Source organism: Thermococcus sp. LS1 (assembly GCF_012027395.1).
GTDB lineage: Archaea > Methanobacteriota_B > Thermococci > Thermococcales > Thermococcaceae > Thermococcus.
The window spans coordinates 109624-329776 of sequence record NZ_SNUJ01000002.1 but is presented as its reverse complement, the minus strand read 5'-3'; the positions used below and the strand labels follow the sequence as shown (position 1 = coordinate 329776).

Annotated in this window: 245 protein-coding genes, 4 tRNA genes and 1 pseudogene (2 of these 250 running past the window's edge); 128 read left to right on the top strand and 122 right to left on the bottom strand. The window is 51.6% G+C overall.

Translation table 11 applies throughout. The features are described from left to right. Together E3E26_RS06255 and E3E26_RS06250 are read right to left on the bottom strand one after the other, a co-directional pair. Positions 1-149 carry the 5' end (the start) of a M48 family metalloprotease gene (locus E3E26_RS06255; protein WP_167900440.1) on the bottom strand. 709 nt of this gene lie to the left of the window's left edge, so 149 of the gene's 858 nt are visible here — the first part of the coding sequence; the start codon lies at positions 147-149; the stop codon falls past the left edge of the window. A gap of 2 nt (positions 150-151) precedes the next feature. Beyond that, the gene (locus tag E3E26_RS06250) at positions 152-694 is read right to left on the bottom strand and encodes an adenylate kinase family protein (RefSeq protein WP_167900439.1); all 543 of its coding nucleotides are present in this window, start codon (positions 692-694) and stop codon (positions 152-154) included. 139 nt (positions 695-833) lie between these two features. Here E3E26_RS06250 and E3E26_RS06245 point away from each other — a divergent pair, with 139 nt between their 5' ends. After that, positions 834-1049, top strand: coding sequence for a hypothetical protein (locus E3E26_RS06245; RefSeq protein ID WP_167900438.1), 216 nt, complete (start codon positions 834-836; stop codon positions 1047-1049). 45 nt (positions 1050-1094) lie between these two features. Here E3E26_RS06245 and E3E26_RS06240 read toward each other — a convergent pair whose 3' ends face one another. Next, positions 1095-2312 (bottom strand): methionine adenosyltransferase, encoded by a 1218-nt coding sequence (locus E3E26_RS06240; RefSeq protein ID WP_167900437.1) that lies wholly within the window; start codon positions 2310-2312, stop codon positions 1095-1097. Between the two features lie 335 nt (positions 2313-2647). Here E3E26_RS06240 and E3E26_RS06235 point away from each other — a divergent pair, with 335 nt between their 5' ends. From E3E26_RS06235 to E3E26_RS06215, 5 genes are read left to right on the top strand one after another with little or no spacing between them, the layout of a single operon-like run. Further along, positions 2648-3265, top strand: a complete 618-nt coding sequence (locus E3E26_RS06235) for a haloacid dehalogenase (RefSeq protein WP_167900436.1) — start codon at positions 2648-2650, stop codon at positions 3263-3265. A 30-nt stretch (positions 3266-3295) separates the two neighbouring features. Next, on the top strand, positions 3296-3865 hold the full coding sequence (locus tag E3E26_RS06230) for an endonuclease V (RefSeq protein WP_167900435.1): 570 nt from the start codon (positions 3296-3298) through the stop codon (positions 3863-3865). After that, positions 3862-4497 (top strand): DUF120 domain-containing protein, encoded by a 636-nt coding sequence (locus E3E26_RS06225; protein ID WP_167900434.1) that lies wholly within the window; start codon positions 3862-3864, stop codon positions 4495-4497. Before E3E26_RS06230 ends, E3E26_RS06225 begins: the two co-directional genes overlap by 4 nt. Next, positions 4494-5018 carry a hypothetical protein gene (locus E3E26_RS06220; RefSeq protein WP_167900433.1) on the top strand — a complete coding sequence of 175 codons (525 nt, stop codon included), beginning with the start codon at positions 4494-4496 and terminating at the stop codon, positions 5016-5018. Before E3E26_RS06225 ends, E3E26_RS06220 begins: the two co-directional genes overlap by 4 nt. A gap of 41 nt (positions 5019-5059) precedes the next feature. Next, positions 5060-5269: a PRC-barrel domain-containing protein gene (locus E3E26_RS06215; RefSeq protein WP_167900752.1), complete on the top strand. Its 210-nt coding sequence runs from the start codon at positions 5060-5062 to the stop codon at positions 5267-5269. 2 nt (positions 5270-5271) lie between these two features. On the opposite strand, the gene E3E26_RS06210 is transcribed toward E3E26_RS06215, so the two are convergent. Next, positions 5272-6735 carry a DHH family phosphoesterase gene (locus tag E3E26_RS06210; protein WP_167900432.1) on the bottom strand — a complete coding sequence of 488 codons (1464 nt, stop codon included), beginning with the start codon at positions 6733-6735 and terminating at the stop codon, positions 5272-5274. Positions 6736-6848: 113 nt separating this feature from the next. On the opposite strand from E3E26_RS06210, the gene E3E26_RS06205 reads away from it, so the two are divergent. The 6 genes from E3E26_RS06205 to E3E26_RS06180 all read left to right on the top strand — a co-directional run bounded on the left by E3E26_RS06205 (position 6849) and on the right by E3E26_RS06180 (position 14001). Then, a complete protein-coding gene (locus E3E26_RS06205; protein ID WP_167900751.1) occupies positions 6849-8573 on the top strand; it encodes a hypothetical protein in 1725 nt (574 codons plus the stop codon). Positions 8574-8742: 169 nt separating this feature from the next. Continuing rightward, the gene (locus E3E26_RS06200; RefSeq protein WP_167900431.1) at positions 8743-9612 is read left to right on the top strand and encodes a DMT family transporter; all 870 of its coding nucleotides are present in this window, start codon (positions 8743-8745) and stop codon (positions 9610-9612) included. A 287-nt stretch (positions 9613-9899) separates the two neighbouring features. Continuing rightward, positions 9900-10472, top strand: coding sequence for a CBS domain-containing protein (locus E3E26_RS06195; protein WP_167900430.1), 573 nt, complete (start codon positions 9900-9902; stop codon positions 10470-10472). Positions 10473-10578: 106 nt separating this feature from the next. Then, positions 10579-11784 (top strand): hypothetical protein, encoded by a 1206-nt coding sequence (locus E3E26_RS06190; RefSeq protein ID WP_240911685.1) that lies wholly within the window; start codon positions 10579-10581, stop codon positions 11782-11784. Between the two features lie 97 nt (positions 11785-11881). Then, positions 11882-13762, top strand: a complete 1881-nt coding sequence (locus tag E3E26_RS06185) for an ABC transporter substrate-binding protein (protein WP_370520093.1) — start codon at positions 11882-11884, stop codon at positions 13760-13762. Positions 13763-13827: 65 nt separating this feature from the next. Further along, the gene (locus E3E26_RS06180; RefSeq protein ID WP_167900429.1) at positions 13828-14001 is read left to right on the top strand and encodes a hypothetical protein; all 174 of its coding nucleotides are present in this window, start codon (positions 13828-13830) and stop codon (positions 13999-14001) included. Positions 14002-14271: 270 nt separating this feature from the next. Here the strand turns inward: E3E26_RS06180 and E3E26_RS06175 are convergent, their stop codons facing one another. From E3E26_RS06175 to E3E26_RS06145, 7 genes are all read right to left on the bottom strand, one after another. Continuing rightward, entirely contained in the window at positions 14272-15492 is a 1221-nt protein-coding gene (locus E3E26_RS06175; protein WP_206204353.1) for an iron-containing alcohol dehydrogenase, read from the bottom strand. Between the two features lie 295 nt (positions 15493-15787). Further along, a complete protein-coding gene (locus tag E3E26_RS06170; protein ID WP_167730147.1) occupies positions 15788-16294 on the bottom strand; it encodes a 4Fe-4S dicluster domain-containing protein in 507 nt (168 codons plus the stop codon). 5 nt (positions 16295-16299) lie between these two features. After that, positions 16300-17358 (bottom strand): FAD-dependent oxidoreductase, encoded by a 1059-nt coding sequence (locus E3E26_RS06165; RefSeq protein ID WP_167900428.1) that lies wholly within the window; start codon positions 17356-17358, stop codon positions 16300-16302. Positions 17359-17363: 5 nt separating this feature from the next. Further along, on the bottom strand, positions 17364-17747 hold the full coding sequence (locus E3E26_RS06160) for a 4Fe-4S dicluster domain-containing protein (protein ID WP_206204352.1): 384 nt from the start codon (positions 17745-17747) through the stop codon (positions 17364-17366). After that, positions 17747-18238, bottom strand: coding sequence for a 4Fe-4S dicluster domain-containing protein (locus tag E3E26_RS06155; protein ID WP_012571499.1), 492 nt, complete (start codon positions 18236-18238; stop codon positions 17747-17749). The genes E3E26_RS06160 and E3E26_RS06155 overlap by 1 nt, the downstream gene beginning before the upstream one ends. 2 nt (positions 18239-18240) lie before the next feature. After that, positions 18241-20283, bottom strand: a complete 2043-nt coding sequence (fdhF, locus tag E3E26_RS06150; RefSeq protein ID WP_167900746.1) for a formate dehydrogenase subunit alpha — start codon at positions 20281-20283, stop codon at positions 18241-18243. Positions 20284-20350: 67 nt separating this feature from the next. Further along, a complete protein-coding gene (locus E3E26_RS06145) occupies positions 20351-21343 on the bottom strand; it encodes a formate/nitrite transporter family protein (RefSeq protein ID WP_240911664.1) in 993 nt (330 codons plus the stop codon). Positions 21344-21709: 366 nt separating this feature from the next. Here E3E26_RS06145 and hydB point away from each other — a divergent pair, with 366 nt between their 5' ends. From hydB to E3E26_RS06120, 5 genes are read left to right on the top strand one after another with little or no spacing between them, the layout of a single operon-like run. Continuing rightward, complete coding sequence (gene hydB, locus E3E26_RS06140) at positions 21710-22813, top strand: NADPH-dependent hydrogenase/sulfhydrogenase 1 subunit beta (RefSeq protein WP_167900427.1); 1104 nt, start codon at positions 21710-21712, stop codon at positions 22811-22813. After that, positions 22810-23685: an NADPH-dependent hydrogenase/sulfhydrogenase 1 subunit gamma gene (gene hydG, locus E3E26_RS06135; RefSeq protein WP_167900426.1), complete on the top strand. Its 876-nt coding sequence runs from the start codon at positions 22810-22812 to the stop codon at positions 23683-23685. Before hydB ends, hydG begins: the two co-directional genes overlap by 4 nt. Positions 23686-23695: 10 nt before the next feature. Continuing rightward, complete coding sequence (gene hydD, locus E3E26_RS06130) at positions 23696-24487, top strand: NADPH-dependent hydrogenase/sulfhydrogenase 1 subunit delta (protein WP_167900425.1); 792 nt, start codon at positions 23696-23698, stop codon at positions 24485-24487. Further along, complete coding sequence (gene hydA / locus E3E26_RS06125; RefSeq protein ID WP_167900424.1) at positions 24484-25773, top strand: NADPH-dependent hydrogenase/sulfhydrogenase 1 subunit alpha; 1290 nt, start codon at positions 24484-24486, stop codon at positions 25771-25773. Before hydD ends, hydA begins: the two co-directional genes overlap by 4 nt. Before the next feature lie 49 nt (positions 25774-25822). After that, positions 25823-26272 carry a hydrogenase maturation protease gene (locus tag E3E26_RS06120; protein WP_167900423.1) on the top strand — a complete coding sequence of 150 codons (450 nt, stop codon included), beginning with the start codon at positions 25823-25825 and terminating at the stop codon, positions 26270-26272. Between the two features lie 21 nt (positions 26273-26293). Here E3E26_RS06120 and E3E26_RS06115 read toward each other — a convergent pair whose 3' ends face one another. The 4 genes from E3E26_RS06115 to lonB all read right to left on the bottom strand — a co-directional run bounded on the left by E3E26_RS06115 (position 26294) and on the right by lonB (position 30792). Next, positions 26294-26587 carry a hypothetical protein gene (locus E3E26_RS06115; protein ID WP_167900422.1) on the bottom strand — a complete coding sequence of 98 codons (294 nt, stop codon included), beginning with the start codon at positions 26585-26587 and terminating at the stop codon, positions 26294-26296. A gap of 110 nt (positions 26588-26697) precedes the next feature. Further along, positions 26698-28035, bottom strand: coding sequence for a SufD family Fe-S cluster assembly protein (locus E3E26_RS06110; protein WP_167900421.1), 1338 nt, complete (start codon positions 28033-28035; stop codon positions 26698-26700). Further along, a complete protein-coding gene (gene sufC / locus E3E26_RS06105) occupies positions 28028-28774 on the bottom strand; it encodes a Fe-S cluster assembly ATPase SufC (RefSeq protein ID WP_167900420.1) in 747 nt (248 codons plus the stop codon). Before sufC ends, E3E26_RS06110 begins: the two co-directional genes overlap by 8 nt. A 110-nt stretch (positions 28775-28884) precedes the next feature. Beyond that, positions 28885-30792, bottom strand: a complete 1908-nt coding sequence (gene lonB, locus E3E26_RS06100) for an ATP-dependent protease LonB (RefSeq protein ID WP_167900419.1) — start codon at positions 30790-30792, stop codon at positions 28885-28887. A gap of 117 nt (positions 30793-30909) precedes the next feature. On the opposite strand from lonB, the gene E3E26_RS06095 reads away from it, so the two are divergent. From E3E26_RS06095 to E3E26_RS06065, 7 genes are all read left to right on the top strand, one after another. Next, a complete protein-coding gene (locus E3E26_RS06095; RefSeq protein WP_167900744.1) occupies positions 30910-31713 on the top strand; it encodes a DUF2666 family protein in 804 nt (267 codons plus the stop codon). 76 nt (positions 31714-31789) lie between these two features. Continuing rightward, positions 31790-32173 (top strand): RidA family protein, encoded by a 384-nt coding sequence (locus tag E3E26_RS06090; RefSeq protein ID WP_167900418.1) that lies wholly within the window; start codon positions 31790-31792, stop codon positions 32171-32173. 32 nt (positions 32174-32205) lie between these two features. Beyond that, positions 32206-32577 carry a Mov34/MPN/PAD-1 family protein gene (locus E3E26_RS06085; protein ID WP_167900417.1) on the top strand — a complete coding sequence of 124 codons (372 nt, stop codon included), beginning with the start codon at positions 32206-32208 and terminating at the stop codon, positions 32575-32577. 57 nt (positions 32578-32634) lie between these two features. Beyond that, on the top strand, positions 32635-33012 hold the full coding sequence (locus E3E26_RS06080) for a helix-turn-helix transcriptional regulator (protein WP_167900416.1): 378 nt from the start codon (positions 32635-32637) through the stop codon (positions 33010-33012). Between the two features lie 5 nt (positions 33013-33017). Then, positions 33018-33320, top strand: coding sequence for a MazG nucleotide pyrophosphohydrolase domain-containing protein (locus E3E26_RS06075; RefSeq protein ID WP_167900415.1), 303 nt, complete (start codon positions 33018-33020; stop codon positions 33318-33320). A 172-nt stretch (positions 33321-33492) separates the two neighbouring features. Beyond that, entirely contained in the window at positions 33493-33942 is a 450-nt protein-coding gene (locus tag E3E26_RS06070; protein ID WP_167900414.1) for an Lrp/AsnC family transcriptional regulator, read from the top strand. Positions 33943-34020: 78 nt separating this feature from the next. Next, a complete protein-coding gene (locus E3E26_RS06065) occupies positions 34021-34734 on the top strand; it encodes a TIGR00297 family protein (RefSeq protein ID WP_167900413.1) in 714 nt (237 codons plus the stop codon). A gap of 127 nt (positions 34735-34861) precedes the next feature. Here the strand turns inward: E3E26_RS06065 and E3E26_RS06060 are convergent, their stop codons facing one another. The 6 genes from E3E26_RS06060 to E3E26_RS06035 all read right to left on the bottom strand — a co-directional run bounded on the left by E3E26_RS06060 (position 34862) and on the right by E3E26_RS06035 (position 39423). Next, positions 34862-35917: an SPOUT family RNA methylase gene (locus E3E26_RS06060; RefSeq protein ID WP_167900412.1), complete on the bottom strand. Its 1056-nt coding sequence runs from the start codon at positions 35915-35917 to the stop codon at positions 34862-34864. A 90-nt stretch (positions 35918-36007) separates the two neighbouring features. Beyond that, positions 36008-36610, bottom strand: a complete 603-nt coding sequence (locus E3E26_RS06055) for a 30S ribosomal protein S3ae (protein ID WP_167900411.1) — start codon at positions 36608-36610, stop codon at positions 36008-36010. Between the two features lie 18 nt (positions 36611-36628). Then, positions 36629-36880: a KEOPS complex subunit Pcc1 gene (locus E3E26_RS06050; protein WP_167900410.1), complete on the bottom strand. Its 252-nt coding sequence runs from the start codon at positions 36878-36880 to the stop codon at positions 36629-36631. After that, entirely contained in the window at positions 36870-38300 is a 1431-nt protein-coding gene (locus tag E3E26_RS06045) for a DHHA1 domain-containing protein (RefSeq protein WP_167900409.1), read from the bottom strand. The genes E3E26_RS06050 and E3E26_RS06045 overlap by 11 nt, the downstream gene beginning before the upstream one ends. Positions 38301-38329: 29 nt before the next feature. Beyond that, the gene (locus E3E26_RS06040; protein ID WP_055428677.1) at positions 38330-38785 is read right to left on the bottom strand and encodes a 30S ribosomal protein S15; all 456 of its coding nucleotides are present in this window, start codon (positions 38783-38785) and stop codon (positions 38330-38332) included. An 83-nt stretch (positions 38786-38868) separates the two neighbouring features. Next, on the bottom strand, positions 38869-39423 hold the full coding sequence (locus tag E3E26_RS06035; RefSeq protein WP_167900408.1) for a lamin tail domain-containing protein: 555 nt from the start codon (positions 39421-39423) through the stop codon (positions 38869-38871). 332 nt (positions 39424-39755) lie between these two features. On the opposite strand from E3E26_RS06035, the gene E3E26_RS06030 reads away from it, so the two are divergent. Further along, complete coding sequence (locus E3E26_RS06030; protein ID WP_167900407.1) at positions 39756-40619, top strand: LAGLIDADG family homing endonuclease; 864 nt, start codon at positions 39756-39758, stop codon at positions 40617-40619. Here the strand turns inward: E3E26_RS06030 and E3E26_RS06025 are convergent. Continuing rightward, positions 40617-40691: transfer RNA gene (locus E3E26_RS06025), tRNA-Met, on the bottom strand. The two genes, E3E26_RS06030 and E3E26_RS06025, sit on opposite strands and share 3 nt — an antisense overlap. A 105-nt stretch (positions 40692-40796) precedes the next feature. Here E3E26_RS06025 and E3E26_RS06020 point away from each other — a divergent pair. Genes E3E26_RS06020 through E3E26_RS11080 form a run of 3 tightly spaced genes read left to right on the top strand, consistent with a single transcriptional unit; the run spans position 40797 to position 44035 of the window. Further along, positions 40797-41957, top strand: coding sequence for an aconitase X catalytic domain-containing protein (locus E3E26_RS06020; protein ID WP_167900406.1), 1161 nt, complete (start codon positions 40797-40799; stop codon positions 41955-41957). Between the two features lie 9 nt (positions 41958-41966). Beyond that, entirely contained in the window at positions 41967-42359 is a 393-nt protein-coding gene (locus E3E26_RS06015) for a DUF126 domain-containing protein (RefSeq protein WP_167900405.1), read from the top strand. A gap of 44 nt (positions 42360-42403) precedes the next feature. Further along, the gene (locus E3E26_RS11080) at positions 42404-44035 is read left to right on the top strand and encodes a dihydrodipicolinate synthase family protein (protein ID WP_167900404.1); all 1632 of its coding nucleotides are present in this window, start codon (positions 42404-42406) and stop codon (positions 44033-44035) included. A 391-nt stretch (positions 44036-44426) separates the two neighbouring features. On the opposite strand, the gene prf1 is transcribed toward E3E26_RS11080, so the two are convergent. The 3 genes from prf1 to E3E26_RS05995 form a co-directional block, all read right to left on the bottom strand. Then, entirely contained in the window at positions 44427-45674 is a 1248-nt protein-coding gene (prf1, locus tag E3E26_RS06005; RefSeq protein WP_167900743.1) for a peptide chain release factor aRF-1, read from the bottom strand. 97 nt (positions 45675-45771) lie between these two features. Continuing rightward, entirely contained in the window at positions 45772-46008 is a 237-nt protein-coding gene (locus E3E26_RS06000) for a pro-sigmaK processing inhibitor BofA family protein (protein WP_012571467.1), read from the bottom strand. A gap of 9 nt (positions 46009-46017) precedes the next feature. Then, on the bottom strand, positions 46018-46698 hold the full coding sequence (locus E3E26_RS05995; protein ID WP_240911663.1) for a hypothetical protein: 681 nt from the start codon (positions 46696-46698) through the stop codon (positions 46018-46020). Between the two features lie 86 nt (positions 46699-46784). Here E3E26_RS05995 and E3E26_RS05990 point away from each other — a divergent pair, with 86 nt between their 5' ends. Both E3E26_RS05990 and E3E26_RS05985 read left to right on the top strand, forming a co-directional pair. Next, positions 46785-48362, top strand: a complete 1578-nt coding sequence (locus E3E26_RS05990; RefSeq protein ID WP_167900403.1) for a DUF2079 domain-containing protein — start codon at positions 46785-46787, stop codon at positions 48360-48362. After that, positions 48355-50622 (top strand): glycosyltransferase family 39 protein, encoded by a 2268-nt coding sequence (locus E3E26_RS05985; protein ID WP_167900402.1) that lies wholly within the window; start codon positions 48355-48357, stop codon positions 50620-50622. Before E3E26_RS05990 ends, E3E26_RS05985 begins: the two co-directional genes overlap by 8 nt. A gap of 4 nt (positions 50623-50626) precedes the next feature. Here the strand turns inward: E3E26_RS05985 and E3E26_RS05980 are convergent, their stop codons facing one another. Both E3E26_RS05980 and E3E26_RS05975 read right to left on the bottom strand, forming a co-directional pair. Next, positions 50627-50803: a hypothetical protein gene (locus E3E26_RS05980; protein WP_167900401.1), complete on the bottom strand. Its 177-nt coding sequence runs from the start codon at positions 50801-50803 to the stop codon at positions 50627-50629. A gap of 55 nt (positions 50804-50858) precedes the next feature. After that, on the bottom strand, positions 50859-51035 hold the full coding sequence (locus tag E3E26_RS05975; RefSeq protein WP_167900400.1) for a class III signal peptide-containing protein: 177 nt from the start codon (positions 51033-51035) through the stop codon (positions 50859-50861). Between the two features lie 117 nt (positions 51036-51152). Here E3E26_RS05975 and E3E26_RS05970 point away from each other — a divergent pair, with 117 nt between their 5' ends. Next, a complete protein-coding gene (locus E3E26_RS05970) occupies positions 51153-51716 on the top strand; it encodes a hypothetical protein (protein WP_167900399.1) in 564 nt (187 codons plus the stop codon). Here the strand turns inward: E3E26_RS05970 and E3E26_RS05965 are convergent. From E3E26_RS05965 to E3E26_RS05960, 3 genes and pseudogenes are all read right to left on the bottom strand, one after another. Beyond that, entirely contained in the window at positions 51706-52059 is a 354-nt protein-coding gene (locus E3E26_RS05965; RefSeq protein ID WP_370520102.1) for a site-2 protease family protein, read from the bottom strand. The two genes, E3E26_RS05970 and E3E26_RS05965, sit on opposite strands and share 11 nt — an antisense overlap. Continuing rightward, positions 52051-52227, bottom strand: a pseudogene (locus E3E26_RS11375) (dihydrodipicolinate synthase family protein); the annotation flags it as partial. The pseudogene E3E26_RS11375 and the gene E3E26_RS05965, both read right to left, overlap by 9 nt. A 44-nt stretch (positions 52228-52271) precedes the next feature. Beyond that, positions 52272-54200: an arginine--tRNA ligase gene (locus E3E26_RS05960; RefSeq protein WP_167900741.1), complete on the bottom strand. Its 1929-nt coding sequence runs from the start codon at positions 54198-54200 to the stop codon at positions 52272-52274. A gap of 69 nt (positions 54201-54269) precedes the next feature. Here E3E26_RS05960 and E3E26_RS05955 point away from each other — a divergent pair, with 69 nt between their 5' ends. After that, positions 54270-54548, top strand: coding sequence for a lipoate protein ligase C-terminal domain-containing protein (locus E3E26_RS05955; protein WP_167900740.1), 279 nt, complete (start codon positions 54270-54272; stop codon positions 54546-54548). A gap of 11 nt (positions 54549-54559) precedes the next feature. Further along, a complete protein-coding gene (locus E3E26_RS05950; protein WP_167900397.1) occupies positions 54560-55132 on the top strand; it encodes a stage II sporulation protein M in 573 nt (190 codons plus the stop codon). On the opposite strand, the gene E3E26_RS05945 is transcribed toward E3E26_RS05950, so the two are convergent. Then, positions 55067-56194, bottom strand: coding sequence for a DUF354 domain-containing protein (locus E3E26_RS05945; protein ID WP_167900739.1), 1128 nt, complete (start codon positions 56192-56194; stop codon positions 55067-55069). The genes E3E26_RS05950 and E3E26_RS05945 overlap by 66 nt on opposite strands. Before the next feature lie 285 nt (positions 56195-56479). Between E3E26_RS05945 and E3E26_RS05940 the strand changes: the two genes are divergently transcribed. Together E3E26_RS05940 and wecB are read left to right on the top strand one after the other, a co-directional pair. After that, the gene (locus tag E3E26_RS05940) at positions 56480-57769 is read left to right on the top strand and encodes a UDP-N-acetyl-D-mannosamine dehydrogenase (RefSeq protein WP_167900738.1); all 1290 of its coding nucleotides are present in this window, start codon (positions 56480-56482) and stop codon (positions 57767-57769) included. Then, on the top strand, positions 57766-58899 hold the full coding sequence (gene wecB / locus E3E26_RS05935) for a non-hydrolyzing UDP-N-acetylglucosamine 2-epimerase (protein ID WP_167900396.1): 1134 nt from the start codon (positions 57766-57768) through the stop codon (positions 58897-58899). The genes E3E26_RS05940 and wecB overlap by 4 nt, the downstream gene beginning before the upstream one ends. Here the strand turns inward: wecB and E3E26_RS05930 are convergent. From E3E26_RS05930 to E3E26_RS05920, 3 genes are read right to left on the bottom strand one after another with little or no spacing between them, the layout of a single operon-like run. Further along, positions 58892-59278 carry a hypothetical protein gene (locus tag E3E26_RS05930; RefSeq protein WP_167900395.1) on the bottom strand — a complete coding sequence of 129 codons (387 nt, stop codon included), beginning with the start codon at positions 59276-59278 and terminating at the stop codon, positions 58892-58894. The two genes, wecB and E3E26_RS05930, sit on opposite strands and share 8 nt — an antisense overlap. Positions 59279-59305: 27 nt before the next feature. Then, positions 59306-59572, bottom strand: coding sequence for a hypothetical protein (locus tag E3E26_RS05925; protein WP_167900394.1), 267 nt, complete (start codon positions 59570-59572; stop codon positions 59306-59308). Positions 59573-59611: 39 nt separating this feature from the next. Then, positions 59612-60871 (bottom strand): radical SAM protein, encoded by a 1260-nt coding sequence (locus E3E26_RS05920; protein ID WP_167900393.1) that lies wholly within the window; start codon positions 60869-60871, stop codon positions 59612-59614. Between the two features lie 190 nt (positions 60872-61061). Here E3E26_RS05920 and E3E26_RS05915 point away from each other — a divergent pair, with 190 nt between their 5' ends. The 15 genes from E3E26_RS05915 (at position 61062) to E3E26_RS05845 (ending at position 72303) form a co-directional block, all read left to right on the top strand. Then, a complete protein-coding gene (locus tag E3E26_RS05915) occupies positions 61062-61562 on the top strand; it encodes a regulator (RefSeq protein ID WP_167900392.1) in 501 nt (166 codons plus the stop codon). A 274-nt stretch (positions 61563-61836) separates the two neighbouring features. Next, positions 61837-62343 (top strand): Na+/H+ antiporter subunit E, encoded by a 507-nt coding sequence (locus E3E26_RS05910; protein ID WP_167900391.1) that lies wholly within the window; start codon positions 61837-61839, stop codon positions 62341-62343. Beyond that, positions 62340-62594: a monovalent cation/H+ antiporter complex subunit F gene (locus E3E26_RS05905; RefSeq protein WP_167900390.1), complete on the top strand. Its 255-nt coding sequence runs from the start codon at positions 62340-62342 to the stop codon at positions 62592-62594. Before E3E26_RS05910 ends, E3E26_RS05905 begins: the two co-directional genes overlap by 4 nt. Then, positions 62591-63001: a monovalent cation/H(+) antiporter subunit G gene (mnhG, locus tag E3E26_RS05900; RefSeq protein ID WP_167900389.1), complete on the top strand. Its 411-nt coding sequence runs from the start codon at positions 62591-62593 to the stop codon at positions 62999-63001. The genes E3E26_RS05905 and mnhG overlap by 4 nt, the downstream gene beginning before the upstream one ends. Beyond that, entirely contained in the window at positions 62998-63282 is a 285-nt protein-coding gene (locus tag E3E26_RS05895) for a DUF4040 domain-containing protein (protein WP_167900388.1), read from the top strand. The genes mnhG and E3E26_RS05895 overlap by 4 nt, the downstream gene beginning before the upstream one ends. Positions 63283-63284: 2 nt before the next feature. After that, positions 63285-63992: a Na(+)/H(+) antiporter subunit B gene (locus E3E26_RS05890; RefSeq protein ID WP_167900737.1), complete on the top strand. Its 708-nt coding sequence runs from the start codon at positions 63285-63287 to the stop codon at positions 63990-63992. Continuing rightward, complete coding sequence (locus E3E26_RS05885) at positions 63989-64333, top strand: NADH-quinone oxidoreductase subunit K (protein WP_167900387.1); 345 nt, start codon at positions 63989-63991, stop codon at positions 64331-64333. The genes E3E26_RS05890 and E3E26_RS05885 overlap by 4 nt, the downstream gene beginning before the upstream one ends. Further along, positions 64330-65817: a proton-conducting transporter membrane subunit gene (locus tag E3E26_RS05880; protein WP_167900386.1), complete on the top strand. Its 1488-nt coding sequence runs from the start codon at positions 64330-64332 to the stop codon at positions 65815-65817. Before E3E26_RS05885 ends, E3E26_RS05880 begins: the two co-directional genes overlap by 4 nt. Further along, entirely contained in the window at positions 65814-67676 is a 1863-nt protein-coding gene (locus E3E26_RS05875) for a proton-conducting transporter membrane subunit (RefSeq protein WP_206204350.1), read from the top strand. The genes E3E26_RS05880 and E3E26_RS05875 overlap by 4 nt, the downstream gene beginning before the upstream one ends. 3 nt (positions 67677-67679) lie before the next feature. Then, positions 67680-68609, top strand: coding sequence for a respiratory chain complex I subunit 1 family protein (locus E3E26_RS05870; RefSeq protein WP_167900385.1), 930 nt, complete (start codon positions 67680-67682; stop codon positions 68607-68609). A gap of 10 nt (positions 68610-68619) precedes the next feature. Then, complete coding sequence (locus E3E26_RS05865) at positions 68620-69192, top strand: NADH-quinone oxidoreductase subunit B family protein (RefSeq protein ID WP_167900735.1); 573 nt, start codon at positions 68620-68622, stop codon at positions 69190-69192. Positions 69193-69197: 5 nt separating this feature from the next. Next, positions 69198-69731 (top strand): NADH-quinone oxidoreductase subunit C, encoded by a 534-nt coding sequence (locus E3E26_RS05860; RefSeq protein ID WP_167900734.1) that lies wholly within the window; start codon positions 69198-69200, stop codon positions 69729-69731. A 10-nt stretch (positions 69732-69741) separates the two neighbouring features. Continuing rightward, positions 69742-70917, top strand: coding sequence for an NADH-quinone oxidoreductase subunit D (locus E3E26_RS05855; RefSeq protein WP_167900384.1), 1176 nt, complete (start codon positions 69742-69744; stop codon positions 70915-70917). A gap of 5 nt (positions 70918-70922) precedes the next feature. Further along, positions 70923-71633 carry an NADH-quinone oxidoreductase subunit NuoI gene (gene nuoI / locus E3E26_RS05850; protein WP_167900733.1) on the top strand — a complete coding sequence of 237 codons (711 nt, stop codon included), beginning with the start codon at positions 70923-70925 and terminating at the stop codon, positions 71631-71633. An 85-nt stretch (positions 71634-71718) separates the two neighbouring features. Next, positions 71719-72303 carry a DUF996 domain-containing protein gene (locus E3E26_RS05845; protein ID WP_167900383.1) on the top strand — a complete coding sequence of 195 codons (585 nt, stop codon included), beginning with the start codon at positions 71719-71721 and terminating at the stop codon, positions 72301-72303. A gap of 29 nt (positions 72304-72332) precedes the next feature. Here the strand turns inward: E3E26_RS05845 and E3E26_RS05840 are convergent, their stop codons facing one another. Further along, complete coding sequence (locus tag E3E26_RS05840) at positions 72333-73634, bottom strand: uracil-xanthine permease family protein (RefSeq protein WP_167900732.1); 1302 nt, start codon at positions 73632-73634, stop codon at positions 72333-72335. 78 nt (positions 73635-73712) lie between these two features. Then, positions 73713-75044 (bottom strand): leucine/methionine racemase, encoded by a 1332-nt coding sequence (locus E3E26_RS05835; protein ID WP_167900382.1) that lies wholly within the window; start codon positions 75042-75044, stop codon positions 73713-73715. A 119-nt stretch (positions 75045-75163) separates the two neighbouring features. Between E3E26_RS05835 and E3E26_RS05830 the strand changes: the two genes are divergently transcribed. Next, positions 75164-75625 (top strand): Lrp/AsnC family transcriptional regulator, encoded by a 462-nt coding sequence (locus tag E3E26_RS05830; protein WP_167900381.1) that lies wholly within the window; start codon positions 75164-75166, stop codon positions 75623-75625. Here the strand turns inward: E3E26_RS05830 and E3E26_RS05825 are convergent. Genes E3E26_RS05825 through E3E26_RS05815 form a run of 3 tightly spaced genes read right to left on the bottom strand, consistent with a single transcriptional unit; the run spans position 75622 to position 78349 of the window. Beyond that, on the bottom strand, positions 75622-76698 hold the full coding sequence (locus E3E26_RS05825; RefSeq protein WP_167900380.1) for a Xaa-Pro peptidase family protein: 1077 nt from the start codon (positions 76696-76698) through the stop codon (positions 75622-75624). The two genes, E3E26_RS05830 and E3E26_RS05825, sit on opposite strands and share 4 nt — an antisense overlap. A 3-nt stretch (positions 76699-76701) precedes the next feature. Next, positions 76702-77013, bottom strand: coding sequence for a cupin domain-containing protein (locus E3E26_RS05820; protein WP_167900379.1), 312 nt, complete (start codon positions 77011-77013; stop codon positions 76702-76704). 1 nt (position 77014) lies between these two features. Further along, the gene (locus tag E3E26_RS05815) at positions 77015-78349 is read right to left on the bottom strand and encodes a DUF438 domain-containing protein (RefSeq protein WP_167900378.1); all 1335 of its coding nucleotides are present in this window, start codon (positions 78347-78349) and stop codon (positions 77015-77017) included. A gap of 135 nt (positions 78350-78484) precedes the next feature. Here E3E26_RS05815 and E3E26_RS05810 point away from each other — a divergent pair, with 135 nt between their 5' ends. Next, positions 78485-78964, top strand: coding sequence for a DUF1858 domain-containing protein (locus E3E26_RS05810; RefSeq protein WP_167900377.1), 480 nt, complete (start codon positions 78485-78487; stop codon positions 78962-78964). Here the strand turns inward: E3E26_RS05810 and hcp are convergent. After that, positions 78961-80325, bottom strand: a complete 1365-nt coding sequence (hcp, locus tag E3E26_RS05805) for a hydroxylamine reductase (protein WP_240911662.1) — start codon at positions 80323-80325, stop codon at positions 78961-78963. The genes E3E26_RS05810 and hcp overlap by 4 nt on opposite strands. A 340-nt stretch (positions 80326-80665) precedes the next feature. Between hcp and E3E26_RS05800 the strand changes: the two genes are divergently transcribed. The 4 genes from E3E26_RS05800 (at position 80666) to E3E26_RS05785 (ending at position 82934) form a co-directional block, all read left to right on the top strand. Further along, positions 80666-81052, top strand: a complete 387-nt coding sequence (locus E3E26_RS05800) for a transcriptional regulator (protein WP_167900376.1) — start codon at positions 80666-80668, stop codon at positions 81050-81052. Positions 81053-81123: 71 nt separating this feature from the next. Continuing rightward, the gene (locus E3E26_RS05795; RefSeq protein ID WP_167900730.1) at positions 81124-81939 is read left to right on the top strand and encodes a hypothetical protein; all 816 of its coding nucleotides are present in this window, start codon (positions 81124-81126) and stop codon (positions 81937-81939) included. Positions 81940-81950: 11 nt separating this feature from the next. Then, positions 81951-82523 (top strand): hypothetical protein, encoded by a 573-nt coding sequence (locus E3E26_RS05790; RefSeq protein WP_167900375.1) that lies wholly within the window; start codon positions 81951-81953, stop codon positions 82521-82523. Positions 82524-82583: 60 nt separating this feature from the next. After that, on the top strand, positions 82584-82934 hold the full coding sequence (locus tag E3E26_RS05785) for a thioredoxin family protein (protein ID WP_167900374.1): 351 nt from the start codon (positions 82584-82586) through the stop codon (positions 82932-82934). Here the strand turns inward: E3E26_RS05785 and E3E26_RS05780 are convergent. Together E3E26_RS05780 and E3E26_RS05775 are read right to left on the bottom strand one after the other, a co-directional pair. Then, the gene (locus tag E3E26_RS05780) at positions 82926-83654 is read right to left on the bottom strand and encodes a cytochrome c biogenesis CcdA family protein (protein WP_167900373.1); all 729 of its coding nucleotides are present in this window, start codon (positions 83652-83654) and stop codon (positions 82926-82928) included. The genes E3E26_RS05785 and E3E26_RS05780 overlap by 9 nt on opposite strands. Before the next feature lie 62 nt (positions 83655-83716). Continuing rightward, entirely contained in the window at positions 83717-84334 is a 618-nt protein-coding gene (locus E3E26_RS05775; protein WP_167900372.1) for a CGP-CTERM sorting domain-containing protein, read from the bottom strand. 92 nt (positions 84335-84426) lie between these two features. Between E3E26_RS05775 and E3E26_RS05770 the strand changes: the two genes are divergently transcribed. Further along, on the top strand, positions 84427-84891 hold the full coding sequence (locus tag E3E26_RS05770; RefSeq protein WP_167900371.1) for a hypothetical protein: 465 nt from the start codon (positions 84427-84429) through the stop codon (positions 84889-84891). A gap of 101 nt (positions 84892-84992) precedes the next feature. Then, positions 84993-85244: a PQ-loop domain-containing transporter gene (locus tag E3E26_RS05765; RefSeq protein ID WP_167710820.1), complete on the top strand. Its 252-nt coding sequence runs from the start codon at positions 84993-84995 to the stop codon at positions 85242-85244. A 3-nt stretch (positions 85245-85247) separates the two neighbouring features. Here the strand turns inward: E3E26_RS05765 and E3E26_RS05760 are convergent, their stop codons facing one another. Continuing rightward, positions 85248-85715 (bottom strand): YbhB/YbcL family Raf kinase inhibitor-like protein, encoded by a 468-nt coding sequence (locus tag E3E26_RS05760; protein WP_240911680.1) that lies wholly within the window; start codon positions 85713-85715, stop codon positions 85248-85250. A 212-nt stretch (positions 85716-85927) separates the two neighbouring features. Between E3E26_RS05760 and E3E26_RS05755 the strand changes: the two genes are divergently transcribed. Genes E3E26_RS05755 through E3E26_RS05740 form a run of 4 tightly spaced genes read left to right on the top strand, consistent with a single transcriptional unit; the run spans position 85928 to position 88330 of the window. Beyond that, complete coding sequence (locus tag E3E26_RS05755) at positions 85928-86389, top strand: DUF2284 domain-containing protein (protein ID WP_167900369.1); 462 nt, start codon at positions 85928-85930, stop codon at positions 86387-86389. A gap of 9 nt (positions 86390-86398) precedes the next feature. Then, positions 86399-86851, top strand: coding sequence for a hypothetical protein (locus E3E26_RS05750; RefSeq protein WP_240911661.1), 453 nt, complete (start codon positions 86399-86401; stop codon positions 86849-86851). After that, entirely contained in the window at positions 86848-87342 is a 495-nt protein-coding gene (locus tag E3E26_RS05745; protein WP_167900368.1) for a hypothetical protein, read from the top strand. The genes E3E26_RS05750 and E3E26_RS05745 overlap by 4 nt, the downstream gene beginning before the upstream one ends. Further along, a complete protein-coding gene (locus E3E26_RS05740) occupies positions 87326-88330 on the top strand; it encodes a PIN domain-containing protein (protein ID WP_167900728.1) in 1005 nt (334 codons plus the stop codon). Before E3E26_RS05745 ends, E3E26_RS05740 begins: the two co-directional genes overlap by 17 nt. Before the next feature lie 4 nt (positions 88331-88334). On the opposite strand, the gene E3E26_RS05735 is transcribed toward E3E26_RS05740, so the two are convergent. The 8 genes from E3E26_RS05735 to E3E26_RS05700 form a co-directional block, all read right to left on the bottom strand. Further along, positions 88335-89657 (bottom strand): RuvB-like helicase, encoded by a 1323-nt coding sequence (locus E3E26_RS05735; protein ID WP_167900367.1) that lies wholly within the window; start codon positions 89655-89657, stop codon positions 88335-88337. A 68-nt stretch (positions 89658-89725) separates the two neighbouring features. After that, the gene (locus tag E3E26_RS05730; protein ID WP_167900366.1) at positions 89726-90673 is read right to left on the bottom strand and encodes a hypothetical protein; all 948 of its coding nucleotides are present in this window, start codon (positions 90671-90673) and stop codon (positions 89726-89728) included. Next, a complete protein-coding gene (locus E3E26_RS05725) occupies positions 90670-91701 on the bottom strand; it encodes a hypothetical protein (RefSeq protein ID WP_167900365.1) in 1032 nt (343 codons plus the stop codon). Before E3E26_RS05725 ends, E3E26_RS05730 begins: the two co-directional genes overlap by 4 nt. Positions 91702-91813: 112 nt before the next feature. Further along, entirely contained in the window at positions 91814-93037 is a 1224-nt protein-coding gene (locus E3E26_RS05720) for a hypothetical protein (RefSeq protein WP_167900364.1), read from the bottom strand. A gap of 36 nt (positions 93038-93073) precedes the next feature. Continuing rightward, a complete protein-coding gene (locus E3E26_RS05715; RefSeq protein ID WP_167900363.1) occupies positions 93074-93835 on the bottom strand; it encodes a 7-carboxy-7-deazaguanine synthase QueE in 762 nt (253 codons plus the stop codon). A gap of 2 nt (positions 93836-93837) precedes the next feature. Further along, positions 93838-94095, bottom strand: a complete 258-nt coding sequence (locus E3E26_RS05710; protein ID WP_167900727.1) for a hypothetical protein — start codon at positions 94093-94095, stop codon at positions 93838-93840. A 53-nt stretch (positions 94096-94148) separates the two neighbouring features. Next, entirely contained in the window at positions 94149-94649 is a 501-nt protein-coding gene (locus E3E26_RS05705; protein WP_167900726.1) for a hypothetical protein, read from the bottom strand. 134 nt (positions 94650-94783) lie between these two features. Further along, positions 94784-95995 (bottom strand): hypothetical protein, encoded by a 1212-nt coding sequence (locus E3E26_RS05700; RefSeq protein ID WP_167900362.1) that lies wholly within the window; start codon positions 95993-95995, stop codon positions 94784-94786. A 615-nt stretch (positions 95996-96610) separates the two neighbouring features. Between E3E26_RS05700 and E3E26_RS05695 the strand changes: the two genes are divergently transcribed. The 11 genes from E3E26_RS05695 to E3E26_RS05645 all read left to right on the top strand — a co-directional run bounded on the left by E3E26_RS05695 (position 96611) and on the right by E3E26_RS05645 (position 102816). Continuing rightward, positions 96611-96871, top strand: coding sequence for a 50S ribosomal protein L37ae (locus E3E26_RS05695; RefSeq protein ID WP_167900725.1), 261 nt, complete (start codon positions 96611-96613; stop codon positions 96869-96871). Between the two features lie 34 nt (positions 96872-96905). Then, the gene (locus tag E3E26_RS05690) at positions 96906-97055 is read left to right on the top strand and encodes a DNA-directed RNA polymerase subunit P (RefSeq protein ID WP_012571411.1); all 150 of its coding nucleotides are present in this window, start codon (positions 96906-96908) and stop codon (positions 97053-97055) included. A 55-nt stretch (positions 97056-97110) separates the two neighbouring features. Beyond that, the gene (locus E3E26_RS05685) at positions 97111-97752 is read left to right on the top strand and encodes a ribosomal biogenesis protein (protein ID WP_167900724.1); all 642 of its coding nucleotides are present in this window, start codon (positions 97111-97113) and stop codon (positions 97750-97752) included. Then, positions 97695-97973: a KEOPS complex subunit Pcc1 gene (gene pcc1, locus E3E26_RS05680; protein ID WP_167900361.1), complete on the top strand. Its 279-nt coding sequence runs from the start codon at positions 97695-97697 to the stop codon at positions 97971-97973. Before E3E26_RS05685 ends, pcc1 begins: the two co-directional genes overlap by 58 nt. Before the next feature lie 63 nt (positions 97974-98036). Then, complete coding sequence (locus E3E26_RS05675; RefSeq protein WP_167900360.1) at positions 98037-98387, top strand: prefoldin subunit beta; 351 nt, start codon at positions 98037-98039, stop codon at positions 98385-98387. A 29-nt stretch (positions 98388-98416) separates the two neighbouring features. Continuing rightward, positions 98417-98749 (top strand): DUF3194 domain-containing protein, encoded by a 333-nt coding sequence (locus tag E3E26_RS05670; protein WP_167900359.1) that lies wholly within the window; start codon positions 98417-98419, stop codon positions 98747-98749. After that, positions 98727-99713: a bifunctional oligoribonuclease/PAP phosphatase NrnA gene (locus E3E26_RS05665; protein ID WP_167900358.1), complete on the top strand. Its 987-nt coding sequence runs from the start codon at positions 98727-98729 to the stop codon at positions 99711-99713. Before E3E26_RS05670 ends, E3E26_RS05665 begins: the two co-directional genes overlap by 23 nt. A gap of 2 nt (positions 99714-99715) precedes the next feature. Beyond that, on the top strand, positions 99716-100042 hold the full coding sequence (locus E3E26_RS05660) for a hypothetical protein (protein WP_167900723.1): 327 nt from the start codon (positions 99716-99718) through the stop codon (positions 100040-100042). Between the two features lie 41 nt (positions 100043-100083). Then, positions 100084-101211: a tetratricopeptide repeat protein gene (locus tag E3E26_RS05655; protein WP_206204348.1), complete on the top strand. Its 1128-nt coding sequence runs from the start codon at positions 100084-100086 to the stop codon at positions 101209-101211. Continuing rightward, positions 101138-101863, top strand: coding sequence for a tRNA-binding protein (locus tag E3E26_RS05650; protein WP_012571403.1), 726 nt, complete (start codon positions 101138-101140; stop codon positions 101861-101863). Before E3E26_RS05655 ends, E3E26_RS05650 begins: the two co-directional genes overlap by 74 nt. Before the next feature lie 566 nt (positions 101864-102429). Continuing rightward, complete coding sequence (locus tag E3E26_RS05645; protein ID WP_167900357.1) at positions 102430-102816, top strand: hypothetical protein; 387 nt, start codon at positions 102430-102432, stop codon at positions 102814-102816. Here E3E26_RS05645 and E3E26_RS05640 read toward each other — a convergent pair. The 3 genes from E3E26_RS05640 to E3E26_RS05630 form a co-directional block, all read right to left on the bottom strand. Continuing rightward, on the bottom strand, positions 102803-104668 hold the full coding sequence (locus E3E26_RS05640; protein WP_167900356.1) for an aldehyde ferredoxin oxidoreductase family protein: 1866 nt from the start codon (positions 104666-104668) through the stop codon (positions 102803-102805). The genes E3E26_RS05645 and E3E26_RS05640 overlap by 14 nt on opposite strands. After that, the gene (locus E3E26_RS05635) at positions 104668-105504 is read right to left on the bottom strand and encodes an aldo/keto reductase (protein WP_167900355.1); all 837 of its coding nucleotides are present in this window, start codon (positions 105502-105504) and stop codon (positions 104668-104670) included. Before E3E26_RS05635 ends, E3E26_RS05640 begins: the two co-directional genes overlap by 1 nt. 108 nt (positions 105505-105612) lie before the next feature. After that, positions 105613-106845: a 2,3-bisphosphoglycerate-independent phosphoglycerate mutase gene (locus tag E3E26_RS05630; RefSeq protein ID WP_167900721.1), complete on the bottom strand. Its 1233-nt coding sequence runs from the start codon at positions 106843-106845 to the stop codon at positions 105613-105615. Between the two features lie 131 nt (positions 106846-106976). Here E3E26_RS05630 and E3E26_RS05625 point away from each other — a divergent pair, with 131 nt between their 5' ends. Further along, positions 106977-107480 carry an HIT domain-containing protein gene (locus E3E26_RS05625; protein ID WP_167900354.1) on the top strand — a complete coding sequence of 168 codons (504 nt, stop codon included), beginning with the start codon at positions 106977-106979 and terminating at the stop codon, positions 107478-107480. Here the strand turns inward: E3E26_RS05625 and E3E26_RS05620 are convergent. The 5 genes from E3E26_RS05620 to E3E26_RS05600 form a co-directional block, all read right to left on the bottom strand. Beyond that, entirely contained in the window at positions 107477-108172 is a 696-nt protein-coding gene (locus E3E26_RS05620) for a hypothetical protein (RefSeq protein ID WP_370520092.1), read from the bottom strand. The two genes, E3E26_RS05625 and E3E26_RS05620, sit on opposite strands and share 4 nt — an antisense overlap. A gap of 105 nt (positions 108173-108277) precedes the next feature. Further along, positions 108278-109909: a Na+/H+ antiporter NhaC family protein gene (locus E3E26_RS05615; protein WP_167900720.1), complete on the bottom strand. Its 1632-nt coding sequence runs from the start codon at positions 109907-109909 to the stop codon at positions 108278-108280. Between the two features lie 157 nt (positions 109910-110066). Then, positions 110067-110723, bottom strand: coding sequence for an ACT domain-containing protein (locus E3E26_RS05610; RefSeq protein ID WP_167900352.1), 657 nt, complete (start codon positions 110721-110723; stop codon positions 110067-110069). Positions 110724-110773: 50 nt separating this feature from the next. Next, complete coding sequence (gene thyX / locus E3E26_RS05605) at positions 110774-111511, bottom strand: FAD-dependent thymidylate synthase (protein ID WP_167900719.1); 738 nt, start codon at positions 111509-111511, stop codon at positions 110774-110776. A gap of 84 nt (positions 111512-111595) precedes the next feature. Then, positions 111596-112099: a DUF996 domain-containing protein gene (locus E3E26_RS05600; protein WP_167900351.1), complete on the bottom strand. Its 504-nt coding sequence runs from the start codon at positions 112097-112099 to the stop codon at positions 111596-111598. Between the two features lie 234 nt (positions 112100-112333). Here E3E26_RS05600 and argF point away from each other — a divergent pair, with 234 nt between their 5' ends. The 4 genes from argF (at position 112334) to E3E26_RS05580 (ending at position 115641) form a co-directional block, all read left to right on the top strand. Further along, complete coding sequence (gene argF, locus E3E26_RS05595) at positions 112334-113281, top strand: ornithine carbamoyltransferase (RefSeq protein ID WP_167900718.1); 948 nt, start codon at positions 112334-112336, stop codon at positions 113279-113281. 72 nt (positions 113282-113353) lie between these two features. After that, the gene (locus E3E26_RS05590) at positions 113354-114283 is read left to right on the top strand and encodes an RsmB/NOP family class I SAM-dependent RNA methyltransferase (RefSeq protein ID WP_167900350.1); all 930 of its coding nucleotides are present in this window, start codon (positions 113354-113356) and stop codon (positions 114281-114283) included. 60 nt (positions 114284-114343) lie between these two features. After that, positions 114344-114973, top strand: coding sequence for a DUF257 family protein (locus E3E26_RS05585; protein WP_167900349.1), 630 nt, complete (start codon positions 114344-114346; stop codon positions 114971-114973). Then, positions 114970-115641 carry a DUF257 family protein gene (locus tag E3E26_RS05580; RefSeq protein WP_167900348.1) on the top strand — a complete coding sequence of 224 codons (672 nt, stop codon included), beginning with the start codon at positions 114970-114972 and terminating at the stop codon, positions 115639-115641. The genes E3E26_RS05585 and E3E26_RS05580 overlap by 4 nt, the downstream gene beginning before the upstream one ends. Here E3E26_RS05580 and E3E26_RS05575 read toward each other — a convergent pair. Beyond that, complete coding sequence (locus tag E3E26_RS05575; protein WP_167900347.1) at positions 115610-116572, bottom strand: hypothetical protein; 963 nt, start codon at positions 116570-116572, stop codon at positions 115610-115612. The genes E3E26_RS05580 and E3E26_RS05575 overlap by 32 nt on opposite strands. Continuing rightward, a complete protein-coding gene (locus tag E3E26_RS05570) occupies positions 116572-117150 on the bottom strand; it encodes a metallophosphoesterase (protein WP_167900346.1) in 579 nt (192 codons plus the stop codon). The genes E3E26_RS05575 and E3E26_RS05570 overlap by 1 nt, the downstream gene beginning before the upstream one ends. Positions 117151-117209: 59 nt before the next feature. On the opposite strand from E3E26_RS05570, the gene E3E26_RS05565 reads away from it, so the two are divergent. The 5 genes from E3E26_RS05565 to speB all read left to right on the top strand — a co-directional run bounded on the left by E3E26_RS05565 (position 117210) and on the right by speB (position 121848). Continuing rightward, positions 117210-118298 (top strand): saccharopine dehydrogenase family protein, encoded by a 1089-nt coding sequence (locus E3E26_RS05565; RefSeq protein WP_167900345.1) that lies wholly within the window; start codon positions 117210-117212, stop codon positions 118296-118298. Continuing rightward, complete coding sequence (locus tag E3E26_RS05560) at positions 118276-118935, top strand: 16S rRNA methyltransferase (RefSeq protein WP_167900344.1); 660 nt, start codon at positions 118276-118278, stop codon at positions 118933-118935. Before E3E26_RS05565 ends, E3E26_RS05560 begins: the two co-directional genes overlap by 23 nt. A 108-nt stretch (positions 118936-119043) precedes the next feature. Then, positions 119044-120423 carry a sodium-dependent transporter gene (locus tag E3E26_RS05555; RefSeq protein ID WP_167900343.1) on the top strand — a complete coding sequence of 460 codons (1380 nt, stop codon included), beginning with the start codon at positions 119044-119046 and terminating at the stop codon, positions 120421-120423. 75 nt (positions 120424-120498) lie between these two features. Continuing rightward, entirely contained in the window at positions 120499-120909 is a 411-nt protein-coding gene (locus tag E3E26_RS05550) for a translation initiation factor IF-5A (RefSeq protein WP_167900342.1), read from the top strand. A gap of 75 nt (positions 120910-120984) precedes the next feature. Next, positions 120985-121848, top strand: a complete 864-nt coding sequence (speB, locus tag E3E26_RS05545) for an agmatinase (RefSeq protein ID WP_167900341.1) — start codon at positions 120985-120987, stop codon at positions 121846-121848. 2 nt (positions 121849-121850) lie between these two features. Here speB and E3E26_RS05540 read toward each other — a convergent pair whose 3' ends face one another. Then, a complete protein-coding gene (locus tag E3E26_RS05540; protein WP_167900172.1) occupies positions 121851-122069 on the bottom strand; it encodes a hypothetical protein in 219 nt (72 codons plus the stop codon). A 64-nt stretch (positions 122070-122133) separates the two neighbouring features. Between E3E26_RS05540 and E3E26_RS05535 the strand changes: the two genes are divergently transcribed. Continuing rightward, the gene (locus tag E3E26_RS05535; RefSeq protein WP_167900717.1) at positions 122134-122628 is read left to right on the top strand and encodes an HPP family protein; all 495 of its coding nucleotides are present in this window, start codon (positions 122134-122136) and stop codon (positions 122626-122628) included. Beyond that, positions 122616-123935, top strand: coding sequence for a cation:proton antiporter (locus E3E26_RS05530; RefSeq protein WP_167900340.1), 1320 nt, complete (start codon positions 122616-122618; stop codon positions 123933-123935). The genes E3E26_RS05535 and E3E26_RS05530 overlap by 13 nt, the downstream gene beginning before the upstream one ends. 13 nt (positions 123936-123948) lie before the next feature. Here E3E26_RS05530 and E3E26_RS05525 read toward each other — a convergent pair whose 3' ends face one another. Then, positions 123949-124419 carry a hypothetical protein gene (locus tag E3E26_RS05525; protein WP_167900716.1) on the bottom strand — a complete coding sequence of 157 codons (471 nt, stop codon included), beginning with the start codon at positions 124417-124419 and terminating at the stop codon, positions 123949-123951. Between the two features lie 73 nt (positions 124420-124492). On the opposite strand from E3E26_RS05525, the gene E3E26_RS05520 reads away from it, so the two are divergent. Both E3E26_RS05520 and E3E26_RS05515 read left to right on the top strand, forming a co-directional pair. Continuing rightward, positions 124493-126214, top strand: a complete 1722-nt coding sequence (locus E3E26_RS05520; protein WP_167900339.1) for a chloride channel protein — start codon at positions 124493-124495, stop codon at positions 126212-126214. A 9-nt stretch (positions 126215-126223) separates the two neighbouring features. After that, positions 126224-127483, top strand: a complete 1260-nt coding sequence (locus E3E26_RS05515) for a TIGR00375 family protein (protein ID WP_167900338.1) — start codon at positions 126224-126226, stop codon at positions 127481-127483. A 7-nt stretch (positions 127484-127490) separates the two neighbouring features. On the opposite strand, the gene E3E26_RS05510 is transcribed toward E3E26_RS05515, so the two are convergent. After that, positions 127491-128099, bottom strand: a complete 609-nt coding sequence (locus E3E26_RS05510) for a hypothetical protein (RefSeq protein WP_167900337.1) — start codon at positions 128097-128099, stop codon at positions 127491-127493. 141 nt (positions 128100-128240) lie between these two features. Between E3E26_RS05510 and E3E26_RS05505 the strand changes: the two genes are divergently transcribed. The 8 genes from E3E26_RS05505 to E3E26_RS05470 all read left to right on the top strand — a co-directional run bounded on the left by E3E26_RS05505 (position 128241) and on the right by E3E26_RS05470 (position 136802). Continuing rightward, the gene (locus E3E26_RS05505) at positions 128241-129176 is read left to right on the top strand and encodes a thiamine-phosphate kinase (protein WP_167900715.1); all 936 of its coding nucleotides are present in this window, start codon (positions 128241-128243) and stop codon (positions 129174-129176) included. A gap of 90 nt (positions 129177-129266) precedes the next feature. Further along, positions 129267-130145, top strand: a complete 879-nt coding sequence (locus E3E26_RS05500) for a lysylphosphatidylglycerol synthase transmembrane domain-containing protein (protein ID WP_167900336.1) — start codon at positions 129267-129269, stop codon at positions 130143-130145. Continuing rightward, positions 130121-131344 (top strand): glycosyltransferase family 4 protein, encoded by a 1224-nt coding sequence (locus tag E3E26_RS05495; RefSeq protein WP_167900335.1) that lies wholly within the window; start codon positions 130121-130123, stop codon positions 131342-131344. The genes E3E26_RS05500 and E3E26_RS05495 overlap by 25 nt, the downstream gene beginning before the upstream one ends. Next, a complete protein-coding gene (locus tag E3E26_RS05490; protein WP_167900334.1) occupies positions 131344-132066 on the top strand; it encodes a polysaccharide deacetylase family protein in 723 nt (240 codons plus the stop codon). The genes E3E26_RS05495 and E3E26_RS05490 overlap by 1 nt, the downstream gene beginning before the upstream one ends. A gap of 26 nt (positions 132067-132092) precedes the next feature. Continuing rightward, complete coding sequence (gene amrS, locus E3E26_RS05485; protein ID WP_167900333.1) at positions 132093-133139, top strand: AmmeMemoRadiSam system radical SAM enzyme; 1047 nt, start codon at positions 132093-132095, stop codon at positions 133137-133139. A 2-nt stretch (positions 133140-133141) separates the two neighbouring features. Next, positions 133142-133966 (top strand): hypothetical protein, encoded by an 825-nt coding sequence (locus tag E3E26_RS05480; protein ID WP_167900714.1) that lies wholly within the window; start codon positions 133142-133144, stop codon positions 133964-133966. 199 nt (positions 133967-134165) lie between these two features. Beyond that, the gene (locus E3E26_RS05475) at positions 134166-135977 is read left to right on the top strand and encodes an S-layer protein (protein ID WP_167900332.1); all 1812 of its coding nucleotides are present in this window, start codon (positions 134166-134168) and stop codon (positions 135975-135977) included. Between the two features lie 45 nt (positions 135978-136022). Continuing rightward, a complete protein-coding gene (locus E3E26_RS05470; RefSeq protein WP_167900331.1) occupies positions 136023-136802 on the top strand; it encodes a hypothetical protein in 780 nt (259 codons plus the stop codon). Here E3E26_RS05470 and E3E26_RS05465 read toward each other — a convergent pair. Further along, on the bottom strand, positions 136792-138537 hold the full coding sequence (locus E3E26_RS05465; RefSeq protein WP_167900330.1) for a radical SAM protein: 1746 nt from the start codon (positions 138535-138537) through the stop codon (positions 136792-136794). The genes E3E26_RS05470 and E3E26_RS05465 overlap by 11 nt on opposite strands. A 93-nt stretch (positions 138538-138630) precedes the next feature. Between E3E26_RS05465 and E3E26_RS05460 the strand changes: the two genes are divergently transcribed. Continuing rightward, positions 138631-139185, top strand: a complete 555-nt coding sequence (locus E3E26_RS05460; protein WP_167900329.1) for a ferritin family protein — start codon at positions 138631-138633, stop codon at positions 139183-139185. 30 nt (positions 139186-139215) lie between these two features. Here E3E26_RS05460 and rsmA read toward each other — a convergent pair whose 3' ends face one another. From rsmA to E3E26_RS05435, 5 genes are all read right to left on the bottom strand, one after another. Further along, a complete protein-coding gene (gene rsmA, locus E3E26_RS05455; protein WP_167900328.1) occupies positions 139216-140037 on the bottom strand; it encodes a 16S rRNA (adenine(1518)-N(6)/adenine(1519)-N(6))-dimethyltransferase RsmA in 822 nt (273 codons plus the stop codon). Then, positions 140034-140654 (bottom strand): DUF655 domain-containing protein, encoded by a 621-nt coding sequence (locus E3E26_RS05450; RefSeq protein ID WP_167900327.1) that lies wholly within the window; start codon positions 140652-140654, stop codon positions 140034-140036. Before E3E26_RS05450 ends, rsmA begins: the two co-directional genes overlap by 4 nt. 69 nt (positions 140655-140723) lie before the next feature. Further along, the gene (locus E3E26_RS05445) at positions 140724-141086 is read right to left on the bottom strand and encodes an RNA polymerase Rpb4 family protein (protein WP_167900713.1); all 363 of its coding nucleotides are present in this window, start codon (positions 141084-141086) and stop codon (positions 140724-140726) included. A gap of 2 nt (positions 141087-141088) precedes the next feature. Continuing rightward, a complete protein-coding gene (locus tag E3E26_RS05440; RefSeq protein WP_167900326.1) occupies positions 141089-141385 on the bottom strand; it encodes a 50S ribosomal protein L21e in 297 nt (98 codons plus the stop codon). 147 nt (positions 141386-141532) lie between these two features. Then, positions 141533-142693, bottom strand: coding sequence for a tRNA pseudouridine(54/55) synthase Pus10 (locus tag E3E26_RS05435; RefSeq protein ID WP_167900325.1), 1161 nt, complete (start codon positions 142691-142693; stop codon positions 141533-141535). A 45-nt stretch (positions 142694-142738) separates the two neighbouring features. Here E3E26_RS05435 and E3E26_RS05430 point away from each other — a divergent pair, with 45 nt between their 5' ends. The 3 genes from E3E26_RS05430 (at position 142739) to gatE (ending at position 146350) form a co-directional block, all read left to right on the top strand. Then, positions 142739-143032, top strand: a complete 294-nt coding sequence (locus E3E26_RS05430) for a transcriptional regulator (RefSeq protein WP_167900324.1) — start codon at positions 142739-142741, stop codon at positions 143030-143032. Between the two features lie 106 nt (positions 143033-143138). Beyond that, a complete protein-coding gene (gene gatD / locus E3E26_RS05425; protein ID WP_167900323.1) occupies positions 143139-144458 on the top strand; it encodes a Glu-tRNA(Gln) amidotransferase subunit GatD in 1320 nt (439 codons plus the stop codon). After that, positions 144458-146350 carry a Glu-tRNA(Gln) amidotransferase subunit GatE gene (gatE, locus tag E3E26_RS05420; RefSeq protein WP_167900322.1) on the top strand — a complete coding sequence of 631 codons (1893 nt, stop codon included), beginning with the start codon at positions 144458-144460 and terminating at the stop codon, positions 146348-146350. The genes gatD and gatE overlap by 1 nt, the downstream gene beginning before the upstream one ends. Here the strand turns inward: gatE and E3E26_RS05415 are convergent. The 3 genes from E3E26_RS05415 to E3E26_RS05405 form a co-directional block, all read right to left on the bottom strand. Then, on the bottom strand, positions 146347-147030 hold the full coding sequence (locus E3E26_RS05415) for a hypothetical protein (RefSeq protein WP_167900321.1): 684 nt from the start codon (positions 147028-147030) through the stop codon (positions 146347-146349). The two genes, gatE and E3E26_RS05415, sit on opposite strands and share 4 nt — an antisense overlap. Before the next feature lie 167 nt (positions 147031-147197). Continuing rightward, positions 147198-148424, bottom strand: coding sequence for a hydroxymethylglutaryl-CoA reductase (NADPH) (gene hmgA, locus E3E26_RS05410; RefSeq protein ID WP_167900320.1), 1227 nt, complete (start codon positions 148422-148424; stop codon positions 147198-147200). Positions 148425-148441: 17 nt separating this feature from the next. Continuing rightward, positions 148442-149185: a MinD/ParA family protein gene (locus E3E26_RS05405; protein WP_167900712.1), complete on the bottom strand. Its 744-nt coding sequence runs from the start codon at positions 149183-149185 to the stop codon at positions 148442-148444. 159 nt (positions 149186-149344) lie between these two features. On the opposite strand from E3E26_RS05405, the gene tdh reads away from it, so the two are divergent. The 3 genes from tdh (at position 149345) to pheT (ending at position 153703) form a co-directional block, all read left to right on the top strand. After that, a complete protein-coding gene (gene tdh, locus E3E26_RS05400) occupies positions 149345-150397 on the top strand; it encodes an L-threonine 3-dehydrogenase (RefSeq protein ID WP_167900319.1) in 1053 nt (350 codons plus the stop codon). Between the two features lie 71 nt (positions 150398-150468). Further along, positions 150469-151971, top strand: coding sequence for a phenylalanine--tRNA ligase subunit alpha (locus E3E26_RS05395; protein ID WP_167900318.1), 1503 nt, complete (start codon positions 150469-150471; stop codon positions 151969-151971). 13 nt (positions 151972-151984) lie between these two features. Next, the gene (gene pheT / locus E3E26_RS05390; RefSeq protein WP_167900711.1) at positions 151985-153703 is read left to right on the top strand and encodes a phenylalanine--tRNA ligase subunit beta; all 1719 of its coding nucleotides are present in this window, start codon (positions 151985-151987) and stop codon (positions 153701-153703) included. Here pheT and E3E26_RS05385 read toward each other — a convergent pair. Beyond that, positions 153682-153876 (bottom strand): hypothetical protein, encoded by a 195-nt coding sequence (locus E3E26_RS05385; protein WP_167900317.1) that lies wholly within the window; start codon positions 153874-153876, stop codon positions 153682-153684. The two genes, pheT and E3E26_RS05385, sit on opposite strands and share 22 nt — an antisense overlap. Before the next feature lie 179 nt (positions 153877-154055). Here E3E26_RS05385 and truA point away from each other — a divergent pair, with 179 nt between their 5' ends. Beyond that, a complete protein-coding gene (gene truA, locus E3E26_RS05380; RefSeq protein ID WP_167900316.1) occupies positions 154056-154859 on the top strand; it encodes a tRNA pseudouridine(38-40) synthase TruA in 804 nt (267 codons plus the stop codon). Here the strand turns inward: truA and E3E26_RS05375 are convergent. Beyond that, a complete protein-coding gene (locus tag E3E26_RS05375) occupies positions 154830-156206 on the bottom strand; it encodes a DEAD/DEAH box helicase (protein ID WP_206204367.1) in 1377 nt (458 codons plus the stop codon). The two genes, truA and E3E26_RS05375, sit on opposite strands and share 30 nt — an antisense overlap. 67 nt (positions 156207-156273) lie before the next feature. Between E3E26_RS05375 and E3E26_RS05370 the strand changes: the two genes are divergently transcribed. Beyond that, on the top strand, positions 156274-157539 hold the full coding sequence (locus E3E26_RS05370) for a UbiD family decarboxylase (protein WP_167900315.1): 1266 nt from the start codon (positions 156274-156276) through the stop codon (positions 157537-157539). 55 nt (positions 157540-157594) lie between these two features. On the opposite strand, the gene E3E26_RS05365 is transcribed toward E3E26_RS05370, so the two are convergent. From E3E26_RS05365 to E3E26_RS05350, 4 genes are all read right to left on the bottom strand, one after another. Continuing rightward, a complete protein-coding gene (locus E3E26_RS05365) occupies positions 157595-158512 on the bottom strand; it encodes an ABC transporter ATP-binding protein (protein WP_167900709.1) in 918 nt (305 codons plus the stop codon). Between the two features lie 5 nt (positions 158513-158517). Next, positions 158518-159384: an ABC transporter permease subunit gene (locus tag E3E26_RS05360; protein WP_167900314.1), complete on the bottom strand. Its 867-nt coding sequence runs from the start codon at positions 159382-159384 to the stop codon at positions 158518-158520. A gap of 125 nt (positions 159385-159509) precedes the next feature. Next, positions 159510-160301, bottom strand: a complete 792-nt coding sequence (locus E3E26_RS05355; RefSeq protein WP_167900313.1) for an N-glycosylase/DNA lyase — start codon at positions 160299-160301, stop codon at positions 159510-159512. Next, positions 160298-161275: a beta-ribofuranosylaminobenzene 5'-phosphate synthase family protein gene (locus E3E26_RS05350; RefSeq protein WP_167900708.1), complete on the bottom strand. Its 978-nt coding sequence runs from the start codon at positions 161273-161275 to the stop codon at positions 160298-160300. Before E3E26_RS05350 ends, E3E26_RS05355 begins: the two co-directional genes overlap by 4 nt. Positions 161276-161334: 59 nt before the next feature. Here E3E26_RS05350 and E3E26_RS05345 point away from each other — a divergent pair, with 59 nt between their 5' ends. After that, positions 161335-161679 carry a hypothetical protein gene (locus E3E26_RS05345; RefSeq protein ID WP_167900312.1) on the top strand — a complete coding sequence of 115 codons (345 nt, stop codon included), beginning with the start codon at positions 161335-161337 and terminating at the stop codon, positions 161677-161679. Continuing rightward, complete coding sequence (gene folP / locus E3E26_RS05340; RefSeq protein WP_167900311.1) at positions 161676-162494, top strand: dihydropteroate synthase; 819 nt, start codon at positions 161676-161678, stop codon at positions 162492-162494. Before E3E26_RS05345 ends, folP begins: the two co-directional genes overlap by 4 nt. Here the strand turns inward: folP and E3E26_RS05335 are convergent. Genes E3E26_RS05335 through sppA form a run of 3 tightly spaced genes read right to left on the bottom strand, consistent with a single transcriptional unit; the run spans position 162472 to position 164965 of the window. Continuing rightward, entirely contained in the window at positions 162472-163473 is a 1002-nt protein-coding gene (locus E3E26_RS05335; protein ID WP_167900310.1) for an AI-2E family transporter, read from the bottom strand. The two genes, folP and E3E26_RS05335, sit on opposite strands and share 23 nt — an antisense overlap. Further along, on the bottom strand, positions 163463-163945 hold the full coding sequence (locus E3E26_RS05330; protein ID WP_167900309.1) for a PH1570 family protein: 483 nt from the start codon (positions 163943-163945) through the stop codon (positions 163463-163465). The genes E3E26_RS05335 and E3E26_RS05330 overlap by 11 nt, the downstream gene beginning before the upstream one ends. 12 nt (positions 163946-163957) lie before the next feature. Next, a complete protein-coding gene (gene sppA, locus E3E26_RS05325; RefSeq protein ID WP_167900308.1) occupies positions 163958-164965 on the bottom strand; it encodes a signal peptide peptidase SppA in 1008 nt (335 codons plus the stop codon). 94 nt (positions 164966-165059) lie between these two features. On the opposite strand from sppA, the gene E3E26_RS05320 reads away from it, so the two are divergent. Then, positions 165060-165866 carry a sugar phosphate isomerase/epimerase gene (locus E3E26_RS05320; protein ID WP_167900307.1) on the top strand — a complete coding sequence of 269 codons (807 nt, stop codon included), beginning with the start codon at positions 165060-165062 and terminating at the stop codon, positions 165864-165866. Here the strand turns inward: E3E26_RS05320 and E3E26_RS05315 are convergent. The 5 genes from E3E26_RS05315 to E3E26_RS05295 form a co-directional block, all read right to left on the bottom strand. Beyond that, on the bottom strand, positions 165861-166259 hold the full coding sequence (locus E3E26_RS05315) for a ribonuclease III family protein (RefSeq protein ID WP_370520091.1): 399 nt from the start codon (positions 166257-166259) through the stop codon (positions 165861-165863). The two genes, E3E26_RS05320 and E3E26_RS05315, sit on opposite strands and share 6 nt — an antisense overlap. Beyond that, the gene (locus E3E26_RS05310) at positions 166244-167563 is read right to left on the bottom strand and encodes a hypothetical protein (protein ID WP_167900306.1); all 1320 of its coding nucleotides are present in this window, start codon (positions 167561-167563) and stop codon (positions 166244-166246) included. Before E3E26_RS05310 ends, E3E26_RS05315 begins: the two co-directional genes overlap by 16 nt. 104 nt (positions 167564-167667) lie before the next feature. Beyond that, positions 167668-167955 carry a DNA-directed RNA polymerase subunit L gene (locus E3E26_RS05305; protein ID WP_167730389.1) on the bottom strand — a complete coding sequence of 96 codons (288 nt, stop codon included), beginning with the start codon at positions 167953-167955 and terminating at the stop codon, positions 167668-167670. Beyond that, complete coding sequence (locus E3E26_RS05300; RefSeq protein ID WP_167900305.1) at positions 167945-168577, bottom strand: DUF2067 family protein; 633 nt, start codon at positions 168575-168577, stop codon at positions 167945-167947. Before E3E26_RS05300 ends, E3E26_RS05305 begins: the two co-directional genes overlap by 11 nt. Positions 168578-168579: 2 nt before the next feature. Further along, the gene (locus tag E3E26_RS05295) at positions 168580-169167 is read right to left on the bottom strand and encodes an exosome complex RNA-binding protein Csl4 (protein ID WP_167900304.1); all 588 of its coding nucleotides are present in this window, start codon (positions 169165-169167) and stop codon (positions 168580-168582) included. Between the two features lie 120 nt (positions 169168-169287). On the opposite strand from E3E26_RS05295, the gene E3E26_RS05290 reads away from it, so the two are divergent. After that, positions 169288-171168 carry a threonine--tRNA ligase gene (locus E3E26_RS05290; RefSeq protein WP_167900303.1) on the top strand — a complete coding sequence of 627 codons (1881 nt, stop codon included), beginning with the start codon at positions 169288-169290 and terminating at the stop codon, positions 171166-171168. Here E3E26_RS05290 and E3E26_RS05285 read toward each other — a convergent pair. The 4 genes from E3E26_RS05285 to E3E26_RS05270 form a co-directional block, all read right to left on the bottom strand. Next, the gene (locus E3E26_RS05285; protein WP_240911660.1) at positions 171158-171901 is read right to left on the bottom strand and encodes a hypothetical protein; all 744 of its coding nucleotides are present in this window, start codon (positions 171899-171901) and stop codon (positions 171158-171160) included. The two genes, E3E26_RS05290 and E3E26_RS05285, sit on opposite strands and share 11 nt — an antisense overlap. Before the next feature lie 67 nt (positions 171902-171968). Beyond that, complete coding sequence (locus tag E3E26_RS05280; RefSeq protein ID WP_167900302.1) at positions 171969-172649, bottom strand: TBP-interacting protein; 681 nt, start codon at positions 172647-172649, stop codon at positions 171969-171971. A gap of 100 nt (positions 172650-172749) precedes the next feature. Further along, complete coding sequence (uppS, locus tag E3E26_RS05275) at positions 172750-173544, bottom strand: polyprenyl diphosphate synthase (protein WP_167900301.1); 795 nt, start codon at positions 173542-173544, stop codon at positions 172750-172752. A gap of 6 nt (positions 173545-173550) precedes the next feature. Next, complete coding sequence (locus E3E26_RS05270) at positions 173551-174075, bottom strand: gamma carbonic anhydrase family protein (RefSeq protein ID WP_167900705.1); 525 nt, start codon at positions 174073-174075, stop codon at positions 173551-173553. A 72-nt stretch (positions 174076-174147) separates the two neighbouring features. Between E3E26_RS05270 and hjc the strand changes: the two genes are divergently transcribed. From hjc to E3E26_RS05235, 7 genes are all read left to right on the top strand, one after another. Then, positions 174148-174549 (top strand): Holliday junction resolvase Hjc, encoded by a 402-nt coding sequence (hjc, locus tag E3E26_RS05265; RefSeq protein WP_167730400.1) that lies wholly within the window; start codon positions 174148-174150, stop codon positions 174547-174549. Further along, complete coding sequence (locus E3E26_RS05260; protein WP_167900300.1) at positions 174539-176065, top strand: hypothetical protein; 1527 nt, start codon at positions 174539-174541, stop codon at positions 176063-176065. Before hjc ends, E3E26_RS05260 begins: the two co-directional genes overlap by 11 nt. 76 nt (positions 176066-176141) lie before the next feature. After that, a complete protein-coding gene (locus E3E26_RS05255) occupies positions 176142-177179 on the top strand; it encodes a lysyl aminopeptidase (protein WP_167900299.1) in 1038 nt (345 codons plus the stop codon). 148 nt (positions 177180-177327) lie between these two features. Beyond that, positions 177328-177726 (top strand): DUF86 domain-containing protein, encoded by a 399-nt coding sequence (locus E3E26_RS05250; RefSeq protein ID WP_370520090.1) that lies wholly within the window; start codon positions 177328-177330, stop codon positions 177724-177726. Further along, positions 177723-178277, top strand: a complete 555-nt coding sequence (locus E3E26_RS05245) for an archaemetzincin family Zn-dependent metalloprotease (protein WP_167900298.1) — start codon at positions 177723-177725, stop codon at positions 178275-178277. Before E3E26_RS05250 ends, E3E26_RS05245 begins: the two co-directional genes overlap by 4 nt. After that, a complete protein-coding gene (gene cyaB, locus E3E26_RS05240; protein ID WP_167900297.1) occupies positions 178274-178828 on the top strand; it encodes a class IV adenylate cyclase in 555 nt (184 codons plus the stop codon). The genes E3E26_RS05245 and cyaB overlap by 4 nt, the downstream gene beginning before the upstream one ends. Continuing rightward, positions 178812-179642 (top strand): hypothetical protein, encoded by an 831-nt coding sequence (locus tag E3E26_RS05235; RefSeq protein WP_167900296.1) that lies wholly within the window; start codon positions 178812-178814, stop codon positions 179640-179642. Before cyaB ends, E3E26_RS05235 begins: the two co-directional genes overlap by 17 nt. Here E3E26_RS05235 and E3E26_RS05230 read toward each other — a convergent pair. Both E3E26_RS05230 and E3E26_RS05225 read right to left on the bottom strand, forming a co-directional pair. After that, positions 179602-180456 carry an energy-coupling factor ABC transporter ATP-binding protein gene (locus E3E26_RS05230; RefSeq protein ID WP_167900295.1) on the bottom strand — a complete coding sequence of 285 codons (855 nt, stop codon included), beginning with the start codon at positions 180454-180456 and terminating at the stop codon, positions 179602-179604. The genes E3E26_RS05235 and E3E26_RS05230 overlap by 41 nt on opposite strands. Further along, the gene (locus E3E26_RS05225; protein ID WP_167900294.1) at positions 180453-181934 is read right to left on the bottom strand and encodes a TrkH family potassium uptake protein; all 1482 of its coding nucleotides are present in this window, start codon (positions 181932-181934) and stop codon (positions 180453-180455) included. Before E3E26_RS05225 ends, E3E26_RS05230 begins: the two co-directional genes overlap by 4 nt. Positions 181935-182032: 98 nt before the next feature. On the opposite strand from E3E26_RS05225, the gene map reads away from it, so the two are divergent. Next, positions 182033-182920 (top strand): type II methionyl aminopeptidase, encoded by an 888-nt coding sequence (gene map / locus E3E26_RS05220; protein ID WP_167900293.1) that lies wholly within the window; start codon positions 182033-182035, stop codon positions 182918-182920. 90 nt (positions 182921-183010) lie between these two features. Here the strand turns inward: map and E3E26_RS05215 are convergent. Beyond that, positions 183011-183097 (bottom strand) — tRNA-Ser (locus E3E26_RS05215). Between the two features lie 142 nt (positions 183098-183239). On the opposite strand from E3E26_RS05215, the gene E3E26_RS05210 reads away from it, so the two are divergent. After that, positions 183240-184415 carry a CBS domain-containing protein gene (locus E3E26_RS05210; RefSeq protein ID WP_167900703.1) on the top strand — a complete coding sequence of 392 codons (1176 nt, stop codon included), beginning with the start codon at positions 183240-183242 and terminating at the stop codon, positions 184413-184415. 7 nt (positions 184416-184422) lie between these two features. On the opposite strand, the gene E3E26_RS05205 is transcribed toward E3E26_RS05210, so the two are convergent. Genes E3E26_RS05205 through E3E26_RS05195 form a run of 3 tightly spaced genes read right to left on the bottom strand, consistent with a single transcriptional unit; the run spans position 184423 to position 187603 of the window. Further along, a complete protein-coding gene (locus tag E3E26_RS05205; protein WP_370520089.1) occupies positions 184423-185472 on the bottom strand; it encodes a DUF835 domain-containing protein in 1050 nt (349 codons plus the stop codon). A 59-nt stretch (positions 185473-185531) separates the two neighbouring features. Next, complete coding sequence (gene glmU, locus E3E26_RS05200) at positions 185532-186791, bottom strand: bifunctional sugar-1-phosphate nucleotidylyltransferase/acetyltransferase (RefSeq protein WP_167900291.1); 1260 nt, start codon at positions 186789-186791, stop codon at positions 185532-185534. Then, complete coding sequence (locus E3E26_RS05195) at positions 186788-187603, bottom strand: undecaprenyl-diphosphate phosphatase (RefSeq protein ID WP_167900702.1); 816 nt, start codon at positions 187601-187603, stop codon at positions 186788-186790. The genes glmU and E3E26_RS05195 overlap by 4 nt, the downstream gene beginning before the upstream one ends. A 57-nt stretch (positions 187604-187660) precedes the next feature. On the opposite strand from E3E26_RS05195, the gene E3E26_RS05190 reads away from it, so the two are divergent. Continuing rightward, entirely contained in the window at positions 187661-188467 is an 807-nt protein-coding gene (locus E3E26_RS05190; RefSeq protein ID WP_167900290.1) for an MBL fold metallo-hydrolase, read from the top strand. 62 nt (positions 188468-188529) lie between these two features. Beyond that, on the top strand, positions 188530-189606 hold the full coding sequence (locus E3E26_RS05185; RefSeq protein WP_167900289.1) for an NOG1 family protein: 1077 nt from the start codon (positions 188530-188532) through the stop codon (positions 189604-189606). Here the strand turns inward: E3E26_RS05185 and E3E26_RS05180 are convergent. Next, a complete protein-coding gene (locus E3E26_RS05180; protein WP_167900288.1) occupies positions 189603-190529 on the bottom strand; it encodes a zinc ribbon domain-containing protein in 927 nt (308 codons plus the stop codon). The two genes, E3E26_RS05185 and E3E26_RS05180, sit on opposite strands and share 4 nt — an antisense overlap. A 132-nt stretch (positions 190530-190661) precedes the next feature. Continuing rightward, a complete protein-coding gene (locus E3E26_RS05175; protein ID WP_167900287.1) occupies positions 190662-191054 on the bottom strand; it encodes a 30S ribosomal protein S8e in 393 nt (130 codons plus the stop codon). Positions 191055-191169: 115 nt separating this feature from the next. Here E3E26_RS05175 and E3E26_RS05170 point away from each other — a divergent pair, with 115 nt between their 5' ends. After that, entirely contained in the window at positions 191170-192060 is an 891-nt protein-coding gene (locus tag E3E26_RS05170; RefSeq protein WP_167900286.1) for a hypothetical protein, read from the top strand. Here E3E26_RS05170 and pyrG read toward each other — a convergent pair. Next, on the bottom strand, positions 192057-193658 hold the full coding sequence (pyrG, locus tag E3E26_RS05165; protein WP_167900285.1) for a glutamine hydrolyzing CTP synthase: 1602 nt from the start codon (positions 193656-193658) through the stop codon (positions 192057-192059). The two genes, E3E26_RS05170 and pyrG, sit on opposite strands and share 4 nt — an antisense overlap. 126 nt (positions 193659-193784) lie before the next feature. Between pyrG and E3E26_RS05160 the strand changes: the two genes are divergently transcribed. Continuing rightward, positions 193785-194684, top strand: a complete 900-nt coding sequence (locus E3E26_RS05160; RefSeq protein ID WP_167900284.1) for a hypothetical protein — start codon at positions 193785-193787, stop codon at positions 194682-194684. A gap of 6 nt (positions 194685-194690) precedes the next feature. Here E3E26_RS05160 and E3E26_RS05155 read toward each other — a convergent pair whose 3' ends face one another. The 4 genes from E3E26_RS05155 to E3E26_RS05140 form a co-directional block, all read right to left on the bottom strand. Next, positions 194691-195071: a DUF555 domain-containing protein gene (locus tag E3E26_RS05155; RefSeq protein WP_012571307.1), complete on the bottom strand. Its 381-nt coding sequence runs from the start codon at positions 195069-195071 to the stop codon at positions 194691-194693. A gap of 12 nt (positions 195072-195083) precedes the next feature. Continuing rightward, positions 195084-195371: a DUF357 domain-containing protein gene (locus tag E3E26_RS05150; protein WP_012571306.1), complete on the bottom strand. Its 288-nt coding sequence runs from the start codon at positions 195369-195371 to the stop codon at positions 195084-195086. A 915-nt stretch (positions 195372-196286) separates the two neighbouring features. Continuing rightward, positions 196287-196364 (bottom strand) — tRNA-Val (locus E3E26_RS05145). A 10-nt stretch (positions 196365-196374) separates the two neighbouring features. Continuing rightward, positions 196375-196452, bottom strand: a tRNA-Ala gene (locus tag E3E26_RS05140). A gap of 115 nt (positions 196453-196567) precedes the next feature. Between E3E26_RS05140 and E3E26_RS05135 the strand changes: the two genes are divergently transcribed. After that, entirely contained in the window at positions 196568-197716 is a 1149-nt protein-coding gene (locus E3E26_RS05135) for a M20 family metallopeptidase (protein ID WP_167900283.1), read from the top strand. Positions 197717-197743: 27 nt separating this feature from the next. Here E3E26_RS05135 and E3E26_RS05130 read toward each other — a convergent pair whose 3' ends face one another. The 13 genes from E3E26_RS05130 to hxlAB all read right to left on the bottom strand — a co-directional run bounded on the left by E3E26_RS05130 (position 197744) and on the right by hxlAB (position 209422). Then, positions 197744-198658, bottom strand: coding sequence for a GNAT family N-acetyltransferase (locus tag E3E26_RS05130; protein ID WP_240911659.1), 915 nt, complete (start codon positions 198656-198658; stop codon positions 197744-197746). 7 nt (positions 198659-198665) lie between these two features. Then, positions 198666-199376 carry a phosphoglycolate phosphatase gene (locus E3E26_RS05125; RefSeq protein WP_167900282.1) on the bottom strand — a complete coding sequence of 237 codons (711 nt, stop codon included), beginning with the start codon at positions 199374-199376 and terminating at the stop codon, positions 198666-198668. 64 nt (positions 199377-199440) lie between these two features. Then, on the bottom strand, positions 199441-200691 hold the full coding sequence (gene truD, locus E3E26_RS05120) for a tRNA pseudouridine(13) synthase TruD (protein WP_167900281.1): 1251 nt from the start codon (positions 200689-200691) through the stop codon (positions 199441-199443). A 3-nt stretch (positions 200692-200694) separates the two neighbouring features. Continuing rightward, positions 200695-201051: a peptidyl-tRNA hydrolase Pth2 gene (gene pth2 / locus E3E26_RS05115; RefSeq protein ID WP_167730437.1), complete on the bottom strand. Its 357-nt coding sequence runs from the start codon at positions 201049-201051 to the stop codon at positions 200695-200697. A gap of 58 nt (positions 201052-201109) precedes the next feature. Continuing rightward, complete coding sequence (locus E3E26_RS05110; RefSeq protein ID WP_167900280.1) at positions 201110-203158, bottom strand: hypothetical protein; 2049 nt, start codon at positions 203156-203158, stop codon at positions 201110-201112. 60 nt (positions 203159-203218) lie between these two features. After that, positions 203219-204535 carry an aspartate--tRNA(Asn) ligase gene (aspS, locus tag E3E26_RS05105; protein ID WP_167900279.1) on the bottom strand — a complete coding sequence of 439 codons (1317 nt, stop codon included), beginning with the start codon at positions 204533-204535 and terminating at the stop codon, positions 203219-203221. Positions 204536-204563: 28 nt separating this feature from the next. Next, positions 204564-205076, bottom strand: coding sequence for a KH domain-containing protein (locus E3E26_RS05100; RefSeq protein ID WP_167900278.1), 513 nt, complete (start codon positions 205074-205076; stop codon positions 204564-204566). A 102-nt stretch (positions 205077-205178) separates the two neighbouring features. Then, the gene (locus E3E26_RS05095; protein WP_167900277.1) at positions 205179-205799 is read right to left on the bottom strand and encodes an HD domain-containing protein; all 621 of its coding nucleotides are present in this window, start codon (positions 205797-205799) and stop codon (positions 205179-205181) included. Positions 205800-205807: 8 nt separating this feature from the next. After that, the gene (locus E3E26_RS05090) at positions 205808-206614 is read right to left on the bottom strand and encodes a DUF4392 domain-containing protein (RefSeq protein ID WP_167900276.1); all 807 of its coding nucleotides are present in this window, start codon (positions 206612-206614) and stop codon (positions 205808-205810) included. 3 nt (positions 206615-206617) lie between these two features. Continuing rightward, positions 206618-206797 (bottom strand): hypothetical protein, encoded by a 180-nt coding sequence (locus tag E3E26_RS05085; RefSeq protein WP_167900275.1) that lies wholly within the window; start codon positions 206795-206797, stop codon positions 206618-206620. Next, positions 206794-207438, bottom strand: a complete 645-nt coding sequence (locus tag E3E26_RS05080; protein WP_167900274.1) for a TIGR02253 family HAD-type hydrolase — start codon at positions 207436-207438, stop codon at positions 206794-206796. The genes E3E26_RS05085 and E3E26_RS05080 overlap by 4 nt, the downstream gene beginning before the upstream one ends. A gap of 1 nt (position 207439) precedes the next feature. Beyond that, positions 207440-208192 (bottom strand): hypothetical protein, encoded by a 753-nt coding sequence (locus E3E26_RS05075; protein WP_167900273.1) that lies wholly within the window; start codon positions 208190-208192, stop codon positions 207440-207442. Between the two features lie 9 nt (positions 208193-208201). Then, a complete protein-coding gene (gene hxlAB / locus E3E26_RS05070) occupies positions 208202-209422 on the bottom strand; it encodes a bifunctional 3-hexulose-6-phosphate synthase/6-phospho-3-hexuloisomerase (protein WP_167900272.1) in 1221 nt (406 codons plus the stop codon). 138 nt (positions 209423-209560) lie between these two features. Between hxlAB and E3E26_RS05065 the strand changes: the two genes are divergently transcribed. The 3 genes from E3E26_RS05065 to E3E26_RS05055 are packed head-to-tail and all read left to right on the top strand — an operon-like array spanning position 209561 to position 210829. Then, complete coding sequence (locus E3E26_RS05065) at positions 209561-210286, top strand: arginase family protein (RefSeq protein ID WP_167900271.1); 726 nt, start codon at positions 209561-209563, stop codon at positions 210284-210286. 4 nt (positions 210287-210290) lie between these two features. Beyond that, complete coding sequence (locus E3E26_RS05060) at positions 210291-210620, top strand: Sjogren's syndrome/scleroderma autoantigen 1 family protein (protein WP_167900270.1); 330 nt, start codon at positions 210291-210293, stop codon at positions 210618-210620. Beyond that, the gene (locus tag E3E26_RS05055) at positions 210617-210829 is read left to right on the top strand and encodes an ArsR family transcriptional regulator (RefSeq protein WP_167900269.1); all 213 of its coding nucleotides are present in this window, start codon (positions 210617-210619) and stop codon (positions 210827-210829) included. Before E3E26_RS05060 ends, E3E26_RS05055 begins: the two co-directional genes overlap by 4 nt. Before the next feature lie 84 nt (positions 210830-210913). Here E3E26_RS05055 and trmBL2 read toward each other — a convergent pair whose 3' ends face one another. The 3 genes from trmBL2 to E3E26_RS05040 all read right to left on the bottom strand — a co-directional run bounded on the left by trmBL2 (position 210914) and on the right by E3E26_RS05040 (position 216363). Beyond that, positions 210914-211708: an HTH-type transcriptional regulator TrmBL2 gene (trmBL2, locus tag E3E26_RS05050; RefSeq protein WP_167900700.1), complete on the bottom strand. Its 795-nt coding sequence runs from the start codon at positions 211706-211708 to the stop codon at positions 210914-210916. Positions 211709-212115: 407 nt separating this feature from the next. Next, entirely contained in the window at positions 212116-215781 is a 3666-nt protein-coding gene (gene rgy, locus E3E26_RS05045) for a reverse gyrase (RefSeq protein WP_167900268.1), read from the bottom strand. A gap of 51 nt (positions 215782-215832) precedes the next feature. Then, the gene (locus E3E26_RS05040; protein WP_167900699.1) at positions 215833-216363 is read right to left on the bottom strand and encodes an SWIM zinc finger domain-containing protein; all 531 of its coding nucleotides are present in this window, start codon (positions 216361-216363) and stop codon (positions 215833-215835) included. Between the two features lie 96 nt (positions 216364-216459). On the opposite strand from E3E26_RS05040, the gene E3E26_RS05035 reads away from it, so the two are divergent. Beyond that, the gene (locus E3E26_RS05035) at positions 216460-216693 is read left to right on the top strand and encodes a hypothetical protein (protein WP_167900267.1); all 234 of its coding nucleotides are present in this window, start codon (positions 216460-216462) and stop codon (positions 216691-216693) included. Here E3E26_RS05035 and E3E26_RS05030 read toward each other — a convergent pair. After that, on the bottom strand, positions 216690-217991 hold the full coding sequence (locus tag E3E26_RS05030; RefSeq protein ID WP_167900266.1) for a DUF4139 domain-containing protein: 1302 nt from the start codon (positions 217989-217991) through the stop codon (positions 216690-216692). The genes E3E26_RS05035 and E3E26_RS05030 overlap by 4 nt on opposite strands. 145 nt (positions 217992-218136) lie before the next feature. Here E3E26_RS05030 and E3E26_RS05025 point away from each other — a divergent pair, with 145 nt between their 5' ends. Further along, positions 218137-218835 carry an acetate--CoA ligase family protein gene (locus E3E26_RS05025; protein ID WP_167900265.1) on the top strand — a complete coding sequence of 233 codons (699 nt, stop codon included), beginning with the start codon at positions 218137-218139 and terminating at the stop codon, positions 218833-218835. Positions 218836-219030: 195 nt separating this feature from the next. Here E3E26_RS05025 and E3E26_RS05020 read toward each other — a convergent pair whose 3' ends face one another. After that, a complete protein-coding gene (locus E3E26_RS05020; RefSeq protein ID WP_167900264.1) occupies positions 219031-219711 on the bottom strand; it encodes a thioredoxin family protein in 681 nt (226 codons plus the stop codon). Between the two features lie 135 nt (positions 219712-219846). Here E3E26_RS05020 and E3E26_RS05015 point away from each other — a divergent pair, with 135 nt between their 5' ends. After that, on the top strand, positions 219847-220153 hold the 5' end (the start) of the coding sequence (locus E3E26_RS05015) for a transcriptional regulator (protein WP_167900263.1). 410 nt of this gene lie beyond the right edge of the window; only the first 307 of its 717 coding nucleotides appear in the window; the start codon lies at positions 219847-219849; its stop codon lies beyond the right edge, outside the window.

Below are 220153 nucleotides of genomic sequence, written 5' to 3'. Positions count from 1 at the left end.
TACCAGTATACCACGAAGCTCAGAAGGATAGAAAAGATCAGTGCAACGATAATACCGATCAAATTGACAAGAAGATAACCCACCACGCTCAGTAGAGCGGTAATGAGTGCCATAACTGTCAGAGTCCTGACCCACATAAGGGTCCCCATATTTAATCACCCCCCAGCATCAGGTACTGAACCACCTCGTCGTACGCCTCACTCCAGTCCACGATTCCAACACGTTTCTTTGCCCCGCTTTTAAGCAGTGTTAGGATCTCCTCGACGACTTCTTCGGGGGTTTTACCTGTTGTATCCACTTCCAGGACCCTTTCGTTCTCTTCGAGGGCCTCCACAAGGATTACATCAACCAGCTCAGCCTCGACATTCTCGGCCAGCTTCTTTTTGTGGTATCCCCGGACTTTGAGCCTTTCGGCGATGAGTTTGGGATGAGCCCTCAGGACGATAACAACGTCGGCCGGCGCAAAGTGGCTGAGATGGCCGTCCAAGACAACGTTCCTACCCGAGAACTCCTCGCGCACAACACGAGCAAGCTCATCAACGTCTATCTCAATCTCGTCACTAACCCTCTCACCTATCCCCTTTGAGAGAGCCAGCTCCTTCACGCTCACGTATTCGTAACCCAATCTCTCGCTCAGGAGCTTTGATACCGTAGTTTTACCAACGCCGGGAGTGCCACTTACTGAGATTATCATCGATTTACCCCCGAGAACTTATCGTAGCTTCTGACCCGAAGTTTATATGCTTGTTCCTCGTTAATCGTCGAAGTTTAGTATGGCATTCAGCGAAAACCTTTTAAGGTCTGAGGGTGCTATAGACTTCAGGTGAGTCGGAATGGAGAGGCTCAAATTGCTCCGGAAAAAGTTGCATGTTGTGAAGAAGCAGAAGGAGCTCCTCATGCTTGAGGAGGCCAAGCTTATTAGACTTGCGCGCCAGAAGAAGGCCGCCGCAAAGCAACTTGCCAAGGTCAAAAAGGAAAAAGCCATTCTCATGGCCGAGGAGGCCAGACTCGTTAGGGTTCTCAAGCAGAACGGATATCCAGCTCTCTGACAACTCCTTCACTTTAAAAACTTTTGAAGAAAAGAGAGGGTGAGCTCAGAAGACGTTGAGCTTGTCCTCGAGGATCATCTTCTGTATCTTGGTTATGTCATCAAGCCAGGCGTTAGCTATCTCGTAGGCCGGCTTCTGGATGGTATCAATGGAGTACCCCTTCTTTGGTATGATCTGGACGCTGGTGACAAGCGGCTGGTCGATGGGCTTGCCTATCTGGCTGAGTATCCTGACGTAGACCTCTTCAACTCCCTCAACCTGCTCGGCAATGTCGTTGGCGATGAGCATTGAAAGGAGGTTGTATATCTTTCCGACGTGGCTGACAGGGTTCTTTCCAGCGGCAGCCTCCATGCTCATGTGTCTGTTCGGGGTGATGAGACCGTTTACGCGGTTGCCCCTTCCAACGCTTCCGTCGTCACCGGCTTCGGCGCTGGTTCCGGTGACGGTGATGTAGTAGATGCCCTTCTCCGGGTCGTCAGCGGTGTTGACGTAGATGTTGACCTTCCTCTCAGTGTGGGCCTCGGCAACGTCCTTGGCGGCTTCATAGATTGCCTCCTTGACGGCTAAGTAGTCGTCCAGATTCTGGACTTCGCTGTCGACTATGGCAGCGGCGATGGTGATGTCTATCTCGTCGCCCTTCCTGAGGCCCATAACCTTGATGTCCTCGCCGACAGCCGGCCATTTCTTCTTGAACTCGTCGCTGTTGAGACGCCTCTCTGTCTCAAGGACTATCCTCTCGGTCTCGCTGAGCGGGGCGTAGCCAACACCGAAGGAGGTGTCGTTGGCGAGCGGAATCGGGGTCTCCTTAGCCTTGTTGAAGACTCCGACGAGGTCAACGCTTCCCTGACCGATGCGGGAGTCGATGACGACGTGGTAGTCGAGATCAAGGTGTCTGACGGCATTCTTCAGGTACTCCCTAGCAGCCTTTATGGCAACCTCGTGGACAGGGAACATCTCCCTGTCGATTATCTCGACGGCCCTACCGGAGAGGAGGATGTATATTGGCTTGATGACCTCACCGCCGCCGAAGCGTGGGTAGGCCTTACCGCCGACGACCTCGACCTGGTCAGTGTTGTGGTGGAGGATGATACCATAGCGCTTTATGTACTCCCTGCTCAGGGCTCTGCTGACGGCCTCGGCTATGCCATCGGCTATGCTGTCCGGGTGGCCTATACCCTTCCTCTCGACGAGCTCGACCTTCTGCATCTCAACCGGCGTTCTAACGAGCTCCTCAACCACTATGTTCCTAACCTTCTCAGGCATGAGCGTCACCTCGAATCTTGTCGTCTTGGACGGGTCTGTTCATCAGCTTATATAATTTTCGGCATGAATTAGGCAGACTAATATTCCTACCAGTCATGAAATCCGAAACCCTTAAAATTTTTTCCGAAAATTCTCCACAACGGGAGCATCCGACACGCCCGGTGGCCCGACCGTGGGAGCGTCCCGATGGGGTGCCGTGAGCACGAGGGACGATGCCGGGCGGACAGGGCTTGGCCTCCGGACCGCCGGAGATTGCCGCGGGGCACTCCATGAGGGCGGGGGATCAGCCAAGCCCACATTTTTAAGGCCTTTCTCGAACTCTCCTCGGTGAGATTATGGAACTGAAGGAGATTATTGACAAGATTAGAGAAGTTCTTGACGAGAAGGACTCACTTCGGGAGGATGCCCTAAGGATAACAAGAGAAATCGTCCGCCTGAGCGGAGACACAATAAAAGCCCTTCACAGGGGAGACGCTAAGACTGCCGAAGAAAGGCTCAACATTGCGCGCGAAAAGGTTAATCATCTGAAGGAGAAGCTGAAAGACCATCCAGACCTATACTTCACGGGCTACGTTCAGAGCGCCCATCAGGAGTTCGTGGAGGCAACTCTGTTCTACAGCTACATAACCGGAAAAGACTTTCCCTCTCCGGAGGAGCTTGCCGTACCTCACGCTGATTACGCGCTCGGCATAGGCGACTTCATAGGCGAGTTGAGGAGGTACTTTCTGCTTCTGCTCCTCGACGGAAATATTGAAGATGCCGAAAAAGTTTATCGCTTCATGGAAGAAACTTACGAGGAGCTCATGACGCTCGAGTATCCAAAAGGCCTGGTGAATGTGAGGCAGAAGCAGGATCAGGCGCGACATATACTCGAAAGAACCCTCGAGGACCTGACGAGGGCGAAGCTCAACAGGAACCTTGAGGAGAAGCTCGGGAAGGTGTTAAATGATTAACGAATTACATAATTGGGTGATTCGGCAATTATGGAATTAGGGAAAAAGCTCAAAAAAATTGCGGAAGTCCAGCGAAAGCTTGCCCTGAGGGTAGTAGAGAGCCTGCTCGAGATCGAAAAAGTCCAAACTGTCGCGGCTGTGGACGTTTCATACAGAGAAAACACAGCCAGAGCTGCCTTTCTCCTCTGCTCCTTCCCAGACTGCAAGGTTCTAAAGACAAAGGTCGTGGAAACTGAGGTAAGCTTTCCATACGTATCCACCTTCTTTTTCCTGCGGGAGACAAGGCCAGTTCTGCTGGCTCTCCGTGGTGAGGATTTTGACCTCCTCCTCGTTGAGGGCCACGGGAAGGCTCACCCACGGGGCTACGGACTGGCTTCCCACGTCGGCCTGCTCATCGAAAGACCCACCATAGGAGTTGCCAAGAAGCCCCTCCGCGGCGTCCCTGAGAGGTCTTTCGTGAGGGTGGGAAAAGCTTATGTAAGCGTCGGACATTTAATCGATTTAGACTCTGCGGCGAGAATTGTTGAGGCCCTGCTGGAACGAGGCTATCCGAAACCGCTGAGGCTCGCAGACAGACTGTCAAAGAGGGGAAGCTTATGAAGAGGCTCAAACTGCTCATCCTGCTAGCAAAGAAAGGAGCGATAGGAGAAAAGGTCAAAATAACTCTAAGAGAGCTTGCAAACGAGCTCGGCGTATCACCCCAGTCGGTTCTAAGGCTGCTCGATGAAATGGAGGAGGAAGGACTTATATCGAAAGACGTCGAGGGAAGAAAGACGTACGTGGAAATAAGCCATGAGGGATTAGCTTTCCTTGAGAATCTCTGCGACGCCATCTCAGAGGTCCTCTACAACGGGATAATTATCGGGGAGGTCATATCGGGAATCGGTGAGGGAGCCTATTACGTCAGACAGTACTCCCACCTGATAAGGGAGTACCTCGGCTTTGACCCTTACCCTGGAACGCTGAACGTCAGGGTTCTGTTCCCGAGGACTGTCTTTGATGCACTCTGTGGGGTCAGACCGGTCGTGCTTCCGGGCTTTGCTAAAGATGGGAGGACTTTTGGTGATGTAAAGGCCTATCGCGTCAGAATCGGTGACGTGGAGGGGGCCATAGTGATACCCTCGAGGACTGTTCACCCACCAAGAATAGCCGAGATAATCGCCCCGGTCTACCTCAGGAAGGAGCTCAGCCTTGAAGATGGCTCTAGAATAACCATAAGGGTTGTGAAATGATGAGGGACTGGAAGTCGATCCTGACATGGTCTGGTTTGGGCTCGTTCATCGGGTTTGCCATAGCCGTCGCCCTATACTCCCCAACGGGAAGCGAGAATCTCATCTACCTAATCTATGCCGGCATGCTCCTGGGGGCTTTCCTTGGCTTCAGGTACCCTTTGGAAACAAGGGCCGCAGCGTATTCCTTTCCGCTCGGCTTTCTTGTTACCTCCATGCTCGCCGGGCTGTGGATGGTCAGGGATGTAAAGCCAGATGAGGTTTACATATTTCTTGCCGCGGTGATGGTAACGCTTGTTCTGATCGAATCCAGAAATTTAGTCGACATGTTTCTCGTTCCTCTGACCTACTTCGGAGGTTTTGCCGTTGCAATGCTGGTATTCAAGGGCTATCAGCCTCTCCAGCGCACGGAGGGGGCCGTTGCAAGCCTTTTCGTGGTGGGCGTCATGGGAGCAATTTTAGCTTTCTTCGCTGTCTTCGCGAGGTGGGCCTTCACGAAGGCCAAAAACATCCCGAGGAGGTAACGTTTAAATACGTTCACCAATAACCTACTCTGGTGGTTAAAATGGTGATGCGTCTCTCGAGGCTCTACGGGAAGCAGATCTACAACACCAAAGGCTATTACGTTGGCTACGTTGATGAGATACTCATAGAGATAGACAGGGGACGCGGAAAGGTTCTCGCGCTTGGACTGCCGGGAGAAAAGGTCGGTGTTCCCTACGACAGGGTCACTGCAATAGGCGACATAATACTGGTGAAGGCAAAAGAAGAGTGAGGCTAAGCCTCTTTAACTTTTAGCGCCTCTAGGAACTTTTCTGTTATTGCCTCTTCCGCCAGCCTCAGGAGAGAGCTCTTGTCCTTGGCTAGCTTGAAGATTCCTAGCGGAATTCTGGCACCGCCGGACTGAGCATGACCGCCACCGCTTCCTATGTCTCCGAAGGCCTCCCTGAGGACCGCACCTATGTTTACCCTAACGTCGCGCGTTCTGGCTGAAATCTCTATCCTGTCGTCAACGATGCCGAAGACGAGAACCGTCGTTATTCCCTCGAGCCTCAGGAGGAAGTCCGCCGATTCTGCTATGGCGTCGCGGTTGGTGATGAATCCGACGTTCGAGATGACCACGTTCTTGTAGATGCGCCTGTTCATTATGGCCTTGGCGAGTATCTCGGCTGTCTCTGTGCTTATATCGGGATGCTCTATCTTGTCGAGGAGCTCGTAGTCCACCTTTCCGGCCAGGAACTCGATGGCCTTCAAATCGACGTGGCTGAGCTTCGAGAACTTCTTGGTGTCGATGTAAATGCCATAGAAGAGTGCAGTCCCAAGGACGGGGTTGACCGAAATGTTGAGCATTCTGAGGTATTCCGCGAGTATAGCGGAGGACGAATGAACCTCCGGCCTTATGTCGAGGAACGCATCCTCCGGGAGAAGCTCCTGGAGGTGCTGGAGTATCTGGTGGTGGTCGATGAGAACCTTTATCTTCTCGTAGTCCCCCTGGTCGAGTATCGTCAGGTTTCCGTTGGGCTGGCAGTCAACGAGGGCTATGAAGGGATAGCGCTTCAGCTCGTAGGAGCCGCGGGATATCTTTCTCAGGTCTATCCCGAGGAGGTTGACGAAAGCCCTGTTCTCGTGGTGGGTTATCTCTCCACCATAGACTATCTGGGTCTTGAAGCCGAGAGTCTGGGCTATGACGCTCAAAGCGGTCGCGCTGGCTATGGCATCGGGATCAGGATTGTCGTGCATGACGATAAGGAGGGAGTCCCCCTTGCTCTTAAGTTCCTTGAGCTTCTTAACGAGTAAATTGGCGTTCTTCTTCTCTCCGAGCATTTCGACGGTTCTCACCATGGCATCCTTGAGGGCACTCCTCGGAGAGATAGCGTAGTCCACCTTGATTTCGGCCTCAAACTCTTCGTTTATCTGGGAGACAAGCTCTTCGAGGCTCACATCATCGGGGAGAATGGTAAGGATTGGAACTTCTTTGTTGTTGGTTCTGATAACATAGACGGTCTTCTTGATTGTATCCACGTTCATGGTCGTGATTATAACAAGCTCGGCCTTCTCAATTCCAGCTTTGAGAAGTGTGGCTGTATACGAGAAATCTCCCTGAATCACCTGAAAACCGCTCTCCTCTAGGGCTTTAGCACGGAGCTCGTCCTTCTCGATGATTATGATTTCAAACTCTCCTTTGAGGGACTCGGCTATCGAGCGGCCGATTGCGCCACCTCCGAGTATCAGCACCCGCATGTTTCTCACCTTTTTGCACAATAATGTTTAAATACAAGCGCCGATATACTAAGACGGTGAATTCCTTCGGGATTTCTTTGGTGGAAGGATATATATAGCTAATGGTGGTGAGTATGCAGCTGCCAAACAAGCAGCCCATCATGGAAAACATGGTAGTAACATCTGCGGGGGAGCTGGGGGACCTCATCAAGAAAGCCCTCTCAGAAGGCAACGGAGCGTTTCTTAAGATATTCGCCAAAGACGCGAGCGGAAAATACTACATGACGATTCTCTTCGACAGGTCAAAGATACTCGCCGCGGAGTGCCTGTTGGTGGACAAGAAACAGAGCTTGATTGGAGAAGAGGCAATCAGCGTGTTGAAGTCATTCCTCGGTAAACCTATGGTCGTTGACGTTTATACTCTCGATGAGCTGGAAATCAAGCTGTCGATAGCTGATAACGTTGATGTGTACGCTCAAACTCCAAAAATCCCACTGAACGAGCTGTTCGGGGAGGCCAAGGAGGGTCCGCCAGAAAAGGCAGGAGTGAAGAAGGAAACCGCAATTGTGGCCACCGCTGAGCCCGCACCGGCATCCAAGCCGGCTCCCACTGAGGAAGTGAAAGAAAAAGCCGAAGAAAAGCCCTCTGTGATCGTAAAAGAGGAGCCAAAGCCAGCCCCCGCTCCCGCCGGAAAGCCTGAGGTGATTATAAACTTTACCGGAGGAACCCTCCCCGAGAAGGCCTTCCAGATATATGCAGAAGACCTCTTAAAGGAGGCCAAGAGGATAAAGGGCCTTAGGATCAGCAGGATAGAGTTCGACGCAAACGTTGGTGAGGGCGTCGTTTACCTCAACGTCCACATCTACGGCTCCTCCGATGGGAGCGCTAGGGACATCGAGATAGCAGAGAAGAGGATGCTCCACGCGGTCAGCAAATACGCACCGGTTCTCCTCAGGGAGGCTGAGGTCAAGCCGATAATCAAGGACGTTAGCATAGTCATCGACGGTCAGGAGGTCAAACCGCAGGAAATCGTTGACAAAGATAAAAAGAAGACTGCCAACGTCACAAAGGACGGGAAGATCTCCCTGTCCGTCCTGGAGGACGTCTGGCCCTACTTCAGCGCATACGCCAGAACCGTCATAACCGAAATCGAGAGCGCCGGAATAAAGGTCACGAAGGCATACTTCGATGTCAAAGGCAGGAGAGAATTCGAGATAAACCTCTCGATGGTTGCTGAGACAGGAACCTCAAAGGATGAAGTCGAGAGAATAGTGAAGGACGTTCTCACGAGGCACGCGAGAGAGCTGAGCAGGAGCATAAACCGCTACATCACCGTCCACAACATCGACGTGGAGATTATCGCCCCAGCGATCACACCCAAGGCAGCCACTGGAGCTACCGCTGTCGCAACCTCGGGCAAGGCCGCGGAGGTCCTCGCCAAGAAGGAGCTTCTCGAGAAGGAGGTTGAGCAGCTTCTCAAGCAGGCCGGCATAGATGAGCTTGCTGTACTCACTGAGGAGAAGAAGAAGGAAGCCGAGGAGACCATGCTTAAGGGCCGCATAGAGCCTGCCGTAGAGACCCTGAAGAGCAGAATACACGCGGAGCTCAAGCTCGTTCCAAGGGTCACCTTCAAGTGGCTCAAGATGAACCACGAAGTCAAGGGTTCAACAGTCTACGTCGACATCGAGGCCAGCTTCCTGAGGGAGAACGTCGGAGGGCTCTTTGGATCGTTCTCTGGCGTTTCAGACGAGAAGATACGCCAGGACATCGCGGAGACTGTAAACAGAATCATAAAAGAGGTCTCAAGGGAGCACGGAATCGGAATGGCCCTCCGCAGGCTCAACGTTATCATCCGTTGATTTCTTTTCTTTTCAGCACTCAAGATCGTCATCATCCTGACGTCAGTTCTGCCGAGGTCATCATCTGGACTACTGGAGTCGTATATCCTTATAACTCTTAGCAACCCACTCACTTTTCGTCATCAATCGAAACGCTAAGTTTTTAAACTGAAAGATATTCGGTGTACACATGAACACGCTGATCCTCGGAGTTCTAGCTGCCATCACCTCCGCATTCTCATGGGCAGCATCGACGATACTAATAAAGATGGGTATGAGGAACAAAAGTCCCGTGGCGGTTAACATCTTCCGCCTCTATGCCGTTTCTATAATGTTCGCGGTTATCTTTCTCATCAACGGTACTTTTTCTCAAATAGCCGTGCTTCCGCCAGAGCTTCTTCTGGTGGCATTCGTCTCGGCACAGTTCGGCTTTGTCGTAGGAGACTACTTCTACTTCAACGCCCTCAAGCTCATGGGTGTTTCAAGGACAGTGCCCATAACCTCAACCTATCCCCTTTGGACGATACTCTGGGCCTTCCTCTTCCTCGGAAGAAAGATAAGCCCACAGGTCATCGTCGGCGCCATACTCGTTGTCATGGCCATAACCGTCGTCAGGAAGGCAGGGGAAGAGGAGCACATAAACCCCAGGGGGTTTGTCTTCGCCCTTCTCGCACCCGTTTCATGGAGCTTCGCGATACTGACCATGGACTGGCTCACCCGGAGCATAGACGTTCTCCCCCTGGCGGGAATGAGAATGATGTTTGCGGCAATAGGTGTTTCCCTCTTCCTGCCGAGATATGGGAAAGAGCTCAGAGAAATAACCCGGAGAGAGGCCATTGTCCTTATAGGCGCCGCCATCAGCGGGCTCATGCTCGGGCAGTACTTATTCGTCTATTCGGTCAACCTCGTGGGTTCTCAGATAGCGGCGCCAGTATCAGCGATAAATCCAATAATAGCCTCTGCTCTGGCAATTTTGCTCCTGAAGGAGCCGCCCAACAAGAAGATACTGGAGGGTCTCATTCTGGCGGTGCTCGGAGTCATACTTATATCCACCGCCTGAACCGCCAAGGTTTTAAGCCTCGAAGCATAGGGAATATCGCCGACAGCGAGGGTACAATCGTACCCTCGTGGGGCTCGGACGAACCCGCACCCCAGACGTGTCGGGCTGGGTGATGGGGTTGTGCTCACGCCGAGCCCACAGGGCCGGGAGCATCCACCCGCGCGAGGGAATGAACGCGGGCCTCTGTGCCCGGCCCACAGCATTTCAACGCCTTTCTGAACCGTCAAACACACTTCTGGACAAAGCTTATAACCCTCAAGACTGGGATTAATAACTGGTGGTTATTTATGGTGATAATACCCCGCCCCATTGATCCGAGGGAGATACGGCGAATTCGAAAGGAGCTCGGGATAACTCAAGAGGAGCTCGCCGAAAAGGCTGGCGTGACTCAGGCCTATATCGCCAAGCTCGAGACGGGAAAGGTTGATCCCCGACTGTCAACTTTCAATCGAATTCTTCAGGCCCTTCTCGAGTGCAAAAAGGCCCAGCTAAGGGCCAAGGACGTGATGTCTTCCCCAGTTATCTCTGTCAAGCCCTACGAGAGTGTTGAAAATGTTATCCGAATTATGAACGAGCGCAACATCTCGCAAATTCCGGTCATAGCCGGCAATAAGGTCGTTGGCTCGGTCACGGAGCGAACCCTCGTGAGGCAAAGCCTCGAGTACGAGGACATCTACGACAGAAAGGTCATGGAGGTCATGGAGGAGCCGTTTCCGATAGTGAACGAGGATGAAGACCTTGAGGTCGTAAAGTATCTCCTGGAGGAGCATCCGGCCGTCCTTGTTCAGGATAGAGAAGGCAGGATAAAAGGAATCATTACCAGAGTGGACATTTTCCGGATCGGCAAGGAACGGGAGTAGTCCGTTCCACATTTTCTCCTTAGGGAATTAGGGAAAACGTTTTATCATTCGGTGTCCAATTATCCGAAATGTCAATTACTTAACGGGGGAAGGGGCCGTGAAAAGGATGTTATTGTTTATGATTCTGATTCTCATTGGAGTATTTTCTGAGTACGCCGGGGCAATAATGATAGCCGTTGATGTATCCCACGACGAGGGAACTGTTGCACTAGTAACCCCGATAATTGACCCTATGACAGGTAATGTTGTTGCAGAGGGAATTATCCCCACTCTGTCATGGTACGACTGGGCGTACTTTGGCTATGATTCAGAACTGGAGAAAGCAAACGTTAGACGGCTAGGTTACACTATAACCTATGAAGCCCTGAAAGACGTCGACATACTGATAATCGGCCAGCTCAGAGAAGAACTTTCTCCGGAGGAAATAGACGCAATAGTAAAGTGGTTCTCCGAGGGAGGGAAAGTTCTCTGGGTGGCCGGCGACTCAGACATCAAAGATGGGGCCTACATCCAAGACAACGTCAACAAACTTCTCTCAGCCATCCCGAACGTCAGACTCAGGATAGATTATGCAACCGCTACCGACACGTTCAGCAACGCCGGGAAGAGCGTCTATGTGGCCGGCTACGTCAGAGTTGACCTTCAAACACCTGATGCATCAATACTCAATCAAGGTTATCAGTCGGAGGTCGGCAAGGTTCTCTTCCATGAGCCTGGTGTCCTAGCGTGGACAGACGAGAACGGCAAGTGGCACCCTCTTATGGCTGGAGAAATCCCGGAGGGAGTTTACAGAATCATCACAACGAGCGGCAACGGTATGATAGAGGACAACTACGCCCCCGAGCCAATGGCCTACAGAACCTGGGAGAAGGGACTGTTCACCCTCCTTGCGGTCGAGTTCGTGGAGCTTCCTAACGGAGCTGAAAGCCTGCTCATAGTCAGTGCCGAGAGCCCCTATGGAAGCCCGGTGCCGATATGGGTGAACCGCTATGGTTCCTACCTCTTCGACGGTCAGCAATTCGTCACCAACCTGCTCCGCTGGGCGACCCTGCAGGCGTCAAAACTGAGGCCAGTTGAGGAGACAACAACGACAGCTACCACGACGACCATGACCACCACTACCATCGACACGACCACGGAAAGCCCCACGACGACAACCCTCAGGGTCACCCCGACGACGATGCACGACGCTACGCCGCTCACAACCACTATGGAGCGCTCCGAGGGAATACCCCTGTGGGGCATTGGACTCGTAGGTGTTTTGCTTCTTGGAGCAGTTATTCTGGCGTTCCTCATGATGAAGGAGCGGTGAGAATTCCTTTTCTTTTCAGGCTTTTCATGGATGGTCAAAATATCCAACAAGCTTATATACCCCTAGCCCAACCACTAATGGACAAATAATCCAGGTGATGCCAATGAAAAAGACCGCCGTCTTGCTCATATTCCTAATGCTTGGAGCGGCCATAGCGGCTGGCTGTATAAGCTCAAACAAGACAACTACCACTCCGACCGTGACGAGCACTACCCCAAGCGAAACATCAAGCCCGAGCCCCGGCCCAACGACCACTTCGAGCGCAAGCCCAAGTGAAACGACAACAACGACAACCGAGAAGCAATATTATCCTATTACAATAACCGACTTCGCAGATAGGGAAGTAACAATCGAGAAAGAGCCAATGAGAGTCGTCACCCTAGCCCCAAGCATCACTGAGAACCTCTACTACCTTGGTCTTTTCGACAGGGTAGTCGGCGTTACGGACTACGACGACTTCCCACCAGAGGTTGCGGACGTAACCAGAATCGGCGGCTACGGTCAGTACGCGAACCTCGAAATCATAGCTTCACTCAAGCCGGATCTCATCCTCGTGGACAGCTTTTCCATGCAGATTCTGGAGGATTTAGAGAAGATAGCCCCCGTTGTGGTCGTTGATCCCCACAGTCTGAACGATATCCCGAAGGCCCTTGAACTCCTCGGGAAGATATTCAACAAGGAAGATGCCGCCGCTTCCGCAACAGCGGAATTCCAGGCAGAGATAGATGCCATCAGCTCGGCGGTTAAGGATGAGCCCAAGCTTAAGGTCTTCTACGTTGTCTGGAACAATCCGCTTATGACTGCCGGTGGCGACACATTCATCAGCGACATCATAAACCTTGCCGGAGGGGAAAACATCTTCGCGGACGCTGAAGGCTGGCCGACTGTCAGCATCGAGCAGGTCATCGAGAGGGACCCTGATGTGATAATACTTACCCCTCACTGCGGCATGACCGTCCAAGACATTTACAATAGCGAGCTCGCCAACACGAAGGCGGCCAAGGAAGGAAAGGTCTTCGTGATTGAGAACGAGAACGACCTTATTCACCCGAGTCCAAGGGTTGTTAGAGGTCTGGAAACCCTCGCCAAGCTCCTTCACCCGAAAGCATTCGAGACGGCATATCCACTCACGGTTACGGACTTTGCCGGCAGGCAGGTTACTATCGAGAGCGAGCCGGTGAGAATAGTCTCCCTCGCACCGAGCATTACAGAAAGCCTATTCTACATCGGAGCCGGTGATAAGGTGATTGGAGTTACAGACTACGATGACTTCCCGCCCGTGGTCAAGAACATCACGAGTGTAGGGGGCTACGGTCAGTATGCTAACCTTGAGATAATAGCGTCCCTAAACCCGGACCTCATCCTCGCGGACAGCTTCTCGATGTCGATACTGGACGACCTCGAAAAGATAGCCCCTGTCGTCATAGTAGACCCAAAGAACATCAGTGACATCTACAGGGCGATAGAGATGCTTGGAGAGATAACCAACCGTGAGGAGGGAGCAAGGGCAGTGGTTGCTGACATGCAGGCGAAGGTGAGCTATATCACCTCGATGGTCAACGGGCAGGAGAAGCCTAAGGTGCTCCTCATAACCTGGTGGAACCCGCTATACGTTCCGGGCAGCGGCACCTTCCAGGACGACCTAATCAGGCTCGCGGGCGGTGAGAACATATTCGCCGACGTGAGCGGCTGGGCTCAGGTAAGCATCGAACAGGTTCTCGAGAGAAACCCTGACGTGATAATACTATCCGCCCATGCAGGCATCACTGCGGAGGAGCTCTGCAGCACCGAGCTCGTGAATACAAACGCCCTCAAGAAGGGCATGGTCTTTACTATCAGCGACGACAACCTTGTCTCAAGGCCGGGACCGAGGATAGTCTACGGCCTCGAGGAAATAGCCGAGTTCCTGCACCCGGAGCTCTTCAACTATCAGCCACAGCCACTCGTTTGCAGCGCGACTTCTTCGGCATCTGGCTGAGCCGTTCCTTCTTTTTCCCTTGGCAAAGATTAAAAACCATCCCCCCAACGTTTTTTGGTGATATCATGGAGAGAAAGACGTTTTATCGCCTGCTGCTCGTCGTCGTTCTTGTCCTCACGTTCATATACACATTGGGACTTATAGGAGTGGTTCCCTTCGAGATGAGCTATTACATAACCCTGTTCATGCTCATGCTGTTTATCTACCTCCGCCTTGATGCAAAGGCGAGGGGAGACTGAGATGCCCTTCGCGTGATGACCCAAGCGCGTTGAGAGGTCCTATTAATCCCCAACCTCAAAACTAGGCCCTTAGCTCCGATAGGCTGGAGAGAAACCCGTGAGAGAGCATAACGATACCATACTCTGGCTCGCGCTTGTGATTTTCATACACAGTTCAGGATTAGAAACCTTTGTCAATAACTAAAACTGCATCATTGTTTTTGTGAGAACACTGAAGACCAAATGACCAGGAGAACTCAAAATTGAAAAGATGGAAGTGAAGCAGATACTTCACTTGCTGAGCGGGTAGAGTGAGTCGCGGTAGATGGCCGCGACGGTCTCCCTGGTAGCCTCAATCGGGGCAAGTGAGAGCAACAGGTCAAGGCTCGGGGTGGTCATGGCGAGTTCGGTGAGCTTGTCAACGTCCTCCTCAGTGAAGCCAACGTCGGTGAGCTTCTCAGTGATTCCAATGTTGAAGAGCCACTCCTCAACCTTCTTTGCGACGAGCTCCGCCTCTCCTGGGACTCCCTTGGCCTCCGGGACGAGCGGCCTGTAGACTTCGGCGAGTATCCTGGCGGTGGCCGGGTAGATGTGCTTGATAACCGCCGGCAGGAGAATGGCGAGACCAAGTCCGTGCGGGAGTTCCGGCTTCACGGCGCTGAGCGGGTGCTCGAGGGCGTGGGTGAAGTGGAGCAGGCCGTTGTCGAAGGATATGCCCGCTATCGCGGAGGCGTAGAGCAGGTAGTACCTAGCCTGCAGGTTGTCCGGGTGGGACAGGGCCTCCGGGAGGTAGTCGAATATCAGCCTGGCGGTCTCCTGGGCGAGGAGTATTGAGTACGGGCTGGCGACCTTGGTGGTGGCGGCCTCGGTGATGTGGTTGAGCGCATCAATGGTTACGTAGCGAGTCTGGTCGGCCGGAAGCTTGGTCATGAGGGCAGGGTCATCAATCGAGTAGAGCGGGTAGATACAGTCGTAGGCTATGGCCGGCTTGTACTCCTTCTCCGGAATCGAAGCCACCGCAAACCTGTCAACCTCAGTTCCGGTTCCGTGGGTAGTGTTCACGGCTATGATGGGCTTGGCCTTCGTTGGGGTGAACTTAAGCTCGTAAAGGTCCCTGGCAGTCTTGTCGGTGTACTCCAGCAGAATCGCAACGCTCTTGGCGCTGTCTATTGGACTTCCTCCACCAATGCCAATAACGGCCTGGGCTCCGAACTCTTTACCGAGCTGAGTGGCCTCATCGATCATATCAACGGTCGGGTTCGGGCCTACCTTGTCGTAGTGAACGTACTCAATGCCGTACTCCTCCAGGGCAGGCTTGACAACGTCCCAAGCACCGCACTTCTTGTATGAGCTCTTTCCGGTGACGAGAATGACCCTGGTTATGCCGCGATTTTCCTTAAGATCCTTGGCTATGTCGTAGAACTTGTTAATGGCACCAACACCGAAGTAAGTTATGGACCTGCAGCGAAGTTCAAACACCTGATTTATGGGGATCTGGGACTCCCACAACATTGTACATCCCTCCAAATGTGTTCATTTGTAGCTATTTTGGGTGGAATAAAAACCTTTTTACAACAAGAAATGTACAACCAATAGTTTTTAACAAGACGTTCTATGAAATTCCAGTCATCTTAACTAAAAGGGTAAACAAAAGTATAAAAATATTACGGAAATTATTACATACGGATTTGTTTTCTTTTTTGTATAAACTAAAATATTTTAATTTAACATGAAGAGACTTTCAGGACGTACTTAGGAGCATATAATCTGACAAAAAACAAATTAAAAAGAGTCAACCAGGAGACAACTAAAGTATCCTCCCGACACCCTCCATACTCACAGAGGAAATTCTCTCCCGGGCTATCTTCTCAGCCGTCCTGCGCCTTATCCTGTCCTCCACCTCTTCGGGCTTTCCAAAGAATATTGCCTCTGCCGGACACATCTCAGCACAGGCAGGCCCCATGCCAAGCCTTCTCCTGTCGGCACACATGTCACACTTAGTCATTGCCTTTACCTTGACGTCAAAGCTTGGCACGCCGAAGGGACAGACGGCGAGACACATGTAGCAGCCTATGCACTTGTCAGGGTTTATTATAACGGCTCCGTCGCTGTCGCGGTAAATCGCTCCCGCAGGACAGACGTCCATACAGGGTGCCCTCTCGCAGTGGCGGCAGTTTATCGGAATCGGAAGTCCGGTGACAGTGTAGTAAATCCTTATGTTGGGCTTGCCGCCATGGAGGAAGTCACAGACTGCCTCACACGTCTCACAGCCAATACATAGGCTGTAATCAACGTGAAGGATTCTTCTCGTCATTCCAATCACCTCCCCATCAGCCACATGTGCATGGCCTCAGCAGCATACAGGCCATCCTTAACAGCCCTACCAACCTTTGAGGGACCTAAAACAACGTCTCCTGCGGCGAAAACACCTTCCCTGCTTGTCATGTGCCTGTTATCAACTACGATCCTGCCCTTCCTATCGACGGCTATACCGATTTCTTCCGCGAAGGGTGGAGTGGGGCTCTGACCGACGGCGAAGATGACATAATCCACGTCTATCTGGAAGTTCGAACCTTCTATTGGAACGGGCCTCCTCCTACCGCTCTCGTCGGGCTCACTGAGCTTGGTCTTCACCAGCTCCACGGCTCTGACCTTTCCGTTCTCACCTATTATCCTAACCGGCATCGTCCTCTCCAGCCACTTCACACCCCTCTGCTGGAGGAGGTTAATCTCGTAGGCCCCGGCAGGAGCCTCCCTTATCGTCCTGCGGTAGCTGAGGTACACCTTATCCGCTCCAAGGAGAACGCTCTCCAAGGCGGCATCGACGGCTGTGTGGCCGGCACCAACGACCAACACTTTCTTGCCCTCCACTGGCGTGACCTTGCTCCAATCCATGTGGCCGAGCTTGGCGCTCTTTATCCTAAAGAGATACTCGAGGGCCGGGAAGACACCCTCAAACTCCGCTCCCTCTATATTTGGAATCCAGCACTTCCACGTTCCTGTTGCTATTAGTACTGCGTCGTACTTCTCCACGAGTTCATTGAAGTCTACCCTGTTCTCAACGAACTCGTCTCCTGATTCTCCTTCCGGATTCCCGAAGTACACTTTGGTTCTGGTGAAGAACTTGACATTGTAGACCCTTTCTAATTCTTCATAGCCTTCTCTAACGCGGTATATTGGAATCCTGAACTCTGGTATGCCAAATAGCATTAATCCTCCAGGCTCCGGCAACTTGTCGTAAACATGAACCTCATGACCCTGACAGACAAGGTAGCCAGTTGCCGCCAAGCCTGCCGGTCCGGCTCCGATAACGGCTATCTTCTTCCCAGTTGGTTCTGGTCTTTCCCTACACAGGAACGCAAACCTCATCCCGCTCATACTAATCACCCCAGGTAAGCCTCATATTTGTTGGCAACGCCAAACAGCCTTTTCCTCTTGCAGTCATCACAGAGAAAGGCAATCTCAGGGTTTTCACCCAGCTCAATCAGCTTTTTTGCAAGATATTCGGCTTCCTCCTTCACGACGTTGAGCCTTTTCTCGCAGATGGCACAGTAGGCAAACTCAAAGACCAGCTCCCTTTTGTCTGGCTTCCCTTCCAGCGCCCCCGTTGGGCAGGCTTCGTTGCACTCAAAGGAGCATTCTTCGCATTTCTTCGGGTCGAAGACTATCCTCCTCACACTATCTTCAAAAACTGAAATGGCCGAGTAGGGGCAGGCCTTTGCACAGACCCCGCACCCCACACAGAGCTCCACCTTCAGCACCGTCATCACCCGAAGTAGGCGAGCGTTTCGACCGCCTTCCTCTGGGCTTCGACGATGCGCTCGGCCTTGCGCCTCCTCTTCTCCTCCATCAGCTCGTTGAGGTCAGCGTAGATTATCGCATCGGTGGGACAGACCGCAGCGCAGAGCGGATCTCTGCCCTCCTTCCTTCTTTCGGCACATAGGTCACACTTCACAGCCAGCTCCTTTATCGGGTCAACTATCGGAATCGCGTAGGGGCAGACGGCCGAACACATGTAGCAGCCGATACACTTGGACTCGTCTATCACAACTGCGCCATCTTCGTCGCGGTAGATGGCCTTCGTTGGGCAGACTTCGATACACGGAGCCTTCTCACAGTGGCGGCAGTTAAGGGGAACCGCTATGTCCCTGAACTCGTAGACCGTGATGAATGAAATTCCGTGCTCCTTCTCACAGGCTACCTCGCAGGCGCGGCAGGCAATGCAGCGCCCGAGGTTTATAAACAGCTTTTTCTCCATTTTCAGCACCCCCCGATTTTCTCCACCCTACAGACGGCCACCTTCAGCTCGGGAATCTTCGCCTCTGGATCGAGGGCGTCGTTGGTGAGTATGTTAGCTCCCCAGTGCCACGGAACTGCGATCACTCCCTCCGGAACATCCTCAGTAACGGCCGCCCTGCAGGTGTAACTTCCACGTCTCGTAACTATCCTTATCATCTCACCATCTTGTATACCCATCTTCTTTGCATCTTCCGGACTTATCTGGGCGTACGGGCTAGACCAGCGCTTCTTCAGGCTTTCACTCCTGTTGCTCATCGTGAGTGTGTGGTACTGGCCGACGATGCGGAATGTTGTCAGTATGAACGGGTACTCCTCATCGGGTTCTTCTGCGGGTGGCTTGAACTCTACGGGAATTATGTTGGCCTTTCCGTCAGGGGTGGCGAAGCGCTCGACGTGCAGCCTCGGCGTTCCAGGGTGATCCTCGCTTGGGCACGGCCACTGCACACCCATAACCTCACGCTTGAGCCTTTCGGAGGTTATCCCACGGTACTGCGGAGCAACGAGGGTTATCTCTCTCGTAATATCTTCAACGTCTGAGTAGTCGAACTTTGGCAGGCCAAGAGCCTTTCCGAGCATCGTCAGTATCACCCAGTCTGGTTTGGCTTCCCCGGGTGGCTCAATCGCCTTGAAGTTCCACTGAACGCGCCTCTCGCTCGCGGTGAATGAGCCCTCCTTCTCGGCGTATGCAGCGGCTGGGAGCACGTAGTGAGCCAGCTCGGCCGTTTCGGTGAGGAATATATCTTGAACAACGAGGAGTTCGAGGTTCTTGAGAGCCTCGATAACGTGCTCTGTGTTCGGATCGCTCACAATTGGATTCTCGCCCATTATGTAGAGCGCCTTCAGCTCGCCTTTAGCAGCTGCATCAATCATCTCTGGAATGGTAAGGCCCGGCTTCGAGGGCAGATCTTCAACGCCCCAAATTTCCGCCACTCGCTTCCTCTTTTCGTCGTCAGTTACTTTCTGATAGCCAGGAAAGACGTTTGGCAAGGCCGCCATGTCACAGGCTCCCTGAACGTTGTTCTGACCGCGCATCGGAAAGAGGCCGGTTCCTTCTCTTCCGACGTAGCCACAGATTAGAGCCAGATCGGCGAGGGCCTTAACGTTGGCCGCCCCAGTGACGTGCTGCGTCAGTCCCATCGCCCACATCACGATGCCCCGTCCTGCAGTAGCAAAGGTTATAGCGGCTTCTCTGATGAGCTTGGCTGGAACACCGGTTATTTTCTCGGCATATTCTGGTGTATACTTCTGGACAACCGCTATGAGCTTCTCAAAACCCTTCGTCCGGTTCATGATGAACTCCCTGTCATAGAGCCTTTCCTCAATGATGACGTGCATCATGGCGTTGGCTAGGGCTATGTCTGTTCCAGGCTTAAGCTGGAGGTGCATATCGGCGAACCAGACAGTCCTTGTCTTCCTCGGATCTACGACGATTATCTTGGCCCCGTTGTCCCTTGCGCGGAGGATGTAGCGCATAAGAACTGGGTGGGTTTCGGACGGATTGTATCCCCATATCAGGAGTACCTTGGCCTTGGGTATGTCCGTGTAGGAGCCACTCTGAGCAGCGGCGCCAACTGTCTGAGCAAGACCGACGACCGTTGAGGCATGACAGAGCCTTGCGCAGTGATCAACGTTGTTGGTGCCCAGAAGGCGAGCTATTTTCTGCAGGAGGTAGTTCTCCTCGTTGGAACAGCGAGCACTTGAGAAGAAGCCCAGCGCATCCGGCCCGTACTTCTCGCGTATCTCCAGAAGCTTTTCAGCGATTTCCTTTATCGCCTGTTCCCAGCTTATCTCGACGAAGCCGTTTTCAGTTCTCTTGAGCGGCTTTTTCAGCCTATCCTCGTGTCTGAGGAAGTCAACGGCGGCGACACCCTTTGGACAGAGCTTTCCTTCATTAACACCACCGGGATACGGCTCTATTCCTATGGGCTGCCCGTTAAGAGTCTTTATGTAAAACCTGCACCCCATTCCACAGTACGGGCACAGGCCAATCTTGAACTCCTCCATTCTTACCACCACCTCGCTTACTCTTTCATAGTATAATAAGGTTTTGAAAGTCGATTGAAAGCCGATTTCATTTTCTTCTCACGAGATATGTGACCGCTATTCCATAGAGGGATATTGCAACTGGCACTGCCCATATGGCAATGCTTCCGAGACCGCTGAGGACATAGGCTATTCCCGCCGGGATAAGCACCATGATAACAACGAAGAGTACCAGCACCTCGACAAAGTCGATCAGCTCTTTAAGGGCGTTTCTGCCGTCAGCGAGGAACCAGTGGTAGAAGCCCACGAAGAGAAAGCCTCCAATAGCATTTCCTATCGTGACGGGGATTATGTTGTGGAAGAACTGGACCCAGCTTATCGCACCCTCCGAGGCAAATATGCTGGCGCTTATGGCCCACATGTTGGCTATGCTGTGCTCAAAACCTATGGCAACGAAGGCGAAGATCGGGAACCAGGTTACGATTACCTTTCCGGCAGTGTCTTTAGCGCGAATGTAGAGCCATATCGCCACGTTCACAAGCCAGTTACAGCCTATTCCCAGCCAGAAGGCCTTCCATGGAGTAAGCGCGACCTTGTAGTTGCCGATGCCTATCAGAACGTCCTTGAACAAACCGCCTGCCATGAGACCCGTTCCGTAAACCGCCAAGAATGCCAAGAAGACCGAGCCTATGAAATTGCCGGTGTAGCTGCCGATCCAGTTGTAGAGCACATCCTTCACGCTCGCCCTGCCCGTCATCTTTGAAAGTGTTACTATGTGGGCGTTGCCGGTCCAGAGGTCCGCACCGCCGAGAAGGACGGCTATGAGACCGACTGGGAAAACTGCACCCAGGAGTAGCTTGAAGAGCGAGAGGTTCGGAAACGTTCCCAGAGTCGGGTGGAAGCTCGCACTCGCAACTATGGCGAAAATGAATCCGAAGGCTATGTATGCGCCCGCCATGAAACCTGCAAAGAGCAACCTCGATGGAGTGGCCTTGGTCTTGGCGCAGCCAACGTTTGAGCACACATCCACAGCCTCATGAGCATTATACAGCACGGATGAATTATTATGTACCATACACATCACCTTATGTTATATGTTTTAATATGTTCATTCCGGTATTAAATGGGTTTGCTTAAAAACGTTTTTTTAACGGCCTTTTCCAAACTAAAGGTTCAACACTGCTCCATTAGTTGATTAGAAGCTTTATACGACTATAATGGCCTAAAACGGACTACAATGATTCATATTGTTCTGGAAACAGCTAAAAAGGACATTATTACATCCAACATTTTTGTTATCCCTAAACATTCTAACCAAACAAAAGAGTTTTAACCTTTGGTTTACAATTTCCGGGTTTAAAAACGCTTTTTTATCTATCTACCAAGCCGAGACTGAGGGAACAAACATGAGCACGCGTAAATTTATGTCCATTGAGGGGGTGGTAATATGAGATACGTCAAGCTTCCAAAAGAAAATACATATGAATTTTTAGAAAGACTAAAAAACCTCGGAAAGCTGTACGCCCCAGTGAAAATTTCTGATCAGTTCTATGATTTTAGAGAAATTGACGACGTTAGAAAGATTGAATTCAACTACACGAGAACCCTGATGCCGCCGAAGAAGTTCTTCTTCGCACCAAGGGAGAAGATGTTCGAGTTCAGCATCTCAAAGGCAGAGTATAAGGAAGTAATTCCCGAAGTCGAGCCCTTCGTCCTTTTCGGTCTCCACGCCTGTGACATATACGGCCTGAAGATACTCGACAGCGTATATCTGGATGAGTACCCAGACAAGTACTACAAAGTCAGGCGTGAAAAAGGCATAATCCTCGGTATAAGCTGCATGCCCGACGAGTACTGCTTCTGCAACCTGCTCAGGACGGACTTCGAGCATGATGGCTTTGATCTGTTCTTCCACGAGCTCCCTGACGGCTGGCTGATAAGGATAGGAACCCCTACAGGCCATAGGATAGTCGACAAGAACATCAAGCTCTTCACTGAAGTCACACAGGAGGACATCTGCAACTTCAGGGAGTTCGAGAGGAAGCGCGCCCAGGCTTTCAGGTATCATGAGGAGTGGGACAACATCCACTACCTCCTCGAGCTGGAGATGGAGCACCCGCTCTGGGAGAAGGAGGCCGAGAAGTGCTTCGCCTGCGGCAACTGCAGCACAGTATGCCCGACCTGCCGCTGCTATGAAGTCCAGGACATCGTCAACCTCGACGGGGACACAGGATACAGGGAGAGGCGCTGGGACTCATGTAAGTTCAGGAGCCACGGACTGGTCGCGGGCGGTCACAACTTCAGGCCGACGAAGAAGGACCGCTTCATAAACCGCTATCTCTGTAAGATGTCATTCCACTGGACGCTTGGAATCAACTTCTGTGTCGGCTGTGGAAGATGTACTGCTTTCTGTCCGGCGGGCATTGATTTCGTGAAGAACCTCAGAATTATAGCTGGATTGGAGGACCCATCCTGCCCGTCCGAGCTGAGCGAAGAAATTCCGAAGAAAGGTTTTGCATATGCCAACAACATTAGAGGTGAGGACATATGAGCGAGGCTCACGTCTGCATGTGCCACGACAATCCCTACGTCCTCGACAGGGTCAAGGTTCTCAGGGTGTATCAGCTAACGGAAAAGGAGAAGCTCTTTCTATTCAGGTTTGAAGATCCAGAGATAGCCGAGAACTGGACCTTCAAGCCAGGACAGTTCGTTCAGCTCACCATACCCGGTGTTGGTGAAGTCCCGATAAGCATCTGCTCGTCCCCCATGAAGAGAGGATTCTTCGAGCTCTGTATTAGGAAAGCGGGAAGAGTCACAACCGTCGTTCACAAGCTCAAGCCGGGTGACACTGTCCTTGTCCGCGGGCCGTACGGAAACGGTTTCCCTGTCGATGAGTGGGAAGGAATGGACTTGCTCCTCATCGCCGCGGGATTGGGAACGGCCCCACTCAGGAGCGTCTTCCTCTACGCCATGGACAACCGCTGGAAGTACGGAAACATAACCTTCATCAACACTGCCCGCTACGGAAAGGACCTCCTCTTCTACAAGGAACTTGAAGCGATGAAAGACCTCGCAGAGGCCGAGAACGTCAAGATAATCCAGAGCGTAACCAGAGACCCGGACTGGCCGGGCCGGCACGGAAGGCCGCAGAACTTCATCGTCGAGGCCAATACCAACCCGAAGAATACCGCAATAGCTGTCTGCGGTCCACCTAGGATGTACAAGGCTGTCTTCGAGGCGCTCATCAATTACGGTTACCGCCCCGAGAACATCTATGTAACGCTGGAAAGGAAAATGAAGTGTGGAATAGGCAAGTGCGGCCACTGCAACGTCGGAACGAGTACGAGCTGGAAGTACGTCTGCAGAGATGGACCGGTTTTCACGTACTTCGACATAGTATCAACGCCAGGACTGCTGGACTGAGGTGGTGGAGATGGAGAGGAAGGTTCGCATAGGGTTTTACGCTCTTACCTCATGCTACGGCTGCCAGCTCCAGTTCGCCATGATGGACGAGATACTTCAGCTGCTCCCGAACGCTGAAATCGTCTGCTGGTACATGCTTGACCGTGACAGCAGTGAAGATGAACCCGTCGATATAGCCTTCATCGAGGGAAGCGTTTCAACGGAGGAAGAGATTGAGCTCCTCAAGAAGATACGCGAGAATGCCAAGATAGTAGTTGCCGTCGGCTCCTGTGCAGTGCAGGGCGGAGTCCAGAGCTGGGAGAAGGACAAGAGCCTCGAAGAGCTCTGGAAGATCGTTTACGGCGATGGAAAGGTCAAGTTCGAGCCGAAGAAGGCCAAGCCCGTTGAGGAGTACATCAAGGTTGATTACAAGCTCTACGGCTGTCCGCCAGAGAAGAAGGATTTCATCTACGCCATAGGCACCTTCCTCGTTGGCTCTTGGCCGGAGGACGTCGATTACCCGGTCTGCCTCGAGTGCAGACTGAAGGGCAACCCATGCATCCTCATCGAGAAGGGCGAGCCGTGCCTTGGCCCGATAACGAGAGCGGGCTGCGACGCAAGGTGTCCGAGCTATGGAATAGCGTGCATTGGCTGCCGCGGAGCTATAGGTTACGATGTTGCATGGTTCGACTCACTGGCCAGGACATTCAAGGAGAAGGGCCTCACTAAGGAAGAAATCCTCGAAAGAATGAAGATTTTCAACGCACACAATCCAAAGCTAGAGGAGATGGTCGATAAGGTCTTCCAGGAGGTGAAAGAATGAAGAACCTCTATCTTCCAATCACCGTCGATCACATAGCTCGCGTAGAGGGCAAAGGCGGCGTTGAAATAATCGTCGGTGACGACGGTGTCAAGGAGGTCAAGCTCAACATCATTGAGGGCCCGAGGTTCTTTGAGGCGATAACCGTCGGCAAGAAGCTCGACGAGGCTTTGGCCGTTTATCCTAGGATATGCTCCTTCTGTTCAGCAGCCCACAAGCTCACTGCCGTTGAGGCGGCTGAAAAGGCAATTGGCTTTGAGGTACGCGAGGAAATACAGGCCCTCAGGGAGGTTCTCTACATTGGAGACATGATAGAGAGCCACGCACTCCACCTCTACCTCCTCGTCCTGCCAGATTACATGGGCTACTCCAACCCGCTCAAAATGCTTGACAAGTACAAGAAAGAGATCAACATTGCCCTTGACCTTAAGAACCTCGGAAGCTGGATGATGGACGAGCTCGGTGCAAGGGCCATCCACCAGGAAAACGTCGTCATGGGCGGTTTTGGCAAGCTCCCCGACAAGACTACGCTGGAGAAGATGAAGAAGAGGCTCCAGGAGGCCCTCCCACTTGCAGAATACACCTTCGAGCTGTTCTCCAAGCTTGAGCAGTACGAGGAAGTCGAGGGGCCGATAATCCATATGGCCGTCAGGCCGAGGGGAGACGTCTATGGCATATACGGCGACGCCATAAGCGTCAGCGACGGTTTCGAGTTCCCGAGCGAGGACTACAAGAAACACATGGTTGAGCGCGTTGTGGAGCACAGCTTCGCCAAGCACAGCTTCTACAACGGGGAGAAGCCCTTCATGACGGGAGCCATATCGCGCGTCGTCAACCATGCTGATAAGCTCTACGGAAGGGCAAAGGAGCTCTACGAGAGCCACAAGGACTTACTCAGGCCAACCAACCCCTTCGCCAACAACCTCGCCCAAGCGCTTGAGTTAGTGTACTTCATGGAGAGGGGCATCGACCTTATCGACGAGGCCCTCGCTAAATGGCCGATAAGGCCGAGGGACGAGGTAGCTGTAAAGGACGGCTTCGGTGTCAGCACCACCGAGGCACCGCGCGGAATCCTCGTCTACGCGCTCGAAGTGAAGGACGGAAGGATAGCCTACGCCGATATAATAACGCCGACAGCCTTCAATCTCGCCATGATGGAAGTACATGTCCGCATGATGGCAGAGAAGCACTACAACGACGACCCCGAGAGACTGAAGTATCTCACCGAGATGGTCGTCAGGGCCTACGACCCGTGCATTTCCTGTTCGGTGCACGTAGTGAGGCTTTAGCCATATCTTTTTATCCCCCTGTCCTATTTTCCTTTGGAGGTTTAAGGCAATGCGAACCCTTATCCTCGCCCTTGGCAACGAACTGATGAAAGACGACGGCGTCGGCCTGAAAGTCGGCAGGCTTCTGGCGGAAAAAGGTTACAACGTTCTCGAAGTTGGCACAGACATATTCATGCTCCAGAGCCATTACAATGGAGAGGAAAGGCTCATAATCATCGACGCCATACTTAGCGAAAAGTTCAAGCCGGGAGAAATAATCCACGTGAGCGGCGAGGAGGTTTTCGAGAAGCTGAAGGCTGAAATCAGGAGTGCACACTTCATGGGGGCAATAGACGGGCTCAAACTCCTCATGGCACTCGATGAGAGGCTCGCCAACGTTGAAATCCACTTCATTGGGATCGTTGCGAAGGAAATTGACCTTGGCATGGAGCTGAGCGAGGAAGTCGAGAAGGCCCTTCCGAAGGCTGCTGAGCTTGTTGAAGAATTGGCCAAAAAATAAATTCTACAGTTAAAAATGAAGTCAGCCAAAGAGGAGCTCGAGCTCCTTCTTCATTATGCTTCTGTTCATCGCGAGGTGGATTATAATCAGGAACATCATTATTATGCCGTACTGGGCCCTGAGCTTGAGAAAATCCAGCTGAGTCATTCCTAAGAAGCTTCCGGTTTTGCTGGCGATTATCGTCCCAATCGTTATGAATACCACACCTAGGAACATCACGAACAGAAGCAGCGAGAATGCAGCCTTTATCTTCAGCTTCTTCCTCATTTTCGGGTTTTTCTTTGCCTCTTCAAACGCTTTAGCCATTGGGTCCATGTTATCACCCACAAAAGAAATGAAGAACCAGTTAAAATCCTTAGTTCGGATTCACAGGGAAAAAACGACTAAAATTAGGGAGTATAAGAAACAAAGAGAAAAATCTTCAGTCACATTCCACCGCTCACTGCCAGCTCAATTATCTTCCTTATCTCCACGAGGAACTCCATCGGGATATCCTTGAGCATCGGTTCGAGGAAGCCCTTGACTATGAGCTGAGTAGCCTTTTCCTCGCTCAGGCCCCGGCTCATGAGGTAGAAGAGCTCCTCCTCACGGATTTTACCTATAGCCGCCTCGTGACTCAGCTCAGCGTCGTCAACCCTGCTGACCAGGCCCGGATATGTCTCCATCACCGCTCTGTCACTCATCAGCAGGGCGTCGCAGCTTATGTGTCCCTTGGTTCTTGGCGCCTCAGCCACTATCTTACCCCTCGTTATTACCGTGCTCTCGTCCATTATCACGGCCTTGCTGGCGTTTATACCCGCGGCTTCCCTTCCCTGGAGGTACATCTCGCCGCCAAGATCAACATACCAGTCCTTCTGACCGAGGATGATTCCGTTGAGCTCGACGTAGCCATTCTCCTCAACCCAGTACTTGGGGTTCGCTATGTTGCTCCTGCCAGTTCCGAGACCAACGGTGGTGTTAATGAAGCGGGCGTTCTTTCCTATTCTAGCTCTCGTCATTGGTCTCGTGTGAACGTACTCAGGCCAGTTCTGGAGGACCGTGAGCTGTACCTTTGCCCCATCATGTATGTAAGCCTCAGTCATGTCAAGGTGAAGAGAGTGCCTAACCAGAACCGGTGCAGTACAGCCCTCTATGAGGTGGAACTCGGTGTTCCTCTCGGCGATGATTATGATGTGCGGCGCCTGGGCGAGGGCGCTCTCCTGGATGAGGAAGAACAGGTGAAGCGGGAAGGGAACCTTCAGACCTTCCTTGACATATAGGAAGATGCCCCCGTTCCACACTGCTGTATGGTAGGCGGCCATCTTGCTCTCATTAACGCTGAACATCTGGAGGAAGTGCCTCTTTACGACGTCGGGATACTTCTTCACAGCCTCCTCCATAGGAAGAACTATGAGGCCCTTTTTAGCCCACTCCTGAAGGAACTGGTTGTAGATTATGCCCGTGTCCGTCTGAACAGCCAGTCCAGCGATGTACTTCTGCTCGACCTCGCTTATGCCGAGCCTGTCGAGGAGTGCCTTCATCTCTGGAGGGAGGTCATCGAGGCTCTCTATGTGCTCTGGGAGGCCCTCTATCTCGGGCTTGGCTATGAACCTCAGCAGTTCGTCCTTGCTAATGACCGGATCATTGTGAGGAGCCTTCTCGAAGGCTTCTAAGCCTTTGTACCTTATGCGCGTCATCCACTCCGGCTCTTTGTTTCGCCTCGCGAGGTTCTCTATCTCCTGCGCTATGATCTCCTTGGCCTCCTGAATGGTTATCTCACTCATCGCAACCACACTCCTCGAAAATCTTCTGGAAGCCCTTCTCCTCGATCTCCTTCACGAACTCGCCTCCGCGCTCAAGGACGATTCTGCCGTCCTTCATCACATGAACCCTAAACTTGCTTGGGTCGAGGTGCTGGAGTATCCTGCCATAGTGAGTTATCAGGAGAATCGCCGTTCCCTTCTCGTGAAGCTCATCTATCTTCCTCGAGATGACACTGAGTGAATCGACATCGACACCGCTGTCAGGCTCATCGAGGATGAGGAGCTTCGGCTCAAGAAGAAGTGCCTGGAGAATCTCAAATCTCTTCCTCTCACCGCCGGAGAAGCCGACGTTAACGTACCTCATGAGATCCTCCTCTTTGAACCAGAGCCCCTTTGCGGTCTCAACAATCATGTCGTACGCCTCGGCGAGATCAATCCCCTTAACCTCCGCAAGAACCTGCTGGAGGAATTCCATTATCCTGACGCCTTCAACCTCCTCCGGATGCTGAAAGGCCAGCATTATCCCCCTCTTGGCCCTCTCGTCCGGGGGGAGATTAGTTATGTCCTCACCGTTGAAGAGTATTCTCCCGTTCCTGACTTCATACCTCGGATGACCCACAATGGTCAGCGCCAGCGTTGACTTTCCGGATCCGTTTGGCCCCATGATTACATGAAACTCCCCATCTCCCACGGAAATGTTCACACCTTTGAGAATCTCCTTGCCTCCAACTGCGACCTTGAGGTTCTCTATGTTGAGCACTCTCTCACCTCCACGGTAACCTCGACTGGCCATTTTTTAAGCATTTCTGGCCAAAGATGTAGAAGGCTATGAAAAGAATGTCCCGTGTGAGAAAGGTTGGAAAAAGTGTCTCAAAGGGAAAGAGGCAGGGTCTCCCGGATCCTCCTGAGAAGCTCCCTCTTCTTCTCGCTCTCCTCGAGGGATATCTCAAGGACTTCGTCGATGGTCTCGACCGGGAATATCTGGACCTTTTCGGCCTTGTCCTTGCTCAAGAAGACGTCCTTCTCGTTGCTCTTGGGGATTATGACCGTCTTTATGCCAGCCTCTATTGCGGCCTCTATCTTTGGTGTTGCACCGCCTATCGGCAGCACCTCGCCACGGACACTGAGCGAACCTGTCATGGCCACGTCCTGCCTTATCGGAATCTCCTCAAGGGCTGAAATAACAGCGGTGGCAACGCTTATGCTGGCTGAATCGCCCTCAACGCCCTCGTAGGTCTGGAGGAACTGGACGTGAATATCGTAGCGGCTTATGTCCTCACCTTTGTACCTCTTGATTATCGCCGAGACGTTCTGAACGGCTTCCTTCGCTATCTCGCCGAGCTTTCCTGTAACTATAATCTTTCCTTCTTCTTTGCTCGCAGCCGGGGCGACAACTGCCTCAATCGGGAGCACGATACCGCTCTGCTCACCTATGACGGCAAGACCATTGACGCGGCCTATCTCGCTACCCTCGGTCTTGATGACTTGGTACTCCTTCTTGCGCTCGATGTACCAGTCAGCAAGCTGCTTCTCGAGGGGTTTGGCCATTTTGACTGCCTCAATGACGTCTTCCCTTTCCACGTACTTCTTGCCCTTCTTGACAGCTATGTCACCAGCAGCTCTGACGATACCGCCGAGGTCTCTGAGGCGGAGCGTGAGGTGACCTTTTCTTCCGGCCCTCTTCTGGGCCTCCCTGACTATCTCCTCCACAGCCTCCTTCGTGAAGTGGGGTATTTTTCCGTCGCGCTTGACCTCTTGAGCCACGAACTGAACGAGCTTGCGCCTGTTCTCTATCGTGTCCGGCATGGTGGTGCGCATGTAGACCTCGTAACCGTAACCCCTGATCCTCGAGCGGAGTGCAGGGTGCATCTTGTCCACTGTATCGAGGTTTCCAGCCGCGACGAGGATGAAGTCACACGGAACGGGTTCAGTCCTTACCATCGCACCGCTTGACATTTCACTCTGGCCGGTTATCGGGAACTTCTTCTCCTGCATGGCGGTAAGGAGGCTCTGCTGCATCTTAAGGCTGAGCGTGGCAATCTCGTCTATGAAGAGGACTCCCTTGTGAGCGCGGTGTATCATTCCTGGCTCAACGCGCTCGTGGGCAGGAGTGCCGAGCCCACCACTCTGGAAGGGGTCGTGTCTGACATCACCAAGGAGCGCTCCCGCGTGGGCGCCGGTCGCATCGATGAAAGGAGCTTTGGTTCTTCCGCAGTTGTCCACGAGAAGCTTGGGAACGAGGACCGTACTCTTAAGGCGCATATTAGAGAGGGCCATTATTGTAAGTATAACAACGAAGAGTCCCATCAGAAGCGTAGTCGCACTGAAGTCAATGAAAAGTGCGAGCATAACGGTAAACATGACAAAGAGGAGGATGTAGGATTTTACGCTCTCCTGGCTCTTGGCCTTCTCGCGGTATTTCTCTACAATACGCCTGCCTTGACAGGCAGGGACGGTCTTGATCTTGGGCATGTTCTCGTCTTCAGGGTTGGGGAAAACGAGGATATCCTCTAGAGTTTCGGTTGGCAACAGCTCGGCCATGGCCTGACCGAGCATAGACTTACCTGTTCCCGGCTCGCCTATCAGAAGCACGTGCCTTTTCTGGTTGGCAGCAGTTTTGATGACCTCAACCGCGTGTTCTTGGCCGATGACTTGGTCGATGAGCTTCTCGGGAACTTCGATTTCCTCAGTTGTCGTAAACTCAATACCAAGCTCTAAGCTCTCTCCGTACTCCCTGGGGGCCAGGGCTTCCCTCTTAATCTTCTCGTCGTCCCCCATTTTCCTTCCCTCTTTTACTCTCTCAAACTCGAATGCTCAATGCAATTTATAACTTTTTTGAGATGGTCAAGAAAAAGCTAAAATAGGCCTGACATCCATTAAGAATTGGTGAAAACGATGAAGGTTGAGGATCAGATTATCTTCACTGCCAGTCACGGAAGCTGGAAGGTGGGAGACAGGCTTCGCAACATGGAAGACGAGAAAGTGGCTCACTTCCTCGCGAGCGTCGCCAACACCGTGAACTTCAAGATACCAGAGTACCTAACGGAGGTCATGAACATCGCCGGGATAATGAGCCTCGCCGAAGAGATAGCCAAAAAAGACCTGAACGACGCGGTGGTTGCCCTTAAATCCCCCGGAACGGCAAGAAAGCTCGGTGCCCTCGTCTTCGAGGAGGACAAGAAGCTGAAGAAGCACCTCGTTGAGGTCGCGAAGGCAGTCCTCGTCAGGGAGGTCCTCGAGAAGAAGGTTACCGTCGATTACCCAGAAGAGCCCCTGAGGGAGGTAAAAATCGTTCTCCCCTATAACGAGGATCACGTCAACTTCACGGCATTCAATCTCAGTGCCGAGCACGGGAAATGGAGGGTGGTGAAGAGACTGATAATCGACGAAAAGACACCGATGGCCGACGTCGCGAGGCTTCTGGCGAGCATAAACGAGACGATAACTCTAAAGCTCCCCGTTTACGCGGGCATAGACGTGGAAGGTATTGATGCCTGGTTCGCGGAGTTCAAGAAAGTTAAAAAGGCGGACATTCCAGCCGTCGTTGAGAAGTACAAGCACTTCCAGGCGGAGAATTACGCAAGAGAGGGCTTTGAGGAGCATGCCAGGGTTTACGCCCTCAGGAAGGCCCTCGAGAAGATAGGCCTTCCGCTCGACGTTCCGGCCAAGAACCTCGAGAAATACCTGGAGAAGAAATGATGAGGCCGAGGACACCCGAGCGGAGGCGATGAGGAATCTTCGCTTCGCTGATTTCCCAATTTTCGGAGGTGGGAAAATGAAAAAGGTTGTTTTCACGGAAAACGCCCCAAAACCGATAGGGCCCTACAGTCAGGGAATAGTCGCTGAAGCGGGTAGGTTGCTCTTCGTTTCCGGCCAGATACCAATAAACCCTGAGACAGGAGAGCTCGTGGAGGGTCCAATAGAGGAACAGGCAAAGCAGGCAATTGAGAACCTGCTAGCAGTAGTGAAAGCCGCCGGCGGAAGCGCTGAGAACGTCGTTAAAGTTACAGTATATCTAAGAGACATAAACGACTACGCCAAGTTCAACGAGGTTTACGAGAAATATTTCTCAGAGTCCAAGCCGGCCAGGGCGGTAGTCGAAGTCTCCAATCTGCCGAAGGGCGTTAAGGTTGAGATAGAGGCAATTGCCGCTCTTTGATATCCTCTTTTGATTATTTTTCGGTGAGCAAGATGGAAACCGTCAAAATTAGAAGGGAGCTCTTGGAGTATCTCCTTGAATTAGCCCGCGAATTCTATCCCAACGAGTTCGCTGGCTTTTTGAGGGAGAGGAATGGCGTTTTTGAAGAGGTTCTTATAGCCCCAGACCCTCATTTTGGGAGGAGCTCGGCTTTCTTCAACACATGGATGCTGCCCTACGACGAGAGCATAAAGGGAACCGTTCACTCGCATCCTGGCCCAAATCCCTGGCCATCCCAGGCGGATCTGAACTTTTTCTCCAAGTTTGGAGGAGTCCATCTGATAATTGCCTACCCTTTTACAGAAGACAGCGTAAGGGCCTATAAAAGTGATGGAAGCCGTCTGAAGGTCGAAATCCTTGACTAATTTCATGTGAAAATTCTTAAAAAGACGTGGCCCCAATCTGCTAATTGGTGTTGTAGCATGAAGGTTAGGGAAGTTCTGAAAGAACTGGATGAGAAGCAGAGAAGGACTGTCCTTCAGTGTTCGGAGACCTGTGGCATCCCTGACCTGGACAAGGAGGTTGATCTTCAGGTAGAAGAGGACGTCATGAAGTTCCTCAAGGCACTCTCAAACCCGCTGAGGCTCAGGATACTCAAGATCCTGAAGGACAACTGGCTCTGCGTGTGTCTGATATCGAAGATACTTGACCAGGATCAGACTCTGATCAGCCATCACCTCCGCACACTAAAGGCTCTAGGCCTGATACTCGAAAGGAAGGAAGGCAAGATGCACTTCTACAGAACGAACACGGAGGTTCTCGAGGGATACCTCGCAAAGGTGAGAACTGAACTGGTGTGAGCTATATGAACGACCATCAGCGAAGAGTTGACGACCTTGTCAAAGAATTCGGCGGATACTGGAGTCCCTTCGAGATGCTCGCAGCTTTGATGGAAGAGATTGGAGAACTGGCCGATGAACTCTTGAAAATTGAAGGTGTTAAGGGAAAAGGCGACCCAGAAAAGCTGAAGGAGGAGCTCGGCGACGTCATGTTCGCCCTCTCATGTATAGCCAACTATTACGACGTGGACCTTCTGAGTGCCTTGGAGAAGAGTATAGAGAAGTACAGGAAACGTGACGAGGATCGATGGAGTAACACTGGTGGATAAAATCTCCCAGTATACTCACATTCTTTTGTAACATTATGGTTTAGGATATAACCCAGTTTTAAAGTTGCAGATGTCATTTAGGATAACCTAATGGTTAGAAATCCTCCAAATTGTCGAAACATTTTTATAATTAGGGGCATAATCTCAAACATAATTCCTGGAGGTGAAGGTGGTGGCGGATAAAATAAACGGAATCGACATAAGGATTTTGAAGCTCCTCGCCAAGAACGCCCGTTTGACCTACAAGGAGCTCGCCGAAATTCTGGGCACGACAAGGCAGAGAATCTCCAGGAGAATGGATCGCCTTGAGAGAAACGGTATAATCAAAAAGTATACTATAATCCCCAACTATGATGCTCTTGGATACATTCACGTTATTCTCGGAATAACTGTCAAACCTTCGATTGACCTCGATGAGGTAATTTCTTCCCTGAAGGAGGATGAAAACATCAAGATAATCCAGCGCGCCATCGGCTCACACAATTTGGTCATCCACATCGTTGGTCCAAAGGACATGAAGGAACTGGAGAGAATAATCGCCGATGTCTCCAAGAAGATACCAGGCATTGACAAGCTCGATATAACCTTCGTCACAGACACCGTGAAGTTTGAGGTTCTCTGATTTCTTTTACTTCCTTCGTCAATGGACGAAGGAAAGAATAATAAAGCCTCAGTGGGGCAGTTTTTCCAGGTGACAGGGATGCTCGAGAGACTGGCCGTGGACGTTGCAGTAGTGGCAGGGCTTGGCATAGGATCGTACAAACTGAAAGCCCTTGATTCTAAGGGTGCTTTGGCAGCTGTAGCCGTCGGTCTGATCGTTCTGGAGCTTGGTGGTTTTTATCCATTCTTGGCGATGGTAATCTTTGTGGTTCTTGGAGTCCTTGCAACTAAGTACCGGTTCAGGGAGAAGGCAAAACTCGGCCTTGCTCAGAGCAGAAACGGTGTGAGGGGCTGGGGCAACGTCCTGGGCAATGGCCTTGCCGCGGTAATCTTTCTGGCCTTTGAATACTTCTCCCATATGGACGTTTTCTGGGCAGCTGCCTTTGCTTCGATAGCTACAGTTAATGGAGACACCCTTGCGAGCGAACTTGGAAAGATTTTCGGAAAAAAGCCAAGGTTAATAACCACCTTCGAGCCAGCCAGACCCGGTGTCAACGGAGCTATTTCGTGGCCCGGAGAGCTGTTCGCACTTTTAGGTTCTTTCATTATGGCCCTATTCGCACTTCCACTCACAGAGCAAAAGGTCATAATGCTCTTGGCTGTTACCGTTGGCGGATTTATCGGAGTCAACTTAGACAGCCTTATTGGAGCTACCCTTGAAAACGAGGGGATAACAAATAATAACTCGACGAACTTTCTTGCTTCACTCTTTGGCGGTTTCATCGGTGCACTTCTCTTCTACGTCCTCGCGTGAAGTTTAAAAGAAAACCCGAGAAAGCCTGACTGGCGGATGATGACTACGGCGGATTCCTGAGCGGTGAGGAAGACCTTAGGGTCTGACGCCGCTGTACAATTATGGAATTAAAGAAAAACGTAAAAACTTACTCTTCTCCTTCCCTCGTTCTGGCGTATTCTTCGTAGATCTCCCACATGGACACAAGGGCCGCAGGGATGCCATGTTCAGTTGCGAAGGTCATGTACGGTGCTAAGTCAACAACATAATCCGCGAAGCGGAAGAGGCCGCGCGGTATGCCCTCACGGGAGCCGACGAAGATAACAACTTCCTTCGCGTAGTACATATCCCTGGCGAGCTTATCCTTCACCTCAGCCAGTGTCGGTCCCTTGGGGTCGGTGATTATGAGGAGCCTCTTGTTCCTCCGCTTATCGCGAACGACCTGGTAGAGATCCCATACGTTGACTGGAACTTTCTCGACTTTCCAGGGATAAGCCTCGCGCTGTATCTGATATCTGCTCTCCTGGCCGATCTTGACGCCCCTAATGAACTCCATTAGCTCAAAAGCGTCTATCTTCTCCTTGGGAGCTATGATGAGCTCCTTAACTTCAAAGGCCTGAGCGGCCCTCCCAATCTTCTCACCGAAAGACCTGCAGGTCTTGTAGTCGCCCCAGTAAGGCATCTGAACGAGGGTAACTTTGCGGAAGAGCTTCCTCGCGTCTATCTTGTCCGGCGTAAACTTCCTGTACTCTTCGCCTGGAAGAACAGAGATGTAAGCTCTATCTCTTATTATCTCTACTTGAACGATCTTATCCGGCCAACTGAGGTTAACGTCAGCGTTTGTCAGCTCTCTGACCTTTGCCCCAAGCTCCCTGTTCACGTCAATGCTCGAGAAGTCGTGCTTCCCTCTACGCTTGGTCTTGACTGCAAAGGTCTCATTTTCATCGATGAGTTTTGCAACATCCTCTGCCACGCTCAAGATGGCGTCAAGCCGAGCGGGAACCTCATGGAGAACTTTTATGGCCCTCTCGACTTCTGGAATTTCAAGAATCTTCTCCTCGGCTTTCTCATCTTCTGTCTCAACTATAACAAGACCCGAGTAGCCCATAGGAGACGCCCAAACTTCCGCATCTGGAAGAACCTCTCGAATGTAGTTAGCGGCAACGCTCTCCATTCCCCTCTGAGTCTTAACGAGAAACTTCACACTCTCACCTCCAGAGAGAGAATGATTGGGCCTTTAAAAGCCTGCCGAGAAGAGAATCTGGAAGGTATAGAGAAGGGGGTTGAGAGGCCTTCAGGCCTCCGGCTCTGCGAGGACCTTTATCTTCCTTATCTCGGCCCTCTTAATCGGGTAGATCTTCCTGGCTTCCTTGGCTATCTCGGTGGCCATCTTGCCGGTGACTGCCTCGAGGATGAAGTCCTTGTAGTTGAGCTCCTCGGCCTTCTTGTAGATGATGTCCCTCATTATCTCCCTGATAGCTCTCTCCTGGCTGGTCTGTATGCGCCTGTAGGCGATGACCATACCCATAACGCGGAGCTTGTAGCCGTCCTTGGTGGTGATGTTGAATATGCCATCAACCCTGGTGGTCCTTCTCCTGACGAGGCTCCTTATGTAGCTCCTAGCGAGGGTGTGGCCCTTAAACTTGGTGTAGGCGTTCTGACCCTTGACGTCGTAGACCTGGAAGTAGAGCTTGACCTGACCCTTGGTGAAGTCGCCGGTGAGGTCCTTGAGGGTAGTCTCAATGACGCGACCGATGACCTTCTCGGGGTCATCAGCGGGGGTGAGGCCTATCTCCTTGTTGCCGAAAAAGTCCGGAGCGTAAACCACGTACCACTCTTTCATCTTCCACTTATCCTTGGTAGCAGCAGCCCTCTTCCTTGGGTTACCCTTTGCCATCTTAACACCTCCAACCTTTCACGTGACATCTTCGGCGATTTTGATTGAAAACACCAAATCGTCCAGCGCTTTGATGAGTGTTTCAATCTCACCCGAGTATTTAACCTTTGTTATGACGTCCCCATCTTCCCATCGGGTTACCACATTTAAACTTTTCTTTAGGCCTTCAGGAAGGCTAGCGTTGTCCACTTCCAGAGCCTGGGCTATAGCCTTCGCCCTCTCCTCGCTCCCGTAGTGCCAGATGATTTTCGCCGTCGCTTCAATCCGCAACGTTCCTGCCCTCCCTGAGCTGTCTTCCAAGAACCTCGTTGAAATACCTGATGAACTCGTTTATCTTGTCCTTCGGGAAGCGTATGCCAGCAGCTATAGCGTGACCTCCACCTTCACCGCCGAGCTTCTCTGCCACTTCCTTCAGAGCTTCTCCAAGGTGGTAGCCCTTCGCTAGGGCCTTCTCGGTGGTTCTAGCGGAGCCCTTCACGAGGTTTGGATCCTCGTCACTGTCAGCCAGGACGACCACGGGCTTCTCTGGGTCAACCAGGCCCGCGTTTATCGCTATGTTAGCCGCTATGCCCACCAGAGTATCGCGGATGTTTTTGCCAGCGTAGAAGACGTAGGCGTGCTCTCCTTCGTCGGCCATACTCCAGTTTTGGATGAGGAACTTTCTAGCCTCGATCTGCTCTCTCTTGTAATCGTCGAGCATCTTTCTGGCCCTCTTATAGGCCTCTTCGTCGCCGAGGCAGATTGCAACACCGAGCGTTCCAGCGTTCAGCCTTCCGGTGGCATTGAGGAGTGTGGCGAACTCTCTCGCCTCGTGCCTGGGGTCGCCCTCAGGGTAGAGGGGACTTATGACAACGTCACCGATGAGCCTGTCTATGGCCTCCTTCGGGGCACCGTGCTTTATCAGGTGAATGACAAGGGCGTCGTGGAGCCGTCTTTTCTCCTCCTCACGGAGCTGCCAGTACTTCATGTCAGGATCGAAGCCCTTAGCCCTGAGGAACTCGATGGCCTTCCTCTCGTCACCAGTTATTTCGGGTATTTCTGGATTTGTTGCGTAGGCCAGCATTTGGGCGAGAGTTCTGCTTTCCCTACCGAAGAGGCGGAGCTCCTTCCTGACCTCCAGAATGCCGAGCCTCTTCCCGTCCTCAATGATGTCGAGATTCATGCCGTGGAAGGTGCCGTCTATCTCCTGCATATCGCCGACTGCCCCAACGATGGTAATGTAGGCCAAATCCCTGTTTTTCTCGTTCATCTCTCTAGCAACGAAGTAGGCAACGCCCGACCCGCTCAGGTCGCGAACGCTGTTGGCTCCAAATGGCACTGGATTGACAAGCAGGTGAGAATCTGTGGAAAACTCGTCCTTCTCCGGTGGGTGGTGGTCAGCAACGACAACGGTCGCTCCCTCGAGGTACTTCTCGATGAGTTCGATTGAGCCGCTCCCGAGATCGCTGAAGACGTATATCTTGTGCTTCTCCGCGGCAAGCTCCTGGATAAGCTCTTCGCTGAGCTGCTTGACAATGCTGAGCTGGAAGCTACCGCCCTCACGTAATATTGCCTTCGCCAGAATCGCCCCGGCAGTTATTCCGTCCGCATCGCGGTGGGAGATTATCCTTATAGTGTGCCCTAGCTCGATGTGCATCTTGATTAGCTCTGCTCCTTCACGGGCCTTCTCCAAGAAAGCGCCCTTGTCCATTTTACCACCTTATAAGAAGGAAAGGGGAATCAGCGAACCAGGAGCTTGGCCTGCTCTGGGTCGTAGCGCCACTTCGCTGGCAGCTTGCCGGTTCTCCTGTAGTACTTGACGAGCCTCCTGATTTTGCTCTCGGTGAGCTGGAGACCGCGCCTTGAGTGCTTGTCCTTCGGGTGCATCTCGAGGTGCTTCCTGAGCTTGACGGCCTTCCTGATAAGGGCCATGAGGTCCTCCGGAATCTCAGGAGCGAGGCCGTTCTCCTCGAGTATCTTGGTTATCTTCTTGCCGGTGATGAGCTTGACGCTCGGAATGCCGTACTGGTCCCTGAGGATGGTTCCTATCATGGCCGCGCTGTAGCCTTCCTTCCTGAGCTTAATAACGAGCCCCTCGACCTCCTCCGCCGTGTACTCGACCCAGGTCGGCGGAGCGGTCCTCGGTGGCCTCTTAGAACCAGACTTACCCCTCTTTCTCGCGTGTATCCTTGCCATATCATACACCTCCCGGTGACGGCCAGCTCCCGCCAGCCGCCCCTTCGCATCAGCCTAAAAGAAGGAGTTTAAAAAGTTTGCCATCAGTGACAACTGACGGCTCCGCCTTCTTTTCCAGTCCAGCTGCAACTGTCCACAAGGTTTCCGCTCGCATCGTAAAGGTACGCGGTGTCGCCGTCATTGTTCCAGACAGCACTCTTTTCGCCCCAGTAAAGGTCTGTGTCGGTGTCTGTACCTGAGCCAGTATGTACAGTTACCGTTTTTCCAGCTTTCAGAATAAATTCACTTGGGAAAATGTACGTGTGTCCTTTTTCATCCACCAATCTCCATCCACCTAGGTTTTCATCTAAACATCCAAGGTTTGCAATAACTACGTACTCGTCATTTAGGTTCGAATGATCCCATCCTTGAGCATCATAGTGAACATAGTATATCACTACCTCAGACGTCCCGTTGCATGACTGATTTGCCAGTTCCTGAGCTATTTCGTTTGAGATAGCTTCCATTACAGCCGTGTAATCAGAAGTCATCACTGCCAGCTGGTGAATGACAAACAGTACTATTACCAGTGCTACAGCAATAAGGAACAAATACTCGATACTAGAAACTCCTCGTTTCATATTTATCACCTTGTACATTTTTAATTATGGTACCTAAAGTAAATAAAAGTTTCTCCATCTGTACTAGCCCTTCTTTTGGGTTCCTAACTTCAAAAGAGATGTAACACTTCATGTTCTAACTATCAGTAATTGTGCTGGAAATAAGATAAAACTTAAGGAAGAAATCCTTGTAAATATCCGTGACGAAACCTACCACTACAACAGCGACCCGTACAGAATAGAAATTATCAAGCGGGAACAATTTCCCGCCAGCCACCCCTTTGCGTTGGAAATTAAGGGGAGGTTTAAAAGGTCTGCCCGCGATTGTTATTATTCAAAAGAGTTTTAAGCAAACGAGTAATTGTAGTTATATGCGGAAGCTGAAGGAGCTCACACCGTGGGAGATAGGAACAATACAGAACAGAGTTTTCCATTTGCGTGAATCTGGAATGAGCTACTCCAAGATTAGGGAGACGATAATGACGGAATTTAACGTTTCCGTCTCAAAGGCAACAGTTCTTAGGTGGTGCAAGGGAACTCACAACACGTTTAACAAAACCAAGCGCGTCAATCTAAAACCCTCCCCAGAGCTGGCCTACATCGTTGGGGTCTATCTTGGAGATGCCTCCGTTAGCGAGACTGGCAACTATCAGTACAGAATCCGCCTGAAGGTTGTGGACAGAGATTTCGCCCAGAATTTTGAAAGAGCTTTGAGGGCAATGGGAGCGAATCCAAGAACGGGCTTTGAGCGCAATCGGGGCAGAGCCGATAGATGGTGGGTGGAGGTTACCAACAAGGAGCTGTTCATGTTCCTAAAAGGGCCAAAAGAACGGCTCTCTAAGACTGCCGGGACGTATCCAAAGGAATTTTTGAGGGGATTCTTTGACAGCGAGGGAACGGTAGTGTTCAACAGAAAATCAAGAACGCTCTATGTGTCGGCTTCGAACTATGACTTGGACGTGCTAACACTTTGTGAGGAGTTGCTAAAAAGGCTGGATATAGATTCGAAGATCTATCTTCACCGTGGGAAAGGCACTCCAGTGAACATTAGGGGTAAAATGTATCAGTATAACTCTGACTTATACAGAATAACGATTCAGCGAAGAAGGAGCGTGTTTAATTTTTACAGAGCGGTTGGATTTTCAATACAAAGGAAGCAACTTAAGTTAAAAGAAGCTTTGGAGCTTTTGGGCATGTTCAAAAAAGAACATCAATGCGCAGATATGGCTAAATAGCGGGGGGAGGATTTGAACCTCCGACCTCCGGGTTATGAGCCCGGCGGGCACTCCTAGCTGCCCCACCCCGCTGCACGACCCGTTAGTTAGTCATATGTCGAGAGTTTATAAACTTTACTCCTTATCCCCCCGCAACAGTTTATAACCTTCAAGCGCTAACTTCCCCCAGGTGATAGGATGTACCTGACGAAGGAGGAAGAGCTCATCTTGGCCGGCGAATACGGCTACGCCCTTCAGAAGGCCATGGAGATACTCGTGGCTCTGGGCGAAATCTACGGTGCCGACAGGCTCATCCCAATCAAAAGTGCCCAGGTTGCTGGTGTTTCATACAAAAACATCGGTGACGCTGGAATTGAGTTTCTAAGAGATTTTGCCAACGCTGGGGCAAAGGTAAGCGTCTACACAACTCTCAACCCAGCGGGAATAGGCGACGACGAGTTCATGGAAAAGCAAATGGAGGTTCTGGAGCTTTACAGGAAGATGGGCATAGAAGTCACCTCCACATGCACTCCCTACTACGGGGCAAATCTTCCAAAATTCGGCGATCATTTGGCCTGGAGCGAAAGCTCAGCGGTAAGCTTTGCCAACTCGATTTTAGGTGCAAGGACCAACCGCGAAGGAGGGCCTTCAAGTTTAGCCGCCGCGATAGTGGGCAAAACTCCTAACTACGGCCTGCATCTGGACGAAAACAGGAAAGCAACCGTCATAATCAGTGTTGATGCAAACGTCAGGACTTTCGTGGACTACGCAGCCTTAGGTTATCACCTTGGAAAAATCCTCAGCAACGACGTGCCATACATCAAAGGCTTGAAGCCCGAGATGACTGAGTATCTCAAAGAGATGGGTGCCGCTATGGCCGCGAGCGGCTCTATAGCTCTATATCATGTGGAAGGTGAGACCCCTGAATATAGAGATGCTATAACTGACAAGCTCGAAACGATAACCGTTGAGGATTCCGATATCAGAGCCGTTAAGGAGCAGTTCGCCGATGACTGGAGCGAGATCGACATGATTTTGATTGGCTGCCCCCATACTTCCCTAGCGGAAGTTAAGGAAATCGCCGAGCTACTGAGCATGCGCGGGAGGCCGCTGAAGATACCGCTCTTCATCACGGCGAGCAGAGCGATCAAGGCATTGGCAGATTCTCTAGGCTACACTGAGATCATAGAGCGCTACAACGGCAGGATTATTCCCGACATATGCTTCGTAGTCTCACCGATAAAGGACTGGTACAGAGGAGTGGCCACCAACAGCGGAAAATCAGCCTTCTACTTCCGGTCCTTTGGCTTCAAGGTTAGGCTCGACGATGCGGAGAACATCATAAAGGAAGCACCGTGAGGTGAGAAAATGAAACTCAAGGGCAGAAAGATAGTCGGTGGCGAGGTTGAGGGAGAACTGATAGTCTCTCAGAAGCCCCTTTCCTTCCTCGGTGGCGTTGACCCCGAGACAGGAATAGTTACCGACGCCGAGAGCGATATAAGGGGCCAGAGCATAGCTGGAAAAATCCTGGCATTTCCACGTGGTAAGGGATCAACTGTTGGCTCTTACGTTATCTACGCCCTTAAGAAGAACGGAAAGGCGCCAAAGGCAATAATCGTCGGTGAGGCCGAGACAATAGTGGCAACAGGAGCTATAATAGCGGGTATTCCTATGGTTGATGGCATAGACGTCTCCAAGCTCAAGAGCGGACAGAGGGTCAGGGTCAAAGCCGACGAGGGACTGGTCGAAGTTGAGGAATAGTCTTTTTAAGGCTCATCTCAATTCTTTTTTAGGGAGTGTAAAAAATGCCAAGGGGCATCCACGAGTGCATCAACTGTGGCCACAGGGAGATTCTTGATTCATCCGAGCCACTGCTCGAGAAAGCCTGTCCTCGCTGCGGAGGAGACATGGTTCTGGTGGGATTCTATACGGAGTCCCAAGAGCCCACAGTGCAGGTTCAGCCAAGCAGGCCTTCCCTCCCGGAGAACCTCAAAGAAAAGCTGAAGGAGTTCTATGATCTTGAGCTAAAGCAGATAGATGGCAACGTCTTTGTCTTTGAGGTTCACGGGATAATGGAAAATAACTTTGAGAGATTCCTAAGAGAGCTTGAAGAACTCGGCTATTGGGCTGCTCTCAAGAAGCGTGAGGGTAAAGTGCTGCTCTTTGTCTTCCCTGCCCAGGAAATAAAGGAGGACAACAGGTGGTTGCCGTGGATCTTCCTCATCGCGACGATTTTCACCACATTCTTGGCCGGTTACTACCTCTCGCTGGCCTACATAGATACCCTTAATTACTACGGTCTTCCTGGAATACGAAACCCTTATCTCAACGCGATTGCGTTCTCGATAAGTGTCATGGCAATACTGGGAACTCACGAGCTTGGCCACAAGATAGCCGCGGCGTATCATGGCGTTAGAGCTACAATGCCCTACTTCATTCCCTTCCCCAGCATGCTGGGGACGCTTGGGGCAGTAATTAGGGTAAAATCACCACTGCCCACAAGGAATGCAGCAATAGACCTTGGTATCAGCGGACCAGTAGCTGGGTTTTTGATAGCCCTCCCGGTCAGCATAATCGGACTTAGACTTTCCATTCCAGTGCCAGCGGAACTGGTCCCACCCACAGAAGGCGGTATAGCTTTTGGGGAGAATCTGATATTCCTGCTCTTGGAGTTCACGAGCTTGAGCGTTGAGGAGAGAAAGTTCCTGGCCGAGAAGGGGCGTGAGCTTGTCAATGCTGCATTCTACCTCGTGGGAACGGCTTCCACAAACACATTTGAAGTCATAGAACTGACAAAGCACGCCCAGGACATTGGCACCGATTACGTTGTGATAGCTCCACCCTACTACTGCCCGCTGAACGAGACGGCTCTCTTTAGGCACTACTCAATGGTCGCCGAAAGAACCGATATCCCGATAATCCTCTACAATATTCCGAGCTGCGCAAACCCTCTGAGCGTTCAGCTTATTAAGCGGCTCGCCCTTGAGTACTCGAACATAGCTGGCGTCAAGGAGACGATAGACAGTGTGAACCACGTGAGGGACGTGATCATCGAAGTCAAAGGTGAGCGGGAGGATTTCATGGTGTTCACAGGCCTCGATCAGCACTTCCTTAATACCTTAATCCTTGGCGGTGATGGGGGGATAATGGCGTGCGCAAACTTTGCCCCAGAGGTTCACCTTGCACTCTATAAAGCCTTCCAGGAGAAGCGCTTTAAGGACGCGTTTATCTATGCCCAAAAGCTTGCAAGGCTCTCGAAGGTTTATAACTTGGCCTCATCCTTCGGTTCGGCGATAAAGCTTGCCATGGGCCTCAGAGGCTTCTCAATAAAGCCCGTTCTTAGACCCCCGTATGTCGTCGACGGAGATGATGTAAAAGAAGAAATAAGAAAGCTCCTCCGGGAGGTGCTTTACCACTCGAAAGCCTTGTCTTTTTGAGTGGAGGTGCAGTAAAACTTCCAAGAAGCAATCGGTGAACCGAAACTCTTAAATACTCTTCAGAGTAACAAGGTCTCGAAGAGGCCACTCCATAAAACCCGATGAGATGAGGGATTTCAGAATACCCTCCAGCATTCGTGAGGGTTGACGCTGGAAAGCGTCCTCAAAAACCGCCCTCTTGGATGGTTGAAAACTTTGGAGTGGTCTCTTGACGATAACCCTAACCCGCTCGGGCGGGAAGGGGTAATGGGCTCTAGACCGAGCCTTCGGGCTGAACCGAAAACCCGGTAACGGGGAAGTAGGAGATGAGCCTGTAAACCGATGAAAGCCCTGAAGGGTTGGGGATCATGACTCCCGAGAGGAATCCCCACCCCTCAAGGCAAAGAGGAGGTCAGTGAATCTTGTACCTCAGGAAGGCTCCAAGGCCACCAAAGGCCTTGTAGAACTGCTGGCCCTCATCGGTGTCGAGGGATATTATCTCAACCTCGGCACCGCTCTCTTCTGCCAGCTTTATGAGCTCCTCGGCGACGTCCCACTTCTCGAAGATTATGTTCTGACTGCCGCACTTCGGGCAGTGGGTGAGCTTCTTCTTGTAAACGTGGAACTCCTGCTCGCTCATTGTCTTGAGCTCCTCCCAGCCGCAGGCATTGCACTTCGCCTTAACCCTGACCTTGTCGTAGCCCTCGCTGATGAGGAGCGTGTCAACGGCACCGAGCTCTAGAGCCTTCCTGACTTCCCTCTCGCCGTAGGTTATCAGCCCAGTGTCCTTGACGAGGTGCCTGAAGAAGTCCTGGATGAGCTTCCTCTCCTTCACAGCTTCGTGCTCGCTGAGTATGTTGCTGGCCTTTTCAACGAGCTCTCTGAGGCCGTATTCGCCGTGGTAGCTGATGTCGACGACTCCAATTACCTTCTTTCTGAGCTCATGGTGGAGGTAGTCGCCGTCGACGAACTCCTCCTTAGTCGGTCCCGGACCGCCTATGATGATTCCCTTGAGCTCACCCTTCTCAAGGAGCGGCAGGAAGGCCTTGGTGGCGTGCTCGGCGATTCTCTTCATGAACTCGTGAGTCTCCTGCTCACGAATCCTCTCGTAACGCCTCGCCGACTGACCACCTGCCCTCGTCTTTCCCGGGACGTTTGAGGTGAGCTCGTCGATGACCTCAATCCTCTTGCCCCTCAGAAGGCCTATCGTGGCTTCGTTCTTCTCGACGGTTATTAGACCGTAGGCGTCCTTAACACGGAGCATTTCCTCAAGGGGCTCGGTTACAAAGGTCTGGTCGCAGCGGTAAAGGCGAACCTTAAGGGGTTCCGGCGGAACTATGGCCCAGAGCTTTATATCGCTCACTCCCTCCTGCTCACTCACGTTTCCAACGAAGAGGGCCAAACCATTCTCGGGGGTTTTTCGATAAAGCTTGAGGTGCTGCATGGCCCTCTCAAGGGCACCGAGGACGTTTTTTCGAGTGGACTTTGACTTGATGTTCTGGGCAGTTCCATACTCCTCCCTAAGCTGCTGCATAACCTTGTTTATGTCGTAGCCCGCTGGGATGTAGAGGCTTACAAGCTCGGTCGCTCGGCCTCGATAGCTCTTCAGCTCCTCCACTTTTTTCTTGAGCTCATACATTTCGGCTGATTTGTGAGACATGAGCATCACCCTCCAAGACCTCTCTCGCTCCAAGAAGGGCACGAAAAGGGAATTTATAAAGATTTAGATAGAGGCTAAAATCGAAATCTGGAGGGAGCTATAACCACGAGAGTATCACCAGCAAAATAACTCCCACGATGCCGCCTATGGCCACGATAAGGATGTTTAGGAAGGTGTACTCGACGTGTGCTATTCCGACGGTGTTGAGTATCCAGAGGAGTATCAGACCGATAATTGCGTTGGTAACTAGGTACTTCAGAATGGCCACTGTCAGCTTAATAACTAGGTAAAGAGCAACCACCAGCAGGACTAAAAACAGCAGCGTTTCAATCATGAGACCACCTCAGGAGAGTTTTTCGAGGGTTTCCCTGGCTATCTGGCCGAGTGGAACCCATTTCTTCCCTTCAAACGGGAGTATAACTTTGTCCTCAACATTTACGAGCTCCTCAACGTACTCCCTGGTCTCTTTAGCGTCGAGCTCACCGAGTAGTATCAGTGCAAAGCCCTTGGTGTTCTTGTCACCTTCTCTAATCTCCTCTATCAGGTCACTGATAATAGTGTCCTTAAGTTTCATTATTTTGGTCTGGAACCTACGGGCAAGTTCGTAGGACAGAACCATCGCATTTTCCTTTACGTAGGGATTTCTGTTCTTTGTGAGTTCCACAGCTTTTGGAAAGATCCTATCAATGCGGGATTCGAGAACTTCTCCCCTCTGCTCGGCAATCATCCCCAGAATCAGAAGGGCATCTCCGCGAATTCCCGGCACACTATCGTCCAAGAGTTCAATGAGGCCATCGAGTGCCTTTTTGTCCTTCATAACCATTGTAATGATGTCATCAAACCGCTCTTCTTCTATGAGCTTTTTTATTTTATCCTTTTTTGGGCCGAATGACAAGAAGCCCATGGTATCACCCTTACATTTATTTTTAGTTGAGCTTGTTAAAAATCTTTTTGGATAGGGGTATTCTTTGGGCACATTACAGAAATTAATTCTGAAGAAGTTTGTCTCCTTATCCGTGATCATTGTGGAATATTGTGTTATTCTACATTAGGATGTCCCCTCAACAATATTTTTAAGGATGTGCCGAGTTTGTTTTCTCTGGTGGTGTGGTGATAAAGACTGGAACAAAAAAATCATTATTTTATGTTCATCTGGCTGTCTTTGGTTACATAACTTTCTTTTCGGTATATTCAATTCTTAGACATTATGTGTACCTGACTTCAGGTTATGATTTGGGCATTTTCATACAGTCACTCTGGACAACTGCTCATAATCAAGGTTTATTGTTTAATACCGGAGAATGGCAGGATTTGGGAGTGTACTCCCACTTCGGTACACATAATCAGCCCATACTACTTCTTCTTGTTCCATTGTATAAGTTATTTCCATACGCTGAGACTCTCCTGATTATTCAGACCTCCGCCTTGGGTCTTGCAGCTTATCCGTTGTTTAAGTTTGCTTATCTCGTAACGAATGACGAGAAGAAAGCTACCTTTGTTGCCCTTCTATATCTTATGAATCCTGCAGTACACGGGATTAATAGGTTCGATTTTCACCCAGTTAGCCTTGCGGTTCCTTTTATCTTTCTGACAGCTTATTACCTTGAGAAACATAAGTATTTCAGAGCCCTATTATCTGCACTGGTAATTCTTACCGTGAAGGAAGATGCAGGTTTGGCATTAATAAGTTTGGGCTTGGTGTATATTTTTGGGGATTGTACTGTTAGGGACCTTCTAAACATCCGAAATTGGACTAAAATCCTCAAAACAAAGAAAATGTCAACAGTGCTTATATCTATAGGCATCCTGTGGATATTAATTAGCATGTTTGTAGTAGTGCCAATGTTTAATCCTATGGGATACCCCTACTTCTCAGATAATAAACTTGGTGAGGTGTACTACTCCCATATTAATATCAATGGAAAGCTAGTATTAGGATATATCTTGGTAATCCTCATGTCCCTTGGTTTTTTGCCCCTATTGAAACCAAGGTTATTCCTAGCTACGTTGCCACTATGGCTCGAAAATATATTGTCTAGCAACGATTATCAAGTGATGATTGGATATCAATACCCATACATGTTAATTCCATTGTTGTTTATACTGATCGTCTATGGATTGAAAGATTTGGAAGCAATAACCATCAAGGTTGCCTATAGAGATTTTACAAATACATACTCTGTAACTCTGAAAAAAATTCTAGTGATTCCATTCTTGACAATGTTGCTTTTTTCTCCGGCGTTTCATGTAGTTGACACCGACTATGTGTCTGGATATAGGATTAGCCAACTACTTTATATGTGGAGAGTTGGAAACTCATATTTCGGCGTAATTGACGAGATAGTTGAATATCTTCAACAAAGTCAATGCCCAATATCGACTCATAATGAGCTGTTTCCTCATTTAGCTAACAGGCTGGATACTTACTATATAGTAACTCCATTTAACTCAACATACATAGACAATAAAACGATTATCCTAATTGAGTCCACGAGGCCGAGTTATACCAAAGACATAACGTATCTCAAAAAGAGTGAATACGATAACCTAATAATAGTTAATGCATCTAAAATCATCCTTGAATGCTATTCGATGTATCCTTATCCATCTGAAGCTGGTAGAGAATGCATCCATGAAAAACTTCGGGAGAAAATCACCGAATGTGAGAGGAGGAGTGAAGATGGGTAAGCTGAATCATAAGGACTCAGTGTATAAATATACCTTGTTAAGTATGATATTCTTTGCTTACATACTCCTTCGCCTGCTTATGCTTGAATCCATGAGCGAATACTACGACTATGACGAGGGTACGTATCTTCTAATCGCCCGGCTGATTAACCATGGTTATCTCCCTTACAGGGATATTTTTGCAGTTCATCCTCCCCTCTATTACTACCTCCTTGCCATCTGGTTGAAGATATTTGGGGACAGTTATATAATCGGACGGATGCTATCAGTTTTCTTTGGTTTGCTATCATTAATCATAGCATACTACATCGGCAAGGAGATTAAAGACTGGAAATTGGGTCTTATTCTCTCTGGATTGCTGACTCTCGATCCTCTTTTAATTCAAGTAAACTCTCTTGTTTTTCATGAATCTTCAATTGAATTTTTCACTCTGCTGTCTGTTTACTATTTTGTCAGATACATAAAAACAGAAAATGAAAGATATGCATATATTGCGTTATTTTGGGTGGGTCTTGGAAGCACGTCTAAGTTCACCATTCTTCCGTATGCACTTGCGCTGTACATCCTAATATTATTCAATAGAAGTGGGCGCATTATTTCATACTTGCAGGGCGCAGTAAGGGTTATTTTTAACAGACGACAGGTCTTTATACTGGCAACCGTGTACCTCATTATGATTCTTTTAGTGATGGCTACTATTATTCTATGGCCAAGCTGGTATGTTAGGGCCGTTGTCGTGGTGCCGGGTATTCATAGAATCATTTACTGGGATCAGATAATCCCCATAATGATCTTTCTCGTCATTTGGGGTAGTTTGACTCTAAAAATATTCAACGCCTCGTATCTTCCACAAGTAAAAGACATGATTAGCTTTTCACTTCATAATCTAAAACGCGTCTTGCTTCTGACTTCTGCATTCTTTTTGCCCAAAATGATCGTGGAAGGATTGTTAGGAATAGCCATTAGCACTGATTATTTCTCCCAGACATATTTGATACAGGGGGGTAGAAGCTTCCCGATAATAAACTTCTTCATATTTGTCAGCGATCTCTTTGAGGACATTTACAAGAACACTTTGGAGTTCTGGATGTTTGTTCTTCCGGTTGTTCTGTTAGTCCTCTTGGTGGTGGCTATCTGGGCATTTTCTAAGAAAGTTCCAATGTCTTCTTTGGGCAGATTCCTCGTTGTCTTGTCAACTATAACAGCATTTATGTACTTTGCAGTGTCTCCATCTATTATCACAGGCAGATTTATCCTGCCCCTTTTATTGTTGATATATATTCTGCTTGCAGATGTTCTTTACAATCTTCCCTCCATCGTTCAAAAAGGACATGTGCACACTCTGGGCTTTTTCCTCGTCCTATTGCTGTTGGTGGCTGATTTTGGAATTGTTTATCAGTATCCCCACGGCAATCTAAAGTTTATCTACGCAGTTCACACAAAAACGATGAGGGATGATCTCAGAGACTACCTCTCATCCGCAGACATTGCCCTAGGGACGACTTATTCCTTAAATCCAATGAATACTTATTACCTAGGCGCCAATACTGTCCCATATTACATTGACGCATTTGGTTTAATTTTACTTGAAGATCTCAACGTTAGTACGATGCTTAAGATCTTGAAAGAGGAGGGAGTTGAATATTTCGTCATTAGCACCTGGGCATATTACAACTGGGTTAACAAAGAATTCAGAGATCAACTTCGGAGCTTTGCATCGACGGTGAGAATGAATTCAGCTTTATTGTATGGCGAGTCTTATGATAACAAAGATGTCCTAGAAATGTATTCACAGTCACTTACTCGTAATTCTACAGGACCGCTTTATATAAGTACTTACAATGGCAGGGTTATTGTTTGGATAAACTCAACAGAAATCGCGAATTTCTATGCAGTTACTCATAATGTGACCTTTGACTTCCGTACCCAGATGAAGCTCAATCATGACTATGGTGCCTACATTGTAACACAGTACTCTAGCATTCCATCTGAACAGGTAACGTTTGAGCTGTTTCTAAATGGGAGCGAGATTGTTTTATCCTCAGTGAGTTTGCCGCTCATATTTAATTTCACTAACGAGATAACAGTTTTTGCTGGAGCGACACACCTAAAACTCAACCAAGAAGCAAACGCTCCAGTGGATGTATACTGTGGGGATTTTCATTTGATTATTAGAGGGATAGACATTAGGATCAGAAAGATTTCAACAAACGAGCTTGAGATAACCGGAACCAAAATCGTATTTGGACTGACAGGATGAATGATCATCCTTCCTGCAACTCACTTAGAGCCTCCGAAACTAGATTATCTCCCGACTCGACAAGCTGTGCGGCTGTGTGGTGCGGACGATCCCTTAGTATCACGAGGATTATCAGCACCATGAGCAAACCGGCAGCGAACATAAATACATACTCCAGTGAACTCTGTCCATACCTTCTCATAACTTCCCCTCCGTAAGTCAAAAAGTGGGTAGAACAGACCCAAAAACTAAAAACTTCAACCGCTGGCACTCATCGAGCTAAGAACGTTGCTTATCTCTCCCTCAGCGCCCTCGATGGTCGTAGAGGCAGTATTGCCCCTGTTCTGGAGCTGCCTGACTACAATCAGGATTATTATCAGGGCAGCCGCGATCATAAACAGGTACTCAATAGCACCCTGAGCCTTCCTCTTCATTTTCTTCACCTCCAGAGGATTACTTCATACATTAATGCACTGAAAAAGCTTATATAGCTTTCTCCTCAAATTTAAGTTAACTATCCCCAATACTGTGGAAAGTACAGGGGTGATCTTGTGGAATTAGTGAGTGTTCAATGTGAATCTTCAAACATTGAAGATTGTATAAACAGTGTTTTGTCTAAGTCGCAGGAATTACTATCATCTAAATCAGGTTTTATATCTTCCTCAAAGATAACCCTAACTTTCGGTGCATTCATGAACCTTACAGTAACTCTCTTAATAGATCTCCGTGGTAATATGCTGAAAGGCATCCTCGCAGAGTATTCCACGGGCAGAAACAAAGAGGATGCGATAAACAGGACGCTGGAAAAACTCAACAGGTTTCTGCCCAGAGACGCACAGGTCGTTAACTTTGAAATAGGGACCTATACCACCCCCGTGACCAGAAGGACCTATGCGGTTGGTGTTGTTGTTTACAATGCCCCTCTGGAGAAAAAATCCTTCACTGAGTTCACGATAACGGAGCGCAGAGAATTGCTGGCTGGTGTTCTGGAGACCTTCAACTACAATCCAAGGGTTCTCAATATATCCGAGATCGCGAGGATGTTCGGTGTTTCGAGGGACTCAATATACTACGATATCGAACAAATCTTAAAGGAAAGAAAGATCAACCGGTGACCCAGAGCGGTCTCGGTGTTGCAGAAATTAGGAAGATTATCACGGCCAAGATAACCAAGACGAGCCTTTTCTTTGAGATCGGGGAGACCTCATCAAGTGCTCCAGGATTTCCAACCGAACCCATCAGAAGCACGAGCATGCCCCAGATGAGCCAGCCAACCCAGAGGAAGCTCATGCCTATGAGAACCAGACCAACGGCCATCGTAAGATAGCGGTGCATCTTATCACTGAGGAAGGCCCTTGCTATGTGACCGCCATCGAGCTGGGCGGCGGGAATGAGGTTTAAGAAAGTCACTAGAATGCCCACCCATCCAGCGATGGCAACGGGATGTAGGAAAATCACTGTATTGTCTGGGAAAGTCACAATGTACTTCTCGCCAGTGGTCGCGTTGATAAATATCCCATGAACGCCGGCCTTCTGGAGAAAGTCTATGTGTTCCTCAAGGGCAGGAACATCAATAGAGTAGTCTTCGTTAAAAGGTGTTACAAGGGGAACTATAACACCGCGCATAACATCACCGGAAAAGTTAGAAAAGGAAAGTATTTTAGCTTTTCTCACATCTTCTCCGGCGCTTCTATGCCGAGCAGAGCCAGAGCGTTCCTCAGCACCTGCTTCGTGGCCAGCACAAGGAGCAGGCGCTCCTCCCTCACTCCATCCTCCGCTTTGAGGACAGGGTGGTCCATGTAGAACTTGTTGAAGAGGCTCGCCACCTCGTTCGCGTACCATGGAATCAAATGCGGCTTGATGTCCTTTCCTGCTCCCTCGATTATCTCCGGGAACCTTGCAAGGAGCTTTATCAGCTCCTTCTCCCTGTTGGTGAGCTTTGAGAAGTCAGCCCTTTTGAGGAGCTCCTCCCACTCAACGCTAACGCCGCTCTCCTCGGCCTTCCTAAGGATTGAGGCACAACGTGCGTGAGCGTACTGCACGTAGGGGGCGCTCTCTCCCTCGAAGTTGAGTACGTCCTCCCAGCGGAAGGTGATTATCTTGTCCGGGCTGTACTTGACAAGGTTAAAGCGAACAGCACCGACGCCGACGGCTTCCGCTATTTTTTCTTTCTCCTCCTCGCTTAAGTTGGGGTTCTTCTCCTCGACGAGCTCCTTTGCCCTCTTAACCGCCTCGTTGAGAACCTCATCAACGGTGAAGCCAACCCAGGTCCCTTTCCTTCCGCTGAACTTGCCCTCTGGCCTCACAACGTGCTCGTAAGCGAGGTGGTGGAAGTTCTCAGCCGAGTCCTCAAAGCCAAGGAGCCGGAGGGCGTACTTTATGGCCATCTGCGGGTGCTTCTGCTCGGCGCCGATGACGTTGATGACTATATCAGCTTTACCAAACTTTCCGGGCATCTCCTCGCCGTCGGGAGCCGTCGTCCAGGTCTCGTGGTCTTCCAGCCTGTCCCACGGTTTGTAAAGCATGTCTGAGCTGACCTTGCCAAACTTCCAGAGGTGATAGGCTATGTCCTTGCCGGTGTAAGTTGCCGTCCCATCGCTTCTCTTAAGGACGAGGAAGGGGTTCTTCATGTCAGGGAAGAGCTTCCTGAGGTTCATCACGAAGGCTCCTTTGTATTTACCTTCCTCAGCCCAGAAGAAGTTGGGATTGCTCTCGATGAGGCCGTAGGCCTCCTCAAAAATGCCGCTCCTCATTATGTCGCTCTCCCAGCTGAGGAGGTCGTAGATGATGTTCATCCTGTAGGTCGTCATCATTTGGGCCTTAACGACCCTCTCGGCAAGCTTCCTTCCGATTTCGGCTATCTCGTTGTCGCCCTCCTCAAGCTTCTTCATAAGCTCGCGGACTTCTTTATCCACCTCAGGATTTCCCTCTATGCGCTTGTTAACCTCGACGTAGAGGAGGCCCATAACGTGGTCTATAACGTCTTCCTTGACTCCCTTCTCCCTAAGTTCGGCCTCGAGCCGTTCAAACTCTTCTTTCAGGTTGAGATATCCCCAGAGAACCTGGGCGAACTGAACGCCAAGGTCGTCGATGTAGTTCTGAACCTCAACGTTGTAGCCCATGGCGCGCATAATCCTTGCCATCGTATCTCCGAGAACAGCGTTCCTCGCGTGACCCATGTGAAGAGGCTTGGTCGGGTTGACGGAAGTGTGCTCTACAATGACCTTCCTGCCCTTCCCAAACTCGCTCTCACCGTAGTGCTCGCCCCTTTTGAGAATCTCACTGACGAGGTTCTTTCCAAAAGCCTCGTAATTTAGGTAGAAGTTTATGTAGCCGTTTACAGCCTTGACGTCGCTTACTTCCCCAGGAAGCTTGTCTTTAATGCGCTCAACTATCTCCTCCGCTATTAGTTTGGGCGCCTTCCTGAAGACCCTCGCAAGCTGGAAGGAAACCGTCGTGGCAAAGTCGCCGAGCTCGATGTTTGGAGTCTCATCAAAGGTTATCTCACCTTCCCACTCCCTGCCGCTCTCCTGGAGCATCTTCTTAAGTTCTTCCGTTAAGATGAGCCTGACCTTCTCTTTAACCTCAGTGTATCCCATTCCCACCACCGCAACCACTTATACCCAACCTTTAAAAAGTTCTCCGCGGGATTTACTTTGGGGATGGGTATGAAGCACCACGTCGGTGAGCACAAGGCCAAGAAGGGCCTGATAAGGATAGAGTTCGACGAAGAGAAGGGGATAGCCGAGAACGTCAAGATAACTGGGGACTTCTTCATGCACCCAGAGGAGGCTATCCACGACCTTGAAAGAGAGCTTGAGGGCCACAAGCTGGAGGAGCTCGAGCAGATCATCGACGAGTTCTTTGCCGTCAGGATGGACATAGAGATGCCCTACGTGAACGTCGAGGACTTCAAGATAGCCCTTAAGAACGCCCTTAAGAAGTGAGGGTGAGCGAGGTGCCCGGATCAAAAAAGGGCTCTCCCGCAAGAACTTTCCTTCTTCTACTCCTAGTGTTCATCGCGGCGTCCTTTTTGGGCTACGCCTTCGCCCTTGGCAATCCCGACGTAGCTATAGAGGCCGTTAAGAAAATAGCCGAAGAAATCGGGCCAATTTCAGATTCCAGCTTCAAGAACTTTGTCCTAATATTCACCAATAACTCCATGGTTGCTCTTTTCATGATGCTCTCGGGCCTGCTTTTCGGCCTCGGCCCCTGGTTCATAATGGCCTTCAACGGCTTCATCGTCGGCCTGGTTTTGAGAGCCGTCCAGCTTACAGGGGAGCTCTCGACGGAGCAGATAGTCCTCGGGATAATCCCTCATGGGGTCATCGAGATTCCAGCCCTAGCTGTGGCAGGGGTTGCGGGTATAATATGGTACAGGGAAATAGTCCATGGAGAAGGAGAAGCTGGAGAAAGGTTCAGAAGAGGGACGGTAAAGGCTCTGAAGCTCCTTGCTCTCTCAGTGCTACTCCTCCTTGTTGCGGCGTTCATTGAGGCCTACATAACCCCGAGCATCGCCGGCATTGGCTGATTCTTCCACTTTCATTGTCCTGAATGTTCCAAACTCCTCATAGGTCTCTATCTCTTTGAGAATGACGTCCATCGGATTCTCAAAGCCGCTGATGACGGTTCTTATGTATGTCCTGTAGCTTCCGTTCAGCTCTATCATGCGCTCGGCCATCATCGCGACCTTTACAGGGTCTGTGGAGTGAAACTTAACCCCTTTCTCGACCAGCCACTTTGTAACTGCAAGGAGCCTGCCGGGATACGTTGAGATGGTTGGCGTGCCAAGAGCTATGGCCTCCCTGTTCATCGTTCCACCGGCACCTATCATCAACCTGGCATAGTATAGCAGGCTGAGGCTGTCCACAGGCTTCTCCGGAATTATGACGTTGGAGAATCTCTCAAACCTTCTTTTCTGCTCCTCTATTCTCGGAAAGAGAACTATAGGAACGTCTGGCAGCACTGGAATGATGTCCTCAAGGACACTCTTCTCGGAGCCGTTGAAATAGTTAGCTTTTATGGGCTCGGTGCGCATCACTATGTAGCCGTTCTTTTTCACGCCAAGCTCTTTGAGAACTTTTCTGTCGGGGACGAATCCGTAAAGATGGGCAAGCTCTGAGAAGCCCTTAACCGGGCGCATGCCGTTTGGATCGGCCCCGCATTTGAGCAGCTCGTAGGCGTCTATTGCAATTGGGTAAAGCAATAGACTGGTGTAGGGAAGGATGAGCTTGTTCTGTGCAACTGCCGTTTCGTTATCGACGAAGCCGATGGAGGGAATCTTGAGCCCAAAAGCAACTCTCGGCGCCTCGGCGGAGTGCTTGTAGAGTGCCAGATCCGGCTTCTCTTCAATGATAAGCTTGGAGAGCTTGTACATCCTTTCAGTGCTTGCGAGGAGCTTGCCCTCCAGGGTTGCGCCGCCATGCTTGCCGACGACGTAGTAATCGAATCCTAACATGTCCAGAATGCCGGTTAACCCATCGAACTCACGGGTGGTAATGAGAATCTCGTGACCGGATTTCTCCAGCTCCCTGATTATACCCTTGAAGAAGTGAACGTGAGGAGCGTTCGTGATGTCTATCCATACCTTCATTCCACTCACCTAACTACTGGACAACCCTGTTCAATATAAGACTTTCCCAAAAACGGTTGTGAAGCCTTCTTTTCAAAGTTTTTCAGTAGGGGTTTAGGCCAAAAGAACGTTTAAAACGCTTTCTTTCGATGAAATTGACGTGATGAGAAAACAAAAAACAGGTGAGAGCCCACAGGAGAGCAAAAATTCCCCCAGAATCACTCGTATCGCAGAAATCAGTCCAGAAATCGTTTTTTGGAAAAGGCTTTTATTGAGAGACGTCTCCACTGGGGATAGGTGGGAGACATGCTGGAAAAGATGATAGAGGAAAGAACCGTAGAGATAGCGGTCATAGGCCTCGGATATATCGGCCTCCCAACGGCCATAATGTTTGCCAACGCGGGTTTTAGGGTTATAGGCTACGAGATACGGGAGAAGGTCGTTGAGAAGATAAACTCCGGAAAGGCACACATAATCGAGCCGGAGATAGATGAACTCCTTAGAAAAGCCATTGAAAGCGGCAACCTGAAAGCGACCTCAAATCCAGAAGAGATAAGGGAAAAGGACGTTTACATAATCTGCGTCCAGACTCCCCTGAAGGGAGATAAAACGCCCAATCTAAGCTATCTCGAGAGTGCAGTGGAGACCGTTGCAAAGGCCATGAAAAAAGGCTCGCTCATTATCATAGAGAGCACGGTCCCGCCGCTTACCACAGTGAAGATGGCGGAGTTGATTGAAGAGATCACCGGGCTCAAACCCGGAGAGGACTTCTACATGGTTCACGCCCCGGAGAGGGTCATGCCGGGAAGGATATTTAAAGAGCTCGTTTACAATTCGAGAATTTTTGGCGGAATCACTCCCGAGAGCGCCGAACTCGCCGAGAGACTTTACCGTTCCTTTGTCAAGGGGCAGACCTTCAAGACGAACTCCACCGTTAGCGAGGTAGTAAAGCTCATGGAGAACACCTTCCGCGACGTGAACATCGCTTTGGCCAACGAATTCGCTTTCTTGGCCCATCAGTACGGAATAAACGTTTTTGAGGCGATAGAGCTGGCCAACACCCACCCGCGGGTTAAAATCCACGTTCCAGGAATAGGCGTTGGCGGACACTGCCTGCCGAAGGATCCTCACCTTCTCGTCTGGCCTGCGAAGGAAGACTTCGGCTTGATAAAGCTGGCGAGAGAGATAAACGACAGCATGCCGCTCTTCACGAAGGATCTGCTCTTTGAGGCTCTCAGGACGATAAATCTGCCGCCCGAAGAGGCTATTGTAGTTATCCTCGGTCTGGCCTACAAGGGAAACAGCGACGACACCAGGAATTCACCTGCCTTTGCCTTTATGGACGCCATAAATGAGGAGGTTAGAGAGGTTAGAACTTACGATCCCTTCGTAAAAGGGACTCATGAGAGCATAGAAGATGCTGTTAAAGGCGCAGATGCAATAGTCATAGCAACCGACCACACGGCATTCAAATCTCTCGACTGGGAGGAGCTCGGAAAGCTGATGAGAAACAGAATTCTCATCGACGGCAGGCACATCGTAGAAGATCCGCCCAAGGGGTTCATCTTCAAAGGCCTTGGGAGGGGAGAGTATTGAAACCGGCCTTCGTATTCGGAACGAGGCCGGAGATAATAAAGCTTGCTCCTGTTATCAGAGCCTTCGAGGAGAGGGGCGTTGAGCCCCTTTTAATCCATACCGGCCAGCACTATGACTACGAGATGAGCAGTGTATTCCTCGAGGAGTTAGAGCTCAGGAGGATAGACTACCACCTTGAAGTTGGTTCTGGAACACAAGCCGAACAGACGGGAACGGCAATGATTAAGATTGAAAAGGTCCTGATGGAAGAAAAGCCCGACGTCACGCTCGTTCAGGGCGATACGAACACCGTCCTTGCCGGCGCACTGGCAAGCGTCAAGCTGAAAATCCCCGTTGCCCATGTTGAAGCTGGCTTAAGGAGCTTCGACAGAACGATGCCGGAGGAGATAAACAGGATTTTAGCGGATCACGCAAGTGAGGTTCTCTTTGCCCCGACGGAAGAGGCAAGAAAAAACCTCGAACGCGAGGGCATAACTGAGAACGTTTACGTCGTGGGCAACACCGTTGTTGACGCAGTCCTCCAGAACGCAGAGATAGCCGAGAGGAAAAGCGACGTCCTCGAAAGGTTCGGCCTCAAACCCAAGGAGTACATACTCCTCACCGCCCACAGAGCTGAGAACACAGACAGCAAGGAGAATCTCAGAAGGCTCTTGGAAATCCTTGAGGCGTTGCCGGTTAAGGCTGTCTATCCCATGCATCCCAGAACGAGGAAGAGGCTCGAGAGTTTTGGCCTCTGGGAACGTGTTGAGGCGATAGAGAACCTTATCGTCACGAAGCCACTTGGATATCTCGACTTCCTAAAGCTCCAGAAGAACGCGAAAATAGTCATGACGGACTCTGGCGGCATTCAGGAGGAGAGCATAATCCTCAACGTACCGTGCCTGACCCTCCGCTACAACACCGAGAGACCGGAAACTGTGAAAGCCGGCGGCAACGTCCTCGTTGGTCTCGAAAAGGAGAGAGCCCTGAGCTACGTCGAGAGACTTCTGAGCGATGAGGAGTTCTACAAGAAGATGGCGAGTGCTCCAAATCCCTTCGGCGACGGAAAAGCGGGCGAAAGAATTGCCGAGATACTGCTGAAACTGTACAAAATGGAAAAATTAAAAGTCAGGAGTTCAAGGTTCATTTAGCCTCGTTATCACTAAGCAAGAAGTTCTTGAGCTGAGAGGATATCTCGTTTGCCACCATCTCGTATGGATTTGCCTGGCTCAACTTCCCAACTTTTGCCTTAAGGTTCCACCAGTAGGCCACATTGCAGTCCCTGTTGACTATGTGTTCGTATACCATTCTCTTTGAACTCGCCTGGCAGAGTTCTCCAGCGAAGGTAGATATTGCGTCTTTGGACAGGTCAAAAGCCCTTGTTGCGTTGATTATTGACTTCGCATCTCCATCGTAGGAGTAGTAGAGTATTCCAGAAAGGGTAACCTCGCGAGAAAGCACCCCGTTGCTCCACTCCGTATAGGGGAAGAACGCCACGACGAGCCTTCCTTTCAGGTCGTACTTGGACACATCATTAACAACGACAGCTTTGAGTCCCTAAGACCTAACGACCTCAACGAGGGCCTTTGTAATGTAGTTCTTGTATGGCTCAGGTGCCCAAACTGCTATATACACAACTCCAGGGTTCTCCGGGGCGTACTTCCAGGTGATACTGTTGTCTACAATCGTTGTTCCGCCCTGCTGTGCCGCTCCTGAGTAGTCTGAGATGACATAGGACTCACTTGCGAAGGCCACACCAGCAATCGAAAGGACTATCAGCGCGGCAATGCCCACAACTAAGAGGGCGCGTTTCATTTCCACCACCTAGATTTATTTAGGCAGTTACTTTAAAAAGTTATTGTCCTAGACTTCGGTTCCAATGTAAATCCCATGCCTCGTTCTCACTATCTTGATTTTTATCCTGTCACCGACCTCGGCATCTGTATTGATGACCTCGATAAGCCTGTTCCTGGCTTTTGCCAGCATCTCACCCTGGATTCTGCCTGGCAGAACAACCTCAGCCTTTACAACCTCCCCCGGCCTGAAGGCAAGGGGGATGAATTCACGCTTCTCCATGCCGAAGTGGTGAGGCTTCAGGACGAGGGGCTTCATTCCCGTTTTCTTCTCCAGCTCGCGGAGCCACTCGTAAAACTTCTTGAACGGCACGAGCTTGGCTATAGTTGGATTCCTGCCGAACTTGTAGGGGATGTAGTTCTGGAAGCCGAGAGCAGGCCATCTCTTACCTGCTCCAATCCTCCTTGCGAACTCTATGAAGGCCTCGGCCTCGTTGTCGTTGATGCCGAAGATTATCACCGGAGCAATTAGCACGTCCACTCCGGCGTTTACCAGCGCCTCGGCCATGTCCAGAACATGCTGAAGGTCGTAATCCTTTCTCCCCATTAGCATCTTGGCCTTCTCCGGATCGAGGGAGTGAATGGAGAGGTTCACCCTATCCAAACCAGCCTCTGCAAGCTCTTCAACGAGCTTGTCGGTTAGAAGAGTTCCGTTGCTCTGCATCGAGATGACCCTAACGTTCGGATGCTCTCTCAAAGCCTGAACGAGCTCTACGCGGAAAGGATAGATGAGTGGCTCGCCTTGGCCGTCCAAGTGTGCCTCCAGGCCTTTACCCTTGATTCGAGCGACGTCGTCGAACCATTTCATCAGATAGTCTACATCAACCACGTAGTCGAGCTTTCTGGTTCTTGAATAAGGCCCCTCGTCAACGGAGCAGAATATGCAGCTCAGGTTGCAGCCGCTCACACCCCTGATTTGGATGAGGTTCGTTCCTCTGTCTATTAAGCCAAAGGCGTTGTACCCGAGGAGGGGCACGTTCATTCCCTCGTGGATGTAGAGAACCCTCCTCTTTGTGTACCTGTTTCTAAGGAGGGCGCCGAGGTTGTTCTGAATGTATATTGCGATGTACTTCTCGACGTCAGGATAATCGGTATCGATAACGAGCGCGCCGTCCCTCACGGTAACCTCGAGCTTCACGCGATACTTTCGCTTTATAACCCGAACCAGCTCACTCTTCTCAAATTCGGCGTAGAGAGTATCTCGCCAGATTAACCTTACGCTCTCACCGAGGTCTTCAAAGTGCGTGTGGGGAAGCCTGACTTCAATCATGGTCTCGAGTTTCCCAAACTCTTTTTAAAAATTCGCCGATGGATAAAAAATCCGTTCTATGATGGGCTCTCAAAAACCTCCTTGCCTAAAGATTTTTAAGGGAAGACCTTTTGCCATCATGCGGGCATGGAAACATTTTAATATTATTGAATTAAACAGTCTATCGATGGACTATCCTGGGTGAGCAGACATGTGGGGGAAGATTGAACATTACTTTGATGAATATCCCGTCAGGAAGCAGATTGCCAAAACGCTTCTTAAGTACGGCCTTCGCGTCTCTGACGACATGAAGATTAAAGCGGGCGACATAGAGGTCCCGTACACCAAGATAGCCAAGGCCCTTGACGTGGACAGAAGGGTCGTCAAGGAGACCGTCGGCATGATACTCAAGATACCCGAGCTGAAGGAGATATACACCAACCTCGAGCCAACCGTTCACATGAAGTACGTCGGAAGGCACGTTGGCTACGGCGTCATTGAGATCGAGCCCGAGCCGAGGGCGATAGGAATACTCGCCAAGATCGCTCAGAAGATCGCCGAGAGAGAGATCAACATTATTCAGGTAGTTGCCGAGGACCCGGAGCTATATCCTGAAGCAACACTCACCATCATCACAGAGAAACCAATTCCCGGCGACCTGATAAACGAACTCTCCAAGCTTGAGGGCGTCAAGAGGATTTCAATTTATTGAACCATCTCTTCTCTTATAATTTGTTGGTTGAAGTTTTTCTCAACTTTCCCAACTTTTGGTAAACAAATTTGAGAAGTTCGTGGCCCCTATAAAGTTATGCGCCCTGAAGGACTCTTCTTGGCATCATAGAACAAATCTGCTGTCCCCATTTTAACCAAAAGTTTTAAACCTTTGTTCTTCGCTGGTAAGGTTTATAAATCATTGTTTTAAACCAAAAATTAGCTTCGCTTAACTCTGTTGGGAGCACTTCCATCAACCACTGGAGGGTTGCTGAATGGGAGAAGCAAGCAAGATAAGCCGCTACCTGTACACGGTTATCGTGCTGTTCCTGATATGGCTGTTTCTAACGGCCAGTTTAGACCCACAAGAACTCGGATTCGGCCTGCTACTGTCTCTAATCGTTGGGGCCTTCACCTACGAGATATTCACAACCAATGGCCTCGCAAACCTGCATCCAAAGAGAATCGCCTACGCAATAGCCTACATACCCTACTTCCTCTGGGCAATGATCATGGCCAACCTCGATGTTGCATACAGAGTTCTTCACCCCAAGAGACCCATAAACCCCGGAATCGTTGAGTGCAGAACTGTTCTCAAGAGCGACGTTGGGAAGCTCAGCCTTGCGAACTCGATAACCCTGACGCCCGGAACCATAACCCTCGACGTTGACGGTGACAAGTACTTCATCCACTGGATAGACGTCAAGGATGATTCCGTTGAAGGCGCTTCTAAGAGCATAACCGAGCCCTTTGAAAAGTTCCTGAAGGTGATCTTCGGATGATAGGAATAAACGTTTATCTCGCCCTGATAGCGATAGCAACGCTCCTCAGCATGTACAGGGTCTTCAGGGGACCAACGACAGTGGACAGAATCGTGGCTGTTGATATAATGACAACCATAACCACCGGACTCATGGTGCTCTTCGCGCTCTACTACCAGAGAATGACATTCCTCGACGTTGCCCTGGTATACGCGATTCTGGCCTTCGGTGGAGTCATGGCATTCGCGCGCTACATGGAGGGAGGCCTATGAACGCCCTTACGGTGATCGGAGAAGTTCTCGTCCTGCTGGGGACGTTCTTCTACTTCCTATCAGCCCTAGGTCTGATCAGGATGCCCGACGTTTACAACAGGATGCAGACCTCGACCAAGAGCGCCACCCTTGGTTCTCTGGGTGTCATAGTTGGTGTTGGAATTTGGGCTCTCGGGACCGACTTCGGAAGCGCGGCATGGCTCACAAAGACCATCGTCATCGCTGTGTTCCTCCTGCTCACCAACCCAATAAGCGCCCACGCACTCATAAGGGCAGCGTACAAGAGCGGAATCCCACTGTGGGAAGGCAGCATCGTCGACAAGTACAGGGAGCACCTCGAGGCGAAGGTCAAAGCCGAGGAAACCCCCGAAGAAACTGATGAAACCGGGGAGGGTGGTGAGGAATGAACTGCATATCCTGCATAGAGTATATAATCGTGGCTATCATGGTAATCTCCGCAATACTCACCGTCGAGTGGAAGGACCTACTAGCTGCAGCCGTCGGAATGGCAGCCGTCAGCCTGTTCGCCTCACTGCTGTTCTTCTTCCTGCAGGCTCCGGACGTGGCTATGACCGAGGCAGCAATAGGCGCTGCACTCAGCGGTGCCGTGTTCATATTCGCCATTAAGAGAACCCAGAGGTTCGAGACGGAGGAAGAAGAAACGCCCGGGTGGTGGGTGAGATGGTGAGCATCCTCAAGCGCGCTTTGGCAATAATCACACTCCTCATCATAGGGTACTGGCTGGCTCAGGGCTTGGCCGGGGTCCCCTTCGGCGAGGACAAGATGCTCGTCGGCCAGTACTATCTCGACAATGTGAAACAGCAGACCGGCGCTGTTAACGCCGTCACCGCCGTCGTCGTCAACTACCGTGGATTTGATACCCTTGGTGAGGTCACCGTCCTGTTTATAGCATCAACTGGCGTTGGAGCCCTGCTCTGGAGAAGAAAGAAGGAGAGAACCGCAAAGACCGAGGGCTCAATAGTTCTCACAACCGGAACGAGGCTGCTCTTCCCCTTCGTGATGCTCTTCGGCGCCTACATCTTCATTCACGGACACCTCACCCCGGGTGGAGGATTCCCAGGAGGAGCCACCATTGCCACTGCCTTCCTGCTACTGTACCTCGCGTTCATAACCTACGAAATCCCACACAGGGGCTTTGAGGTCACTGAGGGCCTAGCTGGCATGAGCTACGTCGCCGTTGGTCTAATCGGTCTCGCAATAGGCGGTTACTTCCTCTTCGACTGGATATGGCAGACCTGGCAGTTTGGCTGGGACAACGTCGGTAGACTGCTGAGCGGCGGCTTCATACCGATAATCTACACCATCATCGGCATTAAGGTCGGCACAGAGCTCAGCGGAATCATCGACAACATGCTCAAGGAGGAGGTGAGCGAATGATAAGCGTCTACTACTTTGGTGCGATAGCGCTCATCCTCATAGGCCTCTACGCGATCCTAGTGAAAAAGAACCTGCTCAAGATTCTCATAGGCCTCAGCATAATGGAAACGGGCGTTAACCTGCTACTCATCAGCATTGGCTACGTGAGCGGCAAGAGCGCCCCAATACTGAGCGAAGGAATAGGTCCGAGCCAGGCAGTTGACCCGATTCCGCAGGCATTGGTTCTCACGGCGATAGTTATCGGAGTTGCCACCACCGCCATGGCCCTTAGCGTTGCCATCCTGATTTACGAGAAGTACGGAACCCTTAACGTTGAAGAGATAAGGAGGTTGAGAGGATGAACGGGCAGTACGCTGCTCTGCTCATAGCGTTACCCCTCATCAGCGCGTTCTTCGTCCCCGTGTTTAAGGGAATGGGGAAGAACGCCGTCAGGTACTTCCTGATCCTAGTTACCGCCCTCCAGACTGGAATAGCCGCATGGGTCTTCAAAGAGGTCTATACCACTGGCCAGCCAATAATAGTCATCGCCGGCGGCTGGAAGCCACCCGTTGGAATCAACCTCTACCTCGGCCATTTCGCGGCGCTCTTCGTACTCATAATAGCAGTCGTCAGCCTCTTCACTGCGGTCTTCAGCATCAGCGCGGTCAAAACCGAACCCATCGACAAGTATGCCATGCTCTTCCTCCTGCTGATGCTCGGTGCCACCGGAATGATAGCGACCGGTGATATATTCAATCTCTTCGTCTTCATGGAGATAACGGCAATAACTGCCTACGCCCTCACGGCCTACAACAAGACCGGTGAAGCGGCCGAAGCTTCAATGAAGTACATCATCCTCGGTGGAATCGGTTCAAGCTTCTTCCTCATCGGTGTCGCTTTAATCTACGGCTCCCTCGGAACCCTCAACATGGCTCAAATAGCCCAGCTCGCAGCAACTATGGATCCCACCGTAGCCCAGGTCGGCCTCGCGCTCATAATCCTAGGTCTGGCGGTCGAGGCTGAGCTCTTCCCGCTCAACGCCTGGGCGCCCGACGCTTATCAGGCAGCACCGCACCCAATCACCGTCATGTTCTCCGCCTTTGTCGTCAAGGCTGCCCTCTACGCCATGGCGAGGATTCTCTACCTCATGCAGGTCGTCGAGAGCTGGGGCTCAGTGCTTAGGCTGCTCATCGTAATGGCCACCCTCACCGTCGTCGTTGCTGAGCTGGCAGCGCTTAGGCAGAAGAACGTCAAGAGGATGATAGCCTACTCCAGTATCGCCCAGATAGGCCTCATAGCACTCGCCTTCGCCCTCGGCACTCAGGCCGGCGTTGACGCTGGTGTCTTCCACATGGTCAACCACGCGATAGTCAAAGCTCTCCTGTTCCTCGCCGTCGGCTACGTGGCGATAACCCTCGGCGGTGCAGAGCTGGAGAAGTTCCAGGGACTCGGCAGGAGGATGCCGCTCACGGCCTTCGCTATCTCAGTTGGTGCAGTAGCCACCATCGGAATACCGCTCTTCAACGTCTTCTGGAGCAAAATCAGAATAATCCTTGCGACCCTGAACGTCGGCTACACCTGGGCGGCAGTACTTGTACTTTCAGCGAGCGTCGTGGAGGCGGTCTATTACTTCAGGCTGCTCCACGCCATATGGTTCGAAGGAGAGGGGGAGAGAATCAGCGAGAGCATGGTCATCGGCCTCATGATGCTCTTCCTCGCGGCTTTGGTGGTCGTCATAGGAGTCTACCCGGACTACGTTTGGGAGCTCGCCAGGAAGGCTGGGGAGGACATCTTCAACGTGGCCCAGTACGTTAAGAACGTTCCACTGATGGGGGTGGGAGCATGATTAACGAACTTATCATTATCATTTTCGCGCCTCTGATTGCTGGCGTTATCGCCTGGGCGCTTGACATCAAAGGTATTAGAGAGCTGCTCGGCGTTGCCGGTGCAGCCCTTCCCCTAGCTTACCTCATCAAGCTCTATCCGACCGTTGATGCCGAAGGAATGATACAGTACACGCTGAACTTTGCCGGCTTCACCCTTGAGTTCACATTAACCCACATGAGCTGGATATTCGCTATGATAGCCGGTGTTGTTGGCCTTGCCGCAGTGCTTGGAATGGTCTCAACCTCAAAGAACGGCTACGAGTGGCTGTTTGCCCTGATGAGCCTCACCGGCGTCTACGGCATCTTCATAGCCTACGACCTGTTAGGGTTCTTCATCTTCTGGGAAATCATGACCTTCGGAAGCTTCATGATGGTGCTCAAGTACAACAGGGAGGCCTCACTCAAGTACTTCGTGCTCAGCGTTATCGGAGCCTACGCGATGCTCATAGCGATAGGCATAATCTACGCCAAAGTCGGCTCCTTCAGCTTTATAGAAGTTTACAGAGCGTTCTCACAGGACGCAGCACTGGCGGCTGTCGGCTCATCTACCCTCTTCAGCAGGGGCGAAATTGCGTTAATCTTCGGTCTCTTCCTGGTCGCCTTCGGCGTTAAGGCCGGGATGTTCCCGCTTCACGTGTGGGCGCCCGATGCCTACAGCGAGACCAACCAGAGCTACACCGCGATGTTCAGCGGCGTCCTCAGCAAGACTGGCGTTTACGGATTTATCCTCATCTACATGCTCATAGGCTACCGCCTGCTCTATGAATTCGGAACGATTAGAACCGTCCCCAAGTTCGGCTACATCATAGCATTCCTCGGTGGTCTAACCATTATCGTCGGCGGCATCCTCGCGGCGCTCCAGGAGGACATCAGGAAGCTCTTCGCCTACTCCAGTATAAGCCAGCTCGGCTACATCCTCGTGGGCATAGGCGTTGGGACGGCATTGAGCATTGAAGCCGCCATCTACCACGCCATTAGCCACGCCCTCTTCAAGGGACTGTTCTTCCTCATAGTGGCCACCATAATCTACCGCACCGGGAAGACGGAGTTCAAGGACATGGGCGGCCTGGCAGAGAAGATGCCAGTAACATTTGCAATGGCCTTCGTAGCTATACTCAGCCTCGCCGGAATTCCGCCGATGGTCGGCTTCGCCAGCAAGTGGCTAATCTTTGAGTCGGTCATAAGCCAGAACATGCCAATACTCGGCGGCATGGTGTTCTTTGGAAGTGCCGTAGGTTTCGTCTACCTCATCAGGTTCACCTACGCAGTCTGGTTCGGTCAGAGGCCAACCGACCTTGATGACACCAAGGACGCTCCATTGCCACTTGCCATAGGCATGGGCATACTTGCGGTGCTCAACGTTGTCTTCGGTGTCGCTCCAGGTCTTGTGGCCCAGGAGCTGAACAAGATATTCGGCAGAGAGGTCATCGGTGGAACTATATGGGAGCTGAACCTCGGCTTCGGTAAGTACAACGGCCTCCTCCTCACCGTCTGGTTCGTGGTCGGCATGCTCATTGCGGCCATAGTCTACTTCATGGGGGCAGGCGTGAGAAAAGTCCCCGTTACGGACACCTACCAGTCAGGAAACCCAGTAACGATGGAGTACAACCTCACCATCAGGAGGAACTTCTTCCTTCCGCTCAAGGAGGCCCTGTCCTTCTGGCTCAGAATGAGCTTTGACAGGTTCTACAAGGACGTTGGAAAGACTGTTGAGGACTTCGCCGAGACCATGAGGAACTACGTCTACAATGGAAACGTCCAGAGCTATGCCTGGTATCTTGCCATAGTCCTGTTAATCCTCGCTATGTGGGGGGTGTGAAGAATGCTTGAGGTAGCGCTGAAGGCTTTATTTCTCCTAATTTATGCGACCTTCGTCGGGTTCATGTTCATGGGAATAATCAGGAAAGTAAGCGCAAGGATACACAGAAGGGTAGGACCGCCGATCTATCAGCCCATACTTGACACCATCAAGTTCTTCGGCAAGAAGGAGAACATTACCCACGGATTAATCTACGACTTCGGCATCATCTACGCCCTTGGAGCCACGATACTGGCTTTGTTCTTCATCCCGCTGGGAAGCGTCAGCATACTCAGGGCCTACGGTGACCTCATCCTCATCACCTTCCTCCTCGAGATACCGATGCTGGGAATAATGTTCGCTGCAATGAGCTCAGGAAACCCCTATGCAGGAATAGGTGCCCAGAGAGCCCTGCTTACTATGCTCGCCATTCAGGTGCCCCTCGGCTTCGCGATAATAGCACTCGCAGAGTTTTACGGAACCTTCAGCACCTACGAGATAGTCATGGCCCAGCAGACGATGGGATGGAGCATAACCCACGTTTCACTGCTCCTCGCGGCAATAGCCTACGACATTGTCCTTCAGGCAATGTTTGGCAAGGAGCCCTTCGACATCATGATTGCACCCGGTGAAATCTCCCTCGGTCCAATGGTCGAGTTCGGCGGAAAGCACATGGGAATACTCCAGATACAGCACGCCATAGGACTCTTCGCAGAGACGCTGTTCTTCAGCAACATATTCCTTGGCGGAGCAGTTATTACTGCCTTCGCAAGCCCGATACTGAACACCATTGCCAGCCTTGCAATACTCCTCGTCAAGCAGATAGCGGTGCTCCTCATAGCGGTGTTCGTCAGCACGATATTCCCGAGGTTCACGATTGACCAGGCGGCCAAGTTCTACTGGAAGTGGCCGACCATCATAGCCGCACTCGGAGCGATACTTGCAAGCCTGTGAGGTGATGAAAATGGTGGACTGGAGACTCTTCGAACCTCTCTTTAATTATGCGAGAAAGAAGAGCCTTTGGATTGTGGCGTTCTGTACCGGATGTGGCGGTATAGAGATGCCGCCCCTCATGACGTCAAGGTATGACCTAGAGCGATTCGGTATGATGCCAGACCCGAGCCCAAGGCAGTACGACCTCTTCCTCATCACGGGCTACGTTACGCCGAAGACCCTCAAGAGAATCATAATCACCTACGAGATGGCGCCCGATCCAAAGTACGTCCTGGCCCACGGCTCCTGCCCGCTCAACGGTGGAATCTACTGGGACGCCTACAACGCCATCAAGCACCTCGACAAGTACATCCCGGTCGATGTCGTCATAGCCGGATGTATGCCGAGGCCAGAGGCAGTCATGGATGGAATCCAGAAGATAATGGAGATGATTGAGAACGGAACAGCAGACGGATGGAAGAGGTACAAAGAGAACTACGAGTGGTACAAGAAGAACCAGGATGAGCTCTTCGGCGAGGGATGGCGTGAGAGAGAAGCTAGGAGGTGGATTCCATGGCTGATGGACAAGAAAAAGGAGGAGTGAACGGGATGGGTGAAGTCAAGTGGGAGAGAGAGCAGATGCTCGTTGACAAAATCCTTGAAAAAGCTCCCTACGCCGAGGGCAAGGTGCGGCGCGAACGGAGGATTGAGTTCAGCATTCCAGCAGACAGGATAAGGGACTTCCTCATGCTGCTCAAGGAGAACGACTTCGAGCTCATGCTCCAGATAACGACCGTTGACTGGCCCAACGACGGCGAGCTTGAGCTCATCTATCAGATGTGGAGCGTGACCCACAGAACCCACGCCATGGTCAGAACACGGATTCCGAGGGATCTCGATAAGGCAAGGATGCCGACCGTCAAGGACATATACCCTGTGGCTGAGACCTACGAGAGGGACGCCCACGACTTCTTTGGAGTCTACTTCGAGGGCAACGAGAAGATGGAGATGCCGTGGATCCTCGACGACACCGAGCAGGGGCTCTTCCCGCACAGAAAGGACTTCGACATGCTGACCTACGTGAAGAAGAAGTACAAGCTGCTCGACAGGTTCGATGAGGATAAGGACAACTACGTGATTTGAGGTGAGAGTTATGGTTTCACAGAATGAGCTCATTCGGGAAGCGAGAGAAAATGGGATGGATCTGCTCCCAATCGATAAGGACACTTACGAGTTGTTCTTTGGCCCACAGCACATGGCTACTGAGAACTTCAGCATAATCCTCAAGATGGACGGCCACAGGGTTGTGAAGGCCATAGCCAACCCCGGCTTCCTCCACAGAGGCTTTGAGAAGCTCGCCGAGTACAGGCCGTGGTACACGAACATAGCGCTCCTCCTTAGAATCTGTGTTCCAGAGCCAGACGTCCCCGAGGCAATCTACTCAATGGCCGTTGATGAGATAATTGGCTGGGAGGTTCCAGAAAGGGCCCAGTGGATTAGAACAACCGTCCTCGAGATGGCGAGGGTTTCCGCATATCTGTTCTGGATAATGGGCCTGAGCTTCAAGCTCGGTGTCTACACTGCCGGCCAGTGGGCCGCTGCATACAGGGAGAGGCTGATGGCCCTCTTCGAGCAGCTGACCGGTGCCAGGGTCTATCACATATACACCATCCCCGGCGGTGTCAGGAGGGACATTCCGGGCGACAAGTGGCTCCGCCAGCTCAAGGACACCGTTAAGTACATCAGGAGCAAGTTACCAGACTTCGACAACCTTGTCTTCGAGAACTATGTCGCCCACAGGAGGCTTGAGGGAATTGGAGTGATGGACAAGAAGTTTGCCCTCGCTGAAGGCGTCACTGGGCCAAACCTTAGAGCAACTGGAGTCGCCTACGACGTGAGGAGAGCTGACCCATACCTGCTCTACCCAGAGCTCGACTTCGAGGTTCCCGTCCTGAAGGAGGGTGATGCCCTCGCAAGGGCTTTGATAAGGCGCTTCGAGCTTGAGCAGGATCTCTACATCCTCGACCAGCTCCTCGAGATGGGGCCGCCGAGTGGACCGTACAAGGTTGAAGATCCCAGGCTCAAGAATCTCCCGAGGTTTAAGGTTCCGGCAGGAGATGCATTTGCCCACGTGGAATCAACGAAGGGCGACTTTGGTGCCTACGTCGTCAGTGATGGAAAGCACAAGCCGTACAGAGTGCAGATAAGGGGCCCAAGTATAGCCCACGGAGTCAGGGTTCTCGAGCAGCTCTTGGTTGGAGCAAGAATAGCTGACGTCCCCGTGATATTGATGAGCCTTGACAACTGTCCACCGGACATCGACAGGTGATGAAGATGGAGGTTGATTTTAAGGTCGCCCCAGAAGAGAAAATCAGGAAGAAGCCATCGTTCATCAAGCCCTGGATGGGCCTCAAATACCTCTTCAAGAAGCCAGTTACCATCAAGATACCCTACGAGACGGTACAGGCAGCTAAGGACTACAGGGGATTCCACACCCTCGACTGGAAGAAGTGTGTCGGCTGTAACTTCTGCGGCCAGATATGTCCGGCGAGGGCAATAGAGATGACCTGGATAGAAGTGGATGGCAAGATGGAGAAGAGGCCACATCCAAAGATAGACTACGGCAGGTGTACCTTCTGTGAGTTCTGTGTCGACGTCTGTCCAACTGGAGCGCTGGGCTTCATCGAGAACTACATCCTCACTACCGAGTGGAAGGACGAGGAGCTGGAGCTCTTCGACTGGGTTCCAATCCATCCAGACAAGTTCAGGGAGATAAACGAGAAGTTCCCCGACTACAGGTTCCCGGTGGAGAAGATAGAGTTCAACAAGGAAACGAAGGAGGTCACCTACTACCTGAGAGACGGAGAGGTCATGAAGTTCAAGATACTCGGCTACGGCATCAGGCCGCCGAAGCCACCGACAAAGCCCACTCAGAAGGCAGCTGCAAAAGCAGCGGAGAAGAATGATACCAAGCCGGTTGAAAAGCCCACTGAGAAGAAGGAAGCAGAGAAGCCAGTTGAGAAGGCAAAAGAAAAGAAAGAATGAACCTCTTTTTCTCCCCCATTAATTTCCTGCCATTTTTTCGAAATGATTTTAAGAAGTTCGTGAGTTATTAACCTGGTGGAATCTTATGGGAATAGACGTCAGGAATGAAAAGAACTTCGGTCTCTGGGGATCAATCTTAGCGCTCGTCGCGGCGTTTATGGGAGCAATACCCTACATCGGCGTCTTTGGAAGCACGCTATCACTGATTGCATTCATACTGGTCTTGATCGCCCTGAAGGGAATCGGGGATAAGGTTGGTGATGAGAGGCCTTTCAAGTATTACCTCTACAGCGTCATTGTGGCCATTGTAGGAGTGGTATTCGCGATAGTTTTCATCTTGGTTGGAGCAATAACATTGCCAGAAGGAGGCATGCATGAACCTCACGTGGCATTCGGTATAGGGATGGTTCTGCTCGGCATCATACTCATAATCGCCGTGTTTATACTGGCGGCATACTTCCAGAAGCAGGCATGGGAGGTCATGTACGAAATAACTGGGGTAGAAGAGTTCCAGAAGACCGCCAAATGGCTCTGGTGGGGTGCCTTAACGCTCATAATACTCATAGGAGGCATCCTGCTGCTAATTGCCGCAATCTACCAGGTAATAGCATTCTCTAACATGCCCGAGGAGCTTGAGTTTAGAGGGACGTACGAGAGACCCATCTACTAACTCCTTTTCTTTTCTCAAAAATTGAAAGGTCAGAGGAGCCTGTCGAGGATTATTGCCGTCAACGCCCCAACCGCCATGCCTGACTCAAGTATGCTGGAAACTATCTCCGGAAAGTGGGCGAGGAATTCTGCTGGAAGCTGCGGTGCTCCAAGGCCGGCTATGAGAGCTGCAGCCAGTATAAGTGTGTTTCTGTCGTTGAGCTCGACCTTTTCGGTTATCAACCTAAGCCCTGTGACGCTTATCATGCCGTAGAGAGCCAGTGTGAGGCCGCCGAGCACTGGGGCTGGCATCGATGCCAGAACCCCCGCAAACTTGGGAACCAGCGACAGAAGGATTAGAATGACTGCACCAACCTGAACGACGTGCCTGCTCCCGACCTTTGTCAGGGCAACGACACCGATGTTCTCGGAGTAGCTTGTCGTTCCGCAGGCACCCAAAAGGCCGGCTATCGAGCAGGCCAGTCCTTCGCTACCTATACCGCGGGCTATGTGCTTCTCCGTTATTTCCGAGCCGGTCACGGTGGCTATCGCGTGGTAGTCGCCGACGCTCTCGATTATGCTTACCATGAATGCGAAAAGCAGGATAACAATGGCCGTCGTGTCAAAGATAGGCTCACCCCAAGGAAGAAGCTTGGGCAGGCTGAATGCTGGAAGGTTCTTCACTAGGTCGAAGTTGGCTAGGCCTAGAGGGATACTGACGAGGTAGCCCACTAGGGCACCTATGACAACAGGCATTGCTTTGAGGCTGCCCTTTGCCTTCAGTGCGACGAACACTGTTGTGAGGAAGGTAACCCCCGCGACGATGACGGAGCTCACGATGGTGCTTCCACTTGGGTCGGCATAGAAGTTGAGGAAGTTCTTGACGGCAACGTCCGCCAAGCTGAAGCCTATGAGCATTATTGTAACTCCTGTGACGAGAGGTGTGAAGAGTTTTCTGACCTTGCCGATTATACCGAGCCAGCCTATAGCCGCCTCAATCAAGCCCCCCACGATAAGTGCACCCTGTACGGCAGCCATGCCAATACTTGAGCCTATCGCTATCAGCCCTGGGATGAAGGCGAAGCTCGAACCCTGGACTATCGGGTAGCGCGAGCCTATCGTCGTCTGCAGAAGTGTCGCGATGCCCATGGCCAGAAGAACCGCCTGTATCATGAGGGCAACCAGGTCGCCGCTGAGACCTATTGCACCGCCCACGACCAGCGGAACAGTGACGGTCGCTCCAAACATCGCCAGAACGTGCTGAAGGCCAAAAACCAAAGCCTTCGAGGGTTCAACTTTATCCTCGATTCCAATCTTCAAAACCTTCTTCCTTTCGAACTCCAAAGCTTCCATTGAAGCCCGCTCAAGCTGTATCAAAATTTGTTTAAAAAGTTTTCGGAAAAAGGCCAAATAGACAAAAACTTGTTAAAGTCACCACCCCTGCACCTTCGAAAGAACGTCATCTGGAACCTTACCTTCCTCGACGTCAGCTATCGCCTGCTCCAGCCTGTTCAAACCTTCTTCGAGCACATCTTCCTCTATCGTCAGCGGCGGCTGAATCCTCAGCACGTGCCCCTGAAGGAACGCCAAAACAAGGCCGAGCTCGTAGGCGCGCCACACAACTTTTCTTGCCTCTTCATAGGCCCTCTCCTTGGTATCCCTGTCCTTGACGAGGTCAACGCCGAGCATCAGTCCAAGCCCCCTGACATCACCGATGAGTTCATGCTCCTCTTTCATCTTCTCAAGGCGTTTTTTCGTATACTTTCCGAGCTTTTCGGCTCTCCTAAGAAGATCTTTCTCCTCGATTTCCTCGATGACTGCCAAGGCTGCTCTGCTCGCCACTGGATTGCCGCTCAGTGTGAAGGTGTGGCCAAGGGGTGGAAGGGAGTCCATTATCTCAGCCCTCCCGATTATCGCACTTATAGGTAAGCCGCCGCCGAGAGGCTTGGCAAGGGTTATTATATCCGGCGTAACGCCGAAATGCTCTATCGCGAACCATTTGCCGGTTCTCCCCATACCGCTCTGCACCTCATCCACCACGAGGAGAATACCGTGCTCATCGAGGATGCGCTTGATTTTTTTGAAGTAGCCCTCCGGCGGCACTACCATCCCGGCGTCGCCTTGTATGGGCTCGGCAAAGAGTGCAGCCGTTCCCTCAGCGTAAACTTCGCCCTCGAACTTCTCCTTGAGATATTTAACGCACTCCATCTTACAGGTTTTCGGCTCCTTGCCGAAGGGACAGCGATAGCAGTTGGGATAGGGAATATAGTGAACCCCGCTCAGCTCTCCGACTATGGCGCGAACCTCAAAGTCCAGACCGGTTATGCTCATCGCTCCATAGGTAGCACCGTAGTAGCTTCTGAGATAGCTCAGGATCGCCTGCCTCCCTGTGTAGGCTCTAGCAAACTTTATGGCCCCGTCGTTGGCGTCACTCCCACTCAGGCCAAGAATGACCTTCGAATTTTCAATTGGAGAAATCTCAGTTAGTTTTTCAGCCAAGAGCAGGGGCTCCACTGGAAAACCATATATGAATGTGAAGTGGATGAGGTTATCTACCTGCCTCTTTATCGCCTGAACGACACGCGGATTGTTGTGGCCGACGTTCTGAACGGCTGCATCGCTGAGGAAGTCTATGTACTCCCTCCCTTCGATGTCCCAGACTTTGGCATTCTCGGCTCTAACTCCAACTATCGGAGCATAGGTAACGCGCGCGGCCTTTGGAAAAACCCTTGAATAGCGCTCGAGAATTTCTTCCTTCCTCATGCCTGCATCCCCAGATGCTGTATACTCTCGGAATTAATAGCAATTTCGGCCAAATTTTGCTTAATTCGTAGAAAAGCTTAAAAGGTATGTGACATATTGACAATATTGGTGGCCATAAAATGCGGAAAAATGAGCACCTTGACGAACTTGACAGGATGGTACTCCACATCCTCCAGGAGGATGGCAGGGCAAGCTACTCGGAGATAGCGAGGAGACTCAGAGTACCGGAGTCAACCGTAAGGCTCCGCGTGAAAAGGCTCGTTGAGAGGGGCGTTATCAGGAAGTTTGCAGCGCTGATAAATCCATTCAAGGCGGGTTATTCAATTGTTGCCTTCATAGCGGTTGACGTTGAACCGAACAGGGTGAAGAAGGCCGCCGAGGAGCTGAGCAAGCTACCAGAGGTTGACGTTCTGGGAATAGCCACAGGTGCACATGACATACTCATGCAGGTAACTGTAAAAGACCTCCAGGAGCTGGAGAGCTTTCTAATAGAGAAGCTCGGAAAAATAGAGGGAATAAGGAGCACGGAAACCTCAATCCTTACGAGCGTCCGGAAATGGGGCTATGCAAGGGTGTTTTAGGTCACTCTCTCAAGGCCGTTTTTCTTTACTATGTAAGTGTCCTCGTGCTTTATCGCACCCTCGGGAATCATGAGCGGTGGGTGGATTATTGTCAGAACCATGTTCTCCTGCACCTTTGCGGCCCTCTGTGGGACAACAATGGTCGTTATCGGTGGTTCCTCGATTAACAGGCCGACTCCGTGGGTGTAGCCAGCTATGTAGGCATCGCCGAAGCCCCTCTCCTTGAAGAAATTCGCAAGCTTCTTCTCAACGGAAGCTAGTGGGACACCAATCCGAGTCTCTTCGAGCGCCAGCTTGTAAGCCTCTTCCTTGACCTCAATGGCTTTTCTGACACTCTCGCCGGGATCGCCAACCACGAAAGTCCTCGCCATGTTCGCATAATAATGGTTCCAGTCTGCCCCTATAACGACGGTAACAACGCCGTTCTCCTTTACTCTAAGGTCCCTGAAGGGCTCGGCATGTGCCCTCGGTGTCGTTGAAACGTAGACCTTTGGATCCTCAGAGCCATTGAGCATTAGCTCGCGCATAACCTCTGCCGCTATCTCCAGTTCGCTCATACCGGGCTTTATTGTCTCCTCTGCGACATTCATACCCTTCTGAGCGATCTTTCCGGCCTTCCTGATGTTGTCGAGTTCCCATTCATCCTTGATCATTCTGAGACCCATCGTCAGGTTGAGGACGTCCACTATCTCAACCGTCGGGTTGAGACGTTCGAATATCTTGAGGAATATAAGGTACGCGTCCCTCTCAATGCCAAACTCAAGGCCGACACGCTCCATGCCGTTGCGGTGTATCCAGCCCACAACACCAGCCATTAGATCCTCGACCTTCTGGAACTCGACGACATTCTCTATCCAGCTTCTCCGCTTGAACTCCTCGGCTTCGCCCCAGACCACAAAGACCAGAGGATCACCTTCCGCCGGAATGAAGAGCGCCGGCCGGAGCCACTTGGTGCCGGTGAAGTAGATAAAGCTCGACAGAGTTCTGATGACTGCCCCATCTATCTCATTCTCCCTTAAAAGCTCCTGAAAGCGCTCGACCCTTTTCCGAAATATCTCCGGATTTCCCCTCATTTTTCACACCACCTTAACTACGAGGAAGGACATCTCCATGCTTCCAGCGTTCGAGACGCTGTGGGGGATGTTCCTAGGTAAGTATACGAGGTATCCCTTCTTAACCTCTGCCCTCTCTTCACCGACTTCTACCACACCCTTTCCCTTGAGCACGTAGAGGAAGGCATCCACCGAAGTGGAGTGCTTCTTGAGCTCTTCACCGGGTTTTAGGCTCACGTGGAGCACGCTGACCTTCTCCATCGCGAGGAGCTTTCTAACGTCCACTCCATGTGGATTCTCAATCCTTTTCGCTTCCTCCACATTGGTGACCATCATATCAATCCCTCCAATCGAGAAGCCTCTTTTCGCCTTCAATTTTCTTATACGGGGCGATGTCCATCGTAATCTCAAGGGTCCCGAGATATTCACCGTTATCATCGAAGAGCGGCACGTATTTGATGTAAACGTACTTCGGCCCCATGCGTATCCAGAAGGTGGCCTCTTTCTTCCTGCCCTCTTTGAAGGCCTTGAGGATTTTGTTCACTATGTGGACGCTCTTAGGTGGATGGCAGAGCTGGACGGGCCTTCCGAGGACGCTCAACGAGCGCGCAAATATCCTCTCGCCTGGCGAGAAGAACCTCACGCGGTCGTCCTTGTCTATAAAGGTCACATCAACTGGAAGGGCCTCGAATATTTTCTTGAGCTCCTCTATGCTTACGTATCCAGTTCCAAGGTCTATGTCACCCTCGCGTTTGAGCTCAGCTTTGTCAAACTCCAGCGGCTGTCCCTTAAGGGCCTGCTGAACCTCCTTTGGAAGGCTGAGGAGCTGCGCTGCATTCAGCGTCGGGTCAATCTGCCAGGGGTGGAGGGGCTCAACGTCGGGGTTCCACTCCTTTGGCTGGACTTTGTAGTATCCAAACTCGTCTTCCTGAAGTCTTATAGCCTTCCACTCACCCTCGCTCAGTAGGGCCTTAACGGTGGGATAGAATATGTTGTTTTCCCTGAAGACCATGTCAGTTAGGGCAAAGGCGGCCTCACTCGCCTTGGCCTTGAACTTCTCCACAAACTCCTCCCAGGGCATCTCCTCCCTCTTCCTCAAAAGCTCGGCGAGGTGCTTTATCATGAATCTTATCTCGTCGTGCTTCGTCCAGAGGACGGTTGCTATTGCCGTTAGGCCGCGGCGCTCGATGTATGGGAAAATGAGCATCTCCTCGCGGTTGTAGTGGGTGAAGCCGACCCTCCTGAGGTTGGTCACTATCTCCTCAAGGATCCCGAGAATTTCCCTTCTCATGCGCTCGTCCTTGGTGTTGACCAGTGTCGAGGCGTATAGGTTGAGCATCTCGGCGTCCTTCATTATCTCCTTGTTCTCCTCGTAGAGAGTCCTGAGCGGGTGTCCCTCTGGAAGGTCCTTCTCTTCGAGCTCGTCAGTACCTGAAACTGCCTCGCGGAAGAGCTCGACGTGGATGTCGCACATCTTGGCTATCTCCTTGGCGGAGATGCCTTCCTTCACCAGCTCCTGCTCGATGAGCGGGATTTCGAGGGGGGAGATGCTACTTAAGACTGCTTTGAACTCTGCCTTCAGCTTGTTTACATCTTCTCCCTCGTGTATCTTTTTGAGCAGACTCTTGAGCTGCTCCTTCTTATAATCACGGTTGCTGAGTAACTCAGTCATCTTTATCACCTTCATGACACATGTCATAGGTAGCGCTTATAAGTATTTCTGGACATATGTGAGTATACGGAACTAAACAATTCTGACCAGTAAAGCTTATATGTCGCGTGTCATATATTCGAACGGTGAGCGAAAATGATGCTCGATGTTAGGGGTTTGGAACCTCCTCAACCAGCGGTTATGATCCTCGAGAGCCTCGGGAAGCTCAAGGTCGGGGATACACTTGAGGTTATAGGCGACAGGCCTTTCGTTGACCTGATTCCCAAGTTGGAAGAGGCAGGATACGACATTGAAGTTGGAGAAGTCGGCGGTTTCTTCGTCCTCAAAGTTACGAAGACCGAAAGCTCAAAGGAGCTTAAGATGGAAGTTAAAGAGTGCGACGATAAGCTGGATGAGATAACAGAAGACACCAACGTGGCTAAGCTCCTTAAGGCCTATCCTCAGTCCCTTGAGATACTCGTCAAGTATGGCTTCTCCCCGCTCCAGAACCCTGTGATGAGGAAAACTTTGGCCAGGACAGTGACCCTCAGGCAAGCCAAAAAGCTTCTCGGTATGAGCGACGAGAAGTTCGAGGAAATGATGGAAGAATTGAAAAAACTGGAGGAAAGGAATTAATCCACCTCCTCCACTGAGATAGCCCCATCTTCCACCTTTATTCCCTTGCTGAGCATATCCTTTAGATCCTTTTCTGGGTCTCCGATAAGCCTAAGGTCAAACTGCTTCCTCAGGATTTCGAAGACAGCCGGGGTAAGGAACTCCGGCGGTTTTGGACCGATGTAGATACCCTTTATTCCGAGGTAGAGCAGGGAGTAGAGGATGGCTATCGCCTTCTGCTCCATCCAGCTGAGAACTATGCTGACCGGGAGCGAGTTCACGTCCGTTCCAAGCTCGCTCGCCAGGGCCACGGCTATCTCGATTATAGAGTAGACGTTGTTGCACTGGCCGAAGTCGAGGAAGCGCGGGATTCCGTCGATGGTGCCGTAGTTCCTTGCGTTGTAGCGGAACTTGCCGCAGGCGGCGGAGAGTATTATGGCATCTTCCGGAATCAGCTCGGTGAGCCTCTCGTAGTACCCCATGCCCTTGTGTGGCGTGTCACAGCCGCCAACCACGAATATGTGCCTTATCCTGCCCTCCTGGATCAGCTCTATCAGCTTGTCCTTCATCGCCAGCACATTGGTGTGGTGGAAGCCCGTGAGGAGCTTTCCTCCCTCTATCTTCTCCATCTTCGGCGTTTCAAGGGCGCGCTTGATAAGCGGCTCGAAGTTGTAGTCCTCGATGTGAGGAACTCCCTCAAGGCCGGCTATTCCAACTGTGAATATTCTGTCCGCGTAGGCCTTTGTCGGCTGCTGCACACAGTTGCTCGTGCCCAGTATGACCCCCGGAAACTCCGCGAACTCCTTCCTCTGATAGAGCCACGAGCCACCCCAGTTGCCGTAGAGAGACTTGAACTTCCTCAGCTCTGGATATGCATGAGCGGGAAACATTTCGGCGTGGGTGTACACCTTAATTTCATCTTCCAGCCCCATCTCCTCTATCTGCCTCAGGAGCTCGTAGAGTGCCTTGTAGCTGTGGCCGGTGACTAATATACCATGTCCCTCAGCAGTTCCAGTGGGGACCTCTACCGGCTCTGGCCTGCCGAAGGTCTCCACATAGGCTCTGTCTAGGAGCTTCATGGCCTCTAGGTGAATCCTTCCGTTCTCAAGGATGAGTCCAAGGAAGCGGTTTTTGTCGAAATTGACGTTCGTCAGGGTAGAGTATAGTGCCTCGGCAAGGAAATGGCCAATCTCTGGATTGTCATAGCCAACCTCGAGCGCGTGGTAGTAGTAGGCGGCGGTGCCCTTTATTCCATAGAGCAACGCTTCCTGAAGGGAGTTCAAGTCGGGGTCTTTTCCGCACACGCCCCTAACGGTACAGCCACCACTCAGGCTCATCGAACACTGGTTGCAGAGCATTCCAACACCTCCAGACAACTTCATCACGATCCCTCCTATGACACATGTCATATACTTCGAGTTATAGATGAAGATACCTTCATAAAAAGTTTGCGGTTTCTTAACCTAAAAGGCCATATTTACATAGCTGGAAAGAAAATATTCGGGACGTATGATTGCATTAACTGTTACATCATGTTCTAATTTTTGAATTAAATGTTTTCGACTTTCCCGCTCTCCCAAAGTATATATGACACGTGTCATTACATTGTAATCTCTAGAGAACCACGAGTTATGACAAAGAAAATGTCCGTTTAATCCAACCTGAGGCTTGGCCAAAATTCGACCAAAAGTCTTAAATATTCCGTGCGTCATATAGGGATACATGAAAACGAATGCTTTCGAAGTTGCTTCACGCTATGTCTATCCCTCGCTGAGGCGCAGACTTGTAGAGATACTCAGGGAGAAGGGACTCAAACAGACACAGATAGCGGAGCTTTTGCACATTACCCAGTCTGCCGTTTCTCGATATCTGAGGATGGACAGGGGAGCTTTAATAGACGTCGCCCAATTCCCAGACATAGATGATGACCTCAAAAAGCTCGCCGAGGAGATAATCAGGAAGAGACCTACCGAGTACGAAATCCACTCGATGCTAGTTCAAATTTCGCTGGAGATGCTGGGCAAGGGTTACGTCTGTTCTTTCCACTCCCAAATTGATCCCGAGTTGAACCCTGCCCAGTGCAGGATCTGCCTGGAACTGTTCGGTTAGCCGAAAGTTTACAGCCGAGACTAACACAACATTTAATATGTTTCGACGTGTATCTTAACCGGGTGATTCTCATGAAAAGGGCACTTGTAACCCTCACTCCCCCCGAGAGCAAGAGGTTGATAGCCAAAGCGGTAGTGGCCATGGAAGAGGTCCAGCACGCCCTTAAGCACGGCTTTGTCTACATCGCGACTGGAACAACCGCAGCCTACATAGCCGAGGAGCTCCTCGGGGAGAAAATCGAAAAGGAGAAGTGGACCGTTGGAATAATAAGCAAAGGCAGGACGTGCGTTACCCCCAAGGATACCTGGCCGAAGCACCTCGTCCTCTATAAGGGGAAGCCCTTCGAGGGCGAGCCGATAGAAGCCCTGAGAGAGATGGGACCGAAGGACATCTTCATCAAGGGCGGAAACGCGATAGACATAAACTGGAACGTGGCCGTCTTTGCCGCCGCCCCAGACGGAGGAACAATAGGCAAGACCTTCGGCTGGACGATAACCAAGGGAGTCTTTACGATAACGCCCATAAGCCTGGAGAAGTTCGTTCCCACGCCCGTGGAGGAGAGTGCCAAGCTCACTGGCATATATTCCTTCGACTGGGGTACGGGCCTCTACGCGGCTCTCGTTCCAATTCCCCATGCTCACCCAGTGACGGAGGTTGAGGCATACAGAATACTTGCCGGCGTTGAGGCAATACCAATCGCTGCTGGAGGTGCCGGTGGAGCCGAGGGCAGCGTAACGCTCGTTCTTGAAGGAGAGGACGAGGCCATGGAAAAAGCCAAGGAGATAACGAAGGCCGTGAAGGGTGAGCCCTACCTCAAGCAGTACACAGAGGACTGTGCCGTCTGTCCCTTCGCGAAGATATGTGGGTTAGGAAGCGGAGCTTTCTGAGGTGAAGCCTGATGAAGCGGGCCCTCGCTTTGGTTCTTTTAATTCTCCTTTTGGCTCCACTCGTTCTTGCCGACGAGTACGAAGGGGAAGGAGACGAATACGAGGCTGGCTACACCGCCTTCGCCGTAGTCGGTGTGGCGATGATTGCTACTGGAGTAGTTTATTACTCCCTAACCAAGCGGAAACTTCTGATAATCCACAAGAAATCGAGCGAGTGGGGCTTCGAGATAAAGCCTGAGCAGCCTTACGTGACGGTGTTTGGACCGATTTACCCCATCACCATTCACCATGTCCTCACAATAACAGGTACCCTTTTGGTGTTCGTTCACTTCTTCTCGTGCGATAATTACTCAGGCCTCGCTGGAATAACCGGTCTCAGCATGGCCATAACACTTGTTCTGCTGAACGTCAGCGGCTTTGTTGGACGCTACATTCACGGCAAAGTAACAGTAGCTGCAAAGAAGCACGACAGTGCCATGGCCAAGAAGTTCGTCAAGATACTGAGGTACTGGAAGAAGGTGCACATACTCCTTGCCATAATCTTCGCCCTGCTGCTTGCTATTCACCTAAGCGCGGTCGATTGAATTTTCCTTCAAAGATTTCTTTTTAAACTCACTCTTCTTCCATTCATCTTGGGAGGGGCCATGGACGAGCTGGAGATGATTAGGAGAAAAAAGATGCTCGAGCTGATGAAGAGGGCTGGGATGATAGAGGTCAGGCCAAAAGGGCCTAAGGTCGTCATTGAGGTTATCACCGCCCCAGGATGTCCCTATTGTCCTATAGCAGTCCAGATGGCAAGGGAGCTCGAGAGGAAGTACGAGGGAGTGGTAGCTAAGGAGCTGAGCGTCGCAACGCCCGAGGGACAGAGAAAGGCTATGGAGCACAACATCCTTGGCACTCCAACGATACTAATAAACAACCGCGTTGAGTTCATTGGTGTTCCGAACTTTAGGGAGTTTGAAAGAAAAGTAGGGACACTGTTAGGCCTACAGTGAGGCCCCCGTGAGAACCCAGATCCCTATCGCTATGAGCAGTATCCCCGCTATCACGGACAGCTCCCTGCTGTGCCTCACCATCGCCTGGGAGAAGCGCTTACTCTCTGTGACGCTTCCCATCGCCAGCAGTATGACCACCAGCGGAAGCACGAAGACGAGGTTGTAGAGAGCAAGCAGGAGAAAGGCGAGCGTTTTTCCGCTCTTTGAGATTATTATCGCATAGACAAGATAGCTCCCGGCAGAGCAGGGAAGGAGAGTCGTCGACACTATGACGCCGAGGGTGAAAGCTCCTAGGAGCGTTGCGTCGCTGCTGAATATCTTCTTCCTGAGGTCGCTCTTGCCGAAAACCCTTGACTTCTCCATTAACCCAGTGACGATAGTATAAAGGCCGAAGATTATGGCCGCAACGCCGGCAGCCCAGAGAGGCAGGCGGCCAGCGAAGTAGAGAAGGCCAACGCCCAGAAGATAGTACGAGATGTAGACGGCCGCTATGAATGATGCCCCAACGATGTAGAGCCTCCTCCGTGAAATCTCTCTAACGGAGAGTGCTATGAGCAGCATGGTGTAGATGACGAAGGTGCACGGGTTTATGGAGTCACTCATTGCGAGCGTGAAGAACTGCGGGATGAAGTGAGTTAAGTCGAGTGCCCAGAGTGCTAAGGAGCTTATTCCAAAGGAAGCCAGGAGGATGATAGCCAGCGCCTTTACTTCACTCCTCATGGTAGTCACTTCAGCCCATGGCTTTTTGTGACTTTCTAAAACTAAAAGTTGAGAACAAAAGGTCAGCGCCTTCTCCTCAGGAGAACGAGGGGAACTACCACGAGAACGGCCATTATTCCAGGACCGCAGACTTTATCGTTGTTTTCGTTTGTGCTTGTGGTTTCATCTCCGGACGGCGTGGAGGTTGTAATCTCTGAAGTCTCAGTTGTATCTACCTCGGGAAGCCTGTGCTCGACATATATAGTCTGGAGCTTCTGTATGATTGTCTCATTCTTAATGATGTAAGCCTGGCCGGCAACAAAGAGGATAAGCCCGTTGTTCTCCATGGCGGCCTCTATTATCTTGGGTGTCGCCGAGACGTTAAACTCTCCCTCGATTATCGCGTAGAGGGTTCCGTTGTAGGTTATTGCTATCGCAGGAACTCCCATAATGCCGGTGTATTTGTACTGCTCGCCGAAGAGCTTCTGGTTCTCCTCATTGTTCACGAGCTCATAGTATGTCAAGCTATCCGGGCCGTAAATCTCGGGGATGACTTTCTTCATGTTCTGGCAATGGGGACAGGTGGCCATGCCGTACATGTAGAAGTGAATTTTGCTGGGGTCTATCTGGGTCTCAGCTAAAGCGTAGGAGAGCGTGGAGACCATTATGATGAACAGGAGCAGCACTGACAGTTTTCTCATTTTCTCACCTGTCCCCAATTCTCGTGGGAGGTTATAAACCTTAACCGCGGAAAGCTTAAATCCTCCAAGGCCCAAAAGTTTTGGGGATAATCATGCAGGAGTGGTATCGCTCTCGGGCGCTCTACGAGGCGGTTCTCAAGCTCGTCAACTCGGGAAATATCGAAGAGGCCTTCAAGATGGCGGATGGAATACCCGACAAGGCCATCCGCTCGAAGGCTTTCTCCCACATCGCGATCGAGTTGGCAAAGAGGGGGGCAGAGTATAGAGAGGCGCTGGAGAGGGCAGTAAAAGCCGCCCTCGATATAGACAACCACGAGGAGAGTACCAAGGCACTAATGAGCCTTGCCTTTGAGTTCCTGAACATGGGAAAACCTGAGGAAGCCATGAGGATATCCAAGTACATAACCGACCTCTCGAACCGCTCCAAGGTTGAGGCAGAGGTAGCTTTAGCACTTGCCAAGGCTGGTAAGGTCTCTGAGGCCATGGAGATCATCAACGGCATACTCGATGAGGACGTTAAAACCTGGGCTATGTCAAGGCTCGCGAGCCAGCTTTAGCTTAAACCTGTCTATTTCTGAGTTTCTACTCCTCAGTTTTAACATCTATCCATCCACAAGGCTTTTTTAGGCTCGCCCGTTTCCCGGTCGGGTGAGAGAAAATGAACGGTGGAGAGATAATAGGACTCCTGGGAATGCTACTGCTGGTCAGCTCGTGGCTACCTCAAACCATCGAGACCGTGAAGAAAAAGCACTGCCCGTTGAACCTGAAGTTTATCGTAATCTACGTTGTAGCGGCAACACTGCTGACGATATACTCCTATATAATAGGAGATTGGATATTCTTTACCCTGAACTTCCTGTCCGCACTTCAGAGTGCAATAAATCTCGTGGTGAAACTGCTCTACCCATGACTTTTATTTTCTTTCGTAGAGGCCTACCAGCTCTCCCCACTGGATAACGTGACCCTCCATGGCCTTTTCCAACTCTCTTCTCGTTGCCCCGGGCTTGAGGTTGAGTTCCGTGTCAAGAGCATAGACCTTGAAGTGATAGTGGTGCACCCCGTGTCCCCTCGGTGGACATGGTCCACTATAACCTATCTTTCCGAAGTCATTCACTCCCTGGACGACGTGGATTGGGGCATCGACTTCTCCCATTGGTGGGACGCCTCTTTGTATCTCGCCGAGCGGAGGGATGTTCCAGGCTATCCAGTGAGTGAAGGTCCCTCCGGGAGCGTCGGGATCATCAACTATAATCACAAGGCTCTTGGCCCTTGGGTCGATGTGGCCAATGAATATCGGTGGGTTTACGTTTTCTCCGTCGCAGGTGAATTCCACCGGGATGAAATCCCCGTTGTGGAAGACAGAGCCTATCTCCAAATCCATTCTCACACCCCCATCTTCGTTATTGGGGGATAGACACCCACCGGCTGAGAGCAGTAAAACCGAAACCAGCACGAGCGCGGCTATCCTCATGTCAGTGAATAGGTTTTCAAACGTAAAAATGTTTTGGCCCAAAGATTTGTTAATGACAACAGCAGTCCACCACCTTACGGCTAAGGTTTTAAGTCTCCCAAGAGTATCACATTCGATGCTCTATGAGGGTGCTCTGGGAGAGAGAAATTAACGCGGGTGAGATAGTTGTTTCACCAAGACCCGTCTGGAAGTGCATGACCTGTCCCATGTACGGGAAGAGGCCGAGCTGTCCCCCGCATGTCCCGGACTGGAGGGAAGCCAGGGAGTGGGTGAGCCACTTCAGAAAGGCTCTCATCATAAAGTTTGAAATTGACATGGACGATTTTGAAGCCGAGAAGAGAAAGGCCATCCTGCACCTTCTCAAGCGCGAAGAGGAGCTCTTCAGGGAGGGCAAGATGTACGCGATGGCACTCTTCCCCGGCAGCTGCAACCTCTGTGACGACTGCCCCTTTGAGAGGGGAGAGCCCTGCAGGATGCCAACGAAAGTGAGACCGTCGGTAGATGCTATCGGCATAGAGATCAGCAGGCTGGTGGAGATAGACTTCTCCGAAAGCGTTTTGTACGGGATGCTGTTAGTTGAATGAGGTGGAAGCATGGAGAATGAGAAAGGCTTCCCTCGAATGAAGTGGGGAGTGTCTATCCTGATGTCCCTTGTTTATTCCTTTGGAGCGGCCTGGTTCTACTACCTGCCCGCCAAGGGCGAGCCGCTGATAGATGTCACATTCGAGGAACTCCTGCTCCACTTCCTCGTTCTGGTTTTCCTCCTCTGGATTGTCGCGATCCCGGGCATAAAAGAGAAAGATAAAACTGCGGATTTAGTTCTCCTTACAGTACTGACACTCCCAGCGGGTGTTTTCGAAGCTCTGCTCATTCTCTTTATCCTCGGAGGCCTCGGGATAGAAACCTACGGCGTGGAGTATTTCATCCTCCCGCTTGTGCCATTCACTCTTGCCCATAAAGCCGTTGAGGGGAAGATAACCCTTAGACCATTTCTGATGGCGTTCGTCTACGGAGTAATCGCCTTCGCATGGGGGAATTTTGCATGATAAATCCGAGAAAGATAGCCTACGTAACTTTGCTCGGTCGCTCGGAATGGGCGCTCGTAAACACCTACTATGCCGTTGTTTCAAGGAACAGGAAGCCAAGAAAGGTCTTCATCTTTACGGAGGAAGTCTACCGGAAAAAGCTGCCCAAAGTTGTGGAGGCCATAAAGGTTATCTCGCAGGCCTACAACTTCAACCCTGAGATAGAGACCGTCGTGATACCCAACAACAGCTTTCTCGAGGCAGATAAGAAGTTCAAGGAGCTCTTCCAGAGGCTTGAAGAAGAGGGATACACTATCGGGCTCGACATAACCTCGGGAAGGAAGGCCCTCGCAACGGCAGCAGTGGTTCAGATAAGGGATTTTCCGGTCGACAGGATAATCTACATGGCCCTGCTGGACATGGATTTTCCGGACAGGCCCTATATGATGATCCCGAAGCATATGCAGCGCCTCAAGAACTTCCTCGGTGATGGGAATGTCGTCGAGCTATGAAATAATCGAGAAGCCCGAGCTTCAGGTGCTCATCAATATCTTGCCAGAGATAGTGGTAAGCTACCCCCTCTACGAACTTCCCCTATTCAGGGCAGAACCAAGCGAGAAAGGCTACAAACTGGACGTTTTAGTTGACCGCCATGAGTTCAACGAGGCCGTTCCAGAACACCTATCCTACGAACTGCCGACATACAGCGACTTCTACGAGGCATTCATCTCGGCTGGAATCCTGCGCTACGACAACATAAACGAGTTCATGAAGAGCCTCGAGCTTTACAAGTACCTCCGCAAAGGGGTTGCCTTCGCTCCCGACACTAATCTCTTCTACCACCGCTTTATCTCGGGCTTCCGGCCGCTCGACGGCTACCAGATAGTCGTCGCAGAGGGGGTGCAAAAGGAGATAGAGAACTCAATGAACTACAAATACCGCCACGGTCAGCTGAGCGAGATGAGGAAAGCAGTCAAGAACGCCCACCTGCTCAAAGAGTTCAGCAACCGGCGCGTCAAGAAGTCTCGAAAGGCTGCATACATTGCCCTAAAAGAGTTTGAGAGGCTGAAAGACAGGATAATCATAGCAGAAAGCGTCAATGAGCTCGCCCACAACAACGACGAGATCATTATCAAGTCCCTCAAGCGCTACGACGAGATGACACCGACCCTCCTCGTCTTCCTGACGGCGGACATAGCGATAACGGATGTGGCCAAGATAGAAGGGCTGGAGTACTTCCTCTTCGAATATCCAACGGCAGAGCTCGGGAGGCACGAAGTTTCAGCCTACCAGCTGAGGACGCTCATCTTCAACCTCGCCGCTGTTTTTGGCGTCGTCGAGGTAAACGGGGTTACAATCTTCGGGGAATTTGGCGGCAAGCGGGGGCTCAACGAGCTGAAGGTAATCTTCCCGGAGCAGAACAGAAACTACCACGAGTTCATGTTCCACATCAAGCTGTGCAGAAGGCTCATAGAGACAATGGGGGAGAAGAGAAGATAAGGAATCACTGGAGCATTCCTTCCAGCTTCTCGACGAACTCTATGCTTCTCCTGAGGTCGGCGAAGTACTCTTTAGCTTTTTCTACGTGCTCTCTCTCCACCCTTCCGCCCCTCGCTAAGACACTGGCGGGAGCGAGCAGCTGGACGGCATAGCGCAAGCTGGTCTTCTCGCCGAGCTCTGCCAGGTACTCAATCGCCTCCTCGCTTATGTCAATCTTCTCTTCCCTTGCACGAATCTTGACTATCTCGCGGATTTCGTCCCTCTTGTAGGGCTCGGTGTTGATTATGAGCAGCCTGTCGAGCATATCTATCGGTATGCCGTGCGGGGCCTCGAGGTCCGTTCCTCTAATCTTCGTCCTTCCGCGGTTGGTGGCCAGTATCAGTATCGGTGCTAACTCGCTCTCCATGGCCCTCGCGAGGAACGAGAAGGCCTCAATGTCGAGCATGTGAACCTCGTCGATGAAGAGCACTCCCGGGACAAGCGTCGCCTTGCCGTCCTCAATCCACTTCTTGACCATTTCGTCGACCTTCTCTCTGATGTCGTCGCTTATCTCTGCCCCAGAGCTAAAGAGCAGTCCGAAGATGTTTCCCCTCGCGTTCGCAACATCGAGGTCGTGGAGCGTGACGGTGTAAGTGAACTCCTTTATCTTGAGCACCGGGCCGCTCGGCAGGTTGACCTTTCTCTTGAAGAAGAGGCCTTCCTCCTCCTTGACAGTTCCGAGCTTTGAAATCCTGCCCGTCTCAGCGTCTATCTGTATGACGTCGCCCTCTTCAACGCCCAGCTCCATGAGCTGGTAGGCTATCTCCCTGCCGGCCCTTATGGTCTTCTCGTCGTCCTTCGTGCGGAGCGTTATTATCACGCTCTCCGGAATCTCCACGTACGGGTTGAACGGATGCCTCGTCTTTCTGACTTCAATCTCCTTGACTTCACCCTCGTAAACCTTCCTCTCCTCACTGATTCTAACGCCTATGGCCCTCCTGAGGGCCTGCTTCAGGAACTCGGTCTTCTTGACCTCGGCGGAGTAAATCTCACTTCCGGCGATCTGGACAAAGGGCACATCTTCGCCGAGCTCCCTCGCTATTCCCATGGCTATTGCCGTCTTACCGCTCCCGGTTGGACCAACAAGGAGGATTCCCTTTCCAGCGAGCTTTCCGCGCTTGATGAGCTCGACGGCAATTCCAGCCGCTTCTCTCGCTTTAACCTGCCCCACCATGCCGTCGGCCATGAACTTCGCCTTTCCGTTCTCGTCGAGGCCAAGGCCCCTTATATGGGAGTGCATGCCGACCCTCTCGAAGGAAACCTTCGCGACCTCCTCGATGACCGGCATGCGTTCACCTCCCCTCATTAATCTTCCCGTCGGTTACTAAAATAGTGGGGATTTAAAAATTTGACGGCTTAGAAGTGGGCCTTCAGGAAGCGCCTTATCGTACCAAAAGCCTCTTCCTCCGGAGCGAAATCCTCAGCGACTTCGCTCAAAAGCCTGTGCTCGCTGGCCTTCCCGTGGAAGCGGAAGGCTCGCTTTAAGGACGGCCACGCTCCGAAGAGCGCCCCTGCCATGGAGCCAAGAACTGCAGTGGCTCCATAGGGCATGAAGAATCTCCCGAAGAAGAAGCCCGATGCGAGGAGACCGAACCCGAGGAGGGCATTAATAACTCTCTTCGTGAAAGAGATGGGAAACTCTGCATAGGGAATTCTGCCGTCGGCGCCATCAACATAGGCGCGGTAGGTGAAGGGGCCGTACTTGTACTTCAGCTTCCAGATGGGATAGTAAACGAGGCCGTCGAACTGGAGCTCGAAGGTCGGCATGCCCATGCTCACGCTTCTCCAGTGGAAATAGCGTTTGGCTTCCATCTTCAGCAGCTCGCGTATCTCTTTCTTCAGCCTCTTCTCAGCATCTCCCTCATTGAGGCTCTTCTCGACAAGCCTTCCCCTCACATTTCCATCGAAGTAGCGCCTGCCCCTCGTCGGCAACGGGTAGTTAATAAGCTCGTCAAAGCCATCAGCGGCTGGAACGGTAACGTAGTTGAAGAACTCAACTCGCCCATCGGCCGTCGAGAGTCCACCGCTGTGGGCAAGCCCTTCGGCCTTCACAAAGAAGACGTAGAAGGGAATGTACAACAGTTCTCGCTCCAGGATTCTTGCATTCCACTCGACGTCATTGGGCGAGAGCCTCTGGAGTCTGATGAACGAGCTTAAAGGCCTCCAGGGGTTTTCGACCTTTAGGTCGTAGGTGAAGGTCTTAGCTTCACCGAGCTTGATTTGGAAGCCGCAGTAGGGGCAGGTGACTATTCCAGCTTCCTCACTCTCAAACTCCGCTCCGCAGTTAGGACATTTGACTTTCATCTCTCAACCCTCACATCGCGCGCCATCTTCCTTCCGTACCCCCTCGCAAGCTCGTAGCCAAAGTAAGCCCCAAGACCCGGAAGGACCAGCATACCCAGAGCACCCTGTCTGGCGTGGGCAACCACGTCCCAGTAAGCTAAGTTTCCGTAGAACATGGAGAAGAAAGCCGCAATTCCAACCCCCAATAGGGCCGTGGCCAAGTAAGCTACCTTACGCCATATCCTGACGGGCTCCAGCGCTATAACTTCCCTCCCCTTACTGCCGTCATAGGCCACGAAATACGTTCCACCCTCTAAGTCGCAGTAGACCTTCCAGAGCGGGTAGAAGACAAGGGCAACCTCTTCAACGTCACCGCCAAAGGCAAAGGCCTTCAGGGGCTTGTCCTTGGGAACGTGACGTTCTTTGGCCAGATCCGAGGCTCTGTCAAGCAGCGCTACTCTGGCCTGCTCCTTACCAAAATCAGTGTTCAGGAACTCCAGCTTAAGACCCTCCCACTTCTCGGGCGTTAATTCTTTGATCGGTCTAACCCCCATCATATATTTGAGCGTGTTTCTGAGCTCCTTGAACGTAATGTATCCGCCGCGCTCGAATTTCTCTGCCAATGCCTCGACGGCTATGTCGTAAACGCTTCTCCTGGCAGGAATACAGACGACTGAATCGTCCTCGAACTCGTGGTACTTCACGACTTTCCTCTTTTTGTTGCCCTTTCTTTCGTAGTCCATGAAGCGGACGTACCCTCTTCCCTCCACCTTGCCGAACCAGAGGGGAACGTAAACTCCCTCAACCTTCGCAATCTTTATCTTTCTCCGGAGTCCGAGGAAGTCTTTGTCCTTCTCAACCCTCTCCCAGAATAGGCGCAGGATTTCCTTCTTTGGAAGGCTCTCCACGAAGAAGACGTTATCCTCTGCGAAGACTTCATCATAGGCGTTCGGATAGCCGCAGTAGGGGCAGACGACTATTATATCCTCCGGCGTCGTCTCGAGCGGAGCGCCGCAGTGCTCGCACTTGAGGACCTCGATTATTACCACCAGAAATTGGGAGGAAGTTAAAGGTTAAAAGTTTTTGGCTCAGGCCGTCGATCCCGGGCATCACTAACCCCAAAGGCCAATGTCATCATCGCCTCTAACGTTTTTATTATTGTTATATATCATCTGGGATTATGTTGTTACCTTTAATTTTGTAAACATTTGTGTATTCTCCGGAATCAACATCGAACATAAAAACCTTGTAATTTACATGTGATGCATTATATCCGATATAATGAGCTATTGCAGAGGGAGTTTTAAATGCAATATTAATAGAGAAGTCAGGTGTGCTCATTGTGGAATACGTTCTGTATACCTCATCCAACACTTGCTCAAATAATATAGCTATTGCTGATACCTCATGCGAATACAATTTATCCCTATACCTTGAGTCTTTCACCTTGGCTCTCAGTATAATCACTTTTTCGATAACATCACTATCTATTAGCTTACAAAGAGCCTCTCTTGAAAGCTCAGTCATAGTCGAATCTAGAAGTATCATTGTTTTCTCAGAGTATCCTCCCGTGTTATTAATAAAATCAATAATCTCCTGCAAAATATCTTGGATAGACAAAAATTTGCCTATTGGGATCTTTTCGCTACTGATCTCACCATTATTTGCTTTAAGAACTTCGAGACTTATCAAGAAAGATCTGTTTAAGACACTCACAATCTCATCAAATTTGCGGGACTTTTTATGCTCTTGATCTTTGTATCTTGAAGAGAATATACATCCCCATCTATGATACACTTTATGATCATAGCCTCTGAGATACATCATCCTACCAATTATAAATGCAAAAGCAGTATTATATAATTTGTAATATGCTAAATTAACTGTTAATTTTGTTTCGATAAATGTCCTAATAAATTCCATCAAGCATTCTACTGATTTCACAGGACTATCTTTGTTTTTAAACTCATGAATAAAAACGTTTCTCCCAGGGTAATCACATAGTGATAAGTCAATTATATTTTTGCTTCTTGGGATAGATTTCGATGTTAACACAATCAGAACACTATTAGTTTTTGGCATAAATGTTGGAGGCATACTAATACTGTTATATACAAAAATTTTTAAAGCTTCCCAAATTGCCCCTACAAACCCAAAATAAATTGGATTAACGTGTGTATAGGGCATTTTTTCAGAAAAAGTGGTGTTATGGTGCAATATCATAATCAGTAACACTCCCAAACCCCAGAAAAATATAAAATATATGGCAATTTTTATAAGGTACTGGAAAGTATTACTTTGTCTAGCTAGCCAAACTAATGCTCTTGTTGTGAATGCACAGTTTTCACATTCTTGACAATGATTTGAAGTCATGACCCTTCCCAATCCTTGAATTATGTAATTCGAGATTTATAAATTTTTTTATAATATCCCAAAGTACTTATGCACCTGGAAGCTCAAACCGACGTTCTTTTTGCCCATAATCTTTGCCGTCTCGTGGTAGAGTTCCATGAGTCTCTCCTGGCTTATCTCGATCGGCTCCCTTGGCTGGATAACAAGTGGTGCGAGGCCTTTCAGGAGGGAGGCATACCAGCGGACGTTCTCTATCTTTGTGTCCTTTGTCACCACGAGCTTGGCGTAGGTCTCTGCGCCGGCTTCCTTCAGGATTCTGATGCTCTCTACCTCACGGAGAACGAGAGCTTTCCAGTCGGCCGTAGCTTTAGCGGTCTCGTCCTTTATGTCGACACTGGCGTAGTCTGTGAGATGAGCTACTTCCTTAATCAGCTCTGGAAGACTACCGTGGGTCTCAAGGAAGTTTGAAAAGCCGAGCTCGTGCATCCTCTCCATGAGGGCCTTGAGCGGCCTGACCTGAAGCGTTGGCTCGCCGCCGGTGTAGCTTATGGAATGTATATCCCCCGTGTCAAGCCTCAGAATGGCATCGACTACCTCATCCAAGCTCGCCGGGTTAGGCTTGTATTCGAACTTTCCGGTGAAAGGTTCCACCTCATAGCGCCACCGCAAGACCTTGGAGGCATCTATGAACTCCTTCGAGTCGCACCAGATACAGTTAAGGTCGCAGCCGGCGAATCTTACGAATATCTGCCTCCGTCCAAAGGCAGAACCCTCAACGCTCCCTCCTTCCCCCTGCCAGCTGTTGAACACCTCGGCCATTATGAGTTTCATGCTCACACCTCATCGAGGTCGATTCCCTTCACGTGCTCGCTAACATAGCCCTCGAGTATCTCAACACGCACGCTTCTATCTTCGCCTGTCATGTCGGCCATGAGCTGGACTCCTCTCGCGTAGTCCCAGAGGCGCCTCTTGGCCTCCTCGGTTACGCTTTCGGCCATGACTATTATCTCCTTGACATTCTCACTGCTCGCTATCTCTATGACCTTTCTCGCATCCTCTTCAGTGAAGACGCCCCTCTTTTTGAAGAGCACAGCCACCACCTCATTTTGCAATTGCATAATTACATAATTCTGTAATCATTGAATCAAATATACTTCATGAGCATTTGAACAGCTTCCTCGAATATCTCCCTGTCCGTGCCTTCAACGACGCTCTCAAGGTACTGTAGGTTCAGGAGGTTGAGTATTATGTAGGCCGTGTTCCTGTCGAGACCAAGGTCGTAGGCCTCATAGAAGACTATCTCCCTCCCAAGAGCCTCGTTCAGCATCTCCACGAAGTATGCGATGTCCTCCACGCGGAGCTCGTCCCACTTGCTCTCCATCTCATCGAAGTAGCGCTCCATTATCCTGAGCGTCTCGAGGTCGAGCTTCAGCGTGCCCTCGAAGTAGGGAAACTCGCCAACACGGAATATCTTAACTCCCTCCTCGTCCTGGATACCTATGTAGTCCCAGAGAAGAATACCCTCTATGACGTTGTGGCCGTAGCGGCTCGCCAGATACGTGAACCTCTCCACTATCTCCATCATGTCCTCAAGGAACTCCTCTTCATCGCGGAAGTGAACTATCTTGCTGATCGTTCCGGGCATGCCTCGCACCTAATTGAAGTTGGGAGTGGAGTTATAAGGCTTTGGCATCATAAAGATAAAAGATAAATAGGATGCATCTAATCAACCGATTCACTAGTATCCTCTTGTAACAAAAATATGAATCCAAAGGGATGCTAATTTATGCTCCAGTCCCAATAATAGACTAGGGTATTTGATGCATGAATGTCTGGAGAGAGAGGTATGTTATCGACCCAATTGACGGTTATTGTAAATTTCTGACTAGCCTCGACGTGTTTGTTTGGAATTCTCAGTGAAAACATGTATCCTGGCTCTACATTGACCCATTCATCCCCAACTCCGAGATCTCTGTTAAATTTGTAAGTCCAGCGAACCCAATTCTCCCCGGTATTATCAACGGTGATTTTGACGGCTTTAAGTATGTTAGTAATCGTGACACTTGCTCCCCCATTGCCCAAGGTATACTGAAGTGTCTGAGAATGTTCTTCGTTATAATAATCAATATTATATGATGGTTTAAATGAATCTAGCGAAAAGACGCTATTCCCATCAGGTCTTGTGTCGACTTGGATTGTGATCTTCTCAAACTCCCAATTGCGTATTGGTAGTATGCCCGCTGAGTTAGGCTGTATTTTTTGAACCCTGTTTGAGTTCTGCTTTGAACCCCAAAGATAACGGCCGGCATAAACATACGTCTGCATGTCAACGACACGCCAGTCGTAGTCAGGATTCATGTCCGCCAACTTGTAAACCAGGTAGACTAACTGTAACCTACCACGTGGATACCACTCATCACCAGATGTCCAGGTTATCTTGCTCTCAAGATATGCATCCGTTGAAGTGGAAACGGATTCTGCTGAAAAATTTGAGATAACTTTTCCATTTGCCATTGTCCTCCAGGAATAGTCAACGGGAATTTCTATTGGAACCGTATATTCAACAAAATAAGTCTTCCTGAACTCCGCTAGTGCCTCTTCTTTGAACTTTTTTATGTCCTTTGCGACATATTCTTCTGGAGCAGCATATATAAAAAATCTTCCTCTAGGGAGAATCTTGACTGCGTATACCGTGTCGTTACCAAATCTAATGATATATGGAAGAAGTTTCGCATCTTTAAGCACCTCAAGGCCATGGGAGTCCACTAAAATAAGCTGTCCTTCCTTGAGCAACTTCTCAGCCTGTTCCGGAGAAATAGTATGTATAATACCTAACGAGATGGTTTCCTTTGGCGTATCCCTCTGCTGGAGGTAGGAATCTCCAGCAATTCCAATTCTGGCCGTCACTCCAATCATAAGCAGTCCTATCAGGACTGCTAGCAGCGGCTTCCATCGCAAGTTGCTCACCCTATTAAGTTTTTGCATTATCATTTAGACAACGTGTCTTTATAAGTTTTTCCTCTTATTGTGAGTAGATTTTCTTTATTTTATTTTTGTATATAAATTTTTTAGAATTGAGTTTTCATCTTAGGATGAACGAAAAGAAGCTAGAGTAAAAGACTGCACTCTATTGTTCAGCAACCTTTTTATCACTATTATCGCATTTCCTCCTGCCCGAGGAGTATTGGGTTGCGATGACCTCGGGACCCCCAGGGGGCCGACACTCCCAAAGGCCCCCTATACAAACTTTTGCCAAGTGAAAGTTTGATCAAAGTTTGTACGTCTTAAACAACGTCCAGATGACTCCAAGAAAAACTGAAACCCCACAAACTTGCCATCATGCATTTTGAAGCTATTTAACTCATTCACCCTACCATGGACGTACAAATCCATTAGTGCCAGATGTTATAAGTGGATTTAAGTTACAAGATCCTTCAGTCTCTCACGTATGAACGTTTTGATCAAACTTTGCCCTTCAAAGTTTGAAGGGCAAAAGATTTATTAGGAATAAGCCCGCTCGGTGTCCAGGTATATGCAAAGGTTTATAAAACGTCCCCGGAAAAACCCTTCAGTCGTGAAAATTGCTGATAATTAGGGGTGATGCTCATGGGAAGGACTACTAAGGTCGGTTCAGCCGGAAGGTTCGGTCCGAGGTACGGTCTCAAGATCAGAAGAAGGGTCGCGGCCGTTGAGGCCAAGATGAAGCAGAAGCACGTCTGCCCGGTCTGCGGAAGGAAGGCCGTCAGGAGGATAAGCACCGGCATATGGCAGTGCCAGAAGTGCGGAGCAACGTTCGCTGGTGGCGCTTACCTGCCAGTTACTCCAGCAGGAAAGGTCGCGAAGAGGGTTACCTCTTCGAAGGCCTGATTCCCTTTCCTTTGCTTAGTTTAGGGTGATAACTATGGTGATGGCCGTTTACCGCTGTGCGAAATGCGGAAAGGAGGTCGAGCTCGACCTCGAGAACACCAGAGAGGTTCGCTGCCCCTACTGCGGCAGCAAGATACTCTACAAGCCCAGGCCCAGGGTGGCCAGGCGCGTAAAGGCAATCTGATTCTTTCCAATTTCGAAAGGCTTTTATCCAATCAACCGAGTTTTGAGTGAGGGCCATGATGCTGATAACGACTTCACACAGACCCACCAGGAGGACGAGGAGCTTCGGGCACGACCTGGAGAGGGTGTTCCCCAACTCCCTCTACCTGACGAGGGGTAAGAAGACCATCCAAGACCTTCTCATGGAGGCCTACGACAGGAACTACGAGAGGCTTCTCATTGTCAACGTCTGGAAAGGCAACCCGTTAAAGATGACCTTCATCAAGGTCGACCCCGACGACTGGGGCTACCTCGGCTACCTCTACCTCCACGGCATAAAGCTCCAGCGCGAGATAGGCTTCAGAAACATAAGGCCCATACGCGAGGAGATGCCCTTCATCGTCACCACCGCCAAACGCGTCGGCCTCGATCACGTCGCCTTCGCGCAGGCCTTCGCTGAGCTGACCGGCGGGAAGTTCGTTCCCAGAAAGGAGCGCTCCCTTCTAGGTATAGCTGACAGATACAATACAGACGTTCTCGGCGTCATCGAGAGACACCCGCGCGGAATGGCGGTCAACTTCTACCGCCTCGACGTATCCAAGGAGAGGGCCGTCGGCCCGCTCATAAGCGTCAAGATATGGATAATGGAGGACGGCAGGAGATGGGACTACAAGGAGGCGCTGGGAATAAGGAAGAGGCCTGGCCAATCGAGGGAGTGATTGAACTGGAACTCCCCGACGAGGAGACGGCCAGAGTAGTTTATGAGAGTGTCCTTTACGAGCACGAGAGCGTCCCCTACAGGAGGAGCAGGATCGATTTCCTCCTCGAAGGAAACAGGCTGATAATCAGGTTTCTGGCGAAGGACAACTCCGCCCTGAGGGGAACCCTCAACTCCTACCTCCGCTGGATTAAGGTCGCTATGGATTCTCTGGAAGTTTAGCCTAAACTATTTAAAGCCCCGCCCTTATTCTAACCCGACATTACGATTACGGAGGTGTTTGTCATGCAGAACATTCCGCCGCAGGTTCAGGCTATGTTGGGACAGCTTGAGAGCTACCAGCAGCAGCTCCAGCTCGTCATCCAGCAGAAGCAGAAGGTCCAGCTCGAGCTCACCGAGGCAAAGAAGGCTCTGGAGGAAATCGAGAAGGTTGAGGATGGAACCGTCATCTACAAGACCGTTGGAACGCTCATCGTTAAGACCGACAAGGCCAAGGCCCTCGAGGAACTGAAGGAGAAAGTTGAGACCCTCGAAGTTAGGCTCAACGCCCTCGAGAGGCAAGAGAAGAAGCTCAACGAGAAGCTCAAGGAGCTCACCCAGAAAATACAGGCCGCTCTAAGGCCTACCGCCGGCTGACCTCTTCTCTTTCCTTTGGGGTGGTAGCGATGGACGAGGGAAGCAGCGGAAAGAGGGTTATCCACATAGGTCTTCCAGAGCTGAACGAGGAACAGCTCATCGAGATAGGCGAACTGGCCCAGGAGACGATAATAGACTACGTCTTCGACCACCTCACGAGGAGCGAGGTCAAGGACATTGAGGTTACGATGAGGATAAACAGAGATGAGACCCTCGATCTTGAGATTGAGGTTTATCTGGAGGTTCCAATCTTCGTCAAGGTGGACGTTGATAAGCTCATCGACGAGGCCGTCGAGAGGGCCTACGAAGTTGTTGAGAGGAAGCTGAGGGAGATAGCCAATGAAGGGAAAGATCAAGCTTAAGCGCTTCCTGCAGAGCTCAAGGGACAAGTCCTTCCTCCTGCTCTGCCACCACAACGCTGACCCGGACTCCCTCGGCTCGGCGATAGCCTTCGCCCTCTACCTTAAATCCACTGGAATAGAGGATGTCAGAATCGGCGTGGCTCAAAGCATATCCTCCTACACCAAAAGGCTTCTGACTCTTTCTCCCGTTCCCATCGAGAAGGATCCACAGGTTCGCGAGGACGTCGTGGTGATATTTGACACGTCCTCGATTGAGCAGCTCGAACCTATTGAAATTCCCAAGGACAAGTTCATAATCGTGATAGACCACCACGCCGAGAAAGAGAATCCGATAAGGGCCAATATAATGATTGTTGATTCCTCAAGAACTTCGACCGCTGAAATCGTCTGGGAGCTGTTTAAATATCTCGGCTTTTATGACGAGACCTCAGCTAAGGCTCTCTTGGCGGGAATAGTCACCGACACAGCGACATTCCGATATTCCAATGCTAAAACCTTCAAAACCGTGAGCGAGATTCTGGAGAGGTTCCCAATTCAGATGGGAGAGATATTCCAGCTTGTTGCCCCGGTTAGCGATGAGAACATTGACCAGGCCAAGAGGATGGCCGTGTTAAAGGCCTGTCAGAGGCTGGAGATAAGGAAATTCCGGAAGTATATAATCGCCGTCTCCAAGGTTTCGGCCTACGAGTCCCTGGCATGCAAGACATTCATCCAGCTTGGCGCGGATATAGCAATAGTTGGAAGCGAGAAGAAGGGCGTTAGAATTTCTGCGAGGGCGAAGGAGAGCCTCGTGAAGAAGGGCCTGCACCTAGGTAAGATCATGGAAAAAGTCGGGCCGATTATAGAGGGCTCCGGTGGCGGTCACGCCGGGGCCGCGGGAGCCAACGGCAAAGCCAACCTCGATGAGGGGATTAAGCTGATTTTGAAAGAAATAGAGAAATTTTTGAGAAATCTGGAGGGTTGAAAATGGCCAAGTGCCCGCTCTGTGGAGCAACTCTTGACTGGGCCGAGCTCATTGGACAGATGCTCCCGATGGAGAACGCTCGGGAGATTTTCAGCGATAAGGATGGGTTCATGGAGGCTTTTGAAGAGTTCGTCTTCAAGTGTCCGAGCTGCGGTGAGGAGTTCTACGGCAGGAACCTGCCGACGAAAGAAGCAGAGAAGGTGTTTGATCTCCTTAATGAGTTCAAGGGCTCGATAGACTGGGAGAATAAGAAAGTTCGCCTTAGACTCAACAGTCTGCTTGCCCTTGACATGATGCTCGAACAGTGGGACAGAAAGGTAAAGGGTTAGCGATAGCCTTTTTTACTTTGGTTTCCCATTCTTAGCGGTCGGTGGTTCTCGTGGCGGAGGCGGTGGAGCTTTACCTATCAAAGGGAGATTACAAGGGTGCCCTCAGAAGCGCCCTGGGGATAGAGAATCCAATAAAGAGGCTTGTTGCCCTAACCGAGATTCTAACAGCCTTCCCGAGGGATGAGGTTCTCGCAAACATGCTCGACACCTTCGAGTCTATAAGCGCCACCCCGGAGAGGGCGCTGGCATACTCCCTTTTGGGAAGGGCACTGTACACACTTGATAGGGATCGCGATGGAGAGGTATACTTTGAAAAGGCCATCGAGCTGGCAAACTCTATAGACTCCCCGAGGATACGGGGAGAGGCTCTAGCGGGGATAGCGAGAAACCTCGTTCTCTCCGATAGGTATAAAGACGCGCTCAGACTCTTCAGGGAAGCGGTTGAGCTCCTCCAGGCCTCAAGGGGGCTCTCCTCCGCCGCGACTTCTTCCCTGATAAGAATAGCGAGGCTCATAGAGAAGAGCGCGGACGAGATTCCAAACCAGATAGCCATTGAATTCTACGAGCTGGCGAGGGACGTTTACACGTCGATATTCTTCAAGCTCCAGGCCAAGCACCTGGAGGACAAAATAGAGCTGATAAGGGACGTCCTCAAGCGGGGTAAGGCTGCAGTTGAGGAGCTCCTTGAGAAGGGTGAAGTCGAGCTGGCGATAGAAATGATGCGCTTCCTCCCGCTGGAGAGCCGGGCCATTTCGATGCTCGAGCTTGCCTACTGGCTCTTCCTCCACGAGCAGCCGAGACTCGGGAGGAGGGTCTTCGACGACGCCCTTGAAATAGTCTTCGTGGGCAAGTTCAGACCGACAGACGCCGAGCTGGAGCGCATCGCAAGGAGGTTCCTTCGCATAGGCTTCCTCGAGGAGCCGCTGATAATCGCGGGGGTTATCCGAGACGATAAAAAGGCCTCGGAGCTCCTCGGCGAGGTTGCGCTCGCCTACGCACGCTGGGGAGACGAAGCGAAGGCCCGCTCTATAGCCGAGGGAATAAGGGACGAAAGCATTAAGAACCGCGTTCTGAAAGCTCTGGAGGGTGAAGAAGATGTGGGACACGAGCAAGGACTACCGCTTACTGGTGGCGGAGAAGAGCGTGGAGCTGTTCCTGAAGACGATTGAGGGAGCAAAGTTCAAGGGCAAGTGGGACAAGAAGAAGGCCATCCAGCTTGCCAAGGAGATGATCCCTGAGATACAGGCCATGCGCTACTCCTACATCGAGCCGAAGGAACTCATAGAGACGCCGCAGATGCAGGCTCTGAAGGAGAAGGCCAATGGCATAATCGAGGCTCTTGGTGGAGACGACTGGCACCACAAGTTCCTCAGCCTGGCCGACAAGAGCGAGCGCGAGAAGGTTGAGGAGGCTGTGGCAAAAATCAGGTTTTTCCTCAACACTATCCTCAACCTTGACAAGCGCCTAGCATTAGGTAAGATAAACGATCCGGTCATAGCGGTGGACATAAGGGTCGGCGAGGTCATGAGCGTCGGGAAGCACCCCAACGCGGACAGGCTTTTGGTTACGAACGTCAACATCGGCGAGAGGGCAATAACTGTGGTCACCAACGACCTCACCGTTAAGGAGGGCAACCGCGTTGCCGTTGCCCTGCTCCCACCGGCGAACTTCCGCGGAATAGTCAGCGAGGGGATGTTCCTCGGCGCTGGCGAGGGCGTCCTCAAGGACGTCAAGGGAGAGATCGGCGGCCTGCCAAAGGGAATCCCGCTCGAGGCATTCAACGAGACAAGGAACCTTGTAGAGGCGTTTTTGAAGGGGTGAATCCCTCACTACATTCTTTTTGAGTAAATCTTATTAAAAAGTTCTGCCGTAAATCCTGCGGTGGGTTCAACGAAGAAGGTACTGACTTTGGTTATAGTTGTGACAATCCTGCTCATGGGGATTTACCTTCATCACAAAACGCCAAGCGAAGCCTTCCAGAGTCCGCTTTCTCCCGAGGATAGTTCATCGACAATATAACCACAACTGCCCTAGGCTATTGCTACCAACACAATCCGGACTGGCGATGCACCGGTATTACCCTCTGCTCCTGGCCCAACGGCACTGCAACGGCCATCGTTTACGCCAACTATACGATAGAATGTATTGGCATCACCTGCTATTCGGTCAACGGAACCTACTACCGCGTCGTCATCAACACGACCGACTGGCGCGTTATCGAGTTTGAGCCCGCAAATGGGAGCGTCGTCGATGATGTTATCACCACCTGCGGAAGGGTGTGGAACACGACGGGAGACTGAAACTTTAACTACTCTTCAAGAAGACAAAAATATTATAAGACAACTTGATTAGTGTGTAATGGTAACATAACCAACGGAGTGTTGCCGATGATAGAGATAATCATCACCCCTCTGGTGGTCTACGGGCTGCTCTTCCTTCTGCCCGTTATCTACGATGAGATGCCTCGGAAAAAGGCTGACCTCATTGCGGTGATTCTTTACGGCCTATTCCTCATCCCATCATCGTTCTACTTCACGTTCGTGAGTGCCGCCGTAATAGATAGTCTCGGCATCGATAGGCACCTGCCCGACCCGGTAGGAATACTGGCGGTGATTCTGCTGGCCTCCTTAATCTTCACAGCGCTGGTCTCGATTCCACTTCTGCTAATAAGGAAGAAGAGGGAAATCAAAAGGCCCCTCGTCCTGCTCTTCCTCGCGAGCTTCTTCTTTGACTTAGTCCTTATCGGCCTCACGGGGTGGCTCAAGGCCGGCTGAAGTCCATCCTTTTCCTCACCGTCTCAAGGGCCCTTTCCGCATCTTCCTTGAACTCAGGATAGCCAAGCTCTTCCATCGTCTCAGGTAGCGGGACGCCAAGCTCCTCGTGCCAGCCTCTCAGCCTGTAGAACTCCCTTCTGGCCTCAAGAAAGTCGTTGTAATCAATGAAGGCCGCGTTGCCTTCCGCTGGCCCCTCTGGCTCAGGCTCCCACCAGCGCGGCGGTATGGTGTCGTCGTACGGCGGCGTGACCCAGTCGAGGGCGTCGTGGATTCTGGCGATGCTCTCCACCGCTTGGGCAACTTTCCTCAGCCTCTCGACCGTCCACTCCTCGCCAGTGACGATGCTGTAGAGCCTCGCTAGGTCTTCCATCCTGTAGGGCACAAACTTACAGACACCGAGCATGTCGGTGATGTAGCTCTCGTCCCTGCCCTCGATAAGGGACGGCACGAGCTCCTTAGCTGGCCCCTGGTTGGGCAGCTGATGCGGCCTTGGCCAGCCCCTCAAGTGGCTCGCTCCGACGTCGGCTGTGGCGTAGCTCAGGGCGTAGGTTCTCCTTCCACGCGGGTCCCAGGCCGGTGACTCCATGCCCTTGACGTGGACTGCAAACTCGCAGCCCCTTCCGAGCCTTTCGCAGGCGCGCTTTACTCCATCGGCAAGGATCGCACCGATGCCCTTCCTCTCGGCCATGAGCCTGAGAAGTCTTTCTTCGGCCTCTTCGTCACCCCAGCCTTTAACGGGGAAGCCTATCTCGTCCTCGCCGATTAGGCCCCTCTCGACCATCTCGAAGAGCCAGGCTATGGTATTTCCAGCGGCGATGCTGTCCAGCCCAAGGTTGTTGGCAAGCCAGTTGAAGTACGCAACAGCTGGGAAGTTGAAGACTCCTGTTGCTGCTCCGAGCATGGCTATGCTCTCGTATTCTGGCTTTACGCGGATTCTCCTCCCCTTATATTCGACCTCAACGTAGCGAGCGCACTTTATCGGACAGCTCTTGCCGTGGATGTACCACTCCGGCTCGATCTCGTACTTCTTGACCTCGTCGCCCGCTAATTTGCTCGCCAGCTCGTCCGGGATGTAAGGCCTCGAGAAGTTGTAGGCAGGACTCATGCCGAGGCTCGCCGAGCTCCTGAGGGCATCGGTGGTTCCGTAGTTCCTCGTGTGCCCGTACTTCGGATTGGTGGCGAACTCGTTGTAAAAGCTCTCCCAGAGCTTCTTGTACTCCTCCGGATTGGCCACCTTCGGCTTCTCGCCGGGCTCAACTACAACGGCTTTGAGGTTCTTGCTGCCCATGACCGCTCCAAGACCGCCCCTTCCACTGGCCCTCTCGGTGTCGTAGATTATGTTCGCTATCCTGGCAGTTTTTTCTCCAGCTGGCCCTATCATGGCCATGCTGGCCTTTGGGTGCTCCTTCCAGATTTCCTTAGCAACTTCGTAGGTTCCCCTGCCCCATAGGCCTTTAGCGTCCCTTATCTCGACCTCGCCATCATGGATGTAGAGGTAGACTGGCTCTTCCGCCTTCCCCTCGATTATCAGGGCATCGAAATGGCCCTTGAGCTTGGGCCCGAAGGCGTCTCCACCGCTGGAGTCGCTTATTAACCCAGTCTCGGGGCTCTTGCTCACGGCTATGACCTTACTCGAGCCCGGGACTAAGCCTGTCATTCCTCCTGGAGCGAAGACGAGCTTGTTCGACGGGCTGAGCGGATCGGTTCCCGGCGGAACCTCCCGGTAGATGATGTAGTAGCCAAGCCCCTTTCCTCCTATGAACTTTCTAATCGTCTCGTCGTCGAGCTTCTCATAGGTTACTTTACCTTTACTCAGGTTCACGCGTGCTATCCTGTTGTGGTAGCCATACATCAGACGCACCTCCGGGCCTTTTCACGGTCTTCCTTCGAGAGCCTCCAGCCCATGGCTCCAAAGTTCTCTTCAAGGTGGGCTTTACTCCCGGCCTTCGGGATGGCTATGACGTTATCCTCCCAGATGAGGTAGTTCAGAGCGACCTGAGCGGCGGTTTTTCCATATCTCTCACCAATTTTTGCCAGGCACTCGTTCCTTGCGAGGGAACCCTTCTCGAGCGGCGTGTAGGCTATCAGGGCAATCTTCTCGCGCTTCATGTAGTCGAGCAGGCCGCTTGTCTCTGGCCAGCGGTCTCTGAGGGAGTACTTCACCTCGTTGGCGGCTATCTCGTACTTCCTCATGACTTCCTGGGAGCGCTTGAGAAGTTCAAGGTCGAAGTTGCTCACTCCTATGTAGCGGATTAATCCTTCATCAACGAGCTCCTCCAAGGCGTGAAGCGTCTTCCTGATTTTCTCAAAGCTGTCGCTGGGCCAGTGGAGAAGGTAGAGGTCTATGTAGGTGCCGAGTCTCTTGGCGCTCGCTCTGGCGGCCTTCTTCGCGCTTTCGTATCCGAAGTTCGTCGGCCATACTTTGCTGATGATAAATATATCGTCCCTCTCAAACTCCCTTATCGCTTCTCTCACTAGCTCCTCGCTGTGACCGGCACCGTAGAACTCCGCCGTGTCAATGAGGTTGATGCCCAGCTCGAGACCATGCTTGAGAGCTTCGATGCTCTCCTTATCTCGCGAGTAATCAGGGCTCTCGTAGCCGCCGATGCCCCACGTACCTATGCCTATAGCAGTAACTCTGTCACTTCCTATCCTCTTGAGGTCGTTAAAAACCGGAACTCTCTTCACACTATCACCTATTTTGGGGGTTCGTCCCGGAATCTTATTAAGTTTTTCATTTGAACGTTAAAATGAAGTTCATTTCAAGCGACACGGAAGAGAAAAGAGGAAAAGAGTTCAGGCTCCGAACTTCTCGGAGCGGTTCATGAGATCCATCATCATAGACACTATGTCGTGACCCTTCACCCTGCCTATTCCACCGCGCATGCACTCGCGCTCGCCGAAGGCCTCAGTGTGGTCGGCCCTGACGCCACCGCCGGCGATGAGGAGCGGAACCGGGTCGCCGCTATGATTCATAACCTCGCATGGAGTTGAGTGGTCGCCGGTTATTGCTATGACAACCTCCTCGAGATCGATGTTGTCGATGATGTAGCCTATCATCTCGTCGGCCTTCTCTACCATTTGAGCCTTGAGCTTCGGGTTGTTGTCGTGGCCGGCAGCATCGGTAGGTTTGAAGTGGAGGAACACGAAGTCGTAGTCCTTGAGGAGTTCAACGACCTTCTTGGCTTTGGCTATCGCATCGGTGTTGTATTCTCCGGTCGCTCCTTCGGGCGTGTATATGTCAAAGCCTATCGCCCTTGCGACGCCCTTGACGAGGGAGACGGCGACGACTGCCGCGGCCTTAACCTTCCACTGCTCGGTGAACTTCATCGGTATGTCCGGATAAGTTCCCGCGCCCCTGACGAGGAGGTAGTTCGCTACCGGCTTGCCCTCTTTCCTCCTCTTCTCGTTTATCGGGTGCTTTTCGAGAACCTCGTGGGCCTGCCTCACGAACTCCTTGAGGATTTCTGCCACCTTCTTGCTCTCATCATCCTCGTAGGTGAACTCATGGGGCGGCTTTCCGGCCTCGTGGGGGTCGTTCTCGCCGACTCTATAGCCGGCGGCCATGCCCTTGAGCACCAGAACGGCCCTGTGGCCGGTCGCCCCAACGAAGATGAAGTCAACAGGCAGTTTGACGTTCTCCTGAATGGCCTTGGCGAGCTCGTGGGCTTCCTCCGTGCTTATTCTTCCGGCTCTCCTGTCGGTGATGATGCCGTTCTCGATGGTGGCGAAGTTAACCCTGAAAGCGAGGTCGTCCTCGTCAAGGTCGAGGCCAACTCCCAGCGCCTCGAGGAAACCCCTGCCGCGGTATACCTTGTATGGATCGTAGCCAAATATCGAGAGGTGAGCGGTGTCGCTGCCGGCTGGCTGGCCCGGCTTTATCGGGTCCTGCTGGCCAAGGATTCCCATCTTGGCGAGCCTGTCCATGTTCGGTGTATTAGCGTACTCAAGCGGGGTCTTTCCACTGAACTCTTTGATTGGTCTGTCTCCGAGGCCATCGAGGATTATCAGAAGTCCCTTCCTCTTCATGTCTATCACCGGGAGTGATTAGCGGCCAACCGTTAAAAGCTTTGTTGGGCGCTTCTGAACCCTGGACTGCATGCCAGATTGTTCAAAAAAGCTTTTAACCATATCCCGTTTCTCCCACTGGAGGTGAAGGAATGAAAGTCCTGTGGGCACCCTGGAGGATAGAGTACATACGCTCACCCAAGCATGATGGATGTATATTCTGCGACTTCCCGAAGGAGAACCGCGACAGGGAGAGGCTCATACTCTACCGCGGAAAGCACAGCTTCATAATAATGAACAACTACCCCTACAATCCGGGTCACGTCATGATCGCTCCTTACAGGCATGTCGGAAAGTGGGAAGAGCTAACAGATGAGGAGCTCCTCGAGATTATGAAGCTCTCCCAGATCATGATAAAGGCCCTGAAGAAAGCTATGGATCCCCACGGTTTCAACATGGGCGTGAACATTGGCCGCGTTGCAGGGGCGGGCATAGATGACCACGTGCACCTCCACATCGTGCCGAGGTGGAACGGTGATACGAACTTCATGCCCGTCATAGCTGACACTAAAGTAATTCCAGAGTCACTCGAAGAAGCCTACGACGAACTGAAGAAAGCTCTGGAAGAAGTTCTAAGAGAAGAAGAAAAGCCCTAAAGCCTTTCCACCTTTATTTTGAACTTTTCACGGAGAGGTAGTCCCTCAAAGAGTTCAGACGTGAGCTCCAGTACGGGAACCTCAGCTTCTATCGTCGTCTCCATTCCTTGGGCGTCCCTAACCGCAAGCTGTACAAGATAGCCATTTTTCACCGTTGCCGATAGTATCGTCCCATCCTCAGATACTCCCTCAATGGTAAAATCCTGCCCTTGCAGTTCCCACGAAATCCTTTTTATTAAAGCGGGGGCTGTTTCAGGAGTTATATGCTCTACAATACCTTCCTCTCCTGCTATCGCCACTACCGGACAGGCTGCCTGAGCGTTGCAGAAGTCACGTATGGCCTCGGCTATGCCCTTGGCAAAGATCTCCAGAGGCTTTCCCATGAACATCTCGCCAAAGCCCGACCAGCTGGCAGTGATCTTAAGTTTGTTCCCAATCATCTCGAAAGTAACGGTGAGTACTCCCTTATCGCCGGTGAAGGTATATACTGCACCCATTTTCCGGAATCCAACGGCAAGCTTGAACTCGTAGCCGAAGTCGAAGATGAAGCGTGGTACCTTGAACCTGACGGTATCCCCGCTGATGCTCTCGAAGTATGGGAAGAACGGAAGCGTTTTTTCAGGCTCGCTGAGGATTACTTCGAGACTCTCCCATGGATGAAGTATTTCTACTTCCCAGCTTTTCGTTTTCACAGTGTCCTCACCGAGGATTCGTAGAGAAGAAGGCATAAAAAGGATTTCTTAAACCGTTGGTTTGGAACCCGTCAACGACTGCATACACAAAAAGAAATAGAAAAATCAGCTTTCCTCTACGATATAGATGGGAACCTTGCCGTGTGGGATACCCGCCCGTCTGCCGTACCACTCGCTGAGGACACGGTGAAGCACCACAAGAAGGAGCACCGCTATCGCCAGTAGCACCCAGCCGTTCCTTAGTCCGGCGGCGAAGAGCAGAAGCATCACTGCACCAACGACACCTGCGGTGAGGGCATAGGGTATCTGAGTGTTCACATGGTCGATATGGTCGCAGCCAGAGAACATCGAGCTCATGATGGTTGTGTCACTGATCGGGGAGCAGTGGTCACCAAATACTCCACCCGCAAAGACTGAGGCAATGCTGGCGTAAACAATCGGGCCAAAGCTTCCGCTGAGCTGGTAGGAGAGCGGAACCGCTATAGGCATCATTATCGCGAAGGTTCCCCAGCTCGTTCCAGTCGTGAACGATATGAACGCTGCCACCACAAAGATGACGAAGGGAACCAGTCCAGGGGAGAGCACGTTTGAGGCCACCCTGACTATGTAGTCAGCAGTTCCGACGGCGTCGCAGGCACTCTTGATGCTCCACGCGAGGATGAGTATCATCATGGCGAAATGCATCTGCTTCATTCCTGCGACCAAGGTGTGCTCGACATCTTCAAGGGTCATTATCCTCATAGCCAAGACGAGCGCCATTGCAACTATGACCATTGAGAACGAACCCCACACGAGGGCCCACGTCGAGTCTGCATTCGACAGAACCTTCTGGAATCCTCCCTCTGCATAGGCAGCACTTCCACCTCCGGTAATCCACAGGCCGAGGAAGGTCATGAGAACCAGTGCTAGGACGGGTAGTATGAATACCCAGACGCTTTCCTTGCCCCCTATAGGCATTCCAACATCGACCTCGGTGGTCATCATCGGCTGGGCGCCGTCGCGGAGCACTTTACCCTCCTTTCTGGCTCTGTACTCTGCCTTCAACATCGGACCGTAGTGCCTGTGGGTAGCTGCTACAAGGTAGACAAGGATGACCGCGAGGATTGGATAAAACCTGTAAGGCCAGCTCGCGAACCAAGCCGAGTAAGCGCTTATGTTTTCGCCCACACTTGCTATGGCGTCCTTTAGGAGTCCAAGCTCGTAGCCTATCCACGTTGAAACCACGGCCAGAACTGCCACCGGAGCGGCGGTGGAATCGTCAGCGTAAGCCAGGAACTCCCTTGAAACTCTTGCCCTGTCAGTGATGGGCCTCATGGTGTTTCCGACAATGATTGTGTTCGTGTAGTCGTCGAAGAATATTATGGTACCAAAGATAGCCGCCATCAATGAAGCGGCCCTGCTAGTCTTGACCTTCCGAGTTACGGCTTTGGCGATGGCGTTCATTCCACCCGCTTTGTATATAAGTGCGACACCGGCACCAATGAGTGCGTCGAACAACAGTATTCTAGTGTTCCACAGATCGGTCATGACCTGGCCGTCTTCTTCCCATGCTGAAGCTATGTTGAAGACTATCCACTTCAGTGTTTCAGTAGTTGCACCTATTGGATCTCCACCTGCAACCAGAAGTCCACCTACCCACACTCCAAAAAACAAAGCGAATAGGACCCTTTTGGTGAGTATTGCCAAGCCTATAGCCACCAGAGGCGGCAAGAGTGAGAGCACTCCAAAGTCTGACATGGCCATCCCCCCTTACAGTGCCAACAACCATCCGCTATCCTGCAAGTCCTGAAATGGAAGCACTCGAGGAATAATCGAAACGTTTTTATGTTTTCTGTAACAAATATTTCAAAATAGTCAAGTTTTGTTATATTTGAAACAGTTTATTTAGAACGATTTACCGCATCCTTCTTATCAGCTCTTCCAGAATTTGGTATGCCCTTGGGGCGTCTTTTCGGTCAATTACAAAGATCGTGTCTTTGTAGCAGGAAATCACTTGAGTTATATTTATCCCGTTTGATGAGAGTGCTGATGTCATGAAGGTCACTACACCAGGAGTTTCAATTATTCTCCCTGGGCTTATTATGGTGAGTGCCGTTTGATCCCTCAGTATGCTGACGGTTTCTCCCACCAAGTGACACACTTTTTCCTCATCTTCACTTGCAATAACGATTGTAAATGTTTCTCTCCCTTGGGTCAGTTGGAAGAATCGTGACTCACTCATTATCTCGGAGATATCTTTTATAACTCCTGTAATGCTCTCCTTTGAAACCGTTATCACGCTCACATCTGACTGTAACTCTATGATGCTGTTCCCGATAACCTCCCTAACCCTGCCTTCCAAGAGGGATTTTTCTTTTTTGAGCTCTTCGCCGAGTCTTATCAGTGCCATTTTAATGGCAGGAATCGAAGAATCAAGATCAAGCTCCTCAGCAAGAAGTCTCGCAAGGGCGCTATAGTTAACAATTCCCAAGCTCATGCACTCCCTCACAAAGGGCCTCCTCATTATCTCTTCCCGTATAACGTCGGTTATACTCCTCCTCTCATCACTCATAAGCTTCACCCACCAAGAGCTGACCCTGTAAAAGAAATTTAACGGGGGTTTCACCCCAGAGCCACTTCTTTCCACTTCTCTCTCGTCCTCTTCCAGCAGCCTGGCGGCATGAGTTCGCCCTCGGGACAGTAGCCAAGCTGAACGCACCTCGGCCCGAGCTTGGCCCACCTGATTATCGGCCTCAGCTCTTCGTTCTTGGCGATCTCTTCCAGCATCTTCCAGGCGACATCCCTTATCTCCCACTGGGCCCGCTCACAGGCTCTAAGGCCGAGGAAGTGCTTTAGCTCGCGAAGGTTCATGGTTACGACGATTTTGGTCCTCACCGCCTGGGGAAGGATGAAGCGCGCGTCCTCCTGGTGGATCCCAGCTTTGTAGGTTTCCTCGTATAGTTGAATCGTCTCCCTCATAAGTTTCTTCCATTTCTCGTAGAGTTCTGGGTTTCTCTTAACGCTTTCCGGGATAACAAAGGTCTCTTCAACATCCCTGGGATTTATCTTGATGTACCTCATAGACTGCTGGGTGTAGCTAGCTATCCTGTGGCGGACAAGCTGATGGCTGCACACACGAGAACAGCCCTCTATCGCGAACGTCAGAACCGCGTGTTCAAGAATCGACTCGTGACCATAGCCGAGAATCCTGGGGAGATGCATCTCAACGTCTTTTTCGCCCAGTCTCTCGAAAGCTTCCGTTTCCCATTCGTTCCAGTAGCTTATCAGTGCTGCCCAGGTGACAGTTTCGAGGGGTTTTTTCGTATAATTGACAAGCCTGACCTTGATTCCATCCCCCATGAGCGCCACCGAAGGTAAAACCGCTTCAGGTTTATTAGGTTTACTCGAGAAGATACTGGGATCAAAGTATTAAGAAAAAGGAAATCAGAGGGCCATGGTAGTCTCCTTCCCCGGAACCTCGTCCGGGAGGGAGAAGAAGGCCACAACCTCAAGGATGGCCGCTATGACTATCAGCAGGGCTCCTATCATTATCAGCAGCAGGATTGCGCCGGCTATGTAGAGAAGTGCCACAGTGTGGAACATGCCAACACCGGTTTCCTCTGCTATCATGTCGTAGCTCTGCTTCATGAACCAGACTCCGACGATCATCAGGACAACCGCTATTATGCCGCCTATACCGAACGATGCCATGCCAATCTTCTCGTGGCCGCCCATCATTGGGAGGAACGCCGCGAACAGTATTAAGCCAGCTATTATGTTTAAGATCGCCGCCCAGAGGTACTTGCTGAATATCTCCTCGTTCCCCGTAGCCTCGGATATATTCTTCACGGCCAGCAGCTTCAGTATGAAGCCTATAAAGCCAAGTCCCACGATACCCAGCAGGGCGCCAACCCCACCGAGGATTTTGGCATTGCTAAGCTCCCCCATGAGCTACACCTCAAGGTATTTGTGGTTTCAATCTTATAAAAGGCTTTCTACTTCGAACCATAAATTTTTGGACACATTTCCCTCGGAAAGACACCGATGGCATAAGTAATCCATTAATGTCCATTACGTTTGGAAAGCTCCCGAGCGTTAATGCTCAAAAGATTTCAGCTGGAAGCAGATTTATTCGACGAAAGGGTTATTAAAACCGAGCGCCAGCTTTAAACGGTGATGCACATGGTGGTTAGCTTAGCTGGAAGAGATATTCTCTGCCTCCAGGACTTCACGAGGGAGGAGATTGAGACCATTCTCAAAACCGCCGAAATGATGAAGATATGGAACAAGATCGGCAAGCCGCACCGCGTTCTTGAGGGCAAGACCCTCGCCATGATATTCCAGAAGCCCTCGACCAGGACGAGGATTTCCTTCGAGGTTGGAATCTACCAGCTCGGCGGCTACGGTCTCTACCTCAACGCCAACGACCTCCAGCTGAGGAGGGGCGAGACCATAGCCGACACCGCGCGCGTTCTCAGCCGCTATGTGGACGGAATAATGGCCCGTGTTTTCGACCACCAGGACGTCGTTGACCTCGCCAAGTACGCGGATGTTCCGGTCATCAACGGTCTCTCCGACTTCAGCCACCCCTGCCAGGCTCTGGCCGATTATCAGACTATTCTCGAGAAGAAAGGCCGCATAGCGGGCCTCAAGATTGTCTACGTCGGCGATGGTAACAACATGGCCCACTCCCTCATGATAGCCGGAACCAAGCTTGGTGCTCACGTCGTCGTTGCAACTCCAGAGGGCTACGAGCCAGACGAGAGGGTCATCAAGTGGGCCGAACAGAACGCGGCCGAGAGCGGCGGCTCGTTTGAGCTCCTCCACGACCCGGTCAAGGCCGTTAAGGACGCCGATGTTATCTACACCGACGTCTGGGCCAGCATGGGGCAGGAGGCCGAGGCCGAGGAGAGGAGGAAGGTCTTCATGCCGTTCCAGGTCAACAAGGAGCTCGTCAAACACGCCAAGCCGGATTACATATTCATGCACTGCCTCCCGGCCCACAGGGGAGAGGAAGTTACTGACGACGTCATCGACGGCCCCAACAGCGTCGTCTTCGACCAGGCCGAGAACCGCTTACACGCCCAGAAGGCCGCGATGGCCCTGGTTATGGGCGGAATTAAGGTTTGACCTCCTATTTTTGACCATTTCTTCCTTTGTTTCTAGGGGTTAAGGTTTAAAATCCTCATTCTAACTTTAGTCATGCTCCAGAAACTCTTCAGCCTCGGCTACTCCAAGACCTTCGCCGAAAGGTATTATCAGCTATGGGGTGAGAGGGCCTTAGCGATAGCCGAGGCCATGGAAAGGCCCCTACCGAGGTGTTTTCGCGTAAACACCCTCAGGATAGAGGTTCCCAAGCTCACAAAACTCCTCAACAAGAAGGGCTTCCAGTTCAGGCGCGTTCCGTGGGCTCGGGAAGGCTTCTGCCTTACGCGGGAGCCCTTCTCGATAACTTCAACGCCCGAATACCTGAGCGGACTGCTCTACATTCAGGAGGCCAGTTCGATGTATCCCCCCGTTGCCCTTGACCCTAAACCGGGTGAAGTTGTCGCCGACATGGCGGCCGCTCCCGGAGGTAAGACGAGCTACATGGCCCAGCTGATGAAAAACGAGGGCATCATTTACGCCTTCGACGTCGGTGAGGAGAGACTTAAGGAGACGCGCCTTAACCTCTCGCGCCTCGGCGTCACCAACACAGTTCTCATCCACAAGTCCTCGCTTCACATAGGTGAGCTTGGAGTGGAGTTCGACAAGATACTCCTCGACGCTCCCTGTACCGGCTCAGGCACAATCCACAAAAACCCGGAGCGTAAGTCCAACAGGACCATGGAGGATATAAAGTTCTGCCAGGGGCTACAGATGCAGATGATTAAGGTCGCCCTCGAAAACCTCAAACCGGGCGGAATACTTGTCTACTCCACCTGCTCCCTCGAGCCGGAAGAGAACGAGTTTGTGATTCAGTGGGTTCTGGACAGCTTTGACGTCGAGCTTCTGCCCCTCAGATACGGGGAGCCGGCTCTAACCGCTCCTTTTGGAGTTGAACTGAGTGATGAAATAAAGAAGGCAAGGCGTTTCTATCCAGACAGACACGGAACCAGCGGCTTCTTCGTGGCAAAGCTCAGGAAGCTTTAGGGAAGGTTTTTATCCGATATGGTCACAAAGATAAAGTAGTTAAACTAGGAGGGGTCATTGATGAAATTGAGAATCGATAGGTTTCTGGAACCCCTTACTCTAGGAGATACAATTTTAGTTAGATACCTCCCAACCGACCATCCGGAGCTCCTGTTTTACAGTGCCGTCAGGTATGCGCTTGAAAAGGGAGAGAACATGATTATTGCAGATTCTTTCAGCACGTTCCACGTTTTCACTACACTCCTTACATTGAGCGGCAGGGACGTCGCTTTCTTGAGGGACATACCCACGGTTAGAATCGGGGGCATCGCCCAGGAGGGAAGGGTCGTATCAACCATCAATCCATTCAACGATGTATCCATCTTTGCTCGAGAGTTCGCCAAGAAAATGGAAGAGATTGCGACTCCGGAGACCATGATTTTCTTCCTCGGGGCCGGAAAGCTCTTATCAATCTGGGAGAACAACCCCTACGACCTGAGCAGGTTCTTTATTGAGCTCGTTATGAAAACCCGTATCAAGAGGAGATTCTGCAGTGTTATCTTTGCCAATGTAGGGGTACTAAGGCCCGAAACTTTCGAGAAGCTGGAGTTTTACCTCCCAATTATCCTTGAGCTCAAGGAGGGCGGAAGGAAAGCCGAGATTCTTAAGCATGTTCATCCGGAGTTCGTTGGTTTGGAGGTGGTACCATGAAAGCTCTGGAAGATTTCGTGAGATCGTTCGAAATGGGAGAAACCGTAACCATCGAACTGTCGTCATGTTCACCGCTTCATCTTATTTTCTATGGTGTCCTCAAGTCCGCACAGGAAGAAGGTATGAACGTTCTGATCCTAGACGGATTTGACCGGCTGGCAATTGTTGTCCAAGACCTTAAGAGCGTCGGCATTGATGTTGATCTAGACAATCTTGACGTCATAAAAGGTGGGGGTAAGCTAAGAACAGGAAACATAATAGCGCACATTGATGTGTCCCACGACGAGAGGGTTTACATTAGAAAGTACCGGGATACGTTCCGCAGGTACCTCAGTTCCCACTCTAAAACTGTGCTGCTTGTCCTTGGGTTGGAGGAGCTCATTGTAAAGAGCAGTGCCGGGATTAGAGATGAGATGTTTCTCATGGATCTTCTCAGATCCTTCCTCAACGTCCCCCAGAGAATCGCTGTTTATTTCATCAACCCCAGCCTGATCAGCAAGCGTGCACGAGCTCAGGTGGAGGAGCTCTCCACGAGGGTTATCTCGGTAGAGTGCTCCAACGGCATATTGGTAAAAATCAAGAAGAGCATAAAACCCGAAGAACAGGGAGTCGAGATACTTGTGCCCATGGACTATGTTACCGAGTCAGTACCTCATCAAGGACCTTAAGCCTCCCCCTAACTTCATCGCTTAGCAGGGATTCGAGCTCTTCCCTCGCTTTTTTTGCGAGTTCGAACTTCTCCAAGCCCTTTGAAACACTTACCCAGCTTATTTTCTTACCCTCAAGAAAGACATCTATGTCGCACAGCCTCTGGTAGCCCACGTACTCAAGCCCCTTCAGTAGGAACTTCACCCTGAGGGGGTCTTCCCACGTCAACAGCTTGAGCTTATAGATTGGAACGCGCATAAACGGCCTCGGGTAGTCCCAGTCCCAGCCCTCCGCAACTATGAATCCCAGGTCGAGGTCTTCTATGACCATCATGAGCCTCTCTATGTTCTCATCGTAGCGCTTGTCTGTGTCGTAGATTTTTATTGTGATGTCCTTCCACTCCGGCATTAACTTCATCAGCAGTACCGGAGCGTCTATGCTGAGTTCGCGATAAACGCTGAGAAAGTCCTTCTTTATGAGAACGGCTCCCTTTATATCCTCCGGCCCTATTGGGGAGTTGAGCTTCTTCTCCGTTACTGCTATTATTGTGTCCCCCGCTTCCCCCTTGTCGAGTGCCGTTTTGATGTCCATTATCTCCCCGTCGTATTTCTCCGCGAGCAGTTTGAGGCCTTCTTTAACGTTGGCAGGTATGCGTATCATTATCATGGTACTCTCTATGTGGACTTTCTCCACAGGGAGGGCTCGGTTTATGACCTCGCTCAAGACAACAGCAGAGTGTCTATCGATGAGAAAAGCCGTCTCCGGCGGAATAGTCTCCTTCTTCCACTCGTCTGTGACGAAGACTACGGTCTCAAACTCATTGCTCTCACGTATCGCATCATCGGTGGATATCTCTTCAACGCCAAAAATCTCGCCGAGACGGGACTTTAAAGCCCCGACGTCCTTAGTTCTTAAAAACACTATCGAGGGCCCAAAACGCAGGAACCTCATCACATACCCCTCCAAAGTTTGTAACCCCTATCAAAATCTGTTCCCAACGGATATTTCACCCGGTAAGTCCTCCTACTCGGGAGTAAGACAAAGTTAACCCCAAGAACACCGTTCAAGCCCCTCCCAATCAGCTTGAAGTTGTGACCGTAGAGCCTAAAGTCAGCTTCAAGGCTGACGACGTCTTTCCAAGTATGACCCAAGGCGAAGCGGAAGCCCTCTATCTCCACGATGCTCCCCGGTTCGACGATGCTCTCTCCGAAAAACTCGCGTACTATCTCCGGATCGTCTTCGTTGCCAGGAACAACGTAGATTACTGCATCAGAGCCCTTTAAAATTCCTGCGAGTTTTCTAAGCGCCTCCCGATAGAGGGGCTTCAACTCGGGCCTTCTCTCGAGCTTTATGTTGTCCGCAAAATCTCCGGTGTGTATCAGGTAGTTCGGTTTCGTCTTCTCGATGAGCTCTTCAATGAAGCGGTAGGAACTCTCCGGAGTATCGCTTACGTGCATGACTTTGACTTCGTCGGATGACGCGAGCAGCTCCAGTACCTTTTTCCGGAAGGTTGGGAGTCTGATGGGCATCTTAGGAATTAGGAGCAGGGCTTATATATAACTTCGCCAAGGTTCTCTCGGGTGTTACCATGAAGGTTCTCGTTCTTGGAGCTGGAAACGTTGGAAGGGCAATAGCCTGGGATTTAAGAGACGAGTTCGAGGTCTGGGTAGGGGACAGAAGTGAGGAAAGGCTGAACTCCGTTAAAGACTTCGCCGAGACTGTAAAAATAGATGCCTCGAACTTCGATTCCCTCGTGGAAACCATGAAGAGCTTTGAGCTCGTCGTTGGAGCTCTGCCCGGGAGGTTTGGCTACTCCTCGGTCAAGGCCGCCATAAAGGCGGGCGTTGACATGGTGGACGTCTCCTTCATGCCCGAGAACCCGCTGGAACTACGTGAGGAGGCAGAGAAAGCACAGGTTACGGTCATCTTTGACGTGGGCTTTGCTCCGGGCTTGAGCCACATACTGATGGGAAGGATATGGCAGGAGATAGACGAGCTTAAGGAGGGCTACATCTACGTCGGCGGTCTTCCCAAGGAGCCCCGCCCACCGCTGTATTACAGAATTACATGGTCACCGAAAGATCTAATTGAAGAATACACGAGGCCGGCAAGAGTGATAAGAAACGGAAATGTTACGGCAGTTGACCCGTTCGAGAAGATCGAGAGAGTAACCGTTGGTGACTTCGAGTTTGAGGCTTTCGTGAGCGACGGTCTGCGCTCTTTATTAGAGAGCGTTAAAGCTGAAAAGCTCGAAGAGTGGACACTCCGCTGGCCGGGACATCTTGAGAAGATGAAAGTTTTAAGGGAGCTGGGATTCTTCAAGCCGGAGCACATAGACAAGACACTGGAAGTTATAACTCCCCTGATGACCTATGAGAGCCCGGACTTCTCGATAATGCAGGTCGTTGGAAGGGGAATCCTCGACGGCAAAAAGAAGGAAATCGGCTACCTCCTCTACGACGAAGAGAAAGAGGGATTCACGTCCATGGCCCGGGTCACAGGCTTTACCGCGGCGATAGTAGCGCGCCTCGTCGCCGAGAAGGGCTGCATCTTTGGTGTCATACCCCCAGAGATACTCGGAATGCGCATAGACACCTTCACGCGGATCACTGAGGAGCTCGCTGAGAGGGGAATAACGCTGGAGAGGTGGGAGAATGCTCCACCTGGTGATAGCTGACTCCGAGCTGGAGCTGGCTCCAAAGTCAATAGTTGATCACCCGGCGATAGTCAACTACGCCAAGAGGAGGAACAAGAAGCCAGAGGAAGTACTCCTGGACAGCACTTACCATCACTCGGCGCTCAAGAAGCTCGAAGACGGCGAGAGGCGCGGGAGGCCGGACATAGTACACGTCTGCCTCCTCAACGCGCTCGAGAGCATAGCGAACAAGGAGGGTAAGCTCCGCGTCTACGTCCACACGAGGAACGACGAAGTGATTTACATCAAGCCAGAGACTAGGATTCCGAGGAACTACAACCGCTTCGTTGGTCTGATGGAAAGTCTCTTCAAGAACCGCGTTGTGCCTGAGGGACTTGAGCTGCTTCGCATGGAGGAGAAGAGCCTGGCTGAGCTCATCGACGAAATAAAACCGGACGGAGTCTTCGTCATGCACGAGAACGGGGAGTCCATGAAGCCTCAGGAGTTTGGAAAGGTCCTTGCAGGACTCCAGAGTCCGCTGGTGGTTGTCGGAGGATTTCCCCACGGAGACTTCAGGAGTGAAATTCCCGGAAAGAAGATAAGCCTTTACAAAGCTCCATTGATGGCATGGACAGTTGTGAACGAGATAATCATCAACTTTGAGCATTGGGTTCTCTGAAAAGGGTAGAAGAGCGACATAATGTTTTTATATTTTGCCGATGTTTAATTCTTTTAGGCCTCTTGAAACAACTCCAACTAGAAACTATCTCCGCGGGGGTGTAATTCGATGAGGAAAATAAGCGTCCTTATGGCGTTCTTAATAACGGGCTATGTTCTTGGGATATGGAACTTCCTTGTTTTGCCTAAATACTATATAACCTTCGGACTGAAGGGCTTTCTGATCTCGCTGATTCCGATGCTGATAGCGCTGTTCTTGATTTACAGCGAAGCTGAGAGCACCAAGCGGACGAGGTACCTCATCTACGAGCTGTTTTTTAAGATAGCGAGAACCCCAGCGCTGATCTTCACCCTGGTGATGTTTCTTCTGATAATGCTCGGCATAACTACCTACTACTCCGCCTACAGCCTCGTGTACATCTTTGGAATCGGAGCAAAATACGTCCCAGTTATTGCAGTTGGCACAATCATACTCTCCGTAATTCTTCTCCTGATGGCGAAGGGCAAAACCCTAGAGTTCATCTCTGTCGTGTCTATCCTCTTCATGCTATTCGCCATAGTCTCGGCGATCCTTGTTAGGAACCAGGCTCTCAGCACCGTCACAGCCCCACAGGCCGTCCAGTACATGAAGATGGCAGTGTCATCGATAACTTCATTTGACCAGTCCCTGACATTCAGAGGAGTCCTCTACATGCTCGTTTCCGTGCTTGTTTCCTTTGGCCTTGGTGCTGGAGTCTACTACGTGATAGGAAGTTTCACTCCCGAAGAGCTCGACCTCAAGAAGGTTCTTGGCATAGTGTTCATACTTCAGATAATCCTCAGCTTCGCGGCCGCATTTACCGTTGCCTACTCCCTCGGTGCGGCCTATCAGGGATTTGGAAAGGCCTTCCAGAACCCAAACATCCCCGCGGAAGAGTCTATGAACCTTTATCTCAAGTTCCAGGATCTTAAAGAGTACACCATCAACAGCGAGAAGAGCCCAATGGATTCCATTGAGGTCTTCTACTCCATTCCGGAGGTTCTCAGGGGCAACATAGCCCACGCCGACAGGTTAATCTATCTCCTCATGCTCTCGCTGTACTTCGCTGGCCTGACTACGATAATAGTCCTCATTGAGATGGGCAGTCAGATACTCTCCGAGGTCATGCAGTTGGACAGGAACAAAAGCCTCACGTTTGTAGCCGTCCTCGGCATGATACTAGCCGGCGTCATGATGGTGGGGGACATCAGGACGATGTTCCTCGTTGTGCCCTTCAGCGTCGGGGCGCTCATAGCTGCAGTAGAAGCTTACCCGCTCCTCTCATCGGAGCTGACCCGCAACAACGGAATAGTAGCTGCAGTTATAGGAGTGCTCTTCCTCGCCGGCCTGATGACCCTTTACTACGCCATCAGAGCACCAGCCACCACCGTGAAGATAGGTGCACTGCTTGGCCTCGTCCTCTTCGTTCCGGTGTTTATGAACAGCATGCTGCTGAAGAGCAGGCGCTGAGGTCTTTTCCCTTATTCAAAAATTTTTTAAAGACCCTTCCCAATCCCCCTTAGAACGCTTATGGAGGTCTGAAAAATGGGAGACAAGACCAAGGTTCAGGTTAGCAAGCTCAAGCCGGGAAGGTACATCCTCATCGATGGAGAGCCCTGCAGGATAGCCAACATAACCGTTTCCTCACCGGGCAAGCACGGTTCAGCCAAGGCTAGGATCGAGGCCGTTGGCATCTTTGACGGCAAGGTCAGGAGCATCGTTAAGCCCACCAGCGCTGAAGTTGACGTTCCGATCATTGACAAGAGGACCGCCCAGATCATCGCCATGACTCCAGACACCGTCCAGATTATGGACATGGAGACCTACGAGCTCTACGACGTTCCGATCGAGACCGGCGTCGCCGACGAGGTCAAGGACCAGCTCAAGGAGGGCATCAACGTCGAGTACTGGGAGACCCTTGGCAGGATCAAGATCATGAAGATAAAGGGCGAGTGATTCTCTTCTCGTCTTTCCTTCCATTTCTGCGCAACCTTTTAAACAGCTTATTTAATTCTCTCCGGAGGTGAGGATATGGACTTCCTCTACACTTACGAAACACTCAAGCTCGAATTCCCCCTCGTTGAGCCCGAAGAAGCAAAATTCGTCCTCCTCGGTGTCCCCTTTGACGGAACCACGAGCTTCAAGCCGGGAACAAGATTCGGGCCCACACTCATAAGGCACGCTACGCTCAACCTCGAGAGCTACATCCTTGACTATGACGTAGACATAGCCGAGCTTCCAATAGCCGATATAGGAGATGTCGCGGTCATAGCAGGCGATGCAAAAGAAACTGCCGAGCGTGTTAGGGAGACCATCGAGGAGCTGAAAAGAGTGAATCCGGAAGCGATACCGATAACCCTCGGCGGTGAGCATTCAATAACCCTCGGTCCAGTGAAAGCACTGAAGCCGGCAAGCTACGTTGTCTTCGATGCCCACCTCGATCTTCGCGACCAGTACGAGGACAACCCCTACAACCACGCCTGCGTTGCCAGAAGAATAAGCGAACTCGGCGTCAAGGAGGCAATGTTTGGCATAAGGAGCGGGACAAAGGAGGAAGTCGAGTACGCCGAAGAGAACGGCATCGCCTGGGTTCACGCCAGGGACTACGATTTCGATGCATTCGTCGAACTCGTGAAGCCCCTGCCGGAGCCGGTTTACCTATCCATCGATATCGACGTTTTCGACATCCCGCTCGTTCCATCAACTGGAACACCCGAAGCTGGCGGCTTGGCCTTCTGGGACGTCATCGAGGCTATCAAGTGGCTGGCAGAAAACAAGAAAATTGCTGGCTTCGATATCATGGAAGTCGCCGGAACCGAACTGGGGGATGTAACTGCACTCACAGCGGCAAAGCTGCTCTTCTACTTCATTGGGGCTATGGGGAAGGGGCTATAGGGTTAGGAGGAAGGCCTGTAGCCGGCCTCCCTCATCTCTTTCTCAATGCTCCTTACCTCGAGAAGCCGCTCCCTGAGGAAGGGAACCCAGAGCGTTTCCACAATGACAGAGGCGAGCACAGTTATTATGGTGCCGAAAGGCTTTTCTGCCAGTTCCTGCTGGTTGAGGAAGCGGTGGAGCTTTAGTTGTCTTTTGGTACAATGTTCTAAACGTTTCCCCAATGCCCCTCTAGACCCACAAAGCCTTAAATAGAACTTTTTTCATCTTTCAGAATTGGTGGTGGTCATGAACGTCGAGTCAGCCCTCGAGAGGTTTCACTCACTCAAGCTGACCGATATAATGCCCAAGTTCGAAACCATGCCAGTCGTTACCGCTGATGCTGACCTGATGAGCGTACTCAAGATACTGAGGACAAGGCACCACGTCTGGGTCGTCGAGAACAAGGAGAGCATGAAGCTCGTGGGTATCATCCGCTACATCGATGTGATAGATGTCCTCCTGCCGCCAGAGGCCCACAAGTTCAAGCTCGGAATGACCAGCAGGACGATGCGCTCTATGCTGGGCGGGGCGACGAAGGCAGAGGATATAGCCGAGAGGCACGTGCTCACCATAGAAGAAGACGCGACGGTACTTGAAGCCCTCATGAAGATGCGCAAGTACAGGATTCAGGTGCTGGCTGTGGTAAAGGACGGAAAGCTGGTCGGAGAAGTGAGTCTTCGCATACTGATTGACGAGCTACTTAGACTGCTCAGGGTAGGTGGTGCCCAATGGAAACAGTGACATGGCTGCTGTTCGCGATAGGTCTCTCGCTCATCCTGGCGAAGATAGGAGACAGCATAATCGAGCGCTATGAACTACCAGGAGTCCTCGGAGAGCTGCTCATGGGAATGATTCTCGGAAACCTCGTCTACTTCGGCATAGTTGCTCCCCAGTACCTCCCAATAGTCAGCGGCGAGGAATTCACCACAGACCTGACAGTCGTCTCCAACTTCCTCGCCAAGCTGGGTATAATATTTCTGCTCTTTCTCGGTGCCCTCGATGCAGACCTCGAGCAGTTGAAGAAGACGGGCCTCACCGCCACAGTTTCGACTCTTCTTGGCGTCTTCGTCCCGCTCGTTCTTGGCTGGTTTGCCCTCATGGAGATGGGCTACGACAGCAGGGAGGCCTTCGCAGGCGGCGTTCTGCTCACGGCCACGAGCATAGGTCTCACCGTCCGTGTCATGATGGACTTGGGCGTGCTGAAGAGCGAAGTTGGAGCGGCATCACTGAGCGCGAGCGTGATGGACGACTTCCTTGGCATAGCGCTGGTAATCTTCGCAGTCGGAACGGGCAGTCTTATTGAGTTAAGCGCTAAGATTGTGGCCTTCTTCATAATAACGGGCGTTATCTGGTGGTTCCTCGTTGACTACTACATCAAGTTCGCGGAAAAGCTGCATGTCGAGAAGGGCATTCTTGGGATGGTTCTTGGCGTGATGTTCCTCTTCGCGGCTTTGGCAGAAGGCTGGTTCGCAGCTGCAATCGAAGGAGCTTTTATGATGGGACTCGTCCTCTCAAAGCTCCCAGAAGGAAAGCGCCTGATGGAAGACGTTAGGGCCATAGGCTACGGCCTGCTCATACCGTTCTTCTTCGTCCACACGGGAGCAATGCTAAATCTTACAGTCTTCGAGAACGCCCAGGCCCTCGTTCTCGCCGCTGTTCTCACTACCGTTGCAGTCTTCGGAAAGATCTTCGGTAGGGGCATCGGAGCATGGATTACCGCCTGGGGCCGCGGAAGGGAGTTCCTCTTTACCAGGGAGAACTTCTGGATGTCCCTCCAGATGGGAATTGGCTCCGTCCCCAGAACCGAAGTGGCGCTTGTTGACCTGATGGTGGCGATACATGGAGGGGCAATAAGCCAGCAGCATGCACCAGAGTTCATAGCGGCCACGCTGATATTCATAACCGTCTCAGTACTCATAACGCCGCCCCTCCTAAAGTGGGCCTTCAAGAGGGAGATAGAAGAGGCCAGAAACGTCAAGGCAGCCCAAAAGGTCGAGAGGATACAGACGACGCACAGAAAGATAAAGGAGATTAAAGGCTCTTCTTGAGCCTTCAATTTTTTCAGCCGAAGAAGGCTCCCATCATGTCCATCTGCTCTTCGCTCATGGACTTTATCTTGAACTCGGGCATCTCGGTCTTGAGCTTTTCATATTCCTCAGCGGTTATCTCCTCGGCCTTTCCGCCTTTCACGCGGTAGAAGACGCCGTATCCCTCCTCACGATAGGCAACGAGGAAGTCATCAACCTCGATGTCGTCAAAGTTCACGAAGATGACGTTTCCGCCCGTGTACGGGCGCTTGCACTTGAAGGGGAAGCTCGAGGAGTTGAGCATGGCATCTCCGAGAGCCTGATTAGCTTTTTCGCCGTTTATCTCGGTCCAGAACTTCCTCCCCTCGAAGTCCCCCTCAACGACTATCAGAAACCTCTGACCGTCGAGCTCAACTATGGGGGCGCCCTTCTCCTGGAGTATCTTGAACAGCTCGCCGATTGTCTCGGCGTTTCTGAGGGAAGCGACGAATCCTTCAACCTTCATAGTTTCCACCGAAGGAAGTTCTCGAGGAGGTATAAAAGCTTAAGCTTTTTATTGGTGATACTTACTACCATTGATGGCCTCAGAAAACGGGCGCTACATCAAGAAGTGGGGAGGTGTAATAGCGTTCTCGATACTTGCTGGCTTAGCTGGGGGTATTGGGGCGATTGCATTCAGGATTCTAATCGGGCTCGTCCACGAGTTTTTCTTTGTCTGGTTGCTGCCGAAGGTGTCCTACCAAGTGGGAGACTTCAACCTGGGCTACATCCTCCTACCAACCCTGGGAGCCCTCGTAGTTAGCTTCTTCATCGTTAAATACCCCGACATAAAAGGCAACGGCATTCCCGAAGTTATAGAGGCGGTGATCTTCAAGGGCGGCAACATCCCCGGAGCTTTTGCGGTCATCAAGACCGTCGCAACGGCGATAACAATTGGCTCAGGCGGAAGCGTAGGAAGGGAAGGCCCAATAGGATTCATCGGGGCCTCGCTTACCTCCCTCCTCGCTCGCAGATTCAATCTCTCAAAGGAAATGAAGAAGCTCCTCGTCACCTGCGGCTTAGCCGCAGGGATAGCAGGGACCTTCAACACGCCTCTTGCGGGAGCTATGTTCGCCCTTGAGGTTGTTTACATGGGGGCGTTCTCGATAAACCTCGTGCCAATCTTTATAGCGGCCGTAACAGGCAACGCGGTCACTCTGGCAGTGCTCAACAGGGCGGTTGAAATAGACATTCCAGACAAAATAGGTCACACGCTCCCAGAACTGCCGCTCTTCTTCTTCCTAGGTCTCCTCCTCGGCCTCCTTGCGGCATTCTACGCCCGCTTCCTCTACTCCGTCGTTGACAGGTTCAGCGAGTCGAAGCTCCCCGAACTCTCAAAACCCCTCATCGGCGGCATCGGCGTTGGCTTCCTTGGAATGCTCTTTCCAGCTTACGGGATATTCGGCATAGGCTACGAGGGCATGAGGATGGCCTTCTACGGCGAGCTGGCGATATGGCTCCTCATAGTTCTCGGGCTCACAAAGATGCTTGCAACCGCACTGACCATAGGCTCTGGCCAGAGCGGTGGTGTTTTCGCGCCGAGTCTCTACATTGGGACGATGTTCGGCGCCGCCTTCGGCCAGCTGGTAAAGCTAATCCTGCCAGCGCTGGAGCCAAATCCCACTGTTTACGCCCTCGCTGGAATGGCTGCCTTCTTCAGTGGGATGACGCAGGCGCCACTGACGCAGATACTCATGGTGACCGAGCTAACGAGGAGCTACGCCGTCCTGCCCCCTGTAATGACCTCCGCGACGATAGGCTTCCTGACCGCGAGGTTCTTCCTCAGGGAAGAGTCTATATACACCCTTAAGCTCCGCAGGAAAGGTTACCGCGTCAGAACAGGAAGGCCGGTAATCCTCGAAACCATTTCGGTCAGCGAGATAATGACGCGCGAGCCCGTTTACGTCCACGAGAACCAGACACTCCTCGACGTCGAGCACCTGATAGGTGAAACCGGCCACGACTGCTTCCCCGTCGTTAATGACAACCTCGAGGTCGTTGGTGTCATTGGGATAAAGGACATTCTGAAGAAGCCGATTTCCCTCAAGAGAATGCGCGTGAAGCGCTTCACGAACAGGGCCTACGGTGTTACATATCCAACGGAAACAGCGGAGGATGCCTTTGAGAAGCTGATGACCTACGACCAGAACCTCCTTCCTGTTTTGGAAAGCCCACAGAGCAGGAAGCTCGTCGGAGTCGTCACCAAAAGGGACATATACCGCGCCTACTACCGCGGACTGGAGGGTATGTACATAGACTGAGGTGGTTTCATGCTGGTTGATGCGGACCTTCATATTCACTCGAGGTACTCGAAGGCGGTCTCGAAGCTAATGACCATTCCGATGCTGGCGGAAAATGCACGCTTCAAGGGACTCGGTCTGGTGGGCACGGGAGACATCTTGAACCCTAAGTGGGAGGAGGAGCTTCTGAAGTACACCGAAAAGATTGATGAGGGAACCTACGAGAGAAAGGGAATCCGCTTTCTGCTAACGACGGAGGTCGAGGACAATAAGAGAGTCCACCACGTTCTCATCTTTCCGAGCATCGATGCCATTCGCGAGATGCGGGAGGCGCTGAGACCATATTCAAACGATATCGACACCGAGGGAAGGCCGCACCTCAACCTTTCGGCCGCTGAAATAGCTGACATTGCGAACGAGCTCGGCGTTCTAATCGGCCCGGCCCATGCTTTTACCCCATGGACAGCACTCTACAAGGAGTACAACAGCCTGAAGGAGGCCTATCAGGGGGCCAAAATCCACTTCCTCGAGCTCGGCCTTTCCGCTGATTCTGAGATGGCAGATAGAATAAAAGCCCATCACGGACTCACCTACCTCAGCAATTCAGACGCCCACTCACCGATGCCACACCGACTCGGAAGAGAGTTCAACCGCTTCAATATCAAAGAGGCCACCTTTGAGGAGGTCAGAAAAGCCATCTTGAAGCGCGGAGGAAGGAGAATAGTCCTCAACGCCGGGCTTGATCCGAGGCTCGGGAAGTACCATTTAACCGCCTGTTCTCGCTGCTACGCCAAGTATTCACCAGAGGAAGCCAAAGCCTTCAAATGGAAGTGTCCCAAGTGCGGCGGGAGGATAAAGAAGGGTGTCCACGACAGAATTCTCGAGCTGGCGGATACAGAAGAAAGGCCCAAAGACAGGCCGCCCTACCTGAGGCTTGCCCCGCTGGCTGAGATAATAGCGATGGTAATCGGCAAAGGTGTCGAGACGAAGGCCGTGAAGGCCATCTGGGAGCGCTTTTTGAAGGAGTTCGGAAGCGAGATTAAAGTCCTCGTTGACGTGCCTATCGAGAGTCTCGCGGAGGTTCACGAGGATGTGGCAAAAGCGGTCTGGGCCTACAGGAAGGGCAAGCTGATAGTGATCCCCGGTGGAGGCGGAAAGTACGGAGAGATAAGACTGCCCGAGGAAATAAGAAAGGCTAGAATAGACGAGCTGGAGAGTGTTGAGGTGAAAGTGCCGAAGGAAGAATACAAGCCGAAGCAGACTTCGCTGATGAAATTTTTGAAAAAGTAATAGGAAATCAAAGCATGAAGAGGGGCTTTATCAGAACCGCAACTACTGGAACGGCAACGTTATCATCGATGACTTTCTGATACTCAGCGAGCATCAGTATGCCAGACCAAGCAAACTTCATGGCAACGTTCAGATCAGGCAACATTACAAAGGCTATGATGAGGGCGCTGAGGATGTACCCCACACTGCCGATCCAGTGCTTTCTGAGCTTGACGTTGAAGCCGTTCTTTTTGAAATAGTAGAACCTGAGCACACCAGTGATACCATCGCTGATGGCCATCACGAGCATTATTGCGGAGGCATAGTTGACATCCATAAAGACCGCCATGGCGCTGAACATGATGCAGTAAAAGACCTCGCCGTAGTTGTCCCTTATCTGGTACCAGCTGAGCTCCTTTTTCATTATATGAGTTATAAGCTGGACGATAGCAAAGACCATGACGGCACTAGCAAGTTCAACGCCAGAAACAAGGCCTTCTCTGAACATGAGGATTGCAGGAACACTGCTGAGGTGGATTATCTTCCTGTTTATCCACGCATAGTCTTCTCCCAGCTTCTTCGTCAGCGCTATCGCCAGCACTGGAAAAAACACCGCAAGCAGCAGATATTTTAACATCTTATTCCCCCTCCGAAGTTGGGTGAATTAATCAAATTATCACGGTTTCATTTATAAATTTCTCGCTTTGTCTAGCAAACCTTCGACGGATGCCGAAGGCAATCCTAATAACTACCCCATCTGAACCTTGGTGTGATGTCCATGGAGCGCGAAATCATCGAACTCTTCATGAAACATCTCAAAAAGCAAGGCGATCTGCCACTCGGCGATGATGCAGGAGCACTAAGGATCGGTGATGAATGGCTGGTGGCGACAAACGACATGCTCGTGAGGAAGACGGACGTTCCAGATATAATGACGCCTGAACAGGTTGGCTTTAAGGCCGTGACGATGAACGTGAGCGATGTCGCGGCTATGGGGGCGAGACCAATAGGCTTTCTTTTCTCTTTAGGTGTTCCCCGAGGCTTTGATGGGTTATATCTTGAGGGAGTGGCGAAGGGAATAGGAAAGGCCCTTGAGTTCTACGAGATTCCCGTCCTAAGCGCCGATACCAACGAGGCAGATGATCTGATAATAGACGGAATGGCACTCGGAAGAACCAGGCGCCTGCTAACAAGGAGCGGAGCAAAGCCGGGAGACTTGGTCTGCATCACCGGGGATATCGGCAGGTCGCTGGCAGGACTCCTCGTATGGAAGAACGATCTCGACGTTTCGCTCTCGACGAAAGAGATCCTCTACGAGAAGCTCCTTGAGCCTAAAGCTAGGGTGAAGGAGGGAATTAGGCTAGGAAATTACGCAAACGCGGCCATAGACATCAGTGACGGCCTTGCCAAGGAGCTCCACCTCATGGCAGAGATGAGCGGTGTTAGGATAGAGGTAGATGCTTCAAAACTCCCCATAATGGAGGAGGTTTTTGAAGTGGCCGAACTGCTCAGGAGGGATCCCCTCGAAATAGCCCTTGCTAGCGGTGAGGAGTTTGAGCTGGTTTTCACTGTTCCCCCGGAATACACCGAGGAACTGGATTTCGACTTCACAGTCATAGGTAGCGTCCATAAAGGAGCCGGAGTGTTCATTACCACTGAGGAAAAACGGATGGAAATGCCCTCCCTAGGCTGGGAACACCTTGATAGCCGTTGAAGTGGGCATCCTCGCTTTGTTCTTCTCCCTTACCCCCAGAACTCGGATAAGATTTATAAACTGTCATCGTGAGTAAAGGTTGGCGAGAGCATGTTCGAGAACATCGCCGCATCAACTGAGCAGTACCTAACCCTCATTGGAGAAATTCCCCTGCATTACTTAGCCCTGGCACTCTTCACATACTACATAAGCGTCGTGCTCTACGCCATCCGCTGGAAGCTCGTCCTCAGGGGCATGGGGAAAGAGGTCCCGCTCTTCGAGCTGGTAAAAGCCATTCTGGCGTCCATATTTATGAACAACATAACACCCATGAGTCGCAGCGGCGGTGAACTGCTGAGGATTACCTGGATAAGCAGGAGGAGCAAGGTTCCCGTGGGAATATCCACGGTGAGTATAATATACGAGCGCATCCTCGAGACAGTGCCAGTTTTTGTCCTGTTTCTGATTGGAATGCTCTACTTCTCAGCCATGCCGGATGTTCTGTTCCTGATAGGAATCGCCGGCGTTGCGGCAATATGGATTAAATGGGACTCCTTCGTGAGCCTCTCCCTCAAGATTTTCAAGACTTCCGTGAGCGAGGAGGAGATGAAGAAAATCCTCTCCCTTAGAGACCGCCACAACATAACCCTGGCAGGAATCCTTCTCAGCTCCGCCGTCTGGATACTCGACGTCGCAAGGCTCAAGCTCATAACACTAGCCTTTGGATTTGACCTGAGCTTGAGCCTGATCGCGGTTATCTCCATAGCCAACCTGCTCCTGGGCCTTGTGGCCTTTACTCCCGGGGGCATTGGCATCATCGAAGGGGGTCTTGTTGGAACGCTAACCCACTTCGGCATTCCGGTAGGCTTCGCAGTTTCCATAACTCTACTGGAGCGTTTCGTTTCCTACGTGCTCAGCAGCCTCGTGGGATTCATCGTACTGCTAACGTCCGGAGGGCGAGAGGTATGGAAAGCCTTAAAATCGCAATAGCCTCCGACTGGTTTTTTCCTAAAATCGGTGGAATCGAGACCCATATGGATGAGCTCGCCCGTAACCTCCTCAAGGCCGGTCACGAGCCCTATGTCATTACTCATGACTATCGCCATCTGAAACCTTACGGGGATGGCTTTCCATATCCCGTTAGGAGGTTCCCAGCGTCCATTTACGTGAAGAGTCATCACATCAGCGTGGGTCCCGGCCAGCTGTGGAAGATAAACAAGTTCTATAAGGAGGTTGACTTCGATATAACTCACGTCCACAGCATCTATTCCCCATTTTCAATAGCCGTCGCCAACCTATCTAAGGGTATCCGAGGAGTTCCAGTCGTTGCCACGAACCACTCCTTCTACGGGAATCCCAGGATCGATCCGATTCTGGGTCCTATGCTAAGGTATCACCTGAGGAGGATCGATTCCTTCATCGCCGTAAGCACCCCTGTGGCCGAGGACACGAAGCATCTGCTCGGAAATAAGCTGAACGGTAGGCCAGTGGTCGTCGTTCCAAACGGCATCGATGTCGAAAAATGGAGGCCTCCGGAGCCAGAGGAGAGGGAGAGAGCCAGAAAAGCCCTTGGACTTTCCGATGAGATAGTCCTCTTTTACATAGGCAGGATGACGGAGAGAAAACAGGCCCACAGGCTGCCCTTCGTCATCTCCTCGGCCATCAAGCTTTCGGGGATCGACAAGAGGAGGATACGGCTGATAGCGATCGGAAACGGTGTTATGAGACCTAAACTCGAGGAAAATCTCCAAGTAACTGGACTGGCCGAACGCACAACGCTCTTCGACTTCATGCCGAGAGAGAAGGTAATGGAGTTCTACTGGGCGGCAGATATAGTGCTGATGCCCGGAATGCTTGAAGCGTTCCCGATGGTGGGTCTCGAGGCGTCGGCGACAGGGAGAACAATAGTTGGTAGGAACGAGAGCGGGTTGTCGGACCTTATAGTGGACGGCGTCACAGGATTCCTTGGAAACAGTGAGGAAGAGCTTGGACAGAAGCTTGCGCAGGTTCTCATGAACGAGGACCTCATAGAAAAGATGGGAAGGGAGGCCAGGAAACGTGCGGAAAAGGAGTTCTCCTGGGATATCATACTTAAAAAGCTCCTGAGGGTTTACAGAGTCACGATGGAGAGTGCCGATGGAACTGACAAAAGATACCTGCTGTACAAACTCATCAGGAGGAGCAGCTGATGCTGGTTTCGATAACCTTCGACGTTGAGCATGACTGCCCGCCGTACCTAACGACAACGAGGGGAATGAAGGAAGGCCTGCCAAAGCTTCTGGACCTTATGGCTGAGAAAAAAATCAGAGCCACATTCTTTTTCACGGCCGAGATGGCGAAGCGCTTTCCAGAGTTGGTCAGGCGAGTGATTGATGAGGGTCACGAGCTAGGCAGCCACAACTACAACCACGAGAGGCTGGATAAGCTATCCAGAGACGAAGGAAGAAAGGCCATAGAGAAATCTCTCAAGGTTCTCAGGAAGTTTGGCGAAGTAGTCTCCTTCAGGGCACCCAATCTGCAGTTCCCAAATTACTATTATGATATACTGGAAAAGAACGGCATCTTAGTTGACTCCTCCAAGGCAAGGTACAAGGGCTACCGAGACGGGGTCAGGTTCTTTGGAAGCGTACTTGAAGTCCCGGCATCGACGACTTCTTCCGTTATAAGGCTCCCCTGGGGCGTCCAGAAGCTCATACATGCAAAACTAAGCGAACCAAAGATTTACTTTGCCCATCCCTGGGAATTCGTGCCGATGCAGAAGGAAAAGATAAGGTTTGATTGTAAATTCAACACGGGCGATAAAGCTATAGAGCTACTCGGAAAGCTGATCGATTACTACAAGAGCCAGGGCGCCGAATTTTTGGCGATGCGTGAGTACTACGATAGATACCAAAAGCTTAAACGGAAGTAAGCCTACTTCTCCTTAGGTGATGATAGATGAGAGAAGCGATGTACTGGGAGCCCCTAGAGGGGGGCAGGGTGAGATGCCGTTTATGCCCGCTTAACTGCATCATCAACGATGGCCAGGGGGGCTCCTGCAGGATAAGGAAGAACATGGGTGGAAAGCTCTATACACTTAACTATGGAAAGATTTCATCAATGGCATCCGACCCTGTTGAGAAGAAGCCCCTATTCCATTTCTGGCCTGGTTCCTGCGCATTCTCGATCGGAACCGTCGGCTGCAACATGCACTGCAAGCACTGCCAGAACTGGGAGATAAGCCAGGCAGATGAGAGCTTCCCATATATACGGAACGTTTTTCCTCCCGAGGTAGTTGAATTAGCCAAGCGCTACGGCTGTGAGAGCATAGCGTACACCTACAATGATCCCGTAATCTGGTACGAGTTTGTGCTAGACACTGCAAAGATAGCGCGGAGAGAAGGCCTGAACAACATCCTCGTCACCAATGGCTACATCAGCGAGGAGCCGTTCAGGGAACTGGCGCCGTATATTGACGCTATGAATATTGACATAAAGGCCTTCAGTGATGAGTTCTACATGAAGATAGCCAGCGTACCGAGCGGTGAGCCCAGCAAGAGAATCGCTGAGATAGCCAAGAAAGAATTCGGAATTCACGTCGAGATTACCTACCTCATAATCCCGACGCTGAATGACCGGGAAAAGGAGATAAGGGCCTTCGCCCGGTGGGTCGTCGAGAGCCTCGGTGACGATACGCCCGTTCACTTCTCGCGCTTCTTCCCGCACTACAAGCTGACTCACCTTCCGCCAACACCGCTCGAGACCATCGAGATGGCATATCGCGTGGCAAAGGAAGAGGGATTGAAGTTCGTCTATACTGGCAACGTGCCCGGACACGAAGGGGAGAACACCTACTGCCCGAGGTGTGGCAAACCTTTAATAGTCCGCTGGGGATTCAAAATCACCGAGTACCACGTGAAGGACGGGAAGTGTGAGTACTGCGGTGAACCGATTCCGATAGTTGGTACTTACATGAAAAAGCGATATGATTGGATGTGGTGGTGAAATTGGCGGAGATTGAGGTTATTTTCTACATAGAAGCCCTTGGCAACGACAAGAAAGTTTTAGAAAGGGCTCTGGAGGAGACCGCCAGGAGCCTCAAAAACGAGAAGGGTGTCAAAATCAAATACGTAAACGTCGAAGACGTGCTGGAAAACGAAGATGAGGAGCTCCTTAAGTATTCCGGAGTTATAGAAGCCGGAATTTCCGGAGATCTGGAAAACGTAATCCGATTGGCCTTGAAATATTCTCCAGCCATCGTCGAGGTTCTCAGGCCCGGAAAGATGGAGATAGAGTCCAAGAGACTCATGAAAATTCTCGGAGAAGTCTCACTCTTTATGGGCAAGCTCATGAAAGAGTTCGGAGGGCTGGCAGTTTATCCAAAGCTCGACGACCTCCCAGAACCAAGAATCGGCTATTCAAGGGAGGAAATCGAGGACTTTATAGTCGAAGACAGGAACATCCTCTGCCGCTTCGTCATAGAAGTCTTCGGGGAGAACGAGGAAGGTATAAAAACCACGATGGCAAAGGCCCTGACGATTGAAGGGTGCAGGATAAACAAGCTCGCCGTTCAGGGGCAGGAGGAAGAGGGCAAGTTTAAGGGACTTCTGGCGGCAGAGCTTCTCTCCCCCTTCGAAACTCTCGTCCAGCTGACTGCAAAGTACGCTCCAGTAGCAATTTCTATCCTGGAGCCCGAGATCATCGACGTCACAGCCAATGAGCTCCAGAACACACTAACAGACCTGGGTAGCTTCGTCAACGAACTCGTTACAAGGCCCATAAAAAGACGGATCATGGAGAAAAAGAACACCGAGTTCAAGCTCAACCCATGATATTATCGGCAAAAGGCGAATACCCTATAGGCATTTAATTAAGCTCCCTTTCATTTTTACGGCAATTAGCGTGCTCTTTTTAAGCAGAGAAAGGGTCTGAAAGCGAAAAGTATATATACCCTTATCCGGTAGAGAGTGATTGACAACACATGTTAGACCATCCTAGGGCGTAAGCCCAAACTCAAGGAGGTGTTGGGAAATGAAAGTGAAGAAGATCGCGGCCCTTGCAATTGGTGCCGCAATGGTTGGAGCCACCGTCGGCTTTGCCAGTGCCCAGCCGACCGTTCCGGAGATTCCGAAGGACTTCTTTGTTAACGCCGATGGAACCCCGAACGTTAAAATCGTTGTTGGAAGTAATGCTGCTGCCATGGACGTTGCCAGCGCCGCTGACATAGCCGTTGCCCTTGGAAGCCTGCTCTACACCACCGAGCAAGTCGAGGCCCAGAACGCTTACGTGAAGATCAAGGCCGAGTACCCACCCGCCACCCTCGATGAGTGGACCATCTACGCTTACAACTTTGACACCATGACTGTTGACCACAACCTCACCATCAACGGTAGCGAGAACTGGGCAACCAAGTACGAGGAGCTTCCGGGCGACTACTGGTACAATGGCGTTGGTTACAACGGTACTTACACTGACTGGGTGGGCAACTTCATGGTCACTACCACCATCGCCGACAAGGACAAGACCGGCGACGAGCAGCTCATCGACTGGCACATCACTCTCAAGAACGTCCAGCTCAGCTCCAAGGACCCGAGTACCTGGGACCAGAGCAGGCCGCCCAAGGACGCTGACCTTATAGTTACTCCGGGCAACGTCACCGTCTTCGTTGATTACGTCCTCTACAACTACACTGTCTCATACACCACTGAGGTCAGGCCAGCTTACCCAGAGTGGGGCGTCCCGGCTGAGACTGCAACTGTTACTGACTGGTACATCGGTGACGCTGAGAACATGGCCGCCGATGGTGGAACCCAGGTTGGTGTTTACAGCCCAGGTGTCGCTGCCGGTGGAACCTTCACCGTCTTCGGCGAGACATACTACGTCCTCAGCGTCGGAAACGACACCTTCACCGCAGGTCTCGATAAGGGTCAGGCCTGGTACCAGGTTGGCCAGCCGCAGGCCATCGAGGGCACTGACTGGATCGTCACCGTCCTTGACATAAGCATCATCGACCAGAGGGCCCTTGTCGTCGTTAAGAACGCCGTCACCGGCCAGGAGAGCGACCAGATGATCCTTGAGAAGGACACCCCAGTTGACGTCTTCGGAGACGGCGCAGTCATCCTCACTCTCAGGGACACCTTCGTCGGTATCGACGGCCACCTCATAGCCTCCATTGAGGCTCAGGTTGACGTCGACACTTACACCAGCGGTCGCACCATCACCTACGACGGCAAGACCTGGGAGATGACCATCAAGACCGACGGTACCTACATAACCAACATAACCCTCACAAACCTCGACACACTCGAGGGCAACCCAGTTGACATCTTCGGCACCTACGACCTCAAGTACTGGTTTGAGCTCAAGACCCTCAATGAGGCTGCTGTCGGCTACGACATCGACGGAAACGGTACCATCGACGACGTTGACCGCGTCGTTGCCTACGCATACATAGCCCTCACCGAGAAGGAGGGTACTGTCAGCGAGGTTGAGCTCAGCGTTGGCGACAACGTCCTTGACACCGACTACTACGTTGCCGGCATCTACGCCGACCAGGTAATGGTCAAGCCGGTCACCAGCCCGATAACCGTCATGGACTATGAGGTCAACCTTGACGACCCAGGAAGCAACCTCATCCTCGTTGGTGGTCCGGTTGCCAACAGCGTTACCCAGTACCTCGTCGATCAGGGCATCAGCCAGGTTGACTGGTACAACAGCCCAGGCGACATCGAGTACATCCAGGATGCCCTTGGCGGCTACGACGTCGTCATCGTCGCTGGCGCCACCAGGGACGAGACCAAGGCTGCCGCTGAGGCCCTTATGGAGTACCTCGCTGGCCTCTGAAGGCCTTTCCTTCTCTTTTAATTCTCTCTTCTGGGGGTTTTAGCCTTGAATCAAAAGAGGCTCGCAGTCGTTCTTGTAGTTCTCCTTATAGTCATTGCTCCAATCAGCTATGTAATGTACTCGTATCATAACTTCAACAACGTCATCAGCCCAAAGCCACCCAAAGCATCCACCCAATACGTTGTAATATACACGCCCTCTGCTCAGTTCTACGCCCTCACCGCTGAGCAGTACCAGAAGCTCATCGAGCAGGGAACTGCCCCCCCAGCGGGCTCCAAGATATTCAACATTACCGTGGAGAGCTACATTACAGGCAGCCCTGAAGTTGACCTGAATATAACCATCAGAGGCTTTTATGAGTACTTCACGATAGTCATCGGCGACCCCTCCGTAGATAACTGTAAAGATAACCCCCAGCTGTATGTCGGGGACTGCAGATACAGAACACTCACAGTCTCCGAGATATCCGGAGTGGTGTCCAACATCTTCACAACAAACTACTACATTAAGGGCCTCGAAATGGGCTACGACAACGTAACCGCCAAACAGTACGCTTTCAACCAGACGTGGCTGAGATACAGAAAGACTTACCTGAACTTCTGGACTAAGATCGATATCGGTCGCGGCAAGATAGGGAATCCAGGCCACCTTGTCGTGCTTCTGATAGGTCCGGCGGAGGGAGCAACGGAAAACAGGATATTTACCCCCCGCAAAGGAGTGCTGGTAATAGAGGGTGTCACCGACGAAACTTTGAGGGCTGAGGTTGTGCTTATCGAGAACATCATAGGCTTCTCATGGCCAAAAGAAGGAGACACTACAGGTTGATTAAATCTTTCAGTATTCTTTTTCCCTCATCCCCAACCACATTAAAGAATTCCTTTTCATCTCTGAAAGGTCTCCTGGACAGAATCTTCACAACTCTCTTCTTACCTATACCAGGAATGTACTGAAGAACCTTGGGGCTCTCCCGGTTCACATTTATGGGCACCGGGATGCCTGTTATGCTTCTAAAGCCGTGATCTACTATTAAAACATCGTAAAACCTGTTGAGCTCGACTTCTTTAGGAATGCCAACTATCAGTGGATAGCTCCCTATCTGTCTGCCGTACGTAAGGCCGTTGTCGTAAACCTCAGCCCTAACGTCCCTGAGAACCGTTCCAACGGGCACGACCCTCTTAAGCATCGGAAGATCGATTTCATGCCTTATCTTGTACTTGTAGTGCTGGATGAGCTTCTTGTGCTTCTCGGTCTTTACTCTATTTCTCATATGCCAGAGAGGAGTTCCGGGGAAGACAACCACCTGACGTATGTTTATGCGCCTGACCATCAGACCATCGTCGAGGAGCTTTTTGAGAAACTGGAAAGTCAGCTCGTAGCTCTTCTTTGTCTCTCCCGGAAGACCAAAGAGTACGTTTATCCCTGGGAGGAGCCATGGCATTCCATTGTAGCCCCTCTTTCCCCCAACTTCATTGAGCAACTTAACCGCCTCGTAGGTTTCCTCAGCGGTGGCGTTCAGGTTGTTGAGTTTGGCCACCTTTGGGTCAGCACTCTCAAGTCCGAAGGCCACGACGTTTCCAGGAGTACCATACTCGATGAGCGCCTTCGCTATCCTCCTGCTCTCCTCCGGATAGTTGGCTATAACAGCAGGATTCGCGTTGTCCACGTGGAGGGTTTTTAGGTCGGGAGCGACTAAGCGGATTCCTCGGAAGAGTTTTTCAATGGCTTGGGGGTTGGGTATTGGAACGCGACCGTTCGGCTTTGCCATATAGGAGAAGATGCAGCTCTGCCTGCCAACGCGGAAGTGCCTCACGCCAAGGTTATAGAGAACTTCAACTTCCCTCACAATATCCTTAATGGGTCTGTCCTCAACCTTTCTATATCTCACAGGCTCCGTGCAGAAGGAGCAGCCGCCTATGCCCATAGCCTTTGGACAGCCACGCTGGGTCTCAATCTCAACTATGACGAAATCTGGAAAGTCGGGAAATTGCGTTACGACCTCTGCACCCAGGAGGGCGTAATCGCGAAGCTCGTCATAGGTTCGAAACCTGAAAGGGTCGGCTTCTCTGGGGTTCCTGAAGAAATCATAGAGAAAAGCCTCCAAGTCACCGTAAACAATGTGGTCAAAGACCGCCTGAGCCAACATCAGCTCCCGCGAGGTTATCTTTATCCCACCCTGGTGGGCAGAACCCATGAAAGCTGGCCCGCCGAGTATTTTAACTCCTTTAAAGGGCTTTAGGAACCGGGCAACCTCTTCAACCTGAGATGGGACAGCTGAGAGATACTTACCCGGAGTGTGGAGACCCCCGATGTAGATTATAACGCCAGCCCTTTCGAGTATCTCTCTCGCCTTTGGGAAATTTGGGGTCTTGTTTTTAGTGGCAACTCCCTTTTCGCCCTCAAATGTTGCCCGAAGGTCATCTATGGTTAAATAGAACACGCTAACGTCTTTACGTGCCTTTTTAATGGCACCATAGGCGTAGCGCGGGTATATACCAAGGTACGGGGGAACACCCAATCCAGCCGGCTCATCGGTATAGCCATCGATGATAGCAACTATCATGGTGGATGAGTCGATTGCGCCTCTTAAAAATCAATCGATATCAAATCGAAAAGTATAAACGGTTTGCTTCCTAGTATATATGGGAGGGTAACTATGACCAGTCCCCTTTACAAAACGAAAGAAAGAGAAAAAGCCAAATTTAAAAGAATTCTCGAAGCACTTTCCCAGCTCAATACCAAGGAGCTCATGGCTCATTGGATAGATCAGGAAGTGAAGGAGGCTGAAATGTACTACAAGCTCTACACAATGAGCAAAGAGGTCAACTGGGACGAGCGGGTTCCAAAGCTTTTCTTCAGTATGTATAAAGACTGCCTGGGACACGCCGAAACACTGCTAAAACTGTACCGTACTATGTATCCAGGCGAGGAAGTTGTTAAGGTTAATGCCCCCGCCCTAGAGGTTGAGCTGTCTGAAGATCGTCTTAGGGAGATGGTGTTTAAGGGAAACCTCCGGGATATTCTCGAGTACCTAATGGGTACCGAGAAAATTGCACACGACGTTTATAGCTACCTGGCGGATCACACTTCCGATGAAAAAGCAAGAGCAACTCTCATTTGGCTGGCGGAGATTGAGAATGGACACTACGAAAAGTTGAGAAGGCTCTATGTGACACTCTTCGGAGATTACCCCGAAGAGGAAGAAGAATGAGATAATTCTGTACCTTTTCCGCCTTAATTTTTACCTGATGATGTTGTTAACCTTTAGGTATGCTTCTATTTCCTTAACCTCCTCAGGAGAGAGCTGAAAGACTCTTTTTTCTGCATAAGGTGCCAAGGAGATCACATCTTTAACATTCTTGAACTCAGCCTTGCTGAGACCGAGCATGTGGTGGGATTTCTTCAATGCGGCAGCAACCGTGCTCCTCCTGTGCTGAAAGAGAGCCCTAACGAGATCCTCGTTCAGTTCTATGGCCTCACTTTTCGGCTTGGGTTCAAGGACAACGACTGCAGAGTCAACCTTTGGCCGGGGATAGAACGCACCTCTTCCAATCCTCTCGACGAGTTCAACGTAGGCCTTGGCCTGGACCATCAGTGAGAGGCGGGAATAGTTCCTGTCGCCCGGCCTTGCCACCATTCTCTGTGCGAACTCAAGCTGGTAGATGAGAACAGCCCTCTCGAATCCGTATCTAAGGAACCTGAAGGTTATCGGGGAGGAAATTTGATAGGGCAGGTTTGAGACTATCTTGTTGAACTTCGGAAAATCGACCTTTAGAGCGTCTCCCTCTATTATCTCGACGTTGGGCCAGTCGTACTCCTTTCGTAGTATCTCAACAAGACGTGAGTCCTTCTCTATGGCATAAACCTTTCCGGCACGCTTGCTGAGTGCATCCGTGAGAACGCCAAGTCCAGGGCCGATTTCAAGAACGACATCTCTCCCGCTAAGTTCAGCCCTCTCAACATTTCTCTCGATGATGTCGTCCACTATCAGAAAGTTCTGTCCAAGGTCAGAGTTTGCCCTTAATCCGTATTTAGAAATGAGAGAAAAGAGGCGCTCCCTCATACCCTGAATATCCTCCTGGAACCAACGAAGAGCCTGTAGCGATCCTTCCCTTCAAGCTCATCAACAACGCGCTTGGCTATCATCTTTGCTGGATCGGGAAGACCCTTAACTCTGTGCCTCAGATCCTCAAAGCTCTTGAAAGGCTCCCTCTTGCGCTCCTCTATGATTTCCCACATGTGCTTCTTACCTATTCCCGGAAGAAGCTCGAGGCTGTGGAGCCTGTTGGTTATCGGCGGGGCGACGTTGAAGAACTGGACAAAGCGCTCTTCATTGTTCTTGACTATCTCTTCCACAACGTAGGGGAGTTCGGCCTTAGCGGTAGCAGTGAGATCATCGTAATGGATCTTCTTGTTAATCATGAGAATCTTATCCCTCTGCCCCTTGCCTATGAATACCCTCTCGTACAGCATCAGATCCTCCTTTGGAGCCACCTCGAGAAGCGTGAATGCCTTTTCACCTATTACCTGCGCTACAGGCTTTCCAGTCCTCCTACCGGTCTTCAGATCAGTGTATCCTTCCGGCAGATAGTCCAGCACGTAGGCGTATTCCTCATACTCAACATTCCGCCTCTTCTTTTCGAGGCTCTCCCTGTAAGAATGTCTCCGGTACCTATCCATTTTCTCTCCCCCAGAAATTATACCCATCAGGAGTTTTTATACTTTGTCGAGAAAAGGGAAAGAAAGGAGTCACTCCCTGTAGTCGTCGAGGAGCTTTATTATCTCCTCAGCCTCTTCCCGGGTAGGCATGTAGTCTTCCTTGGTAAAGATAACACGGATGTCGAAGTAGTCTTCTGGCATGAGGTCAACGAGCTTAGCTGCCAGCCTCTCGTCGAGCCACTCGAAGAGGCCTATGAGCTTCTCCTTTAGCTCAACGGCCTGCTCAGGCTTGAGCTTGGCAAAGCGCTCGGCATGTTCCAGGCTAACCCTGGCCTCGTAGAACATTGGCTCCTCCGGGTTCTCCTCCATACCCTCGGCCTTACGCCTCTCGAGGAGCTCTTTGGTCTCCGCTATGGTAAGATAACGCTCCTCGAGCTTTTTCCTTCCTATCATGCTCATCCCTTCTGAGCCCTGAGGTGGACCGGGTGGATGAAGAAGGTCTTTATCTTGCCGCCGTCCCTAATCTGGACGACGTAGGCGTCGCCACGCTTGCCGACAACGGTTCCGGTCCTTCCGTGGAACCTCGGGTCGGGCATGCCCTTGTGGTAGCTCGGCTCGATGACGATGTGAACCTTCTGCCCGACCTCAAACTCCTGGAGGAACCTGGTGAGCGGCGGGAGACCTCTCCTCCTCGGCTTCTTGCTGAGCTTCCCCCTGGTCTTCCTCCTAAAGCTGTGGGACTTCTGAACCATACCAATCACCTCACAGATTTTTACCCATCCCGCAAAGGGCATACAGACATCCATTAGGGCTTTTTCAGACTTTCAAACCTTTTCGGCGTATAGACTAAGCCTGTTATGGCTTCGTTACCCAATCGGCGAAAAGCGTTTATAAAGTTTTCACTCATCGAGGATGTTCAGAACATCCAACCTTTCGCACCAAGATGGCTTCCCGAGGAGGTCGCTGACGGAAGGCCTGGTTCTTCCTTTATCACCCGAGATGAGCTCCTTGATGTAAAGGCCGCCATCGGTGATTAACCTCAGCTCAAAGTGCTTCTCGTCTATCCATCTTGCCTTCGCTTCGTGAACTCTCTTGACCCTTACTTTGTCGGCTCTTGCCTTCCTCACGCGCCAAGGTGTTCTTTGGTGTATCTCAAGCCCTCTAAGCTCTCTCGCCACTTTCTCGGCTTCCTCAGGAGTTACACCATCTTCGACGAGAACCAGGGCGAGGTATTCCTTCCGGTGGTTCTTTGTGAGAACTTCCTCAGCCTCCTTAGCGGTCACAAAACGAAGGTCAAGAACCTCTACCTTTCCGTTCGCGTTTATCTCCTTTGCTATAGCCTCGAGATCGAGCTTCCTTTTCTTTGGACCTTTTATCTCGAGGATGAAGGGCCTGCCATTGCCGAGCATCCTAACGTCAACATCCTCCCTGCCGGCGCCCTTAAAGACGCACTTTCCTCTCGCGGCCCTAGAGAATGGACGGCAGATTATAGACGCAACGCTCTCCTCGAATTCCGGGAGGGGCGTCTGCGGAATACCCCTAACAAGCTTTCTATAGCGGCCATAAATGTAGAGGGGATTTATCTGAAGTTCGATCTTCCCCGAATATGGCTCGACTATGAAAACAACATCAGGAGTTTTTGAAGTATCCTTTCCAGTTGCGAGGCCAAAAGCCTTGCCAAGCTCGCGGTTGAATTCTCTGTTTATGGGCTCGCCAGTGTCTATACCGAACTCTTCCCAGAGGACTTTTTCTATCTCCTTTATCTCCTCGGAGAAGCGGGAACCGACTAAAAAAGTGTCGAACTCTATCCCTTCGCTCACATTTTCCATGAGTTCAACGAGTTCGGGAATCCTCTCAAAAACGTTCCTGCAGAGCTCACACTTCGTAGCCTCTTCTATTGGCTCTAATCCTTTCGCGGAGCGCTCCATGTTAACGACGAACCTTATTGCCTTCCCGCGTTCCTCGTTAGTACCTCTTCCAAGCCGGGCAAAGAGCCTGCCGAGGCAGTGGTCGCAGAGGCTATGTGCTTCAAGAACCTTTTCGGCCTTCTCGACTATCATGTTCCCACCCTAAGCTTTATATCTCACCTTTTCGACAATCTCGCGATGATGACTCGTAGGCAGCGCATAATAAAGCTTTTGGAGGAGCGCGATTACTCACCGGGTGAGCTGGCAGTAGCATTAGAACTCCGCGGCAGAGGGGCGAAGAAGGTAATCCTCGAAGACCTGAAGGCCATACAAAAGACCCTCAAGCATGAGGGAAAGGTGCTTCTAATAAAGCCCGCCGAGTGCAGAAAGTGCGGCTTCATCTTCAGGCCGGAGATAAACATACCCTCCCGCTGTCCGAGGTGCAAGTCAGAGTGGATAGAGGAGCCGAGATTTAAGATAACACCTAAGTGATTGTCATTATGACAGGATTTATACCAATTTTTGGGAGATTATTGTCATTCGTTCAGCCCGAAGGTTTATATTAACCTTCCACCAGTATAGGGCGGAGGGAAAGGCTATGCGCAAAGTTGAGCGGTTTATGCAGGAGAAGGGCCTCAATGTTGGAGATTACGTCAGAATAATCGAAAAGGAGAACGGAAACGAGAGCATATATGAAGGAATAGTCATGAACCCCTACGAGCTCTCCACCGGCGAGACGCTTACGCTCAAGCTTGACAATGGATACAACATTGGAATCCTCGTTGACCAGATAGTTTCAGTTGAAATCATCGAGAAGGCTAAGCCAAGGGAAGAAGTAGAGTTCGAGGAAGTGTTTCCGAAGAGACCGGAGCTTCCAAACGTTGCTATCCTCGGAACGGGCGGGACCATAGCGAGCAGGATAGACTACAAGACCGGCGCCGTCCACCCGGCTTTCACTGCGGAGGAACTTGCCAAAGCGGTTCCGGAGATTTTTGAAATAGCCAACATAACGCCGAAGCTCCTCATGAACATTCTCAGTGAGGACATGCGTCCTGCGTACTGGGTCAGGATAGCCCACGAAGTTGCGGGCATGCTGAACAACGGCGAGGACGGCGTCATCATAGCCCACGGAACGGATACGATGGCCTACACCGCATCGGCTTTGAGCTTCATGCTCAGGGATTTAGGCAAGCCGGTCATACTCGTCGGCGCCCAAAGAAGCTCGGACAGGCCGAGCAGCGACGCGGCGATGAACCTCATATGCTCCGTCAGAATGGCAACAGCTGATTTCGGCGAGGTCGCCGTTGTAATGCATGGAGAGACTAGCGACACATACTGCCTCGCTCACAGGGGAACCAAGGTCAGGAAGATGCACACTAGCAGGAGGGACGCCTTCAGGAGCATAAACGATATACCGATAGCCAGAATATGGCCGGGCGGTGAGGTCGAGTTCCTCAGAAAGGACTACCGCAGAAGGACTGAAAGCGAGGTCTGGGTCGACGACGAGATGGAGGAGAAGGTCGCTCTGGTAAAGGCCTTCCCCGGAATGAGCACCGAGATAATAGACTTCTTCGTGGACAAGGGCTACAAAGGCATAGTCATAGAGGGAACCGGTCTCGGCCACGTGCCGACCTATGTCATAGACTCAATACAACGCGCTACTGAGGAAGGCGTTGCCGTCTGCATGACGAGTCAGTGCCTCTACGGCAGGGTGAATCTCAACGTTTACTCCACTGGAAGAAGGCTCCTCAAGGCGGGCGTTATTCCGTGCGAAGATATGCTTCCAGAGACGGCTTACGTCAAGCTCATGTGGGTGCTCGGCCACACTGATGATCCAAAAGAAGTCAGGGAGATGATGCTCACGAACTACGCAGGCGAAATAACGCCCTACACAAGGTTTGACACGTTCCTGAGGTGATGACAATGGCGTACGATTACGAGAAGCTCGGTCTTAAAGTCGGTCTTGAAATCCACAGACAGCTCGACACCAAGAAGTTATTCTCACCCGTTCCGAGCGAGCTGAGCGACGAGGTGGAGTTCACCTTCCAGCGCCGTTTAAGGCCAACTATAAGCGAGCTCGGAGAGATTGATCCGGCCGCTCTAGAGGAGTTCAAGAAAGGGAGGACTTACATCTACGAGGGCAGTTACGAGCTGGCAGACCTCGTTTACATTGACGAAGAACCACCACATATGCCGGACGAAGAAGCCCTCAAGGTCGCCCTCCAGATTTCATACCTCCTTAACGCCACTCCCGTTGACGAGGTTCACTTCATGCGTAAAATCGTCATAGACGGCTCCAACGTCTCCGGCTTCCAGAGGACAGCGATAATAGCCATGAACGGAAAAGTTGACACGCCCTGGGGAAGCGTTGGAATTCCGACAGTCTGCCTTGAGGAGGATGCCTGTAGAATAGTGGAAAGGAAAGACAAGGAAGTAATCTACCGTCTCGACAGGCTAGGTATTCCTCTCGTTGAAATAAGCACGACTCCGGACATACACCACCCGGAGCAGGCAAAGGTAGTCGCCAAATACATAGGCGACGCTCTGAGGGCGACGAGGAAAGTCAAGCGCGGCCTTGGAACCATCAGGCAGGACCTCAACGTTTCGATAAAGGGCGGTGCTAGGGTAGAGATCAAGGGTGTCCAGGAGCTTGACATGATACCAATCATCATTGAGAGAGAAATCGAAAGGCAGCTCAAGCTCCTCGAAATTCGTGATGAGTTGAGGAGGCGTGGAGTCAAGCCCAAGGACATCAAAGAGGAGTTCTACGACGTCACTGAGATATTCGAGAACACCGGCTCTAAGATAATAGCGCGTACGATAAAGAAGGGTGGAAAGGTCCTCGCCGTTAAGCTCCCCAAGTTCCGCGGGCTCATCGGGAAAGAGATTCAGCCCGGCAGGAGGCTCGGAACGGAGATGGCCGACAGAGCCAAGAAATACGTGAAGGGCATCTTCCACATTGATGAGTTACCGAATTATGGAATTACAGAATTAGAGGTTAATGCAGTTATCGAAAAACTCGGTCTCGGCGAGGATGACGCCTTCGTCCTCGTCGCCGCAGAGGAGGAAACTGCCAAGAAAGCACTCCGCGAGGTTCTCCAGAGGGCGAAGGAGGCTATAGACGGCGTGCCGGAGGAAACAAGGAGAGCTTTGCCCGATGGAAACACCCAGTACATGCGCCCGCTTCCCGGTAAGGCGAGGATGTATCCTGAGACGGACATACCTCCAATACTCATCACCGACGAGCTGAAGGACGAGATACTTGCCAACCTGCCAGAGCTCCCACAGGAGAGGGTCGAGCGCTATGTGAAGGAGTACAAGATCGACAAGAGCCTTGCTGAAACCCTCGTGAACGACGAACGCGACGAGCTCTTCGAAGAGCTCATAGCGAAGGGCGTCAAGCCGTCCCTCGCTGCATCAATACTCGTCGTCGTACTCAAGGGTCTCAAGAAGGAGGTTCCCATCGAAAACATCACCGACGAGCACATCAGGGAGACTTTCGAGCTTTATCTCAACGGCAAGATAGCCAAGGAGGCCTTCGAGGAGATATTCAAGGAACTCGCGCTTCACCCGGAGAAGACGGCCCAGCAGGTTGCTGAAGAAAAGGGCCTGACGCTACTCAGCGAGGAGGAAGTTGAGCGCATAATAGACGAAGTCATCCAGCAGAACATCGAAGTCATAAAGGCTAAGGGTATGGGAGCGATGGGCATGATAATGGGCCGCGCTATGGCGAAGCTCCGCGGAAGGGCCGACGGAAAGCTCGTGAGCCAGCTCGTGAAGAAAAAGATTCAGGATTTGGTAACCACCTAAATCCCCTGCATTTTTCTTATTTTAAACTTCAGATAGCCAAAGAAAACTGCATTGATATGGAAATGAGTTGTGTGTATGAATATCTCTTTTACCTTTAGGAAATTCTCGAAGCTCATAACAGCGAGCTCCCTTAGAGTATCTTTTTCAAATATTAGTATCGAACTGTTGGAAATTCTGTTATCAAATGCTTCGAGGGGGTCGTAGGTTAGCGTTGGAGGCTTTTTCACTTTATCAAGCCGTATACTGCGATAATTCTTTGATATTAACTCGTCAAAGAGGGTAAAAGACCCTTTCATAAATCCCGAGGGATGACCGATCACTTTTATTTCAATTGGCTCTACGAACTCATTCCCTGTGTAGTAGGCAAGTGTGGTTTTTTCTTTTATATTTGCCTGTTCAAAAACTGCGAACAGAGTACCGAGGTAAGTATCCAACACAGTTTGTGGCTCAATGTTCCTGTCATGGAGCTCTTGAAGTAGCAATTTTTTCCCCTCTCGACATTCAAGACGGAGCAACTTGTAACCATTTGAGTCAATTATATAAACTCCCCTATCAGCTAAGAACGTGGCATACTCTGGATGACGGATTGGAATGTCCTCAAACAGAAGCTCAAAAAGCTTTGGGGTGGAGCTTATAAAAACTTCTTTACAGGCATCAAACTCCGTTTTAGCCCTGATCATTCATAACACCATATGGATTAGAGAGGTATTCTTTAAAATAGTTTTGTGGGAATAGCTGGGTCAGAGCATCGGCTCCTCATCACTCTTCAGAGTGAGGGAAATGGTCATCATCCCCAGAACACATTTCTTCGAGGATTTTTAAGCGTTAAGTAAGAATGGAAAGGAGCTCAACGGCCAAGCTCCTTGTGAGCCTTGGCGAGGTGCTTCGCCGCTATTGCCGCTAACAAGGAGAGCTCGCCAGCAAGGACGGCACCTGCTATTATCTCTGCGAACTTCTTGGCGTTCGTTCCAGGTGGATCACCACCACCGGCGACTCCCATGATGCTCAGGGCTTCCCTCTGGGTCGGAACCCTAGTTCCACCACCGACGGTTCCTATCTCGAGGCTTGGCATTGTTATGCTGATGTAGAGGTCCCCTTCTGGGGTAACCTCCGCAAGAGTTATGCCGTGGGCTCCTTCCGTAATCTGTGCCTCGTCCTGGCCCGTTGCAAGGAATATCGCGCCCACAATGTTGGCGAAGTGGGCGTTGAAGCCGTAGGAGCCAGCCTGGGCTGACCCCACAAGGTTCTTGCGGTAGTTGACCTCTGCTATGAGCTCCGGAGTGGTTTTCAGCTTTTTCTCAACGATCTCGCGCGGGATCACCGCTTCGGCTATCACAGTCTTGCCCCTTCCATTGATGAAGTTCATTGCGTTGGGCTTCTTGTCAACGCAGAGGTTTCCTGAGAGGGCGAGATACTTAACGTCCGGAAACTCCTCCTCGATGACCTTCATTATCTCCTCGCTTGAGATGGTGACCATGTTCATGCCCATGGCGTCGCCGGTCTCGAACTCAAACCTCAGATAGAGGTTATTGCCGACGATGAAGGGCTTAACGTCGCGGAGCTTCCCGTGCCGCGTAACTTTAGAGACAGCCTTTTCCTGGAGATAGTCAATGTTTGCCTTGACCCACTCCGCAACCTCTCTTGCTCTTCTCGCGTCCGGACACTTTAGGAGCGGCGCACGGGTCATTTTATCGCCTATGATTGTTGTCTTGACACCGCCGGCCGCCGTCAATGCAGAGCAACCGCGGTTGACTGAAGCGACTAATGCACCCTCCGTCGTTGCGAGCGGAATGTAGAACTCTCCCTTGGCGTATTCACCGTTAATTTTGAGCGGTCCGGCAACGCCCATCGGTATCTGAACAACGCCTATCATGTTCTCGATGTTCCTTCCAATGACTTGGTTGGGGTCTATGGAGTAATGTCCAATGTTCTCGAGGCTTATCCCAAACTTTTTCTCGAGGGCTTTCCTTCTTATTTCAGTGGCGAGCTTCTTGTCGCCGTTTGTATATTTTTCAACCTGATGGAGCTTTATTTCTCCGCCAGCTACCTTCTCCACGAGCTCTTCCATGTTCATTCCAACACCTCCAGAAATCAGCCGAATATCCATTCTTCGAGGACTTCCCCGGTTTCCCGGAAGGCTATGGCAGCATCACTGTTAGGATAGTACTTAATGATGGGGACACCTACATTGATGGCCTCCGGAACTTTGTTATCAAAGGGTATCCATCCAAGAACTGGAACATTGAGGTCTTCCTCAACGGCCTCTATAATCTTGTCAACTATGTCCTCGGACTCTCTGACTTTGTTCAGTATCACACCAATGTTGAGATTGTATCTCTCACCGAGGGCTTTCAGCTTTTCTATCTCGTTCTTAACCATTACCTCGAAAGAGTATATTGGAGAGCGCTCTATTTCAACTACTATAATCTGGTAGTTGGCAAGTTCAAAGGTAGGAAGCGTGTCAAATGGAATTCCCGTGGGTGAGTCCACGAAAACAACTCCGAACTTGTACTTGACTCTATCCAGAATATCCACCAGTCTCTTTGGAGAGATGCCCAGAACATCCTGAAGCTGTGTGCTTCCTGGCATCACGTGAACTCCTGTCTGAGGATGTTTGTAGATGGCCCATTCAGGATCAAGGTCGGGATTTTTGAGAAGCGAGTGGAGAGTGTACTTTACAGTGTCAAGTGCGAAGTGAAAACCGAGGTTAGGCAGGTACAGGTCACCATCAACGGCAAGAACACGGTATTCCCTCATGGCCAGGAAAGTGCTGAGGTTAGCCGTAGTGGTAGTTTTTCCCGCACCTCCTCGCCCGGTCACGACTATCAGCGCCATCTTTAGACCCCCTTTACTCATTGGAAAATACTCAAAGGAGAATATAAGGTTTCCGATAATCCATCAGGAAAACTATTGTTTACATCATTGCACCTTCGCAAAAGGTTTATATCGCCCCGCCATTTAGATAAGCATGTAAACATTAAGGAGATGGTTGCTATGGCCGAAAAGATGCCGGCGATCGTTAAGACGAAGCCCGCCTACGGTGCGGAGCTCGTTGAAGTTGACATCCCCAAGCCCGGTCCTGGAGAGGTTCTCATTAAGGTTCTCGCCACCAGCATCTGTGGAACTGACCTGCACATCTACGAATGGAACGAATGGGCGCAGAGCAGGATAAAACCTCCCCAGATAATGGGTCACGAAGTCGCCGGAGAGGTCATCGAGGTTGGTCCCGGCGTCGATACAATCCAGGTTGGGGACTACATTTCAGCTGAGACTCACATAGTCTGTGGAAAATGTTATGCCTGCAAGCATAACCGCTACCATGTCTGCCAGAACACAAAGATATTCGGCGTTGACATGGACGGCGTCTTTGCCGAATACGCGATAGTTCCTGCCCAGAACGCCTGGAAGAACCCAAAGGACATGCCTCCCGAGTACGCAACCCTCCAAGAGCCCCTTGGAAACGCCGTTGATACGGTTCTTGCTGGCCCAATAGCCGGAAGGAGCACGCTCATCACTGGCGCCGGTCCGCTCGGTCTCCTCGGCATAGCCGTTGCCGAGGCCAGCGGTGCTTATCCTGTCATCGTCAGCGAGCCGAGCGAGTTTAGGCGCGAGCTGGCAAAGAAAGTCGGTGCGGACTACGTCGTCAACCCCTTCGAGGAGGATCCAGTTAAGTTCGTTATGGACATAACTGATGGAGCCGGTGTTGAGGTCTTCCTCGAGTTCAGCGGCGCTCCTAAGGCCCTTGAACAGGGCCTCCAGGCGGTAACGCCGGGAGGAAGGGTCTCGCTGCTCGGCCTCTTCCCGAGAGAGGTTACCTTTGACATCAACAACCTCGTAATCTTCAAGGCCCTTGAAGTACACGGAATAACCGGAAGGCACCTCTGGGAGACCTGGTACACCGTTTCGAGCCTTATCCAGAGTGGCAAGCTCAACCTCGATCCAATAATAACCCACAAGTACAAGGGCTTCGACAAGTTTGAGGAGGCTTTTGAGCTCATGCGCGCCGGCAAGACTGGAAAGGTCGTCTTCTTCCCCCACAAGAAGTGAGTTTTTCTCCTTTTTCTTTCACCGCAATTCTTAAGTAACTCTTCTCAAACTCAACCCAAGGAGGTGGCCCTATGGAGCTTAGCTACCAAGAGAAGCTGACGCTCATAAAACTTAACGAGTTGAAGAAGGCTAAATTCGACGAGCTCGTTGAAAAAACCGGTCTCGACCAAGTCGCAGTCATGAGAGCCGTTCTCTGGCTTCAGAGCAAAGGTCTGGCGAGGCTCCACGAGAAGAGTGAGAGGATAGTAAAGCTAACCGGGACTGGTAAGAAATATGCCCAAATTGGACTGCCAGAATGGAGAGCTCTGAAAGTCCTCAGGGAGAAGGGCAAAGTTACACTCGATGACCTCAAAGAAGTCCTCAGCGAGGACGAGCTGAAGCCGATAGTTGGCCTCCTCAAGAAGGAGGGTTGGGCAAGCGTTAGGAAGGAGAATGGAAAGCTCGTCCTCGAGATAACGGAGAAGGGCCTTAAAGCCGAGGAGAGGGCAATTGACAGGGCACTGAAGCTCCTCGCCGAGAAAGAAGCTATCCCCGTCAGGGAGATTGAGAACATCATCAAGGTGAACGACCTCAAGAGAAGGAAGATAGCCGAAGAAGACACCGTAACCGAAAGAACCGTCGAGATAACACCCGAAGGAGAGGAGCTCGTAAATAAAGGCCTTGAGCTCAAGGAGGAAGTCTCAACACTCACGCCGGAGCTCATAAAGTCTGGAAAGTGGCGTGAGGTCGAGTTCAAGCGCTTCAACATCCAAGCGCCGGTGAGAAGGATTTATCCCGGCAAGAAGCAGCCCTACAGGGCATTCCTCGACAAGATAAGGAGAAGGCTCATAGAGATGGGCTTCATTGAGATGACTGTTGACAGCCTCATAGAGACGCAGTTCTGGAACTTCGACGCTCTCTTCCAGCCCCAGAACCATCCCGCGAGGGAATGGACAGACACTTACCAGCTCAAATACCCGAAGAGTGGCTACCTACCTAATGAAGAACTCGTCGAGAGGGTTAAGACCGCCCACGAGAGAGGCATAGCTGGCTCACGCGGCTGGGGCTACGTCTGGAGTCCGGAGAGGGCCATGCTGCTGATGCCGAGAGCCCACGGTACCGCCCTGAGCGGCAGGCAGCTTGCTGAAGGTGTCGAGATCCCAGGTAAATACTTCACGATACAGCGCGTTTTCAGGCCCGACGTCTTGGACAGGACGCACCTTATAGAGTTCAACCAGGTGGACGGTTTCGTGGTTGGCGAAGACCTCAACTTCAGGCATCTCTTAGGTATACTCAAGCGCTTCGCCGTTGAGATCGCCGGAGCCAAGAAAGTCAAGTTCCTGCCAGACTATTATCCGTTCACTGAGCCGAGCGTACAGATGAGCGCCTACCATCCCGAGCTCGGCTGGGTCGAGTTCGGCGGCGCTGGAATATTCAGAGAGGAAATGACGATGGCCCTGGGCATAGACGTTCCTGTAATAGCGTGGGGAATCGGAATTGACAGACTTGCCATGTTCAAACTCGGAATCGACGACATAAGGTATCTCTTCAGCTACGACCTGAGGTGGCTGAGGGAGGCGAGGCTGGTCTGGTAAAGGGGTGATGCTCATGCCAAAGTTCGATGTTTCGAAGGCGGATTTAGAGAGACTCGTCGGAAAGAGCTTCACCGTTGAGGAATGGGAAGACCTATTCCTCTACGCAAAATGCGAGCTCGACGACGTCTGGGAGGAGAACGGTCAGATCTACTTCAAGGCAGACTCGAAGGACACCAACAGACCAGACCTCTGGAGCGCTGAGGGAATAGCGAGGCAGATACGATGGGCACTTGGGATGGCGAAGGGCCTGCCGAAGTATGAGGTCGAAAAGAGCGACGTCGTTGTTTACGTCGATGAAAAGCTGAAAAATATCAGACCCTACGGTGTCTATGCCATCGTTGAGGGCCTCAGCCTCGACGATGAGGCCCTCAAGCAGATGATCAACCTCCAGGAAAAGGTGGCGCTAACGTTCGGAAGGCGCAGAAGGGAAGTTGCAATAGGCATCTTCGACTTCGACAAGGTCAAGCCGCCAATTTATTACCGTGCCGCTGAGAAGACTGAGAAGTTCGTTCCGCTGGGCTTTGAGGAGGAGATGAGTCTCGAAGAAATCCTCGAGAAGCACGAGAAGGGCAAGGAATACGGTCATCTGATAAAGGACAAGCCATATTATCCGCTCCTCGTTGACAGCGAGGGCAACGTTCTTTCCATGCCACCGATTATCAACTCCGAGCTCACCGGAAGGGTAACCACCGAGACCAAGAACGTTTTCGTCGACGTCACTGGCTGGGACTTAAACAAGATTATGCTCGCCCTTAACGTTGTCGTCACTGCTCTGGCCGAGCGCGGAGGGAAGATAAAGAGTGTAAAGGTCGTTTACGGAGACTTCGAGATAGAGACACCCGACCTAACTCCGAAGGAGTTCGAGGTTGAGTTCGAGTACATCAGGAAGCTCGCAGGGATAGCTCTGAGCGACGAAGAAATCAAGGAGCTCCTCGAGAAGACGTTCTACAAGGTGGAACTCGAAAATGGAAAGGCCAAGCTCAAGTATCCGGCATTCCGCGATGACATAATGCACGCCCGCGATGTGCTCGAAGACGTCCTCATAGCCTACGGCTACAACGAGATCAAACCGGAGGAGCCGAAGCTTGCCGTCCAGGGCAGGGGAGACAAGTTCGTTGAGTTCGAAGACGTCGTGAGGGAGCTCATGGTTGGCTACGGCCTTCAGGAGGTCATGACCTTCAACTTGACCAACAGGGAGGCTCAGTACACCAAGATGAACCTTCAATTCGGAGAGCATCTCCCCGAGGAGTACGGCAACCACCCGCCGGCGAGACTCGTGGAAATAGAGAATCCCATAAGTCCCAAGTGGTCCGCTTTGAGGGCATGGCTGATTCCCAGCTTAATGGAGTTCCTGAGCCAGAACACCCATGAGGAGTACCCGCAGAGAATATTCGAGGTCGGAAAGACCACGCTCATAAACGAGAACAGGGAGACAAAGACCGTAAGCGAGAGCAAGCTTGCAGTTGCCATAGCCCATCCACGTGTAACTTTCACGGAAGTTAAAGAGATTCTCGACAGCGTTATGCACCACCTCGGCTTCGAGTATGAGCTGAAAGAGACCGATCACAGCAGCTTCATCTCAGGAAGGGTCGGAAAAATCCTCGTGAACGGCCAGGAAATAGGAATAATTGGGGAGATACATCCCCAGGTGCTGGAAAACTGGGGAATAGAAATGCCGGTAGCGGCCTTTGAGATCTTTCTGAGGCCGCTCTACAGGGAGCCGTATCTCTGACCTTTCTCATTATCTATCTTTTCGTTTTGAATAGAAAAGTGTGATGAAAATATCGGGTTGGCGTCTTTTCCGACATTTTTTGAGTTCCCACCCAAGTTCTTAAGAACGAACTGCCACATGATATCAAAGTTTACGATGTTTATGAAGACTTCAGGTTCAATTGCTGATTCCACTTGGTGATCACCTCCTTCAACTCTTTTTAAGTTGATAATCTTAAGGCCATTTTATTAAACATTTCGAAAAGTTTTGAAGATATCTGTCAAAATTTGCCCAATTTTTACACATATTGTTGTCATAATGCCAACAAATTGAACACCAAAAAGGCTTTAACTTTACCTAACAACTTCCCATCATGAGACTTGCCCTTCGTATAGCTTACGACGGAACTGCCTTTTATGGCTTTCAGAGGCAACCAGACCTTAGAACCGTTGAGGGGGAAATCATTAGGGTTCTCACTAAGCTGGGCATAATAGAGGATGTTGAGAGCTCCAACTTCAAGGGTGCATCAAGAACTGATCGTGGCGTTTCTGCGTTCTTCAACGTTGTGGCCTTTGACGTCGCTTCGAGGCCGGATCTAGTCAGGCCTGAGGTGCTCAACTTTCACCTGAAGGACGTCTGGGTTCTCGGAGTTGCCGAGGTTCCGGAGGATTTCCATCCCCGCTTCTGGGCCAAGTCAAAGACCTACCACTATTACCTCATTGATGAGGGGTTTGATGAAAAGGCTATGAGAGAGTGCGCAAAGCTCTTCGTCGGAACCCACGACTTCTCGGCCTTTGCAAGGCTTGAGCCCCACAAAGACCCCGTGAGAGAACTGATTAGAATTGATATCATTAAACGTCAGGGATACTACGTAATTGAGCTCGAAGGCAAAAGCTTCCTGTGGGAGATGGCCAGAAGAATAGTAAATGCACTCCGCTTCTGTGGACTGGGTCTCCTGACGGGGGAAGAAGTGGAGAGGATGCTCAACGGCGAGTACTCCAGGAAAATTCCGCCGGCGAGACCGGAGGGGTTGGTGCTGTGGAGGATAGAATACGAGGGCATCGAGTTCAGAGGGGACGAGAAAGGAATCAGAAAAGCAAAACGCGACCTCTTCGAACGCTATTCAGAGGCATTAACTAGAGCCGCGTTATTTGGCGACCTTCTTCTTGGTCTTTAGGTTCATCTCCCTGTCATAATAGCGGCCGTAGTACTGCTTCAGGGCTTTCTGCCTCTCAAGGAAGTGCGTGAAGAGCAGCGGATCGTCGTCTTGGATGTCAACTATAACGGCCTTCATGCCCTTCTTGGGCCTTAAAGCCCTGCCTATGGTCTGGATGGTCATTATGTCGCTCTTACCGCCGCCGGCGAGGATTATGGCAGAGATTTCCGGTATGTCAACGCCCTCCTTGAGCAGCGTGGACACGAGAACGGGAATCTTTCCTTCTTTGAAGTTCTCGAGTATCTCCCACCTGTTCGGACTCTTTGAGCTGAGGAACTCGGCCTTTATCCCTTCCTTCTCAAGCATCTCCTTCAGTATCTTGCCGTGCTCTATCCTCTTAACGTCGATGAGAACACGGTGGCCTTTCCTAGCAAGCTCAACGGCCTTTCTAATTATCGCCCTGTTCCTCTCATCGTTGTTCATTATCATATCCTCGTAGAGCTCCTTGTAGCGCTCACTGAAGGACGGCATGCTGGACTCGTAAGTTACTATCTCAAAGCGAGGCTTTGCAAGGAAACCTTCCCGGATCAGGTCTTCGGCGCGGACTTCGAATATCGTCGGACCCACAACGGCCTCTATCTTTATCTCCTCCCCCCTGATCCGCCTCCAGGGAGTGGCAGAGAGACCGAAGCGGTACACCTGAGGCAAGGAAAGGCCCAGCTGATAGAACTTCTCGGCTGCAGATGTTCTGTGGCATTCATCGAACATGACTATCGCATAGTCGTTCTGCAGCTTATCGGCACCTCTGGAGAGGAGCGTCTGTATCATCGCTATGGTCACAGCCCTTTCTTCCCACTTGTTGTCGCCCACTATTCCGGGCTCGACACCAAGGACTTCCCTTACCTTGTCGGCCCACTGATAGAGGAGCTCCTTCGTGTGAACCACTATCAATGCGGATAGGTCAAGTTCATGGATTATCCTCAGTCCAACGACCGTCTTTCCGCTTCCAACGGGAAGGGAGAGAACTCCTATCTTCTCCTTCAGGGCTTTCTTTACGGCTCTTTGCTGGTATTTGCGCATAATGTAGTTCTCGTTCCAGGTGGAGTTGAGCTTAACTCCCCTAACCTGGCGCTCATCCTTTACCCTGACCCGATAACCCTTGGAGTTGAGGAATTTCTTGACTCTGGGAAGAACCCCTACCGGAAATGTCTTCTCGTATGGGTCGTAGAGGCTTTCCGGCTTCTCCCATTTGCCAAAGTCCTTCTTGTAGGTCAGTAGTTCGTAGATTCTGAAGTACACCTGAGGATCAGCTTTCTCGATGTAGACCAGTGCAGAGCCGTCTGGAATACGAAGGACTACCACGGGCATGGCCAATCGCTGGGAGTTTGGAAAAAGGCTTTATAGACCTTTTGGAACAGTAGTCTAAGGTGATAAAATGCTGAGGGAAATCATCGAGCACTTTAATGATACGGTCGTCATTGATGAGCCCGTTAGCAAGGAGCTTGAGGTAACGCGCTATTTGCTGAAATACAAAGATACACCCGTTCTCTTCAGAAACGTGGACGGCTGGGAAGTTGTAGGAAACATCTGGTCAACGAGGGAGAGAATAGCGGAATATCTTGGGATCAGGAAGGAAGAAATTCTCCACCTCATAGCAGATGCCATGGAAAACCCCATGCCGTATCAGATGGTCAAGAACGCCCCGTTCATGGAGAGTTCTACCAGAGACTTCTCCCTCAAGGAGCTCCCAATTCCAAAGTACTACCCGAAGGACGGCGGTCAGTACTTTACCTCTGCTATGGTCATCGCTAAGGACGAAAATGGCTTTGTTAACATGTCTTTCCATAGAATGATGGTTATCGACGAGAAGCGCGTCGCGATAAGGCTTGTGCCAAGGCACCTCTATTCGATGTGGAAGGATAAAGCGGAGCGCGGAGAGGAACTCGACGTTAGGATAGTCGTCGGCAATCCCATACACCTTCTCCTCGCCGGAGCAACGAGTGTAGCCTACGGCGTGAGTGAACTCGAGATAGCGTCGGCTATAAGCCAGAGGGCCTTTGGAAAGCCTCTCGAAGTCATTGAGATTGGTGGCATTCCCGTTCCAGTTGAGAGCGAGTTCGTCTTTGAGGCCAAGATACTTCCGGAGCTCACCGATGAGGGCCCCTTCGTGGACATAACCGGGACCTACGACTACGTAAGGAAGCAGCCTGTAGTGGTCTTCGAGAGAATGCACCACGTGGAGAATCCAATATTCCACGCCCTCCTGCCCGGCGGCTACGAGCACTACATGCTCATGGGCCTCCCGAAGGAGCCCCAGATATACGCGAGCGTGAAGAGGGTCGTCCCCAAGGTTCACGGTGTCCGCCTAACGGAGGGTGGGGCAATGTGGCTCCACGCGGTCGTCAGCATAACCAAGCAGCACGATGGCGACGGAAAGAACGCGATTTTAGCGGCATTTGCGGGACACCCGAGCCTGAAACACGTCGTCGTTGTGGACGAGGACATCAACATATACGATGACAGGGAAATTGAGTGGGCGATAGCGACGCGCTTCCAGGCCGATAGAGATCTTGTGGTAGTGCCCAACGCCCGCGGAAGCTCCCTCGACCCCTCGGCTGAAAAGAGCCTCACCGCAAAGTGGGGAATCGACGCCACAAAGCCGCTTGATAAAAAGGAAGAGTTCGAGAGGGCAAAACTCTGATTCTCTATTTTATTTCTGAAGACGGCCAAAATCCCCCTCAAAAAGGAAAAGAAAGTTATTCAATCATATTGAGAAAGATCTCCTCGAGGCTGGGCTCCTTGACCTGCATCGTAAGTATCTTAGCACCCTGTGATGCTACGAAGTCATGGATTTCTTCCCTGATGTCTCCCGGAGCCACGATGCGGTACTTCCTCTCTCCCAGAGGCGTGACGGCCCACTCAGCTCCACTGAAGTCAATGGACTTGTTTGTCTCGAGGACTATCGTGTAGCCGGCCCTCATGAGGAACTCGCGCTTGATGTTGTCAAGGTTGTCCTCAACGCGGAGCTTGCCCTTGACTATGACGCCAACGGTGTCGCATATCTCCTCCACGTGGGCAAGGATGTGCGACGAGAAGAACACAGTCTTTCCAGCCTTCTTCTGCTCCCTGATGATTTCCTTGAACTCCGCTATTCCCGTTGGGTCAAGACCCGTCATAGGTTCATCGAGGATCAAAAGCTCAGGATCATTGATGAGCGCCTGGGCAAGAAGCAGACGCTGGCGCATTCCCTTGGAGAACTTGCCCACCTTTTTGTCCCTGACTTCCCACAGGTTGACGAGCTGGAGGAGCTCCTTCGCGCGCTTCTCCCTCTCGGTCTTTGGAATTCCGAAGGCCTCACCGATTATATCAAGCGTCTGCATTGGAGTAAGGAATTCCCAGAGGGTGGCGTGCTCGGGCATGTAGCCTATTCTTCTCTTAGCCTCGACGAGCTTGTTCTCGTCGTACTTTCCGTCCCTGAAGACCTCCTCACCGAAGAGCTCTATCCTTCCCTCCTGGGGGAAGATTAGACCAAGGACGCTCAGGATGGTAGTGCTCTTTCCGGCACCGTTCGGCCCGAGGAAACCGTATATCTGGCCGTGCTTCACCTCGAGGTTGAGGCCGTCCAAAGCTCTAACGTCCTTGTAAACCTTGACCAGGTTCTCAATCCTCAGCATGAGCATCACCTCAGATCCATCCTGCTGAACCTGTAAAATCCGACGATCAAATAGAGGAGGGTCATCCCGACTATTATCCCGAAATTCACGAGGTTGTGGCTTATGGCGTATGCCATACCTCTGTATTCAGGATTTCCGGCACCTTCGTCGATGGTTGTTCCAACGTCCCCTGTGATTACCCCTACCTGGGAAGTAGGCACGTAGAAGAGATATTTGGTGGTGTAATCCTTCTGCAGTTGCTTGACGTCACTCATGCTCATATCTGGGTTGTCCATCATCTCCTTAAACACAAGGTAGCCTACAATGTTTGGCATGATGAGGAACAGCACGAAGACCAGAACCAGGGCCGCTCCAAGGGCAGAGCTCGAGGACTTTATGAGAGTCGAGAGTATGTATCCGAGGGCAACGAGCTGAAGCATCGCCAGGAGGAGCAACATGTTCAGGAGCAGAACGTCTGTCACGAGCTGGCCGCTCAGCGGAACGCCAAGGTAGACAACCCCTAGAACGCCAATTAGCGTTGAGAGGAGCAGGGCGATGAAGAGAACCACTGCATGGGCAAGGAATTTGCCGCCTATGTAGCTCAGCCTCTTTATGGGTTTGCTCATCGCAACGCGGAGAGTTCCCTTTTCTATCTCACTGTTTATTGCCGTAGCACCCATGAGAAGGGCGAGTATTCCAATGAAGAAGCCCGCCATGCCCGTGACGAACTGTATCAGAAACGTCATGGCGGCCTCAACGGTGAAATCCTGCGCCCCCATGCTCTTCATGATGTAGAACACAGGAATGTAAAGAAGCGCCATTATGCCGAGTATTACCCAGAGCTTCTTCGTTCGAAGGCTCTGCTTAAACTCGAGCTGAAATCCCCACCACATACAATTCACCTCCGATTATTAGTGTTACCGTGAAAGAGCTTCCAATCACGTTGACAACTAATCTCAGAAGTATAAAAATTTTGCCTTTTAGGTGGGATTGATAAAAACGAAGGGGCTAAGAAAGGCTACAGAATGGTAAGCTCCAGAACCTTTTCGGCCTTGTTACAGTGCTTTTTTAGTCTCTCCTTAACCTCCTCATTGCCACCGAGAACCGGCCATAAAATCGAGTCAATATGAAGCGGCGGGATTGAAACTTCCTCGGCTATCTTTTGCCAGAAGCTAACCGGCGGCTCATTTGTGAATCGCTTGGTGTAGGCGTTTATCCTCACATCGTCGGGGATTTCTATGGCCATCGGATAAGGGACGAACTCCCCAAAGGCTATCCTCCCGGCATAGCCGAACATCTTGACAGCAAAGACAATTGTCTTAGCGTTCTTCTTTGAACCAAGCACCATAGCCAGGTCGTCTCTGAGCGCTCCCATGTCGTTGAAGTAGTATCTTCTGAGGTCGTCAAGGGTTAGTTCCTTGAGAAAAGGTTCGAGCTTCTCAAGCCGCTTTATCTTCCCAGCGACGAGACGCCTGTTAGTTCTCGAAACCGGAAGAAACTCAGCGTAGGCCTCGGCTATGCTATCAGTTGGAGGGTTCTCAGAGAAATATTGCGAGAACTCCCACCACCACCGCTCGCCCTTAGCGGTCAGCTGGTAGCTGACTATCGAGTTAGCAATAACGAGCTTTATGAAGACCTCATCGTCATCTAGGTTCTCGTGCAGGTTCCTGAGAGCATCAAACTGAAGGTCAACATTTTCCTCAATTGTCTTTGCGCAATCGAGGCCAAGCTCTCTTAAGAGTTCCTTTAGACGGGCAACTTTTGCTTCATCGACTTTGTACTTTACCCTGATAAAGCGGTCGAGGGTCAACTTTCCCCACCCATCACATTCTTTAGGAGCCTTTCAAGAAAGACGTTCTCCCCGGCTATCTCGGCACCTTTATTCCTCGGAAGGCCCAGCTCAACCCTCGCTCTAATTCCGTGTTCCCGAAGGTAATCGTGGGCTTCAGCACTCAGTCTTGCGAACTCACTCTTGAGTATCAGCCCATAAACCGTCGGTCCCCAGGAGCTCTGGCCATACCCGTAGGTTTTCTGAGCCAAAAAGTCGAGTATCAGCTTAATGTCCTCCCTGAACTCGCCACCCTGGTAGGCTTCGAAGTGCTTACCGACGAGGCTCTGAATTGCCGAGAGGTGTTCGCCGAAGGTTTTTACGTCCCTCTCTTTGAGCGCTGGAAGGAGACCGAGCAGAATTCTATGGGATATCTCCATCGCGACGTCCACCCTTCCAACAACTCCTGCCATGACGGGCTTTTCTTCCTCTTCATCGAGGCCGGGCTCCAGCTCGGGGATTATGAGGAGAAATGCCCAGCTATCGGGGAAATCCTCGCGGAAGATGAGCGGGGGTATGCCACCCTTAACACCGCCGTCTATCACAAAACCTCCGTATTTAAAGGAGTAGATGCCTGCTCCACCGTTTTTACCTCTGCCGAGAACCTTTGCAAGCTCCTCAACGGAAACGTTTAGATTCCTGAGCCTTGCTATCCCGCTCGCCACCGCGAGGCTTAGCTGGGTTGTTGAGCCAAGACCAACGTGTCTCGGAATGGCCTTTCTAACCTCTACGAGATAGTTAACGCCCGTTTCATAGTAGGAGTTCATCCTCTTTATCGCGAACTCTATCGTCTCCCTGTCTTCGCCATCAGCGGCTATCTCCATGGAGTCACTCTCGACTATCTTAATCTCATAGCCACCCTCCAGGGCAACTCCAAGGCTTCCAAAGCGTCTTCCAAATGTAGCGGAAGGGTCAATGAGCCCGAGGTGGAGCCTCCTGGGAGTACGGATTATCATGAACACCACCGGAGAAAGTTGATGCATATGCTTTTAACCGTTGGCAAAAACTTTTTAGGATGAATTTAATTACATTCTGCGGTGATAACATGCAGGGGAGTGAAAATCTGGGCCTCGAGGAGCTGATGGTGTGGATGCTTTACCTGGTGGCGTTCCTGCCGTTTTTTGTATCAGTTACTGCAGGGGGTGCCCTCCTCGTGCTTGCCGAGGTGTACTTTGTTCTTGTGCTGGCCAAGAACGGCAGGGACGTGATCCAGCTTCCCGTACCTGGGGGATTTATTCTCCTGAACGCCGTCCTCATATGGAGCGACATGAGCTGGGAAATACGGCACGTGCTCACAGCCCTCGCGACCCTAACATTTATACTCTGGGGCATCAAGCTCAGTACCGAGGTGAAACCATGAAGTTTGCAGGGGTTGATTTGAGCAAGCCAAAGATAATGGGGGTCATCAACGTCTCACCCGAAAGCTTCTACAAAGGAAGCGTCAAAAATGACAAAGAAAAGCTGATAGAAACCGCGGTGAAGATGGTGGAGGAGGGAGCCGCTTTTATTGATATCGGGGCGAAATCAACTGCTCCCTACCTTGAGACTCAAATTCCGCTTGAGGAGGAGATAAGAAGGGCAGTGTGGGCGATAAAGACCATCAGGGAGCACGTTGACGTTCCGATAAGTATAGACACCACCAGTGCGAAGGTCGCGGAGGAAGCCCTCAAGGCTGGTGCTGACATCATAAACGACGTTACCGGCCTCAAAGGCGATGAGAAAATGGCCGAAGTGGCTAAAGAATACGGCGCCCCGGTGATAGTCTGCGCCCACGGAGAAGTACGGAACCTCAGCGACCCGGTTCACACCGTCATAGACTTCCTTGGGGAGAGCATAACCATAGCCGAAAAGCACGGCATTGAGGAAATTGCTGTCGATCCAGCCATCGGATTCCTCCGCCCGGAGTGGCCGCCCTGGTACGAGTGGGACTCCAAAGTCATAGCAAACCTCAACGCCCTCAAGATATTCGGCAGGCCGATACTCATTGGTGTTTCGAGAAAGTCGTTCATCGGAGCAATAACCGGCAGAAAAGACCCCTCGGAAAGGCTTCCGGGAAGTTTGGCGGCCACAGCAATAGCCATCCTCAAGGGTGCTAACATAGTGAGAACACACGATGTGAAGGAAACGCTCGATGCTGTTAAGATAGCAGACTTCATAAGGCGGTTCGCGCCTTAGCTTTCACTTCTTTCCACTCCTCCACGAGGGTGGCCAGAAGGGACAGCGCGACAGGGCCGATTATAATGCCGACGAATCCGAAGGCCAGAAAACCTCCAAAAATACCGACAAGGGAAACCAGTGCGTTTACACCCTTCTCCCTGACCGCTATTCTCGGCCTGAGCAGAACATCCGGAAGCGGCGAGATAAAAACGATGCCGTAGAAAGCGAAGAGAATGCCCCCAAGGACGTTACCCTCATTGATGAGGTACACAGTTCCCGCAAGCCAGACCACCCATCCGCCAAATACCGGGAGGAGCTCGAATATAACTGTGAAAATTCCCGCAGCGATCGCACCGCCCGTTTCAGCCATTCCAAAGAGCAAAAAGCCAGCAGTAGCAAATATTCCCTTGAGAACGCTAAGGGAGAGCCAGCCACGCAGGAGGTTGTGGAGGGTTTCGCCAGCCCTTTCGAGAAGCTTTATCGCCAGCTCTCGGTTCTCCGGAGGCAGGAGGGAGTAGACCTCGCGCTTTATCGCCCTGGCGTTGACGAGGATGCCGTAGAAGGCGAAGACCATCACTATTGCCTGGAGAGAGAGCTTGGGAAGGGAGTAGGTGTAGCCGAGGATGTACTCCTCGAAGCGCTTCGGTATGTCCTCGGCGAGCTTCTGAACGAGCTCGTAGAGCGAGGGTGGGAGGTTGAAGGTGAGGAGCCATGTGAAGAAGCCGTCTATGTAGTGAGCGAGCGAGTGCTTGACGTCGTTCATCCACAAAGCAAAGCCTATTATGAAAAGAAACGTCAAGATTGTCAGGAGTATGGTCATCGTAAATGCAGAAAGCCGGTTGCCCATCCTTCTGGCAAGCCTTTCATGGAATGGGTAAAGTATGTAGGCAAGGGTCACGGCTATGATGATAGGGGAAAGGATAGGGCTAACCGTCTCCCATACAAGGTAAAGGACTATGAGGGAAACCGCTATCCATACGGCAGCTTCAAGCTCCATCCAGCATCCCCAGGTACTTGAGTATCAGCTCTCTCGCGCTCGGCTTGTTGAAGACGAAGAGCACTCCCCTGCCCTCGTCAAGGATGAAGTTCTTCCCAAGGACTAATAAACCTTTCTTGAGCTTGTGGATCTCGGCTTTCTCAAAGTCGATGACATCTTTAACCTCTTCCGGAGCATTTATCTCCGCAAGAGCCTTTTCAAGCCTGTTGAGGACGCTCTGGTTGAGGAACTTTATCGGGCTTGGTCTGAAATCTTCAGCCTTTATCTCGCCCGCATCCATATAGATGCCCCAGAACTCCTTGGCGCACTCGAAGGGGTAGACGTAGTCCTCGCCGTAGTCCGGCAGGTAGAGCTCCTTTATGATGGCCAGCAGAACCCTTCTGGCATCGCTCCCATAGAACTCTATCCTGAGGTTGAACTTCCCATCCTCGAAGCCGTTCTCAAACACCTCGAGCTTCTCCTCGCACAGCAAGCTCCCACCCCCTCAGTCCGTCTTCAGGTAGGGACCAACATAGCGGGGGTCGAGGAGGAGAGCCGTGCTTCCGAATATGGCAAAATTCGAAGATGAGCGACCGCTGTAAATCACTATTCTCGGGTTGGTCACATTAAGCATCTCCTCAAGCACCTTGACAGCGTAGTCCAGGTCGCCGGTCTCATCTACGAGGCTTCCGGTGACGTTCATGGCAAACCACGTCCTTCCGGTAGCGTACTCCTTCGTCTCGTTGAGACTCATGCCCCTGCCACTGCTCACGGCCTGGAGGAAAGCCTGGAAGTAAGTGTCAACACTCGCGGTTATCATAGCCTTCTCTTCTTCGGTTAAACCTCTCCACTCGGCGCCCATGTCTTTGTAGGGGCCTGTTTTGAAGACCTCCACCTTTATCCCGTTCATCTCGTAGTTCTGCTGAAGGTTATAGTGGACGTAGATGACCCCTATGCTCCCAACCTCAGCAAGCGGGTCGGCGATTATCTTCTCCGCCCCAACCGCTATGTAGTAGCCTCCCGAAGCCGCTATCCCACCGGTATAAGCTACGACAGGCTTTATGAGGTTGAGCTTCTTAACAGTGGCGTATATCTCCCTCACAGGACCGACGTAGCCGCCGGGACTCTCTATCCACAGCACGACGCCCCCGATGGAATCATTTTCAGCGATGTCTCTAAGAACCGGGATAATGCTAAGGGCGGTGTACTCGTCGATAAGCCCGAAGATGGGAACGATGGCTATGGTGGTGTTGCCCTCAGGGAGGTTCTTCTCCCTCAGCTGAACTTTAAGGAAATCAAGCTGCCTCTGGAGCTCGTCTATCTGGAGCTTGTAGGCCGTAACGTTGCAGCTTGCGTTGAGGGACCCTTCAACTATGACCGTGCTTGTGACGTTTGAAGGTACGTAGTTCTGGAGCTCGGAGTTCTGCATGTAGAGCAGAACAACCGCTATGCTGGATGCCGCAAGGAGAAGAATGAGAATTGCCGAGACGTATTTCCAGATGTTTTCCCCCATTCGCTCACCCACGTATAGTCTGGACTGAGACTTTTAAACTCTGCCCCTCGCTAAGCTTTTATATCCAGCGCTCTACTCTTGTGTAGGTGGTAGCATGGAGATAGGCGTAACGGTTTACCCACATTTCGTCACGAAGGACAAAACGCTCGCCTCGATTCTGGCCGACGTCAAGATAAAGAACTACGACTTCGTCTCGATATTCCCGCACACCCTTGGACTTATCAAGAACGGTGTCGTCGTCGAAAAGAAGCTCAGGAACGTAGAAACGACCCTCCGCGGCGTTGGCATCGACTACATAGTGAGGATGCCAACCTCGGTCAATCTGCGCGACCACATCTACTATACCCGGCACTTCAGAGTTGCCAGGGCGGTGGCAGACGTCGCCATAAAGCTCGGCGCTAAGGTCATCGTCATGCAGAGCGGCAGAACCGGAAGGCTCGACCTCGAAATAGAGGCCATCCAGCAGTTAGCGGATATGGTCGCCCCGTTCGGTATAAAGATAGCCCTCGAGAACACCTTCAGCGTCAAGGACACGCTCTACGTCGTCGACAACGTAGATAGAGAGAACGTTGGCTTTGCGCTCGACGTCGCCCACGCCTTCCTGAGCGCCCAGGGAGACGCTGACAAGCTCCTCGAGGACGTCAAGCTCGGAACCGACAAGACGGTCATCCTCATGATACACGACAACTTCGGAAAGTTCTTCCCACAGGTCGAACCCGAGGATGCCCTGGCTTATGGTGTCGGCGACCTACACCTTATGCCAGGGGAGGGAAGCATACCCTTCGGAAAGGTGCTCAGGCTCTTCGGCGAAGTCCCGCTCCTGCTGAAGGTCAAGGACCCTGAGAAGTTCGCCAAGGTACCGACGAAGCAGGGACTTATAGAGTTACTGACGAGCCTATAAGTCCAGCCTTCCCTTTATAACTTTGAAAACCTCAGCAAAAGCCCTCCCTATCGCCTCTTTTCTCCTTGAGAAGTGAGTAACATCCTCGGTGAAGTTTTCCTTCAAAATCTCCACGGCCTCCTCAACCGTTATCTTCTCCTCAAGCCAGGCGTAGGCAAAGATGGCTTCCGCTATGTCCCCCTTGCCGTGTTTATCTGTCCTCGGCGGAACCACGTGCCTCAGACCGGAGAGCTCGAGGGCGATGCTCAGGGAAGCGTTCGGGACCCTTTCGCCTGTTGGTCTTCCAAGGTACTCGCTTAAGGCCAGCGAGAACACGAAGTTGATCAGTGAATCGCCGAACTTTGACAGTCCCTTGTCCGTGAAGTTCCTCTCGTACTTCAAGCTCTCACCCATCCCTTCTCGGAGAGCCAGGCTTTAAGGTTTTTGAGATATGGGACCGTTGAAGTCAGGATTATAGTGTAGAGAAGGGCCGTTAGGCCAAGGCTATAGGCGACGTAGGCCCCGTCGCTGAAAATTCTAAGCGTTAGACGGTCTATCAGGGCCACCATCCCCCAGTTAGGATTCTTTAGATGCACGTGGAACCAGAAGGAAGTGGGCTGCATTATGGGCCAGAAACCTGCATAGACTACAGTTCCCAGAGCTAGAGCCGAAAGGAAGCCCCTTCCCCGAAAGGTAATAATGACAAGGAAAGCCACGAGAGGGGCTAGGTACTGGGGATTGACCCTCCAGAAAGTGGCAACGAAAACGATGTAGGCGAGAGAAGTCGAGACGAACAAATCCCTCTCAAAGGCATGCCTCAGGAAGACGAGTGCAAATAGAAGGGCCGCGGGGATGTACCAGCGCTCGAGAAAAACCAGCGTATCAATTCCCCTCGTCTGGTGGAGGTAGGTGGCGAGGCTCGAAACTCCGTTCAAGCTGTAAGAAATCGGCAGCGTGTAGCAGACGTTCATTCCCCTCAAAAGTTCCGGTAGGGACCAAATGCTCGAAGGACATAGGAGTAACATCGGAAGGAAAGGAATCAAAGCACCGAAGAAAAAGGGGGCAAGTCTCTTAACGCCTGACTTCCCATCAAGAAGGGCATCCCAGAGGGAAACGAGGACCGGAAAAAGGAGGGTGTGCTTGACGGTTAGGGTAAAGCCATAGAGCGCGTAGGGGAGCTTTTCTCTCCTGGTCGATAGGTAGAGGCCAATCAGGAAGAAGAGGAGAGCTAACTGGTCGAACATGCCGTAGACTGCTGAAACGTAAATAGTTATCGGATTCAGATAGTATAGGGCTGTTCCCAGGACGGCAACTTTTTCGCCCCGTCCCCTGAGAAGGAGGTACAAGGTAACGACCGCGAGAGTGTCCGCAGCTATGAAAACCAGTTTGACGGAGAAAGCCCAAGCTGGGTCAACGTAAACGTAGTATGTTTCCCCGCTCCAAAAGGCCTCGACAGAGCCCCCAACAATTGAGCGGATCAGCGCGAGAAGGTACGCCAGAACCGGACCGTAGACGTAGGGCCAGGGATAGGGCCAGCCCTTCCCAATGTAGCTAATTGAATCGGCATAGGCATAGAAACAGGCCTTATACTCCAGCATCGTTCCTGCGAAGCCGTAGAACTGGGCCAAGTCGCTGCCGGCCGAATAAGGGGCAAGCACGAGTCTCACCACAAGCCCCAGGAGGATCACAGCAATTAGCGCCGCCGGAGGATGCTTCAATCATTCCACCTCACGAAGGGTCGAAATGTTTCAACTTAAAGTTAGAACAGTCCAGGATTTAAGGGTTTTGGATGTAGACTAGAAAGTTGGAAAAAGAGTGGGGCTCACTCGCCCAGGACCTCTTTCCAGGCCTCGAGAACTGCCCTAGCCCTGTCGAATATCTTCTGCGCTGCCTCCTCGAGGGCCTGCTCCGGAGTTATCTTGCCGTCGGTGACAATTCTGAACTTCGGCTTCCTCGCCATCAGCACCGGGTGTTCAATGGTGTAGCCCGCGAAGGTGACGTGCTTGTTCTCGTGAAGCACCTCGTTGAGCAGGTTGGCGAAGGTGTGGTCCTCTCCCTCAAGGTAGAACTCAAGGACGTTTTCCTCACGCTTGATGACCTCAATCCTCATTTTCCTCACCCTTCAGATGGTTAAGCAGTATCTCCAGCGCCTGCTCCTTGTTCTTCACCAGTTCGTATTTAAACTTATCCTCTTTCCACTCCGCCAAGCCGAGCTCCAAAAGCAGGTCTGTAACCTCGGAGGGATCCATGTCGTAGACCACCGCAACCGGCAGGATGACCTCCCTTATCTGTCTGGTCGTCTGGAGTGATATATCCGAGAGGTACTCGCCGAGGGTCTCAACGAGTTCCACGATTTCCTCCCAGGGCATCGACGTTACCAGCTCCCCATCCTTGACTTCCACAGTCTCTCCGAGGAGCTCGAGGGTTTTGAGGAGTATCGGCGTCGAGACACTGGCCCCAGCTTCTCTGAACAGGTCATCTATAGTGTAGCGGTAGAGTCCGCGCCTGTCGGGATAGAGCTTGGCCCTAACGCGGTTGTGTATCTCCCTGATCTTGTGGATGGCATCTCGTATCTCCTCCTTCGTGCCCTGGATGTTTATTTTTAGGTCGTTGAGCTTCCCGTGGACGTAGATGAAAGCCGGCAGGCGGAGTCTCTGGAGTTCCCTGAGGAACTCCTCCTTCTCCCTATCGTCGCGAACGTGGATGGTTATTACCTTCTTCGCCCTCGCCATGTTCACACCTTCAGCTTTCTATACATGGAGGAGAGCTTCCTCGTCTCAACGTGGCCGCATCTCGGGCAGACGAGCTGGTTGCCCCTCCTAACGAGCGGTGTTCTGCATCTGGAGCAGAGGGCGTATATAACACCAAGGTCGTGGCCCTTCGTAGAGAGCTGTATGGGGCTCTTCTCGTTGGCGATGACTTTAGCGCGAACTATATCCCCTATCTTGAACTCATTGGTCATGTTCTCCACGTAGCCGTCTCTGACCTGGGAGATGTGTATTCCGGCGAGCTTCGAGGTAGCTATTTCCCTGTCGTTTCTGCCTTCAATTTTAACGAGCTGGACTATCGCAGCCTGGGGCTTGACCTCTATGACCTTGGCTATAACGATGTCACCTATCTGCGGGAGAGGGGGCGTATCGGTGACAGGTTCAACGCTGATTTCCATCCTGTCCGGGTCTATCCTTACCTTTCCGGCCCTGATGGCGTAGAGCTCTCCGTTTTCCTCCTTGACACCTTCACCAGGGAAATATTCCTCGATGACACCGAGGTAATCTCCGGGAAGAACGAGGTCGCCGTTTTTTACGCCTTTCTTTTCATCCATTCTCCCACCTCCATGGAAGTTCCCGTCAGGATTTTTTAAGTCTTTGCCACGCGGGAGAATTTATAAAGCCAAGGGGAAAAGTTTTAGTAATTCCAATTGAGCCTATGGTGGTGGTTAAGGATGAGAATGCTTCTAATACACAGCGACTATTTGGAGTACGAGGTCAAAGACAATGCTTTGAAGAACCCAGAGCCAATAAGCGAGGAGCAGAAGAAAGGCCGCCTGGAGGAGGTTCTGGCAGTTTTCATAAGCGTTGAGAAGGTCGATGAGACCAATCCCGATGAGGTTGTCGAGAAGGCCGTTAACGAAATCAAAGATGTTGCCTCCCAGGTTAAAGCCGAGAATGTCTTCGTTTATCCCTTTGCCCACCTCAGCAGTGAGCTAGCCAAGCCAGACGTCGCCCTGGAGGTTCTCAGGAAGATCGAAGAGAAGCTCAGGGAGGAGGGCTTCAACGTCAAGCGCGCCCCCTTCGGCTACTACAAGGCCTTCAAGCTGAGCTGCAAGGGCCACCCCCTGGCCGAACTCAGCAGGACGATAGTCCCGAGCGGCGAGGCCAAGGCTGAGGAAGAGGTTCCAGAAGCACTCAAGAAAGAGGAGGAGCTCGTCAGCTACTGGTACATCCTAACCCCAGAAGGTGAGCTCATAGAGGTTGACAAGTTCGACTTCACCGGCCACGAGAACCTCAGAAAGTTCGCCAACTACGAGATAAGCAAGAGCAGGATAGCCGACAAAGAACCGCCTCACGTCAGAATAATGCTCGAACAGGAGCTTGTTGACTACGAACCAGGAAGCGACCCCGGAAACCTGCGCTACTACCCGAAGGGCAGGCTCATCAAGGGACTGCTGGAGCAGTACGTCACGGAGAAAGTCGTCGAATACGGCGCGATGGAAGTCGAGACCCCGATTATGTACGACTTCGAGCACCCAGCGCTTGAGAAGTACCTCAACCGCTTCCCGGCGAGGCAGTACATCGTTAAGAGCGGCGACAAGAAGTTCTTCCTCCGCTTTGCTGCCTGTTTCGGCCAGTTCCTCATCAAGAAGGATGCCATTATAAGCTACCGCAACCTGCCGCTGAGGATGTATGAACTGACTAGATACTCTTTCAGGCGCGAGAAGAGCGGTGAGCTTTCCGGCCTCAGAAGACTTAGGGCCTTCACGATGCCAGATATGCACACCGTCGCTAAGGACCTCAAGCAGGCCATGGACGAGTTCAAGAAGCAGTACAAGCTCAGTATGGAGGTCCTCAAGGGTGTCGGGCTTACCCCAGAAGACTACGAGGTGGCCATAAGGTTCACCGAAGACTTCTGGAACGAGAACAGAGATTTCATCGTCGAGCTGGCAAAGATAATAGGCAAGCCCGTCCTGATAGAGATGTGGAAGCAGAGGTTCTTCTACTTCATACTCAAGTTTGAGTTCAACTTCGTGGACAACCTCGACAAGGCTGCCGCCCTTAGCACCGTCCAGATAGACGTCGAGAACGCCGAAAGGTTCGGCATAACCTACTATGACGAGGACGGCAAGGAGAAGTACCCGCTCATCCTCCACTGCTCGCCGAGCGGCGCCATCGAGAGGGTTATGTACGCAATCCTCGAAAAGCAGGCCAAGCTCCAGGCCAAGGGCGTCAAGCCGATGTTCCCGCTCTGGCTCAGCCCGATACAGGTTCGTGTCATTCCTGTCAGCGAGGAAGTTCTCGACTACGCGCTCTACGTTGCAGGAAAGCTCGAGGGTGCCAAGATTCGCGTCGACGTTGATGACACCTCCGACAGGCTCAACAAGAAGATAAGGAAGGCCGAGAAGGAGTGGATTCCTTACGTTATCGTCGTCGGCAGGAACGAGAAGGAGCAGAACACGATAACCGTCAGGAGAAGGAGCGACGGAAAGCAGGTCGAGATGCAGCTCGAGGACCTCATAAGGGAGATAAGGAGCCAGACTGAGGGCTTCCCCTACAAGCCGAGGCCGCTGCCGCTTCTCCTCTCAAAGAGGCCCAAGTTCAGGGGCTGATCTTTCTCACCTTTAGCTTTTCTATTCCTTTGTCTTTGGTGACTCTGAAGGAATAGGCCGTTGGTTCAAACTCCTCGTATGGAGCTGTTATCAAATAAAGGAACTCTCTTGGGCCATCTTCGTCGAGCTGAGATCTTGCAAGAATAACGTAGTCACTTATGCTCGCTACCCACGCAACAAAGCGCTGAGAGACCACATCCTTATTAAGGGCAAGGACCAGTGTGGAACTCGGGAACTGAACACTCTTCGAGGCAAGAGTCTGATTCAGGAGCTTCAGAGTATTATCCTCCCCCAGGAGGAGTGAAGCCCCGTCAAGTGTATATATCAGACGAAGTACTGGCTTCTCCGAGAGATATTCCTTCAAATTGGTGGTATATATGCGTTCTATCTTCGGGTTCAGAGTTTCCGGCTCGACCTTATCTAGGTAGAAGACGTTTGGAATGTCCTCCTTTGAGAGGTACCTTGAACCAAAAAGGTCTATTATTGCCATCTCCCCATTCTTCAGCGCTTCCATGACATTGAGGCCAACAGTCCCTGCCTTTCTCATGAACGCATTCAGTGGGATGGTGTAGTTTGAGACGATTCCAAAGTATCCGTTTTCCAGACCATAGCGCAGGAGCAACAAGGAAATCTGCCAGGCGGAAGAGTAGGCGTCATAAATTATGCTAACCGTTGAACCGGAAAAGTCCTCCTTGCGGAAGATGTCGATGACGTTCATCTCCCTCACTGCCATCACCTCCACGAACGCTGTATACTGGATTCCAGCTCGCTGATTGTATCAACAGAAAGAAAAGGAGGAATCACTCAATGGGAGCCGTCATGCCAGCCATTATTTCATCGAGGAAGTCTCTGGCCTCTTCACTGAATTTCTCCATGGGCACTTCCTTGCCGTACTTGTCGTAGACCTTTCCTTCCCGGAAGTTTATCTCAAAGACCTCGTACTTCTCCTCGCCCTTCTCGTGGTGCTTTATTCCGTGTCCCTTGAGGTGCCTCTCAAGGCTTTCGATGTCCACGTACTTGCCACACTGCTCGCACTTATAGAACTGCCAGAAGATATAGTCCTGGCCGGCGAGCATGTTGTTCTTTATGTGCTGAACCAGCACTCCCCCAAGGTATTCGTAGAGGTCTTCCTGAATAAGGCCGCCCTCCCCTTCGACGACCTTAAAGCCGCTCCAGACTATGTGGTCGTTTATGTCTGCAAGAGTGGCCTTTAGGTAGCGGTAGGTGAGAATGAAAGCTCCGTTGTGAATGTAGAACACGCTCTTGTCAGGAATCGCGATTATCCTGATTCCATCGGCTTTCTCCTCTGAGAGCTTCTCGGCGTGTTCCTTGTTGTCGGCGACGTCTATGGTGATTCTAATGTTGCTCTTCTTGTGGATTCCGATTATCCTGCCGCTCTCGATCTTCCAGTGATAGTCATCGAGATATCTCACCTGCGCATAGACTTTCTTGATCCTCGGACTGAGCTCCTCGTAGTTCATTAATCACCACCGTGGAAAAATCTCGCCCAACGTTAATAAGCTTTAGCGGAAAATTTTAAAAAGGGTGGTTCTGCCAGGAGAAGGTCCCGATTAAAGAACGCTACCTTCCGAAGCGCCTCTGCCGCTTCTGGTACTCACGGATTATCCTGAGGAAGTCTATCTTCCTGAACTCGGGAAAGTACACATCAACGAAGAAGAGCTCGCTGTAGGCTATCTGGTAGAGCAGGAAGTTGCTTATCCTCACTTCACCGCCCGTCCTTATCACGATGTCCGGATCAGGCATGTTGGGATAGTAGAGGTACTTCTTAATGAGATCCTCGTCGATGTCATCCCTGCTTATCTTTCCGGCCAGAACGTCGTCCACTATCTCTTTCATTGCATCTGCTATCTCGCTCCTTCCACCGTAGGCCAAAGCTATGTTGAGGGTGTAGTTGTTGTACTTCCTAGTGACCCTCTCGGCTTCTTCAGCAGCTTCTCTCACATTCTCGGGGAGAAGCTCCTTCCTGCCTATGACGTTTACACGGATGCCGTACTTGTGGATCCTCTCATCATTTACGAGCTCACGGAACTTCTCCTCGAAGAGGTTCATGAGGGCGTTTACCTCCTCCGGAGAACGCCTGAAGTTCTCCGTGGAGAAGGCGTAAACGGTGAGGGTTCTTATTCCAAGCTCGCGGCACCACTCCAGAATCTCCTCGAGCTTTCGGGAACCGAAAAGGTGGCCATACCAGGGGGGCTTTTCGAGCTTTCTGGCCCATCTCCTGTTGCCGTCCATTATTATAGCTACGTGCTTCGGAATGCGACCTCCCTTAACCTTGTCGAGGAGGTAGCTTTCATAGAGGTCGTAGGCGGGCTTGAATAAAATGTGAGGGATATGTGAAACCAAACGGGATATCATCAGGCATCACTCAATCTTCTTCCTGCTCTTCAAGTGCTTTTCGGCGAGCTCTATATAAATCTCAGCGTTCTTCTTGGTCCACTCAATCTCTTCCTCGCTGAGCTGCCTGACGACCTTTCCTGGAACGCCGACGACGAGGCTGTAGTCCGGTATCTCCTTGCCCGGCGGGACAAGGGCACCCGCGCCTATGACGACGTGCTTGCCTATCTTGGCGCCGTCAAGGATAACCGCGCTCATACCTATGATGGTGTAGTCGCCTACCTCCGCCCCGTGGACGACGGCGTTGTGTCCGATGGTAACGTATTTTCCTATGATCGTCGGCTGGCCGTGAGAGGTGTGTATGCTAACGTTGTCCTGTATGTTGGAGCCCTCTCCAACGTAAATCTGCTCTATGTCTCCCCTCAGAACTGCAGATGGCCAGACGCTCGTCTTCGCCTCGAGGACAACGTCTCCTATGACCGAGGCAGTCTCATCGATGAAAGCGGTCTCGTGAATTTTAGGCTTCTTCCCCTCGAACTCGTAAATCGCCATATCCATCACCGCCCTTTAACTCCTCGACATAACTTATAAACCTAACCGGACAAGATAGTCTGAGGGAGTGCAATGAGATACAGAAGAGGCGCGAGCGCCGAGAGGGAGCTCATAAAGATGCTCGAGAAGGCCGGCTTCGCGGTCGTTCGCTCGGCTGGAAGCAAGAAGGTCGATATCATAGCCGGCAACGGAAAGCTCTACCTCTGCATAGAGGTGAAGAGCACCCACGACGAGAAGCTCTACTTCAGCAGGGAAGACTACGAGAAGCTCATTTCCTTTGCGGAGAGGTTTGGAGGAAAACCTATAATTGCGGTCAAGTTCATAAACAACGGTTGGCGCTTCTTCTACCCGGAGAACCTGGAGAGCGGCGGCAAAAACTATAAGGTTAGCCTGCAAACACCAAACTATCTAACCTTTGATGAAGTTGTTGGAAAGCAGAAGTCCCTCGAAGGGGTGATAAAGGGTGAAGCTTAGAGGCCTGCTCCTGATAATCCTGATGATTCCGGTTTTTCTTCCGGTGGTGAGTGCCCAGTCGCCTCTCGTCATAATCCCGCTCAACGACGAATTCTCAGGCGTTCCCGGGGACGTGATAATAATCCCCTTCAAGCTCACGAACCTTGGAAACCAGACGCTCTCAAACGTCACGGTTTACGTCACCGGCCCAACGGAGGGCTTTCTCTACCAGAGCAAGGTGATTCGAGACCCAATTGAACCGAACGAGACGATTCAGGACACGCTCTCCGTCAAGATACTCAACGTCGATCCCGGAAAATACACACTCACCCTCGTCGCGAGGGCCGGCTCCAGCTATTCAGAGGCCCAAATAACTGTCAGTGTGAAGACCTTTGTCGACTACGCCCTCAGGATCGACGTAGGCGACGAGTACACTTACGGGGGCAACATCACAGCTGTCCTCAGGATAACATCCCAGGCGAACGGTGTCATCATAGGAAGAATAGGGTATACCCTCTCCCGCGATGGTGATGTTCTCGAGACGTTCTCGACCACAATCTACCTGAAGCCAGGTGAGAGCTGGATAAAGAACCTCACCCTCATCACGCCGAAGGTCGGGAACTACATGATCTACTTCTGGGCCAACTTCAGCGGCAGATTCAAGAGCGCAACGGCAACCTTCCGCGTTTACCAGAGAAACCTGAGATACGATGCCTACTTCAGGGACGGAGCAATCTACGTCCACGTGTACGATGAGAACGGAAAGGGCGTTTCCGACATCTCCGTCAGGATAAATGGTGTACCCTTCAAAACCGACGACGATGGAACCGTCTCTTACCTCGTGAACCAGCCGGGGACTTACGAGATAGTTCTCAATCTCGACGGAAAGATCGTTACGACCTTCGTAGAGGTGAAAAAGCTCTTTCTGAGCTATTTTCAGAAAAACGAGACACTTCTAGTGAAGGTGGTCGATTCCACCGGGGAGCCCGTTCCAAACATAACAGTTACCGCATCAGGGCCGCTCGGCAAGGACTACGCTGTAACGAACTCTTCGGGAATAGCGGTTGTGGACCTTGAGAAAACGGGCTATGGAACCATTATGCTCAAGGCCGAGAGCAGCAGGTACGTGGGAGCCGAGGCCAGTGCCAAGGTCGTCCCACCAGTAACGCCCACCCCAACGCCAACCACCACTACCAGCTCGCCCTCGAACACGACCACCACCCCCGTGCAGCCGCCAAAGGATTATGGTCCTCTCGCGGCAATACTCCTCATAGCCGGCGTCCTGCTCGCCGGAACGTCCTACGTAGCGTTCTTCATGCCCATTATCCAGGAGGAGAGGCTCGACCGCTACTACTTCGTTAAAGTTAAGGCCCCCAGACTGAGGAGCATTGACAACTTCCGCTTCGAGAAGGGAGTTACTGCCCTAGGTGCCAGGGCCACGAAGGGAAGCGCGAAAGTGGAGGACAACAGGGTTGTGTGGGAGATAGAGCACCTCGAGCCCGGCGAGGAGGCCTACCTTCAGGTCATCCTCGGCTGACTTCTCTTTTTCTCTTCGTAAACCTTATTAAGGCGGCCGAATACCTTCAGAGGGAAATCTAAAGGAGGCGAAAGCCATGGTGAACATTGAACTTTTGAAGAAGGTCGTCGAAGCTCCAGGTGTTTCCGGTTACGAATTTCTCGGAATAAGAGATGTTGTTATTGAGACTCTGAAGGACTACGTCGATGAAATCTACGTCGACAAGCTCGGCAACGTTATAGCCCACAAGAAGGGTAATGGACCAAAGATAATGATCGCCGCCCACATGGACAAGATAGGCGTCATGGTAAACCACATCGACAAGGAAGGCTACCTCCACGTCGTCCCCGTTGGCGGTGTTGACCCGAGGACTCTGGTTGCCCAAAGGATTCGCTTCTTTACTGAGAAGGGCGAGCGCTTTGGAGTGGTCGGCCACATACCGCCGCATCTCCAGAAGCCCGAAGACAGGAAGAAGGCGGCAAACTGGGACACCATCGTTGTGGACGTCGGTGCCGAGGGCAAGGAAGAGGCCGAAGAAATGGGCTTCAAGGTTGGAACCATCGGCGAGTTTGCCCCAGCTTTTACCCAGCTCAACGAGAACAGAATTGCAACCCCCTACCTCGACGACCGTGTCTGTCTTTACGCGATGATTGAGACTGCCAGAGCCGTTGAGAATCATGAGGCTGACATATACTTCGTGGCCAGCGTTCAGGAGGAGGTCGGCCTCAGGGGTGCGAGGGTTGCCAGCTACGCCATCGACCCGGAGATAGGTATCGCCATGGACGTCACCTTCGCCAAGCAGGTCGGCGACAAGGGCAAGATAGTTCCCAAGCTCGGCGGCGGTCCAGTTATGGACGTTGGGCCAAATATCAACCCCAAGATAAGGGCCTTCGCCGATGAGATTGCCAAGAAGTACGAGATACCGCTCCAGGTCGAAGCTTCACCAAGGCCAACCGGAACGGACGCCAACATAATGCAGATAAACCGCGAGGGCGTCGCAACTGCCGTTCTGAGCATACCGATAAGGTACATGCACAGCCAGGTCGAGACCGCTGACCTTAGGGACATCGATCTCACGGTAAAGCTCGCCAAGTACATGCTTGAGGAGCTCAGACCAATGGACCTCACTCCATGAGCAACCTCACTCCGTGATACCACGTTCGTGGCGCAACCCCACTCCGGGATAGAACCCGGCATCCAGCCCTTTCCTTTGATTATTTTCGCTCTCTTCTCCGTCCCCCGCTGGGAAAAGTTTATTTCATTGTCTCCCCAACCTATTATAGGTGTGGGACGTGGACGTTGAATACATCGTCGAGAGCATCGAGCTGATAAAGGGAGCAATGCCGGATTCCCTTGAGGAGTTCAAGTCAATGGGCCTAGCAAAGGATGGAATATACAAGAGGCTCGAGTTCGCCATACAGGCCCTCCTTGACAGCCTCTCGGGGCTCGGTCGGAAAAGGGGAATAATAGCCCTTTCGTACTCCGATCTTATCAAGTCCCTCGAAGAGAAGGGAATACTGCCAAAAGAGACTGCCGAAAAAGCAGAATTCCTCGCCCAGCTGAGGGAGGTACTCATCTACGATTATGACCTCATGAACGATGAGATAGCCTTCAGGAACATGGAGGAATACATCGAGTACGTTGAGGAGCTCCTCAGATTCCTTAGGGGTGTTGAGGGGTGATACTCATCGTGCCCATAGGCACCGTTGATGGGATGGCGACCGAGGAGATAGCGAAGTTCGTAGGCTCGTATTATTCACGTTTCGGCCTCACTGTTGAGATATCCGACGCTATCCCCTCCGAACCGTTTTTGAAGGCATACAACTCCTCAAGGGGGCAGTTCCTTGGGAGAGCTTTTCTGATGACACTCTCGGAGCTCGGAAGGATGAAAAATGCAAGAGCAGTCCTCGGGATTACATCACTCGACCTCTATGAGGAGGGCTTGAACTTCATCTTCGGTCTGGCCAATTCGAGGCTTGGGGCGGCGGTTATCTCCACCTTCCGTCTCAGGCCGGAGTTCTACGGGGAGCTACCTAACGAGAGGCTCTTCGTTGAACGAGCTATCAAAGAGGCCATGCACGAGCTCGGGCACGTCTTCGGTCTTTCCCACTGTCCGAACAGAGAATGCGTCATGCATTTCTCAAACTCGATTATTGATACAGACGTTAAGGGGCCGCTCTACTGCCCCACCTGCCTGAGGAAGCTTGAGAGGAACTTGGGGGTTAGAAGATGATAGAGATTGAGGTTAAGGGCTATGCAGACGACGAAGTGTTTGAGAGGGTGAGAGAGAACTTCAAGCTGATAAGAAGGGAGTACCACGAGGACACCTACTTCCAGCACCCCTGTCGGGACTTTGCCGAGACGGACGAAGCTTTAAGGATCAGGATAAGACGCTTCAATGGGCACTTTGAGGCCTTTATGACCTACAAAGGGCCAAAAATCGATACCAATTCGAAGACGAGAAAGGAGATAGAGGTCCCCCTGAGCGATCCGGACAAGCATACGGAAATCCTTGAGAGCCTAGGCTTCAAAGAGGTGCTAACCATCGAGAAAACCAGGGAGAAGTACTACGTCGATAAGGGCATTGTCATAGCACTCGACGAGGTTGAAGGCCTCGGAAAGTTCATCGAGATAGAGGCGCTGGCTGAGAGCGAGGATGTCGTGGAGGAGACCGTTAGGATACTGAGGGGGATACTGACCTCCCTCGGGGTCAAGAAGTTCGAGAGGCGCTCCTACCTTGAGCTAATGCTTGAGAAGGAGGTGGACCATGGGGAAGCTGGATGATTTCTTCAAATCCTTCATGGGCGGGAAGAAAGATAAGTCTGAGCTCGAAATCCTAGAGGAGATTGAGGAATACCTCAAAATGGGGGAGATAGACGAGGCTCTAGAACAGATAAAGAACCTTGAAAAGGAGCACAACATCTTCCTGGCCCTGAGAATGGTCATACGCTCCATTGTGGAGCAACTGGACGAGTGGGAGCAAACCGGCACACTAAACGAGGAAGATCTTGGCAGGATTAAGGAGAGAATAAAGGAAATGATACCCGTTGTCAACGCCCTCTTCAATCCCCGATACAGGGCACTGCTGATGGCCGATCTAGCAATTCTCTTCTACCGCCTCGACGACGAGCTCAACGGAGATCTAGCTCTCCGCACGGCTATCAATCTAGCAGGAAACCACGATGATATCATCAGGGAGATACTAATGAACCTGATAAGACTGGGCCTCTTGGACAAGGCCGGCTATGCTATGAAGATGGTTCGCGAGCCGGAGAAGCTCGATGTTGTCCTCGTATATCTGGCGGAGATGTTCTACCGCGCAGGGGAGGTGGAGAAGGCAAAGCTGATAATTAAACACATTGCCAGCCCCTTCCACAAGGCTATGGCCCTCTACTACATAGCCTCCATAGAGGGAACACAGAACAGAGAGGAAGCTCTCAGAATACTTGAAGAGGCCTTTAAACTGGCGGAGGAAGTGGGAGACCCCGACGCCAGGTTCGAGCTCATGCTCAAGCTATACGATCTGAAGCACTCACTCCTGGGTGAGGCCTTCAACCTCAGAGAGATCTTATCCCGGAGAGAAGCTCCTTCTCAGTGAGGGCCAGCCGGCTTATTAAACCCCTCTTTCTAAGTTCGTAAGATATCTCAAGGCTTGGGGGAAGATTTATACCGAGTCTCCTGAGAGTTTCGGCTTCCTCCGCTATCTCCCGGGGCTTTCCTTCGAGTACTATCGATCCGTTATCCATGACGATTATCCTGTCTGCGAAGCGGAGTATGTAATCCGTATGATGCTCCACCAAGACGACTGTAATTCCATACTCCTTCCTGAGGAGTGAAACGAGCCCCAAAACCTCATTTCTCCCCACGGGATCAAGCTGGGAGGTTGGCTCATCGAGAACCAGGACTGAGGGCTTCATTGCTAGGACGGCCGCTATCGCCAAGCGCTGTTTCTGGCCGCCGCTCAGGTTTGGAGGGAACTCGCTCTCAAGACCTTTAAGGCCAGAAACCTCAAGCGCCCAGCGAAGGCGCCTCATTATCTCGTTCCGATCCAAGCCGAGATTTTCCAGGCCAAATGCTATCTCCTCCTCGACTGTCATGCTGAAGAGCTGGCTCTCGGGGTTCTGGAGAACGAGTCCGACAATAGTTGAGAGCTTCGCAACTGGGGTTTCTATGGTGTTGTACTCCTCTCCTGTTCCAGGATCTCGAACGATGACTTCCCCAGAAAAGTCACCCCTTATCGAGTGGGGAATTATACCGTTAAGCGTCAGACAGAGCGTCGACTTTCCGCTCCCGCTCGGGCCGAGTATTCCAAGGAGCTCACCCCTCTTGACTTCAAATGTAACATCCTTCAGGGAATACTCCTTTGCTCTTCTGTACCTGAAGCTGAGATTCTCAACGGTTATCACGTTCATCTCTTGCCCACCACCCTGGGGGCGAGGAAGAAGACGCTTATTATGAACACCAGCGTTGAGAATATCTCCAGCCTGCCTATCCACATGTGGAGGATAAGGAGAATCTTCATGTCAACAGGGAGACTCGGGGACGTGATGCCCACACTGAGACCGACGTTTCCTTGGGCAGAAGCCACCTCAAAGAAAGAATCAACGAGGCTCGTCCCAAGGCGAACCATAGTGTAGACAGTTCCTATGAGAAGGAACGCAAAGTACGTCATGGTGAAGCTCATAACCTCCTGAACATCATCGTCGCTGAATATGTAGTTCCCAACCTTTCTCTTAATTATTGCACCCCTGGGCAGTATTGCACCCTGAATAGTCCACTTGAGGCTTTCGTACATCAGCGTGACTCGGATGAGCTTTATACCGCCCGCAGTGCTTCCAGCACCGCCTCCTATGACCATGAGTATCCCTATCATGAACTTGGCCAGCTCGGGATATTTGCTGAGATCCGCTATCCCGAATCCGGTACAGGTTATGGCAGAAACCGCATGGAAGACCGCCTGTCTGATGGCATCGCCAATGGTATCGCCGATCTGGGTGAGGCTGAAGGCCATTATCGCTATTGTCGGGAAGAGGAACACGAACATGTAGCGAACCTGAACGTCCTCAAAGAAGGGCTTCAGGTGTTTGTCCCGAAAGACCCTGTAGTGAACCGTGAAGTTAACGGCACCCATTATCATAAGGAAAATCGTTACTGCCTCTATTGCGGTGCTGTTGAAGTAACCTATGCTCAGGTCGTGGCTGCTCATACCACCCGTGCCAAGGCCCGTCATGGAGTGTATGACGGCATCAAAAAGCGGCATGCCGTTGAGATAGTAGAGGTAGACGCCCACCAGGGTGAGAACGAAGTAGATCTCGAAGATAACCTTCGAGGTATTGACGAGATTCGGCAGGATTCTCTCGCTCCTCGCTTCGGCTCTGTAAAGCCTCGCCGCCGCGACACCCGGGCGGATGAGTATAGTAAGGGCGACAAGGACGATACCGATTCCACCCAACCACTGCATCCATGAGCGCCAGAAGAGGAGAATGTGGGGATAGCTCTCGAGGTTGCTCATCATGGTGAGTCCAGTACCAGTCCAAGCAGACATGCTCTCGAAGTAAGAATCAACGAACGACATTCCCCCAATAGCCATGAAGGGGACGACGCTTATGAAAGACGCAAAGAGCCATGTAAAAGCTGCTGAGACCATTGCCTGCCTCAAATTGACATCCTCAATCTTCCCCATGTGCCTCGCGAGCCATGCACCAAAGAGGATACTAAATACCCCAGGGATTGCAAAGTAGATTACGTAGTCGATTTCATCGGGATAAAACCAGGCCAGCAGTATCGGGAAGAGATAGGCGAGACCGACGCCCTGGAGGATTGCACCTATCAGGTTTTTGACTACGAAGAGATCGTCTGATACATTGATGTACTTGCCAAGCTCGAGCATGGGCCCACCGTAGAGGTAGGGTCTACACCAAATAAAAGGTTTTTCCTGGGTGGAAAGGTTTAAGGGTGGGGACTGCTTTCTTATCCCGGTGATAGAAAGTGGATGAAAGGGAGGCCTTCATAAAGGCTGGAGAGATAGCCAGACAGGTCAAAAAAGAGGTAATCAACCTCATAAAGCCCGGGGCAAAGCTCTATGACATAGCCGAGTTCGTGGAGAGGAGAATAATCGAGCTCGGCGGAAAGCCTGCATTTCCATGCAACCTTTCGATAAACGAGATAGCAGCACACTACACGCCCTACAAGGGCGACGAGACTGTTCTGAAGGAGGGAGACTACCTGAAGGTTGACATTGGAGTCCACGTTGATGGTTATATAGCCGACACCGCCCTGACCTTCCGGGTCGGAATGGAAGAGGACGACCTAATGACGGCTGCGAGGGAGGCTCTCGAGAACGCTATAAGCGTCATCCGCGCTGGAATCAAGATAAACGAGATTGGAAAGGCCGTAGAAGAAACCATTAGAGGATACGGCTTCAATCCAATAGTGAACCTCAGCGGCCACAAGATAGAGAGATATAAACTTCACGCTGGCATTTCAATCCCCAACATCTACCGTCCAGCGGATAGCTACGTACTGAAAGAGGGCGACGTGATAGCGATAGAGCCCTTCGCTACAACTGGGGCCGGACAGGTCATCGAGGTTCCGCCGGCACTGATTTTCATGTACCTCAGAGACAGGCCAGTGCGGATGGTTCAGGCAAGAAGAGTGCTCATGCACATAAAGAGGGAGTACAATGGTCTTCCCTTCGCATACCGGTGGCTCCAAGGGTTTATGCCCGAAGGCCAGCTCAAGTTAGCCCTAGCCCAGCTCGATAGAGTGGGGGCGATATACAGCTACCCGATACTGAGGGAAGTCCGCGGCGGTCTCGTTGCTCAGTTCGAGCACACTGTCATAGTCGAGAAGGACGGGGCTTACATAACCACCTAACTAAAAGCTTCTTTTCTGCCCTTTAATTTCCCCAAGAATAGCTTTGGAAGGAAGTGTAAGGAAGGAAGAGACCCCAACGGGCTCGGCAGATGGCGCCGGGGCAGGGATTTGAACCCTGGTGGGCGGACGCCCACGGGATCTCGAGTCCCGCGCCTTCCCAGGCTAGGCTACCCCGGCGCGGTTTGGAGTTCTCGTGCGAGTTTTATAAACCTTTCCGCGAAAAATTTATTAACTTAACTTAACTAAAACCTATCGGGTCGGGATTGCAAAGGTTTAAATTATTGGGCGCCCTAACAATAAAATGAAGGAGGTGGCAGAAATGGTCGGTATTCTTGTGCAGGAGGTTATGACCGACAAGTTCCAGAAGATAGACATCAACGCCCCGCTTTCTGAGGCGATTGGCATCTTTGAGAAGGAAGACCCTGACCTTATTCTGGTCTTCGACGGAAACGTGTACAAGGGTGTTCTGACCCAGGACCTTATTATACACTCCCACCTCAAGTGGGACCCAACCAAAGCCAAGGTTAAGGACGTTTATAAGACCGCTCCAGTTATCAAACCGAACGAGGATCTAAGCAAGGCCGCCAAACTTATGATTGAGATTGACCTGCGCTCCCTCCCGGTTGGGGAGAGCAAAGCTGAAATAATCGGAGTCATAAGCGATTTAATGCTCTTGGACAGGATCGCTAAGGAAGAGTTCGGAAAGAGAAAGGTAGAGGAGTTTATGACGAAGGACGTCATCACCCTCAGACCGGACGACACGGTTGCCAAAGCCCTAGCGACGATGCGCGACCACGCCATCTCGAGGATTCCCCTCGTCAATGAAGAGGGCAGGCTTGAGGGCCTCGTTACGCTCCACGACCTCATAGTCAGGTTTATAAAGCCGCGCTTCAAGGCTCAGACCGGTGAACTCGTCGGCGAGAAGATACCGCCCTTCTCAATCCAGCTCAGGGAGGTCATGATAAGGGGCGTCATTACCATACTGCCCGATGCCACTGTCCAAGAAGCCGTTGCAACGATGATAGACAACAACATCGATGGCCTTATCATTGTAGATGAGAACGAGAGAGTTAAAGGCATCCTTACCATCAAGGATCTGCTCCTGCCAATTTCAAGGATGGTCGAGAAGGAGGCGAGATTCTACCTCCAGCTCGGAGGAGACGCCGCCCTACTGAGCGACTTCACCAGGGAGAGGATTATAGAGGACATCAAGCGCTTCGTGGACGGCTATGAAGACCTGCTCGGCAACGAGGGCATAATATACCTCCACATCCGGCGCTTCAGCGAGAAGTTCAGGGGTGTCTACCTTTACCAGGCAAGGATGAGAGTGGTCACTGACAAAGGCATCTTCATTGCAACCGGAGAAACCTGGGGAGCGATACAGGCTGTTCACGACGCTCTGAGGACGATAGAGCGGCAGCTCCTCCAGAAGGCCGAGCTCGAGAAGGACACCCACTACTACAAGCGCTTCCTTGAAAAGATGGGACTGGATTAAAGGGGGCTCAATCCCCCGAAAATTCTCTTTCCAGCATTTTTCTTTGGAACGTTTCCAGGGCATTAGGATCCACTACCAGTATCATTGTCCCCCCTTTGGTCAGCACTCTGTCTTTTATGTTCAGGAGAAACTTAAAGACGTTTTCAAAGCCATTCTCCAGGATGAGATACTCGATGGTGTCTATATAGATGATATGGTAACCTCCTTGCAATGCCTTGGCTATGAGATCCATGAGTATGTCTATTTTAGTCGGGCTTATGGCGTAGATCGCAGGAGAGTCATGTAGCCTGCCTTCTTTGGCCCTTGTGATCCAGAATACTGTGGCGTCAGGAGCTATCCGCTGTTTGAGCCTGTTGACATCCTCGCGTGTTATCATTACCAGCCCAGGCTTGCTTTCCCATTTGCCGAACTTCTCGGAGACGTTCTCTTTTTTATAATAAAGGAAAGCCCCCGAAGGGGTATCTTGGTTACTACTTAGAACTCCAGCACGGAAGAAGGGGTTAAAAACAAATTTAATCGCTCCTGCAGCGGCCATGACTCTGAAGAGAGCGCCAAGGGAAAACCCTATCGGAATGAACCAATCGAGATTCCGGGTAAACGGATACGTGAGGTTCAGAGCTCCAAGAAGTATCAGGCCCCATGGAAACAGCGCATCTATTCCATGGTCTGAAATCTCATAGCGCCTCAGCACCAAGCCGAAGTATATGAGGGCCCCTCCGTAGGCAAAGGACGGAAAGAGAGAGCCCAAGATAAAGTTATTCCCCAAGATATCGGTGGCTAAGAGAAGCAACCACACATACGAAGCAACCAAAAACACCGAGAGATACACGACGTGCTTTAACTTGGTCGTCTCGTACTTTAAATGAATCGCTCCCCAGATAAGTAGAGTCGCTATGAAGAAGTTGGGGATTTTGGAGACAATTCTGTAGGCCTCAGCGCTTAGTTCAATACCGAGAGGGTCAAAGATGTAGCTCTCAACATCGAGGGCATTAATGAAAAAGGCAGAACTCAACAGCGCCCAGCCCTTTTCCTTAGTTTGATACGTCTTGTACGCCACGGCAAAAAACAGCAGCCATCTAGAAAGAAAGTTAACATATGGGATAAGATTCCCCCAAATCATCTTTCCATCACCATCTTTTCTTGCTTCACTACCACAAGGCTGTTGCTTGGTATGTTTTTATCCACAACAACCCCCGGTCCGACGAAGGAGTTGCTGCCTATCTTCCTGCCAGGGTAGATGGTCACGTTTATGCCCACCTTGACGTTGTGGCCTATTATCGCCCCAAGCTTTCTCCTTCCAGAGTCCTCGAGTTTGCCCTTTATCTCGACCTTTATGTTGCCCTTGTCGTGTCTGAGGTTTGCGGTGATCGTTCCAGCGCCAAGGTTTGTGTTTTCCCCTATTATCGAGTCCCCCACATAGTTGAGGTGGGGAGCGTTGCTGTGGTCCATGATTATGGAATTTTTCACTTCGACGGCGTTTCCAATGTGACAGCCCTCACCAATGCTTGTGTATGGCCTTATGAAGCAGTTAGGGCCAATACGGGAGTTCCTTCCAATCTTCACGGGGCCGATGATATAGGCACCGCTCCTAACGACGGTCCCCTCACCAATCTCAACAGGGGGAACGAGAGTCGCACCTTCCTCCACTATGCCCCTAATCTCGTGCTTCAGCTTATTCTTTAGGAGGTACTCGTTGAGCTCGAGGAGGTTCCACGGTCTTCCAACGTCGTTCCAGTAGCCGGAATAGGCCGCGTAGGTTACCTTTTTTCCGGCTTTTATCATAAGGTTCAGCGTGTCGGTTATCTCGTACTCCCCGCGCTTGCTCAGGGGCGTTTTTGAGATGAATTCAAAAACATCGGGTTTGAAGATATAGACGCCGAGATTCGCGTATCCGGAGACCTTTCCGGGCTTTTCCAGCACAGCCTTGACGAGGTTTCCATCTACCTCTATCTTTCCGAAGTGACTCAGATCCTCAAACTCTTTAACCAGTAACGCGGCATCTGCCTTTTCCTTCTTGAAGGCCTGGATGAGCTCCTTAATGCCATCTATCTCAAAGTAGATGTCACCGTTGGCAACTATGAACTCTTCTCCTTCAATATAATCCTTAGCCGACTCTATAGCCTTGGCAGTTCCCTCCCCTTCAAGCTGGTCAACGTAGGTTATCGGCTTTCCGTTGAACTCGTCTCCGAGGGCTTCAATCAGCTTCTCTTTCTGGTATCTGACTATCAGGATGAACTCGTCCACAAACGGGTCGAGGTTTTCGAGAACGTACTCGATTATCGGCCTGTTGGCAACCTTGAGGACAACCTTCGGCCTGTCGTCTGTGAGAGGCCTCAGCCTTTCACCTTTTCCAGCGGCGAGCACTACAGCCTTCAAAAGATCACCCCCAGGATGTAGACAATCACCGCGATTGAACCGAAGAGTATAAGGAAGGCCCTCCTATTCAAGGACTCCGCGAGCCTGAGAAGGAGGTTCATCGTGAGAATGCTTGTAGCGAAAGATGCGAGGAATGCGGTAAAGAGAAGGGCCACTGGGAGGTCCGGATCCCAGCTCTCTATAAACGCAAGCCGCATAACGAGGTACACCGGGGCGACGAGAAAGCTCAGCTCAAGGGCGCGTTTTACGCTCGCCCCCGTGCTCAGGAGGACCGTTAAAGTGAGTCCGCTCCTCGATATGCCCCCAATAAGAGAAATTCCCTGAGCCAAACCGACAACCAGGGAGTCGATGAGTGTGGGTTCATCTTCATTCTCTCGAAGACGATTATTAACGTCCCTCAGGGGGACGCTAAGGCGTCTGGTCATTAAAAATCCGGCGGTAATTATGATCAGGCCGAGAATGGCGTTAATTAGGTCCGCGGTCTTTGGGCTGAGGATTTCCGGAAGTCCCACAACCACCGGATACCCGATGAGAACTGTAAACAGAGAGGAATAAAAGACGAACTTTCCATCCGGATCAATGCTCATCCTGATGGCCTTTTGGGCGCCTGTGGCTATTTTTTCTCGAAAATGGAACAGGACGGCGAACAAAATCCCCAGGTAAGCGGGGACAAGGTAGCTTTTGTACAGTGGGTCCATACTCTGGAACATTAGCTTTACGGAATACCCTTCAGGGCTGATTGGAAGCCACGAGGACAGTGCAACGATGATGCCCGAAATCAAGGGGAGAGAGTAGTCATTCAAATATACCATGGTGACCACGTGAAAGGTTTTAACCCTACGAGAACATAAACTTTTCGAGGGAGTGATATGAAACTGACGGTTCTCTACGAAAATAATTCGGGTTTTAAAAAGGGCCTCCTCGGAGCGCATGGCTTCTCTGTCCTGGTGGAACACCGGGAAGTTAGGGTTCTCGTTGATACAGGGACGGACGGGAGGATTCTCCTCAACAACATGGAGGAACTCGGAGTAAAGCCAAGAGAAATCGATTACATATTCATCACCCACGGTCACTACGACCACACGGGCGGGCTTAAAGTGTTCCTCGAAACGAGGGGAAAACCTATCAAGGTGATAGCTCATCCAGAGATATTCCGGAGGAGAATAGCACTTAAGCCACACAGGCGCGATATAGGGATTCCGTTCACGAGGGGAGAGCTTGAAGCTCTTGGAGCCGAGTTTATTTTAAGCGAGAAGCCCCTCGAGTTCGCGCCTGGCTTCATCAGCTCCGGCGAAATCGAGAGAAGAACCTGGGACAGGGCGGTAGGCTATCTCGAAGAGAAAGGGGAGCTCATCAAAGACCCCGTTAGGGACGACATGGCTCTCATAGTCGACCTGGGAGAGAGCGCTGCAGTTATCACTGGCTGCGGCCATTCCGGAGTTCTTAACATAGCCTGGCACGCCGAAGACGTTTTGGGGAAGCCCGTTAAAGCCCTAATCGGAGGGCTGCATCTCCTCGGTGCGAGCAAAGAGCTCCTTGATGACGTAGTTGAGAAAATTGACGCCGAAAAGCTCTACGCAGGCCACTGCACGGACATAGACTCCTACGCCTATCTGAAGGCGAGACTTGGGGATAGAATAGAGCACCTTCACGTGGGCAAAACGGTAGAGCTCTAGCGAACCTTTAAATACCCAGCCGAAAAGCTAACCACCGCGAGAGAAAAGGAGAGGTGAGAGAGATGAAGAACCCATTCGAGAAGATGCCGACCGTCCTTACCGCTGACGAGCTCATCGATAAGGCCTTCCGAAGGGCTGAAAAAGCCGCCTCAGCATTCACCCCCAAGGGCAACAGGGTGAGCAAGGCCAGGCAGAGGGAGGAGCTCAGGGTTAGAACGGTCTCCAATGTTGTGAGGGACAACCTCAGAAAGATACTCGACAGAACGCCGGGCGTTTCAACGCTTCCGAAGTTCTACCAGGACCTGGTTGACACGCTCGTCGACCGAGACCAGTTCCACCGCTCGCTGGCCCACGTCAACTGGGCGATAAAGACGATAAGGAACCTCGAGCAGAGATACGTTGAAAAGATACGCTACTCCAGAGACCCCGATGAAATAGCTAAGCTTAGACGGCAGTTCTACGGCCGTGTTGCCGACATAATCAAAGAGATAGGCGATGATTTGGAATACCTCAACCAGGCAAGGAACGTTCTGAAGGACCTGCCAGTCGTTGATCTCGAGCTTCCAACCGTTGTCATAGCCGGCCATCCAAACGTTGGCAAGAGCACCCTGCTGAGGGCCCTGACCAACGCGAAGCCTGAAGTTGCCAGCTACCCGTTCACCACGAAGGGCATCAACGTCGGCCAGTTCGAGGAGCACTACCTCAAGTACCAGGTCATTGATACCCCAGGACTGCTTGACAGGCCGCTGAGTGAGAGGAACGAAATCGAAAGGCAGGCAATTCTCGCTTTGAAGCACCTTGGGAGAGTGATAGTCTATATCTTCGACCCGTCGGAATACTGCGGCTTCCCCATTGAGGAGCAGATGCACCTCTTCGAGGAGATTTACGAAGAGTTCAAAGACTTCCCATTCATAGTCGTCCTCAACAAGGTGGACATCGCCGACGAGGAGAAGATTAAGCAGGTCGAGGAGTTCGTTAAGAGCAAAGGCCTTGAGCCGCTGAGGATTTCAGCACTGAACGGCGAGGGGCTGGACGAGCTCAAGAGGCGCGTCATAGAGCTGGTACAGCCAATGGTCGAGGAGCAGGCGCGGAAAATAATGGAGAAGGAGCTGAGGAAGTTCAGGGAAGAGGAGTTCTAGCTCTCTTTTCCCATCTTCTCAACCTTGACGCCGCAGTAGGGGCAGAACTCCAGATAGAGCGGTCTCATTGCCCCACAGTTCTCGCACTTTTCCTTCAGCTTTGCCCCGCAGTTGGGGCAGTAGAGGTAGTCGTCCTTAACCGGAAATCCGCAGCGGTAGCACCTGTTCTGTCCTATCCTGCGCCTGTAAACTCTCTCAGGCTTGAGGTACTCCTTCCTCAGGTAGTAGAGCGCAGCAGCTGAAGCTCCTGCTCCGAACAGACTCAGCCCTATCATCTGGATTGTGCTCCATATCGCTGAGAGGATTAGGTAGATGAGCAGCAGTGAAGAGTAGGCTATCAGAGAGGTTGTGTAGATGTTCCTGCGCTTTCTGAAGAGCAGAAACGAGATTATGAAAATCGGCAGGGCGAAGAGGAGCTTTAGCGCCAGGACTTTGAGCCTGTAAATCTGATACTCCCGATTGTACTCGTCCCAGGTTTTTGCACTCAGTTCACCTATACGCGCATTAAGCTCCACCAGCTGCTGGTGAACATCCTCATAAGCCCCTTTAGCTGCCAAATACCTCGCGTATGCCCTTTCGTAGTTCTCCTTTGCCTGAAGGTATTCCTGTCTCAGCTCCTCCGTGACATTGCCGCTCTCAATGGCCAGGCGGTACTCCTCGCGCTTGAAGAGGTAAACCCTCTCCGCCTCAGTCAGGTTGTTTTCGGCCACTTGATACGTTTTGAATAGCTCCCGTTCCAGGGTAAGTAGCCTGCTCTGATTGTCGAGGAGCTCGTCTATTCCGTACTTGGCCTGGTAATCAGAATAGTTTGGCTCCGCAGGGATGCGTTCAAGCTCTCGAAGAAAGTTGATGCTCGCCAGAAGGAGGAAAATGACAAAAAGGGTTGCAAGTACCTTCTCAGCTCGGGAATATTCATTCTCCATGAGACACCATCATTGTAAATTAGTCGCCATACCATATAAGGGTTTGGAACTCATGAAAAGTTGACACAGAGGCGTCAGAACCGAGCATCTAAAGGAAAGCTAAAAGGGCACATCCAAAGGAAGAAGGAGAAATCAGGCGTTCTCCTCCTTGATGAGGACGGCGTTAACGACGCCGTGCTGGCCGGGCCTGCTGGTGACGATGGCCCTGCCAATCTCAGTCTCGATGATGGCACCCTTGGTGATGATGTTCCTCCTGACGTACTGCCTGTTGGCCGGATTCTCAACGACGCTGAGTATCTTGACCTTCTTGCCCTTGCCACCGTCGAAGACGTTGGCGTAGAGGGCCTCGATGAGCCTGATCTTCCTGTTGCCACCGTAGGTTCTGATTATCTTCTTCTTCTCCCTCTCCTCGGCAACCTTCGTGAAAGCGGGCTCCCTTCCAAGCTCCCTCTTCCTCTTCTTCCTAGCGAGGATAATCCTTCCACCTGAAGGCTTCTTGAGTGACCTTCCCTGCCAGATAGCCATTTATCTCACCTCATGAGCTTAATCTTCAACCTATCGCCACTTTGGGCGGTTCGTTTATAAGCTTTTCTAGAAGGATTTTTAAATCCCTCCCCTCTTTACTCTTCATGGTGGTGGTATGGGAGCGATAGATGCTTTCACAAAGACCTTCTCGATAGTTCTCGCCAACAAAAGGCTCTACCTCCTCGTCCTGGCAATGGCGCTCATCCTAGCCCTGCTGTCAGTATACCTCATACCAAGTGACTTTGAGTACACATACAATCAGACCTCCATCCAGAATGGCGATGTCATAGTCGAGGAGTACGGAACGCCGATAACAGAAGATGAGATGGACATGCTGATGGAGGTTCTCAAAGGCCTGATGATTTACCTCATCATAACCATCGTTCTAAGTTCGATCGTTGAATACGGGATAACAAAGGGCATTTTCACGTACCTTAACGATGAGGACTACAGCCTCGGCGAACTGCTGGCGGATGGACTCAAACATTTCCCAGGAGTGCTGGTGATAAACATAATCTACAGCCTCATAATGCTCGTTTTCATAGGCGTCGCGGCCATTCCAATGGTTGTGGGGGCGCTGTTCCTCCCGGCTGGAGCCGTGCTCATACTGATTGGCGTGGTTCTTCTGTTCCTGGTTCTGGCCTTCACTTTGGGACTCTCCTCGATGGCAATCCCCCTCTACGCGGACAAGGGCACCATAGGGGCCGCCTTCGAGGCCTTCGGCTTAGCGTTCAGGAACGTCCTGTCAACCATTGGATTTGGCGCCCTGCTGGGTGTTGCAGCCATAGGCATCGCCATCATAGCCAGCCCCCTGGCCTTCATAATCCAAATCACGCTTCCGGAGAACCTGGCTCCCTACGTTTCAGCCTTCGTGCAGGCACCCTTCGACGCCCTGCTATACTTCTTCCTCTGGGCCGGCGGAGTTGCCTTCTACAGGGAGCTCCAGAGAATGGAAGAACTGAAAAAAGTTGATGAAGAGCTGGCAGAGCTGGGAATAGAAATTTAATCTCCAAACTTCTTTTCTTTTGCCGCCTTTACGAGTCCCCTGAAGACCGGCGCCGGGTTCATCGGCCTCGACTTGAACTCAGGGTGGAACTGCGTTGCTATGAAGTAGCGCTTCTCCGGAAGCTCGAGTATTTCCATCCTCCTCTCGTCGTCTCCCGCTACGCCACTGAAGACGAGGCCGGCTTTTTCGAAGCGCTCAATGAACTCTGGATTGACCTCCCACCTGTGTCTGTGGCGCTCGTAGATGAGTTCCTTGCCATAGAGCTCCCTTGCAAGGGTGTTCGGCTTTATCTTGACCGGATAAGCACCGAGGCGCATAGTTCCGCCGAGCTTGTCGAGGCCCCTCTGTTCTGGCATGAGGTCAACGACGGGGTAGGGTGTCTGCGGATCGATCTCCGTCGAGTGTGCTCCTTTGAGGCCAAGAACGTTCCTCGCAAACTCGACAACCGTCAGCTGGAAGCCAAAGCATATGCCGAGGAACGGGATGTCGTTCTCCCTAGCGTAGCGGGCGGCCATCATCTTGCCCTCGGTTCCCCTTGCTCCAAAGCCTCCAGGCACTATTATGCCATCCACACCCTCAAGGAGCTTAACCCCATGTTTCTCGACGTCCTCCGCCTCTACCCAGCGGATCTTGACCTTGACGCCGTTGGCCACGCTGGAGTGCTTCAAGGCTTCCTTTATGCTGAGATACGAGTCGGAGAGCTTGACGTATTTGCCAACAATGGCTATCTCGACGGTGTCGGTGAGGGACTTGTACCTCTCCACCATCTCGCGCCAGGCATCTAGCTCGGGCTCCCTCTCAGGAAGACCGAGCCTCTTGGTGATGTATCTCGCAAGGCCCTCCTTCTCAAGCATGAGTGGAACCTCGTAAGTGTCCTCGACGTCGTAGGCGCTTATAACGGCCTCCGGCGGAACGTTTGTGAAGAGGCTTATCTTCCTCCTTGCACCCTCCTCGAGTGGGTCTTCGGAACGGGCAACTATGGCATCGGGCTGGATTCCCAAGCTCCTGAGCTCCTTGACGCTGTGCTGGGTTGGCTTGGTCTTCTGCTCACCGACAACGCGGAGCTTGGGGACGTAGGTTACATGCACGAAGGCAACGTTATCCCTGCCTTCCTCAAGCTGCATCTGCCTTGCCGCCTCAAGGAACGGCATGCTCTCGATGTCGCCGACGGTTCCGCCTATCTCAACAACAACGACATCATAGTCCCTCGCTATTTCCCTTATGCGCTCCTTTATCTCGTTGGTGATGTGCGGTATGACCTGAACCGTCGCGCCGAGGTAATCCCCTCTCCTTTCCTTCTCGATAACGGCGGAGTAAACCTTGCCCGTGGTGATGTTGTGGTCGAAGGTCAGGCTCATGTCAAGGAAGCGCTCGTAGTTGCCGAGGTCGAGGTCAACCTCCCCGCCATCGTCGAGCACAAAGACTTCCCCGTGCTGGTAGGGGTTCATTGTCCCGGCGTCATAGTTCAAGTAGGGGTCGATTTTAATGTTGGTCGTTCTGAAACCTCTAGCTTTCATGAGCATACCGAGAGAAGCGCTGGTTATACCTTTTCCAAGACCGCTAACGACACCACCCGTGACGAATATGAACTTGGTCATGGCAAAACCTCCATCGGTTATGTCGTTGGTTGATTAGTGAGTGCTTAAAAGCTTTGTTGAGGGCCGATGCGGTCCAACATCAGAAAATTTTAAGAAGGGCACAATGTACTTTTTTCAGGTGTAACTATGCCAATTCCAACTAACGGTCTAATTAGAACCCTTAATAGTTGGAAGTTCTGGGCAGTCCTGCTGCTGGCCATTCTCGTGACCTACGTCTTGTTCTTCCCTATCTTCAAGCCCCTCATGAAAGATTACAGCGAGCTGAAGTCCTTTGAGAAGCAAATGGTGAAGGAGCACGATGCAATAGTCTGCCACCAGATATACTCAATGAATTCCGGCATCTTTGAGAGAATCAATGCGACCTGTGATAACGAATACTACCGTCCCAACACCTCGACAACAACATACAAAGGTTTGGTGGTTTACAGAGACACATACGAGAAGTTTCAAGATGCTAGGAAAAGAACACTGGATGATCTTCACAAGGTGATTCCACTTCTTCCCCTCCTGGCGGTTCTGATGCTGTACTTCAACTACGTTCTCGTTGACACGGAATACCTCCTCATGAAGGGCACAGAGCCAGTCCTTAAAGATGCCTTCTTGAAGGGACTCAAATCAATTCCTGGGCTGATTATAGCGGAGTTGACGACCCTGCTGGCGGTGTTTCTAATCGGAGTCATCCTCGCATTACCTTTAGCGGCGATTTTCGGCGAGCTTGGAATAATGCTGGTGGCTTTCCTGATAATGCCCGCACTCTCACTGGTGACCCCCACCTACTACTTCACGCGCCTTGTTATCCCTATAGAGGAGATTCTAAGAACCGCCAAAAGATGCCCCGGTGGATACACCGTGCTTGGCCTTCTAATTATGATCGTCGGCTGGCTGTTCGAGGCGGCTTATACTCATTACCTAGGCATTTGGAGCGCGGCAATTCTGGCGCTGCTTGGTCTCGTGAAGTACATGCTGGACAGTCTTGCGGCTCTCGTTGTTTATCTCAGCGGAACTGAGGAAGAAAAGACAGGATAGCCGTAATCACTCCTCAAACTCCACTCCTTCACCCTCTTCCTCTTCGGTCAGCTCCCTAATTTCATAAACCTTGAGCGGAACCTTCTTGAGGGCCTTCCCGATGACGGCCTTCGCTATCCTCTCGGCGTGCTCTATGGTCTGGGCATTGTAAACCTTAATCGTGAGGTACATGCCTACGAGTCCGACCGAACCGATCACGAAAGCGCTCTCGAAGTGGGCGCCGCAGACCGGGCACTGGGAGTAGCCAATCTCCACCCTCACGAAGTCGAGCTTTTCCTTGTTGAGCGCTTTGGCAACCTTCGAGACAGCAACGTTTATGGCATCCTCACTCGTTTCAACGTCCCTGACTATAATCGGCGCCTCCAAAACGACTACGTAATCTCCCATCGCTCTCACCTCTCAGCCAAAAGCAAATAGCCTATCGTCTTCTCCCCTAAAGACTCCGAGTCTTACTCCGGCATCGATAAAGCCGTGGGCGTAGTTGAGCGCGGCGAAAGCCGTTACATAGTCGCCTTTCTTGTAGTAGTATTTAGCATCTTCAAAATAGCTCCTCGCCATAGTGAGGAAGTCCTCCGCAACGCTCCTCAAAAGACTCTTTTCGTGGACAGCTATCTCAAGCGTCCTAAGCGCCTCCTCAGTGATTCTAAAGTACTTCTGGAGCTTTTCCTCGGTTATCTCTCGCTCCACCGGTCTCGCCTCACGGTTGGTAAGGAAGGAATCTTATAAACCTTATCCCATCAGCCCTTGCCTTTGGCAAGCGCTGGCGGAAAGTTTTTACTGCTCATATAACATAAAATCAGAACAGCGTGCAACTCTAATATGGCACTCCTCAACGAGTTTATCAATATAAACGGCAATTTGTAGGGTTTCATTTTTATTCTGACGTCCTTCGGGCGCCGTATTGAAGTGAAATACTGCAAAATGGCCTTTGATTGTAGAAACCACTCCTAGGAATTAGCAATCCAAAAGCGACATACTAACTTTGATGAAACTCTACGAGACTATCGTCCCTCGCGTCGAGCTTTGCTCGACGTCGCGCAGGCGAACAAGCTTTTAGAAAAGCTTGACCAAAAGAGTGCCCTTTTTTACAATTGCCCGAGAACAGTCGTGCACTGCCCAAGGGCTTTTCTAACTAGAGTTTGTTCGAAGATGAGCGGGTAAAAAGGTTTCACATCTTATTTCAGCGCCCAAAGGGCGCTTTTTGAAAGTGAAACCCTGAAAAAGGAGCAAGTGAAACGCAAACTCTCACTAAAACTCGAAAACTTTTAGAGAAGCACCCAATCTTCCGCTAGCGCTGAAGCTTTTGGGAAAAGCTTCACCAAAAGTTCGTAGCTCTTTGGAATGTTGGATTTTAAAAGCTGGTTTTATACTCTCAGAGTTAAAGTCTCACGGGAGAACGCTCCTCATGAAAACCTTATTGAGTGGTTTGACATTAAAAAGACGCCCTTCGGGCGTCAAAAGAAAAAGCAAACCCTTTAGAATACCTGTTGTTGAGACTGTTCTTCACATTTAAAACTCCTACCGGAGAGAAAACCTATCTCAAAGCGCCTCTTTAAAAGGAGCTACACTCTTTGATGAAACTTTGCCCTGCAAAGTTTCCTATGGTGGGCCCGCGGGGATTCGAACCCCGGACCTCCACCTTGTCAGGGTGGCGTCATAACCAGTCTAGACCACGGGCCCAACCCAAGGATGGTGGACCGGCCGGGATTTGAACCCGGGGCCTCCGCCTTGCCAAGGCGGCGCTCATACCAGGCTGAGCTACCGGCCCACTTCCCATCGACGCCGTAATCACCTATCAGGGTGGATTTATAAATTTTTTGGTCTCTTTAGATGGGCATCGAAAAGCTAATATGGGTGTTTGTCGAGGTTAATGCGGTGATACCATGAACCCCATTGAGGAGGCCCTGAAAATTAAGGATGAGATAATAGCCTGGAGAAGGGACTTTCACATGCATCCAGAGCTGAAATACGAAGAGGAGAGGACTTCCAGAATCGTCGAGGAGCACCTGCGTGAGTGGGGATACAAAATAAAGCGCGTCAGCACTGGAATAATAGCAGACATCGGCAAAGGGGAGAAGACTATAGCCCTCCGCGCGGATATGGACGCTCTGCCGGTCCAAGAAGAGAACGACGTCCCCTACAGGTCAAAGATCCCAGGAAAGATGCACGCCTGCGGCCACGATGCTCACACTGCCATGCTCCTCGGGGCGGCGAAGATAATAGCAGAGCATGCAGACGAGCTGGGTGGAAAGGTTCGCCTAATCTTCCAGCCGGCAGAGGAAGGTGGCAACGGAGCACTGAAGATGATAGAGGGCGGAGCTCTCGATGGAGTCGATGCCATCTTTGGCTTCCACGTCTGGATGGACATACCAAGCGGGATCATAGGCATCCGTGACGGTCCGTTTCTGGCAGGGGCCGGAATATTCAGAGCCATCATCAAAGGAAAGGGCGGACACGGAGCTTCACCACATGAGACCATCGATCCGATCCCTATAACGGCCGAAACGATCCTTGCCCTGCAGACGATAGTGAGCAGGAACGTCGATCCGATAGAGAGCGGCGTCGTCAGCGTTACATCCCTCCACGGTGGGACTGCCTTCAACGTGATTCCCGAAGAGGTCGAGCTGAAAGGAACGATAAGGTTCTTCAAACCAGAGGTGGGTGATCTAATAGTGCGGAGAATGAAGGAGATATTCGATGGCATTACCCGGGCTCATGGCGCTTCATATGAACTCGACATCGAAGAGCTAACGCCGCCTACAGTGAACGATAAAAGAATGGCAGATTTTGCAAGGAGAGTTGCCGGGAAGTACGGCTTCAGATACGGTGAGGTCAAGCCGACGATGGGCGCTGAGGACTTCTCGTTCTATCTGCAAAAGGTTCCAGGGGTGTTTTTAGCGCTCGGCATAAAAAACGAGGAGAAGGGAATAGTTCATCCCCACCACCATCCGAAGTTCGATGTAGATGAGGACGTCCTGCACCTCGGAACAGCGATGGAGGTCGCCCTCGCCTTTGAGTTTCTGAGGGCGTGACCTTCCTCTTTTTTGTAGCCCCAGCTATCAAAGACGCTTGCCAAGTATCAAATTCTCCCCTATAACCCTGGGCTTTAGCTTAAAGGAGTTCGTTCTATCCACGACTGTGAGAACCTTTCTGAACCCAAGCTTTTTAGCCCGCCCCAGCGCGAATGGAATATCATCTCTCCTGCCCCACATGAACAGAACGGATTCATGTTCTTTCCCTGGAAGTCCTTTCAGCACGTAGTAGGACTTTCCAAGCTTACCGCTTTCGAACGGCAGCTTATCATCGACACCGGCTATTCTGTCCACAAAGAAGACAAACCATTGGTGGTAGGAGGTCTGAAACCTTCCTGTGGCCATTTCCATGTTCTTTACGTTGTCCCACGAAAACTCAAAGAGTTCTGGCTCCTCTGGCGTCGGGAAGCCAGAGGTCTCAAACTTCACGAGATAGCCCCTGTAGAGAACCTCCGAAACGCCGATCTTCTGGTAGAACCCCACAGCGTCCGGGTCGGGGTTTGTGGTGAGAAGAGTACATCCCATATCACGGGCCAGTTCTTCTAAGAACTCTACAATCGCCCGCCCGATTCCGCGCCCCCTGAATTCCCTGTGAACTTCGATAACATCCAGGTGCGCTATCCGCTCAATCCTACCGTTCACAGGCTCTTCGCTTATCAGAAGCTCAGCCTCTCCGACTATTCTCCCGTCTATCTCGGCGACCACGGGGAGATGTCCATTGAGAAGGAGGTTGTTGAGATGAACCGCACAGCTCTCGATACTCATCCAGGGGCCGCCGTGGAGATAGCGCTCCCTTACGCTCAGCTCCTCATAGCGAGCCTCCCTAACCCTTCCGTCTTCTCGTTTAAGCCACCGCTCAACTCCGGATCGGTGGACGTCCACTATTCCAGCCACGTCTTCAAGCGCCGCAATCCGCACGTTCAGGGGCGAGACCATGGTCATAAGCCCTCTATTCCTTCGTGAGGTACCCAAACTTCCGTAGGACGTGCATTATCCCCTCGGCCCCTCCCTCGCCGTAGGTCGCCTGCGTCACGTAGTCGGCTTCAGCTTTCAGTGTCTCTGGGGCCTGCCCGACGGCCACGCGGTAGCCAACAACGCGGAAGGCATCAAGGTCGTTCTCACCGTCCCCGATGTGAGCAACCTCTTTCGGGCTTATGCCGAGAATCTCGCAGGCCTTCTCTATGCCCGTCCCCTTGTTTATCCAGGGCTTCTTGATGTGTATTGCGAAGCCAGAATCCACTGCGATGAGGTTTAGTCCAAGCTCCTCAATGAGTGCCCTGACAGCCTCGACGGGAATCGTACGCAGTACGACGAGACCTGCCTTTCTTTCGGGCATCGAGAAGCTGAGAACCGCCTCAGGATAGCGCCTCTTTATCTCGCTCCAGAGGATCCACTCCTCGTCCATCGTTGTGAGGTATATCCTCTTTCTCAAACGGCCGTCCTTTACTGAGAGGGCACCGCCATCCTCGGCCACGACAGGTCCGGTGGTTCCTATCATTATTGCCATCGCCTCGGAAAACGGCACAGAATTGCCCGTGACGAGCATGACCGGAACACCGAGGCCCTCAGCGAACCTTATGGCCTTTAGAGCATCTTCGTGGAGCCGCCTGTCTGGATAAGTGATGGTACCGTCTATATCGAGGGATATGGCTTTAATCATTCTCTTCCCCCTGAGACCACTCAACGGCCACCGATAAAAGGGTTTCTTCCTATTCTTGTGGTGGCTAATGATCTTTCATTATCTCCCTCAGAACGCTCGTGGCGTAAACCCCCTTGGGCAGGAAAAAGCGGAAGCACATTCCTACGCCCGGAACATAGCCGTAGGTCAGGCCGAGGGGCCTTATGAGGAGCTCCCTCCTCCCGCCGGGCTCAGCCATTGGCTTCGGGAGTCTCTTGAAGTCTTCCAATGAGAGGTTTTCCTCAGCGAGAAGCTCCTCCTCAAGCCTTCCCGGGATGCCCCCGGCTCTTCTCATCGAGAAGCCAAAGAGCGGTCCTGAAACCATGGCTTCCCCCTTGCGGATTTTTTCTTTCACAAACTCGATGTTCGTCTCTGTGACGCGGTAGGTTCTGTCGCGGTAGGGGATGCCTCCCTTAACCTGGACGACGATGTCCCCCACCAGAGCCTCGTTTAGGGGGAGTCCTTCTTCGATTCTCCTGGAGATGTAGAGGTTGAAGAGGTAGGACTGATAGGCGTGGATGAAGATACGCATTATGGGTAGAGGGAGTGAGAGGAAGGCTTTCCGCCAGCTTCTGGTTTCCTTGTACTTGTAGAGCATCGCCCTCTCGTAGCGGAGGAATCCGGGGAATTCTTCAAGGGCCCTGTTCACGTCCCCGGTCTCCCAGAAGTTCTTTCTGGCCTCATCCCCTTCCATTCCCCCTTCATGGGCACCGAGGAAAAGCTTTGCGGCACCTTCAAAGTCTCCCTTCAGAAGAAGCTTCCCAATCAGATGGTTGGTAACACGTCTCTCACCGAAGCGCTGATAGCCAAAGTAGTTGGGGAAGCCCCCCTTCGAGCGGAGCTCTCTCACTATTTCCTTCGCCCTCTCGAAGGCGCTCTCGTCAACGCCGCGAACGATGATTTTAAAGCGGTTCCCAAGCAGGTGGCCAAGCTTGAGAGCTCTCCCATAGGAAACAAAGCGGAGCTCGATGTCTTTGAGTTGAACGGCCTCAACTTTTTCCTTCGCCTCTCGCGGCACGCTGATGTACTGATAAGTCACGGCATGTCTGTCCTTCGTTCCCGCGAAGCCGATGTCCTTGTGGGAAATTCCGGCACGTTTGGCTATCTCCTTCACCGCCGCCATCGTATCCCAGTTGCGCTTTTTGAGGAGGAAAATTGCATATTTTTTGCCATCGAAGGCACTCCGCAGAGGCTCTTCCATAACGATGAAGTCCTCCGGCTGGGCTTTGATTTTCCCACCTATCCCAGGCTTTTCACTCAAATACTTGAACTGGGAGAAGAACTCACGGTAGTCCATGCCTCACACCAGCTTTAGGTGTCCCGTAACCTTATCAACGAGCTCCTCCGGAGCGGGGCCTACCGCCAAACAGGTTATTGTTCCCGGGGAAATCTCCGTCAGCCCCGCGTCCCTGATAAGTGCCGTTGGTATGCCCAGCTTTTCCGCATGGGCCTTCAGTTCGAAGAGCTCCCTCTCGTTCTCAGCCTTGACCACAACCTTCTTCTGTCCCTCATGGAACCAAGCCTTGAACCACTCTGGCTTCTCCTTCTGGGCTTTCAGAGCAGCTGTCACAGCACCATGGGCAACTTGAACCGCCATCTTACCCTTGCTGAGCTTCAGGTCCTTCCTAATGACCATGACCTGCTTGTACCTGAACATCTCCCATCCCGTGGAGAGTGAGAAAAGGGACTTATAAATTTAAGGAGGAAGAAAAAGCTCAGAGCTCAACTATTTCAGAGCTTTCCCGCTCTTCTTCCTCGACCTTCTTAGGAAGTCCGCCTGGGCGCCTGTGCTTCTTCCTCTCGAGCTTCTCTCTGAGCTTCTCAGACTCGTTCCAGTACTTGTAGGCTAAACCTCCGAAGACAAGGGTGAGGATCAGGAAGAGTATTCCCAGGACCTTCCAGGTGTTGGTCGTTGGGCTGTACTTCTCGACGACTGCACTTATCTCCTTGGCAACTGGAGTCGGGTCGTTCATGTTGGCGAGGGTCTGGTTGATGTACTTCGGAAGCTCCTCGGGGCTCGGATAGACCGGAACTTCCTTGATGATGACCCTTGGTGGGATGCTGTTTATGGTAACGAGGTTGCCAAGCTCGAGCCTGTGCTCATTTCCGAGCGGGTCTGCGTAGACGAGTACCACCTTGACGTTAGTGAGGTTCTCCTTGAGGACTTTGAGATCAACCTGGACGGTCTTCGTTTCGCCTGCCTTTATGGTGCCCACCTCAACGGCAGTCGGGCCGTCAACGCTGTTGGGCAGGTCGAGGAGGAGCGTGGCGTTCTGGACGAACTCGTAGTCCGGGTTTCCATCAGCGGCCGTGAGGATGAACTTGACGCTGACGAGGTCGCCCACATTGGTGGTGACGTAGCTTCCCCACGTTCCGTTGTAGGCCTGGGCGGTGACGTCAATGGCAGGTATGCTGTATACCTTGATTCCAGTGAGAGGCTGGGAGTATACCATCCTCTTCTGGCCGGTTTCGAGGCTCTTGTCGTCATAGAAGGTGACTATAACCTTACCGATGTCAAATTCCCCAACCTTGGTTGGCTTGAGGACGTAGATGAGGGCGGGCATGTTGGTGAAGGCAGGGAACGTCTTGAGGCTCCAGGTCTTCGTCATGCTGACCAGCTCGAAGTCGTTTGGTATTGGAGCCGCAACGCTGACATCGTAAGCATCGCCCCTGCCAAGGTTCTCGACGTTTATGGCCACAACGAGGTTGTCGCCGAGCATTACCTCCTTAGGGACAGCGTCTATCTTGGCTAGGATGTTGGCCTCCCTCAGTATTGGCGTCACGATGGCCCCAACTGGAGCGTAAACTCTGATAACAGCCCGCTTGTAGTCAGGCTCAACACTCTGAACAGACAGCTTGAGGGGAGCATTCGGGGCGTCCTTCGGGACGTCGCCAACCTCCAAGAGCATCGTTCCAAGGCTCTGGTCGCCCTTAAAGACCTCCACCTTGGCAACGTCCGGAATCGTTGAGACGAGCTTGACGTAGTAGGTAACATTGTCAACGGTTACCGGGAGCTTCTCGTTGACGTAAAGGAGGTCATTGTAAACGAGAACTGTCTCAACGGTTGTCGTTGGAACGGTTTCTTCCTCGCCTTCCCTCACTATCTTGAAGTCGGTCGAGGCGACCTTGGGGACATAGATGTCAACTGTCGCCGGACCATCGCTCGTGGTGTTCAGGAGGTGGATGTAAACGTAATTGGAGTAAGAGTAAACATCACCGAGCTTGTACCTAACGCTTCCACCAGAGCCCTCGGTTATCACGAGGGTCTGGGTCTCGCCGTACGGGAGAGTCACAAGGAAGGTAGCCTGTGTGTCCGAGGTTGAGGTGAGTTTAATGCTTATCTGGGGGAAGCCCTCGGGGAGGGTTATTGTGTCCCCCACGTTGAGCTTCTGGTTAGAGAGTAACTTCTGGAGGGGGGACTGTATCTCGATGAGGGCAGTCTTGGTATCGGATCTGATCCAGGTCAGCGTAATGTTGAGGTACTGGTTGTCGGCCGCGGGATAGACAAACGACTCGCCTTGTCCTACAACGTAGAGCTTTGGCCCATCCGGTCCGTTGACCTGGAAGCTCAGCCTGCTCCAGTACATATCAACGTCGATGAACTGCACCTCAAAGGGGCCCAGAACAGCCTTGTCTTTTAGTCCAAGCGAGATCCCCGTTATGCTGGCGTACTCGGGCACCGTTGCGGATTTTACTAGGTGCGCCATAGGTGCCAGGGAGAAGATCATCAGACCCAGCAGGATTAAAGCGGCAGCCTTTTTCATATCTCCAGCCTCCAAAGAGTAGTCAACTAATCACCAAAAGGAAAAGGTGGTATAAAGGCATTACGGTGTGAGTCTTCTCCTGTCCCTCGGGAAGAGTACGACTTCCCTGATGTTGTTGAGGTCGAGCATCTGTTTGAGGAGTCTCTCCGCCCCAAGACCGAAGCCACCATGGGGAGGCATGCCGTAGCGGAAGGCCTTGAGGTAGAACTCGAAGCTCTCCGGGTTGAGGCCCTTCTCCTTAATCTGCTCGACGAGGACATCAACGCGGTGCTCCCTCTGGCCGCCTGAGGTTATCTCTACTCCCCGGTATTCAAGGTCAAAGGCGCGGCATATCTCCGGCTTGTCATCGTACTTCATGATGTAGAAGGGTTTGGCCTCGCTCGGATAGCGGTAGAGGAAGTAGAGTGGCGCGTTCTCGTTCTCCATCATGTACTTTCCAAGAAGCCTCTCGCCCTCCGTGTCTATGTCCTCGCCCCAGGGAATCTCCTTGCCGAGGTCGGCGAGGATCTCAAGTGCTTTGTCATAGGTCAGCCTTGGGAACGGCAGTTTCGGCTCCTCAAGCTCGAAGTTCAGCGTTTCAAGCTCCTTTTCGTTGTGCTGGCGGACGTGGTTGATAGTGTAAGCGACGAGCCTCTCAAGGAGCTCCATTACCTCCTCCTCGTTCTCTATGAAGGCCATCTCCGCATCTATGCTCCATGCTTCGTTGAGGTGTCTGGTGGTGTTGTGCTCCTCTGCCCTGAATATGGGGGCGACTTCATAAACACGGTCGAGGCCGCTCGCCATCATTATCTGCTTGTATAGCTGCGGGCTCTGGGCAAGGAAGGCGTCCTTCTCGAAGTACTTCATAGGGAAGAGCTCGGTTCCACCTTCGGTTGCGGTGGCGATTATCTTTGGCGTATGGACCTCTATGAAACCCTCGCTGTGGAAGAAGTCGTGAACCGCTTTGAAAACGCTGGAGCGGATTTTGAATATCGCCGTTACTTCGGGCTTTCTGACGTCCATGAAGCGGTTGTCGAGCCTCGTGTCAAGCTCGGCCTTGACTTTTCCTGTCGGGTCAAGGGGGAGGGGTGTTTGGGCCCTGCTGAGAACCTCGAGCTTCTCGGGGAGGATTTCAAAACCGAGCTTTGCCTTGGGTGTGAAGTTGACTATTCCCTCGACGGCTATGACGTCTTCTGAGTTGAGCTTCGGGATGAGTTTGAATATCTCTGGGTCAACCTTCTTCTTCGGTGCGGTTATCTGAACTATGCCTTCCCTGTCCCTTATCCAGAGGAACTTTATTCCTCCGAGGTCCTTAACTTCCCAGACCCAGCCAGCAACCTTGACGCGCTGGCCGTTGAGCTCTTCCGTAATCTGACTCGAGTAGTGCGTCCGGTACATCTCCACAACCTCCGTAAGAAAAAAGAAGTCAAATGAAGTTCATTTTAACTTCCTGGCCGACTATCTGGGAGAGTATGCTCTCCAGAACCTCGGCCTTCTCCGGGAGCTTCTTCCTATCCCTGCTGAGGACGAGGACCTTGTAGTAGGTTCCCCCGCCCGGCTTGTAAACGATGTTCACGCCGAAGACTCCGGCAGGGTAGAGCAGGTCAGTGGCGAGCTTCTTGACGTCGTCAGTGCCTTTCACTTCAACGCTCTCAATGACCCTTATCCTCTTACCGAGCTCCCTCATGAGGGCCTTTATGTTCTTGCCGCCCTTTCCGATGGTTATAGGGACGTCGCCCTCGCCGACCATGATTATCACGAGGTCGCCAGCTTCAACGGCCTTCTTGAATTCAACGTCAGCGTCGCCAATGAGCTTGTATAGGAGTCTCGCGACTTTAACATCCAGTTCGGAAATAATCCCTTCTTGAAGCTTTTTCTCATCAGCCGGGCACAGAATGTCGTCGGTCTTCAAACACACCTCACAGATTGGCGCCTTCATCTCCTCACCTCCCTCAGCCTGAAGAATGACCTTAAAGGGCTAACCCTTAATTCTGGAAGTCCTTTAAAAACCTTATTATGGAAGAAAAGGCCAAAGGGGAGTTCAGATTTCTCCCTCTATCTCGCGCCTTATGCGCTCTATGAACTCCTCTGTAAAGCGGTGGCGTTCTTCTGCCATCTTTTTAGCAGTTTCCGTGTACATGAGGTCTTTGAGCTTAAGTATCTTCTCCTCAAAGTGCCTTAGAGAAGCCTCTATGTCCCTGCCGTGCTCGCCGGAGTACATGAAGACCCTTGCGATGCCTATCGCACCTATCGCATCGAGCTTGTCGGCGTCGCTGAGTATCTTCGCCTCAAGAGTGGTCGGCTTCGGACCGCGCGAGAAGCGGTGGGCCTCTATTGCATGAGCAACAGCCTCGACTTTCTCTTCTGGATAACCCAAGCTTCTCAAGTACTGTCTGGCTATCCGCGCCCCCTCAGCGGCGTGGTCTTCCACCTTTCCGGCGCTCTCAAGGGGTCTAGCAACATCGTGGAGAAGCGCCGCTAAAGCTAGGATTTCTAGATCCGCACCTTCTTCCCTGCCTATGTGCATGCAGAGGTTGAAGACGCGCTCCACGTGGCTGAAGCCGTGGGTCCCCTCGCGTTCAAAGAAGCTCATAGCAAATTCTCTGGTACGTTCTATCAATTTGAGAGTCTTCTCATCAGTTATGAACGCGTCCAGCTCCATTCAACCACCTAAATGGCCTCATCGATTACTGCCTTTAAAAGCTCAACGATTCCTTCGTGAACCCCCAAACTTATCCCGTCCACGCTCGGAGCCAAGGTCTTTGAAACGCCGTCTATTAATCCAGCGCTAGAGATGGCCTCAACAACTCTCCTCTCGTCCCACCTCTCGAGGAGGTTTCTTCCAACTTCAATCGATGCCTGAGCAATCAAGCCGTAGGCCCCCCAGTTGGAGACGGCGGAAACTATGAGCTCGTTCGTCTCGACGACGCTCGCTATTTTCTCTCCGTGTGGAACGTGGCTCACAACCAGCTCCCGGATTTTTCCCATGCCAATCTCGTTGCCTCCGTCACCTACCCCTATCGTGGGAATTCCAAGGGCTCTCGCTTTGAGAAAGATGCCGTCCAGGGGATCTCTCTTTATTTCCATGGCACTCATGGAGTAGTATCTACCGTCGGCAGCCCTACCAGGGGTCTCGACGCTGATTATCAGGGAGTAATCCTCTGGCTCAGGATTCCTGGCAAAGGAAACGCCGAAGGGCTCAAGAGCCTTTTCGACCTCTGAATACGTCAGGATTTCAGCCTTTCCTCCAAGCATCTCAACGGTGCTGTAAATGGCCATTGCTCCCGGCGGCCCGTCAGTTTCGGCCAGCATCATAGGGGGGATGGGAAAGCCCGTAACTATGAGAACCCGCTCGAGATTGTCTAAGAACAGTTTTGCAGAATTATGTAAAAAATTAAAGTTCTTCCTCCGGTAGTCGAGGTAGACCTTCAGCACTCCCCTGTTCCCGATATCGGTGTTTATTAGATGTGCTATCATGGCTCATTCCTCGATCTCATAGACGACGATTCTAACCTTCTTGCCCTTTACAGCTTCCTTCAGCCTCCACCAGAGCTCCGTCGGTTCTTCGCTCCTGTGGGTCAGTTCGTCGCCGTTCTCGAGCTTCACCTTCTTTTCGGTATACTTAACAAAAAGGCCCTTAGCATTGAATATTTCCTTCATCTTTCACCACCTAAAACCTTTCTAAGCTCGTAAAGGGTTCTAATCTCGTAATCGGCCATGTTGTAGCCCATATCACCATTACGGTTTATCCACACTGCGGTCATACCGACGCTCTTGGCGCCATAAACGTCTTGGCTGAGGGAGTCGCCGACCATAACGGCTTCGCCGGGCTCGACTCCGAGCATTTCAATGGTGTAGAGGAAGATTTTAGGCTCGGGTTTTATGGCGTTGACGTCGTCCCGCGTAATGACGACGTCGAAGTAATCCAGAAGACCGGCGAGCTTAAGCTTGAGCCTCTGATATTTCGGCCCGCTCGTCACAACACCAAGCTTATAGCCGGTATCCCTCAGCCATTCCAGGGTAGGAATGGTGTCCGGATAAACCTGAAGTTTGTGGGGATACCTCTCGAGAAGCTCCTCGTATTTCAAATCGAGGTCAAACAGTTTGAAAAAGAAGTTCCAATCGTGCCAGTCGTAACTGTCCCTCCTGCCGAGTATCTCTGCGAGGAACCTCTCCCTGGCCTCGTCCTTGCTGATTCCAAGCTTTCTAGAGAGCTTATCGTAGACCTGTGGAAGGAAGAGCATTATCAGAGGCTCCTCAGTGAGTATCGTCCCATCGATATCGAAGAGAATGGCCTCCATTCTACCACCTCTTAACGAGCAACGCCAGTATTTCGACCTCCCTCGTCAGCTCGTCGTCCATAACGACGCCCCATATTATGTCTTTCTCCTTAAGTATATCTTGGAAGCGGCCGAGTATCTCGTGAGCGTCCTTGAGCGGGAACTCCCTGCCAACGAGAATTCCAATTAGACCCCGGTCCCAGATGCCCCAGTGCCAGTTGAAGTCTACTCGGTCAAGGAGGCGCAGGATCCCAACGTTCCCTCCGCGTATCATGTTGAACAGGTCTGCATAGTCTATGTTAACCAGCATCTGGGTCTCAAGGTAGTAGTAGAGCTTGGAGAACATCTCGGCGATGTTCTCGGAGGCCCTGCTGAAGGCTAGTGATAAGGAATCGCTCTCCCTGAGGAAGTCCCAGAGGGAATCATAGAACACAGTCTCAAACGGCTCGGCCCATTCGGGCTTCTTTCCGGTAACCAGCTCCTTTCTTGGGGTCAGGACATAGGCGAGCTTTATGGTATCGCTCGGAGCACTCTCAACGATTATCTCCATGAGTTCGTGGTTTACCTCCTTGTCATCGAAAACGAGCCACAGGAAAGTGTTCTTCGGAAGGCTGGAGAAGAAGTTCCTGAGGCGCTCCTCATACTTATCGGAGCGGGGAAGGAGGTAGTAGGCTGGATTGACAGTTACCTTTACGATTCCATCTGCGCGTATGCTGTTGACTATCCTCGCTCCCGTGCTCCCTATTCCTACAAAAAGATGGGTAAAAGACGGCATGGCGACCCCTTACTCAAGGGTCGCATGCTTCTTCTTCATATCCTTTTCGGTCTTCTGGAAGGTGGCCATTAGGAGAGCTATTATGCCGTCAAGGAATATCATGGTGGAGTCCTCGAAGAGAGTGCCCATCGGCGCTATCCACTTGTACTTGGTGAGCATCTGCCTGGCGATATAGTCCGTCGGTATGTCAGCTTTCGTTCTTCCAGGTATCTCAACGACAACATCGGAGAGCTTTCCAAGGGTCGAGTTGGCATAGGAGGTTATTGCTACGACCTTTCCACCCTGCCTCTTGGCTATTTCCGCGGCATCGACGATGCTCTTGGTCTCGCCTGAACCGCTGATGGCTATGAGAAGGTCTCCCGGCTCGAAGGCAGGGGTTATTGTCTCACCGACGACATAGACGTTGAAGTCGAGGTGCATGAGCCTCATTGCGAAGGCCTTTCCGACCAAACCGCTCCTTCCGGCACCGTAGATGAATATCTTGTTGGCTCCGATCATGGCATCGACAAAGCCCCTGACCTGCTCGAGCTTGATGCTCTCAGCAACTTGGTTGATGTGCTCCAGGATATCAGTCATGGCCTTCCTGATGGTCATCATGTACTCGCCCCAGAAGAGATCGATTATATTCCTAGTGACGTCCTCAGGGTCCTTCGCCTTGGTTATGGCTCCGCCAACTATGATTATCGTCGCACCGAGCTCTATGACCTTCGGGATGGTCTCGAGGTTCAAGCCGCCGGCAACAGCTACAGGAACTCTGACGGCCTTGACGACTTTCTCAAGATCCTCCAGCGGGCTCTTGCCCTGGACCTGCTCGTCTATGCCCGTGTGGACAAGGATGTAGTGAACGCCCATCTTCTCAAGTTCCTTGGCGCGCTTGACCTTGTCCTTAACGCCGATTAAATCTACCATGATCCGGATTCCATATCTCCTGGCGACGTCGACGGCATCCTTGATGGTCTTGTCGTCGGCAACACCGAGGATAGAAACAACATCGGCACCGTGCCTAGCTGCCATCTCGACTTCCAGGGCACCGGTGTCCATGGTCTTCAGGTCCGCGACGATCTTCCTGTCCGGGAAGCGCCTCTTGAGAAGCTCAACGGCGCGCATGCCTTCCTTCTTGATGAGGGGAGTTCCAACCTCAAGCCAGTGAGCGCCACCTTTAGCGGCCTTCTCAGCGATAGAAATTGCCTGCTCAATGTCAGTTAAGTCAAGGGCAACCTGGAGTATCATCTCCTCGCCTCCAAGGAGTTTTCGTTTTAATCTCAGAGGGCTACTTTTTAAAGTTTGGCGTCAAAATTTAACATGATTTTGTCGAAAGACCTTACCAAGGTTTAAAAGGGAGGAGGCCAACTCTCGAGGGGTGGAATCATGGTAACGTTCATCCCCTTCGGCGAGAAGCCCAACCGCGACGGTGTTCTCTACGTTCTGCAACTTCTTAGAAGGAACAAGCTCATAGAGGACTACATGATAGTCGAATCGAGCAGAGTCGAACTTCTGGCTGAAAGGATCCCCCAGGACAAGGCCTACATAATAGGGGATCATCTTGCCACATATGGCATCGTGGAGAAGCTCAAGCCGGGCTCTCTGATAAGTCTCGACGCTCATACCGATCTGATGCACGACTACCTTGACCACGGCTCGTGGCTCGCTTATGCCCTCGAGGAGCACATCCTTAACCGCGCCGTTGTTCTTGCCCCGGTTTTAATGATCCCGACAACGGAGAGAACCCAGCTCTGGACGAGGAGGGTTAAAATCTTCCCGGCTTTGCTAAGGAGCAGGAAGGTCCGGGGGAAGTGGAGGGCATACAAGAACTTACAGACCAACTCGCTCGACGAGATACTGGCTGAGACTAAGAAGTATCTCGGCGATGAGATTTACCTGACTGTCGACATGGACGTCCTGAAGCCAGAGTACAGGATAGCCCGCTTCCAGCACGGGGAGCTGAGCCTTGAAGAACTCTTGGAAATTCTCGAGAAAATAAAGAGGAACTTCAAGATAGTTGCCTTTGACATAGCCGAGGTATCTGACAGGATAAGGCGCTCCCGCCTCGGGAAGAAGGCCTTCGTTGAGGTCTTCCAGCTGCTAATGGGGTGATGGGATGGCACTGAAGGGACCCACGGAGGAGGAAATGAGAACCGTCCTCATGCCGCTGATGCTTTCCGGGGCAAAGATGCTCGACAGACACTGCCCCAAGTGTGGCTCTCCACTCTTTGAAAAGGACGGAAGGGTTTTCTGCCCCATATGCGAGCACAGAGCAAAGCAGAGGAAGGCCGAGATGGAAGGCATCGAGGAGAGGCTCATGGAGAAGCTTAACGAACTGGCAAATTCCATGCCCGAGGACCTTGCCGAACTTGAAAAACACTTAAGAGTTATGGAGAAGATAATCGAACTGTTGGAGAGATACAGGAAACTGGAGGGAGGAGAATGAAGAACGTCAGGGTTATGAAGGCCCTGGAGGAAGGTCCAAAGACCATCGAGGAAATAGCGGAGATTACCAAGCTCCCAAAGATGGAAGTGAGACGCTACCTGCTCCGCTTCCTTGAGCAAGGTAAGGTCGAGAGTTATCAGAAGGACGGAAAACTCTTCTGGAAGATTAAAGAGAAGGACGAAAAAGAGGAAGAGTTTAAGTACGTCTGAGCCCTTCTTTTCTCTTCTAATGGGTTCAAACGCAGAAAATTGGCACTGGGTTGATTCGGAAAACGTAGAGAAAGGGAAAGGAAATCAGACCTTCTTTGCCTTCTTCCAGTACTCGTTGAACTTGCTCTCAAAGAGGGCCTTGACGCGGAAGTCCTTGATCCAGATCTGGGTCTCGTAGTTGAAGTACCTGGCAGCCATGTCCTCAAGGGCAAAGAAGACCTCATCGTCGCAGATGAGCATCGGAAGCTCGAGCTTGTCGATGACCTTGAGCTCAAGCTTGCCGGCCTTGTAGTAGTCGAGTATCTTTGAAGTGCTGAGCCTGTGGTAGACGTTCTCGGTGACGATTATCTTGGCCTTGGCGCCGTTGTCGATGGCCTTGAGGATGTCGCTCTCGAGGTTGATGGCGATGTAGCCGTCGTCAGCCAGGAGAATCTGCTCCTTGACCTCCTCAAACATCTCCTTGGTCTTGAGCGTGGCGTTCCTTATACCCCTGACGACCCAGACCTTCTCGACGCCGTACTTCGGAATCTCGGTCTCAATAAGCGGGCTCATGAGCTCGAGGAGCTCCTCCTTTGCCTTCTTCTTAGCCTCAAGCTCCTCAGCGACGCGCTCCTGCCACTCCTCGATGAACTTCTCGAGAATGTTCTGGGGGTGAACTGGCCTGTACTTGTTGACCTTACCGGGCTGGCTTATGGCGAAACCCTTCTTCTCGAGGCTCCTGAGAACGTCATAGGTTCTTGGAGCCGGAACCTCTGAAACACTGGCCAGCTCGGCAGGGGTAAGAACACCGAAGCCAACCAGTGCCACGTACGCTCTGGCCTCGTAGAGGTTCAACTCAAAGTGCTCCTGAAGGAGCTCTACCATCCTGTCCTTAACCATTCTTACCACCACCACATTTTCTATTTTATTTGTGGATTTAATCACATATAAATTTTTTCCACGTGTCGTTAGTGTTTCAGGTTATGCCTCGAAGATTATTCGGCAATGACTTCACTGGATATTACGGCCGTTGCATGTACATGCAAACCTATTACTACATAGAGATTTTAAAATTTTTGGTTTTACTGAAAAGCAAACTTATGGCCAAGGATGGGGTACTAAATGAATTGATAACAACAAAAAATACGACAAAATGTGATGTTTTTAGAGAATTTGCAATAACCTGGATATATACCAACCCCGGAATTTGCCCAATTTTGGAATTGAAACCATATTAAGGGAAATAGGTGCAAAAACAAACTCACAAAAACTAGAAAGGACGTTACCAATATCATCCTGATGCCGACTCATTTCAAGTACTCCCGTATCTCACTGTAGAGCCCTCTGAGCACTTCCTGATAGTCTGCCTTGTTCTCCTCTATCATGTCCATTATTTCCTCCAGCTCCCTTGTCTTCTCCTCACTGACTAATTCCTTATATTTACTTATGAGATAGTGATAGACCTTGATACCCTGCTCGGTTGGCACAAGCTTCTTCCTTCCACGGGTCTCTATGACGTAGTAGCGCTGGAGGAGTGTCTGAACGATTTTAGCGTAGGTCGAAGGCCTACCAATCTTACGCTCCTTCATGAGGGCTATTATGTCTCCCTGGGTGTAGAGTGAAACCTTAGGTGCCTTCCACTTCTTTGCCTCGACGACCTTAAGTCTGGCTCCCTTCTCAAGTCTTGGGAGCTGCCTCATGGGCGGACTTCTGAGCTTAGTCCAGCCGTCCTCAATTACCTCCACGTAACCTTCGATCTCGGCCTTCCCAACTTTTGCATCGATTACCGCCTTCTCGTAGAGAACTTTTGCCGACTTCATCTGGCTCGTCATGAAGCGCTTGAATATCATGTCGTAGAGCCGGTAGTGGTTCCTGGTGAGGTTCTTGGGGAGCTGGATTATGCCGTCGCGGATGAGCTGCATCAAGCGACCGGTGTCTATCGGCCGCGTTGGCCTTATGGCCTCGTGGGTTCCCTCCTCTCCCCACGGCCTTGGCCTGAAGTACTCTTCACCAACTTCTTGGGTGATGTACTCCTTGGCAACCTCAATTCCCGTGTTGCTGACATGGGTTGAGTCTGTTCTGTGGTAGGTGATAAGACCGAGCTCGAAGAGATCCTGAGCGAGGCGCATCGTCTCAGGAGCAGAGAGCTTGAGGAATGTTGATGCATCCTTTAGCATGGCATCGGTTGTGTATGGTGGAGCAGGATTCAACTCGCGCTCCTCGAGGCTTACATCTTCAACGAGAACCTCTTCTGGCGGTTCAACTTCTTTTGCATCTTTGCCGAGTTCGATTGTTACACTGAGCTCGTTCTCGAGGGCCAAACCGAGGAAGTATGTCTCACTCTCGGTAAACTCCTTATAACGCTCGATTATCCACCCAAGGACAGGAGTCTGAACCCTTCCGGCGGAGAGGTTGCGATTCTCGAAGACCCTCTGGAGTTCCTGGCTCAGTTCGAATCCTATCCACCTGTCCTCTATGCGCCTCACAAGCTGGGCATTAACGCGGCCCTCGTTTACCTCGCGAGCCTCTTCAATTGCCCTCAGTATGGCTGGCCTCGTAACCTCGTGGAACTCTATGCGCTTGATATTGGGTGTGTAGGGCGAGAGAACATTCCTGATGTCCCAGGCTATCTTCTCTCCCTCAGTATCGGGGTCCGTGGCGATGAGTATCTCGTCAACCTCCTGGGCAATCTCGCGCATCGCCTTCACGTTCTCCAGGGCATCACGGACGTTGGTTGAGCCGCAACGCGGACAGATGCCTTTCTCCTCCCAGTCAACGAACTGATGTCCGCAGTCGCGGCAGCGCTTGATGGTGTCGTAAACCGGGATGAACTTAAGCATATCATCTTTCTCCTCAATCAGAACACCGTGATAGCCCTCAGTCGTAACGAGGTCGAACATGTGCCCGCCACTGGCCAGAATGGTGAGCATTCTGTTGCCTATGCTTACCTCGTAGGCCACTAGATCTCCAATGCGCCTCTTACTGGGCTGGCCGAAGAAGTTGGCTATCGTCCTTGCCTTGTTAGGACTCTCGACAATCATGAGGGCCGACTTAACGAGGTCTTTAACCTTGGCGCTTATCTTGCCCTCCATGACGAGCCTGACCTTCTCCCTGTCCTCGTCTATCTGCCTGAGGATTTCATCGAGGTTCAGCTCCTCGAAGGGAACCATCTTGAACTCCGTGAAGCGCCAGCGCATCTGCCTCACTAAGCCGTTGAAGACCTTCTCGTTGTCCACTATGAGGACGCTGAGACCCTTGGTAATTCCGCCCGCAAAGAGCCTGCTGGTTCTTCCAGTTGCCTGTATGTAAGTTCTCACGTCAGGAATCTCGATGTACCACTTTCCACCCTCTTCCTTCAGGCTTATGAACGGATCTTCGGCAAGCTTCCTGAGGACTTCTCCGTCGCGGAGGACCTTCCTCAGAAACTCCACCAGCTCGCGGAAGACGTTGAGAACGTGGTTGTGGAAGGAGTTGTCTATCGGAAGGCCCTCGGCCAAAGCCTCCTCAATCTTGAGGAGCTCGAACTGGGGAATGTTCCTTATGAGCCTTCTAAGCCTCGCGTGGAGCTTTTCCGCTTCCCTCCTCTGCTCGTCGCTCAGGAAATCCATTACCTCGCTCAGCAGGCCGAGTGCGCGGTAGATGGTCGGTCTCTCAAGGTCTATGGAAAAGCGGAACTTCGGAACGCCGGTGAATACCGCGTAACGTATGAGGTGGGGCATGTCAAGCCCCCTAACGAGGGAGCCGTAGTAGGTGGCCGAGCCGATGAGGTAGTCAGCTTCGCCGTTCTCAAACTTCTCTACCGCCTTCTTGTTCTTTGATGAGACCAGCTCGATACGGAAGCCCTTCTCCTTTAGATAGTTCGCCAGCTCCTCGGCGTAGGTTAACCCCTGGTCAATGGGCGTGAAGATGATTCCACCCTTTCCGAGACGGGTTAGGAGCTCCTCAACGTGCTCCTTGATGTCCTTAGTGGGCATTAGATAACTATCCACAACATTTCTCAAGGCCGAGCGGCCGCTTCCGACCTCAAAGCCGAGCAACTCGCGGTAGAGCTTTATTCTATCGCCGCGGGCGCTTCCAGTTGCTGAGGCAATTATCATTATGCCGACGCCGTTCTTCTCTTTAAACTCCTCGATCTCGCGCTGGAGCTTCTCAATCTCCCCATTGAGCTCCTTCAAGCGTTCGTCTCTATCCTCAGCACGGCCATTGATGTATTTGGCCATGCTCTTCTTGAGTCTTATTATCTCCCAAGCCTTGTTAATTACCTCCTCCGTGAAGCCCAGAAGTAGGAGCGAGCGGTCTATGTTCTTGCTCGCCTTTAGGAAGGCATCGACGTCGTCAACGAATATGAAGTCGAAGCGCCTGCCCCTGAGCTTCTCGTCGAAGTTCCTCGCAAGCCATTGAGCGCTGGTGACGAGGATATCGTAGTCGCCGCTCTGGATTTTAGCCAGCATCTCCTCCTTTTCCTTCTTCCTCAGGTTGCCGTGGTAGTAGGCGAGGTTGATTTGGACGCCCGATTTCTCGGCTATTGCCTGGATTTTCTTGACGGTCTGGATGACGAGCGGGGTGGTCGGAACCACTATGTAGCTCTTCTTGCCCTTGGTGGCGTGCCAGAGGGCCATGAAAGCGCCAAAGGTGCTCTTGCCCATTCCGGTCGGGGCTATTATTGAGAAGCTCCTACCCTTGAGGAGCCTCTTGACCCATGTCCTCTGGGCGCTCCAGAAGGTGAAGCCGGTTGCCTTCTCGAAGAATGCTTCGACTTCCCTCACACCACTCTCAAGTTCGTATATCCTCTCCCACTCCTTAAGCGTGCCCTTCAGCTGGAGGGCATTTCTTACAGCAGTTATGAGCTCAAAATAAGAGTCAGCGTGAGCGGTTTCGTCGAGACACTCATTACAGGGATTTTTCAGGTAGAGCCTCTCGTCCGAGATTCTACCGAGGCAGTTTGGGCACATCTCTCGATAAACGGCCTTCATTTTCCCACCCTCTAAGTTTCTATTTGGTGTTTGGGGGATTTATAAGGCTTTTTAGAGACCTGCCTCAAGCTCCCTCAGCTCATCCTCCAGCTTTAAGGAGAGTTCATAATCGCTGAAGATGTGCCGGTACTCGTCGAGAACCTCCTCGAGGACGTGGAGGGCTTCGGCCCGTTTGGTGATCCCTACGAGCTTCAGCGCCCTCCGGAAGAGCCTCGCCACTTCACTGCCGCTCTCATCGGTGCTCATGGCAAAGCGAAGCTCCTTCAGAGTAACGTCGAGCGCTAACTCCGGAACACTCGCGAGCATCTCCATTGCCACCGCCTCGGGGTAGAGTTCGGCGTGCTTTTCCAGGGCTTCGAAGTAGAAGCCGTTCTCATAGGCCTTCAGGGTGGCAGCGACGTGTTTGCAGTCCCCTCCGAGAGGGCAGGTGCAGCGGTTCTCGCCGGTTGAGAGGTTGAGTTCAACGTAATAGAGGTAAGTGCCAAGGACCTTGGATAAGAGCGTATCCCCCTGTTTAACCACCCAGAGAACCTTTCCGGCTTTGTAATATCGCTCCCCCTTCTTAAGGGTCTTCTCTTCCATACTGACCACTTCTTAGGGTGGTAATTGCTGGCAGTTTTAAGCCTTTCGACCGCAACCGTTTTATCCCTTCGCGAGGAGTAAATACGGTGGTGTGTTATGGACGTTTTCGAACTTGCGAGAAAGTATCACGACGAGCTGGGTATAAAAGAGCCCAGTATGGCCGCGATGGCGGCGAAGCTGTTCGATGAGCTCGGGCTGAAGATGGTGGAGTTCCTCAAGGAGGAAGGCTACGCCCTCGTTGGGACGAGGTTTATAGACTACGACAAGGGGCTCGTGCTGGACGTGACAAAAGGAGAAAAGAGGTTCGAGATAACGCTGAGAAAGTCCTAATAGCGGCTCTCGTAGTCAAAAACTATCTCCTTCTTTTCTCCCGGCTTCAGCGTAACCTTGAACTCGACGTAGTTGGCCCTTTCGCTTATCGGCTCGATGCTCGAGCTGATTATCTTGCCCCACTTGTAGTGCCGGACTATTATGGTTTTCGTCTCTTCCCCGAAGTTCTCGAGCGTGACCTTCACCTTGTAATAGTAGTAGCTCTCTGCGTGCCTCTCCTCGAGGAGAACGGTGCTTCCTTTCAGGTCGTAGTCTCTGCCGATCCCTATTCTGAGCATGTCGCCCTCAGGCGTGTGCTCTATCATCCTCTCACCTATCAGGAGCGTCCCGTCTTCAGTCTCCCTGTAAATCTCAACGACTCCAGCCGGAAGAACGTCATCCGTCTTAAAGGAGATTGACTCGTAAACTGCACCCTCTCCACCGTATGTATAGCTCTCGTAGAGGTACTCCCTCTCAAAGGGAGCCTCGAAGCTGATGTACGGGAAGACCATCTTGCTCGAAGGGCTCAGGTCGACTATACCGAGCTTGTACAGATAAAATGCCTCTATCTTCTCAGGTTCACCCGGCTCTACCACACCAATCTCGGCCTTTTCGTAGAGAACCCTCGGCTGCGGGAAGGCCTGCTGATAAAGCTGAACATCACCGGCAACGAGGAGAACCCTCGCACCCTCAAAAGCCTGAGCAGTGGGGTTGTCTATCACGATATAGCCGTAGAGCTTGGCGGTATCCCCAATGTAGAGCTTGTAGCGAGAGGACCAGCTCATGTTTGCCACACGGTATATTACGTCGAAGCGGTACTTGCCGGCTGCATCAGCCTGAATAGCCGCATAAACGCTCGAAGCCCCCTCCAGGTTCTCAGCTTTGAAGTAAACCACCTCGTTCGGGTTGATGAGGTAGTATGAATCGCCCTGAATGGCAAGCTTGCCGTTCTTGATGCCAAGGAACTTTCCGGTAACGGTATCGCCGCTCCTCAGCTTGATCTCGACATCGCTTCCAACGTTGGCGCTGTAAACGTCTCCAGTGGAGCTCTTACTGAAAATCCCGAGGACTCTAACTCCATCGTCGAGCGGCCTTATCGTCACCTCTGCTATGTTCAGCCCGGCCAGCTTCTCAAGGGGAACATCGTTAATTCCCTCATTCAGGTCGAGCTCAATGGTCTCTTCAATAACCCCAATCCTGACAGAATTGTAGAGGACAACCGTGGTGTTGGCATCCATAGCCTTCTCCCCCTGAAACGAGAAAACCGCCAGAATCAGAATTAAAATTCCTCCGAGTCCAGCGATCATTTTTCTATTCATCGCAATCACCTATATCCCTTTCGGCGGCATAGTATTTATACCCCGGTTATCGCTTCAAATCGAGCCGAAACGAAAGGTTGGCAAATGGAAACCCTTTTAACTCTCCCGAGAGATTCACAACTGTCAAGCTGATGAGGTGATTGGTATGGACAGGATTGCAAAGGCTAGGGAGATAATCGAGAAGGCGAAGGCTGAAAACAGGCAGCTCGTCGAGCCGGAAGCCAAGGAGATACTCAAGCTCTATGGCGTCCCCGTTCCGGACTTCAAGGTCGCCACCAACGAGGAGGAGGCCGTTCAGTTCGCCCGTGAAATCGGCTACCCTGTCGTCATGAAGATCGTTTCTCCGCAGATCATCCACAAGAGCGACGCCGGCGGTGTCAAGGTCAACATCAAGAACGACGATGAAGCTAGGCAGGCATTCAAGACCATCATGGAGAACGCCAAGAACTACAAGCCGGACGCCGACCTCTGGGGCGTCATCGTCTACAAGATGCTTCCACTCGGCAAGGAGGTCATCGTCGGTATGATCCGCGACCCGCAGTTCGGCCCGGCCATCATGTTCGGTCTCGGTGGAATTTTTGTTGAGATCCTCAAGGACGTTTCCTTCCGTGTTGCTCCGATAACCAAGGAGGAAGCCCTCGACATGATAAAGGAGATCAAGGCCTACCCGATCCTCGCCGGAGCCCGTGGTGAGAAGCCGGTGGACATCGATGCTCTCGCGGATATAATCGTCAAGGTCGGCGAGCTTGCCCTTGAGCTTCCGGAGATCAAGGAGCTCGACATCAACCCGATCTTCGCCTACGAGGACAGCGCGGTTGCCGTCGACGCGAGGATGCTTCTCTGAAGGGGCTCTTCCCCATTTTTACTCGTTAATTTGATCGTATTTTTTTGAATTCATCTTCTCGCTCTTCATGGCAGAGCGAGGTTTCAATAAGACTCCAGGAGAACTGAGGGCAGTGAACTCATGTTCACAATCTTGAAATCTAAGGGCTATCAGTAATTACATAATCCTACAATCAAATGATTAAAGAAAAGGCCCTCACTCGAGGGCGGCAAGAAGCTTCTCGAGGAACATCTTCTCCGGGTAAGCTCCCTCGAACTGAACCTTGTCCTCGCCGTCTACCTGGATGACGATCTTCGGGACGGCCATGACGCTGTACTGGTCAGCCCATTCCGGATACTCGATGGCCTCAACCATGTCACCCCTTATCTTACCCTTGCCGGCGTTGGTGTTCTCGATGGCAAACTTGTGAGCCATCCTGACCGCGAGCGGGCAGTACGGGCAGGTCGGAGTGACGAAGACGAGTATTCTGACGTCTCTGTCGACCTTGGCAAGCTCCTCCTTCGTATCAGGCATAAGGTCGGTCTGGGCGTTGCTGACGTCGACGATGTCCTCAAGGAAGGCACCGAACTCGTGACCGGCAGGAAGGCCAAAGAACCTGACGCCCATGTCCTTGCCGTCCTGGGTTATGGTAACGGCCGGGGCGCGATCGATGCCATACTGCTCGGCGAGCTTCCTGCCCTCCTCGCTGTTGAAGTCGTGGAACTCATAAGTGAGCTTGTCGCTCAGCTCGGCAAGCTCCTGAACCAGCTGTTTGAGCTGGTCACAGTACTGGCAGTGGTCCTCCCCGATGAATCCGATAATCTTGACTGGGTTGGTCATCTTGGAGAAGAACTCCTCCTTGATAACCTTCTTGTCCGCATCACTAATCAATCCCATTTTCGACACCTCCACATCTAAAGGTTTATAACGCTTTGAGCACAATACCTGGTGGAGTTTAATCTCCAGGTTTGCAACCTAAGGTTGAATGTTCACTATATAAGCTTTGCGTCACAGATTTGGGTGGTGTGGGTCATGACTGAAACTGAACCGGACATCTTTTACATATTGGGAAACAAGGTGAGGCGCGATCTGCTCAGCCACCTCACCTGTACGGAATGCTACTTCAGCTTCCTCAGCAGCAAGGTGAGCGTTTCCTCAACAGCCGTTGCCAAGCACCTTAAAATCATGGAGCGCGAAGGCATCCTAAAGTCCTACGAGAGGGAAGGCCCCTTCATTGGGCCCGCAAGGAAGTACTATGACATAGCCATATCCAGAACTTACGTCACCACGGTAACCCCTAACCTGTTCTGGTACCGTGGCCTTGACCTGGGTGAGCCCT

Excerpts from the sequence above, each read along its gene's own strand:
- E3E26_RS05465 (WP_167900330.1), bottom strand. The coding sequence starts at position 138,537 with ATGATAGTTGCTATCATCGATGGCTATACCGATGAGCCGGCTGGATTG.
- E3E26_RS05520 (WP_167900339.1), top strand. The coding sequence starts at position 124,493 with ATGGCCTCAGAAAACGGGCGCTACATCAAGAAGTGGGGAGGTGTAATA.
- E3E26_RS05345 (WP_167900312.1), top strand. The coding sequence starts at position 161,335 with ATGAATTTAATTACATTCTGCGGTGATAACATGCAGGGGAGTGAAAAT.
- E3E26_RS05790 (WP_167900375.1), top strand. The coding sequence starts at position 81,951 with ATGAAGCGGGCCCTCGCTTTGGTTCTTTTAATTCTCCTTTTGGCTCCA.
- E3E26_RS05630 (WP_167900721.1), bottom strand. The coding sequence starts at position 106,845 with ATGAAGAGGAAGGGACTTCTGATAATCCTCGATGGCCTCGGAGACAGA.
- sppA (WP_167900308.1), bottom strand. The coding sequence starts at position 164,965 with ATGGGGGAAAACATCTGGAAATACGTCTCGGCAATTCTCATTCTTCTC.
- E3E26_RS05195 (WP_167900702.1), bottom strand. The coding sequence starts at position 187,603 with ATGGTATATTTGAATGACTACTCTCTCCCCTTGATTTCGGGCATCATC.
- E3E26_RS05125 (WP_167900282.1), bottom strand. The coding sequence starts at position 199,376 with ATGATTAAAGCCATATCCCTCGATATAGACGGTACCATCACTTATCCA.
- folP (WP_167900311.1), top strand. The coding sequence starts at position 161,676 with ATGAAGTTTGCAGGGGTTGATTTGAGCAAGCCAAAGATAATGGGGGTC.
- E3E26_RS05825 (WP_167900380.1), bottom strand. The coding sequence starts at position 76,698 with ATGAGGGGAAATCCGGAGATATTTCGGAAAAGGGTCGAGCGCTTTCAG.
- E3E26_RS05910 (WP_167900391.1), top strand. The coding sequence starts at position 61,837 with ATGGGAGAAGCAAGCAAGATAAGCCGCTACCTGTACACGGTTATCGTG.
- gatD (WP_167900323.1), top strand. The coding sequence starts at position 143,139 with ATGCGCAAAGTTGAGCGGTTTATGCAGGAGAAGGGCCTCAATGTTGGA.
- prf1 (WP_167900743.1), bottom strand. The coding sequence starts at position 45,674 with ATGTCTCACAAATCAGCCGAAATGTATGAGCTCAAGAAAAAAGTGGAG.
- E3E26_RS06045 (WP_167900409.1), bottom strand. The coding sequence starts at position 38,300 with ATGGACAAGGGCGCTTTCTTGGAGAAGGCCCGTGAAGGAGCAGAGCTA.
- E3E26_RS06090 (WP_167900418.1), top strand. The coding sequence starts at position 31,790 with ATGAAAAAGGTTGTTTTCACGGAAAACGCCCCAAAACCGATAGGGCCC.
- gatE (WP_167900322.1), top strand. The coding sequence starts at position 144,458 with ATGACAATGGCGTACGATTACGAGAAGCTCGGTCTTAAAGTCGGTCTT.
- E3E26_RS05875 (WP_206204350.1), top strand. The coding sequence starts at position 65,814 with ATGATTAACGAACTTATCATTATCATTTTCGCGCCTCTGATTGCTGGC.
- E3E26_RS06095 (WP_167900744.1), top strand. The coding sequence starts at position 30,910 with ATGAAGGTTGAGGATCAGATTATCTTCACTGCCAGTCACGGAAGCTGG.
- E3E26_RS05295 (WP_167900304.1), bottom strand. The coding sequence starts at position 169,167 with ATGGATGAAAAGAAAGGCGTAAAAAACGGCGACCTCGTTCTTCCCGGA.
- E3E26_RS05580 (WP_167900348.1), top strand. The coding sequence starts at position 114,970 with ATGAAAGCTCTGGAAGATTTCGTGAGATCGTTCGAAATGGGAGAAACC.
- E3E26_RS05735 (WP_167900367.1), bottom strand. The coding sequence starts at position 89,657 with ATGCCGGTCATCGAGGAGGTCGCGAAGGTTTCCTTCGAGAGGGTCGGC.
- E3E26_RS05555 (WP_167900343.1), top strand. The coding sequence starts at position 119,044 with ATGAGGAAAATAAGCGTCCTTATGGCGTTCTTAATAACGGGCTATGTT.
- mnhG (WP_167900389.1), top strand. The coding sequence starts at position 62,591 with ATGAACGCCCTTACGGTGATCGGAGAAGTTCTCGTCCTGCTGGGGACG.
- pheT (WP_167900711.1), top strand. The coding sequence starts at position 151,985 with ATGCCAAAGTTCGATGTTTCGAAGGCGGATTTAGAGAGACTCGTCGGA.
- aspS (WP_167900279.1), bottom strand. The coding sequence starts at position 204,535 with ATGTACCGGACGCACTACTCGAGTCAGATTACGGAAGAGCTCAACGGC.
- E3E26_RS06210 (WP_167900432.1), bottom strand. The coding sequence starts at position 6,735 with ATGCGGGTGCTGATACTCGGAGGTGGCGCAATCGGCCGCTCGATAGCC.
- E3E26_RS05905 (WP_167900390.1), top strand. The coding sequence starts at position 62,340 with ATGATAGGAATAAACGTTTATCTCGCCCTGATAGCGATAGCAACGCTC.
- E3E26_RS05360 (WP_167900314.1), bottom strand. The coding sequence starts at position 159,384 with ATGTGGTGGGGATTTCAGCTCGAGTTTAAGCAGAGCCTTCGAACGAAG.
- E3E26_RS06165 (WP_167900428.1), bottom strand. The coding sequence starts at position 17,358 with ATGAGCGGGATGAGGTTTGCGTTCCTGTGTAGGGAAAGACCAGAACCA.
- E3E26_RS05645 (WP_167900357.1), top strand. The coding sequence starts at position 102,430 with ATGATAGAGATAATCATCACCCCTCTGGTGGTCTACGGGCTGCTCTTC.
- E3E26_RS05460 (WP_167900329.1), top strand. The coding sequence starts at position 138,631 with ATGACCAGTCCCCTTTACAAAACGAAAGAAAGAGAAAAAGCCAAATTT.
- E3E26_RS06080 (WP_167900416.1), top strand. The coding sequence starts at position 32,635 with ATGAAGGTTAGGGAAGTTCTGAAAGAACTGGATGAGAAGCAGAGAAGG.
- E3E26_RS06145 (WP_240911664.1), bottom strand. The coding sequence starts at position 21,343 with ATGTGTATGGTACATAATAATTCATCCGTGCTGTATAATGCTCATGAG.
- E3E26_RS06015 (WP_167900405.1), top strand. The coding sequence starts at position 41,967 with ATGAAACTCAAGGGCAGAAAGATAGTCGGTGGCGAGGTTGAGGGAGAA.
- E3E26_RS05785 (WP_167900374.1), top strand. The coding sequence starts at position 82,584 with ATGGACGAGCTGGAGATGATTAGGAGAAAAAAGATGCTCGAGCTGATG.
- E3E26_RS05860 (WP_167900734.1), top strand. The coding sequence starts at position 69,198 with ATGGGTGAAGTCAAGTGGGAGAGAGAGCAGATGCTCGTTGACAAAATC.
- rsmA (WP_167900328.1), bottom strand. The coding sequence starts at position 140,037 with ATGAGGGAGCGCCTCTTTTCTCTCATTTCTAAATACGGATTAAGGGCA.
- E3E26_RS05535 (WP_167900717.1), top strand. The coding sequence starts at position 122,134 with ATGAACGTCGAGTCAGCCCTCGAGAGGTTTCACTCACTCAAGCTGACC.
- E3E26_RS05280 (WP_167900302.1), bottom strand. The coding sequence starts at position 172,649 with ATGAACTACGAGGAGCTCAGTCCGAGGATCAAGAAAGTCTATGCGCAG.
- E3E26_RS05025 (WP_167900265.1), top strand. The coding sequence starts at position 218,137 with ATGGACAGGATTGCAAAGGCTAGGGAGATAATCGAGAAGGCGAAGGCT.
- E3E26_RS06175 (WP_206204353.1), bottom strand. The coding sequence starts at position 15,492 with ATGTTGTGGGAGTCCCAGATCCCCATAAATCAGGTGTTTGAACTTCGC.
- E3E26_RS06160 (WP_206204352.1), bottom strand. The coding sequence starts at position 17,747 with ATGACGGTGCTGAAGGTGGAGCTCTGTGTGGGGTGCGGGGTCTGTGCA.
- E3E26_RS05450 (WP_167900327.1), bottom strand. The coding sequence starts at position 140,654 with ATGGATAGGTACCGGAGACATTCTTACAGGGAGAGCCTCGAAAAGAAG.
- E3E26_RS05210 (WP_167900703.1), top strand. The coding sequence starts at position 183,240 with ATGGTCGGTATTCTTGTGCAGGAGGTTATGACCGACAAGTTCCAGAAG.
- E3E26_RS05440 (WP_167900326.1), bottom strand. The coding sequence starts at position 141,385 with ATGGTTCAGAAGTCCCACAGCTTTAGGAGGAAGACCAGGGGGAAGCTC.
- E3E26_RS05040 (WP_167900699.1), bottom strand. The coding sequence starts at position 216,363 with ATGGAAGAGAAGACCCTTAAGAAGGGGGAGCGATATTACAAAGCCGGA.
- E3E26_RS05370 (WP_167900315.1), top strand. The coding sequence starts at position 156,274 with ATGCTGAGGGAAATCATCGAGCACTTTAATGATACGGTCGTCATTGAT.
- E3E26_RS05055 (WP_167900269.1), top strand. The coding sequence starts at position 210,617 with ATGAAGAACGTCAGGGTTATGAAGGCCCTGGAGGAAGGTCCAAAGACC.
- E3E26_RS05495 (WP_167900335.1), top strand. The coding sequence starts at position 130,121 with ATGGAAAGCCTTAAAATCGCAATAGCCTCCGACTGGTTTTTTCCTAAA.
- E3E26_RS05885 (WP_167900387.1), top strand. The coding sequence starts at position 63,989 with ATGATAAGCGTCTACTACTTTGGTGCGATAGCGCTCATCCTCATAGGC.
- E3E26_RS06220 (WP_167900433.1), top strand. The coding sequence starts at position 4,494 with ATGATGAGGGACTGGAAGTCGATCCTGACATGGTCTGGTTTGGGCTCG.
- E3E26_RS06200 (WP_167900431.1), top strand. The coding sequence starts at position 8,743 with ATGAACACGCTGATCCTCGGAGTTCTAGCTGCCATCACCTCCGCATTC.
- E3E26_RS05665 (WP_167900358.1), top strand. The coding sequence starts at position 98,727 with ATGAAGGGAAAGATCAAGCTTAAGCGCTTCCTGCAGAGCTCAAGGGAC.
- E3E26_RS05940 (WP_167900738.1), top strand. The coding sequence starts at position 56,480 with ATGCTGGAAAAGATGATAGAGGAAAGAACCGTAGAGATAGCGGTCATA.
- E3E26_RS05685 (WP_167900724.1), top strand. The coding sequence starts at position 97,111 with ATGATGCTGATAACGACTTCACACAGACCCACCAGGAGGACGAGGAGC.
- E3E26_RS05740 (WP_167900728.1), top strand. The coding sequence starts at position 87,326 with ATGTCGTCGAGCTATGAAATAATCGAGAAGCCCGAGCTTCAGGTGCTC.
- E3E26_RS06180 (WP_167900429.1), top strand. The coding sequence starts at position 13,828 with ATGGAGAGAAAGACGTTTTATCGCCTGCTGCTCGTCGTCGTTCTTGTC.
- E3E26_RS05505 (WP_167900715.1), top strand. The coding sequence starts at position 128,241 with ATGGAGCGCGAAATCATCGAACTCTTCATGAAACATCTCAAAAAGCAA.
- E3E26_RS05090 (WP_167900276.1), bottom strand. The coding sequence starts at position 206,614 with ATGATAGCACATCTAATAAACACCGATATCGGGAACAGGGGAGTGCTG.
- E3E26_RS06115 (WP_167900422.1), bottom strand. The coding sequence starts at position 26,587 with ATGGACCCAATGGCTAAAGCGTTTGAAGAGGCAAAGAAAAACCCGAAA.
- E3E26_RS05920 (WP_167900393.1), bottom strand. The coding sequence starts at position 60,871 with ATGATTGAAGTCAGGCTTCCCCACACGCACTTTGAAGACCTCGGTGAG.
- speB (WP_167900341.1), top strand. The coding sequence starts at position 120,985 with ATGGACTTCCTCTACACTTACGAAACACTCAAGCTCGAATTCCCCCTC.
- E3E26_RS05130 (WP_240911659.1), bottom strand. The coding sequence starts at position 198,658 with ATGACCATGGTCTCGCCCCTGAACGTGCGGATTGCGGCGCTTGAAGAC.
- E3E26_RS06235 (WP_167900436.1), top strand. The coding sequence starts at position 2,648 with ATGGAACTGAAGGAGATTATTGACAAGATTAGAGAAGTTCTTGACGAG.
- E3E26_RS05230 (WP_167900295.1), bottom strand. The coding sequence starts at position 180,456 with ATGAACGTGATAACCGTTGAGAATCTCAGCTTCAGGTACAGAAGAGCA.
- truD (WP_167900281.1), bottom strand. The coding sequence starts at position 200,691 with ATGGACTACCGTGAGTTCTTCTCCCAGTTCAAGTATTTGAGTGAAAAG.
- E3E26_RS05435 (WP_167900325.1), bottom strand. The coding sequence starts at position 142,693 with ATGATAGTCGAGAAGGCCGAAAAGGTTCTTGAAGCACATAGCCTCTGC.
- E3E26_RS05955 (WP_167900740.1), top strand. The coding sequence starts at position 54,270 with ATGAAGCACCACGTCGGTGAGCACAAGGCCAAGAAGGGCCTGATAAGG.
- hydG (WP_167900426.1), top strand. The coding sequence starts at position 22,810 with ATGAGCGAGGCTCACGTCTGCATGTGCCACGACAATCCCTACGTCCTC.
- E3E26_RS05515 (WP_167900338.1), top strand. The coding sequence starts at position 126,224 with ATGCTGGTTGATGCGGACCTTCATATTCACTCGAGGTACTCGAAGGCG.
- E3E26_RS05160 (WP_167900284.1), top strand. The coding sequence starts at position 193,785 with ATGCCAATTCCAACTAACGGTCTAATTAGAACCCTTAATAGTTGGAAG.
- E3E26_RS05590 (WP_167900350.1), top strand. The coding sequence starts at position 113,354 with ATGCTCCAGAAACTCTTCAGCCTCGGCTACTCCAAGACCTTCGCCGAA.
- E3E26_RS05945 (WP_167900739.1), bottom strand. The coding sequence starts at position 56,194 with ATGAAGGTATGGATAGACATCACGAACGCTCCTCACGTTCACTTCTTC.
- E3E26_RS05315 (WP_370520091.1), bottom strand. The coding sequence starts at position 166,259 with ATGGGTGAGAGCTTGAAGTACGAGAGGAACTTCACGGACAAGGGACTG.
- E3E26_RS06245 (WP_167900438.1), top strand. The coding sequence starts at position 834 with ATGGAGAGGCTCAAATTGCTCCGGAAAAAGTTGCATGTTGTGAAGAAG.
- E3E26_RS05320 (WP_167900307.1), top strand. The coding sequence starts at position 165,060 with ATGGAGATAGGCGTAACGGTTTACCCACATTTCGTCACGAAGGACAAA.
- E3E26_RS05960 (WP_167900741.1), bottom strand. The coding sequence starts at position 54,200 with ATGGGATACACTGAGGTTAAAGAGAAGGTCAGGCTCATCTTAACGGAA.
- E3E26_RS05060 (WP_167900270.1), top strand. The coding sequence starts at position 210,291 with ATGGCACTGAAGGGACCCACGGAGGAGGAAATGAGAACCGTCCTCATG.
- lonB (WP_167900419.1), bottom strand. The coding sequence starts at position 30,792 with ATGGGGGACGACGAGAAGATTAAGAGGGAAGCCCTGGCCCCCAGGGAG.
- E3E26_RS05975 (WP_167900400.1), bottom strand. The coding sequence starts at position 51,035 with ATGAAGAGGAAGGCTCAGGGTGCTATTGAGTACCTGTTTATGATCGCG.
- E3E26_RS06040 (WP_055428677.1), bottom strand. The coding sequence starts at position 38,785 with ATGGCAAGGATACACGCGAGAAAGAGGGGTAAGTCTGGTTCTAAGAGG.
- hydD (WP_167900425.1), top strand. The coding sequence starts at position 23,696 with ATGGAGAGGAAGGTTCGCATAGGGTTTTACGCTCTTACCTCATGCTAC.
- E3E26_RS05915 (WP_167900392.1), top strand. The coding sequence starts at position 61,062 with ATGTGGGGGAAGATTGAACATTACTTTGATGAATATCCCGTCAGGAAG.
- E3E26_RS05565 (WP_167900345.1), top strand. The coding sequence starts at position 117,210 with ATGAAGGTTCTCGTTCTTGGAGCTGGAAACGTTGGAAGGGCAATAGCC.
- E3E26_RS05780 (WP_167900373.1), bottom strand. The coding sequence starts at position 83,654 with ATGAGGAGTGAAGTAAAGGCGCTGGCTATCATCCTCCTGGCTTCCTTT.
- E3E26_RS05985 (WP_167900402.1), top strand. The coding sequence starts at position 48,355 with ATGGGTAAGCTGAATCATAAGGACTCAGTGTATAAATATACCTTGTTA.
- E3E26_RS05095 (WP_167900277.1), bottom strand. The coding sequence starts at position 205,799 with ATGGAGCTGGACGCGTTCATAACTGATGAGAAGACTCTCAAATTGATA.
- E3E26_RS06120 (WP_167900423.1), top strand. The coding sequence starts at position 25,823 with ATGCGAACCCTTATCCTCGCCCTTGGCAACGAACTGATGAAAGACGAC.
- E3E26_RS05715 (WP_167900363.1), bottom strand. The coding sequence starts at position 93,835 with ATGAAACTCATAATGGCCGAGGTGTTCAACAGCTGGCAGGGGGAAGGA.
- amrS (WP_167900333.1), top strand. The coding sequence starts at position 132,093 with ATGAGAGAAGCGATGTACTGGGAGCCCCTAGAGGGGGGCAGGGTGAGA.
- E3E26_RS05695 (WP_167900725.1), top strand. The coding sequence starts at position 96,611 with ATGGGAAGGACTACTAAGGTCGGTTCAGCCGGAAGGTTCGGTCCGAGG.
- E3E26_RS11080 (WP_167900404.1), top strand. The coding sequence starts at position 42,404 with ATGCCAAGGGGCATCCACGAGTGCATCAACTGTGGCCACAGGGAGATT.
- E3E26_RS05650 (WP_012571403.1), top strand. The coding sequence starts at position 101,138 with ATGTGGGACACGAGCAAGGACTACCGCTTACTGGTGGCGGAGAAGAGC.
- E3E26_RS06225 (WP_167900434.1), top strand. The coding sequence starts at position 3,862 with ATGAAGAGGCTCAAACTGCTCATCCTGCTAGCAAAGAAAGGAGCGATA.
- E3E26_RS06035 (WP_167900408.1), bottom strand. The coding sequence starts at position 39,423 with ATGTACAAGGTGATAAATATGAAACGAGGAGTTTCTAGTATCGAGTAT.
- pyrG (WP_167900285.1), bottom strand. The coding sequence starts at position 193,658 with ATGACCAAGTTCATATTCGTCACGGGTGGTGTCGTTAGCGGTCTTGGA.
- E3E26_RS05815 (WP_167900378.1), bottom strand. The coding sequence starts at position 78,349 with ATGACTGAGTTACTCAGCAACCGTGATTATAAGAAGGAGCAGCTCAAG.
- E3E26_RS05705 (WP_167900726.1), bottom strand. The coding sequence starts at position 94,649 with ATGCCCGGAACGATCAGCAAGATAGTTCACTTCCGCGATGAAGAGGAG.
- E3E26_RS05030 (WP_167900266.1), bottom strand. The coding sequence starts at position 217,991 with ATGAATAGAAAAATGATCGCTGGACTCGGAGGAATTTTAATTCTGATT.
- E3E26_RS05035 (WP_167900267.1), top strand. The coding sequence starts at position 216,460 with ATGGACGTTTTCGAACTTGCGAGAAAGTATCACGACGAGCTGGGTATA.
- E3E26_RS06240 (WP_167900437.1), bottom strand. The coding sequence starts at position 2,312 with ATGCCTGAGAAGGTTAGGAACATAGTGGTTGAGGAGCTCGTTAGAACG.
- E3E26_RS05995 (WP_240911663.1), bottom strand. The coding sequence starts at position 46,698 with ATGATCACGGATAAGGAGACAAACTTCTTCAGAATTAATTTCTGTAAT.
- E3E26_RS05445 (WP_167900713.1), bottom strand. The coding sequence starts at position 141,086 with ATGATAGGAAGGAAAAAGCTCGAGGAGCGTTATCTTACCATAGCGGAG.
- E3E26_RS05110 (WP_167900280.1), bottom strand. The coding sequence starts at position 203,158 with ATGAAAAAGGCTGCCGCTTTAATCCTGCTGGGTCTGATGATCTTCTCC.
- E3E26_RS05395 (WP_167900318.1), top strand. The coding sequence starts at position 150,469 with ATGGAGCTTAGCTACCAAGAGAAGCTGACGCTCATAAAACTTAACGAG.
- hydA (WP_167900424.1), top strand. The coding sequence starts at position 24,484 with ATGAAGAACCTCTATCTTCCAATCACCGTCGATCACATAGCTCGCGTA.
- E3E26_RS05600 (WP_167900351.1), bottom strand. The coding sequence starts at position 112,099 with ATGGGGGAGCTTAGCAATGCCAAAATCCTCGGTGGGGTTGGCGCCCTG.
- E3E26_RS05430 (WP_167900324.1), top strand. The coding sequence starts at position 142,739 with ATGATGACTCGTAGGCAGCGCATAATAAAGCTTTTGGAGGAGCGCGAT.
- E3E26_RS05870 (WP_167900385.1), top strand. The coding sequence starts at position 67,680 with ATGCTTGAGGTAGCGCTGAAGGCTTTATTTCTCCTAATTTATGCGACC.
- E3E26_RS05775 (WP_167900372.1), bottom strand. The coding sequence starts at position 84,334 with ATGAGAAAACTGTCAGTGCTGCTCCTGTTCATCATAATGGTCTCCACG.
- E3E26_RS05610 (WP_167900352.1), bottom strand. The coding sequence starts at position 110,723 with ATGAGTGATGAGAGGAGGAGTATAACCGACGTTATACGGGAAGAGATA.
- E3E26_RS06020 (WP_167900406.1), top strand. The coding sequence starts at position 40,797 with ATGTACCTGACGAAGGAGGAAGAGCTCATCTTGGCCGGCGAATACGGC.
- E3E26_RS05845 (WP_167900383.1), top strand. The coding sequence starts at position 71,719 with ATGGGAATAGACGTCAGGAATGAAAAGAACTTCGGTCTCTGGGGATCA.
- E3E26_RS05800 (WP_167900376.1), top strand. The coding sequence starts at position 80,666 with ATGAAAACGAATGCTTTCGAAGTTGCTTCACGCTATGTCTATCCCTCG.
- E3E26_RS05835 (WP_167900382.1), bottom strand. The coding sequence starts at position 75,044 with ATGAGGAAGGAAGAAATTCTCGAGCGCTATTCAAGGGTTTTTCCAAAG.
- E3E26_RS05170 (WP_167900286.1), top strand. The coding sequence starts at position 191,170 with ATGGGAGCGATAGATGCTTTCACAAAGACCTTCTCGATAGTTCTCGCC.
- E3E26_RS05810 (WP_167900377.1), top strand. The coding sequence starts at position 78,485 with ATGATGCTCGATGTTAGGGGTTTGGAACCTCCTCAACCAGCGGTTATG.
- E3E26_RS06185 (WP_370520093.1), top strand. The coding sequence starts at position 11,882 with ATGCCAATGAAAAAGACCGCCGTCTTGCTCATATTCCTAATGCTTGGA.
- hcp (WP_240911662.1), bottom strand. The coding sequence starts at position 80,325 with ATGAAGTTGTCTGGAGGTGTTGGAATGCTCTGCAACCAGTGTTCGATG.
- hxlAB (WP_167900272.1), bottom strand. The coding sequence starts at position 209,422 with ATGATACTCCAGGTTGCCCTTGACTTAACTGACATTGAGCAGGCAATT.
- E3E26_RS05350 (WP_167900708.1), bottom strand. The coding sequence starts at position 161,275 with ATGATAATCCGTACTCCCAGGAGGCTCCACCTCGGGCTCATTGACCCT.
- E3E26_RS05820 (WP_167900379.1), bottom strand. The coding sequence starts at position 77,013 with ATGATGGTCACCAATGTGGAGGAAGCGAAAAGGATTGAGAATCCACAT.
- E3E26_RS05500 (WP_167900336.1), top strand. The coding sequence starts at position 129,267 with ATGTTCGAGAACATCGCCGCATCAACTGAGCAGTACCTAACCCTCATT.
- E3E26_RS05830 (WP_167900381.1), top strand. The coding sequence starts at position 75,164 with ATGCGGAAAAATGAGCACCTTGACGAACTTGACAGGATGGTACTCCAC.
- E3E26_RS05675 (WP_167900360.1), top strand. The coding sequence starts at position 98,037 with ATGCAGAACATTCCGCCGCAGGTTCAGGCTATGTTGGGACAGCTTGAG.
- E3E26_RS05560 (WP_167900344.1), top strand. The coding sequence starts at position 118,276 with ATGCTCCACCTGGTGATAGCTGACTCCGAGCTGGAGCTGGCTCCAAAG.
- E3E26_RS05755 (WP_167900369.1), top strand. The coding sequence starts at position 85,928 with ATGAGGGTGCTCTGGGAGAGAGAAATTAACGCGGGTGAGATAGTTGTT.
- E3E26_RS05080 (WP_167900274.1), bottom strand. The coding sequence starts at position 207,438 with ATGGAGGCCATTCTCTTCGATATCGATGGGACGATACTCACTGAGGAG.
- trmBL2 (WP_167900700.1), bottom strand. The coding sequence starts at position 211,708 with ATGGTTAAGGACAGGATGGTAGAGCTCCTTCAGGAGCACTTTGAGTTG.
- E3E26_RS05415 (WP_167900321.1), bottom strand. The coding sequence starts at position 147,030 with ATGATCAGGGCTAAAACGGAGTTTGATGCCTGTAAAGAAGTTTTTATA.
- E3E26_RS05770 (WP_167900371.1), top strand. The coding sequence starts at position 84,427 with ATGCAGGAGTGGTATCGCTCTCGGGCGCTCTACGAGGCGGTTCTCAAG.
- E3E26_RS05490 (WP_167900334.1), top strand. The coding sequence starts at position 131,344 with ATGCTGGTTTCGATAACCTTCGACGTTGAGCATGACTGCCCGCCGTAC.
- E3E26_RS05880 (WP_167900386.1), top strand. The coding sequence starts at position 64,330 with ATGAACGGGCAGTACGCTGCTCTGCTCATAGCGTTACCCCTCATCAGC.
- truA (WP_167900316.1), top strand. The coding sequence starts at position 154,056 with ATGAGACTTGCCCTTCGTATAGCTTACGACGGAACTGCCTTTTATGGC.
- E3E26_RS05475 (WP_167900332.1), top strand. The coding sequence starts at position 134,166 with ATGAAAGTGAAGAAGATCGCGGCCCTTGCAATTGGTGCCGCAATGGTT.
- E3E26_RS05615 (WP_167900720.1), bottom strand. The coding sequence starts at position 109,909 with ATGTCAGACTTTGGAGTGCTCTCACTCTTGCCGCCTCTGGTGGCTATA.
- E3E26_RS05750 (WP_240911661.1), top strand. The coding sequence starts at position 86,399 with ATGGAGAATGAGAAAGGCTTCCCTCGAATGAAGTGGGGAGTGTCTATC.
- E3E26_RS05855 (WP_167900384.1), top strand. The coding sequence starts at position 69,742 with ATGGTTTCACAGAATGAGCTCATTCGGGAAGCGAGAGAAAATGGGATG.
- E3E26_RS06110 (WP_167900421.1), bottom strand. The coding sequence starts at position 28,035 with ATGAGTGAGATAACCATTCAGGAGGCCAAGGAGATCATAGCGCAGGAG.
- E3E26_RS05100 (WP_167900278.1), bottom strand. The coding sequence starts at position 205,076 with ATGAAGGCGCCAATCTGTGAGGTGTGTTTGAAGACCGACGACATTCTG.
- nuoI (WP_167900733.1), top strand. The coding sequence starts at position 70,923 with ATGGAGGTTGATTTTAAGGTCGCCCCAGAAGAGAAAATCAGGAAGAAG.
- pth2 (WP_167730437.1), bottom strand. The coding sequence starts at position 201,051 with ATGTTCAGGTACAAGCAGGTCATGGTCATTAGGAAGGACCTGAAGCTC.
- E3E26_RS05700 (WP_167900362.1), bottom strand. The coding sequence starts at position 95,995 with ATGATAATGCAAAAACTTAATAGGGTGAGCAACTTGCGATGGAAGCCG.
- E3E26_RS05225 (WP_167900294.1), bottom strand. The coding sequence starts at position 181,934 with ATGCTCGAGCTTGGCAAGTACATCAATGTATCAGACGATCTCTTCGTA.
- hydB (WP_167900427.1), top strand. The coding sequence starts at position 21,710 with ATGAGATACGTCAAGCTTCCAAAAGAAAATACATATGAATTTTTAGAA.
- E3E26_RS05730 (WP_167900366.1), bottom strand. The coding sequence starts at position 90,673 with ATGAAAGTCAAATGTCCTAACTGCGGAGCGGAGTTTGAGAGTGAGGAA.
- E3E26_RS05255 (WP_167900299.1), top strand. The coding sequence starts at position 176,142 with ATGGTGAACATTGAACTTTTGAAGAAGGTCGTCGAAGCTCCAGGTGTT.
- E3E26_RS05865 (WP_167900735.1), top strand. The coding sequence starts at position 68,620 with ATGGTGGACTGGAGACTCTTCGAACCTCTCTTTAATTATGCGAGAAAG.
- fdhF (WP_167900746.1), bottom strand. The coding sequence starts at position 20,283 with ATGGAGGAGTTCAAGATTGGCCTGTGCCCGTACTGTGGAATGGGGTGC.
- E3E26_RS05585 (WP_167900349.1), top strand. The coding sequence starts at position 114,344 with ATGAAATTGAGAATCGATAGGTTTCTGGAACCCCTTACTCTAGGAGAT.
- E3E26_RS05625 (WP_167900354.1), top strand. The coding sequence starts at position 106,977 with ATGAAAGTCCTGTGGGCACCCTGGAGGATAGAGTACATACGCTCACCC.
- E3E26_RS05980 (WP_167900401.1), bottom strand. The coding sequence starts at position 50,803 with ATGAGAAGGTATGGACAGAGTTCACTGGAGTATGTATTTATGTTCGCT.
- E3E26_RS06190 (WP_240911685.1), top strand. The coding sequence starts at position 10,579 with ATGTTATTGTTTATGATTCTGATTCTCATTGGAGTATTTTCTGAGTAC.
- E3E26_RS05745 (WP_167900368.1), top strand. The coding sequence starts at position 86,848 with ATGATAAATCCGAGAAAGATAGCCTACGTAACTTTGCTCGGTCGCTCG.
- E3E26_RS06170 (WP_167730147.1), bottom strand. The coding sequence starts at position 16,294 with ATGACGAGAAGAATCCTTCACGTTGATTACAGCCTATGTATTGGCTGT.
- E3E26_RS05065 (WP_167900271.1), top strand. The coding sequence starts at position 209,561 with ATGGTAACGTTCATCCCCTTCGGCGAGAAGCCCAACCGCGACGGTGTT.
- thyX (WP_167900719.1), bottom strand. The coding sequence starts at position 111,511 with ATGGGGGATGGAATCAAGGTCAGGCTTGTCAATTATACGAAAAAACCC.
- rgy (WP_167900268.1), bottom strand. The coding sequence starts at position 215,781 with ATGAAGGCCGTTTATCGAGAGATGTGCCCAAACTGCCTCGGTAGAATC.
- E3E26_RS06055 (WP_167900411.1), bottom strand. The coding sequence starts at position 36,610 with ATGGCAAAGGGTAACCCAAGGAAGAGGGCTGCTGCTACCAAGGATAAG.
- E3E26_RS05670 (WP_167900359.1), top strand. The coding sequence starts at position 98,417 with ATGGACGAGGGAAGCAGCGGAAAGAGGGTTATCCACATAGGTCTTCCA.
- E3E26_RS05405 (WP_167900712.1), bottom strand. The coding sequence starts at position 149,185 with ATGGCGCTGATAGTCGTGACCGGGCGAGGAGGTGCGGGAAAAACTACC.
- E3E26_RS05300 (WP_167900305.1), bottom strand. The coding sequence starts at position 168,577 with ATGGCGAGGGCGAAGAAGGTAATAACCATCCACGTTCGCGACGATAGG.
- E3E26_RS05365 (WP_167900709.1), bottom strand. The coding sequence starts at position 158,512 with ATGCTGAGGATTGAGAACCTGGTCAAGGTTTACAAGGACGTTAGAGCT.
- E3E26_RS06195 (WP_167900430.1), top strand. The coding sequence starts at position 9,900 with ATGGTGATAATACCCCGCCCCATTGATCCGAGGGAGATACGGCGAATT.
- E3E26_RS06030 (WP_167900407.1), top strand. The coding sequence starts at position 39,756 with ATGCGGAAGCTGAAGGAGCTCACACCGTGGGAGATAGGAACAATACAG.
- E3E26_RS05190 (WP_167900290.1), top strand. The coding sequence starts at position 187,661 with ATGAAACTGACGGTTCTCTACGAAAATAATTCGGGTTTTAAAAAGGGC.
- E3E26_RS06075 (WP_167900415.1), top strand. The coding sequence starts at position 33,018 with ATGAACGACCATCAGCGAAGAGTTGACGACCTTGTCAAAGAATTCGGC.
- E3E26_RS05270 (WP_167900705.1), bottom strand. The coding sequence starts at position 174,075 with ATGGCGATTTACGAGTTCGAGGGGAAGAAGCCTAAAATTCACGAGACC.
- E3E26_RS06215 (WP_167900752.1), top strand. The coding sequence starts at position 5,060 with ATGGTGATGCGTCTCTCGAGGCTCTACGGGAAGCAGATCTACAACACC.
- E3E26_RS05185 (WP_167900289.1), top strand. The coding sequence starts at position 188,530 with ATGAAGAACCCATTCGAGAAGATGCCGACCGTCCTTACCGCTGACGAG.
- E3E26_RS05180 (WP_167900288.1), bottom strand. The coding sequence starts at position 190,529 with ATGGAGAATGAATATTCCCGAGCTGAGAAGGTACTTGCAACCCTTTTT.
- E3E26_RS05760 (WP_240911680.1), bottom strand. The coding sequence starts at position 85,715 with ATGGATTTGGAGATAGGCTCTGTCTTCCACAACGGGGATTTCATCCCG.
- E3E26_RS05155 (WP_012571307.1), bottom strand. The coding sequence starts at position 195,071 with ATGGGAGATTACGTAGTCGTTTTGGAGGCGCCGATTATAGTCAGGGAC.
- E3E26_RS06230 (WP_167900435.1), top strand. The coding sequence starts at position 3,296 with ATGGAATTAGGGAAAAAGCTCAAAAAAATTGCGGAAGTCCAGCGAAAG.
- E3E26_RS05335 (WP_167900310.1), bottom strand. The coding sequence starts at position 163,473 with ATGGAGCTTGAAGCTGCCGTATGGATAGCGGTTTCCCTCATAGTCCTT.
- E3E26_RS05530 (WP_167900340.1), top strand. The coding sequence starts at position 122,616 with ATGGAAACAGTGACATGGCTGCTGTTCGCGATAGGTCTCTCGCTCATC.
- E3E26_RS05135 (WP_167900283.1), top strand. The coding sequence starts at position 196,568 with ATGAACCCCATTGAGGAGGCCCTGAAAATTAAGGATGAGATAATAGCC.
- E3E26_RS05660 (WP_167900723.1), top strand. The coding sequence starts at position 99,716 with ATGGCCAAGTGCCCGCTCTGTGGAGCAACTCTTGACTGGGCCGAGCTC.
- E3E26_RS06155 (WP_012571499.1), bottom strand. The coding sequence starts at position 18,238 with ATGGAGAAAAAGCTGTTTATAAACCTCGGGCGCTGCATTGCCTGCCGC.
- E3E26_RS05795 (WP_167900730.1), top strand. The coding sequence starts at position 81,124 with ATGAAAAGGGCACTTGTAACCCTCACTCCCCCCGAGAGCAAGAGGTTG.
- E3E26_RS05765 (WP_167710820.1), top strand. The coding sequence starts at position 84,993 with ATGAACGGTGGAGAGATAATAGGACTCCTGGGAATGCTACTGCTGGTC.
- E3E26_RS05305 (WP_167730389.1), bottom strand. The coding sequence starts at position 167,955 with ATGAGGATTGAGGTCATCAAGCGTGAGGAAAACGTCCTTGAGTTCTAC.
- E3E26_RS05020 (WP_167900264.1), bottom strand. The coding sequence starts at position 219,711 with ATGGGATTGATTAGTGATGCGGACAAGAAGGTTATCAAGGAGGAGTTC.
- E3E26_RS06065 (WP_167900413.1), top strand. The coding sequence starts at position 34,021 with ATGCTCGAGAGACTGGCCGTGGACGTTGCAGTAGTGGCAGGGCTTGGC.
- hmgA (WP_167900320.1), bottom strand. The coding sequence starts at position 148,424 with ATGAACATGGAAGAGCTCGTGGAGAAGGTAGCTGGCGGAGAAATAAAG.
- E3E26_RS06000 (WP_012571467.1), bottom strand. The coding sequence starts at position 46,008 with ATGATTGAAACGCTGCTGTTTTTAGTCCTGCTGGTGGTTGCTCTTTAC.
- E3E26_RS05175 (WP_167900287.1), bottom strand. The coding sequence starts at position 191,054 with ATGGCTATCTGGCAGGGAAGGTCACTCAAGAAGCCTTCAGGTGGAAGG.
- E3E26_RS06205 (WP_167900751.1), top strand. The coding sequence starts at position 6,849 with ATGCAGCTGCCAAACAAGCAGCCCATCATGGAAAACATGGTAGTAACA.
- E3E26_RS05525 (WP_167900716.1), bottom strand. The coding sequence starts at position 124,419 with ATGAAGGTTGAAGGATTCGTCGCTTCCCTCAGAAACGCCGAGACAATC.
- E3E26_RS05575 (WP_167900347.1), bottom strand. The coding sequence starts at position 116,572 with ATGAGGTTCCTGCGTTTTGGGCCCTCGATAGTGTTTTTAAGAACTAAG.
- E3E26_RS05690 (WP_012571411.1), top strand. The coding sequence starts at position 96,906 with ATGGTGATGGCCGTTTACCGCTGTGCGAAATGCGGAAAGGAGGTCGAG.
- pcc1 (WP_167900361.1), top strand. The coding sequence starts at position 97,695 with ATGGGACTACAAGGAGGCGCTGGGAATAAGGAAGAGGCCTGGCCAATC.
- E3E26_RS05285 (WP_240911660.1), bottom strand. The coding sequence starts at position 171,901 with ATGGCAGTGAGGGAGATGAACGTCATCGACATCTTCCGCAAGGAGGAC.
- E3E26_RS06250 (WP_167900439.1), bottom strand. The coding sequence starts at position 694 with ATGATAATCTCAGTAAGTGGCACTCCCGGCGTTGGTAAAACTACGGTA.
- cyaB (WP_167900297.1), top strand. The coding sequence starts at position 178,274 with ATGATAGAGATTGAGGTTAAGGGCTATGCAGACGACGAAGTGTTTGAG.
- tdh (WP_167900319.1), top strand. The coding sequence starts at position 149,345 with ATGGCCGAAAAGATGCCGGCGATCGTTAAGACGAAGCCCGCCTACGGT.
- E3E26_RS05840 (WP_167900732.1), bottom strand. The coding sequence starts at position 73,634 with ATGGAAGCTTTGGAGTTCGAAAGGAAGAAGGTTTTGAAGATTGGAATC.
- argF (WP_167900718.1), top strand. The coding sequence starts at position 112,334 with ATGGTGGTTAGCTTAGCTGGAAGAGATATTCTCTGCCTCCAGGACTTC.
- E3E26_RS05640 (WP_167900356.1), bottom strand. The coding sequence starts at position 104,668 with ATGTATGGCTACCACAACAGGATAGCACGCGTGAACCTGAGTAAAGGT.
- uppS (WP_167900301.1), bottom strand. The coding sequence starts at position 173,544 with ATGATATCCCGTTTGGTTTCACATATCCCTCACATTTTATTCAAGCCC.
- E3E26_RS05075 (WP_167900273.1), bottom strand. The coding sequence starts at position 208,192 with ATGCCGTCTTTTACCCATCTTTTTGTAGGAATAGGGAGCACGGGAGCG.
- E3E26_RS05085 (WP_167900275.1), bottom strand. The coding sequence starts at position 206,797 with ATGAAGGAAATATTCAATGCTAAGGGCCTTTTTGTTAAGTATACCGAA.
- E3E26_RS05290 (WP_167900303.1), top strand. The coding sequence starts at position 169,288 with ATGAGAATGCTTCTAATACACAGCGACTATTTGGAGTACGAGGTCAAA.
- E3E26_RS05550 (WP_167900342.1), top strand. The coding sequence starts at position 120,499 with ATGGGAGACAAGACCAAGGTTCAGGTTAGCAAGCTCAAGCCGGGAAGG.
- E3E26_RS05895 (WP_167900388.1), top strand. The coding sequence starts at position 62,998 with ATGAACTGCATATCCTGCATAGAGTATATAATCGTGGCTATCATGGTA.
- E3E26_RS05570 (WP_167900346.1), bottom strand. The coding sequence starts at position 117,150 with ATGCCCATCAGACTCCCAACCTTCCGGAAAAAGGTACTGGAGCTGCTC.
- E3E26_RS05375 (WP_206204367.1), bottom strand. The coding sequence starts at position 156,206 with ATGCCCGTGGTAGTCCTTCGTATTCCAGACGGCTCTGCACTGGTCTAC.
- E3E26_RS05510 (WP_167900337.1), bottom strand. The coding sequence starts at position 128,099 with ATGTTAAAATATCTGCTGCTTGCGGTGTTTTTTCCAGTGCTGGCGATA.
- hjc (WP_167730400.1), top strand. The coding sequence starts at position 174,148 with ATGAGATACAGAAGAGGCGCGAGCGCCGAGAGGGAGCTCATAAAGATG.
- E3E26_RS05235 (WP_167900296.1), top strand. The coding sequence starts at position 178,812 with ATGGGGAAGCTGGATGATTTCTTCAAATCCTTCATGGGCGGGAAGAAA.
- E3E26_RS06085 (WP_167900417.1), top strand. The coding sequence starts at position 32,206 with ATGGAAACCGTCAAAATTAGAAGGGAGCTCTTGGAGTATCTCCTTGAA.